The following is a 226292-nucleotide window of genomic DNA, read 5'->3' as shown; positions in this document are numbered from 1 at the left end:
TCAGAGGTCGGCTGCCCCGGCGGCGCGCGCTGCTTGTCGCCAACCACGTGTCGTGGCTGGACATCCTCGCCGTCCTGGCGGTCGCGCCCACCCGCATGGTGGCGAAACGGGAGATCCGCTCCTGGCCGGTGGTCGGGCTGCTCGCGGCGGCGGCGGGCACGGTCTTCGTGGACCGGTCCCGGCCGCGGGCGCTGCCGGCCACCGTGCGCCGGCTCGCCGACACGCTGCGCGCCGGCCGGTCGGTAGCGGTCTTCCCCGAGGGTACGACCTGGTGTGCCGGGGACGGCGCGGCCGACTGCCGCCCCGGGGGCGGGTTCCGGTCCGCGATGTTCCAGGCCGCCATCGACGCGGGCAGCCCGGTCGTGCCGCTGCGGCTCGGGTACCGCTGCGAGGCCACCGGAGCGGTCACGACGGCCGCCGCCTTCCTCGGCGCGGACACCCTGCTGCGCTCGGTTGCCCGGGTGGTCGCGGCACGGCAACTGGTGGTCTCGGTGACTGTCGCGGCCGCGCTTCATCCGGCAGGCGACGCGGACCGGCGGTTGCTGGCCCGGGCCGCCGAGTCGGCCGTACACCTGGTGCCTCCGACGGGTGCCGCGACGCGGGCCCGGCTGCGGCCGGTGCCCACCCTGACCACGGCGGATCCCGTGGTGTCGGCCACCGAGGGCCGGGACCTGGACCTGGCGGCCTGAGCGGACGGGAGGGGGCGACTCGCGACAGTCTTGTGTGTCGCGATGTATCGCGTTACAGTCTTCTCGTCGGCACGCGTGGGCGTGCCGTCGAGGGGAGGACGCCATGGCCGGATGGACTGTCGACAGCCCGCAGCGGCTCACCGTGGACGGCCCGGTCACCCGGCTTGACGTCCGCCTGATCAGTGGACGACTCAACGTGGTCGCCACCGACGGCCCGGCCCGGATCGACGTCACCCAGGTCGGCCGCCGGCCCGTCCTGATCGACCACGCCGACGGCAGGCTCAGCATCCGGCAGGAGCGTGGCCACGGCTGGTCGGAGGTCCTGCGGTGGTTCCAGATGATCCACCGCTACCCCCGGGTGGACGTCTCCGTCGCCGTGCCCGCCGACGTCCTCGCCGACCTGGAACTGGTCTCCGGGTCGCTCGTCGCCTCCGGCCTGCGCCGGCAGACGACTGCCCACGTCGTCGCCGGCCAGATCACCCTGATGGGCCTGCGCGGCAACACCTCCGCGAAGATCACCTCCGGCCCGGTGGAGGCGCTCGGCGTGCGCGGCGACCTCACCCTGGAGACCGTCTCCGGGGAGGTGATCCTCGCCGACAGCGCCGCCGACCGGGTGCGCGCGCAGACCGTCTCCGGCGCCATCACCTGCGACCTGGACAACCCCCGACGCAGCGAGATCCAGCTCACCACCATCTCCGGCAGCATCACCGTCCGGGTCCGTGCGGACAGCGACCTCGCCGTCCGGCTGAACACCGCCTCCGGTCGGATCACCAGCGGCTTCCCGCAGGTGCGCAACTCCCGATTCCCGCTCCCCAGCAGCGAGGGAGTGCTCGGCGCCGGCGACGGTAAGCTCTGGGCCTCCGCGACGTCGGGAAGCATCTCGCTCCTCGCCCGACCGGTGGCCGCCGACGAGGAGGAGTTGCCGTGACCGCCGTGTTCAGCCACGGGCGGCTCCGGCTCTACCTGCTCAAGCTCCTCGACGACGGCCCCAAGCACGGCTACGAGCTGATCCGCCTCCTGGAGGACCGGTTCCTCGGGCTGTACGCGCCCAGCGCCGGCACCATCTACCCCCGCCTGCAACGCCTGGAGGTCGAGGGGCTGGTCAGCCACACCGCCGCCGGGGGGCGCAAGACGTACGCCATCACCGACGCCGGCCTCGCCGAGCTGCGTCAGCGCGCCGGTGAGCTGGCCGCGCTGGAAGCCGACATCGCGGCCTCGGTGGCCGACCTCTCCACCCTGGCCGGCGAGATCCGCAGCGAGGTGCGCGGCTCGACGCGCGACCTCAAGCGGGAGCTGAGCGAGGCCACCCGGCAGACCAGGCGTACGCGGTGGGAGCCACCCACGTCGTCGTACCGGCCCCCGTCGGCGGACGTGCCGCGCGCCGCCCTGCTCGACGAGTTCGACAAGCGGCTGGCCTCGTTCACCGCCGAGGTGAGCCGTCTGGCACGGGCGCGGCAGTTCAGCGACACTCAACTGCGCACGGCGATCCGGCTGCTCGACGGCGCCCTGGACGGGCTGCGCCGACTGCTGCGCTGACACCTGCCCGGCCGCCCGGCGACTCACAGGGTTTTTCCAGGAAGCGTCCAGCGCCGGTGCAGTGAGGTCACCGATGATTGGGCCCATGCCCGCTACCCAGACCGAGGCGCGACTTCTCGTCGTCGAGGACGACCCCAACATCCTCGAACTGCTCTCCGCGAGCCTGCGCTTCGCGGGCTTCGACGTGGCCACCGCGACCAGCGGCAGCGCGGCCCTGAACGCCGCCAAGGACCACCGGCCCGACCTGGTCGTGCTCGACGTCATGCTGCCGGACCTGGACGGCTTCGAGGTCATCCGGATGCTGCGTGAGGGCGGCACGCGTACCCCCGTGGTGTTCCTGACCGCCCGGGACGCCACCGACGACAAGATCCGTGGGCTCACCCTGGGCGGCGACGACTACGTCACGAAGCCCTTCAGCCTGGAGGAGCTGACCGCCCGGATCCGCGCCGTGCTGCGCCGCACCACCACCGGCGAGCAGGCACCGTCCCGGCTCACCTTCGCCGACCTGGAGTTGGACGAGGAGACCCACGAGGTGCACAGGGCCGGGCAGCGGGTGCAGCTCTCGCCCACCGAGTTCAAGCTGCTGCGCTACCTGATGCTCAACGCCAACCGGGTGCTGTCCAAGGCGCAGATCCTCGACCACGTCTGGAACTACGACTTCCGCGGCGACGACAACATCGTCGAGTCCTACATCTCCTACCTGCGGCGCAAGGTGGACACCACCCAGCCGCGGCTGATCCACACTCTCCGCGGCGTGGGGTACGTGCTGCGCAAGCCGGCGGCGTGAACGCCGTCCAGCAGGCCAAGGGGCGGCTGCGGGGCGTACCGCTGCGGGTCAAGCTGGTCACGTCGGTGCTCGCGCTGGTCTCCGCAGCGCTGCTGGTGATCAGCTCGCTGACCGCCTACTTCCTGCACAACTACCTGGTCGACCAGGTGGACGGGCAGATCCGGTCGGCCACCCAGGGCCTCGGTCAGTACCTTCCGGGTCTGCGCAGCGGAGAGGTCAACGTGACGCTGCCCAGCGACTACGTCGTCTCGCTGGCCGACGAGGACCAGGTGTCCCGGCCGTACTACGACAAGAAAAGTCGCGCCCCCGAGCAGTTGCCCAGCTTCCCCACCACCCGGGCCGGCTTCGAGGACCTGGAGGGGCAGCCGAAGACGATCCTGTCCCAGGACGGGCGCACCCGTTGGCGGGTCTACTACGCCGCCCAGCCGGACGGCTCGGTGCTGGCCGTGGGTCAGCCGCTGACCGAGGTCGACCGCGCGGTCAAGCAGCTCGTCTGGATCGACCTGCTGGTCGGCGGCGCGGTGCTGATCATGCTGGCCTCGGTGGGCGCGGCGATCGTACGGACCAGCCTCAAGCCCCTCGTCGAGATCGAACGGACGGCCGCCGCCATCGCCGGTGGTGACCTGACCCGCCGGGTGCCCGACCCGGAGGAGGGGCACGAGCAGCCCACCTCGGAGCTGGGCCGGCTCTCCCGGGCGCTGAACGCGATGCTCACCCAGATCGAGGCGGCGTTCACCGCCCGCGCGGCGTCGGAGACGGCTGCCCGCTCGGCGGAGAGCACCGCCCGCGACGCGGCCGCCGCGGCGCAGGCGTCCGAGGCGCGGGCCCGACGCTCCGAAGAGCGGATGCGGCAGTTCGTCGCGGACGCCTCGCACGAGCTGCGAACTCCGCTGACGACCATCCGTGGCTTCGCCGAGCTGTACCGGCAGGGCGCCGCCCGCGCGCCGGAGCAGACGGCCGGGTTGCTGCGCCGGATCGAGGACGAGGCGGCCCGGATGGGTCTGCTGGTGGAGGATCTGTTGCTGCTCGCCCGGCTGGACCGGGAGCGGCCGCTCTCGCTGGCCCCGGTGGAGCTGCCGGTGCTGGCCTCCGACGCCGTCCAGGCGGCGCGGGCGATCGCCCCGGAGCGGCGGATCGAGCTGGAGATCGAGCCGGGTTCCGGCCCGCTCGTCGTGTATGCCGACGACGCGCGGTTGCGGCAGATCATCGGCAACCTGGTGACAAATGCGCTGACCCACACCCCGCCGAACGCCGACGTCAGCCTGCGCCTGCGCGCCGAGCCGGGCAACCTCGCCGTCGTGGACGTGGTCGACACCGGCCCCGGTCTCTCGCCCGAGCAGTCCGAGCGGGTCTTCGAGCGGTTCTACCGGGCCGACGCGGCCCGGACCCGACGGGCCGACGGCAACACCGGCACCGGTCTCGGCCTGGCCATCGTGGCGGCGCTCGTCGCCGCGCACCACGGCTCGGTCGAGGTGCTCGAAACGCCCGGCGGCGGGGCCACCTTCCGGGTCCGGTTGCCGCAGGTGCCCAAGGTCGACGACCTGGGCGAGTGACTTTCAGCCAACTTCCAGGACGGTTCCAGGTTGATTGCAGTGCCGGGGGAGAAGGTAGTCCCATGACCGAGTTCGAGTCCGACCCGCAGCGCCGGCCGGCCCCCACCGACGCCGAGCCGTCGCACCCCACCGCCGAGCTGCCGCGCGACGAGCGCGCGCAGTCCGACTCTCCGACCACCCCCGTTCCGGTCGTCTCGACCGACGGGGACACCGCGCCCACCGTCGCCACCCCGGCCGTGCCCGCCGCTTCCGACGGACCGACGTCGTCCGCCCCGCACACCGGGCAGCCGACCGGGTACGAGCCGCCGACCGCGGGCCAGCCCTCGGGGTACGAGCCGTCGACCGCGGCCCAGCCCTCGGGGTACGAGCCGTCGACCGCCGCCGGCGCGTCCGCGCCGCACTACCCGGTCTCCGGCCACCCGGCGCCCGGCCAGCCCGGCTACTCCGGCCAGCCCGGCTACTCCGGCCAGCCTGGCTACTCCGGCCAGCCCGGCCAGCCCAGCCACCCCGGTTACCCGCAGCCGGCCGCCGGCCAGTACCCCGGCGCCGGCTGGCACGCGGGCCAGCAGTCCGGCTGGGCCGGTGGGGGCCAGCCGGTCGCGGGCTACCCACAGCACGGCCAGCACCAGCAGCACCAGCCGGGGCAGCCCGTGCCGCCCTGGGGGCCGCAGGCCACGCCGCCCGGCTCCGGACCCCGGCCGGGCCGGATCGCCAAGTTCGCCGGCGCCGGCGTCGCGGTGTTCGCCCTGATGCTCGGCTCCGGCGTCGCCGGTGGTGCGCTCGCGCTCGCCCTCGACGGCGACAACGGCGGCGTCACCCGCACCTACACGGCGGCCCCCGTGCTCAACAGCGCCGACCTGCCGAAGATCGCCGCATCGGTCCAGGACAGCGTCGTGTCGATCGCCACCGACAGCGGCGAGGGCTCCGGCGTGGTGCTCACCGCCGACGGCTACGTGCTCACCAACAACCACGTGGTCGCCTCCGCCAGCGGGGACACCGTGCAGGTGGTCTTCGCCGACGGCAGCAAGGCGCAGGCGAAGATCGTCGGCACCGACCCGAAGACCGACCTGGCCGTGGTGAAGGCCGACGGAGTGAGCAACCTCAAGCCGGCCACCTTCGGCGACAGCGACGCCATGCAGGTCGGCGACCAGGTGCTCGCCCTGGGCAGCCCGCTCGGCCTGCAGGGCTCCGTGACCGCCGGCATCCTGAGCGCCCGGGACCGCACCATCCGGGCCGGCGAGGGCGGCCAGCAGCAGGACCCGAACCAGCAGAGCCAGGCGGTCAGCTCGATCTCCGGCCTGCTGCAGACCGACGCCCCGATCAACCCCGGCAACTCCGGTGGCGCGCTTGTCAACACCCGCGGCGAGGTGATCGGCGTCAACACCGCCATCGCCACCTCCGGGCAGAGCACCGGCAACATCGGCGTGGGCTTCGCCATCCCCAGCAACAAGGCCAAGGACGTCGCGGGCAAGCTCCAGCGCGGCGAGAAGGTCAGCCACCCCTCGCTCGGCGTCGGCGTCAACCAGGCCGAGGGCGGCGGCGCGCTTGTCGCCTCGATCACCACGGGCAGCCCCGCCGAGAAGGCCGGCCTCCAGCGCGGCGACGTGGTCACCCGCTTCGGCGACAAGGCGATCAACGACTCCGACGACCTGGTCGGCGCGGTGCAGGCCGGCAAGGTCGGCGACCGGGTCGAGGTGCACTTCAAGCGCAACGGCGCCGAGAAGACGGCGACGGTGACGCTCGCCGAGACGTCCTGACCGACAACTGAACCTGCCTCCTCCCTCCGGCGGCGGGTGGCGGGGCCGAGGGGGTCGGCTCCGTCACCCGCCGCTCTTTTCCGCCCGGACGGCGGTTCACCCTCCTCGGGTGAACCGCCGTCACCCGTACTCCCGGCAGGTTCGTTGGACGAGGCGAGACGGAGGTGAGGGCCTGTGGACGTCCGCGACGACAAGCGGATCCAGCGGGAGGTCCTGGCCGAGCTGGCCTGGGATCCGCGGCTGCGGCCCAACGAGATCGGGGTGGCCGTCGACCAGGGAGTGGTCACCCTGACCGGGTTCGTGGACGGGGCGGCCCGTGCCTGGGCGGCGACCCGCTGCGCCCAGCGGGTGCGTGGGGTGCGCGTGGTGGCCGACGAGGTCGAGGTGCGGCTGCCGGGGACGCCGGGGCGTACCGACGGGGATGTCGCCCTCGCCGCCGCGCGGGCCCTGGAGTGGGACAGTTTCGTGCCCGCCGAACGGCTTGACATCACAGTGGCCAACGGCTGGTTGATGCTGCGCGGCGAGGTCGAGTTCGGCTGGCAGCGCCGGGCCGCCGAGGGGGAGTTGCGCCGGCTGGACGGCGTACGGGGAATCACGAACCTGGTGGAGGTGCGACCGTCCGCGCCACCCGCAGGCGAGCGGCTGCGGCAGGACGTCCGGCGTGCCCTGGCGCGCACGCTCGGCGCCGAGCGGGTGACGGTGGAGGTGGACGGCGACACGTTGGTCCTCGCCGGGGTGGTCCGCTCGTGGTGGGAACGGGACCAGGTGGAGCGGGTGGCGTGGTCGGCGCCGGGCGTACGAGCCGTGCACGATCAACTCCTGGTCGGCGGGTAGGCGTCCGTCTTGTCCGGTTTACCGGAGGCTGCGCGGGGAAACCGCCGCGGACCATGCCGACCGACGGCGATACCCGATCGGGGATCAACGGGGAGGACTCGTGGCCGTGAACCACCCGCCCGCCGACCGCTCGCCGGAGCGGTCGTTGCGCATCGCGATGGTGGTCCCGCCATGGCTTTCCGTGCCGCCGCCCGGCTACGGCGGCCTGGAGCAGGTGGTGGCCTGCCTGGTGGACGCGTTGACCGCGCACGGCCACGCGGTGACGCTGTTCGGTGCCGGCGAGCAGCACGGCACCGCCGCCGGCGGCTTCGTCTCGACCGTCGCCCAGGTCCAGTACGAGCGGCTCGGCGAGTCACTGCCGGAGCTGGCGCACCTGGCCCGGGTGAATCGCATGATCAGGCCGGCCGACTTCGACGTGATCCACGACCACACCACGATCGGCCCGCTCGTGGCCGGCCGCCGGTCCGTGCCGACGGTGGCGACCGTGCACGGCAACCCGGTGGGTGAGTACGGCGACGTGCTCGGCGACGCCGACGAGGATGTCGCCCTGGTGGCCATCTCGCACGCCCAGCGCCGACTCAACCCGGGCCTGCCCTGGGCCGGCACCGTGCACAACGCGCTGGACCTGCGTGGCTTTCCGCGCAAGATCGCGCCCGGCCCCGGCCCGGTGCTGTGGCTGGCCCGGTTCAGCCCGGACAAGGGCCCGGACATCGCCATCCGCGCCTGCCGGGAGGCGGGGTTGCCGCTGCTGCTGGCCGGCAAGTGCAACGAACCGGCCGAGCGGCGCTACTACGAGCAGGTCGTCGCGCCGCTTGTCGACGACGACGTGACAGTCGTGCTCAACGCCGACCGCGCCGAGACCCTGCGGATGCTCGTCGACGCCCGCTGCCTGATCATGCCGATCCAGTGGGAGGAGCCGTTCGGCATGGTGATGTTGGAGGCGATGGCGACAGGTACGCCTGTAGTCGCGCTCGACAGGGGCGCGGTGCCCGAACTGGTGCGGCCCGGACTCACCGGGCTGGTCTGCCAACGGCCCGACGAGCTGCCCGCCGCGCTGCTGGCCGCCCGGGAGTTGGACCCGCAGGACTGCGTGGCGCACGTCGCCGAGAACTTCTCGGTCGAGCGGATGGCGTACGGCTACGAGGACGTCTACCGGCGTTTCGCCCTCGGGCGGCCCGTCGTCCGGGAGGCGGCTCCCGTCGCGGTCCGCTGACGGTGTCGCCCCGGGTCAGACCCGTGCCGCGCCCAGCTCGGCGATGGCGGCGTCCAGCCGCTGCGCGTACGCCGGGCTGATCGCACCCTCGCCGAGGCGGACCGTGACCTTCTCGCGTAGCCGGGCCACCGGTGGGGCCAGCGCGTCCCGGCCGGAGCCGACGGCGGCCAGCAGGTTGCGCAGCTCGTTGCGCAGGTCGAGGGCGACGTCTTCGCGGATCTCCCCGTCGCGCAGGCCGGCGCCGATCAGCCCGTCGACACGGTTGGCGGCCTCCACGAGGGTGCTCGGCTCGCCGGTGGGCGTGCGGGTGGCAGGTGGCGACGACGGCGTCGGGGTCGGCCGGGACGGCTCGCTGGCCGGCGGGTCGGTGGTCGGGTCGGTCGGCGGGTCGGTGGGCGCGGGCGTGACCGGGCCGGACGACGGCTGGGCCCGGCGATCCGGCTGCTGGTCGGGCAGCAGGGTCGCACCGGCAAGCGCCACCCCGACGGCCAGCACCACAGGTGCCAGGAGCAGCAGCGCCCGACGCCGGGAGCGGCCGGGCGCCGCACCGGGTGGCTCCGTCACGTCGTCGAGCGGCGGCTCGGTCGCGTCGCCCCTGTGTGCCGCGGGCGCCGCCGTCACCGTCGCGACGCCCGCGTGCGCCGCCGGAGCGGAGCTGGGCGGCAGGGCCAGCGTGGGCACCCGGATCGTGGCGGTCGGTGGGTCGGGTGGCAGGCGCTGGTCGCGCAGCGCGGTGGCGAGCTGCCGGGCCGTCGGCCGGTCCGCCGGGTCCCGGGAGAGGCTCCGCAGGCAGATCCGGGCCACCGCGGCGGGCAGCTCCGGCAGGTCGGCCAGGGTCGGCGCCGGGCCGCCGGCCAGCGCGGCGCTGAGCTGCTCCCAGGTGTCCGCCGGGTACGGCACCCGGCCGGTCAACGCCTCGTGCAGCAGGACGCCGAGCGAGTAGACGTCGGTGGCCGGCTGGGCCGGTGCGCCGTCGAGCCGTTCCGGGGCCACGTACGCCGGGGTGCCGAAGGTGCCGCCGTCCTCGTCCTCGTCCGGCGCGCCGATCCGGGTGGCGATGCCGAAGTCGAGGACCTTCACCCCCATCGCGGTCATCATGACGTTTGCCGGGGTGATGTCGCGGTGCACGATGCCCAGCCGGTGCGCGGCCGCCAGCGCGTCCGCGACCTGGGCGCCCACCTCGACCGCCTCCGGCCACGGCAGCGGGCCCTCGGTGAGCCGCAGCTCCAACTCCTCGCCGCTGAGCAGCTCCATCACCACGAACGAGGTGATGGACCCGTCCGGGTCCACCGTCTCGCCGTAGTCGTGCACCGACGTCACGTGCGGGTGGACCAACTGGGCGGCGGCCCGCGCCTCCTCCCGCACCATGTCGCGGAACCGCGCGTCCGCGGCGAGCGACGGCGCGAGCACCTTGAGCGCCACGACGCGGTCGAGCACCTCGTCCCGTGCGCGCCAGATCACCGACATGCCGCCGGCACCGATCTGGTCGATGAGTCGGTACCTGCGGGCCAGCAATCGGCCCGGATGCAGCGCTGCCTTCACTTGTCGCACCTGCCCTCTGGGGTGGGAGCGGTATCAGGTTGCGCGAATGTGTCCGGCCTGTCAACGCCGGTGCGGTGGATCGTCGCCGGACGGCGGCCGGGGTGCGCCCACCGCGGGTCGGCGGCGGCCCGTCGGTCGGCGGCGGGCGCATGCCAGGATGAGGACATGGCGGGGGGACCGGTGGCGTTCGTGCTCGGTGGCGGCGGGGTGCTCGGCGCCGTCGAGGTGGGCATGCTGCGGGCTCTGTTCCGCGCCGGCATCCAACCCGACATGGTGCTCGGCACCTCGATCGGCGCGGTCAACGGCGCGCTGGTCGCCGCCGACCCGTCCGAGGCGGTGACCGACCGACTGGTACGGCTCTGGGCCTCACCCGAGGCCAGCGAGGTGTACGGCGACTCGGTCGCCCGGCAACTGCGCCGCTTCGCCGCCCGTACCCACCTGCACTCGCCCCGGCCGCTGCGCCGCCTGCTGGAGACCGAGTTGGGGGTGGACACCACCTTCGCCGATCTGCGGGTGCCGTTCCGCTGCTGCGCGGCACACATCGAGCGGGCCGCCGAGCACTGGTTCGACACCGGTCCGGTGGTGCCGGCGGTGATGGCGTCGGCCTCGGTGCCGGGCCTGCTCCCGCCCATGGAGATCGACGGCGCGCACTACGTCGACGGCGGCATCGTGAACTCCATTCCGATCGGCGAGGCGGTGGCCGCGGGCGCCGGCCAGATCTTCGTCCTCCAGGTGGGACGGATCGAGCGGGAGCTGACGCCACCCCGGCGGCCGTGGGAGATCGCGCAGGTCGCGTTCGAGATATCCCGCCGGCACCGCTTCTTCCGTGAGATGGCCGCGCTGCCCGAGGGGGTGGAGGTGCACGTCCTGCCGACCGGTGGGCTGAACCCACGCGACGACACGCCGTGGGCGTACCGGGACATGGCGGCGGTGGGACGGCGGATCAGCCGGGCGTACACGGCTTCGCGCCGCTACCTCGCCGCCAACGTGGAGCGCTGATGCCGCTGCCCCCCAGGTGGCTGCGGCGGCTGCTGATCGCCCCCGGCGTGGTGCTGCTCGCGATCGCCGTGGTGACCACGCTGCCGGTCTGGGCGCTGCTCGCGGCGGCCGCCTCGCCGCTGGTCCCGGGCCGGCTCCGCCCCCTGCGCCTGCTCTGGATCGGCTGCGTCTACCTGGTCTGGGACGCAGCCGCGCTGCTCGCGTTGTTCGTCCTGTGGCTGGCGTCCGGCTTCGGCTGGCGCAGCCGGTCCCCGGCCTTCCAGCGCGCGCACTACGTGGTGGCCGGCTGGTTCCTGCGGGTGCTGTTCTGGCAGGCCCGCTGGTCGCTGCGGCTGCACATCGACGTGGTCGGTACGGACCCGGACACCGCGCTGCCCGGCCGGCCGGAGCTGGTGCTGTGCCGGCACGCCGGGCCGGGTGACTCGTTTATCCTGATCCACGGGCTGGTCAACTGGTTCCACCGGGAGCCGCGGATCGTGCTCAAGGACAGCCTCCAGTGGGATCCGGCGATCGACGTGCTGCTCAACCGGCTGCCCAACCGGTTCATCGCGCCCACCCCGGAGCGCGGCGAGGAGACCGTACGCCAGGTCGGGCACCTGGCCACCGGGCTGGACGACAACGACGCCTTCGTGATCTTCCCGGAGGGCGGCAACTTCACCCCCAAGCGGCGACTGCGGGCCATCGCCCGGCTGCGTTCCCTCGGCCTGGAACGGATGGCGCAGCGCGCCGAGCGGATGCGCCACGTGCTCGCCCCGCAGCCCGGCGGGGTGCTCGCCGCGTTGGACGCCGCCCCGGACGCCGGGGTCATCTTCGTCGCCCACACCGGACTGGACCGGATGCTCACAGTCGCCGATGTGTGGCGGGAGCTGCCCATGGACAAGCGGATCGTGATGCGGTTCTGGTCGGTGCCCCCGGAGGAGGTGCCGACCGGCCGGCAGCAGCGCATCGACTGGCTCTTCGATTGGTGGGCGCAGATTGACACGTGGATCGCGGCCAATCGGGACGGCGCCGCGTAGGGTGCGCTCGTGGACCAGATCAGCGTGGTGACGACGGTGGTGGATGCGCGTTCGGTTGCGGACGTGCTGGCGGCCGCGGCCGTCGCCGGGCGGCTCGCCGCTTGTGCCCAGGTCGGCGGTCAGGTGGACAGCACCTACTGGTGGCGTTCCGGGGTGGAGACGAGCACCGAGTGGTCCGTGCAGTTCAAGACCGCACCGGATCGGTTGGCCGCGCTCGTGGACCAGATCCGCGCCAGCCACCCGTACGAGGTTCCGGAGATCCTGGTGTCGCGGGTGGACAGTGGCGACCCCGGGTACGCCGCCTGGGTGCACGACCACACGCGACCCTAGGTACGCGCACTCTGTGCCGTTGCCCGCCGGTTTCTCGATGATGACCGGGTGGACGACACCCGCTATCCCTGCCCCGCCTGCGGTGCCCCGGCCGATCTGAGCGCCGGATGCGCCGGCTGCCGCCGCCCTCCGGATCCGGTCGCGGCCGAGGTGGTCCGACTGGGGCGGGAGGTGGATCGGCTCGGTCCGGAGGTGGAGCGGGCACGTCTGACGTACACCGAGTTGGCCGGCCTCCTGGCGACCACCTCGCGGCGGCGGGCCGAGCTGGCGGCTGTCGTCCGCGCGGGGCTGGCGGCGGGGGCGCCTGTCGTCGGGCCGGCGCCTGTCGTCGCGTCCACCGTGCCCGCTGTCGCCGTGGAGCACGCGCGGCCCGGCGCGGCGGAGACGTCGACCCGGACGGTGCAGGGGCTGCTGTTCGTCCTCGGTGGACTGCTGCTCGGCACCGCGGCAGTGGTCTTCACGGCGGTGGCCTGGGCGTCCGTGGGGATCGGTGGCCGGGCGCTGATCCTGGCGGCGGTCACGGCGCTCGTCCTGGCCGGCCCGCTGCTGGCGGTTCGCCGGGGGTTGCGGGGCACTGCGGAGACGTTCGCCGCCGTGGGGCTGCTGCTGGTGGTGCTGGACGGGTACGCCGCCTGGTCGGTGAACCTGGCCGGCGTGGCCGGTTGGCCGGGCACCCGGTACGCCGCGCTGGTCGGGGGGGTCAGCGCGGCGGTCGCCGTGGCGTACGGCCGGTTGAGCGGGTTGACCGGTCCGTGGTTCGCCGGTCTGCTGGCGGCGCAGCCGGTGCTGCCGTTGCTCGCGGTGCAGGCCGCGGTCGGCGCGGCCGGGTGGACGCTGGTGCTGCTCGGGGTGGCCCTGCTGAACCTGGCGGTGCTTGTCGCCCTGCGCGACGGGGAGGGGGCGGGCCGGTTCACCGGTCGGGTGCTCGCCGGGGCGGGTCACGTGGGCGCGCTTGTCGGTGCCGCGGCGTGTGCCCTGGTGCCGTTCGTGCTGGGGCGGGCGGCGGGGTCGCCGTTGCTGGCCGGGGCGCCGCTGCTGCTGGTAGCGGTGACGGCTCTCGGCGCGGCGCTGCTTGTCGGTGGTTCGGCGGCGCGGGCGGTGGCCGGGGGGCTGCTGGTTCCGGTGCTCGCCGCCGCGCTGCTGCGCCCGGTGGGTGAGCTGCGCCCGTCGCTGCTGTTGCTCGCGGCGGCGACTGTGGCGCTCGTCCTGGCCGGGGCGGTGCGGCTGCTGCCGACGGGTTGGCGGCCCGGTCCGCGCGCCGGATCGCTGCTGGTCGCGGCGGGGACGGCGCAGCTCGCCGCGGTGGTCGCCTGTGTGCTGGCGGTCGCCGCGGTCGTCCGGTCGCTGCCGCCGTGGCACGGGGCCGGGTGGGGACCGGACCTGAGCTGGGGCTGGCAGGTGGCGCCCGCCGTGGCGCTGGCGCTTGGCGCGACGGCGCTGCTGTTGCCGCGCAGCGCGTGGGCGCCGCTCGCCTCGGCAGGTGCGGTGGCGGTGCTGCTCGCGGTGCCGGCCGGCTGGACGGCGTCGTGGGCGACGGTGGTGGCCGTCGACCTGGCGGGTGGGGTCGCGCTGGTGCTCGCCGTGCTGGCTCGCCAGGCGTCCCGCCCGGCCACCCTGCTGGGCTGGGCGCTCGGCAGCGCCGTCCTGGTCGGGCACGCGCTGCTGGTGGCCCTCGCCGATCCGGTAGGCGTCGTGGTGGTGCTGGGCACCAGCACCGTGCTCGGGGTGGCGCTGGCGTCGCGGCGGGGTGGGACGTACCGCGGGGTGTCGGGCGCGGGACTGCTTGTCGCGCACCTCACGCTGCCCGGCATCGCCGCGGTGGCGCTGTTCGCCGCCGGCGCGACGCCCTGGTGGCAGGCCCGGGCCGCCCTGTGCGCCGCCGGGCTGTCGCTTGTCGCGGTCCTCGCGGTGCGTCGCCACCGGGTCGACCTGATCGGGTACGCGGTCACGGGCGCCGTGGTCGCGGTGCTCGCGGCCGGGGTCGCGCCGCTGCTGGCGGCGGGGGACGAGCCCGTGACGCTGTACGCCGCGTTGGCGGCACTGGGCGTCGCGCTCGTCGCCCGGTGGGGCCTGCCGACGAGCGGCGACGAGTCGGGGCTGTCGGTCGCTGGGGGGCCGGTGGTGGGCGCCGCCGGGTCGCCGGTGTCGGGGGAACCGGCGATCGGGGGGCCGCCAGCCGTCGGAGGGTCGTCGACGGTCGGGGGGCCGTCGGAGATCGGGGGCCTGCTGAGGGCGTCGGGTGTCGTGCTGGCGGCGGTCGCGGTGCTGACCGCGCTGCCTGCGGTGGTCGTGGCGTTGATCGCCCCGTACGGCATCTGGGAGGTCTGGTCCGGTGCGCCGACTGTCGTCGCCGATCGAGGGCTGTTCCCCACCGGGCTGGCGCTTGTCGCGTTGGCGGTGGCCGTGGCGCTTGCTGGTCGGCGGGTGCGTCTGCCGCTGCTGGCCGGCCTGCCGTTCGCCGCCGCCGCGCTGCCGGTCCTGCTCGTCGCGACAGGTGTGCCCTGGCCGGCGCAGCCGGCCGCCATCCTGCTCGCCGGGGTGTCCACGCTGCTGTTCGCCGCGCTGGTGACGCCCCGCCCGGCGCTCGCGTCGATCGCCGTGCCGGTGGGGGCGGTGCTGGCCGCGGCCGGCGTGACGGGGCTCCTGGTCACCCGGTCCGGCACGCTCGCGGCCGAGGGCACGCTGCTGGTGGCGGCGGTGGTAGTCGCCACCGGGGCGCGACTGGTCGAGGTGCGCGTCGTCGGGAGCGTCGCGGCGGTGGGGACGGCGTGTGCGCTGGCGGTGACCGCTCCGATCGCCGACGGGCAGCCGTTGCGGGCAGCCGCGTACCCGCTGCTGGGGGTGGCCGCGCTGATCCTCGCCGCCGCCGCTGCGGCCGACCCGGCGCGGTCGGTCGCGGTCGACGCCGCGACAAGCCGGCGGCCAACGGTGCTGGCGCCGGTCGGGCGGGTGCTGGACGCCGCCGCGCAGGCGGTGGCCGTGGTGGCGGCGGTTCTCACCGTCGAGGCGGCGCGGCATCTCGCGACCGTCTGCGTGCTGTGGGGCGCGGCCGTCGCCCTGCGGCTGCTGCGCAGGGGGGAGCCGGCCGGTCGACGGTGGCGGTTCGCCGCCATCGCCGGGACCAGCGAGCTGCTCGGGGCGTGGGTGCTGCTCGCCGCCGGTGGGGTGACCGTGTTGGAGGCGTACACCCTGCCGGCCTCGGCGCTCGCCCTCGGCGCGGGCCTGCTGGCGTTGCGGGCGCGGCCGGGGTTGACCAGTTGGCCGGCGCTCGGCCCGGGGCTCGTCGCGGCGCTGCTGCCGAGCCTGGTGGCGGTGCTGGCCGGGCAGGACCCGCAGCCGTGGCGACGGTTGCTGCTCGGCGCGGCGGCGCTGGGCGTGGTGCTTGCCGGCGCCACCCGCCGCTGGCAGGCCCCGGTGCTGCTCGGTGGTGGGGTGTTGGCGGTCCTGGCGCTGCACGAGGTTGCCCGTGGCTGGGATCTGCTGCCCCGATGGATCTACCTGGGCGCCGGAGGGCTGGCGCTGATCGGGCTGGCCGCCAGCTACGAACGGCGGCGTCGCGACCTGGCCCGACTACGCGCCGCAGTGGCCCGGCTGGGGTGAACCGAGGCCGGGGGGTAGGGCTCGCCCTACCCCCCATTCGGGGGTTGTCAGGGTTACTCAGCGCAACCGATGCGGGGAGACTGACATTGATCTCGAACCATCCTGGTTCGGGCGTAAGCGGAACGGGAGCAGTAATGGCGCTCGGAGCGGTGGCGGAACCGCCGGTACGACGGCGGGGTAGTGATTACGCACAGTTGTCCCGACGGATCAGTCAGGCCGGCCTGCTGGAACGGCGCCCTGCCTCGTACGTTGCCCGCCTCGTGCTCACCCTCGGCGCCTTCGTGGCCGGCTGGGTCGCCGTGTTCCTGGTCGGCGACTCCTGGTGGCAGGTGGCGCTCGCTGCCGTGCTTGCGGTTGCCACCACCCAGGTCGCGTTCCTCGGTCACGACGCCGGGCACCGCCAGATGTTCCGTCGCCGCGGTCCCAGCGAGGTCGTGGGGCTGGTCGCCGGCAACGGGGCCGTCGGGATCAGCTACGGCTGGTGGGTCGACAAGCACAACCGGCACCACGCCAACCCGAACCACGAGGACGAGGACCCGGACGTCGGCGCGGGCGCCCTGGTGTGGACTCCCGAACAGGCCCTGGAGACCCGGGGCGCACACCGCTGGATGGCCAGCCGGCAGGCGTACTTCTTCTTCCCGCTGCTCTTCCTGGAGGGCCTGAGCCTGCACGTGGCGAGCATCCGGGCGATCATCGGCCGGGAGCAGAGCGGCAGGTACGCGACCCCGATGCGGCACCGCGCGGTCGAGGCCGGACTGCTCCTCGCGCACACCGCCGGCTACGTGGCGTTGCTGCTGGCGGTCATGTCGCCGGGCAAGGCGCTGGTCTTCGCCGCCGTGCACCAGGGGCTGTGGGGCCTCTACATGGGCTGCGCGTTCGCGCCGAACCACAAGGGCATGCCGATGCCGACCGCCGAGGACGAGCTGGACTTCCTGCGCAAGCAGGTGCTGACCTCACGTAACGTGCGGGGCAGCCGGCTGGTCGACACCGCGCTGGGCGGCCTCAACTACCAGATCGAGCACCACCTGTTCCCGAACATGCCCCGGGCGAACCTGCGCCGGGCCCAGCCGATCGTCCGCGCCTACTGCGTCGAGCAGGGCATCCCGTACGCGGAGACCGGGCTTATCGAGTCGTACCGCCAGGCGCTCGGCCACCTGCACGAGGTGGGCCGGCCGCTGCGCGGCTGAACGCGAGGACTGATCGGTGGGGCGGCATCTGATGATGCCGCCCCGCCGCGCGTTTCTGGCCGCCTTCGCCACCGGTAGGGTCTGGTCATGGCAGACCTGCTCACCGCGGACGCGGTGCGGAAAGAGCTGGGCGGGTTGGCCGACTGGTCGGGTGACCCGACCGGCATCGGCCGCACCGTCCAGCTCGGCAGTTTCCCGGCCGCCATCGCGGTGGTGGACCGGGTGGCGGCGGTGGCCGAGGAGCTCGACCACCATCCCGACATCGACATCCGATGGCGGACCCTGACCTTCCGCTGTGTCACGCACTCGGCCGGCGGGGTCACCCGCCGGGACGTCGAGCTGGCCCGGCGGATCGACGACATCGTCCGGAGTGCGGCATGAGATTCGAGATCAGCAAGGTTCTGGACGCCATCGAGGGGCGGGTCTGCACCGACCCGTCGCTGGCCCGCGCGGTGCTCGACCTGGCCGAGATCATCCGCTACCAGGACATCGACGGCGGCCGGCCGGCGAGCCTGCTGCGCCTCGGCATGGTCATCGACGCGCTCTCCCGCGAGCTTGAGGAGGACAGCGTCCAGGTGTACGCCGTGGTGCACCGCGCGCTGCTCTCGGACGCCGACCTGACGTCCAACGAGCGGATGGTCGTTCGCCGCTGGGCCGACGACGGGCTCGTCGAGGTGCTCGACAATCCGGGTGACCGGATGCTTGAGGTCGCCGACCTGCTCGGGCTGCCGGTGCTCAGCCGGGTCCGCTTCGACGGGCTGCGCGGGCGGTTCCCGTGGCTCGTCGAGCAGCCCGGCCGGGTGGTCGCCCCGGTGCCGGGCGCGGGCGGGCCGGTGTTCATCGCACACGTCGGCGGCGGGCACGCCCCGGTCGCCGGCAAGCGTTCGCCGACCGGGGCGAAGTTGCTGGCCCGGCAGTGGCGCTGCCCGGAGTCGGGCTGCGCGCTGTTCGGCAGCGGTGGTGGGGGCGGCGCCTTCGCCGACCTGGCCGGCGGCGCGGACCGCAGCCCGGCCGGGCAGCCGCCGCCCTCGCTGCGCAACGGCGTGCCGACCTGCCCGCGACATGGCGTACGCCTCGGTGACGGCGGCCCGCGTCCGCGTACGGAGGTGCTCGCGGTGCGTGTCGGCGGCCTGGTCCGGCGGCGGTTCGTGCTGAGCGAGGAGCAGTCGATCGTGGCTGGTCGGGCGCCCGAGCAGGATGGCGGGATCATGCTCGGTCAGTGGCTCAACGACGAGGCCCGGCGGTGGATCAGCCGGGGTCACGTCCGTTTCGAGCTGCGGGTCGGCGAGGTCATCGTGACCGACGTCAGCACCAACGGCTCCGGCATCCGGCCGGCCGGGTCGATGAACGAGGCGGACCGGATTCCCCTGGCGCCGCAGCAGTCCCGGGTGCTGGGCGAGAACGACATGATCGAGCTGTACCCGGGGGTGCAGATCGGTCGGGCCGAGGAGCTGCCCACCGGCGCCCCGTTCACTCCCACCTCGGTGATGGCCGAGGCCCCGACGATGGCCATGCGCCTACCCCGCCCCTGACGCGCCCGCGGCGCGCCGCCCCGGCCGACCCCGATCAACCGGGGTCGGCGGGGGGCGGGGTTAGGCGGTTAGCACCGCTGCGAGCTGGGCCACCGCCAGGTCGATCTCTTCTTCGGTGATCACCAGGGGCGGGGCGAGCCGGATGGTGGAGCCGTGGGTGTCCTTGGCGAGCACGCCGCGCTCGGCGAGCCGCTCGCACGCCTCCCGCCCGCTCATCAGCGCCGGGTCGATGTCCAGACCGGCCCACAGGCCACGGACGCGCACCTCGACGAGGCCCTTGCCGACCAGCCCCTCCAGACCGGCCCGCAGCCGCTCGCCCAGCTCGGCCGACCGGCGCTGGAACTCGCCGGTGGCCAGCAGCCGGACGACCTCGATGGCTACCGCGCAGGCGAGCGGGTTGCCGCCGAAGGTGGAGCCGTGCTGGCCGGGCTTGAGTACGCCGAGCACGTCGGCGTTCGCGGCCACCGCGGACACCGGCACGATGCCGCCGCCGAGCGCCTTGCCGAGCAGGTACATGTCCGGCACGACGCCCTCGTGGTCACAGGCGAACGTCCGACCGGTACGCCCCAGACCGGACTGGATCTCGTCGGCGATGAACAGCACGTCGCGTTCGGTGCAGACCCGGCGTACGCCCGGCAGGTAGCCCTCCGGCGGCACCACCACGCCCTGCTCGCCCTGGATCGGCTCCAGCAGCACGGCCACCGTGTTCTCGTCGATCGCCGCGGTGAGCGCGTCCAGGTCGCCGTACGGCACGACGGTGAACCCCGGGGTGTACGGCCCGAAGTCGGCGCGGGCGTCCTCGTCGGTGGAGAAGCTCACGATGGTGGTGGTGCGGCCGTGGAAGTTGCCCTCGGCGACCACGATGTTGGCCTGGCCCGGGGTGACGCCCTTGACCTGGTAGCCCCACTTGCGGGCCACCTTGATCCCGGTCTCCACCGCCTCGGCGCCGGTGTTCATCGGCAGCACGAGGTCCTTGCCGCACAGCTCGGCCAGCTCCCGGCAGAAGTCGGCGAACTGGTCGTGGATGAACGCGCGGCTGGTGAGTGTGAGCCGGTCCAGTTGCGCGTGCGCGGCGGCGATGAGCTGCGGGTGCCGGTGGCCGAAGTTCAGCGCCGAGTAGCCGGCCAGGCAGTCCAGGTAACGCTTGCCGTCCACGTCGGTGAGCCACGCGCCCTCGGCGGACGAGATCACCACCGGCAGCGGGTGGTAGTTGTGCGCGGTGTACTTCTCCGCGTCCCGGACGGCGGACGGGGTCCGCAGCATGTCCTCGATCACTTGGTCGCCTTTCCCTGACGGAGTCGCAGCGTGCAGCACTTCGGTCCGCCGCCGGCCTTACGTAGCTCGGACAGGTCGACCCCGATGGTCTCGTAGCCCCGGTCGCGCAGCTTGGCGGCCAGGTCGGTGGCCTGCGCGGGCAGCACGACGTGCCGTCCGTCGCTTACCGCGTTGAGGCCCAGCACCTCGGCGTCGGCCATGGTGGCGTGCACCGCGTCGGGGAAGAGCCGGCGCAGCACGGCCTGGCTGCCGGGGGAGAACGCCTCCGGCAGGTACGCCACGGTCCGCTCGTCGAGCACTGTCAACGCGGTGTCCAGGTGGTAGAAGCGCGGGTCGACGAGCTGCATGGTGATCACCGGGTAGCCGAAGACCTCCTGCAACTGGGCGTGCGCGGCGTGGGCGGTGCGGAAACCGGTGCCGGCAAGCAGGTGGTCACCGGCCAGCAGGACGTCGCCCTCGCCCTCGTTGACGTGCTTCGGGTCGTACATCTCGAAGCCGGCGGCCTCGAACCAGGCCCGGTAGGCAGGCGCCTCGTCGGCGCGCTGCGGGTCGCGGAACTGCACGGCCATCGCCTTGCCGTCGATCACCGTGCCGCCGTTGGCGGCGAAGACCATGTCGGGCAGGCCGGGCACCGGAGTGATCTCCTCGACGGTGTGGCCCAGGTCAAGGTACGTCTGGCGCAGCTGCTCCCACTGGCGGACGGCAAGCGCGGCGTCGACAGGCGCGCTCGGGTCCATCCACGGGTTGATCGCGTAGTCGACGGCGAAGTACGTCGGCCGGCACATCAACAGGCGCTGGCTGGTGGCGTCCATCGTCATTGTCCTGCTCCCAGGGGTCGGGCGCGCCCGGCCTCCGTGGCCCACGGGCTGGCGCCGTTGCTCAACGCTATGCGGGTCCAGCGGCAGGATCCACCACCGAGAGTTGCGCAGACCGAACATTCGTTGCGTCTGAGCGGTCTGGGGCTGCGATTCGTTGCGTGGAGGGCAAGCGGAGTCGTGAAAACGCTTCGGGGCCCGGCGAACCGGGCCCCGGAAACACTTCAGGGGCGGCGAACCGCCGCCCCTGAAAGGGTGTCGCCCGGCCGGTGAACCACCGGGTGGTCGGGCTGCCGGCGAACCGCCGGGTCTTTCGCCGGTGCATCACCGGCGAGCGGAACAGTGCCCGCTAGAAACGGTCCACAAACTGTGAGTCGAGCCACTCCCGGAAGCGCGGCACCCAGTCGCCGTCGGTGGTCGGCCAGTCGAACTGACCGGTCATCGCCAGCACGCCGATCACCACCGCCGCGAGCCCGATGAGCACGCCGAACAGCGCGTCGGTCTTGCCGGCGACGTGCCGGCGGCGGGTGGCCATCAGCCCGAGCACCGAGAGCACCGCGCCGAACGCGCCGAGCCCGATGCCGTACCCGGCGAGGGTGCCGGTCAGCACGAACAGCGCACCGGCGACGGAGACGATCAGGCCGAGGGTGGCGAGCAGGCTGGCCCGTGGCTTCGGGCCGCGCGTCACCGGGGGCTCCGGCTCGGTGTGGCCGGGGGTCGGGTCGACCGGGCGGTCGGTCACGACGCGGTCCGTCGGGTCGGGCCGCCCGGTCGTCCGGTCGAGGTCAGTGTCGCGCTCGGGTCGCCGGGTCGTGCGGTCCCGGTCGACGTCGGTGTCGCGCTCGGCCGTGCGGTCGACAGTCGGTGCGGTCGCCGCGACGCTGGCCGGCGGGGTCGGGGTGTCGGCCGACCGGACGGCGCCGGGTCGGGAATCGCCCTCAAGCGGGCGGGCGGTGGCGGCCCGGGCCACGGCCGCGCGCTCCGCGGCACGCCGCTCGGCCGCGCCGGCCTGGTCGTCGGTCGCCGTGGTGCTGCGGTACGTCGTCTGGTCGGCGTCCCGATCGGTGACCACCGGTCGGCCGGTGACGTCCTCGGACCGGTCGGTGTCGGTGACCGCCGTGCTGCTGTCCCGGTCGGCGACCGGGGTGTCGCGGCCGTCGATCCGGCCGTCGAGGTTCTCGTCCCGCGTCGGCGCCGGCTCGGACCGGCGGGACAGCGAAGGAATCCTGACCACTACACACCTCCTGATGAATGCGTGGTGGCCGACGGAATCGGGTGGCACCCACGCGGTACCACCCGGAAATACCCACCTGGGCGTTTCCTGACACCAATCCCGGGTACGGCCGTCAAGACCGGGCCCGCCGGGCCGGCGCAGGGGCGGTACGCAGCACCCGCAGACCGGCCCGCCGCACGTACACCTCCCGCTTGTCGACTGCCAGGTCCTTGTCGCTCAGGACGTAGCCGGTCAACCAGACCCACCCGTCGTACGTCGGGCGCGTGTCCACACTCACCAGTCGCAGGCGCAGCGCGCGTTCGCCGGAGAACTGCACCGAGCAGCCCTCGCCGATCAGCAGGAGGTCGCCGGGCTTCAGGTCGGTCACGTCGGCCAGTGCCCGCGGTTGATCGGGATGCGGTGGCGGGCCCGGCAGGGCAACTCCGCGCCGCAGCGGCACACCCTGCGCCAGCGCGCCCAGCTCCAGACGGGCCGGTGCCGACGGGCGAGGGTGAGCGCGGTGACCAAGAGATATTCGTTGTACGACACGCGCGCCACGGCATCCTCTCCGACACATTTCCCGGCCCGTATCCCGCATTGGTGGCGGCCTGCCGAACGCCATTTCGGTTGGCGCTATTCGCGATCCGGATACGTGACAGCGTGTTCCACGCCGGCCCCCTTGTGCAACGCTCCCCGCCGCCCTACTCTCGGGCCGTATTGACGCACGCGGAATGGAAAAGAATTGCGTGCGGGGTGAAACATTCGATGTTGCAGGAGGGGCGCGGTGATGTTGCATGACTGATGAAACAAGCGGGTCCACGGTTCCTCGGCGACAGCTCGGCCGGCTGCTCACGCAGCTCCGGGTGGACGCCGCGGTGACGCTTGACGCCGCAGCGGAGGCGCTGGACTGCTCGCGGCAGAAGGTGTGGCGCATCGAGAAGGGTCTGGTCCCCGTGCGGGTGGTGGACGCCCGTGCGATGTGCGCTCTCTACCGTGTGCCGGACGACATGAGAGACATCGTCGCCGGTCTGGCGAAGGAGACTCGCGCCAAAGGATGGTGGCATTCGTACGGCGATGTCGTCCCGTCCTGGTTCTCGCTGTACGTCGGCCTGGAATCGTCGGCGTCGGTCCTGCGGCAATACGACGCTGAGCTGATCCCCGGCCTCCTGCAGACCCGCGAGTACGCCGGCGAGTTGTTCCGCCGCAAGAACCCGACCCTGAGCGGGAGGAGCGGGAGAAGCTTGTCGAGGTCAGGTTGCAGCGACAGGGCATCCTCGTGCGCCGGCTGCCCACCGCGCCGGTGCTGCGGGTCGTCCTGAGCGAAGCGGTGCTGCGGCGCACCATCCCCGACCGCCGGGCGATGGCCGGCCAGCTCCGCCACCTGCTCGACGTGGCCGCGCTGCCGAACGTGAGCCTGCGGGTGCTCCCGTTCGCCGCCGGTCCGCCCCTGGCCAGCGAGACCGGCACCTTCGTCCTGCTGGGCTTCCCGCAGGCGTTCGGCCGGGCGTCGACCGAGCCGACCACCGTCTACCTGGAGAACATCACCGGAGCGCTGTATTTGGACAAGCCAGCCGAGGTGGCCGCCTTCGAACACGTCTGGTCGGACCTGGAGGCGCTGGCGTCGGGTGAGGCAGAATCAGAGAAAATGATCACTTCGATCATCGAGGAGCATCATGACTGACCTTGCCCGTGCCCGCTGGCGCACGAGCACCCGCAGCGGCGGGAGCGGCGGCAACTGCGTCGAGGTGGCCGACAACCTGCCCGACGTCGTGGGCGTGCGCGACAGCAAGGACCCGACCGGCCCGGCGCTCACCTTCGCGCCGGCCACCTGGGCGGCGTTCGTGACCGACCTGAAGGAGCAGCGCCAGGGCTGACGCCGCAGCGCGGCGCACCCAGCCGCCGCGCTGGCTATCCTTGGCACCCGTGCCAGAGGGACACACGATTCATCGCCTGGCGGCCCGGCACGCCGAGCTGTTCGCCGGGGACAAGCTGCACGCCGCCAGCCCGCAGGGCCGCTTCGCCGAGGGGGCCGCCCGCCTCTCCGGCACCGTCCTGGAGAGCACCGAGGCGTACGGCAAGCATCTCCTGCACCACTACGCCGACGAGTTGACCCTGCACGTGCACCTCGGCCTGTACGGAAAGTTCACCGACGGGCCGGGGACGCCGCCCGATCCGGTCGGCCAGCTCCGGCTGCGGCTGGCCAGTGACAGGCACTGGCTCGACCTGCGCGGGCCCACCGCCTGCGAACTGTTCACCCCGCCCGAGGTCAGCGCCCTGCGCGAGCGCCTCGGACCGGACCCGCTGCGCGCCGACGCCGACCCCGAGCGGGCGTACGCCCGGATCTCCCGCAGCCCGACGCCCCTCGCGGCGCTGCTGCTGGACCAGTCGGTGGTGGCCGGCACGGGGCTGATCTTCGTGACCGAGGCGCTCTTCCGTGCCGGGCTGCCGCCGACCATGCCGGGCCGAGGGCTGACCCGAGTCGGCTGGGACGCGCTCTGGGCCGACCTGGTCGAGTTGATGCGCCTCGCTCTGCGGCAGGGGCGGATCGACACGGTCCGCGCCGTGCACCTGCCGGAGGCGATGGGTCGGCCGCCGCGGGTCGACCGCCACGGCGGCGAGGTGTACGTCTACCGCCGCGCCGGAGGGCTCTGCCACGTCTGCGGCACCGAGGTCAGCCGAGGCGAGCTGGCCGGCCGCAACCTCTACTGGTGCCGCACCTGCCAACCCGCCTGAACCGCCGCCCGCCGCCCGCCGCCGCCCGCCGCCGCCGCCCGCCGCCGCCCGCCGCCGCCCGCCGCCGCCTGCTCCCGTGGGCATGATCGTGCTCGATCCAGGATGTAGTGGCCTGTCGGAGCGCGGAGGCCACTACATCCTGGATCGAGCGCGATCATCGGCGCAATGCCGGAGGTTCACTCGCCGTCGAGCAGCCAGCGGACGGTCTCGATCTGGTGCGGGAAGACGACGTCCCCGTCGATGCTCCAGGCCATGGTGTGGCCGATCGTCCAACCCCGTACCCGCTCGGTGTCCAGCCCCAGCTCGGTGCTGAGCCGGTCGAGCCGGTGCCGGACGGCGGCCGGCGAGTGCCCCAGCTCCTGACCGCGCACGAGCGGCACGACCGAGAACTCCCGTTCGCCGCTCAGTGGCTTCGGGTCGATCACCAGCCATGGCTCGCGGTCGGCGGCGAGCACGTTGCCGGCGTGCATGTCCTGGTTGACGAGCACCTGCTCGCCCTGGCTCGATGCCAGGTCGACGAGCAGGCTGCACGCCGCGTCGAGCAGTCGCCGCTCGTACGGCCGGCCGGTCCGTTCCCAGCTTCGGGGGATGCGGTCGAGCCAGCCGGCCGCCTCCGCGGCGAGCGGGGTGAACGGTGCGCCGGCCGGCCGCCAGAGCCGGGGCAGCACGTCGATCGCCGCGTCCAGTGCCCGGTCCGTCGGCAGCTCGTACAGCGGTGTGCCGGGTCGGCAGCGTTCCACGAGCAGGGCGTGCCGTTGCGGGTCGTGCGCGAGCAGCCGGATTGCGCCGTCGCCGTCCCAGTGGGCCAGCGCGTGGGCCTCGTGCTGGCTGTCCTCGGCCGGGAACTGGAGCTTGAGCACCGCCGCCGTGCCGTCGGGCAGGTCGGCGGGGAGCGCGAGGGAGGCGTACGCGTACCGGAAGGGCGGGCCCAGTCGCAGCGACCACCCCTCGGCGCACTCCGCAAGCAACCTCGGGAGCGTGGCCAGCCAGGCCCGGCCGCCCGCTGACCCTCGTATCCAGGCAAGTCCCTCAGGCAGATCCATCCGGTCATCCTGGGGCCTTGCCCGTGTCGAGTCGACAGTGTTCGCGTGCCAGGTCCACTGTGGCTAGCGTGGACTCATGACCCCTGAGGACGAGACGTTTCTCCGCCGCGCCGTCGACATCGCCAGCCGGGCCGGTGCCGCGGGCGAACGGCCGTTCGGCTCGTTGCTTGTCGGCGCGGACGGCGTCGTCCTGATCGAGGACCACAACACGGTGGTCTCGGATTCGGACATCACCGCCCACCCGGAGCTGAAGCTGGCGCGCTGGGCTGCCCGGCAACTCTCCCCGGAGGCGGCCGCCGGCACCACGATGTTCACGAGCTGCCAGCCCTGCCCGATGTGCGCGACCGCGATCGACAGGTCCGGCCTCGGCCGGGTGGTGTACGCCCTGTCCGGCGAGCAGTTCGAGGAGGTCAAGCCGGCCACCCCGCCGCTGCCTCCGGTCCGCTACGAGGGGCCGGCGCTGTTCGAGGATGCACGTCGGCCGATCGACGACTACTACTGAGCGGGGCCCGTGGTGCGGCGTGCCGGGCAGGGACCACCGACGCCGAGGACGCTGAGTGGTCGCTCAGCCAGGCGGGTGTGACGCAGGCGCAATTGACAGTCGGCCGGCCGTCGGAGCAGGGTTGAGACCTGACAACGATGTCAACGGGCGAGGCGGGAGGAATCGTACACATGATCCTCTTGCTCTTACCCGGCGCGACAGGCCGGTTTACGGTGTCCCGTTGGCGGGTTTCCCGACGCGAACCCGGTCCGTCCGCCGATTCTGGCCGTATGCCCCTTTCCTACCCGACGGTGACCAGCTGAGATGACCGACCTGCCCCGACCCGACGCCGCCACGACCCCCGCTCCCGCAGGGTCGCCCGACCTGCCCGACCTGGACGGGTTCCTCGCCGACCAGACCCGCACGCTGCTCGACACGGCCCGCCGCGCGGTCCGCCCCGAGGGCGGGTTCTGGTGGCTCACCGACGACCGCACCCCGGACCGTGGCGAGCCTCTCCACACCTGGATCACCTGCCGGATGACGCACGTGGCAGCGCTCGCCCACTCCGGCGGCGACCCGGATGCCGCCGCCCTCGTCGACCACGGCGTCGCCGCGCTCAGCACGCTGCTGCGCGACGACAGGTTCGGCGGCTGGTTCGGCGGAGTGGACCAGCAGGGCACACCTACCGACGAGCGCAAGGCCGGCTACGACCACGCGTTCGTGCTGCTCGCCGCGTCCAGCGCCACCCGGGCCGGGCGACCCGGCGCCGACCGCCTGCTCGCCGACGTGCTGACAGTCGTGCGGGACCGGTTCTGGGACGACGACGCCGGCGCGGTCCGCGAATCGTGGAACCGGGACTGGACGGTCACCGAGGACTACCGAGGCGCGAACAGCAGCATGCACATGGTCGAGGCGTTCCTCGCCGCTGCCGCCGCCACCGGCGACGCGAGCTGGACCGACCGGGCCCTGCGGATCGCCACCCACCTGGTGCACACCGAGGCCGCCCGGCACGACTGGCGACTGCCCGAGCACTTCACCGCCGACTGGACGCCACTGCTCGACTACAACCGGGACCAGCCCGCCGACCCGTTCCGGCCGTACGGCTCGACGATGGGCCACTGGCTGGAATGGGCCCGGCTGCTGCTGGAGTTGGAGGCGGTCCTGCAGCAGCCACCGGGCTGGCTGGTCGCCGACGCCCGTACCCTGTTCGCCGCCGCCGTGCGGCGCGGCTGGGCTGTCGACGGCGCCGACGGCTTCGTCTACACGATCGACTGGGACGACCGGCCGGTGGTGCGCTCCCGGATGCACTGGGTGCTCGCCGAGGCCATCGGCGCGGCGATCACCCTGCACCGTCGCACCGGCGACGCGGTCTACGCCGACTGGTACCGGGTCTTCTGGGCGTACGCGCGCCGCTACCTCATCGACGGCACCGGCTGGCGGCACGAGCTGGACGCGGAGAACCTGCCCGCCGACACGGTCTGGCACGGCCGGCCGGACGTCTACCACGCGTACCAGGCGGTGCTGCTGTCCCGCTCGGCCGACGGGCTCGGTGGCCCCGGTCCGCTCGCCCCGGGCACGGTGACCGCATGATCGTGGTCGCGGGTGAGGCCCTCATCGACCTGGTGGTCACCGCCGACGGGCAGCGGGCCGTGCCGGGTGGCTCCCCGGCGAACGTGGCGGTCACCCTGGCACGGCTCGACAAGCCGGTACGGCTGCTGGCCCGGCTCGGCCCCGACGGGTACGGCCGGCAGATCGCCGAGCACCTGACGGCCAACCGGGTGGACCTGCGGTGGGCGGTCCACGCCGAGGAGCCCACCTCGGTCGCGGTGGCCACCCTGAACGCGGCCGGGCAGGCCAGCTACGAGTTCCGGCTCGACGGCACGGCGGACTGGCAGTGGACCCCGCAGGAGCTGCCCGAGCTGGCCGGATCGTCGGCGACGGCCCTGCACACCGGGTCGCTCGCGCTCGCGCTCGCGCCCGGCGCGCACGTGCTGGAGGGTCTGCTCTCCCGCGAACGCGACCGCGACGGGTTGACCATCTCGATCGACCTCAACCTACGCCCGAGCATCGTCACGGACCGGGCCGCGGAGCAGGTGCGGGCACGCCGGCAGATCCGCCTCGCGCACCTGGTCAAGGCCAGCGACGAGGACCTGGCCTGGCTCTACCCGGACCGCTCGGTGGGCGACGTGCTTGCCGAGTGGCGCGAGGCCGGGGTGGCCTGCGGAGTGGTCACCCGGGGCGGCGAGGGCGCGTTGCTGCTCGCCCCGAACGGCGCGCTGCACGAACAAAAGGCGGTACGCACCACGGTTGTCGACACCGTCGGCGCCGGCGACTCGTTCACGGGTGGCCTGCTGGCCGCGCTGGCCGACGTCGACGCGCTCGGTGACCGGCCGGCCGACCGGCTCGCGGCGGTGACCGAGCAGCAGTGGAGCACTGTGCTGCGCCAGGCCGCGACTGTCGCGGCGCTGACCTGCGCCCACCGGGGCGCCGACCCACCCCGAAAGCCGGAGGTAGACGCCCTCCTCGCCGTCGCGGGCTAAACCCTTGCCGGGTCGATCAACTCCATGATCGACCCGGGCGAGGGGGTCAGGGGCGTGTCAGGCCGCGGCGGAGGAGGCGGGTCGGGAGCACTGTGGTCGACGGCGGGGAGTCGTCGCCGGCTATGCGGTGGAACAGGCGCTCCGTCGCTACCCGGGCCAGCTCCCGCGTGTCGTACCCGACGACCCGCAACGGCCGGGGCATCAGGTGGGCCAGCTCGAAGTCGTCGAAGCCGACCAACGCCGCGTCGCTGCCCCGCCGGTGCAGCTCGGCGAGAGCGCCGACGGTGAGCCTGTTGTTGCCGCAGAAGAACGCGGTGGGCGGGTCCGGAAGGTCGAGCAGCGCGGCGACAGCCCGACCGGCGTCCTCGGGAGCGATCAGGCGGTCGCGGACCAGTGCGTCGTCCGGCTCGACCCCGGCCGCCGCCAGCGCGGCCCGCGCGCCGACCAGCCGCTCACGCATGGTGGGGACGCTCGGCGCGCCGAGCAGGAGACCCACCCGCAGGTGCCCCTCGTCGAGCAGCGCGCCGACCCCGGCCTGGCCGCCACCGCGGTTGTCCAGCAGCACGGCATCCGCGAGCAGCCCCTGCGGTGGCCGGTCCAGGAAGACCACAGGCATGCCCAGCTCGACCTCGCGGCGCAGGAACGAGTGGTCGTCACCGGCCGGCACCACAAGCAGCCCGTCGACCCGGCGCTGGGTGAAGTCCTGGAGGACGGCGCGTTCGCGCTCCGGGTCCTCCTCGGAGGAGGCGGTGATCAACATGGTGCCGTGCGCGGCGGCGATCTCTGCCGCGACGCTCGCGATGGTGGCGTAGAACGGGTTGGCGATCTCCTCGATCAGCAGCCCGACTGTGGCGTTGAGCTGCCGCGAGCGCAGGTTGCGCGCGATGTCGTTGCGCCGGAAACCCAGCTCGGCGATGGCGGCCAGCACCCGCCCGAGCAGTTCCTGCCCCACCGGCTCGTCGTTGACCACCCGGGAGACCGTCTTCAGGCTGACCCCGGCGTGCCGGGCGACATCGACCATTGTCGGGCGTCGGCGCGCTGCCGACCTGGTCGGAGTCTGGGTCACGGGGTGGTCCTCCACGGCGGACGCGGGTCAGCGGTCGAGAGCGGCCAGCGCGTCGACCGCCTTTCGGGCGGCGATCAGCACCGGATCCCAGACCGGCGCGTACGGCGGAGCGTAGCCGAGGTCCAGCGCGGTCATGTCATCCACCGTCATGCCGTTCCACAGCGCCACGGCCAACGTGTCGATCCGTTTGGCAGCCTCGGACCAGCCGACGATCTGCGCGCCGAGCAGCCGGCCGCTGGGTCGCTCGGCGATCAACTTGACGGTCATCTGCCGCGCGCCCGGGTAGTAGCCGGCCCGGTTGGTCGACTCGGCCACCACCGAGACGAACTCGAAGCCTGCCGCCTCGGCCTCCCGCTCGCGCAGGCCCGTGCGACCCACCTCCAGGTCACAGACCTTGGTCACCGCCGTGCCGATCACGCCCGGGAAGGTCGCGTACCCGCCGCCGATGTTGATTCCGGCCGCCCGGCCCTGCTTGTTGGCGTGCGTGCCCAGCGGCACGTGCACAGGCATTCCGCTGACCCGGTGCAGCGTCTCCACGCAGTCGCCGGCGGCCCAGACCCCGGGCAGTCCCGGCACCCGCAGCCGGCGGTCCACCCGGATGCCACCCGTCGGCCCGATCGGGAAGCCGGCAGCCTTGGCGAGCGCGGTGTTCGGGCGTACGCCCAGACCCAGGACCACGACGTCGGTAGGCATCGGCCCCTCGGCCGTGACCACCGCGGACACCCGGCCGTCCCGCTGCTCCAGGCCGGTCACCGGCAGGCTGGTGCGGATCGTGACGCCGAGGCCGCGCATGGCCTCGGCGACGAGTTCGGCCATGTCGCCGTCCACCGTCGCCATGGGTTGTTCGCCCGCCTCGACAAGGGTCACCGTGAGGCCGCGCTCGATCAGCGCCTCGGCCATCTCGACGCCGATGTACCCGCCACCGATGACCACGGCCCGGCGCGGCTGCGGCTCGGCGTCCAGCCAGGCGCGTAGGGCCGCGCCGTCGTCGAGGGTCTGCATCCCGAACACGCCGCCCGCGTCGGTGTCCGCCCACGGTGGCTGCACCGGCACCGCGCCCGCGGCGTACACCAGGTCGTCGAAGCGCTCGCGGACCTCGCCGCCGCCCTCCAGGTCCCGGGCGACGACCTCGCGGCGTTCCAGGTCGATGGCCGTCACCTCGTGGCGCATCCGCACGTCCATGGCGTACTGCGTGCGGAACGTCTCCGGCGTCCGCGCGATCAACTCCTCGGGGCCGGACACCATCCCGCTGATCCAGTACGGGATGCCGCACGACGAGTACGAGGTGAAGTGACCCCGCTCGAAGACCACGATCTCCAGGTCGTCGCTGCCACGGCGGCGTCGCGCCTGGGACGCCGCCGACATGCCGGCGGCGTCCCCGCCGATGACGATCAGTCGTTGCGCCACGGGATCATCCTGTCACGGGCGCGTTCAGCCGCGGGTCTGTCGCGCCACGTCCTGCACCACGTCGACGAGCCGTCCGGTACGGGCGTACACGGCGCGCTGCCGGGCCGCGCCCGTGCCGTGGCGGCGCAGCCCGCCCAGCAGGTCGGACACCTCCGCCCAGTCGCCGTGCTGCTCCAGCGCCGGCCGCAGCCGCTCCACGAACCCGTCCAGCAGCTCCCAGGCCGGGCGCAGCTCGCCCGTGGTGACGTCGACGCCGTCGCCCTCCAGGCCGTCGTGGGCGGCCCGCCAGTGCGCGCCGACCAGCAGGTGGTGGTCGGTCCGCAGGGCCGGCCGGTCGGCCTCGACGTCGGCGATGGCGGTGGCCACGAGTGCCCGGACCAGCGCGGCGACCAGCACCGCGTCGTCCACCGTCGGGCAGACGTCGCCGATCCGCAGCTCCACGGTCGGGTACTTCGCCGACAGCCGGGCGTACCAGTAGAGCATCCCCTCGTCGAGCATCACCCCGCTGGAGATCAACTGACGGATCAGCCGCTGGTAGTGCTCGTGCGACTCCAACCAGGGCGTCGGCGCCACCGACGGCCAGCGCTCCCACTCCACCGAGCGCCAGCTCGCGTAGCCGGTGTCCTCGCCACGGGAGAACGGCGAGTTGGTGGTGAGGGCGTGCAGCATCGGCAACCACGGCCGGACGTGGTTGAGCACCTGCACGCCGGTCTCCGGATCGGGAATGCCCACGTGCACGTGCATGCCGTTGTTGCCGGGGCCGGGAACGAGCAGCCGGAACCGTTCGATCATCCGGTCGAAGCGGGGCTTGTCGACCACCGGCGGCACCGGGCCGTCCACCGGGCCGGTGCCGATGGCCAGCAGCCGTACGCCGGCCCGCTCGGCCGCGTCGCTCAGCGCCTTACGCAGTACGCCGAGGGAGTGCCGGATCGAGGACAGCTCGAGGCCGGGGGGAGTGCCGATCTCGATCTGGCTGGTCTGGAACTCGCGCTCCACCTGACCGCGCAGTTCCGCCGGCACCTGCTCCAGCACGAGGTCGACGGCGGGCACCGCGGCTCCGGTGTGCGGGTCGACGAGCAGGAACTCCTCCTCGACACCCACGGTGAGCACATCGGTTCCCGCGGTCGTCCCGCTGGATGCCTCCGCCAGCTGGCCCGTCATCGCGACACCACCGTCCGTTTCTGCCTCTCGCGGTCCGTCCGCGTCGGTCGGCCGCATGGTTACCCACAGTGGCAACGCCCGGAAACGTGGAACGGCGCGCGGCCCGCGCGTGTCGGCCACTACTGGCCCGTGTGCGCGTGGCTGAGCCGGTCGGGGCGATCGCGATTCGGCCGGACGGCGCGACAGCGGGTCCTATGCTGAGCCCGTGCCGGTGCCGCTGGGGTTCCTCTGGGTCGCGTGGATGTCCGCGTTCGCCCAGCTCACCATGCTTGCGGACCGCCCGGCCGACCTGCTGGCGGGGGCCGCCCTGACCGCTCTGGTCCTGTTCACCGCGCTGCTCGCCGCGCACGTTGTCGGCCAGGCGGGGGCGCCAGGCGTCGCGCGACGCTGGGCCGGGCTGCGTGCCCGCGCCCGAGGTCGCCGGGTTCCCCGTCAGATCGACCCGGACGCCGCCGGCCGACCTCGCCCCCGCGCGCCCGGACGCCCCTCGGCCGCGTAGCGCCACACCGCCGCGCGGCCGATCCCGCAGTCACCGGTCCTCCGTGCCGGCGGTCGCCGCCGGGGGAGGACCCACCGGAATCGGACCGAGGGGTTTCCCATGCTCGCCTTCGCACCACTGCACAGCGTCGTCGGCGCCGCCGGCACCGCGTTGTCCTGGCTCACCGATCTGCTCGAACCGTTCGCCGATGGCACGGCGACCGTCGCCGCCATCGTGCTGCTCACCATCGCCGTCCGGTTGCTCATCGCGCCGCTGACAGTCGCGCAGGTCCGCGGGGAACGGCGCCGCGCGGCGCTCGCCCCCCAGGTGCGCGATCTCCAGCAGCGGTACGCCGACGACCCGGCGGCCCTCCAGCGCGAGGTGTTCGCGCTCTACCGCTCCGCCGGCGCGAACCCGATCGCCGGCTGCCTTCCGTTGCTGCTCCAGGCGCCGTTCCTGCTGGTGCTGTACCGGCTGTTCGCCACCGACGAGGGCGGCACAGGGCTGCTGGACGAGCGGCTGGCCGGGGTGCCGCTGGGCCACCACGTGAGCGACGGGTTGGCCGGGGCGGCCGGACCGCTCTTCGTCGCCCTGCTGGCCCTGCTGCTGGTGCTTGCCTGGTGGTCGTCGCGCCGGGCCCGCCGGGCGCAGGCGGCGGTCGGCACGGTGGCCGGTACGCCCACCGAGGGCCCGGGTGCCGCCACGCTCGGCCGGCTGCTGCCCCTGCTGCCGTTCACGACAGTGCTTGTGGCGCTGGTGCTGCCGCTCGCGGCGCTGATCTACCTGGTGACGACGACCGCCTGGTCGGCGCTGGAGCAGGCGGTGCTGCGCCGGCCCCAGCAGCCCGTCGCGCTGCCCGGCTGAGCGGAACGCGGTTCAACGACCGGCGGTCACCGACCGCCGGTCGTCGCGCGTGCGACGGCGGCGGATCTTGCGGATCACCCACAGGACCACCATCACGACGAAGACCGCCCCGATGGCGTAGTTGAACCAGTCGCTGTAGCGGGCGACGTCCTGCCAGCGGCTGCCCAGCGCGTAACCGGCACCCACGATGAGGGCGTTCCACACCCCGCTGCCGATCGTGGTGAGGAGGACGAACTCGCCCAGCGGCATCCGGTTGGCGCCGGCCGGGACGGAGACCAGGCTGCGGACCACAGGCACCACCCGGCCGATCAACACCGCCCACCGGCCGTGCCGCTCGAACCAGCGGTCGGCCCTCTCCAGGTCGTCGCGGTCCACCAGCGGGATCCGGTCCAGCCAGCGCTTGAGCCGTTCCTCGCCGAGCGCCGCGCCGAGCCAGTAGAGCACCAGCGCGCCGACCAACGAGCCGGCCGTCGCTGCCAGCACCACGACGAAGACGTTGAACTTGCCCTCGTGGGACAGGAAGCCGGCCAGCGCCAGCACTATCTCGCTGGGGATCGGCGGGACGATGCTCTCCAACGCGACAAGCAGCGCCACGCCTACCGGGCCCATCGCCTCGATCACCGCCGCCACCCACCCGGTCAGGCCCGTGAACTCGGACGGGTCACCAGTCTGGGCGTACGCCATTGGTCGTCCTTCCGAGCCGGCTACCGGGGATCGGAAGGTCATACCCAGCGGTCGGCGTGGCACACCTGCAGGTGAGTCGTGCCACGCCTGCCGGTCAGCCCGTCAGGCGCAGGGGCCGGGTCAGCCCTCCGGGTGCAGCGCGGCGTCGGCCGGGCCCTGCCGCCAGCCGGTGAAGACCACTGTGAGGCCGGCACGTGTCGGCGCACAGCAGAACGGGCCGGCCATGGCCTCGGCCGCCGGATCCATCGGTGCGAGGCGGACCAGTCGCCAGGCCGCGTCCGCGACGCGGGCCCGCACGGTAAGCGCGTCGCCTGCCCGGCTGACCCGCACTGTCACCTCCTGGCCGGCCCACCCCGGGACCGGGGACACCGACCAGTCGGAAAACTCCCGGGTCGCCACCGCGCCGAGCTGGGCCTCGCCGTCGCTCACCTCGACGCCCGCCTTGACCCACGTCGACTCGTCCACCCGGACGAGCACACCGGCCTGGTCGAACTGCGCCGAGAAGTCGAGGAGGAAGCTCACCTCCATGGCGGCGCCGACCGGCAGCGGCGCCAGCAGAGCGGGCCCGTTGTCGTGGACGAAGCCGTAGCTGGTCCGCCGCCAGAAGTCGGTCTCCGCACCGGCCTCGACGACCAGCTCGCCGGCCGGGCCGTCCTCGGCGCGGACCGGTGGGCGCAGCCAGACGCCCCGGGCCCAGTCCAGCGGTTCGCTCGGCGGTACGAGGTCGATCTCCATGACCGGCACGGTAACCAACCTCACCCGGCCCCGCCGCCCGGGTTTGCCGTGGTGATCGACCGGAGATGTTCCTCCGGCATGGGTGACCGTTGGTATTCCGAAGCCGTCGTCTACTGCCTCGACATCGACACGTACGCCGACTCCGACGGCGACGGTGTCGGTGACATCCGTGGGCTGATCGGTCGACTGGACTATCTGGCGCGGCTGGGCGTCACCTGCCTGTGGCTGCACCCGATCCACCCGTCACCCAACCGCGACGACGGCTACGACGTCACCGACTTCTACAACGTGGACCCGCGCTTCGGCACCCTCGGCGACTTCGCCGAGCTGCTGCACCAGGCGGAGAACCGGGGCATCCGCGTGATCATCGACCTGGTGGTCAACCACACCTCCGACGAGCACCCGTGGTTCCAGTCCGCCCGCTCGTCACCTGACTCGCCGTACCGCGACTGGTTCGTCTGGTCCGACACCGAGCCGGACGACAGGCACCAGGGCATGGTCTTCCCCGGTGAGCAGAAGGAGACCTGGAGCTACGACCGGACGGCCAAGGCGTGGTTCTACCACCGGTTCTACAAGTTCCAGCCGGACCTCAACTTCGCCAACCCGCAGGTCCGCGCCGAGGTCAAGAAGATCATGTCGTTCTGGCTCCAGCTCGGGGTCTCCGGTTTCCGGATGGACGCCGTGCCGTTCATCATCGAGCTGACCGAGCCGGGCAACCCGAACTCGCCGAAGGACTTCGAGTTCCTCACCGAGATGCGCCAGCACGTGCAGTGGCGGCGCGGCGACGCCGTCCTGCTCGCCGAGGCGAACGTCGAACCGGACCAACTGCCCACGTTCTTCGGCGACACCAGCGGCTCCGGCAACCGCATCCACATGCTCTTCGACTTCATGCTCAACGGCCGGCTCATGCTCGCCCTGGCCCGGCAGGACCCGGAGTCGCTGATCGAGGCGCTGCGCGACACCCCGAAGCTGCCCGTCGGTGGGCAGTGGGCCACCTTCCTGCGCAACCACGACGAGATCGACCTGTCCCGGTTGACTACCGAACAGCGCAACGAGGTGTACGAGCAGTTCGGCCCGGACGAGACCATGCGCATCTACGACCGGGGCATCCGTCGCCGGCTCGCCCCGATGCTCGGCAACGACCGTCGGCGCATCGAGTTGGCGTACGCCCTGCAGTTCTCGATGCGGGGCACGCCCGTGCTGCGCTACGGCGAGGAGATCGGGATGGGCGAGGACCTGTCGCTGCCCGGTCGGGAGGCGATCCGTACCCCGATGCAGTGGTCGTACAAGCCGAACGCCGGCTTCTCCACGGCGGAGGAGGAGAAGCTGGTCCGCCCGGTGATCGACAAGGGTGAGTTCGGCTACCAGAACGTCAACGTCACCGCCCAGCGCGGCGACCCGAGGTCGCTGCTCGCCTGGTTCGAGCGCATGATCCGGACCCTGCGCGAGGCCCCCGAGATCGGCTCCGGCTCGACCACCCACATCGACGTGGCCATGCCGGCCGGGGTGCTGGCACACCGGGCGGACGGGCCGACCGGGACGATGGTCTTCGTGCACAACCTCGGCACCGACGACGTCGAGGTGGACCTGAGCAGCCTCGAACCGGAGGCCGACCTGCCGATCGACGTGCTCACCGACCGTGGCTACGGCGAGTTGGGCAAGCTCGGCGCGGTGAAGGTCTCCGGGCACGGATACCGGTGGATTCGCCTATGCCGGGGTCCGGGGTTCTGACGTTAAGCTCCTCCGATCGACCCCACGTTACCGGGAGGTAATCATGTCGGAGGAGCCCCGCGTCGCCATCGTCACCGGAGCCGCACGCGGCATCGGCGCGGCCACCGCCCGACGGCTGGCCGCCGACGGGATGGCCGTCGCCGTGGTCGACATCGAGGAGGCCGCCACCAAGGAGACGGTGGACGCCATCGCCGCCGACGGTGGCCGGGCGCTCGGCGTGGGCGCCGACGTCTCCGACCGCGACCAGGTCGAGGCGGCGGTGGCCCGTGTCGCGGCCGAGTTGGGTGCACCCACAGTGCTTGTCAACAACGCCGGCGTGCTCCGCGACAACCTGCTGTTCAAGATGACGAACGCCGACTGGGACACGGTCATGGGGGTGCACCTGCGGGGCGCGTTCCTGTTCAGCCAGGCCGCGCAGCAGCACATGGTGGAGCGCAAGTGGGGGCGGATCGTGAACCTCTCCAGCACCTCCGCGCTGGGCAACCGGGGTCAGGCGAACTACGCGGCGGCCAAGGCGGGCCTGCAGGGCTTCACCAAGACGCTCGCCATCGAACTGGGGCCGTTCGGGGTGACAGTCAACGCGGTCGCGCCGGGCTTCATCGTCACCGACATGACCGCGGCCACCGCCGCCCGCATGAAGGTCGACTTCGAGGATCTCCAGAAGCACGCCGCCGCCGAGATCCCGGTACGCCGCCCGGGTCGTCCGGAGGACGTCGCGCACACCATCTCGTTCCTGACCAGCGAGGGGGCCGGATTCGTCTCCGGTCAGGTCATCTACGTCGCAGGCGGCCCACGGGCCTGACCCGCCACCGCCGCGTCCCCGCTTCAGGCGGGGGCGCGGCGGGTCCGCCAGAGCCAGAACAGGCCGAGCACCGGCAGCACCAGCGGGATGTAGCCGTACCCGCTGCCGAACTGCGACCACACCGTCTCGTCGGGGAACAGGTCCTTGTCGACAACGCTCAGGATGCCCACCGCCACGACCCCGACCAACTCCACCGAGCAGGAGGCCAGCGCCACCCGGCGGCCGGTGTGCCCGGCACCGGCCAGACCCACCGCGGCCACGATGTAGATGAGCGCGGCCAGGGCGGAGAGCAGGTACGCCACCGGGGCCTCGTCGAACTTGGTGGCGATCTGCAGTCCTGCCCGGCTGGTCGCCGCGATGGCGAAGAGCAGGTAGACCGCGATCAGCAGCCGGCCCGGTCCGGCGTTCGTGGCGCGTCGGGTCGGTCGTGTCTCAACCACCGAGGACCTCCCAGGTCTGCTGCAGGCGGACCACCACGACCGGCGCGACCAGGCACACCGCGCAGACGATCGCCGATCCCCAGCGGGTCGGCTCCATCCGGGCCAGCACCCAGGCCAGCGGTGGCAGGCAGACAAGCGTGGCCAGGTAACCGTAGAACGCGCCGGGCTCGCCCGGCCGGTCCCCGCCACCGACAGCGACCAGGGCCAGCACCCCCAAGGCGAGCAGCGCCAACTCCAGTACGGCCAGACCGCTGAACTGCACCCGGTCCGGCGGCCGGTGGCGTACCGCCGCGACCAGCGCCCACACGGCGACGAGCAGTGACAGCACTATCGACGCCGTCGCGAGCAGCCCGTCCACCGGCGAGTCGGCCGCCGCGCTCGTCATCGGCCCCACCCGGTCGTTGCCTCAATCACCGGCACAGCCTACTAACCGTCGTAGTAAGCGGCTGACCTGCCTCGCCGCGCCCGCCGCCGGCCGAGGTGCACACGCCCCCTGTAGAGCCGCCCCCACGAATGGAGCAACCCCCCGGGCCCGCCCTGCCCGCTTTGCCCGCCCTGCCCGCCCTGCCCGCCCAGCCCGCCCTGATCGTGCTCGATCCAGGAAAGAGTGGCTTCGACTGCGCTTGAGGCCACTGTTTCCTGGATCGAGCACGATCAAGCGGCACGGATGGCCTGCCTGCCGACAGCCGCGATCCACGGCCTCGCGATCGACGATCCGGGGCGGCGGCCCGCGGCGGCCCGTGACCGGCGGCCTTGGGACGTGCCGTCCGTTGCTCGCGGGGGTGTCAGGCTGCTTGTGGTTGGCGACCCGCCGCCGGTGACCCTGGTGGGGCGACTAGCGTGGATCGCGTCCGTGGCGTTGTCACGGTGCGGGGAAAAAGCGGAGGTACACGTGCTGCGGTTCGGTTTGTTCGGCACCGGTCACTGGGCGATCGAGACGCACGGTAAGGCGCTGCACGCACATCCGGACGCGGAGCTGGTCGGCGTGTGGGGACGTAACCCGGAGCGCGCGTCGGCGCTTGCCGAGCGGTACGGGGTGCCGGCGTACGCTGACGTCGACGCGCTGATCGAGCAGTGTGAGGCGATCGCCGTCGCGCTGCCGCCGGACGTTCAGGCCGACATCGCGGTCCGTGCCGCCGCCGCCGGCCGTCACCTGCTGCTGGACAAGCCGCTGGCGCTGACCGTCGAGGATGCCGACCGGGTGGTCGCCGCCGCCGAGGCGTCCGGGGTCGCCTCGGTCGTGTTCTTCACCCAGCGGTTCCAGCCGAACGTCACCGCGTTCCTCGCCGCGACCGCCGCCGCCGGTGGCTGGCAGCACGGCCGCACCACCGCGTTCGCGTCGATCTTCCAGGACGGCAGCCCGTACGGCGGCTCGCTGTGGCGCCGCGAGCACGGCGCGCTCTGGGACATCGCCCCGCACGCGCTCTCCATTCTCCTGCCGGTGCTGGGGCGGGTGACCCAGGTGGCGGCGATGGACGGGCCGAGCGGGATGGTGCACCTGCTGCTCACCCACGACGGCGGTGCCACCAGCAGCGCCTCGCTGTCCCTGGATGCCCCGCGCGAGGCGATGGCCCGGGAGTTCGTGTTCTACGGCGAGAACGGCATCGAGACCGTCCCCTACGGGGAGAACGACGCCGCGACGGCGTTCGGTGTCGCGATCGACCAGCTCGTCGAGCAGGTGCGGACCGGCGCCCGCGACCACCGTTGCGACGTCCGCTTCGGCCGTGAGGTCGTCACGATCCTCGCCGCCGCCGAAACCGCCCGCACAGAATCCCGCACAATCCCCCTCCCGTAACCCCAACCCCACCCCCCAACCCCACCCCCCCAACCCCCACCCTCGTGATCAAGAGGTTTGCGTCACGACGCGCCGTGCGGGATGACCCAAACCTCTTGATCACCGCCGCAAGGCCACGCCTGGGAGGGTGGGTGGGTGGGAGGGGGGGGAGGGGTGGGTGGGTGGGGGCGGGAAATGGGTGGGGAGTTGGGGTGGGGGTCGGTAGGGTGGCCGGCATGATCACGCATGCCCTGATCGAGGGGGTCGGTACGCCGGCCGCCTGGGGTGCCCTGCTGGTGTCCCGTCCGCGCGTCCGGCGTCCGGCCCTGACGGGCTGGGACGTGACCTGCCGCTGATCGGTCCACGTCGCGGTGCGCCGGGGCTGACGCCCCGCCGCCGCTGATCCTTCGCCACGGCGCGAGGCTGTCGCCTCGTCATCGCGTACCCGCGCATCGTCCAGGGCCGTCCGAGTCCCGATCCACTCGGACAGGTCCGGCAATTCCTGCTGCCTGTCCAGCCCGTCGCCGAGTGGCGACAGACAGGACGACGACCCGTGGCGCCCCGCCCGTTTCGATCAACCGAACGCGACAGGTCCCGTCGCGTACTCAGCCAGAACTTCCTCGTCGACCGCGCGGCCGTGCAGCGGGTGGTCCGCGCCGCCGACCCCGATCCGGACGGGCTCCTGCTGGAGGTCGGCGCCGGCCGGGGCCAGCTCACCCGACCGCTCGCGGCCCGGTGCGGGCGGCTGACGGCGTACGAGGTGGACCCGGCCGTCCGCCGCGAGTTGGCCACCGTCTGCGCGGAGCTGTCCAACGTGGAGCACCGGCAGGCGGACTTCCTGGCCGCCGAGCCGCCACCGGAGCCGTTCGCGGTGGTCGGCAACATCCCGTGGTCGCTGACCTCCGCCGTGGTGCGGTGGTGCCTGGCCGCGCCCCGGTTGCGGTCCGCGACCCTGCTCACCCAACTGGAGTACGCGCGCCGACGCAGCGGCGACTACGGCAGGTGGACCCGGCTCACCGTGTCGACGTGGCCGGAGTTCGGGTGGCGGCTGGCGGGGCGGGTGCCGCGCACCGCGTTCCGGCCGGTGCCGGCGGTCGACGCCGGGATCCTGCGCATCGAGCGACGGCCGGAGCCGCTGCTGCCGGTGGCGGCTCTGCCGGCGTACCGAAGGCTCGTGGGGTGGGGTTTCGAGGGTGTCGGCGGTTCGCTCGCCGCGACCCTGCGCCGGCACCACCCGCCGGCCCGTGTCGCGGCCGCTCTGCGCGCGACACGCATCGCGTCGGACACCCCCGTGGGGTACGTCTGGCCGGAGCAGTGGCTTGTGCTGTTCCGGCTGCTGCACGCGCGGTGACCGGCCAGTCACGCGAGCGTGGTCAGCGCCTCGCTCAGGTCGGACGGCGACTCGAACTGTTCGGCCGGCAACGCCCGCAACATCTGCAACATGGCAGTGCTGGCCCCGTTCTCCTGCCCCCAGCGGACGAGGTCCTCGCGGGAGACCGGGTAGTCGAGGCCGGCCAGGTACTCCTGCAACTGCACGCCGGTGACGGTCATGCCGGTCGGCTACCCGTTGGCCGCAGCCGTACACGCGCACGGCGTGTCGGTGGGCGACGCGCCGACGGTTTGCCGGCGCGACCGCCGGGTAGCCGCTGCCATGCTGGTTCAGCGGCTCGGCGCGCCGAGCGATTTCGACCCGTTGCTGGAGCGCGTCCGGGACGCCCGGGTGGTGATGATCGGCGAGTCCACCCACGGCAGCTACGACTACTACCGGCTGCGCGAGCAGCTCACCCGTCGGCTGATCGCGGAGTGCGGCTTCTCGTTCGTGGCGGTGGAGGGCGACTGGCCGGACTGCGACCGGGTGCACCGCTCGGTCACCGCCGCGCCGGGCGGGGCCCCCGATCCACAGACGGCGTTGGAACACTTCGAGCGGTGGCCGACCTGGATGTGGGCGAACGCCGAGGTGGCGCGCTTCTGCCGCTGGCTGCGGGCGTGGAATCTGGAGCGGCCGGAGGACGGGCGGGCCGGTTTCCACGGGCTCGACGTCTACAGCCTCTGGGAGTCGATGCAGGCGATCTTCGACTACCTGGGGGAGGAGGACCCGACCTCGCTGGAGGCGGCGCAGGACGCGTACCGGTGCTTCGAGCCGTACGGCAAGCGGGTCGAGGAGTACGGCGCGGCCAGCCGGTTCGTCTCCGCGCGCTGCGAGGAGGAGGTTGTCAGGCTGCTGGCGCGTACCCGGGAACAGGCCATGTCGGACGGTCCGGACCGCTTCTCGGCCTGGCAGAACGCGGAGGTGGTGGCCGGCGCGGAGCGGTACTACCGGGCGATGGTGGCCGGCGGCCCGGACTCGTGGAACATCCGTGACACCCACATGCAGGACACCCTGGACCGGCTGCTGCAACGCTACGGCCCGGACGCCCGCGGGATCGTCTGGGCGCACAACACGCACGTGGGGGATGCGCGGGCCACCGACATGGCCGCGGACGGCATGGTCAACATTGGTCAGTTGGCCCGCGAGCGGCACGGCGACGACGCGGTGGCGTTGATCGGGTTCGGCACCTACCGGGGCACGGTGATCGCCGCCCCCCGGTGGGGCTCGCCCGCCGAGGCGATTGTGGTGCCGCCGGCGCGGGAGGGTTCTGTGGAACGGCGGTTGCACGAGCTGATGCCGGAGCGGGCGGTGCTCGTTTTCGGCGGCGACGACCAGCCGGACTGGGTCACCGAACCCGCTGATCACCGGGCGATCGGGGTGGTCTACGACCCGTCCTTCGAGTCCTGGGGCAACTACGTGCCGACCCGGCTGGGGGAGCGCTACGACGCCCTCATCTGGTGTGACGAGACGACGGCCCTGCATCCGCTGGCGGTCCCCGCAGTCGCCGGTGAGATGGAGACGTACCCGGCCGGCGTGTGAGTGGTGCCGGAAGGTGCGGCGCCCGAGCGGGCGCCGCACCTTCAGTGGTCGGGACGCGTCAGACCCGGGTGGGGGTCTGGTTCGTCAGGTGGGTACGCAGCCCCTCGCCCTCGATGTCGACGTTCGGCAGGGCGCGGTTGAGCCAGCGGGGCAGCCACCAGGCGCGGTCGCCGAGCAGGGACATCACGGCCGGGACGATTGTCATGCGGACCACGAAGGCGTCGATGGCCACGCCGATGGCGAGCGCGAAGCCCATCGACTTGATCACCGGGTCGTCGAGGAAGACGAAGCCCCCGAACACCGACATCATGATCAGGGCGGCGGCGGTGACCACGCGGGCGCCGTGGCCCATGCCGCTGATCGTGGCCTGCCTGGCGGTCTTCCCGTGTACGAAGTCCTCCCGCATCCGGGACACCAGGAACACCTCGTAGTCCATCGCGAGGCCGAACAGGATGCCGATGAGCAGGATCGGCAGGAAGCTGATCAGCGGGCCGGGCGTGTCCAGGCCGACGAGGTCGGCGAGGTGGCCCTGCTGGAACACCGCCACCGTGATGCCGAACGTGGCGGCGACGGTGAGCAGGAAGCCCAGCGCGGCCTTGACCGGCACCAGCAGCGAGCGGAACACGAGCATCAGCAGCAGCACCGAGAGCCCGACCACAAGCAGCAGGTAGATCGGCAGCGCGTCGGAGAGCTTCTCGGACACGTCGATGCCGATCGCGGTGACGCCGGTGAGCAGCACGTCCGCGTCGCGGATGCCGCTCACCGAGCCGCGGATGTCGTGCACGAGCGTCTCGGTGGCCTCGTCGGTCGGGCCGGTCTTCGGCACCACGCCGAGCAGCGCGGTCCGGCCGTCCGGGCTGAGCTGGGGCGGTGCCACCGCGAGGACGTTGTCGGTGCGCTGGAGCAGCGCGGTGACCTGCGGTACGGCGGCCGAGGTGGCCTGCGGCGAGTCACCGGCGACCACCACAGCGAGCCGGCCGGTGAAGCCCGGTCCGAAGCCCTCGACTGTCAGGTCGTTCGCCACCCGGGCGGGGGAGCCGACGGCGGCCGTCGCGGCGCCCGGCAGGGCCAGCCGCATGTCCGGCGTGGGCAGCGCGAGCAGCCCCAGGCCGAGCAGGCCGACCAGGATGACAGGTACGCGGAACCGGGTGACCAGGCGCGCCCAGCGGAAACCGAACCGGTTCTGCTCGGTGGTGGTGGTCGTCGCGGCCGGCCGGTCGGTGACGTCCGTGTCGTCCTCGTCGGTGGCGGTGCGGTCGGTGACGGCGCCGTCGGTGGCGGCGCCGTCGGTGGGGACGGCGCGTAGCCTGCGCGGGAGCACCCGGCGGCCGGCGAAGCCGAGCAGCGCCGGCTGGAGGGTGATGGCGACGAGCACGGCGACGGTGACCGTGCCGGCGGCGGCGAGACCCATCACGGTGAGGAACGGAATGTCCACCACCGCCAGTCCGGCGAGCGCGATGACCACCGTGGCGCCCGCGAAGACCACTGCGGAGCCGGCGGTACCCACGGCCCGGCCGACGGCCTCGTCCGGGGGCAGGCCGTCGAGCAGGTTCTGCCGGTGCCGGGAGGTGATGAACAGCGAGTAGTCGATGCCCACGGCGAGGCCGAGCATCAGCGCCAGGATCGGCGCCGTGCTGGTCAACTGGACGACACCGCTCAGCGCGAACAGCCCGGCCATGCCGGCGCCCACGCCGATGAGCGCGTTGAGCATTGTCATTCCGGCGGCTACCAGCGAGCCGAAGGTGATGATCAGGACGATCGCGGCGACCACGACACCGAGCGCCTCGGTCGAGCCGATCTCCGGCTCGCCGCCCAGCACCTCGCCGCCCGGGGCGACCTGCCAACCCTGCGCCTTCGCCGCCGCGCCTACCTCTTCGTACGCGGTCTTCTGCTCGTCGGTCACCTCGTCCGCGCCGGTGGCGAACTGGACCTGGACCAGCGCGTACCTGCCGTTGGGCGAGACCGCGCCGACCTGGAGCGGGTTGACCGCGCCGACCACGCCGGGCAGCGTCCCGGCCTGCTGGACCAGCTCCTGCACCACGGCCTGGCCCTGTGGGGTGGCGAGTTGGCCGTCCCCGGGCGCCTTGACCGTGATGGTGCCGGTCGCGCCGCTGGCCGCGGGGAACTGCTCGGCGAGCAGGTCGAGCGCGCGCTGGCTCTCGGTGCCGGGCATGGTGAAGTTGCTCGCCGTCGGGCCGCGCAGGGTGGCGGCGGCCAGGCCGGCGCCGACGAGTACGACGAGCCAGAGCGCGACGACGAGCCGTCGCCGGCGCAACGCGCCCCGGCCGAGCCGGTAGAGCAGGGTGGCCATCAGGAGTCCTTGTCCTCGGTCGTGGGTGGGAGGGGTCAGGGTGCGTCGACGGGTTCGACGGCCCGCCGGACGAGGGCGAGCAGGGCGGCGCGCAGTTCGTCGTCGGGGATGTCGGCGAACTCGGCGCACGCCTCGGAGATGCCGGCCAGCAGCACCAGCGCGGCGATCCGGGCGCCCGGTCGGTCGGAGTGGCCGGCCAACGCGTCCCGTAGCCGGTCGGAGATCTGCTGGATGTGCGCGAACGCCGGCTGGCACAGCAGCTCGGGGAATTCACCGCGCAGCACCGCGATCTCCCGGCGGAAGCGGACCGCGAGGTCGACGAAGCCCTGGGCGGCGACCTCCTGGGCGGCCGCGCCGGTCCGGCCGGTGAGCTGGTCGTCGAGGTCGCGCAGCACGCCGATCGCTGGCGCCATCAGCTCGGCGAGCAGGGCTTCCTTGTTGGCGAAGTGGTAGAGCACGGTGGCCTTGGAGCAGCCGACCTCGCGGGCGATGTCCTGCAACGAGGTGCCCCGGTAGCCGGTCACCGCGAACCGTCGCGCCGCCGCGGCGAGGATCTCACCGTGCGTCTCGGACACCGCTCTGGCCATCACCGGTCCACCTCCGTGAACCAGCATGCCTGACCGATCGGTCAGATCCTGACCGATCGGTCAGACGAACGTGGTGGCGTTCCCCACACCCGGGGTCCGGTTCAACCGGCGTGCTCGGCGTCGTACCTGTTCCGGGCCTCGGTGATGGCCCCGCGGTGCCGTTCGGCCCAACTTGTCAACGCCACAAGCGACTCGTACAGCTCCAGCGCCATCGGCGTGGCCGTGTACTCCACCTTCGGCGGCACTGTCGGATAGACCGTGCGGTGCAGCAGACCGTCGCGCTCCAGGTTGCGCAGGGTCAGGGTGAGCATCCGGCGGCTGATGCCCTCGATGTGCCGCTCCAACTCGGTGAAGCGCACCGGACCGTTCGACGCGGCCACCAGGATGCCGATGCTCCACTTGCCGCCGACCCGGTCCAGCACCTCGCGGACTGTGCACGCCCGGGCCTGCCCGGGGGTGAACGGCACGTTCCCGGCGGCACAGGTGAGCTCCGCCGCGACCTGCGCGGACACATCGCTGTTCCTCTGGGACATCAGAGTGCCTCCTTCCGCTCCGGCTCATGGTCACAGACGATGACGTCGGTAACAAACCGTGCACCAAGGAGGCGTGCGATGGACCGCACCGTCCCGGCCCGCTGGCCGGCCCTGCTCGTGCTCTGCGCCGGCAGCCTGATGATCATCCTGGACGGCAGTGTCGTGTCGGTGGCCCTGCCCTCCGTGCAACGCGACCTCGGCTTCGGCGCCGCCGGACTGGCCTGGGTGGTAAACGCCTACCTGGTGGCGTTCGGCGGGCTGCTGCTGCTCGCCGGCCGCCTCGGCGACCTGCTCGGCAGGCGTCGTGTCTTCCTGGCCGGCGTCGCGCTGTTCACACTGGCCTCGATGGCCTGCGCGGCGGCCACCGGGCCGGCCCTGCTCGTCGGCGCACGGTTCGGCCAGGGCGTCGGCGGCGCGCTCGCCATGGCGGTCAGCCTCGGCATGATCGTCCGGCTCTATCCCGAGCCGGCCGAGCGGGCCCGCGCCATCGCCGTCTTCAGCTTCACCGGGGCGGCCGGCGCGTCGGTCGGCGCGGTCGCCGGCGGACTGCTCACCGAACTGGCCGGCTGGCGGTCGATCTTCCTGGTGAACCTGCCGATCGGGGCGGCGATCCTGCTCACCGCCGTCCGCCAACTCCCCGCCGAACGGGGCATCGGCCTGCGGGCCGGCCTCGACGTGCCCGGCGCCCTGCTGGCCACCGCCGGCCTGATGGCCGCCGTGCTGGGCATCGTGGGGACCGGCGAGCACGGCTGGACCAGCCCGCGGACCCTCGGCGCGGCGGCGCTCGCCGCGCTGCTGCTCGGCGGCTTCGCCGTACGCCAACGGGTGGCGGCGACCCCGCTGCTGCCGGCCCGGGTGCTGCGCGTGCCGGGCCTGGTCGCGGCCAACACCGTGCAGTTCCTCATGGTCGCCGCGTTCTTCGGCTTCCAGTTCCTGCTCGCCGTGGAGCTGCAACTCGTGCTCGGGCTGGACGCGGCGGCCACCGGCTGGGCGTTCCTGCCCACCCCGGTGGTCATCGCGGTGGTCTCGCTCGGCCTGGCCGGTCGGCTGATAGGCCGCTGGGGCGCCCGGACCGTGCTGCTGGCCGGGCTGGGCCTGGCGACCGTCGGTTTCCTGCTGCTCGCCCGGCTGAGCGCCGACGGCGGCTACCTCGGCGACGTACTCCCCGCTCTGGTGATCTTCGGGGTGGCCGGCGGCCTGACCCTGCCGTCGGTCACCACGCTTGCCATGATCGGTGCGACCGACAGCGACGCCGGGCTCGCGTCCGGGCTGGCCAACACCACCCAGCAGGTCGGCGGGGCGGTCGGCCTGGCCGCGCTGGCGACCCTGGCCGCGGCCCGCAGCGACGGCCTACGGGCCGCCGGTCGGGCCGAGGTGGTGGCGCTGGCCGGCGGTTACCGGGTCGCGTACGCCGTGGCCGCCGGACTGGTGCTCGCCGCGTTGCTGGTGGCGCTGGGCACGCTGCCCCGGCACCCGGCCGGCTCGCGGCCCGAGGCCGACGGTCGGCCCGACGTCGACGCGCCTGTCATCGGAATCGTTCCGGGTCGAAGCGCCGCGTCCGGTTGACCGACGACGCCGGGGCCGGGAGGGTGATCGGGTGAGTGAGGCTGACGAGACCCGCGACGGCGTGGCCCTGACCAACCTGGACCAGCCGCTGTCCGACCGTGACGACGCGACAAAGCGCGACCTGGTCGACTACCTCGACGCGGTCCGGGAGCCGCTCATCGGGCAGCTGCGGGACCGGCCGCTGTCGGTGATCCGGGTTCGCCCCGGCCAGCCGCCGTTCATGCAGAAGAACCTGCCCCGCTACACCCCGGACTGGGTCCGCCGGGCGCCGGTCTGGGCCGAGGCGTCACACCGCGAGATCTCGTACGCCCTCTGCGACGACAGGCGCACCCTGCTCTGGTTCGCCAACCAGCGGGCCGTCGAGTACCACCCGACGCTTGCCACGACTGCCGACCTGCACCGACCGACCCACCTGGTGCTCGACCTGGACCCGCCCGAGGGCGACGGGTTCCGCGCGGCCGTCGCCGCCGCCCTGCTGGTCCGGCAGGCGCTCGCCGACGCCGGCCTCGCCGGGGCCGTCAAGACCAGCGGCGCCAAGGGCGTGCACGTCTTCGTCCCGGTGGCGGGTGACCCCACCGCCGAGGAGTTGGCTGCCGCCACCCGGGCGCTCGCCGTCCGCGCCGAGCGGCTCGACCCGGCGCTCGCCACCACGGCGTACATCAAGGAGGACCGGGGTGGGAAGGTCTTCGTGGACGCCACCCGGGCCGGCGGCGCGACGGTCGTGGCCGCGTACAGCCCGCGACTGCGGCCCGGCATGCCGGTCTCCTTCCCGGTCGACTGGTCCGACGTGACCGAGGTGACTCCGGCCGACTTCACCATCCGGACGGTGCCGCCACTGGTCGCCGGGGGCGACCCCTGGGTCGCGCTGATGCCGGCGCCGCAGTCGCTCCCCGCCGACCTGGTCGCGGAGGGCCGGACCATCCCGGTGGCCCGGGTGCAGGCCATGCACGAGGGCAAGCGCCGGGCCCGCGCCCGCCGCGAGGCCGGCTGACGGTACGCGTCAGCGCAGTCAGACTGGGCGCGCGGCCCTGGACGGTCCAACTCGTCGGGGGTCTGTGGCACGATTTTCCAGGTGACCAGCCGATCCGCCGAGAGTCAGCGCCTGAGCGATCTCGCGCGGCTGCGCCGTGTCCGCGACCGCATCGACCGGGAGTACGCGCAGCCCCTGGACGTCGAGGCGCTCGCCCGGGGCGTCCACATGTCGGCCGGCCACCTCAGTCGGGAGTTCCGGCTCGCCTACGGCGAATCTCCGTACAGCTATCTCATGACCCGGCGTGTCGAGCGGGCGATGGCGCTGCTGCGTCGCGGCGACCTCAGTGTCACCGATGTCTGTTTCGCGGTCGGCTGCTCGTCGCTCGGCACCTTCAGCACCCGCTTCACCGAGTTGGTCGGTGTGCCGCCCAGCACCTACCGGCGGGAGGCGGCGCTCGCGACGGCCGGGATGCCGTCGTGCACGGCGAAGCAGGTGACCAGACCCATCAGGAATCGAGAAGCGCCTGCCACGCCGCCGCCCATAGCGTGACTGCCACGTGTCGCATCGGCCTGGGCGAGCCTCCCCGAGCCGCACCGGCCGTGACCTGAGGGCTCCCGCCCGCCCGAGAAGATGGAGACATCATGAGCAAGGCCACGGACCCGCCCGCGGCGCACGTCGCCGACCGGCACGACCTGATCCGGGTGCAGGGCGCGCGCGTGAACAACCTCAAGGACGTCACGGTCGAGCTTCCGAAGCGCCGGCTGACGGTGTTCACCGGGGTCTCCGGCTCCGGCAAGAGTTCGCTGGTGTTCGGCACCATCGCGGCCGAGTCGCAGCGGATGATCAACGAGACCTACAGCGCCTTCGTGCAGGGCTTCATGCCGACGCTGGCCCGGCCCGAGGTCGACGTGCTGGACGGGCTGACCACGGCGATCATCGTCGACCAGGAGCGGATGGGCGCCAACGCCCGCTCGACCGTCGGCACCGCCACCGACGCCAACGCGATGCTGCGCATCCTCTTCAGCCGGCTCGGGCAACCCCACATCGGCTCGCCGAACGCGTTCTCCTTCAACGTGCCGTCGGTGCGGGCGACCGGCGCGATCACTGTGGACCGCGGCGCGGGCCGGACGAAAACCGAGAAGGCGACCTTCAACCGTCTCGGTGGCATGTGCCCGCGCTGCGAGGGGATGGGCTCGGTCACCGACTTCGACCTGACCGCGCTCTACGACGACAGCCTGTCGCTCAACGAGGGCGCGATCACGATCCCCGGCTACAGCATGGAGGGCTGGTACGGCCGGATCTTCCGGGGCTGCGGCTACTTCGATCCGGACAAACCGATCCGAAAATACACGAAGAAGGAGTTGCAGGACCTGCTCCACCGGGAGCCGACCAAGATCAAGGTCGACGGCATCAACCTGACGTATGTCGGCCTGATCCCGCAGATCCAGAAGTCGTTCCTCTCCAAGGACGTCGACACGCTGCAACCGCACATCCGCGCCTTCGTGGACCGTGCGGTCACGTTCACTACCTGCCCCGACTGTGCCGGCACCCGGCTCGGCGCGGAGGCCCGCTCGTCGAAGATCGAGGGGAAGAACATCGCCGACGTCTGCGCGATGCAGATCAGCGACCTGGCGGCCTGGGTCCGGGGCATCAGGGAGCCGTCGGTGGCGCCGCTGCTCACCGGGCTGCAACACCTCCTCGACTCGTTCGAGGAGATCGGGTTGGGCTACCTGTCGCTCGACCGGCCCTCGGGCACGCTCTCCGGCGGCGAGGCGCAGCGCACCAAAATGATCCGCCACCTCGGTTCGTCGATCACCGACGTCACGTACGTCTTCGACGAGCCGACGATCGGGCTGCACCCGCACGACATCGCGCGGATGAACGGCCTGCTGCTGCGCCTGCGGGACAAGGGCAACACCGTCCTGGTCGTGGAGCACAAGCCGGAGGCGATCACGATCGCCGACCACGTCGTCGATCTCGGGCCGGGCGCCGGCACCGCCGGAGGCGAGGTGGTGTTCGAGGGCACCGTCGACGGGCTGCGCGCCAGCGACACGCTCACCGGGCGGCACCTGGACGACCGGGCCCGCGTGAAGACGTCCGTCCGGGCGCCGTCGGGTGTGCTTGAGGTACGCGGCGCGAGCACCCACAACCTGCGCGATGTCGACGTCGACATTCCCCTCGGCGTGCTCGTGGTGGTGACCGGCGTGGCTGGCTCGGGAAAGAGTTCGCTGATCCACGGCTCGGTGTCCGACTCCGACGGGGTGGTGTCGGTCGACCAGAGCGCGATCCGCGGCTCGCGACGGAGCAACCCTGCGACGTACACGGGTCTGCTCGACCCGATCCGCAAGGCGTTCGCGAAGGCCAACGGTGTGAAACCGGCGCTGTTCAGCGCCAACTCCGAGGGCGCCTGCCCCGGCTGCAACGGCGCCGGCGTCATCTACACCGACCTGGGGATGATGGCAGGTGTCGCCGCCACCTGTGAGGAGTGCGAGGGGAGGCGGTTCCAGGCGTCGGTCCTGGAGTACCGCTTCGGCGGCCGCGACATCAGCGAGGTGCTCGCGATGTCGGTGCGCGAGGCCGAGGAGTTCTTCGGCACGGGTGCGGCGCGTACGCCTGCCGCGCACGCCATCCTCGACCGGCTCGTCGACGTCGGCCTCGGCTACCTCAGCCTCGGTCAGCCACTGACCACACTGTCCGGCGGCGAGCGGCAGCGGCTCAAGCTTGCCACCCGGATGGCCGAGAAGGGCGGCGTGTACGTCCTCGACGAGCCGACCACCGGCCTGCACCTCGCCGACGTCGAGCAGCTGCTCGGCCTGTTGGACCGGCTCGTCGACTCCGGCAAGTCGGTGATCGTCGTCGAGCACCACCAGGCGGTCATGGCGCACGCCGACTGGATCATCGACCTGGGCCCGGGCGCCGGTCACGACGGCGGCCGGATCGTCTTCGAGGGCACCCCGGCCGATCTCGTCGCCGCCCGCTCCACCCTCACCGGGGAACACCTGGCGGCGTACGTCGGCAGGTGAGCGTCCCGCGCGGGAGACCGTGATCGACTCCATGTCGCCGATGTGGGGGTATCCGGGGTCTCGGACACCACGATATCGCCGCGATGGAGTCGATCATCCCCGCCGAGGTGACCGTCGGCGCAAACAAGACGGGCGCGGGAGCCAATGTGCTCCTGCGCCCGGCAAATCCTGGTGTGCCCCCGGCAGGATTCGAACCTGCGCCCCCGCCTCCGGAGGGCGGTGCTCTATCCCCTGAGCTACGGGGGCTCAGCGACTGGAGAAGACTAGCAAACCTCCTCCTCGTACGCCGAATCGGTATCGGGTGAGCCGATCGTGTCGGTGACCGGCCCACCCGGTGCTCAGGCCGCGATCGCCCGCCCACAACTGGGCAGCGGATGCAGGACGATCCGCCGGGGCAGACGACGCGGCCACTCGTTGCGTGGCCAGGACCCGTCCACGATCAGGTGCACGGTGCGCTGCTCCTCGCCGCTGAGTCGCAGCACGAAGTCGCGAGGGAGCGGCGGGTCGACAGTCGGCGTGGTGATCATGAAGCGCACCCGGCCCCGGGACGACACGGCGGAGATCACGTCGGCCGCCGGCATCGTGCCGCGCAGCCGTACCCGGCCGATCCAGTAGACCTCGGCCAGGTGCTCCTGGGCCGTCCGGGTGATCGCCGGGTACTCGCTGCGTACCCAGCGCTCGACCGCGCTGACGCAGAGCCCGCAGGCGCGCTCGCGCGGTTCCCGCGGACCCAACCCCCAGGCCCGCAGGTACGCCCCGACAGCCCCCGCGTCCAGCGGGAGGTCGAACCGGCGCTGGATGAGCGTGGTGAGGCTCTGCCGCGTCCACAGCTCCTCGTCCAGGCCGAACTCGTCGGGGTGGACGCCCCGGAGTGTGTCGATCAGTTCGAGTTCCTGTTCGCGGCTGAGCGTTCCCGGCTCGCCCTGCCGCTGTCCGCGACGGACGGCTGCCACCGCCCCGTCACCACCGATGGTGTGGCGTCGGCACCAACTGGTGACCGAGCGCCGTGCGTCTCTGAGTGCAACCCCCACGTCTTGGGCAACGAGCCCGAATCACCTCCGGTCACGATATGTGCGGAGAAAACTCTCTAAGCAACGTAATCGCCTGGATCGCTCGAATCGCCCATACGGGATCCAACGGACAATATGGGCGTTGGTCGACTCGATTTCCTGGAAACCGGGCTGTCAACGCGCCTCGGACACCCCGACTTTCAGGAACCCGAGTCGATCATGGCGCAGGCCCGCCGTGGCGGGCCCACGCCGGTACGGCGCGGGCCCGCGTCCCGCCTGTGGATGGCGGCGACGCGGGCCCGGTGTGCCCGTGCGGTGGATCAGCCCTTGGCCTGCGCCTGGAGCTGTCGGAGGTTGTTCAACTCGATCTGCTGGGTGTTCTTCATGGTCTGCGCCACCCGCACGACCTCGGCGTTGTCGGTCTCGCCGAGCGCCGCGTCGATCATGTGGATGCCGCCCAGGTGGTGGTCGTACATCAGCTTCAGGAACTGCCTGTCGACCTCGATGCCCTTGGCGTCGCGCAACGAGGTCATCTGCTGCGGCGTGGCCATGCCCGGCATCAGCCCGTCCTTGACGGTGGCCCCGTCCGACATCCACGACATCGGCGGGTTCGAACCGGTCGGGCTGAGACCCCACTCGCGCAGCCAGGTCTGCATGGCGCCGATCTCGCCCTGCTGGCCGGTGGCGATGTCGACGGCGATCTGCCGCACCTCGGGCAGCGTCGCCGACCGGTACGCGATGAGGCTCATCTCCACCGCCTGGGCGTGGTGGGTCGTCATGTCCCGCGCGAAGCCCGCCTCGACCGAGGAGTCACCGGGCCGGACGAGCCGGGGGGTGAGCAGGCCGCCGGCGTACCCGAGCAGCAGGCCCACCACCACCATGATGGCGAGCGCCGCGAGACCGTAGCGCCGCGCCGGGGCCCGGCCGCCCTCGTCCGGGGTGGCCACGACGTCGTCAGGCTCTGTGTCGGTGGTGGCGGGCGCTGTCATGGCCGTCCTTACTGGGTGGGGGGCTGCTGCTGGAGCTCGTGCGGCGTGGTGCCGGTGGCGGTCACACCCTGGTTGCACAGGGCGGTCGGGCCCTCGACGGAGGCGTTCACCCGCAGGTCCTTGATGAACTCGTCGACCCGGCTGTCGTCGGCGTTGTCGACCTTGAGCTGGTAGCCCCACGCCTGCAGCGAGATCGGCTTGTCCAGACCCTCGTACGGGCTCATCAGCATCTTCTCGACGCCGCGCACCTTGCCGGCGAGCTTGTCGACCTGGTCCTTCGGCAGGTCCGGGCGGTAGGTGACCCAGACCGCGCCGTGCTCCAGGCTGTGCACCGCGTGCTCGTTGGCGATCGGGGCGTCGTAGACGTCGCCCATGCAGTTCTGCCAGGCCGCGTTGTGCACCCCGCCCACGGGCGGCGAGTACTTGTAGGTCAGGGGGCCCGACTTGTGGGACTCGTACTCGAGGCTCGCCTTGTCGGTCTTGCGGATGTTGACGATGCCGTCGATGGCGTTGGCCTTCTTGTCCCACGGCTTGGCGCCCTGGAACGACGCCCAGGCGCCGTAGCCGATGATGCCGGCGGCCAGCACGCCCACGGCCACGAAGAGCGCGATCGGGCCCCAGGCCCGGCCCTGGCTCACCTTGACCGGGGTGACCGGCTTGCGGGGGCCCTTGCCGCCTGCCCGTGGCGTGGCTGCCGGCTTGCCGGTGCCGGCCTTGGCGCCGGACGCCGGCCGGCCCGCGGCCGGCTTCTTGCCGGTGCTGACCACGGTCGGGCGGCGCTCAGGGCCGCCCGGGGTGCTGATGCTCATCGTGCCTCGTCAGGTCGGTCGGTCAGGGGAGTGGCGGGCCGGATGACGCGCAGGGTAGCCGCCGAGTGGCCGAGTCTACCCCCGATAACATGGTTGGGTGACTCCTGCAGAACTCGCCTCGGTCGTCCTCACCGCCGCCCACGCCGTCTTCACCGGCCGTGGCCTGGATCACGCCGCGCTCCCGGAGCGCACGGTGGTGGAGCGACCGCGCAACCCCGAGCACGGCGACTATGCCTCGACGCTCGCTCTGCAGTTGAGCAAGAAGGTGGGCGTCCCGCCGCGCGAGCTGGCCACCGCCCTGGCCGACGAGCTGGGCCGGGCGCCGGGGATCAAGTCGGTGGAGATCGCCGGGCCGGGCTTCCTGAACATCAGGCTCGACGCCGCCGCCGCCGGCCAGCTCGCCCGGCTGATCGTCGAGGCCGGCGCGGAGTACGGCCGCAGCGACAGGCTCGCCGGTGAGAAGATCAACCTGGAGTTCGTCTCGGCCAACCCGACCGGCCCGGTGCACATCGGCGGGGTCCGCTGGGCGGCCGTCGGCGACGCGCTGAGCAGGCTGCTGCGGGCCACCGGCGCCGAGGTGGGCACGGAGTACTACTTCAACGACGCCGGCTCCCAGATCGACAGGTTCGCCCGCTCGCTGCTCGCCGCCGCCAAGGGTGAGCCCGCGCCGGAGGACGGCTACGGCGGCGCGTACATCGCCGAGATCGCCACCGAGGTGCAGGCCCGCCGGCCGGAGGTGCGCTCGCTCGACGACGACGCCGCCCAGGAGGTCTACCGGGTCGAGGGTGTCGCGCTGATGTTCGACGAGATCCGCTCGTCGCTGCGCGACTTCGGGGTCGAGTTCGACACCTACTTCAACGAGAAGGACCTGCACGACCGGGGCGAGCTGGACCTGGCGCTGGCCCGGCTGCGCGAGCAGGGCCACCTCTACGAGGCCGAGGGCGCCACCTGGCTGCGCACCACAGACTTCGGTGACGACAAGGACCGGGTGCTGCGCAAGTCCAACGGCGAGTGGACGTACTTCGCCGCGGACTGCGCCTACTACCTGGACAAGCGCGAGCGCGGCTTCGAGCGCGTCGTGATCATGCTGGGCGCCGACCACCACGGCTACATCGGCCGGATGAAGGCGATGGCCGCCTGCTTCGGCGACGACCCGGAGCGCAACCTGGAGATCCTCATCGGGCAGTTGGTCAACCTGCTGCGCGACGGCGCCCCGATGCGGATGAGCAAGCGGGCCGGCACGGTGATCACCCTGGAGGACCTGGTCGACGCGATCGGCGTGGACGCCTCCCGGTACGCGTTGGCCCGCTACTCCAGCGACTCCCCGATCGACATCGACATCGAGCTGTGGACACGGGCGAGCCGCGACAATCCGGTCTACTACGTGCAGTACGTGGCCGCCCGGACGGCAAGCGCCGCCCGCCAGGCCGCCCAGGTCGGGCTCACCCGCGGCGACGGCGCGGCGTTCCGCCCCGACCTGCTCGACCACGAGAAGGAGAACGAGCTGCTCAAGGCGCTCGCCGAGTTCCCCGCCGTGGTCGCCTCGGCAGCGGAGCTGCGGGAACCGCACCGGGTCGCGCGCTACCTCGAGGAGCGCGTGTCGCAGGCGTACCACAGGTTCTACGACGAGCCGACCTGCCGGATCCTGCCGCGCGGCGACGAGCCCGTCACCGACGCCAACCGCGCCCGGCTCTGGCTCAACGACGCCACCCGCACGGTGATCGCCAACGGGCTGCACCTGCTCGGCGTCTCCGCTCCCGAGAGGATGTGACATGCGGGCTCACGAGGCTGGTGCGCTGCACGCGGACATCAGCAACCAGGGGCCGGCCTGGCTGCGTACCCCGGCCGACGTCAACGCCCTCGTGCCGGCGCTGTGGCCGCGCAGCGTGACGCGCGGGGCCGACGGCGCGGTCGCCGTCGCGGGCCTGAGCGTCCGCGACATCGCGGCCGAGTTCGGCACCCCGGTGTACGTCCTCGACGAGGCCGACCTGCGCTCGCGCTGCCGCGACTTCCGGGCTGCCTTCCCGACCGAGGACGTCTACTACGCGGGCAAGGCGTTCCTCTGCCGCGCGGTGGTGCGGATGATCGCCGAGGAGGGGTTGCACCTCGACGTGTGCACAGGCGGCGAACTGGCCACTGCGTTGTCGGCGGGGATGCCGCCGGAGCGGATCGGCTTCCACGGCAACAACAAGTCGGTGGCCGAGCTGGCCCGGGCGCTGGACGCCGGGGTGGGACGGATCATCGTCGACTCGTTCACCGAGATCGACAGGCTCACCGCGCTGGCCCGCGAGCGCGGGGTCCGACCCCGGGTGCTGGTCCGGGTCACCGTCGGCGTCGAGGCGCACACCCACGAGTTCATCGCCACCGCCCACGAGGACCAGAAGTTCGGCTTCTCGCTGGCCGGCGGCGCCGCCGCGAACGCCGCCTTCAAGATTCTCGGCGAGGACGTGCTTGAGCTGCGCGGCCTGCACTCGCACATCGGCTCGCAGATCTTCGACGCCAGCGGCTTCGAGGTCTCGGCCCGACGGGTGCTCGCCCTTCAGGCGCAGATCCGCGACGCGCGCGGGGTGGAGCTGCCCGAGCTGGACCTGGGCGGCGGCTTCGGCATCGCGTACACCACCCAGGACGACCCGGCCGCTCCGCAGGACCTGGCCAAGCGCCTGCGCAAGATCGTCGACTCGGAGTGCGCGGCGGAGAACCTGGCCGTGCCGCACCTGTCGATCGAGCCGGGGCGGGCCATCGTCGGGCCTGCCGTGTTCACCCTCTACGAGGTCGGCACGGTCAAGGACCTGGACGGCATCCGCACGTACGTGAGCGTCGACGGCGGGATGAGCGACAACATCCGCACCGCGCTCTACGACGCGTCCTACTCGGCGACGCTTGCCTCCCGGGCGTCGGCCGCGCAGCCGTTGCTCGCCCGCGTGGTGGGAAAGCACTGTGAGTCCGGGGACATCGTGGTGAAGGATGAATTCCTGCCCGCCGACGTGCAGCCCGGAGATCTTGTCGCAGTGCCCGGCACCGGCGCCTACTGCCGGAGCATGGCCAGCAACTACAACCACGTGCCCCGACCGCCGGTCGTGGCGGTGCGCGACGGCCAGGCGCGTCTGATCGTCCGGCGGGAGACCGAAGACGATCTGCTGGCATTGGATGTGGGATGACGTCACCTGTGCGCTTGGCGCTGCTCGGCTGCGGCACTGTCGGCCAGGAGGTGGTGCGGCTGCTGCACGAGCAGTCGGCCGACCTGGCCGCCCGCATCGGCGCTCCACTGGAGATCGCCGGCATCGCCGTCCGCAGGCTCGGCCGCGACCGCGGTGACCTGCCGGTCGACGAGGACCTGTTCACCACCGACGCGCTCGGCCTGATCAAGCGCGACGACGTGGACGTGGTGATCGAGGTGGTCGGCGGGATCGAGCCGGCCCGAGGCTGGCTGGTCGAGGCGCTGCGGGCCGGCAAGAGCGTGGTCACCGCCAACAAGGCGCTGCTCGCCGAGGACGGCGTGGCCCTGCACGAGGCGGCGGCCGAGGGTGGCGGCGACCTCTACTACGAGGCGTCCGTGGCCGGTGCCATCCCGCTGCTGCGACCGCTGCGTGAGTCGCTGCACGGTGACCGGATCAACCGGGTCACCGGCATCGTCAACGGCACCACCAACTTCATCCTCTCCGCGATGGACGCCACCGGCGCCGGCTTCGCCGAGGCCCTGGAAGAGGCCACCGAGCTGGGGTACGCGGAGGCCGACCCCACCGCCGACGTGGAGGGCTTCGACGCGGCGGCCAAGGCCGCGATCCTCGCCTCGCTGGCGTTCCACACCCGTGTGGGCGCGGCCGACGTGCACCGCGAGGGCATCACCGAGGTGACAGCTTCCGACATGGCCAGCGCCCAGGCGATGGGCTGCACGATCAAGCTGCTCTGCATCGCCGCCCGGGGCGTCGACCCGGCCGGCCGGGAGACGGTGAGCGTCCGGGTGCACCCGGCGATGATCCCGCGCAGCCATCCGCTGGCAAGCGTCGGCGACGCGTTCAACGCCGTCTTCGTCGAGGCGGACGCCGCCGGGCAGCTCATGTTCTACGGCCGGGGCGCGGGTGGCGCGCCGACCGCCAGCGCCGTGCTCGGCGACGTGGTGGCGGTGTCCCGCAACCGGCTCGCCGGGGTCCGCGCGGCCAGCGAGAGCGCGTACGCGGCCCTGGCGGTGCGGCCGATGGGCGAGGCGCTGACCCGCTACCACGTGAGCCTGGACGTGGCCGACCGTCCGGGTGTGCTGGCCGCGGTGGCCGGCGTGTTCGCCCGGCACGACGTGTCGATCGCTACAGTGCGGCAGGGCTCCGCGGGCGGGGCGCCCGGCCGGGACGGCGACGCCGAGCTGGTCATCGTCACCCACGTCGCGCCGGACGCCGCGCTCGCCGCGACAGTTGTCGAGCTGCGCGGCCTGGACATTGTCCGATCGGTGACGAGTGTGCTGCGGGTCGAGGGCGGCGCGTGAGTCGTTTGACCATCGGGGCGGCTCTCCCGTCCCGATAGGTGGGTAACCCGGGGTCTGCCATCGATGGCTGCGGCAGGGTGGTCCAGGGTGCCTGATGCTCGGGTCGGTATAGGGCTAGCGGCGAGGAGAGCGACATGTGGCGGGGTCTGATCGAGGCGTACCGGGATCGGCTGCCGGTCACCGCGGCCACGCCGGTCGTCACGCTGCACGAGGGGAACACCCCGCTGCTGCCGGCGCCCGTGCTCTCGGCCCGGCTCGGCTGCGACGTCTACCTCAAGGTGGAGGGCGCCAACCCGACCGGCTCCTTCAAGGACCGGGGGATGACCCTCGCGGTCTCCAAGGCGGTCGAGGCCGGCAACAAGGCGATCATCTGCGCCTCCACAGGCAACACCAGCGCCTCCGCCGCGGCGTACGCGGCGCGGGCCGGGCTGACCTGCGCGGTGCTGGTGCCGCAGGGCAAGATCGCGCTGGGCAAGCTGGCCCAGGCGCTTGTGCACGGGGCGAAGCTGCTCCAGGTGAGCGGCAACTTCGACGACTGCCTCGCGCTCGCCGCCAAGCTGGCCCAGGATCACCCGGTCGCGCTTGTCAACTCGGTGAACATCGACCGGCTGCACGGCCAGAAGACCGCCGCCTTCGAGATCGTCGAGGCGCTCGGCGACGCCCCCGACATCCACTGCCTGCCCGTAGGCAACGCCGGCAACATCTCCGCGTACTGGATGGGATATTCCGAGGAGCACGCCGCCGGCGCCACCACGCGGGCGCCGAAGATGTACGGCTTCCAGGCGTCCGGGGCGGCGCCGATCGTGACCGGCCAGGTGGTGCCGGAGCCGTCGACGATCGCCACCGCCATCCGGATCGGCAACCCGGCGAGCTGGACCAAGGCCCTCGATGCCCGGGACGCCTCCGGTGGCCTGATCGCTGCGGTGACCGACCGGGAGATCCTCACCGCGTACCGGCTGCTCGCCCGCGAGGTGGGGGTCTTCGTCGAGTTGGGCAGCGCGGCCAGCGTGGCCGGCCTGCTCCAGCAGGCCGCGGCGGGCGCGGTTCCGGCCGGCTCGACTGTGGTCTGCACGGTGACCGGCCACGGCCTGAAGGACCCGGAGTGGGCGATCTCCACCGCGCCCGCCCCGGTGACCATCGAGAACGACCCGCTGGCCGCCGCCCGCGCTCTCGACCTGGCCTGAGAGCGGTAGCGCCCGGCGGCGGTGGGACGCCGCCGGGGGCGGCGGGGGCTCGGGTGATCGAATCCGGCACACTTTCACCTATCCCCGCCCGCATTCTCTTTCAGGAGTGAGCCAGGCCGATGTCGCTGCTCGCCAGATTCAGCCTCGCCAACCGAGGGCTTGTCGCCCTCATCGCGGTGGTGATTACGGCGTTCGGAGCGTTCGCCGTGCCGTCACTGAAGCAGCAACTGCTGCCGTCGCTCGAGTTCCCGGCCGCGTTCATCGTGGCCGCCTACCCCGGCGCCGGCCCCGAGATCGTCGAGTCGCAGGTGACCGAGCCGATCGAGAACGCCCTCCAGGGCATTCCCGGGCTGGACAAGGTCACCTCCACGTCCCGCGAGGGGTCGGCCACGGTCCAGGTGGAGTACGAGTTCGGCACCGACCTGGACGACGTGGTCAACAAGATGCAGACCGCGCTGAGCCGGATCGACGCCCAGCTGCCGGAGAGCGTCGACCCGCAGGTCATCGCGGGAAGCACCGACGACCTGCCGGCGGTGGTGCTGGCCGCGGCCGGCGGCGCCGACGAGCGGGCGCTCGCCGAGAAGCTGCGCGCGACTGTGGTGCCGGAGCTGGAGGGCATCGAGGGCGTCCGCACGGTCGAGGTGACAGGCACCCGCGACGACGTCGTGGTGGTCACCCCGGATCCGGCGAAGCTGGCCGCGGCGAAGGTCCAGCCGACAGCCATCGGCGCCGCGTTGAAGACCAACGGCGTGTCGGTGCCGGCCGGTGCGGTCACCGACGGCGGTCTGGCCCTCCCGGTGCAGGTCGGCACGCCGATCGCCACCCTGGACGACCTGCGCGGCATCATCGTCGCCCCCGGCGCGGCCCCGGTTCGTCTCGGTGACGTGGCGACTGTCGAGCAGCAGCTCGCCCCGGCGACCGCGATCACCCGGACCAACGGCAAGGACAGCCTCGGCATCGCCGTCACCGCGGCCCCGGACGGCAACGCGGTGGAGATCTCCCACGAGATCCGGGACCGGCTGGCCGACCTGAAGGACGCCTCCGGCGCGGAGCTGACAGTGGTCTTCGACCAGGCGCCGTTCGTGGAGAAGTCGATCGAGTCGTTGACCACCGAGGGTCTGCTGGGTCTGGTGATGGCGGTCATCGTCATCCTGGTCTTCCTGCTGTCGGTGCGCTCGACGGTGGTCACCGCGGTCTCCATCCCGCTCTCCGTGCTGGTGGCGCTGCTCGCCCTGTGGATCGGCGACTACTCGCTCAACCTGCTCACCCTCGGCGCGTTGACAATCGCGGTGGGCCGGGTGGTGGACGACTCCATCGTGGTGTTGGAGAACATCAAACGACACCTGGAGTACGGCGAGGAGAAGCGGCAGGCGATCATCACCGGCGTCCGCGAGGTGGCCGGCGCGGTGACCGCGTCCACCCTCACGACGGTGGCGGTGTTCGCGCCGATCGCGCTGGTCGGCGGCTTCGTCGGGCAACTCTTCGCGCCGTTCGCGATCACGGTGACCGTGGCGCTGCTCGCCTCGCTGCTCGTCTCGCTGACAGTGATCCCGGTGCTGGCGTACTGGTTCCTCAAGCCGCGCGGCGGCACCGTCGACGACGAGGCGGTGCGCCGCGAGGCCGAGGAGAAGGAGCTGCGCAACCCGTTGCAGCGGGCGTACCTGCCGGTGATCGGGTTCGCCACCCGCAAGCGGTCGACCCGCTGGATCACCGTCGGGCTCGGCCTGCTGGTGCTGTTCGGCACCTTCGGGTTGGCGCAGAAGCTGGAGACGAACTTCCTGGACGACTCCGGCCAGGACACGCTCAGCTTCCGGCAGGAGCTGCCCGCCGGCAGCGGCCTGGCCGCCACCGACGCGGCGGCCAAGCAGGTCGAGGCGGTCCTCGGGCGGGTCGACGGGGTCGAGACCTACCAGGTGACCGCCGGTGGTGGCGACTCCCCGTGGGCGGGCGGCGGGGGCAACAACGTCGCGAGCTGGTCGTTGGCGCTCGACGGCGACACCGACGCCAAGCAGGTACGTGAGGAGCTGCGCCGGGAGTTCGACAAGATCGGCGACAGCCTGGGCGAGGTCAGCTTCGGCGGTGGGCAGGAAGCCTCGACCAGCCAGCTGGAGGTGGTCGTCCAGGCCAGTGACCCTCAGGTGCTGACCCAGGCCGCCGAGGCGGCCCGGACGGCGATGGCAGGTGTCCCGGACGTCGAGGACGTCACCACGAGCCTCGCCGAGCGGGTGCCGAGGGTCGACGTCGCAGTCGACCGGGTCGCCGCCGGCCGGGTCGGCCTCACCGAGGCCGCCGTGGGTCAGCTCGTGTCGCAGGCGTTCCGTGGCGCTCCGCTGGGCCAGGTGGCGGTCGACGGCCGCCAGCAGGACGTGGTGCTGCGGCTGAGCACGACCGCGCCGGTGTCCCTGGAGGAGCTGCGGGCACTTCCGGTCGGGCCGGTGAAGTTGGACGACATCGCGGACGTCACCCAGGCCGAGGGGCCGCAGCAGGTCACCCGGATCGACGGCGAGCGCAGCGTCTCGGTGACCGGCGCCGCGACCGGTTCGAACCTGGGCGCGACGACGAAGGAACTGCAGAAGCGGCTGGACGGCATCGACGTGCCGGGGGCGAGCTTCACCATCGGTGGGGTCAGCGCCGATCAGTCGGACGCCTTCGGTGACCTGGGTCTGGCGGTGCTGGCCGCCATCGCGATCGTGTTCCTGATCATGGTGGCCACGTTCCGGAGCCTCACCCAGGCGTTGATCCTGCTGATCTCCATCCCGTTCGCGTCGACAGGCGCGATCGGCCTGCTGCTGGCCACCGGGACGCCACTGGGAGTGCCGGCGCTCATCGGTGTGCTGATGCTCGTCGGCATCGTGGTGACAAACGCGATCGTGCTGCTCGATCTGATCAACCAGTACCGGGCGCAGGGTATGGGGGTCCGGGAGGCGGTTGTCGAGGGTGGCCGGCGTCGGCTGCGCCCGATCCTGATGACCGCGGTCGCGACGATCTTCGCGCTGCTGCCGATGGCCCTCGGGTTGACAGGTGAGGGCGGCTTCATCTCGCAGCCCCTGGCGGTCGTCGTGATCGGCGGCCTGCTCAGCTCGACGCTGTTGACGCTGATCCTGGTGCCGACCCTCTACACGATGGTGGAGCGCACCAAGGAGTCGCTGCGGGAGCGTCGTCGTCGGCGGCGCTCCGGCGACCCGGCGGCGACCGCGCCGGACGGGTCGGAGGGCGTCGAGCCGGACGGCCCGAACCAGGTGGCCGTGCCGACCGGCGCACCGGCGTCGACGCCTGCCGACGGCACGCAACCGGCGGCGGCACGTCAGGCCCCGTCGGGAGCGCTCGTGGACGGCACGGACCAGTTCGAGGTGCTGCGGCTGCCCCGTAGCCGCACCTCGCCGCTGCCCCCGTCCGAGCCCACCGAGCCGACCGAGTAGTCGCACGACATCCCGGAACGCCCCCGGCAGGTTCGCCTGCCGGGGGCGTTCGGCTGTGCCGCCTCGAACACTTTGATCGGTCGACGGGCGCTGCCCCTTGCGTCACATCTTGCATACTCCAAGTAGGCAGGGCGAGGTGGCGGCGGGCGGAGCGGGTGGATGACGGAGAGCGCGCACGGGTGGTCCCGGCGCGATCTGCTGCGCCGGGGGGCTCTGCTGGTGACCGGGGCGGCCGCCGGGGCGGGCGCCACCGACGCCTGGCTCACCCACCGGCGGTTGCCGCTCGCCGGCGGTCCGGCCAGCGCCACTGTCGGCAACGGGCCGCAGGACGTCGGCGCCGGGGCGGTGCCTGTCATCTGGTCGGGGTCGACAACGCAGCGGCTGGTCGCGCTCACCTTCGACGACGGCCCGGCGCCACTGTGGACGCCCATGGTGCTGGACACCCTCGCCGAGCACCGGGTGCCCGCGACGTTCTTCCTGGTCGGCGCCCAGGTCAGGAAGCACGCCGACCTCGTACGCGACAGGCTCGCCGAGCACGAGGTGGGCAACCACAGTTGGGCGCACCGGGACCTGGCCCGGCTGGACGCCGCCGAGGCGTACGACGACCTGCGCCGCAGCCACGACGTGATCGCCGCCGTGACCGGCAGGCCACCTCGGCTGGTCCGTCCGCCGTACGGCCACCTGGGTGGCGCGGTGCTGCACGCGGCGGCCCGGCTGAACTATCGACTGGTGCTCTGGTCGTCGCAGATGGTGGAGCGGGAGTTTCCCGACGATCCGGCCGGCCACGCCCGGCGGATCGTGGACGGTGTCCGGCCCGGGACGATCGTGCTCGGGCACGACGTGGGTGACAGACGACGTCTGGTCGCGCTGCACGGCCTTCCGGACATGATCGCCGGGCTGCGGGCGCGCGGCTACACCTTCGTCACCGTCTCGGCGCTGCTGGGACCCGCTGTCGTCCCCACACCGACCGGGTAGGGTCCCGCTCCGTGGCGTCCACCCTCGCGGTCCTCACCGGTAATCGGAGCTTTCGCAACCTCTTCCTCGCCGAGCTGGTGGTCTTCGGCGCCGACTGGTTCGTCATGGTGCCGCTGCTGGTGCTGCTGCCCCAGTTGACCGGCAGCGGGGTCTGGGGCGCACTGGTGCTGGCGGTGGACACCGGCATCGTGGCGCTGCTGCTGCCGTACACCGGCACGATCGCCGACCGCTTCGACCGCCGGAAGATCATGATCGCCGCGAACGTGGCCGCGCTCGCCGGGGTGCTGCTGCTCCTCGGCGTCCGCAACCGCGGTACGGCCTGGCTGGCGCTGGTGGCGATCGGGGTCGTCGCCGTCGCCAAGGCGTTCTACTCGCCGGCGGCCCAGGCCGCGCTCCCCAACGTGTTGGAGCCGCACGAGCTGGCCGCCGGCAACGCCGTGGCCGGCTCGGCCTGGGGCACCATGACTGTGGTGGGGGCCTCGCTGGGCGGCGTGCTCAGCTCGGCTGCCGGCCCGTACGTCTGCTTCTGGGTGGCGGCGGCGGGCCTGGCGCTGGCCGCGGGCCTCGCCACCCGGATCCGCCGGCCCCTGCAGGCGGCCCGCGACCCGGAGTTGCCGGCGCAGCGGACCTGGTCGGCGGTCCGCGAGGCGCTCGGCTACATCGGACACCGGCCGCGGGTGCTGGCGCTTGTCACGGTCAAGTCGGCGGTCGGCCTGGGCAACGGGGTGCTGACCGTGTTTCCGCTGCTCGCCGGCGTCTACGGGGTCGGTTCGCTGGGGGCCGGCCTGCTCTTCGCGGTCCGCGGCGCCGGCGCCCTGGTCGGGCCGATCCTGATGCGTCGGGTGTTGACCAACAGGTCCTGGCTGCTGCCCGGACTCGCGCTGTCCATGTCGCTCTACGGCCTGTCCTACCTGGGTACGTCGGTGGTCCGCTGGTTCCCGCTGGTGCTGCTGCTGGTCTTCGTGGCGCACTTCGCGGGTGGCAGCAACTGGGTGATGTCGAACTTCGCCCTCCAGGGCGAGGTGCCGGACCGGCTGCGCGGGCGTGTCTTCGCCACCGACATGATGCTCGCGACGCTCGCCATCTCGGTGAGTCAACTGGCGGTGGCCCTGGTGGTGGACGTGGTGGACGAACGTGTGGTGCTGGCCGGCTGCGGACTGGTCACCCTCGTGTACGCGGTCGGCTGGCGGATCGCCACCCGCCGGTTGTCGCTTACCGACCCGGCAACCGACCCGGTTCCCGAGCCGGCCGGCTGAAACCCTTCGGTCCCAGGGTGCGGGCGGCGGGCCGGATCGTCGGTGCCGGGACCTAGCATGAGCGCGTGCCGACGAACTTCACCGCCGGGCCGGTCCGGGTCCGGGTCCCCGCGACAAGCGCCAACCTCGGTCCGGGCTTCGACGCGCTGGGGCTCGCCCTCGGGCTCTACGATGATGTGGCCGCCGAGGTCACGACCGCCGGCGTCCAGGTGACGGTCACCGGGCAGGGCGCCGGTGAGTTGCCGGACGACGACCGGCACCTGGTGGTGCGGGCCATGCGTGCCACCTTCGACGTTCTCGGCGCGCAGCCCGGGGGCCTGAGCGTCGAGTGCGTCAATCGGATTCCGCAGGCGCGCGGCCTGGGGTCGTCGTCGGCAGCCATCGTCGCCGGGGTGCTGCTGGCCCGTGCCCTGGTCGCGGACGGCGAGCACCGGCTGGACGCGCCGGGGGTGCTCCGACTGGGCGCCGAGATCGAGGGCCATCCGGACAATGTCGCGCCGTGCCTGCTCGGCGGTTTCACGGTGGCGTGGTCCGAGCCGAGCGGTGCTCGCGCGGTGTCCCTGCCGGTCGCCTCCGGCGTACGACCCACGGTTTTCGTGCCGGCCGAGCGCGGCCTGACCGCGACCGCGCGGGCGGCGCTGCCGTCCACCGTGCCCCACGCCGACGCCGCGTTGACGGCCGGGCGGGCGGCGTTACTTGTGCACGCGCTCACCACGGACCCGGCGCTGCTGCTGCCGGCCACCGTCGACCGGCTGCACCAGGATTACCGAGCGCCCGGGATGCCGGGCACATCTTCCCTGGTCAGTGCGTTGCGAGCGGCAGGTGTGGCGGCTGTGGTCAGTGGGGCCGGGCCGAGCGTGCTGGCGCTCAGCGAGCCGCCGCCGAGCCTCGACGCGGGAACAGACTGGCAGATCTGGCAGTTACCGATAGACGTCAGCGGCGCGCGGGTCGCCCGGGGTAGACTGGGACACGCCGAGCGGGACCCTGTTGCCGCAGGTCGGAAGAGTTGATTACGCTCTAGACCTAGCACAGCCGCGAAGCACGCGATCTCCTGCGGGGCGGCGCACCCCCGAAGCTCTCGGCGGTCAGCCCGTCACCCCTGCCAAGGCCCACGCCGCACCGCAGTTTCCACAGGTCGCCGCAGACGGCGAGACCTGCTCACCGACGTTTGGTGGGTCGGGAAACCACCGGCTGCTGTGTCACAGACTCCCGCGACGCGTCCTTGCGAGGCGGGTGCACCGAGGCCGCCCGGCCACCTGAGCTCCGACTCCGGGCAGTCCCGGCCTTATCGAGGGAAGGAATCCATTGAGCGACACCACCGACGTGACGTCGGATGTTTCCAACGTCGCTGGCGATGCCACCGCTGCCGCTCCCGCCCGTCGTCGGCGCAGCGGCACCGGTCTGTCGGCGATGCTGCTGCCAGAGCTGCAGAGCCTGGCTGCGTCGCTCGGCATCTCCGGCACGGCTCGCATGCGCAAGGGTGAGCTGATCGCCGCGATCTCCGAGCGGCAGGGCGGCAACGCCGCCGGGACCCCTCGACCGCGAGCCGAGGTCGCGGCTGCGGCCGCTCCGGCCCGTGAGGAGGTGCGGGAGACCGTGGATCGCCCGGCGGCCGAGAGTCGCAGCACCGACCAGACGCCGGCCGAGCCGGCTACCGCGACCGAGGGTCGTGGCCGTACCCGGCGCAGCCGGACCGCCCCGGCCGAGTCTCGCACCTCTGAGGCCCGCACCTCTGAGGCCCGCACCTCTGAGGCCCGCACCTCTGAGGCAGCGACCTCTGAGCCGCGTTCCTCTGAGCCGCGTTCCTCCGAGGCGCGTTCCTCTGAGGTCCGTTCCTCCGAGGCGCGCACCGACGAGGTGGAGGCCGGCGAGCGGCCCGACCGTGGCGAGAACCGCCGCGACCGCGCCGAGCGCAACGACCGCGCCGAGCGCTCCGACCGCGGTGAGCGGGCCGAGCGCAACGATCGGGGCGAGCGTGCCGACCGTGGCGAGCGTGCCGACCGCAACGATCGGACCGAGCGCAACGAGCGCGGCGACCGTGCCGAGCGGGGCGACCGCAACGACCGGAGCGAGCGTGCCGAGCGCAACGATCGGGGCGAGCGTGCCGACCGTGGCGAGCGTGCCGAGCGCAACGACCGGGGCGACCGTAACGACCGGAGCGATCGCAACGACCGTGGCGAGCGCGCCGAGCGTACGGACCGTTCGGAGCGCACCGACCGCAACGACCGCGGTCAGCGTGTCGAGCGGGACAGCGACGACGACGACGGTGAGGGCGGCGGTCGGCGTGGCCGGCGCAGCCGCTTCCGCGACCGTCGGCGCGGGCGTGGCGAGCGGGCGGAGACCGGTGGGGACACCGGTGGCCGTGAGCCGCAGGTCGGCGAGGACGACGTGCTCGTCCCCGTGGCCGGCATCATCGACGTGCTCGACAACTACGCCTTCGTGCGGACGACCGGTTACCTGGCCGGCCCGAACGACGTGTACGTCTCGATGTCCCAGATCAAGAAGTACGGTCTGCGCCGCGGTGACGCGATCACCGGCGCGGTGCGTGCGGCCCGCGAGGGCGGCAACACGGGTGACCAGCGGCGGGACAAGTACAACCCGCTGATGCGGCTGGACACGATCAACGGGATGGAGCCGGACGAGGCGCGGCGGCGGCCGGAGTTCTACAAGCTCACGCCGCTCTACCCGCAGGAGCGTCTGCGGCTGGAGACCGAGCCGCACATCCTGACCACCCGGGTCATCGACCTGGTCATGCCGATCGGCAAGGGCCAGCGGGCGCTCATCCAGTCGCCGCCGAAGGCGGGTAAGACGATGGTGCTCCAGGCGATCGCGAACGCGATCACCCGGAACAACCCGGAGTGCCACCTCATGGTGGTGCTTGTCGACGAGCGGCCCGAAGAGGTCACCGACATGCAGCGGTCGATCAAGGGCGAGGTCATCGCGGCCACGTTCGACCGTCCGCCGCAGGACCACACGACGGTGGCGGAGCTGGCGATCGAGCGGGCCAAGCGCCTGGTCGAGCTGGGGCACGACGTCGTCGTCCTGCTCGACTCGGTGACCCGGCTCGGCCGGTCGTACAACCTGGCGGCGCCGGCCAGCGGCCGGATCATGTCGGGTGGTATCGACTCCACCGCGCTCTACCCGCCGAAGCGTTTCCTCGGCGCGGCCCGCAACATCGAGAACGGTGGGTCGCTGACCATCATCGCCACGGCGCTCGTGGAGACCGGGTCCATGGCGGACACGGTCATCTTCGAGGAGTTCAAGGGCACCGGCAACGCGGAGCTGAAGCTGGACCGGAAGATCGCCGACAAGCGCACCTTCCCGGCCATCGACATCAACCCGTCCGGCACCCGGAAGGAAGAGGTCCTGCTCGCACCCGAGGAGCTGGCCATCATCCACAAGCTCCGGAAGGTGCTGCACTCGCTGGACTCGCAGGCGGCGATGGATCTCCTGCTGGACCGGCTCAAGCAGTCCCGCACCAACATCGAGTTCCTGATGCAGATCGCGAAGTCCACGCCGGGGGAGTAACCACTCCCGGGTGACCGACGACGAAGGGGCACGGCCGCCGCGGCCGTGCCCCTTCGTCGTGTCCCGCCAGGAACCCCTCGGCAACCCCTCGCGTCAGAAGTCGCCGTCGGCCACCTGGAAGACTGTGAGGCCGAGAGCCCGCCACATCCGGACCACGTGGACACGGTCGTCGAAGACCCCGACCACCCGGTAACGGTCCCGGATCTCCCGGTCGTAGATCTCCCGCTTGACGATCGAGTCCTTCCGGGTGTCGCCGACGGCGCGTAGGTGCAGGCCGAGATAGGGGACTCGGACGTGCCGGGCCAGCCACGCCTCGGTCGCCGGTCGGGCCGAGGCGTCCCGCCCGGAGCAGAAGACCACCCCGTACCCGGCGGCGTGCATGGCTCGGACCGCCGCGATCACCGCCGGGTTCGGCTGGTCCTGGCTCACCCGGGTCATGTCGTACGGGCTGCGGGACACGGCCAGCGCGACGGTGCCGTCGATGTCCACCAGAACGATCTCCGGCGGTTCTGTCGACGGCGGGTGCACGGCGGCGGGTCCTCCGCTGCGGGCCTGCGGCACCGGCAGGGGCAGGGTCCGCCCCTTCAGGTACCGCTCGTGCAGCTGACGGATCGCGTCCGCGCCGACCTGCTCGGCCGCCGGGCGGGCGGCGTCGCGGCGCAGGCACTCGTCAAGCGGTACGTCGGTGAAGTCGTGCACCTCGAAATCCGCGCCGTGTCGCGCTGCCAGCTCGGCCCAGTCGCGCAGGGCGCGGGCGCGCAGGTTGGTGTCGTCCACGCAGACGTCCGCCCGAGCCCGCAGCAGCGCCTCCACCTGGGCCCGCTGCACGACTGTCACCTGAGCCTCGGCCCACTTGGTGAACAGCCGTTCGCCGTGCAGCATCCGGCGCAGGTCGTCCCGGTTGACCCGCGCCACGGACGGCTGGAGCGTACGGGCGAAGGTGGTCTTGCCCGAGGCGGGCAGCCCCCGGGTCGCGATGAGTCGGGTCATCGGCGCACCTCCGGCTCGACAGGCGTACCCCCGGTGGGGTACGCGGCGGTGGTCCCCGGAGTGCGCGAATGCCCCGGGAGGGGGCGGGAATGCGGACGGGTAGGCACGTGTTGACGATGCCGGACGAGGTGTGCGGCCCGCTTGCCGGGTCGGCTCAGGCCCATGGCACACTGGTCAATCGGCCACCGGTTCCGGTTCACGCCCGAGCCCGTCGCGTACGGCGCGACGAGTGATGACGGCGACCCGGCGACCACCAACGAGAGGACCGAGGCGAGATGAAGGCAAACATCCACCCGGAGTACGTGACCACCGAGGTCAGCTGCTCCTGCGGTAACACGTTCACGACCCGCAGCACCGCCAAGGGCGGGGCGATCCACGTCGAGACCTGCAGCGCCTGCCACCCGTTCTACACCGGTAAGCAGCGCGTTCTCGACACCGCCGGCCGGGTCGCGAAGTTCCAGCAGAAGTACGCCAAGGTTCAGGCCAAGAAGGCCAAGTAACTCCCCGTTCGGCGCCCGTGTCCGGTTTTCCACCGGACACGGGCGCCGTCCGCGTTCTGCCTGTTTCCGCCCGGCGTCCGGCCAACGAGCCGGCCGGTGTCGCATCCTCGAAGGAGCATCCGCAGCATGAGCAGCGAGCGTCTGGCCGGCCTCCTCGACGAGTACGCGGAGCTGGAGAAGCGGCTGGCCGACCCGGCCATCCACGCCGACCAGGCCACCGCGCGCCGGGTGGGTCGCCGGTACGCCGCGCTGGTGCCGCTGCACAAGGCCGCCGGTGAGCTGGAGCAGGCGCGCGCCGACCTGGCCGCGGCCCGCGAGCTGGCCGCCGAGGACCCCTCGTTCGCGGCCGAGACCGAGGCGATCGCGGCGTCCCTGCCGGCGCTGGAGGAGCGTCTCGCCGAGCTGCTCATCCCGCGTGACCCGCACGACGCCAAGGACGTCATCGTCGAGATCAAGGCCGGTGAGGGCGGTGAGGAGTCGGCGCTGTTCGCCGGCGACCTGCTGCGGATGTACACCCGCTACGCCGAGCGGCACGGCTGGATCACCGAGGTGATCGACGCGCAGGACTCGGACCTCGGCGGAGTCAAGGACGTCTCGCTGTCGATCAAGACGAAGGGCGTGCCCGAGGGTGGCAACGGCGTCTGGTCGCGCCTCAAGTGGGAGGGCGGCGTGCACCGGGTGCAGCGCGTCCCGGTCACCGAGTCGCAGGGCCGGATCCACACGAGCGCCGCCGGGGTGCTGGTGCTGCCGGAGGCCGAGGACGTCGACGTCACCATCGACGCCAACGAGCTGCGGATCGACGTGTTCCGCTCGTCCGGGCCGGGCGGCCAGTCGGTGAACACCACGGACTCCGCGGTGCGGATCACCCACCTGCCGACAGGCATCGTCGTCTCCTGCCAGAACGAGAAGTCCCAGTTGCAGAACCGGGAGCAGGCGATGCGGATCCTGCGGGCCCGGCTCCTGGCCGCCGCGCAGGAGCAGGCCGACGCCGCCGCCTCGGACGCCCGCAAGGCGCAGGTGCGCACCGTGGACCGCTCGGAGCGGATCCGCACGTACAACTTCCCGCAGAACCGGATCACCGACCACCGGATCGGCTACACCGCGTACAACCTGGATCTGGCGCTCGCCGGCGACCTGGACGGGGTGCTGGACGCCCTGGCCGAGGCCGACCGCGCCGCCCGGCTGGCCGGCGACACCGAGCTGACCCGCCGCTGACCCTGCCGCCGCCGGCCCGGTGGGCCGGCGCGGGTCGCGGACGCCGCCGCCTGCCTCGCCCCGCCCGACGCGGCGGCCGCACCGGCCGCCGGTGGTCAGCTCGCGCGGGGGCGTGACTTCGCGCGCAGCATCTCCCGGTCGGCCTGCTCGAAGGCGACGCTGAGCGCGTCGCGCAGCCCGCCGCCGCCGGAGACCTCCGCGAAGCCGATGCTCACTCCGACCGGGGTGCCGGGCACCAGGGACTCCCAGTCCTCGCTGCGCACCGCCGCCTCGATCCGGCGGGCCACCTCGGCGGCCTCGGTCATGCCGGTCTCCGGGAGCACCACCACGAACTCGTCCCCGCCGTAGCGGGCCACGAAGTCACCCCGGCGCATCACCCGGTTGATCACCCCGGCGATGCGTTGCAGCACCAGGTCGCCCGAGTGGTGCCCGTGGCGGGTGTTGACAGCCTTGAAGCCGTCCAGGTCGCAGACGCCGATGACCACCCGCTCGCCCCGGGTGACGACGGCGGTGATGTACCGCTCCAGCCGACGCCTGTTGGGCAGTCCGGTGAGCGGGTCGGTAAGCGCCTCGCCCTCGTACCGTGCCGCCTCCCGACGCATCTCCTCGTGGTCGATCCGGGCGGCGATGCCGTCGATGTAGACGTCGCGCAGTCGGTCGTTGCGTTGGGCGGCGAGCCGGAACGCCAGCCGGTCGGCACGGTGCGCCGCCGAGTGGTCGCCGGCGCGGGCCAGCGCGATGCTGCGCAGCCGGGCCGGCTCGGCCGCGCCGAGCGTCTCGGTGGACACCCGGATGGTGTCCAGCCGGGCGACCGCCTCGATGGGCCGACCGTCCGCGACGGCCAGGCAGACCATGCCGAGCTGTCGCATGTCCCGTGCCCGGGCGCTGTCCCCGCCGTGGCTGAGCAGGTGGGACGGCTCGGCCTCGCCTGTCGACTCCAACGGGTCGCCGAGCGCTGCCTGCCGTGCCGCCGAGTAGCCGTACGCGGCGAGGCTGCTCGGGCGCAGTCGACCCGCCCGCCCGCTGCGGACGAACCGGGCCAGGTCGGCAGCGACGTCCCGCAGCACCCGCAGGCAGCCGTCGCTGTCCCCGTTGTGGTCCAGCGCCACGGCGTTGCGCAGCCGGATGCCCGGTGCGGCGAAGGTCTCCTCCGGGATGCCGGCGGTCAACCCGAGCTGCCGCGCGCGTTCGATCGCGCCCAGGGCGTAGCCGTGGAAGCTCAGGTAGCTGTAGGCCATCGCGAGGTCGTGCCAGCCCCACGCGGTGTCCCGGTCCGGGTCCTCCACGGCGCTCAGCGCCCGGGCGGCCTTGACGAGGTGGGTGACGCAGCGGTCAAGCGCGCCCTGATGGTGCGCGGCGAGCGCAGCCAGCGCGTTGAGGTGCCCGTGCAGGTAGGGCTCGGCGAGATCGCGAACGGCCGCCGACGCCTCCTCGATGGCCCGGGTGAACTCCGCCGTCCGACCGAGATTGATCAGCGCGGAGAGGCGCTGCACCAGGGCGTCCGCGCGGGCCGTCGGGTCGGTGGTGGTGCGGATCACCCGCTCCAACAACGCGTACGACTCCGCGGAGCGACTTGCTTCTTGCAAAGCCCGCGCCTGCGTGAGGGTGTCAACCTGGTCCTCGACCCGGTCGAGCCAGCCCACCCACAACCTCCTGCCGTGTGCGTCTTGACGCACAGGTTCGTGGCGTCGTCCGTGACGCCTCATGATTGTCGCGTGACCACTCTGCCGCAACACCCCCCCGAAGGGACAGGCCGTACCCGTCCGTCCGCCGCGGTCGCCCGCGCGGCGCGGGCGCTCGCCGCCGCCGGGGTGGGCCCGGCGCGCGTGGAGGCCGAGCTGCTGGCGGCGTACGTGCTGGGGGTGCCCCGGGGTCGCCTGGCGCTCGCCGACGACCTGGACGACGCCCAGCTGGCCCGGCTCGACGAGCTGGTCGGCCGTCGCGCCGGCCGGGAGCCGTTGCAGCACCTGACCGGTCGGGCGGGCTTCCGGCATCTGGAGCTGGCTGTCGGTCCGGGCGTCTTCGTGCCCCGCCCGGAGACGGAGTTGCTTGCGGGCTGGGGTGTCGAGCAGGGGCGCGGCAGACCTGAGCCGCTGGTCGTGGATCTGTGCAGCGGCACCGGCGCGATCGCCCTGGCGGTGGCGCAGGAGCTGCCCGGCGCGCGGGTGATCGCGGTCGAGCGGTCCACGGCGGCGCTGGCGTGGCTGCGCCGCAACGCGGCCGAGCGGGCCGCCGCGGGCGACCGGCCGATCGAGGTGGTCGAGGCCGACGTGACGGCGCCGGACCTGCTTGCCGACCTGGTGGGCCGGGTGGACGTGCTGCTCTGCAACCCGCCGTACGTGCCGGTGGAGGTGGTGGTGCCGCCGGAGGTGGCCGCGCACGATCCGGCGGAGGCGGTCTTCGGCGGCGTGGACGGTCTGGCGGTGATCCGTCCGGTGATCAGCCGGGCTGCGGCGCTGCTACGCCCCGGCGGCGTCATCGGGGTCGAGCACGACGACACGCACGACGTGGCGGTGCCGGCGTTGTTCGCCTCCGACGGCCGGTTCGAGGCCGTCGCGGAGCATCCGGACCTCACCGGACGCCCTCGCTACGCCACCGCGTCCCGACGGGCGGACGGCCAGCACACGATGCCCGGGCCGGCGTGGCAGACTGACTCCTCGTGATGCTCTACGACTGCCGATCGCCCGCCGATCGGGACCGCGGCATCGCTGCGGCCATCGAGGCGGTCAAGAACGGCGAGCTGGTCGTCCTCCCGACGGACACGGTCTACGGGATCGGCGCGGACGCGTTCACGCCCTACGCGGTCAAGGCGCTGCTGGACGCGAAGGGCCGGACCCGGCAGATGCCGCCGCCGGTGCTGATCGGTTCGCGACACACCCTGGACGGGTTGGTCTTCTCGCTGCCCACGGCAGCACGGGACCTGGTGGAGGCGTTCTGGCCGGGTGCGCTGACGATCGTGGTCGAGCACTCGCCGAGCCTGCAGTGGGACCTGGGCGACAAGACGGGCACTGTGGCGGTGCGGATGCCGCTGCACCCGGTGGCTCTGGAGGTGCTGCGGGAGACCGGCCCGATGGCGGTCTCCTCGGCCAACAAGACGGGCCAGCCGGCGGCGGTGACCGCCGAGGAGGCGCGTGACCAGCTCAGCTACTCGGTGCGCGCGTACCTGGAGGCCGGGCCCTGCCCGGATCCGGTGCCGAGCACGATCGTGGACCTGACCGGCGAGGTGCCGCAGCTGCTGCGAGCCGGCGCGATTCCGCTGGAGAAGCTGCGCGACGTCGTTCCGGATCTCGTCGACGTCCAGGGGGCGTGAGTGCCCCCGTTCACAGTCCTGCACGTCTGCATGGGCAACATCTGTCGTTCGCCGATGGCCGAGCGGCTGCTCGCCGTCGCGGTGCGGGAGCGGTTGGCGCGGCGTACGCAGGACCCGGCCGGCGCCGAGGAGCTGGTGCACAGCCACAGCGCCGGCACGGGCGGCTGGCACGCGGGTGAGGAGATGAACCCGCCTGCGGCGCGGCAGGTCGTCGACCGGGGCGGCGCCGTCGAGGGGTTCGCGGCCCGCAAGCTCCGCTCGGACCACATCGACGCCGCCGACCTGGTCCTGACGGCCACGGCCGACCAGCAGGAGTACGTGGTGGCGCTCCGCCCGGACGCGGCGGCCCGCACCTTCGTGCTCGGTGAGTTCGGCCGGCTGCTGGCGACGGTGGACGCCGCCGCGCTGCCGGCGGCCGAGGCGACCCCGGAGGCGGTGTACGCCCGGGGCGTGGCCCTGGTGGCGGCGGCGCACGACAGCCGGTTGGGCGCCTCGGCGCTGCCCACCGACGATCTCGACGATCCCTGGGGTCGCGGCGACCAGTGCTTCACCCGGGTCGCCGACGAGATCGAGGAGACGGTCCACCCGCTGGCCGCCGCGCTGCTGCCCTGAGCGTCGTGCGAGTTTCCTCCGGGTTTGGGGAAAACCAGGGGCCAAAGGGGTGTTCCGGGTCATTCTGAACGGGTCCTAGCGTGACCGGCTCCTGCGGGGAGAGCTGATGATCCGGGCCCGACTCGACAAACTGCTGACCGTGGTGATCGCCGGTGTGCTGGCCGGGCTGGTGCTGGCCGGGGCCGCCCTACCCGCGGCACTGGTCCTCGGAATCGGCTTCAGCGCCCTGTCCACGCCCTACTCGGAGCTGCCCAGCACGCTTCGTACGCCGCCCACCGCCCAGCGCTCCAACCTCTACGCCAACGACGGCGCCACCCTGATCACGTCCTTCTACCAGGAGGACCGGGTGGACGTTCCGCTGCGCGAGGTCGCCCCGGTGATGCGGCAGGCCATCGTGGCCGCCGAGGACGTCCGGTTCTACCAGCACAGCGGCGTGGACCTGCGCGGCGTGGTGCGCGCCTTCACTGTGAACAAGCGGGACGGCAAGACCCGGCAGGGCGCCTCCACCCTGACCATGCAGTACGTCCGCAACGTGCTCAGCAGCGACCCCCGGCTGACCGAGCGGCAGCGCCAGGCGGCCACCGAGGTCACCACCGCCCGCAAGCTCCAGGAGATGCGGTACGCGCTGGCGCTGGAGCGGGAGCTGAGCAAGGAGGACATCCTCACCCGCTATCTCAACATCGCCTACTTCGGCGCCGGGGCGTACGGGATCGGCGCCGCCAGCAAGCGCTACTTCTCCCGCTCGCCTGCCGAATTGACAGTGGCACAGGCCGCGCTGCTGGCGGGACTGGTCCGCTCGCCGGACAGCGACGACCCGATCAACGGGGACGCCGACAGCGCCCTGCGTCGACGGACGTACGTGCTCGAACGGCTGGTCGAGACCGGTCAGGTGCCGGCCGACGTGGCGGCGGCCGCGCAGGCCGAGCCGTTGCAGTTGCGGCCCAGCGAGACGCCCAACGACTGCACGGGGGTGCCCGACGGGCACAACGACTGGGGCTTCTTCTGCGACTGGTTCACCCGCTGGTGGAGCAGCCAGTCGGCGTTCGGGTCGAGCGCCGACGAGCGGCAGCGCACGTTGCGCCGGGGCGGCTTCTCCATCGTCTCGTCCCTGGACCCGGCGGTGCAGCGGGTCACCACCGAGCAGGTCCTGAAGGTCTACCGCCCGACCGAGGCGCGGGCGTTGCCGACCGCCGTGGTGCAGCCCGGCACCGGCCGGGTGCTGGCGATGTCGGTGAACCGCACCTACAGCGTCGCGGACAACCCGGTCGGGCAGAAGAACCATCCGAACACTGTCAACCAGCTCGTCGCCGGCGGTGGGGCCATCGACGGCTACCAGGGCGGCTCGACGTTCAAGCTCTTCGCCATGCTTGCCGCGCTGGAATCCGGACTGCCGCTGTCGACCGAGTTCACGGCACCTACCCAACTGCTCACCCGGTTCCCGGTGACGGGGACGGGAAGCTGCGACGGCCTCTGGTGCCCGTCGAACGCGAGCCCCTCGTCGATGGACGGCCCCCGCACCATGTGGACCGCGTTCGGCCGGTCGGTGAACACCTACTTCGCCTGGCTCACCGAGCGGGTCGGCGCCGACCGGGTGGTGGAGATGGCCGAGCGGCTCGGCATCGTGCTGCGCGCCGACTCCGACGAGCGGTTGGCCCGCTACGGCGCGAAGAACTGGGGCCCGTTCACCCTGGGCGTGGCCGCGACGACACCGCTGGACCTGGCGACGGCGTACGCCACTGTGGCGGCCGAGGGGACCTGGTGCGCGCCGCTGCCTGTGGTCTCGATAAGCGACTCGGCCGGCCGTCCGGTGGACGCCGCCAAGCCGGACTGCCGGCAGGCGCTCGACACCGACGTGGCGCGGGCGGCGGCGGACGCGGCCCGCTGCCCGATGGGCGACCAGTCGATGTACGGGCGGTGCGACGGCGCCACCGCGCCCGACCTGCGGTCCCGCCTGGGCCGCCCGGTGGCAGGCAAGACCGGCAGCTCCGAGCGGTACGAGACGGAGACGGTGGTGGCCTTCACCCCGCAGTTGGCGGTCGCCTCGATGGCTGCCAACCCCGACGACCCGCGCGACGCGGTCGGCCAGGCGGTGCAGGCCCGGATGGTGACCGCGGTGGGGGAGGTGCTCCGCGTCGCCCTGCGCGACCAGCCGGTCCGCGACTTCGTCCCGCCGAGCGAACGCGCCGCCTTCCAGACGACCGGAGCCCGCACCGGAAACTGACAGGTCCGCGGCGGGTGGTCAGGGGGTCTGTTCGGCGTTGCGGGCGATGTTGCGGGCCATACCGCCGAAGACCACCGCGTGGAACGGGGCCACCGACCCCCAGTAGGCGTGGCCGGTCAGCCCGCGGGGCAGGAAGACCGCGCGCTGCTGGTAGCGGCTGCGCCCGCCGTCCACGGGTAGCGCCCGCATCTCCAACCAGGCGCGGCCGGGCAGTCGCATCTCCGCGCGCAGCCGCAGCAGCTCGCCGGGGACGATTTCCTCCACCCGCCAGAAGTCAAGCGCCTCGCCGACCTGGAGGCGGTGCGGGTCACGCCGGCCCCGCCGCAGCCCCACCCCGCCGACCAGCCGGTCCAGCCAGCCGCGCACCGACCAGGCCAGGGGGAACGAGTACCAGCCGTGTTCGCCGCCGACACCCTCGATGACCCGCCACAGCGCGGCCGGTGACGCGTCCACCGTCCGCTCCCGGACGTCCGTGTACGCGGTGCCGCCGGACCAGTCCGGGTCGGTGGGCAGCGGTTCGGCAGGCGCGTCCGGGCCGCTCGCCGTGGACCAGCGGGTCTCCACCTGGGCGTCACGCACCTTGGCCAGCGCCAGCGCCACCGCGTCGTCGAAGCCGGTGAGGCCGCCCGGTGGGTCGGGCACGTACCTGGCGATGTCGTGTTCGTGCGCCACGGCCTCGTGGATCAGGCTCTCCACGAGCGGGCGGGCGATGGCGTTCGGCACCGGGGTGATCAGTCCGACCCAGTGCGAGGACAGCGACGGGGTGAGCGGTCGGACCGGCACGATGATCCGCTGGCGCAGGCCGGCCACCCGCGCGTACCGCTGCATCATCTCGCGGAAGGTCAGCACGTCCGGCCCGCCGATGTCGAAGCCCCGGTTGACCTCGGCCGGGAGCGTGGTGCAGCCGGCCAGGTAGCGCAGCACGTCGCGGACCGCGATCGGCTGGATCCGGTTACGGACCCACCGAGGGGTGATCATGGCGGGCAGCCGCTCGGTCAGGTAGCGCAGCATCTCGAACGACGCCGAGCCGGATCCGATGATCACCGCGGCGCGGAGCACCGCCGTGGGCACCCCGCTGTCCAGCAGGATCCGGCCCACCTCGGCGCGGGACCGCAGGTGCGGGGATGGCACCTCGGCGTCGGACGCCGGCTCCGGGCCGCCCAGGTAGACGATCCGGCGTACGCCTGCCGCGCGCGCCGCCGCCGCGAAGTTGGTCGCCGCCGCCCGGTCGGCCGCCTCGAAGTCGGACCGGCCCAGCGAGTGCACCAGGAAGTACGCGACGTCCACGTCGGCGAACGCGGCGGGCAGCGTCTCCGGGCGGCTCAGGTCCCCCTCGACGATCTCGGCCGCGGAGGCCCAGGGCACGTCGCGCAGCCGCACCGCCTTGCGGGCGAGGCAGCGCACGGTGTGGCCGTCGGCGAGCAGCAGTGGCGTCAACCGCCCGCCGATGTATCCGGTAGCTCCGGTCACGAGGCATCTCACAGCTTCCAGTCTGCGGCCCCCTAGACTCGTTCGCTGTGGAGACCGAGACGAGCACCTTCTGGGGGCCGGATTTCGCGCAGCTCAGGGCCACTGATCCGGAGATCGCCGGGGTGGTCCTCGGCGAGCTGGACCGGTTGCGCGGCGGCCTGCAGCTCATCGCCAGCGAGAACCTGACCTCACCGGCGGTGCTGGCCGCGCTCGGCTCGACGCTCACCAACAAGTACGCCGAGGGCTACCCCGGCCAGCGTTACTACGGCGGCTGCGCCGAGGTGGACCGGGCCGAGGAGATCGGCATCGCCCGCGCCAAGGAGCTGTTCGGGGTCGAGCACGCCAACCTCCAGCCGCACTCGGGGGCGAGCGCCAACCTGGCCGCGTACGCCGCGTTGGTGCAGCCGGCTGACACGGTGCTGGCGATGGACCTGCCGCACGGCGGGCACCTGACCCACGGCAGCCGGGTCAACTTCTCCGGCAAGTGGTTCCACCCGGTGGGCTACCAGGTCCGGCCGGACACCGAGTTGATCGACTACGACGAGGTACGCGACCTGGCCCGGGCGCACCGGCCCAAGCTGATCATCTGCGGGGCCACCGCGTACCCCCGCCTGATCGACTTCGCGCGGTTCCGGGAGATCGCCGACGAGGTCGGCGCGTACCTCATGGTGGACGCCGCGCACTTCATCGGCCTGGTCGCCGGGCGGGCGATCCCGTCCCCGGTGCCGTACGCCGACGTCGTCTGCGCCACCACCCACAAGGTGCTGCGCGGGCCGCGCGGCGGCATGATCCTCTGCCGCGAGTCGCTGGCCCAGCGCATCGACAAGGCGGTCTTCCCGTTCACGCAGGGCGGCCCGCTGATGCACGCGGTCGCGGCGAAGGCTGTCGCGCTGCGCGAGGCGGCCCAGCCCGAGTTCCAGACGTACGCCGGCCAGGTGGTCCGCAACGCGCAGGCGCTCGCCGCCGGGCTGGCCGACGAGGGGATGCGCCAGGTGTCCGGCGGCACCGACACCCACCTCGCCCTGATCGACCTGCGGGAGCTGGGGGTGACCGGCGCGGAGGCCGAGGCCCGCTGCGACGCCGCCTCGATCACCCTCAACAAGAACGCCATCCCGTACGACCCGCAGCCGCCGCTCGTGGCCTCGGGGATCCGGGTGGGCACGCCGAGCGTCACCACCCAGGGCATGCGCGAGGGCGAGCTGCGGCAGGTGGCCACCCTGATCGCCCGCGCGGTGCGCACCGATCCCGGTGCGCCGGGCGGCGTCGACGAGCTGACCCGGATCGGCGCCGAGGTGGCCGAGCTGGCCGCGGCCTTCCCGGCGTACCCCCGTGGCTGAGCCCGTGGTGGTCGCGCCCGACACCGATCGGCGGTGGCGGCTGCGGCACCTGCCGGTGTTGCTGGCCGCGTCGGTGGGGCTGGCCGTGGTCGCAGCGATCGTGGGTGCGGCGACCGGGGGCACGACCGCCGCGCTCGGCGCGGCGGCCGGCGTGGGCGTCACGGTGTTCAGCTACACCCTGACGACTGTGGTGCTGGCCCGGGCCGACGAGATCAACCCGCAGCTGCTGCTGCCGCTGGGTCTGGGCCTGTACGCGCTGAAGTTCACCCTGTTGGGTGTCGTCCTGGTGGCGGTGGCCTCGACCGGTTGGCCCGGGTTGATTCCTCTCTGCCTCGGCATCGTCGCCGGGGTGGCAGTGTGGACAGCGGTGCACCTCTGGTGGCTGACCAGGGTGCACGCTCGTCGACCGCGGGGCTGACCTGCCGATCGGCCGGTCGTCCCAACCATCGGACGCGCGGGAACCTGTCGGCCTCCGGTCATTCTCCGACGGGCGGAAGGGGAGTAGCGTGCCCACAGACGACGCGAGCCCCGAGATGCCCACACAACGATGGTTGTGCGGGGGGTGAGGCACAGCCTCGTCTTCCCGGCTGATATCGTTCGCCCCGTCATGGCTGATGACCAAACCCCCCGTCCCGCCGGTGAACCGGACGACTATCCGTCCGGCGCCGGTCAGGGTTGGACCGCGCTCAGCTACCTCGTCGGAGGCATGCTCGTGTGGGGTTTCATCGGCTGGCTGGTCGACCAGTGGCTCGACACCGGTGGCGTCGCCACCGGCATCGGCTTCGTGCTCGGCATGGCTGGGGGAGTCATCCTGGTCATCCGCCGACTCGGCACGCCTACTTAGGAAGGGACGCGGTGTTCGGACAGGCGAACGTCCTGGCAGCTGGCCAGGCGGAATTCCCACCCAGTGTGGAGGACTTCTACCTGCCCAGCATCCTGCCCTGGGGTGCACACGACTCGTACTGGGTCACCAAGTTCACCTTGATGATCTGGATCGCGGTCGGCGTGCTGATCATCTTCTTCCTGGCGACCTACCGGAACCCGAAGTTGGTGCCGACCAAGAAGCAGTGGTTCGCCGAGTCGATCTACGGCTTCGTGCGCAACAACATCTCGGTCGACATGATCGGGCACCAGGGCGTGCGATTCGCTCCGTACTTCACGACGCTGTTCTGCTTCGTGCTGGTGACGAACGCGTTCGCGATCATCCCGCTGTTCCAGATCTCGCCGAACTCGCACATCGCCTTCCCGGCGATCCTCGCGGTGATCAGCTACGTGCTGTTCAACTACATCGGCATCCGGCACCACGGCTTCGCCAAATACTTCAAGCACGCCCTGATCCCGCCGGCCCCGTGGTACATCCTGCCGCTGCTGATCCCGATCGAGGCGTTCTCGACCTTCATCATCCGGCCGTTCTCGCTGGCCGTCCGTCTCTTCGCGAACATGTTCGCCGGCCACATGCTCCTGCTGGTCTTCACGCTCGGCGGCTTCGCGATGCTCAACGCCAACGCCTGGCTGGCACCGGTCTCGGTGGTGTCCTGGGTGATGACCGTGGCGCTGACCCTTCTCGAGGCGCTTGTCATCGTCCTGCAGGCCTACGTCTTCACCGTGCTGAGCGCCAGCTACATCCAGGGCGCGCTCGCCGAAGAGCACTGATCCACGCACCAACCGTTGTCGTCCCGCGTGAGAGTCACGCGTGATAACCAGGAGGAACCACTAATGGACGTTCTCGCCGCGGTAAATGGCAGCACCGCCGCCATCGGCTACGGTCTCGCGGCCATCGGCCCGGGCATCGGCGTCGGCCTGGTCTTCGCCGCCTACATCCAGTCGACCGCCCGGCAGCCGGAGTCGTCCCGGATGACCCTGCCGTACGTCTGGATCGGCTTCGCCGTCATCGAGGCGCTCGCGCTGTTCGGCATCGCCTTCGGCTTCATCTGGGCCAAGTAGTACCCGCCCCTCGACCGGGAGGTCACCATGTTCAACCTTGCCGCTGAGGGTGGTGAGTCAGGCCACAACCCGATCATTCCGATCGGGCAGGAGATCGTGGTCGGCACGATCGCCTTCGCCGTGCTCTGCTTCGTGCTGATGAAGTTCGTCTTCCCGCGGATGGAGCAGACGTTCCAGGCTCGGGTCGACGCGATCGAGGGCGGCATCAAGCGCGCCGAGGCCGCCCAGGCCGAGGCGAACCAGCTGCTCGAGCAGTATCGTGCCCAGCTCGCTGAGGCCCGCACCGACGCCGCCAAGATCCGTGACGACGCGCGGGCCGATGCCGAGGGGATCCGGCAGGACATCCTCGCCAAGGCGCGGGAAGAGTCCGACCGGGTCATCCAGGCCGGCAAGGACCAGCTCGCCGCCGAGCGGGCCACCATCGTGCGTGAGCTGCGCGCCGAGGTCGGCACGATCGCGGTGGACCTGGCCAGCAAGATCGTCGGCGAGTCGCTTGCCGACGAGGCGCGGCGCAAGGGCACCGTCGACCGGTTCCTGAGCGGTCTCGAGAGCACGGGGGCCCGCTGATGCAGGCCGCCAGCCGGGAGTCGTACAAGGTCGCGGCCGAGCGCCTCGACGCGTACGTCCGCGGCGCGGAGCCGTCGGCGGTGACGTCCACCGCCGACGCCATCCTCTCCGTGGCGAGCCTGCTGCGGCGCGAGCCGCGGCTGCGCCGGGCCCTGTCCGAGCCGGCTCGTTCCGGCGCGGACCGGGGCGCCCTGCTCGGCGACATGCTGGGTGGGCGGATCGGCGCCGACGCTCTCGACCTGCTCGTCACGCTGGTGTCCGGCCGTTGGTCGGCACCGTCGGAGCTGCTCGACGGCGCCGAGCGCCTCGGCGTGGAGGCGCTGCTCGCCAGCGCCGACTCCGCCGGCGAGCTGGGTGAGGTCGAGGACGAGCTGTTCCGCTTCGGTCAGGTCGTGTCGGGTCAGTCGGCGCTGAGCAACACGCTTGCCGACCCGGTCGCCCCGGTCGAGCAGCGGGCCACCCTGGCCCGCGAGCTGCTCGCCGACAAGGCCCGCCCGGTCACCGTCCGCCTCGTCGAGGTGGCGTTGGGCGGGTTCGGGGGACGCTCCTTCAGTGGGGCGCTCACCCGGCTGGTGGAGCTCGCCGCCGAGCGACGCGACCGGCAGGTGGCGTACGTGACCGTCGCCGCCCCGTTGAGTGACTCCGACGAGCGCCGACTGGGAGCGAGCCTCAGCGCGATATACGGTCGAGAGGTCTCCGTCAAGCAGACGGTCGACCCCCTCGTCCTGGGTGGCGTGAGCGTTCGGGTCGGTTCCGACCTGTACGACGGCACCATCCTGCGCCGCCTCAACGAGACCCGCAACGCGCTCGCGAAGCGCTGAGCGGCTTCGCTGCCTCGTAATGCGGTGGCTCCGCCGCCGCACAGTTGGGGCGGCTCCGCCGCCGCAGCGCCCGGAATGACAGACGCCATTCGGACCGGTCGGTACTAGGTATCCCGGGCCCCTGAATTTTAAGGAAGCAGAGGATGGCCGAGCTGACCATCTCGACGGAGGAGATCCGCGGCGCCCTGGAGCGCTACGTCTCCTCCTACTCGTCCGACGTCTCCCGCGAGGAGGTCGGCACCGTCGCCGACACCGGTGACGGCATCGCCCACGTCGAGGGCCTGCCCTCGACCATGACCAACGAGCTCCTGGAGTTCGAGGACGGCACGCTCGGCGTGGCGTTGAACCTCGACGTCCGGGAGATCGGTGTCGTCGTTCTCGGTGACTCCGCCAAGCTGGAGGAGGGGCAGCGCGTCAAGCGCACCGAGCGGGTTCTCTCCGTTCCGGTCGGCGACGCCTTCCTCGGCCGCGTTGTCGACGCGCTCGGCCAGCCCATCGACGGGCTCGGTGACATCGCCAACGAGGGCTTCCGCGAGCTGGAGCTGCAGGCTCCGAACGTGATGTCCCGCCAGTCGGTGTTCGAGCCGCTGCAGACCGGCATCAAGGCCATCGACGCGATGACCCCGATCGGTCGGGGTCAGCGTCAGCTGATCATCGGCGACCGTAAGACAGGTAAGACCACTGTCGCCCTGGACGCCATCCTCAACCAGCGGGACAACTGGCGCACCGGCGACCCGAAGAAGCAGGTTCGCTGCATCTACGTCGCCATCGGCCAGAAGGCCTCCACCATCGCCTCGATCAAGGGGCAGCTGGAGGAGGCGGGCGCGTTGGAGTACACGACGATCGTGGCCTCGCCGGCGTCCGACCCGGCCGGCTTCAAGTACCTGGCCCCGTACACCGGCTCGTCCATCGGGCAGCACTGGATGTACGGCGGCAAGCACGTCCTGATCGTCTTCGACGACCTGAGCAAGCAGGCCGAGGCGTACCGGGCCGTGTCGCTGCTGCTGCGTCGCCCGCCGGGCCGTGAGGCGTACCCGGGTGACGTCTTCTACCTGCACTCCCGCCTGCTGGAGCGCTGCGCGAAGCTCTCCGACGAGCTGGGTGGCGGCTCGATGACCGGTCTGCCGATCATCGAGACGAAGGCCAACGACATCTCGGCCTTCATCCCGACCAACGTCATCTCGATCACCGACGGCCAGATCTTCCTGGAGACGGACCTGTTCAACCAGGGCGTCCGCCCGGCCATCAACGTCGGCACCTCGGTCTCGCGGGTCGGTGGCGCCGCGCAGGTGAAGCCGATGCGCAAGGTCGCCGGTTCGCTGCGGCTCAACCTGGCCCAGTACCGCGAGCTGGAGGCGTTCGCCGCCTTCGCCTCCGACCTGGACCGGGCCTCCCGGGCCCAGCTCGACCGCGGCGTCCGCCTGGTCGAGCTGCTCAAGCAGCCGAACTACTCGCCGTTCCCGGTCGAGCAGGAGGTCGTCTCGGTCTGGGCCGGCGTCGAGGGCAAGCTTGACGACATCCCGGTGGGTGACGTGCGGCGCTTCGAGGCGGAGTTCCTCCAGTACCTGCGGCACAAGCACGAGGGTGTGCTTGCCGGTATCGCCGACAACCAGTGGGGCGACGACATCGTCGGCTCCCTGGAGGCGGCGATCAGCGAGTTCAAGCAGGTCTTCCTCGGCAAGGCCGACGAGCGCAAGGTCAACGACGCGCCGGCGCAGCCGCTTGAGGGCGACGAGAACCGCGAGACGGTGACCCGCTTCCGCGACGGCACTACCGACCGCCCGGCCGAGAGCTGATCCGATGGCGGCCCAGGTACGCGTTCTTCGTCAACGGATCCGCTCGGCGAAGTCGATGAAGAAGATCACCAAGGCGATGGAGCTCGTGGCGACGAGCCGGATCGCCAAGGCCCAGGCCCGGGTGCAGGCGTCCCTGCCGTACGCCCAGGCCATCACCGGTGTGCTCACGGCGCTGGCGTCCAACGCGCGGATCGACCACCCGCTGCTCACCCCGCGCGAGCGGGTGCGGCGGGCGGGCGTCCTGTTGGTCACCAGCGACCGTGGCCTGGCCGGCGGTTACAGCTCCAACGCGATCAGGATGGCCGAGTCGCTGATCGCCCGCCTGAAGGCGGACGGCAAGGAGCCGGTGCTCTACGTCATCGGGCGTAAGGGTGTCGGGTTCTACCGGTTCCGCGACCGGCCGATCGAGGCGAACTGGACCGGCTTCAGCGAGCAGCCGTCGTTCGAGGACGCCCGCACCGTGGGTGAGACGCTGATCAAGGCGTTCACCGCCGGTGCGGACGACGCCGACGGCGGGGCCGGGGCGGACGGGGTGCTCGGCGTCGACGAGTTGCACATCGTCTACACCGAGTTCCACTCGCTGATGACGCAGAGCCCGGTCACCAAGGTGATCGGTCCGATGCAGGTGGAGGACCGGCCGCGCTCCGAGGGGCTGCTGCCGGCGTACGAGTTCGAGCCGGAGGCGGAGGCGCTGCTCGACGCGCTCCTGCCGAGGTACATCAACACGCGGATCTACGCGGCGTTGATCGAGTCGGCGGCGAGTGAGTCGGCGTCGCGTCGGCGGGCGATGAAGAGCGCCACCGACAACGCCGAAGACATGATCGAGAAGTACACGCGCGAGATGAACTCGGCTCGCCAGGCCGGGATCACCCAGGAGATCAGCGAGATCGTCGGCGGCGCCAACGCGCTGGCCGCGTCGGGAAGTGAAGTGTGATGACTGCACCAGTAGAGACCAAGACGGCCACGGGTCGCGTGGTCCGGGTCATCGGCCCGGTCGTCGACGCCGAGTTCCCGCGCGACGCCATGCCGCCCCTGTTCAACGCCCTCAACGTCAAGGTGAACCTGTCCGGCGGTGAGAAGACGCTGACCCTGGAGGTCGCCCAGCACCTGGGTGACAACCTGGTCCGCGCGATCTCGATGCAGCCGACCGACGGCCTGGTCCGCGGCGCGGAGGTGACCGACCGCGGCGAGCCGATCACCGTTCCGGTGGGCGACGCCGTCAAGGGCCACGTGTTCAACGCGATCGGCGAGGTGCTCAACCTCAAAGAGGGCGAGACCCTGACCCCGGACGACCACTGGGGTATCCACCGCAAGGCCCCGGCCTTCGCGGACCTGGAGCCGAAGACCGAGATGCTGGAGACCGGCATCAAGGTGATCGACCTGCTCGCCCCGTACGTCAAGGGCGGCAAGATCGGCCTGTTCGGCGGCGCGGGTGTAGGCAAGACGGTGCTCATCCAGGAGATGATCACCCGGGTGGCCCGCAACTTCGGTGGTACCTCGGTGTTCGCCGGCGTGGGTGAGCGCACCCGTGAGGGCAACGACCTCATCGCCGAGATGACCGAGTCCGGCGTCATCGACAAGACCGCGCTTGTCTACGGCCAGATGGACGAGCCGCCGGGCACCCGGCTGCGGGTGGCGCTCTCCGCGCTGACCATGGCGGAGTACTTCCGGGACGTGAAGAAGCAGGAGGTGCTGCTCTTCATCGACAACATCTTCCGCTTCACCCAGGCCGGTTCCGAGGTTTCCACGCTGCTCGGCCGCATGCCGAGTGCCGTGGGTTACCAGCCGACCCTGGCGGACGAGATGGGCGAGCTCCAGGAGCGGATCACCTCCGTCCGGGGCCAGGCCATCACCTCCATGCAGGCGATCTACGTGCCGGCGGACGACTACACCGACCCCGCTCCGGCCACCACGTTCGCCCACCTCGACGCGACCACCAACCTGGAGCGGTCGATCTCCGACAAGGGCATCTACCCGGCGGTGGACCCGCTGGCGTCCTCGTCCCGGATCCTCGCCCCGGAGTTCGTCGGCCAGGAGCACTTCCAGGTCGCCACCGAGGTCAAGCGGATCCTGCAGCGCTACCGCGACCTGCAGGACATCATCGCCATCCTCGGTATCGAGGAGCTCTCCGAGGAAGACAAGATCACCGTGCAGCGCGCGCGGCGGATCGAGCGCTTCCTCTCGCAGAACACCTACGCGGCGGAGCAGTTCACCGGCGTGCCGGGCTCGACGGTCCCGATCAAGGAGACCATCGAGGCGTTCCGCAAGATCAGCGAGGGTGAGTACGATCACTTCCCCGAGCAGGCGTTCTTCATGTGCGGCGGGCTCGAGGACCTGGAGCGCAAGGCTGAGGAGCTGATGAAGGGCTGACAGCCCGGAATCCGTACCGCAAAAGACTGCCCCGGCAATGTCGGGGCAGTCTTTTGTTCATCTTCGCGTCTTACCATCGTCGCGGTCCGTTACTCATGGTCGGCGGTGCGCCGGCACGCGAGATACGGTCGGGTCCGCGCGTTCACCGTGAACGAGCGCTGACTTCTGCAACCTTTCGACGACGTGCGCCCGTCTCATCTTCGTGGGCGTGACGAACGGAGATGAGCGTGGGTAAGGCCGGCAAGCGTGGCCGCAAGTCGTCCATCTGGCGAGGCGTGCCGCGCTGGGCCAAGGTGTGCACCGTGTTCGGCCTGGTGCTGACAGTGCTCAGTGGCGGGGTGCTCGTCGGCACCGAGGTGCTGATGGCCCGTTACGAGGGCGCCGTCGGCAAGGCCGACCTCTTCGGTGACCAGGCGGCGGGCGCCAAGGAGAAGAAGAGCGAGATCAAGGGCCCGCTCAACCTCCTGCTGGTGGGCATCGACCCGCGTACGCCGACGGCGGCGCCGCTTGCCGACTCGATCATGGTGCTGCACGTGCCGGCCTCGATGGACCGGGCCTACCTGTTCTCGGTGCCACGGGACCTCTACGTGCAGATCCCGGCGTTCAAGAAGGCCAACTTCTCCGGCGAGAAGACCAAGATCAACGCTGCGATGTCGTTCGGCAGCCAGGTGCCCGGCAAGAACCCCGACGCGGCGCGAGGGTTCGAGCTGCTGGCCACCACGGTGCAGAACGTGACGGGCATCAAGCGGTTCGACGGTGGCGCGATCATCAACTTCACAGGCTTCCAGAAGATCGTCGACGCGATGGGCGGCGTCGACATGTACGTCGAGCGGGAGGTGCGGTCCGAGCACAAGCAGCCGGACGGCACCGCGCGGCCGGGCAAGACGTACGGAGAGGGTTACGTCGGGCCGCAGGCGGTCTACACGAAGGGCACCCACCACCTCAAGGGGTGGCAGGCCCTGGACTACGTCCGGCAGCGGTACCCGAAGAACGGCGTTCCGGACTCGGACTACGGTCGGCAGCGTCACCAGCAGCAGTTCGTCAAGGCGATGGTCGGGCAGGCGTTCAGCGCCGACGTGGTCGCCAACCCGATCAAGCTGGACAAGGTGCTGCGCGCCGCCGGCCAGTCGCTGATCTTCAACGGTCGGGGCAACAGCGTCGTCGACTTCGGGCTCGCCCTGAAGAACATCCGCCCCAACACCATCCAGATGATCAAGCTCCCCGGTGGTGGGGTCTTCGACGGCAAGACCTACAAGGGTGAGCAGTTCCAGGCGGGTGTCCCGGACTTCTTCACCGCCCTGCACAATGAACAACTGGACCCGTTCCTGCTGGAGCACCCCGAATTCCAGAACAAGACCAAGTAGCCGTGGCGTAGCTCTCCCCACCCGCCTTGGGGTCGGCGCGGCGTCCCGACTAGACTTTCGGCAATCCGTCGCCGCAGCAAGGAGACAGCGTGGCACAGCAGCTTCACGTCGAGCTCGTCGCCGTCGAGGAGAAGGTCTGGTCCGGTGAGGCCGAGATGGTCGTCGCCCGGACCACCGAGGGTGAGCTCGGTGTCCTGCCGGGGCACGCGCCGCTGCTCGGCCAGCTCGCCGAGCCCGGCGAGGTCCGCATCAAGCTGGCCGGCGGCGAGCAGGTCTCGTACGAGGTGGCCGGCGGCTTCCTCTCGGTGAGCGCCGAGGGCGTCACCGTGCTGGCCGAGAGCGCAACCCCGGTTTCCGCGCAGAGCCGCTGAGTCACACCGGGGATGGAGATCGTCGAAGGGATCGGGATCGGCGTCGCCGTCATCCTCGTCGCGCTTCTCGTGCTCTTCGTCCGGCGGGCCGTCGTCACCCGCAGCGGTGGCATCATCCGGCTCAGCGTCCGGGTCACCACCGTGCTCGACGGGCGTGGCTGGTCACCCGGCTTCGGCCGGTTCGCCGCTGACGAGCTGCGCTGGTATCGAATGTTCAGCTTCGCGCTCCGCCCCAAGCGGGTTCTCTCCCGCAAGGACCTCGCGGTCGAGCGCCGGCGGTTGCCCGAAGGCCAGGAACGGCTCTCCATGCCCGCCGACTGGGTGATCCTCCGCTGTACGAGTCACCACGCACCGGTGGAGATCGCCATGGCGCGATCGACCGTGACCGGTTTCCTCTCCTGGCTCGAGGCCGCCCCTCCGGGGGCGGTCTCGCCGCGTATGGCCTCCCAGGACTGGCCGGCTGCCTGAGCGGTGCCGGCGGGTCGTGGCTTGATCGACTCGGTCTTCTTGAACTCGGGGTGTCCTGCTGGCGGGGATGCCCCGTTTTCCATGAACCCGAGTCGATCAAGCTCTAGCTACGCGTGGTGGTCGCGAGATCGGGAACCCCACACCCGCACGGCGTCACGGTCAGCGCCTGCCGCCCGGCACCCATAGCACATCGCCCGCCGGATTTGCCGTTCTTGACAGGATAAAGAGCAGATCGGAGAGCCGGTTGAGATACTTTGCCGGGAGCGGGCTGGTCCGGTCCGGATCGTGGCCGACCAGCGCCCACGCCGCCCGTTCCGCACGCCGGGCGGTGGTCCGCGCCACGTGCAGCAGCGCCGCGCCCGCGGTGCCGCCGGGGAGGATGAAGGAGTCGAGCTTGCTCAGGCGTGCGTTGTACTCGTCGCACCAGCCCTCCAGGCGCTCGACGTACTCCTCGGTCACCCGCAGCGGCGGGTACTTCGGCTCCGGCTCGACAGGGGTCGACAGGTCGGCGCCGACGTCGAACAGGTCGTTCTGGATCGACCCGAGCACGCCCCGTAGTTCCTCGTCGAGCTGGCCCAGGGCGAGCGCGACGCCGATCGCCGCGTTGCACTCGTCGACATCCGCGTACGCGGCGATCCGTGGATCGGTCTTCGGGACCTGCTCGTTGTTGCTCAGCCTGGTCATGCCGGCGTCGCCGGCCTTGGTGTAGATGCGCGTGAGGTGGACGGCCATGACGCACAGCCTACGGATACCGGACCTGACGATCCCCGCACGGCCGGACGCCACGGCCGGCTGGCCCGCAGCTGTGGGCCCCGGCGACGCCGGTGACCCGGCGGTCAACGACGTCGACGTCATCCGGGTCTGCGGCGCAGCCCGGCTGGCGGGCACCGTGCACGTCGTCGGTGCCAAGAATTCGGCGCTGAAGTTGATGGCCGCCGCGCTGCTCGCCCCGGGTCGCAGCGTGATCACCAATGTTCCGCGGATCACCGACATCGCGATCATGGGGGAGGTGCTGCGACGGCTGGGCTGCGACGTCCGGTTCGACGCGGACGACCCCGTCGACCCGATGGTGGCCCGGGGCGGAGTCGCCCGGTCCCGCTCGGTGACCATCGACGTACCCGAGCAGCCGGGAGCTGAGGCCGACTACGACCTCGTGCGGCGGCTGCGCGCGTCGATCTGCGTGCTGGGCCCCCTGCTGGCCCGCCGGGGGTACGTCCGGGTGGCTCACCCCGGCGGCGACGCGATCGGGTCTCGCGGGCTGGACATGCACGTCTCCGGGCTGACCCGGATGGGCGCGGAGATCTCCGGCGAGCACGGTTTCGTCATCGCCGAGGCCCCACACGGGCTGCGCGGCGCGGACATCGTGTTGGATTTCCCCAGCGTGGGCGCCACCGAGAACCTGGTGATGGCCGCGGTCCTGGCCCAGGGCTCCACGATGATCGACAATGCGGCCCGGGAGCCGGAGATCGTCGACATCTGCACGATGCTCAACCAGATGGGCGCGCGGATCTCCGGCGCCGGCACGTCCACCCTGCGGATCACCGGCGTCGCCGGTCTGCGGCCGGTGCGTCACGCCACCGTGGGCGACCGGATCGTCGCCGGCACCTGGGCGTTCGGCGCCGCGATGACGCGCGGCGACGTGACGGTGACGGGGCTGGACCCGGCCTACCTGGAGGTCGCCCTGGACAAGGTCGTCGCGGCCGGCGGCCTGGTCGAGACCCGGGGAGACGGCTTCCGGGTACGCATGGACGACCGGCCCCGGGCGGTGGACGTGGTGACGCTGCCGTACCCCGGGTTCGCCACCGACCTGCTGCCCATGGCGATCGGGCTCGCGGCGGTCAGCGACGGCGCCTCCCTGATCACGGAGAACATCTTCGACGGCCGGTTCATGTTCGCCAACGAGATGATGCGGCTCGGCGCGGACATCAAGACCGACGGGCACCACGCGGTGGTCCGGGGGCGGGGGCGACTGTCCGGCGCTCCGGTGCGGGCCACCGACATCCGCGCCGGAGCCGGGTTGATCATCGCCGCGCTCTGCGCGGACGGGCCCACCGAGGTCTCGCACGTGCACCACGTCGACCGGGGGTACCCGGACTTCGTGGCCGACCTGCGCGCGCTCGGCGTGGCGGTCGAGCGGGGCACTGCCCCCGAGGAACCGTCGCTGGAGATCTGACGCCCGGCTGCGGCTCTCGCGTCCTCAGGTGGCCTGGAGCGAGGCACGCACGTGTCGACGTGCGTCGTGGATGCGTGACTTCAGGGTGCCGACCGGAATGGCGAGGTGGTCGGCGATCTGGTCGTAGGTCAACTGGCACAGGTCACGCAGCACCAGCGGGGCGACCAGTTCGGGTCGGTGCGCCTCCAGCCGCTCCAGCGCGTCCAGCAGGTCGAGTCGGGAACCCGCGATCACGCTCGTGGTGCGGGGGTCGGCGGCGTCGAGTGGCAGCACCGGAGTGGATTGCTCGTCGGCACGACGCTTGAGGCTTCGATACGTCTGCCGGGCGCAGTTGGCCGTGACGATGTGCAGCCAGGTGGAGAACTTCGAGCGGCCGGCGAAGCTGTCGATCTTGCGGGCGACCTGTAGGAGGGCGTCCTGACACGCCTCCTCGGCGTCCTGCCGACAGGGGAGGAGGCGCAGGCACTGCCGCAGAACCTGCGGGCCGATCCTGATCAGCAACGCGTCCAGCGCGGCGGCGTCGCCCCTGGCGGCACGACCGGCGAGCGCCTCGATATCAAGATCATCTGACATGCTCAGGCCCCGTTCCTCAGCGTCTTGTCGGCCATACTACGGGCGTGTCAGTTCCCGACAAGATCGGCCGTTACCGCGTTGTACGGCGTATCGGTTCTGGAGCGTTCGCCACTGTGTGGCTCGGCGCCGACGACGCTCTGGACGCTTCTGTCGCGATCAAGGTGCTGGCGGACAACTGGTCGTACCACGCTGATCTGCGGGAGCGGTTCGAGCAGGAGGCGCGCATCATGCGGCGGACGGATTCCAGTCTGCTGGTGCGTGTGCTCGACGTCGGTGAGCTGCCGGACGGGCGGCCGTACCTGGTGATGCCGTACGCGGCCGGCGGCACCCTCGCGGATCGACTCGTCGCGGGGCCGATGCCGGTACGGGAGGCGCTGCTCGTCGCGGCCGACATCGCCAGCGCCGTCACGGTGCTGCACGAGGCCGGCGTGCTGCACCGGGATCTCAAGCCGTCCAACGTGTTGTTCCAGCCGGCCGCCGACCGGGATCGGGTGCTCGTCGCCGACCTTGGCCTGGCCAAGGCGCTCGCCAACGCGTCAGGTTTCACGATCGCGGCCGGCACACCCGGCTACATGCCACCCGAGCAGGCGACCGCAGGTGGTGGTCTGGACATCCGCGCGGACGTGTACGCGATAGGCGCGACTACCTACCACATGCTGACCGGCCGCCCGCCCGAGCCGACATGGTCAAGTGGCAGCCGTACGGGCAGGTCCGGCCGCTCCCTGCCCCGCCCGTCCCAGCTTCGGCCCGGAGTTCCCTCCGAAGTGGACGACGTGGTGCGGCGGGCGCTGCATCCGGACCCGCGGCAACGCTGGGCCTCTGCCGCGGTGTTGCTCGAGGAACTGCACCGGGTCATCGCGTCGATGGAGCGGAACGCGGGCCGTGGCCGGTTCGTACGGCAGCTGGGGCGGGTCGTCGGCGTCGGGGTCGCACTGACCGCTGTGCTGGCGACGACGGGTTCCGGTTCCACGCTGCCGGAACGGTCGGGGTGGGTTCGCGTACACGATGCCTCTGGTGCTCTTTCGGTAGCGGTGCCGGCGAGCTGGGCGGGCCAGGTGAAGGACGCCGGCTGGGATCCTTCGGTGCTGCGACTCTCCGCTGGCCCGGCGCCGGGTCTCGTGGTCGCCCCGGATCTCGCCGTCTGGCCGGATCCGGCGAGTGGGATGCCCGGCGTCTTCGTCGGCGCGAGCAGGACCCTGCTCGCCGGCGGCCCGGCGCCCGCGTTGCCCAGCCACACCTCGTGCGTCCAGCAGCCCGACCGGACCGTGGACGTGGGCGGTAACCGGGCGCTGGTACGACGGTGGACATCGTGTGCCGCCTCGGTCTCGTTCAGCGAGGTGGTGTTCGCCGTTCCGCAGCGCGGCTTCGGCGTCTACGTGCAGATCAAGCAGGTCGGCGACGCGGACCTGACCGACGAGATCCTGACCGGCCTGCGGATCTCCAGCTCACTGGCACCGCAGGCCGGCCGTCTCGGGTCTGCCTACTCGTAGCAGTCCTGGTTCCTGAACTGCAGGGCCAGCCCGGTGACCTTGCCGTTCCTCGTCGCGATGCGGTAGGAGGCCTTGTCGTTACCGGGGACCGTCACGTAACCGCGAGCGTTTGTCGCCTCCGCGCCCTCGGCGGCCCGGTAAGCCGGGTAGATCCGAAGCATCTCGGCGCTCGACATGCCGATGCGCAGACCCTCGGGCGTCTTGATGCCGGGCCACACGCTGATGGCGGCGACTCCCAGGGTCGGCGAGAGGGTGACGTTCCCCTCTTCGGCCGGGGCGGCACGCAGGAATGACACACCGCAGCGGCCCGTGGTGTCGAACGGGCGCACCATTCCTGTCGCGGTGGCCTGCTGACGGGTCATCCCGAGCTTCAACGAGCCGATGCCCCTCGGGCCCAGGACGAGCGGAGCGGTGGTGGTGGCGCTGCTCGACGGCCGCGCGGACGGCGAAGACGACGCGGACGGCGAGGAGGACGCGGACGGCGTGGACGCCGTGGGTGTCCCGGTGGTGGCCGCGCTGATCACGGGGTCTGCTGAGCCGGCCGGCGCGGCGTCGCCGCTCTTGTGCACGGGTGACGAGCACGCGGCGACGAGCAGAAGGCAGGTGAGGGTTCCGACCAAGGGCGTTGCACGCATCATGAACTCCTGGCAAATTCCGCTGGGCTGTTGTCGTAGGGTTCGATGCACCCACACCGGCGTTTGTTCGCCGAGCGGAGTCGTGAATCCGTCACCGGTCCCTACCCCGCTCAGGCTCACCGGAAGCGCCCGACATCGTCAGGCGTGGAGCGCTTAGTCATCGTTCAGGCTCGCCGACTAGGGTGCAGGCAGGCACTCAATCGCAGCGAGGGAGAAGCAGATGGCGGGTCGACTCGCGGTCGTCGGGGCCGGGCTCATGGGCTCCGGCATCGCCCAGGTGGCGGCGCAGGCGGGCTGGCAGGTGACACTGCGCGACCTGGACGACGCGGCCACCACCCGAGGGCTCGGCGGCATCCGGAAGTCGCTGGAGAAGTTCGCCGAGAAGGGCAAGATCGAGGCGTCCGACGTCGAGGCGACCCTCGCGCGGATCACCCCGACCACCGACCTGGAGGCGGCCGCGGACGCGGACATCGTGGTCGAGGCGGTCTTCGAGCGGCTGGAGATCAAGCACGAGGTGTTCCGCGCCCTGGACAAGATCTGCAAGTCCGACGCGGTCCTCGCCACCAACACGTCGGCGATTCCGGTCACCCAGATCGCCGCGGTGACCGAGCGGCCCGAGGCCGTCGTCGGCACCCACTTCTTCTCGCCGGTGCCGATGATGCAGCTCTGCGAGCTGGTGCGCGGCTACAAGACCAGTGACGCCACGCTGGCCACCGTGCGGGCCTTCGCCGAGGAGATCGGCAAGACGGTCGTGGTGGTCAACAGGGACATCGCCGGCTTCGTCACCACCCGGCTGATCTCCGCCCTGGTGGTGGAGGCGGTCAAGCTTGTCGAGTCGGGCGTGGTGTCGGCGGAGGACCTGGACACCGCCTGCCGCCTGGGCTTCGGGCACGCCATGGGCCCGCTGGCCACCACCGACCTGACAGGCGTGGATGTGCTTCTGCACGCCTCGCAGAACATCTACACCGACACTGCTGACGAGAAGTTCTTCCCGCCGGAGCTGCTCCAGCGCATGGTCACCGCCGGCGACCTGGGCCGCAAGACCGGCAAGGGCTTCTACACGTACTGAGTCGCGACGGCCGGGGCGGCTGCCCGCCCCGGCCGACCGCTCAGCCGTCGCGCTTGGTGGTCCAGCGGAACGTGGTCAGGCAGAGCACCACGCCGATCACGCACCACAGGGCGAGCACCAGCGCGACACGGCCCAGCTCGAACGACCCGCCCGGCTCCTGGGCGCCGAAGCTCTCCGGCAGGAAGACCGCGCGCAGCCCCTGACACATCCACTTGAGCGGGAACAGCGCCGCCACCTGCTGCATCCAGGTGGGCAGGTCGGTGAAGACGAAGAACACCCCGGAGATGAACTGCAGCACCAGGGCGACCGGGGTGACCACCGCCGAGCCGCTGCGGGCGGTGCGGGCCAGCGACGAGATGGCGATGCCGCACAGGGTGCACGCGGTCACCCCGAGCACGGACACCCAACCGAAGGTGAACCACTTGCCGGCGGTGCCGGGCAGGTCGAGGTCGAAAAGTGCCACCGCGACGGCCAGCAGCAGCGCGGTCTCGGCGATGCCGATCGCCACCACCATGATCACCTTGCCGGCGAACCAGACCCACTTCGGCATGGGCGTGCCCCGGTAGCGCTTGAGCACGCCCCGGTCCCGCTCGATCGGGATCCAGATGCCCAGGTTCTGGAAGCTCACAGTCATCAGGCCGGTCGCGATCATGCCGGTGATGAAGTACTGCGTGAACTTGACCCCGCCGCCGATCGTCCCGTGGAAGATCGACGCGAAGATCAGGATCATGATGATGGGGAAGCCCATCGTGAAGACCACGGACTCCCGGCTGCGCAGGAACTGGGTGATCTCCAGCCGGCCCTGGCGCAGGGCCAGGGCGCCGGCGCCCGGCCGCCGGCCGTGGCTCGCGGCGACAGGCGTCGCCGGCTTCGTCGTGGTCGTCATCGCGCGTGTCCGATCATGGTGAGGTAGACGTCCTCCAGGGTCGGCCGGGTCACCGTGAGGCCGGGGACCTCGCCGCCGTGACGCGCGGCCAGGTCGGCCACGAAGGCCGTCGGCGTCGCGCTCTGCTCGCTCTGCAAGTTGCCTTCCGGGGTACGCCAGGAGACCGTCGCGAGGGCCTCCTGCCGATTGCCCAGCAGGTTCGGGGCAGCGACCTCGACCAGCCGGCCACCGGCGATCACGCCGACCCGGTCGGCGAGGGCCTCGGCCTCGTCCAGGTAGTGGGTGGTGAGCACGATTGTGGTGCCGGCCGCGGCGAGGTCGCGGATCAGCTCCCAGAACTCGCGGCGGGCCTCCGGGTCGAAGCCTGTGGTCGGCTCGTCGAGGAAGAGCAGCTCGGGGCGGCCGATGATGCCCAGCGCCACGTCGAGACGGCGCTTCTGCCCACCGGAGAGGGTGTGCGTGCGCGCCTTCGCCTTGCCGGTCAGCCCGACCCGCTCGATCACCTTGTCCGGGTCGTCGGCGTCGGGGTAGAAGCCGGAGAAGTGCCGGACCACCTCGGCCACGGTCAGCTCGTCGAACTCGCCCGTGCCCTGGAGCACGATGCCGACGCGCGAGCGCCAGTCCGGGGCGGGGTGTGCCGGGTCCGCGCCCAGCACGGAGACCTCACCCGCGTCGCGACGCCGGTAGCCCTCCAGGATTTCCACGGTGGTGGTCTTGCCGGCGCCGTTCGGGCCGAGCAACGCGAACACCTCGCCCCGGCGGACGTCGAGGTCCACGCCCGCCACCGCCACGTTGTCGCCGTACGCCTTGCGCAGCCCTCGGACGGAGATGGCCAGCTCGTCTTCCATGAGGTCAAGTGTGCGTCCTGGTCGGGCCTGCCCGCTGCCCGGGGTGTGGCGGTCAGCGCCACTGCGCGTATTTGACACCCAGGCGTCCGCGACATGGACGTGTGTGGTTTTCCACAACCCACTTTACTGAACGGTAACTTAGACTCCGGCCATGGATGAGACGCCGAGCCGGTTACCCGAGCGGGACCGCCCGTGGGTGATGCGCACGTACGCCGGTCACTCGTCGGCCGTCGCGACCAACGCCCTCTTCCGCCGCAACCTCGCCAAGGGCCAGACCGGCCTCTCGGTCGCCTTCGACCTGCCCACCCAGACGGGGTACGACCCGGACCACGAACTCGCCTCAGGTGAGGTCGGCCGGGTCGGCGTGCCGGTGACCCACCTGGGCGACATGCGGGCGCTCTTCGACGGCATCCCGCTCGCCGAGATGAACACCTCGATGACGATCAACGCCCCGGCGATGTGGCTGCTGGCCCTGTACGGCACGGTCGGCATCGAGCAGGACGCCGAACTGGCCCGCTGCGCCGGCACCACCCAGAACGACATCATCAAGGAGTACCTGTCCCGGGGGACGTACATCTTCCCGCCGGCCGCCTCCCTGCGGCTCACCGCCGACGTGGTGGCGTACACGCTGCGCGAGATGCCCCGGTGGAACCCGGTCAACATCTGCTCGTACCACCTTCAGGAAGCCGGCGCCACGCCCGTGCAGGAGGTCGGTTTCGCCCTGGCCACCGCCGTCGCCGTGCTCGACGCGGTCCGTGACTCCGGTCAGGTGCCGGCCGAGCGGATGGGCGACGTGGTCCAGCGGATCTCGTTCTTCGTCAACTCCGGTGTGCGCTTCGTCGAGGAGATCGCCAAGATGCGCGCGTTCGGCGTGCTCTGGGACGAGATCACCCGGGACCGGTACGGGGTGACCGACGCCCGGCAGCGGCGGTTCCGCTACGGCGTACAGGTCAACTCGCTCGGCCTCACCGAGGCGCAGCCGGAGAACAACATCCAGCGCATCGTGTTGGAGATGCTCGGCGTCACGATGTCCCGCGACGCCCGGGCCCGCGCCGTGCAACTGCCCGCCTGGAACGAGGCGCTCGGCCTGCCCCGCCCCTGGGACCAGCAGTGGTCGCTGCGGATGCAGCAGGTCCTGGCGTACGAGTCGGACCTGCTCGAATACCCCGACCTCTTCGCCGGCTCGCACGTGATGACCGCGCTCGTCGACGAGATCGTCACCGGAGCGCGCGTCGAGCTGGACAAGGTGCTGGAGCTGGGCGGGGTGGTCGCCGCCGTGGAGACCGGCTACCTCAAGAGCGCGCTTGTCGCCTCGCTCGCCGAGCGCCGCCGCCGGATCGAGTCCGGGGCCGACGTGGTGGTCGGCGTCAACAGGTACGCCGAGACCGAACCCTCCCCGCTGACCGTCGCCGGAGCGGAGGCCGTCGAACAGGTCGACCCCGCCGTCGAGGCGGCCGCCGTCGCCTCCGTACGCCAGTGGCGTGCCGGTCGGGACGACGCGGCGGTCGACGCGGCACTGGCCCGGCTCCGCGCGGACGCCGCGACCACCGCCAACCTGATGCCCGCGACCCTTGAGTGCGTGCGGGCCGGGGTGACCACCGGCGAGTGGGCGGGCGCGCTGCGTCAGGTCTTCGGCGAGTACCGCGCGCCCACCGGCCTGGCCGGCGCCACCGGCGGCGGCGGCGACCCCGGCCTCGCGGCCGTGCGCGAGCGCGTCACCGCCACGGCGCGCGAGCTGGGCAGCGGCCGGCTGCGGCTGCTGGTCGGCAAACCCGGCCTGGACGGGCACTCCAACGGCGCGGAACAGATCGCGGTACGCGCCCGCGATGCCGGCTTCGAGGTCATCTACCAGGGCATCAGGCTGACCGCCGGGCAGATCGTGGCAGCCGCCGTCGAGGAGGACGTCGACCTGGTCGGGCTCTCCGTGCTGTCCGGCTCGCACCTGGCCGCCGTACCCGCTGTGCTCGACGGGCTGCGCGCCGCCGGGCGGGCCGACCTGCCGGTGGTGGTGGGCGGCATCATCCCCACCGGAGACGCCGACACCCTGCGGGCAGCCGGGGTGGCCCGGGTCTTCACCCCGAAGGACTTCGCCCTCACCGGCATCATCGACGACCTGGTGACTGTCATCCGGCACGCCAACGACCTGCCCTGACCGTGCCGCTTGTCGAAGCCGGCGGCGGTCGGTCAGCGACCGGCGTACGTGATGCAGTCGGCCATGTCGTTGTCCGGGCCGACCTTGATCGACGACGCGTGGCATTCCAACTGCTCGTTGTGCCGACAGTCGGAACGCTGGCAGGCGCCCACCTGCGCGGTGAGGCCGTCCACGCCGCCGCGGACGGGCGACTCGACGAAGGTGTGGCAGTGCGCGTGGTCCATGCTGCCGATCGTGATCGCGAAGGCGTGGCAGTCACCGCCCTGGTTGTACGCACACGCCGCGACCACACACTCCTGGACCCGGGGCATCTCCATCGCTGTGGTCATGCCGACCTCCTCTAGGCTCTTGCCCCGATCCTAGGCATTTGCCGGTCGCCGAAGACCCGATATGTCCGCTCGCCGATCAGCCCTGGGGCAGCGCTTGGCGGTCCGCTCGCACCGTCCCGGCGGGGTCGTCAGGTTTGGCCGTGATCAACACCGGTTCGTTGATATCGGGGTGTCACGGTGCCGTGGATGCCCCGATATCAGCGAAGTCGTGTCGATCATCGTCCGTACGTTGGCTTCGGTGGGCGCGGAAGGCCGGTCTGGGCGTAGTGTCCGGTCCTGGGGTGTCTGGGGTGTGACCGGGTGCATCCGTGGGCCGGAATCGTGGCCGGCCGGGGGTCGTTACACACCCTGACGATCGCAGGAGCACGGCCCGCCGGCGCGATGGGCGGCCCCGGGAATGGCCCCGGCCCGACGGTCGTTACATCCGGTCCCGGCGCCACGAGCCCCCGCTCGCAGGCCGCCGACCCTGAGACTTTCCCCCTTTGAATCTGCAGCGCCGGACGAGGTGCTCACACCCCCGCCGTGCCGACCCCCGTCGGTCGCGTGGGTGTTCCTACCCCCGAAGGAGCTACCCCTGATGAACACGATCTTCCGTAAGAGCATGCTGTCGGTTGCTGGTCTCGCGTTCGCCGGTGGTGTCTTCGCCGGCCCGATCGCCGCCCACGCCGCCACGCCCGCGATGGACGCCAAGCCGGTCGCGGTCGTGCAGACCAGCGCGCCGAAGCCGCAGGGCGACCAGTCGCACATCACCCTCAACGGTGAGCAGACGGCCAACGCCAAGGCGATCATCGCCGCCACGAAGAAGGCCGGCCTGCCCGAACGCGCCGCGGTCATCTCCATCGCGACGAGCCTGCAGGAGTCGAAGCTCGACAACCTCGGCCACCTCGGCGACGCCAACGACCACGACTCGCTGGGCCTGTTCCAGCAGCGCCCCTCCAGTGGTTGGGGCACCCCCGAGCAGATCACCAACCCGGAGTACTCGACGACCGCGTTCCTCAAGGGCCTGCGTCAGGTCGACGGCTGGCAGGACATGCCCCTGACCGACGCCGCGCAGACCGTCCAGGTCTCCGCCTACCCCGACGCCTACGCCCAGTGGGAGCAGCAGGCCACCGACCTCGTCACCCAGCACTGGAACAGCTGACCCACCGCACGACCCGACCGACTGGCCGGCATCCCGAACCTCGGGTGCCGGCCAGCGGCATGTCCAGCCCTGACCCGCTGACCTGGCCGCTCGGCTCAGACGCGGAAGCCGGCGGCGCGGGCCGCCTCGCGTTCCCGACGGCGTTCTGATCGCCGACGGAGGAACCAGTAGATGAAGACGACCAGGCCCACCAGGAAGGCGAGCACCAGAACCGGCAGGATGATCGCCACCAGGGAGACGATCACGCTTGTCGCGTCCTCGGCGGTGCTGGCGACCGGGGCGCCGAACCCGGCGGTGGTCGCGTTGATCACTGGCCGTGCGGCGGACTTGAGCAGGTGTACGCCGAAGGCGAGCAGGACGCCGGTGGCCACGGGCACCCACTGGTGGGAGGTGAAGAAACTCCCCGGGTCGCTGACGGTCACGGTCTCCGAGGACGACCCGGCGCCGAAGGCGAGGCCGCCGGCGGTGGGCCGGACGACGGTCTGCACGACGTCGTTGATGTGGTCGACCACTGGCACCTTGTCCGCCACCATCTCGACGGCGAGCAGGACGGCCAGGATGACGATGACCCAGCCGTTGCCGAGCCACGTCCAGCCGCTGGGCAGGTCGATGAGGTCGCTGTAGCGGGCGAGCAGACCGAGGATGAGCAGGGGTATGTAGGCGTTCAGGCCCGCTGAGGCGGCGAGACCGGTGCCGGTGAGGACTTCGAACACCGTCTCAGCATCGCACCGACGCGCCAGTGCCGCTCGGTGGTGGTGGCCGGGTGCTCGGCTACCCTCGTCGGGTGCGGTTGGTCATTGCGAAGTGCTCGGTGGACTACGTCGGACGGCTCTCGGCTCACCTGCCGCCGGCCACTCGGCTGTTGATGGTGAAGGCGGACGGGTCGGTGTCCATCCATGCCGACGATCGTGCGTACAAGCCGCTCAACTGGATGAGCCCGCCGTGTCGGCTGGAGGAGGCCCCCGGCGTGTGGCGGGTGGTCAACAAGGCCGGCGAGGAGCTGCGGATCACCCTGGAGGAGGTCTTCCAGGACACCTCGTACGAGCTGGGTGTGGACCCTGGCCTGCGCAAGGACGGGGTCGAGGCGCACCTGCAGGAGTTGCTGGCCGCCAACCCGGGTGTGCTGGGCGAGGGGTACACGTTGGTGCGCCGCGAGTACATGACGGCGATCGGGCCGGTGGATCTGCTGTGCCGGGACGCCAACTCCGGCGCCGTCGCCGTCGAGATCAAGCGGCGTGGGGAGATCGACGGGGTGGAGCAGTTGACCCGCTATCTCGAACTGATGAACCGTGATCCGCTGCTCAGCCCGGTCACCGGGGTCTTCGCGGCTCAGGAGATCAAGCCGCAGGCCCGGGTGCTCGCCGCCGACCGGGGCATCCGCTGCGTGGTCGTCAACTACGACCGGCTGCGCGGCATCGAGAAGGACGAGCTGACCCTCTTCTGACCGAACCCCGGACGGACCCCGGACCCCGGACGGACCCCGGACCCCCGGACGGCTCGCGGCCGGTCACGCCCCGGTTCGCACGGCGATGAGGGACTTGGGCAGGCCGGCCACCCGCTCGATGAGCATCCGCGAGTCGGGGAAGTAGTGGCGCATCTGTGAACGGTCCAGCAGCTCGGTCCAGAGCACCTGGTGGATGGCGGCTTCATGGCTGCGGGTCGGTTTGTGCCCGAGGGGCCAGCGGCGGGCGAGCGCGGTGCGCAGCCGGATCGGCAGGAACTGCATTCCGGGTGCGATCCAGTGCGGCTCGATGGGGAAGTAGCGGTAGGGCGTCTGCACCCAGTGGCGATCGGCAAGTGACCTCGTGGCGGCGGCGAACCGCAGCCGACGTTCGTGCCCGCCGACGTGCTCCAGCACGGAGTTGGAGAAGACCAGGTCGTAGGTGCCGTTGGTGACGTGGGCTGGCAGGTCGCAGGCGTCGGCCTGTTCGACGTGGGCCCATTCCGGCACCGCGGCGGGCGGCTGTTCCAGGTTGACCACTGTCACCCGGGCCGGTCGGACGGTGGCGCGGTGCCAGGTGCCGAGCCGGCCGCCGAGGTCGACGACGTGCATGTCGCCGATGTCGGGGAAGGTGCGCGCCAGCCAGTCCGAACGACGACGCCTCTGCCGGGCGCTCCACGACTGGTCACTGTCGACGAGGCGGTGGCGCAATCGATTGTGGCCCATTTAACGCAATGTACCGCCGCGAGCACGCTGTATAAACATGTGGATGCGCCGATCAGCGTCCAGATCGGCTATCCGACACTCATCTGCCGTACATCATCTTGATGGCCTTGACGAGGCGGGCCATGTCGGTCGGGGTGCGTTCGAAGGTCATCGACGGCAGCAGCGATCGTGCCCGGCGGCGGGTGATGGCCTTGGCGCGGCCGAACTCGCGCAGGCCGTCCTCGCCGTGGATCCGCCCGAAGCCTGAGTCACCGACACCACCGAACGGCAGGGTGGACATCCCGGCGAAGGTCAGAGTCGAGTTGATCGAGGCCATTCCCGAGCGCAGGCGCCGCGCGATGGCCAGCGCCCGCTGCCGGCCGAAGACCGAACCCCCCAGGCCGTACGACAGGGCGTTGGCGCGGGCGACGGCCTCGTCGGCGTCGCGGACCCGGGTGATGGTCAGCGTCGGGCCGAAGGTCTCTTCGCGGACGGCGGCCGACTCCTCCGGGACGTCCACCAGCACGGTCGGATGCACGTACGGGGGTTGCACCGCGTCGGGGCCGCCGAGCACGGCGCGACCGCCGGCGCTGACCGCGGCCTCGATGTGTCGCCGGATCACGTCGATCTGGCCGGGCATGGTGATCGGGCCGATGTCGGTACCCTCCGCGCCGACGGTCAGCCGGCCGGCGCGTGCGACGACCTTGTCGACGAAGGCGTCGAAGACCGGGTCGACGGCGTAGACCCGTTCGATGCCGATGCACGTCTGGCCGGCGTTGGTCATGGCGCCCCAGACGCACGCCTCGGCGGCCGCGTCCAGGTTGGCGTCGCTGTCGACGATCATGGCGTCCTTGCCGCCGCCCTCGATCAGCACCGGGGTCAGCGTCTCGGCGCAGGCGGCCATCACCTTGCGGGCGGTCGCGGTGGAGCCGGTGAAGGCCACCTTGTCGACGCCGGAGCGGCACAGCGCGGCGCCCACGTCCCCGAGGCCGTGCACGGCGGTGAACACCTGCTGCTCGGGCACCACCTCGGCGAAGGTGTCCACAAGCCACTGGCCGACGACCGGCGTGTACTCGCTGGGCTTGAGCACGACGGCGTTGCCGGCGGCCAGGGCGTACGCGGCGGAGCCGATCGGGGTGAAGACCGGATAGTTCCACGGGCCGATCACGCCGACGACGCCGAACGGCTGGTATTCCAGGTGACCGGAGAACTCGGCGAGGATGAGCCGCGACCGGACCCGGCGCGGGCCGAGCACCCGGCCAGCGTTGCGGGCCGCCCAGTCGACGTGCTCGATCGCGGTGACGACCTCGACGATGGCGTCGGGAACCGGCTTGCCGCCCTCGACGTGCATCAGCTCGGCGAGCTGCTCGATCCGCTGGGCGAGTAGCGCGCGCCAGCGCAGCAGCCGTTGCCGGCGGCCGGTGAAGCCCAGGCCGGCCCACCACTCGCTGGCGGCGCGCGCCTGGTCGACGGCCTGGCGCACGGCGGCCTCGGTGGCGACGGGAAGGCGGCCGGCTTCGATGCCGGTGGCCGGACTGGTGGAAACCAGCTCGTCCGCCTCGATGCGAGGGGTGCCGGGGGCGTGCACAGCCGTCATGGCGGAAGTCTAGACCCGAAGATTACTCACCGGTAGGCCGCGATTTCGGCCCGCCGGGACGGGAGTCGCGGTGACCCGCCCACTCGTTGATCAGTGCAGGTCAGACACCGGGTGCCGGGGGTCGGCCGCCCGAACCGTCGAACGGTGGGTGGCCGGGAGGTGGCGAGGAGGTGACCGGCCGGTCGGTATTGACGATTACCGTCTGATGGCAGGCTGACGCGCGGAGTAACGGTGTGGGGTGGAGGGCTGACTGTCCATGGAGGAACATCCGGAACTGCTGCCGTTGTTGACGGTCGCCGGTGGGCCGATGCGCGGAGCGAGCTTTCGCTTACGGGTCGACCCGCAGGTGATCGGTCGAGCGCCGAGCGGGCACGTGGTCATCAACGATCCGCACCTGAGTCGCCGGCACGCCGAGGTGTGGCTGGCCCCGGAGGGTGCATCGCTGCGTGACCTGGGCTCGACAAACGGCACCTGGCTCAACGACCGCCGGATCACCGAGGTGGAGCGCCTCTCCGACGGTGACGTGATCCGGCTCGGCCGCACCGAGCTGCGCCTGTTCGATCCGGGGGTCGCGCACACGGATCCGGTCGGGCTCAGCTTCGGCCCGTCCCGGCGGGACGTCCGACCGACACTGCCACTGCCGCTGGCCACGCCGCCGACCGCCCGCCGCTGACCGCCGGGCCCGCCGGGCCCGCCGGGACCGACGGAGCCGACGGAGTCGCCGGAGCTGCCGGAGCCGGCGGGACCGACAGAGCCGTCGGAGCCGGCGGGACCGCCGGGAACGGTGGCGTCGGCCACACCGGGCGGCGTCGCCGGGTGGCTGGCAGGCACCTGGACCGGCGGAGAGCGGCGTGGCAGCATGCCGCGGATGGAGAGCGAGCGGCGGGTCGTGACGGCGAACGGCACCACCCAGGCGGTACGGGTGGCCGGCCCGCCGGACGGCACTCCGGTGCTGCTGATCCACGGCAACTGCTCCTCCTCGCTGTTCTGGGAACCGCTGCTTCGGCGGCTGCCGCCGACGCTGCGCGTCGTGGCCCCCGACCTGCGGGGGTACGGCGACTCCGCCACCGCTCCGGTGAACGCCACGCGGGGCCTGCGGGACTTCGCCGACGACGTCGCCGCCCTACTTGACGACCCGACGCTCTTCCCCACCGCAGGCAGCGCCACCGCCGCCAGGGGCAGCGCCACCGCCGGCAGTGCCGCCACCGCCGGCACCGCCGGCACCGCAAGCGGCGGTGGCAGCGATACCGGCAGCGGCCTGCCCGTGGTGGTCGGGCACTCCCTCGGCGGGGGAGTGGCGATGCAGTTGCTCGTCGACCATCCGCACCGAGTGGGCGCGCTGCTGTTGGCCGCGCCGGTGTCGCCGTACGGCTTCGGTGGCACGCGTGACCTGACAGGTACGCCGACCACGCCCGACTTCGCCGGTACCGGCGCGGGCACGGCCAACGCGGACTTCGTCGCGCGGCTCGCCGCCGGTGACCGTGGCGTCGACGCGCCGGCCAGCCCGCGCGCCGTGCTGCGGGCCACCTACGTGGCCGATCCCGCCGCGCTGGGCGTCGACGAGGAGTTGCTGTTGGACAGTCTGCTGTCCACGGCGACCGGCGAGGACAACTATCCCGGCACGGCGGTGCCGTCGGCGAACTGGCCGGGTACCGCGCCGGGGGAGCGGGGCGTGCTCAACGCGCTCGCCCCGACCTGGTTCCGGATCGCCGACGACCTGGTGGCCGTCGCCCACAAGCCGCCGGTCACCTGGGTACGCGGGGACGCCGACGTGATCGTCTCGGACACGTCGCTGTTCGACCTGGCGTACCTGGGTTCGCTTGGTGTCGTGCCCGGCTGGCCGGGGGAGGAGTCCTGCCCGCCGCAGCCGATGGTCGGCCAGACCCGTGCGGTGCTGGAGCGGTACGTGGCGGCGGGCGGCGGCGCGTACCGCGAGGTGGTGTTGCCCGGCTGCGGGCACAGCCCGCACCTGGAACGCCCGGCGGAGTTCGTCGCGGAGCTGCTGGCGCTGACCGGCGTGCCGGCCGTCTAGCGACCCCACGTCGTGGGCGGTGAAATATGCCACGGCGTCTCGACAACCAAGCGTCACGTGGCAGACTCGCGCGCATAACCTTAGCGGCCGTTCAGTGGCCGTGCGGAGTGTCTGGGGAGGCCGGTCGTGGCGCGCGAGTTCAGCACCGTGGGCGTGGTGGGGCTGGGCACCATGGGTGCCGGCATCGTCGAGGTCTTCGCCCGCAACGGCATCGACGTGCTCGCGGTCGAGATCTCCGAGTCGGCGCTGGAGCGCGGCCGGGCCACCCTCACCGGCTCCACCGATCGCGCGGTGGCCAAGGGCAAGCTCGCCGAGGCGGACCGGGACGCCCTGCACGAGCGGGTGCGCTTCGCGGTGGGGCTGGACGCCCTGCACTCCGTGGACCTGGTGATCGAGGCGGTGCCCGAGCACCTGGACCTCAAGCAGCGGATCTTCGCGGAGCTGGACCGGGTCTGCCGGCCGGACACCATCCTCGCCACCAACACCTCGTCGTTGAGCGTCACCGAGATATCGGTCGCCACCACCCGGCCCAACCAGGTGATCGGCATCCACTTCTTCAACCCCGCGCCGGTGATGAAGCTGGTCGAGGTGGTCCGTACGGTCGTCACCGCGCCCGAGGTGGTCGCCGACGTCGAGGCGCTGTGCGCCCGGCTCGGCAAGGTCGACGTCACCATCAACGACCGGGCCGGCTTCATCGCCAACGCGCTGCTCTTCGGCTACCTCAACCACGCGGTCGCCATGGTCGAGTCGCACTACGCGACCCGGGAGGACATCGACGCGGCGATGAAGCTCGGCTGCGGCCTGCCGATGGGCCCGCTGGCGCTGATGGACCTGATCGGCCTGGACACGGCGTACGAGATCCTGGACACGATGTACCGGCGCGGCGGGCGGGACCGCCGGCACGCCCCCGTGCCCCTGCTCAAGCAGATGGTGACGGCGGGGCTGCTCGGTCGGAAGTCCGGTAGGGGTTTCTACACCTACCAGCGGCCGGGCTCCCCTGTCGTCGTACCGGATGAGGCGACGCCGCCGGCCGCGGAGGCCGCGCTCGCCGACGGCGACCGCGCCATCACCAAGGTCGGCGTGGTGGGTTCCGGGACGATGGCCACCGGGATCATCGAGGTGTTCGCGAAGGCCGGGTACGAGGTCGTCTCGGTGACCCGGGGCGCGGAGAAGTCCACGGCCGTCTGCGAGGCGGTGAAGACCTCGCTGAACAAGGGCGTGGTGCGCGGCAAGCTCGCCGAGGCCGACCGGGACGCCGCGCTCGGCCGGATCAGCTGGTCGGCCACGCTCGACCACCTCGCCGACGTCGACCTGGTGGTCGAGGCGGTCGTCGAGGAGTTGAGCGTGAAGAAGGCGCTCTTCGCCAGCCTCGACGAGATCTGCAAGCCGGGCGTGGTGCTGGCCACCACCACCTCGTCCCTGCCGGTGATCGACGTGGCGATGGCCACCCACCGGCCGGCCGACGTGGTGGGTCTGCACTTCTTCAACCCGGCGCCGATCATGCCGCTTGTCGAGGTCGTCCGGACCATCCGCACCTCACCGGAGGCCACCGCCACCGCCCGCGCGGTCTGCGCCGCGCTGGGCAAGACAGGTGTGGTCTGCGGCGACCGGTCCGGGTTCATCGTCAACGCGCTGCTCTTCCCGTACCTGAACGACGCGGTGAGGATGCTTGAGGCCAGCTACTCCACTGCCGACGACATCGACCACGCCATGAAGCTGGGCTGCGGCTACCCGATGGGCCCCTTCGAGCTGCTCGACGTGGTGGGGCTGGACGTCGCGCTGGCCATCCAGCGGGAGCTGTACCTGGAGCTGCGCGAGCCGGGCTTCGCGCCCGCGCCGCTGCTGGAGCACCTGGTGACCGCCGGCTACCTGGGCCGCAAGACCCGCCGCGGTTTCCGCGACCACTCGCACCGCTGACCGGGTCAACGCCGGACGGTCCCTACCGCGTCTACAGGATGTGACCTTCGAGGAGTACGTCGGCAGTCGAGGCCCGGCCCTGTACCGGCTGGCCCGACTGCTCACCGGTGACGAGCACCGGGCCGAGGACCTCACCCAGGAGGTGTTGTCCCAGGCGTACGTGCACTGGCGTCGGATCTCCCGCGCCGACCGCCCCGACGTGTACGTGCGACGGATGCTCGTCAACGCCAACAACTCCTGGTGGCGACGCCGCTCGAACCGGGAAGTGGTCATCGACGCCGTCGTCGACGGGCCGCACCGGGGCGACGTCGGCGGCGAGGCGGCCGACCGGGACGAGATGTGGCGGCTGATCATCGGCCTGCCCGACCGTCAGCGGGCGGTGCTGGTGCTGCGCTACTACGAGGACCTCGACGACGCGACGATCGCGCAGATCCTGAACTGCTCGCCGGTCACCGTCCGCACCCACGCCATGCGGGCCCTCGCCAACCTCCGGGAGCGCTGCGGCGTTCCGACGACGAACGGGAGCCGACAGTGACCGACCTCGACCAGCGGATCAACCAGACGCTGCGCGAGCGCGCCGAGGGCAGCGTGGACACCGACCGGCTGCTGGCCGCCGCCGTGGTGCGGGGACGCGGTCGGGTACGCCGTCGGCGTACCGTCGCCGGTCTCGCGCTCGGTGTGGTGGCGGTCCTCGGCCTGGGCGTGGTGACGGACCCGGCGGGCCTGGTCGACTCCGGCCCGGACGTGACGCCCGGCCCCGGTCTGCCGGCGGATGCCGTGGTGGCCGTGGTGCCGCCGCGCGCCGACGGCGTGCCGGGCGCGGCCGCCCAACCCGATCTGCTCGGCGCCGATCCGCAGTTGCTGCACTTCGGGTTCTCCTCGGACGGGTTCCGCTACCTGTCCTGGTCGGTGCAGAGCGGCGTGGAGATGGCGCGGCTCGACGTCGACGGGCACACGGTCACCCTGGAGCTCTCCGCGTCCCCCGAGGCGCTGCCCATGCGCGCCCCCGGGCTGCCGGCGCTGGTGCCGGAGCTGATCACGGAGGGCGTCTTCGACGGGTCGGTGTCGCACGCCCCGGGGCCCTACGGCGTCACGGTCTGGCTGCGGCACTGGCAACCGGCCCCCGGGGTGTACGCCCGGGCCACCGCCATCGCCGACGGCGAGCGGGAGTTGCTCGAGGTGGCCGGCGCGTTGCGGCTCGACCAGGCGCGCCGCTGCGGTGGGCCGCTGCGACTCACGACGCTGCCGGCGGGAGCCGAGGTGACCAGGTGCGAGGTGACTGTGGCGCCGTTCCCGGCCGCGTTCGGCGTGGTGCTGATGGTCACCCGAGGTGCCGAGGCGCACGTCACCGTCGAGGTGCAGTATGCGGTCGGCATCGCCGGGAACCGCACCGAGGGAAACCGGACGATCGGCGGGAGACCCGCCTACCGCGACCCTCTGGGCGTGCTCGAACTCCTCGGCTTCCCCAAGGCTCACCTGACCGCCAACCTCGGTTTTCCGAGCCGGGGGTTCACCGAGGAGGACGCGGTCACGATCCTGGGCGGGGCGCAGGTGGCCGAGCACCTGGACCGGCCCACGACCTGGTGACCGCCCCGGGCCGTCCCGCGCGGCGGACCGTACGCTTGGTGACTGTGAGCCCCCGTCGCAACCGCCCTCGTCGGGACGAGAACGCCAACCTGGACGCCGACCGGGCCCGGCAGGGCGTCGCCTCGGTGCAGCAGTGGACCGACGGCGCCTGGCAGGTACGCGGCATCGGAGCGGGGGCCTCGGTCAAGACGTACCGCTGCCCCGGTTGTGACCAGGAGATCCGACCCGGGGTGGCGCACCTCGTGGCCTGGCCCGCCGACGGCCTGGGTGACCTGACCGACCGCCGGCACTGGCACAGCGGCTGCTGGCGTGCCCGGGAGCGGCGCGGCCCGGCGGTGCAGCGCGGCCGGGGCACGCCGCGCTACTGAGCGACCTGGATCACCCTGTTCGTGCCTGGGCGGGCGGTCGCGGCGAGTTCGCGACAGACTTGTGCGGTGAGCACAGCGATCCGCGCGTCGTCGATCCTGCCCGGCCGCCGGGAGGACATCGAGCTGCACACCGCCGACGGTCTACGGCTGGTCGGCGAGCTGGCCCTGCCGGCCGACCGGCCGCCGGTGGCCACCCTCGTCTGCCTGCACCCGCTGCCCACCCACGGCGGAATGATGGACAGCCACGTGTTCCGCAAGGCGGCGTGGCGGCTGCCCGCGCTTGCCGACCTGGCCGTGCTCCGGTTCAACACCCGGGGCACCAGCAGTGTGCGGGGCACCAGCGAGGGTGCGTTCGACGGCGCGGTGGGCGAGCGCTACGACGTGGCCGCCGCCATCGAGTACGCGGAGTTCGCCGAACTGCCCAACATCTGGCTCGTCGGCTGGTCGTTCGGCACCGACCTAGCCCTGAAGTACGGCTGCGACCCGACGATCGCCGGGGCCATCCTGCTCTCCCCGCCGCTGCGCTTCTCCGCCCCGGAGGACCTGGCCACCTGGGCCGCCTCGGGTCGACCGCTGACGGCGCTGGTGCCGGAGTTCGACGACTACCTGCGCCCGGACGAGGCGCGGGAGCGGTTCGCCGCGGTGCCGCAGGCCGAGGTGGTCGGGGTGCCCGGCGCGAAGCACCTCTGGGTCGGCGACGCGGAGACGGTGCTCGACGAGATCGTCAAGCGGGTCAACCCGGCGGTCGAGGTGCCGCTGCCGACGACCTGGGACGGGCCGATGGAGGCCGGCGACGTCAGCGCGTACGCCGACCGGACGGTGGCCGCCTTCGCGGACACGCCCGTCCCCGGGCCGGCCGACTGACGCTCAGCTCCTCTCCTGCCGGGGGAGCACCACCTCACGCAGGATCAGTTGCAGCGCGGCCACCGTGGGGATGGCGATCAGCGCGCCCACCACGCCGAGCAGCGCCACCCCGAGCAGTGCGGCCAGCAGTGCGGCGACCTCGTTGACCTCCACCGAACGCCGCATCACCTTCGGGTAGATGAGGTAGTTCTCGACCTGCTGGTAGATCAGGAAGAAGACCGCGCAGGCGATGCCTGTGGGCAGGCCGGCGGCGAAGCCGACCAGGCTCACGATCACCGCGCCGAGGGTCGCGCCGATCTGCGGGATCAGGTCGGTCACCGCGACGACCACGGCAAGCGCGAACGGGTACGGCAGTCCCACGATCAGCGCGAACACGAACGTGGTCGCGCCGGCCAGCACGGCGATGCTCAGCGCGCCGACCATGTAGGCGCCCACCTTTGCCAGGATCTCGTCGCCGATCAGCTGCACACGCTCCCGCCGCGACCGGGGCACCAACGAGTAGCCAAGCGACCGCAGCTTGTTGAAGTAGGCAAGGAAGTAGATCGTCAGCACCAGCACCGTCAACGTCCGGAACACCGTGCCGAAGATCAGTTGAGCGCCGCCGAGTACCCCGCCGAGCGCCCGGCCGATGGTGTTCGCGTTGGCCGCGCCCTGCACCCGCTCCACCACGTCGTACCGCTCCACCAGGTCGTTGACCGTCGGATTGCGGCGCAACTCGTCGAGCAGACTCGGGATCTGGTCGATGAACTGCCCCGACTGCGTGACGATCGGCGGGACCAGCGCCACGATGCCGCCGCAGAGCAGCAGCACCACGGTCAACGCCACCACAGTCACCCCCAGGCCGTGGGGCACACCCCAGGTGCGCAACCGCACCACCGCCGGGTTGAGGCCCACCGCGAGGAAGAGCGCGATCACCACCAGCACCAGGATGCCGCCGGCATTGCGAATCCCCAGATAGAGGGTGTACGCCAGCAGCACGCCAAGCGCGCCCGTGAAGCCGATCAGGAAGCTGCTGCGGCGCAGGGGACGCCCAGGCGTGCCGAACTTCCCCGACGGCACGGCAGGTGGCTCCTCGGGGTCGATTCCCGGGGCGGGGACCGGCACCGCCGGTGGAGTCTCCGCCGACGTCGACGTCTGCCCTGGTGGGGGACTCGGGGTCGCGTCCGGGTCGTCGGCCGACGGGTCGTGCTGTGGCACCAGGGGCCTCCCGGCTCAGGCGGTACGACGACTGGCGACGGCCACGAACGCCCGCCACGCGACAGGCGCGAACACCAACACCGGGCCGGACGGATCCTTGCTGTCCCGCACCCCCACCACCCCGGGCAGATTGTCCGCCACCTCGACGCACTCACCATTGCCGCTACGGGTGGACGTACGCCACTGAGCGCCGGTCAGGTCCATGACGTGACCACTTCCTTCATCAGCTCGATCGACTGCTGGCGGGGCAACGCACTGTTTCTGATCATCTCCCAGCGCGTCAGCAGCGTAGCCACCTCGTGGTCGCTGTCGACCACAAGGCCGTCAATCTGGTGTTCCATGTGCCCTACCCAGCCCCCGTCCGCGCCTCGGGCGAGATTGAACGGGCCCGACAGGCCGACATGCAACCCGCCTCCGGCCGGCACGATGTGCAGACTGACGTGCGGCCGTGCCAGGCTGGCGACCAGATGGCTGATCTGCTCGACCATCAGCCCTCGGACCTCCTCGCCGGCACGCCGCAGCACCAACTCGTCGACGACCGCGACGAACTGCGGCGGCTCTGGCTGAGCCAACAGCGACTGTCGGTCCAGGCGGGCGTGGACTCGTCGTTCCACCTCGTCGTCGCTCAACAGGTCGTCGCAGCGGATCACCGCGCGGGCGTAGTTCTCGGTCTGGAGCAGGCCGGGGATCAGCGTGGGTTGGAAGCAGCGCAGTTGGCGGGCGCTGCGCTCGGCGTCCAGCCAGGGCCGGAACCAGCTCGGTTGGCCGTCCCGCTCGGCGAGCTTGAGCAAGTGGACGAGTAGGCCGCCGGTGGTCAGCACCTCGTCGGCGCGGGCCAGGAAGAGCCGGTCCAGCGGGCGTTGGCCCAGCTCCAGCGCGGACACCATCGAGCCGGAGTAGTGCACCAGCCGACCGAAGTCCTCCTGGCTCATCCCGGCGCCGATCCGCAGTCGACGCAGTTGCGCCCGGATCATGTCGGCCGTCGGCGCGGCGTCGCCTTCCACAGTGCCTCCGCAGGTCGAGGGTCGTCTCCACCGGCCGACCCGGCGGGGCCTGCCGTTCCCGCAGTCACCCCACCGGACGCGGCGATGCCTTCCGACCGTAGTCGTGTTCTCAGCAGACTGTCACGTACCGGATCGTCCCGGACCGGTTCGGTTTCCACCGTCCGGGCCTGCCGTCGCACGGCGGCCGGCCCGGGCCCCAGTCGAGGAGGCAACCCCATGTCCACGTCTCGCCCCGCCGGCCGGTCGTTGCCCGTCACCATGGCCACGGCGTCGCGGCCGTCCACCGGCTGCACACCGTCGGATCCGACCTCGGGCGGCGGGGCGCGTACCCCGGTGTCGGGGCCGTCCGCCGGTCGCAGGCCGCCGGATCCCCGATCAGGCGGCCAAGCACGTACGCCGGTGTCGGGGCCGTCCGCCGGTCGCAGGCCGCCGGGTCCGACCTCGGGTGGCGGGGCGCCCACCCCGGTGTCGGGGTTGCCGCAGCCGCGGCTCGGGCCGTACCCCATGTTCCCGCGACCCTGCGGCACGCGGACGCCGCACACCCCGCTGCGACCGATGTGGTGCTGCCGGGCCGACGGCCTACCCTGGCCCTGCGCGGACGCCCGGCTGCTGCTCAAGGCGGAGTTCGACGAGGATCCGGCCGCGTTGACCATCTACCTCGCAGGGCTGTACCACGAGGCGGCGCACGACCTGTACCAGCTCAATCCCTACGACGGGCCGGCGCCCAGGGAGCTGTTCGAACGCTTCGTGGCCTGGGGCCCGTTCCGCCGCCCGATCCTCGACCCAAGCCCCGAAGACCGGGCTTGACCCACTCGGGTTGCAGGAAATCGGGATGTCCGGGGTAGCCGGACACCCCGATTTCGCTGATCTCGTGTCGATCTTGAGGTCGCGGTGCCGTGCCGGCGGTCAGTCCTTCTCGATCGTGACCTTGCTGGGCTTGGCGCTGCGCTCGTCGGTGGTCGGCTTGCTGGGGCGCTTGCCGTTCTCACCGGTGCTGGTGATCTTCGTTGGCTTGGCGCCCCGGCCACCCTCGCCCGGAACGGCCGCCACAGTGGGCTCGCCGTCCACCCCGGCGCTGGCCGCGCCACCGTCGACAGTGGTCATCGGCTCGGCCACCGGCCGGGTCGTGGACTGCCCGGACTCGCCGCCCGCGGCGGCGTTCGCCGGCTGCCGGGCGTCGTCGGTCTCGCCCGTGCGGCCGTTCGCGCTGCCGGCATCGGCAAGCACGCTGGCGTCGTCGGGCTTCAGAGCGGCCACGGCACCGGCGCCGACAGGCGTACCAGCGTCGTCGGGCTCGCCCTTGCGACCGCCCACCGTGCCAGCGTCGGCGGGCGCGGCAGCCCCGTCGTCACCGATGCCCGACCCGGTCACGGCCTCGCCGCCTGCCGACGCGGACACGGTCGCAGTCCCGGCCGGCGCGTCGGGGCGGTCGCCAGTGGCCGGTGTCGTCGGGCCGTCGATCGGGCCGGTGGTGCCGCGGAGCCGCACCTCGGTCATCTGCCGTTCGAGTTCGTCGGACTCCTGCCGCGCCTTCCAGGTCTCCTGCCGCAGGTCGGCGAGCTCTTGTTGCGCCTGCGCGATCTCCAGCATCACCTGGGCGAGCTGCTGCCGGCCGGCCGCCGACTCCTGCTGTGTCGCCGCCAGGTGCTGCTGCGTGGTGGCGAGGTGCTGCTGGGTGGTGGCCGCGTACTCCTCGAACTGGCGGCGCGAGGCCGCGACGTGCTCGTCGGCCTTGCGGCGCTTGTCGCCCGCCTCGGTCTCGGCCCGGCCCAGCAGCTCGGCGGCCTCCGTCTCGGCGCGCTCGCGCAGGGCCGACGCGTCCCGTTCGGCCGCCAGGCGGATCGCCTCGGCACCCTGCTCGATCTCGTTCTTACGACCTGTGTACTCGGTCTCCAGCGCGTCCTTGCGGGTCGAGTACTCGGTCTCCAGCTCGTCGCGCCGGGCGGTGAAGCCCGACTCCAGCTCGGTGCTGCGCGCGGTCCAGCCCGACTCCAGCTCCTGCTGGCGGGACTCGTGCTGCTTGTCCAGCTCGTCGCGGCGCTTGGCGAACTCCTGCTCGGCGGTGGACCGTCGCTGGGCCAGCTCGCGATCGGCCGCCTCGCGCCGCGAGTTGACCTCCTGCTCCACGCCGGCCCGCCAGGCGCCCAGCTCCTGCTGGGTCTGCGCCCGGGACTGCTGCACGTACGCCTCGGTCTCGCCGCGCATCCGCTGCACGTACGCCTCGGTCTCGGCCCGGCTGCGCTTGGCCGACTCGGACGCCTGCGTGGTCAGCCGCTCGGCCTCCTGCTGTGCCTTGGCGCGGGTGGCCCGGCCGGCCATCGACGCGTCGTCGATGATCTGCTTGGCCTCCTGCTGTGCCTTGGCGTGAGTCGCCCGGCCCGCCTCGGTCGCCGTGTCGGTGAGCCGCTTGGCCTCCTGCTGGGCCTTGGCGTGCACCTCCTTGGCCGCCTCGCGCAGCTCGCCGGCCTCCTGCCGAGCTGTGGTCAGCGCCTCGCGGGCGGCCTCGCGCAGCTTGGTGGCCTCCTGCTGTGCCCGGGTGTGGATCTCCTTGGCGGTGTCCCGCAGGTGGGTGGCCTCCTGCTGGGCCTTGGCCAGCTCGTCCTGCGCGGCCTTGCGCAGCTTCGCCGACTCGTCCTTGGCCGACCGCAGGGTGGCGTCCGCCTCGGCGCGGCGGGAGGCGCTGTGCCGCTCCTCCTCCTGGCGCCGGGCGGCGAGAGCGATCTCGAAGTCCTTCAACGCCCGCGCGGCCTGCTCGCGGGCCTCTTCGATGATGTGCTCGGCGGTGGCGCGACGGGCCTCGATCTCCTCGTTGGCCGCGGAGAGGATCTGCTCGGCCTGCTCCTCGGCGAGGGTGAGGATCGACTCGACGCGGGGGCCCAGGTGCCGGAAGGAGGCGCGGTCCACCACGTTCATCTGCTTGCGGACCTGGGTCAGATCCCGTTGCAGAACCTCGACCTGGCCGGCGAGCTTGTGGATCTGTGTATAGGCCTGTTCCCGTTCGGCGGCGAGGGTCGCGATCTCGTGCTCGGCACGCGCGACGTACCTGTCAACCTGTTTCTTCTCGTACCCCCGCAGAGCGGACTCGAAGCTGGGCTCCGTGGTCACGTCCCCGCCGAGAGCGAACAGTTCCTCGCCGTGCGACATGCCCCCATCCTCACACGCATCGCCCCCTGCTGGGGCGATACGGACGCCCCTTGTGGGACCTACTTCACTCCGTGGCGAGAGCACCACACCAAGGGTTGGGAAACGCACACGGCGCGAGGTCACACCGGTCACCCGGTGTCACCTCGCGCCGTTCGATGCCCCGACCTGACGCCTCGCGTCAGCCGGCGGTCTCCGCGGTCACACGCTCCTGACCACCGTCGGTCTTCTTCGCCTCCGGCTTGGCCGCCGGGGCAGCCGCCGCCGGCACGCCGGGCACGATGCCGGCGAGCCCGGAGAGCATCTGACCGAGCTGCGAGGTGACCGCGTCCTTCTGCCGGGTGAGGTCCTCGACCTCGCGACGGGCGGCCTGCGTGGTGTGCTCGGCCTCGCTGCGCGCCTCGGTGAGCAGGCGCTGCGACTCGGCCTTGGCCTCGTTGAGCGTCTTCTCGGAGTGCGCCTTGGCCTTGTCGATCGTCTCGGCGGCGTTGCGCTCCGACTCGACCCGGCGGGCCTCGGCGCGCTGCTCGATCTCCTTCGCGCGCTCCTGGGCGGCACGAGCGCGCTGCTCGGCCTCGCTGACCATCTTCTGGGTCTGCGCGACCTGGGCGGCGTGCCGCTCGGACTCCTCGCGCTCGGCCTTCTCGCGCCGCTCGGCCAGTTGCAGCTCCAGGGCCTGGAGGTCCTTGTCGCGCTTGTCCCGCGCGTCGGTGAGCAGCTTGGTGGCCTCGGCGCGCTTCTCCTCGGCCTCGCGGGCGGCCTTGGCCCGCTGCTGGGTGATCTCCCGCTCGGCGGTGGCCCGGAGGGTCGCCACCTCCCGCTCGACAGTCGACTTCAGCTCGGCCACCTCGTGGGCCGTCACCGTCCGCAGCTGCTTGGTCTCGCGGTCCGCGTCGGCGCGCAGCGTGTCGGCCTCGCGGCGGGCCTGCACACGGACCTCGGCGGCCTCGCGCTCGGCGGCGGTGCGCAGGTTGCCGGCCTCGCGCTCGGCGCTGGCCTTCATCGCGGCGGCCTCGGCGCGGGCCTTGTCCGTGATCTCCCGGGCCTCGAGGCGGGCGGCGGAGAGGATGCCCTCCGACTCGCGCTTGGCCTCGTTGCGGTGGTCGTTGGCCTGCTCCTCGGCGAGCCGGAGGATCTGCTCGACGCGGGTGCCGAGCCCGGAGAGGGTGGGCCGGCTGTTCTCCTCGAGCTGCTTGTTCGTGTCGGTGAGCTTCTGCTCCAGCGCACTCATGCGCTGCTCGGCCTGGCGGAGGCGACGCTGGGCGTCGTTCATCCGCTGCTCGGCCTCGGCACGGGCCTGCTCGGACTGGGTCAGCGCGGCGGTCATCCGGCCGATGAAGTCATCGACCTGGTGAGTGTTGTATCCGCGCAGGCCAACGGTGAAATCTGGCTGCGAGTTCGCGTTATCGAAGAACGCGAGAGGGGAGGACTGCTGCTGGGGCATTGGGACATACTGGCAGACGCCCCAGGGTGCTTCGCAAGAGCGGTACGGAGCTTTCGTGTCCTCATTACATGGTCAACTGACCTGGCCGCCGAGGCCGGACCAATCGGCGATCTTGGCAGGTCCCGGGCGGGACGGGCGCCACGGAGCGTGACGCGAAAAAGGGCCACGGGCGCGTCCCGTGGCCCTTTGTTCGATCCGGATGGGTTCCGGCTAATGGGTGTGGAAGAACAATGGCCGATCACCGTATTGGCCATCGGGTGCTCATCCGTCCGGCCGGTGGCCCGCTCAGTGCCCCCGGAACCTGTTGATGGCGTCCTCGTGCCGGGCCCGCAACTCCCCGTCACGGACGCCCAACCCGTCGCAGGGCGCGAGGCAGCGCACCCCGACCTTGCCCTGGTGCGCGTTGCGGTGCACCTCGTACGCGGCCTGACCGGTCTGCTCCAGCGGGTAGGTGCGCGACACGGTCGGGTGCACCTTTCCGAGCGCGACCAGACGGTTGGCCTGCCATGCCTCGTGGTAGTTGGCGAAGTGGCTGCCCACGATCCGCTTCAGGTGCATCCACAGGTAGCGGTTGTCGTACTGGTGCTGGAACCCGCTCGTGGACGCGCAGGTGACGATGGTGCCGCCACGGCGGGCCACGTAGACGCTCGCGCCGAACGTCTCCCGGCCCGGGTGCTCGAAGACGATGTCCGGGTCCTCGCCGCCGGTCAGCTCGCGGATCCGCTCGCCGAAGCGCCGCCACTCGTCCTGGTCCTGGGTCTGCTCGTCCTTCCAGAACCGGAAGCCCTCGGCCGCCCGGTCGATGACCAGGTCCGCGCCCATCCGGCGGCACAGCTCGGCCTTCTCCGGGGACGAGACCACGCAGACCGGGATCGCGCCCCCGTTGAGGGCCATCTGGGTGGCGTACCCGCCGAGGCCGCCGGAGGCGCCCCAGATCAGCACCACGTCACCCTGCTTCATGTTGGCGCCGTGGTGCGAGACGAGTTGCCGGTACGCGGTGGAGTTGACAAGCCCGGGGCTCGCCGCCTCCTCCCAGCTCAGGTGCCGCGGCTTGGGCATCAGCTGGTTGGCCTTGACCACTGCCAGCTCGGCCAGCCCGCCGAAGTTGGTCTCGAAGCCCCAGATCCGCTGCTGCGGGTCGAGCATTGTGTCGTCGTGCCCGGCGGCGTCCTCCAGCTCGACGGAGAGGCAGTGCGCGACGACCTCGTCGCCGGCCGTCCATCGGGTCACCCCCGGGCCGGTGCGCAGCACCACGCCTGCGGCGTCCGAGCCGACCACGTGGTACGGCAGGTCGTGTCGGCGGGTCAGCTCGGAGACCCGGCCGTAGCGTTCGAGGAACCGGAAGGTGGACACCGGCTCGAAGATGCTCGTCCACACCGTGTTGTAGTTGATCGCGCTGGCCATCACCGCGATCAGCGCCTCGCCCGGCGCCAGCTCCGGCGTCGGCACCTCCTGCACGTGCAGCGCCTTGCGGGGGTCCTTGTCCCGGGTGGCCATGCCGTCGAACATCCGGGACTCCTCGGCGCGGACGACCACGCCCCGGTAACTCTCCGGCACGGGCAGTCCGGCGACGCCCGCCAGCTCGCGGTCCGGGTCGTTCGATTCCTCCGCCGCCATGATCGCTTCGAGGATGTCCTGCACGGTGACCTCCGGTTCGTCCCCGCACCCGCACGGGCCCGGGTGCTGCCATCGTCGGCGCCGGCGGACACGACCACCATGTCGGCATTCGACACATCCGGCCCGGTCGCGCCCCTGTGGGCCGGGACGTTACTGAACGGTAGCTAGGGCGGGAAGTCCTCTGTGAAAAACTGCATCGGCCGATGCGTGAAGGTGCCCGACCACCCCGCCAACCACGCACAGAAGTGCGCGCACGCCCGTCCAGGGCACCGCCCGCCGACCCCCGGTGATCAAGAGGTTTGGGTCATCTGTGGGGCGCAGGATGACGCAAACCTCTTGATCACCGCGGTGACCGCGGTGGGGGTGGGGGGCAGTCAGGGGGGAGTCAGGGGGTGGGGGCGGGTTGGACCAGTTCGATCAGGACGCCGCCGGCGTCCTTGGGGTGCACGAAGTTGATGCGGCTGTCGGCGGTGCCGCGGCGCGGGGCGTCGTAGAGCAGCCGCATCCCCCGCTCGCGCAGCGCCGCGCACGCCACGTCGATGTCCGCAACGGTGTACGCCACCTGCTGCACGCCCGGCCCGTTGCGGTCGAGGAACTTCGCGATCGTCGACTCCGGGTTGAGCGGGGCCAGCAGTTGCACGCAGCCCCCCTCGACGGTCGGGCCGACGGTCAGCATCGCCTCCCGTACGCCCTGCTCGGCGTTGGTCTCGACGTGCACGCAGCGCATCCCGAAGGTCCGCTGGTAGAAGTCGATCGCGGCATCCAGGTCGGAGACGGCGATGCCGACGTGGTCAATCTTGCGAAGCCCGATGTCTGTGACGTAGTCCGCACCGGGCTCGACGGGGGAGTTCTCAGCCATGACGCTAGTCTGGCCGAACAATCGTTAAGGCGTACAGCTCGGCACCCCCTCGGAGGCAGGCATGGCTTCGGTGATCGTCAGCGGCGCGCGGACCCCGATGGGGCGCCTGCTGGGCAACCTCAAGGACCTCCCGGCCACCAAGCTCGGCGGGATCGCCATCAAGGCAGCCCTGGAGCGGGCCGGTGTCAGCCCGGACCAGGTCCAGTACGTGATCATGGGGCAGGTGCTCCAGGCGGGCGCCGGGCAGATCCCGGCCCGGCAGGCGGCTGTCGAGGCAGGCGTGCCCATGTCGGTGCCGGCGCTGACCATCAACAAGGTCTGCCTCTCCGGCCTGGACGCCATCGCCCTGGCCGACCAGCTCATCAGGGCCGGCGAGTTCGACATCGTGGTGGCCGGCGGCATGGAGTCGATGACAAACGCCCCGCACCTGCTGATGGGCCAGCGCACCGGCTACAAGTACGGCGACGTGGTGGTCAAGGACCACATGGCGCACGACGGGCTCAGCGACGCCTGGGACTGCTGCTCGATGGGTGAGTCGACCGAGCGGCTCGGCACGAAGCACGGGATCTCCCGCGAGGAGCAGGACGCCTTCGCCGCGGCCAGCCACCAGCGGGCCGCCGCCGCGCAGAAGAACGGCCACTTCGCCGAGGAGATCACCCCGGTGCTGATCCCGCAGCGCAAGGGTGACCCGCTGGTGATCAGTGACGACGAGGGCATCCGCCCGGACACCACCGCCGAGTCGCTGGCCAGGCTGCGCCCCGCCTTCACCAAGGACGGAACGATCACCGCCGGCAGCTCCTCGCCGATCTCCGACGGCGCCGCCGCGGTGGTCGTCATGAGCATGGCCAAGGCCAAGGAGCTGGGGCTGACCTGGCTGGCCGAGATCGGCGCGCACGGCAACGTGGCGGGTCCGGACAACTCCCTGCACTCGCAGCCGTCCAACGCGATCAACCACGCCCTGAAGAAGGGCGGCCTGAGCGTGGAGGACCTGGACCTCATCGAGATCAACGAGGCGTTCGCGCAGGTAGGCATCCAGTCCAGCCGCGACCTCGGCGTCAGCTCCGACAGGGTCAACGTCAACGGCGGCGCGATCGCGTTGGGGCACCCGATCGGCATGTCCGGCGCGCGTCTCGTCCTCACCCTCGCCCTCGAGCTGAAGCGGCGCGGCGGCGGCACCGGCGCGGCCGCTCTGTGCGGCGGCGGTGGTCAGGGCGACGCGCTGATCATCCACGTGCCGGGTAAGGCTGAGACCGACAAGTGAGCGCGAGGAGTGAGCCGGTTTTGCGAGCCCCGCAGTCGCGAACAGAGACGGCCGCGGTGAGCGCGAGGAGTGAGCCGGTTTTGCGAGCCCCGCAGTCGCGAACAGAGATGGCGCAGTGAGCGAAGCGGCAGAGGGCGTCCCGGCGGGCACCACGTCGGTGCGCCGCAGCCGGGACGTGCCGATGCTTGTCGAGCGGGCCCGCACCGGGGACCCCCGTGCGGTGGCCCGCCTCATCACCCTGGTGGAGAACGGCGACACCCTGCTGCCGGCGATCGCCGCCGCGTTGGCGCCGTACGCCGGGCAGGCCCAGGTCGTCGGGCTCACCGGCTCACCGGGGGTGGGCAAGTCGACCACCACGAACGAGCTGGTCCGCGCGCTGCGGGCGCGTGGGCACCGGGTCGGCGTGCTGGCTGTCGACCCGTCCAGCCCGTTCACCGGCGGGGCGATCCTCGGCGACCGGGTGCGCATGCAGGACCACGCCACCGATCCGGGCGTCTACATCCGGTCGATGTCCAGTCGGGGGCACCTCGGCGGGTTGGCGGCGGCGACGCCGCAGGCGGTCCGCGTGCTTGAGGGCGCCGGCTGTGACGTGGTGCTGGTCGAGACCGTCGGCGTCGGGCAGGCCGAGGTGGAGGTCGCCTCGCTCGCCGACACCACGCTCGTGCTGCTCGCACCCGGCATGGGTGATGCGATCCAGGCGGTCAAGGCAGGCATCCTGGAGATCGCCGACGTGTTCGTGGTCAACAAGGCCGACCGGGACGGCGTCGACGCCACCGTCCGCGACATCCAAGGCATGATCGCTCTCGGTGAGCGAGGCCCGGGGCAGTGGCGGCCGCAGGTGGTCCGCGCGGTGGCGGCCCGGGGCGAGGGCATCGACGACATCGCCGCCGCCATCGACAAGCACCGGGGCTGGCTGGTCGAGCACGGCGAGCTGCGCCGCCGCCAGGAGGCGCGGGCCGCCGCCGAGATCGAGGCCATCGCGCTCGGCACTCTCCGCGCCCGGATCGGCTCACTTCGCGACGGTACGGAGCTGAGCACGCTCGCCGCCAAGGTGGCCGAGGGTGGCCTCGACCCGTACGCGGCGGCCGACACCCTGCTCGCCCAGCTCGCCCGCTGACCGTCCACCGGGGACGCCCCGGCGCTGCCCGACCCTTGTAGGCTCGCACCGCCCCACGGCGGTGGGGCCGGTGCGAGGAGCAGGGGAGCGGGCATGGATCACGAGGCGACGCAGGAGATGACGGCGGCGTCGGTGCCGGCCGGGGGCACGACGCAGGTCTCCGACGAGGTGATCGAGAAGATCGCCGTCGCGGCGGCCCGCGCGGTGCCCGGGGTCGCCGAGTTGGGCGGAGACGTCGCCCGGTTCTTCAACTCCGTCCTCGACCGGGTCGGGTTGGACCAGGTGGGCGACGCCCGGAGGGGCTGCTCGGCGCACGTGACAGGGGACGCCGCGGTGGTCAACCTGGTGCTGGTGATCGAGGCCGGTCAGCCGGTGCCGGAGATCACCGGGCAGGTGCGGGCCCGGGTCACCGAGGCGGTCGAGGCGTACGGGCTGCGGGTCGACGAGGTGAACATCCGGGTCGACGACGTGGCGATCGGCGGCCCCGCTGCCACCGTCTGACCTGGTTACCCGTCGGTACGCTCTTACTTAGCGATCGTTCAGGCGAGGGCTCTACACTCGACGTGCAGTCGAGGAACCGAGGAGGAGCCCTGCGCATGGACGCCGACGAGATCGACGCCGGACGGGCACGCTGGCAGGCCCGGTACGACTCCGCGCGCAAGCGGGACGCCGACTTCACCACGCTCTCCGGAATGCCCGTGGAGCCGGTGTACGGGCCACCGGAGGGCAGCGCGTACCCGGGCTTCGAACGGATCGGCTGGCCGGGCGAGTACCCGTACACCAGGGGTCTTCATCCGACCGGCTATCGCGGGCGAACCTGGACGATCCGGCAGTTCGCCGGCTTCGGCAACGCCCAGCAGACGAACGAGCGCTACAAGATGATCCTCGGCGCCGGCGGCGGCGGTCTCTCCGTCGCGTTCGACATGCCGACCCTGATGGGCCGCGACTCCGACGACCCGCAGGCGCTCGGCGAGGTCGGCCACTGCGGCGTCGCCATCGACACCGCCACCGACATGCAGGCGCTCTTCGACGGCATCGACCTGGCCGACGTCACCACCTCGATGACCATCTCCGGTCCGGCCGTGCCGGTGTTCTGCATGTATCTGGTCGCCGCCGAGCGGCAGGGCGCCGACCTGTCGAAGCTGGACGGCACCCTGCAGACCGACATCTTCAAGGAGTACATCGCGCAGAAGGAGTGGCTCTTCGACCCGGAGCCGCACCTGCGCCTGATCGGCGACCTGATGGAGTACTGCGCGGCCGAGATCCCGCGCTACAAGCCGCTGTCGGTCTCCGGCTACCACATCCGCGAGGCCGGCTCGACAGCCGCGCAGGAGCTGGCGTACACCCTGGCCGACGGCTTCGGCTACGTGGAGCTGGGCCTCTCGCGCGGGCTCGACGTCAACGTCTTCGCGCCGGGGCTGAGCTTCTTCTTCGACTCGCACCTCGACTTCTTCGAGGAGATCGCCAAGTTCCGCGCCGCTCGCCGGATCTGGGCCCGCTGGCTGCGCGACGTCTACGGCGTGACAAGCGAAAAGGCCCTCTGGCTGCGGTTCCACACGCAGACCGCAGGGGTGTCGCTGACCGCGCAGCAGCCGGTCAACAACGTCGTACGCACCGCAGTCGAGGCTCTCGCGGCGGTGCTGGGCGGCACCAACTCGCTGCACACGAACGCGCTGGACGAGACCCTGGCGCTGCCCACCGACGAGTCCGCCGAGATCGCCCTGCGCACCCAGCAGGTGCTGATGGAGGAGACCGGCGTGGTGAACGTGGCCGACCCGCTCGGTGGCTCCTGGTACGTCGAGGCGCTCACCGACAAGATCGAAGCCGAGGCGGAGGAGATCTTCGCCCGGATCCGGCAACTCGGCGGGGACGGGCCGCACCAGATCGGCCCGATGACCTCGGGCATCCTGCGCGGCATCGAGGACGGCTGGTTCACCGGGCACATCGCCGAGTCGGCGTTCGTCTACCAGCAGGCCCTCGAAAAGGGTGACAAGAAGATCGTCGGCGTCAACTGCCACACCGGCACCGTCGCCAAGGAACTGGAGATCCTGCGCATCTCGCACGAGGTGGAGCTGGAGCAGCGGCGGGTGCTCGCCGAGCGCAAGGGCGCCCGGGACGAGTTGGCGGTCCAGGCTGCGGTGGCCCGGATGGTCGACGCCAGCCGTACCGACGAGAACATGATCCCCGCCATGCTCGACGCGGTCCGCGCCGAGGCGACTCTGGGCGAGATCTGCGACGCCCTCCGGGCCGAGTGGGGCACCTACCGCGAACCCGCCCGCTTCTGACCCCGTCGATCGTGCACTTCCTGTCCGGGTGAACCGGGTCAATGCCGCGTTCCGGTGACAGAAAGTGCACGATCGCGGGGGTGGGGGTGGGGCGTGAGAGTTGCAACGTCGGAGTTGTGGGTGAGCCGGGAATCCGGGCTCGCGTGCGAGACTAGGTAACCATGAGCGACCCACGGATCACCTCGTCGATCTTCACCCGCGGCGCGGTCGACCTCAGCACGCTGCGCGGCCCCGCACCAGCCAGTTCCCGCTCCGGCACACCCCCGCAGGGCGGCCCGTCCGCAGGCGTGCCCGGCGCGCAGACCGCCGGCGGCAACGCCGCAATCGTCGACGTCACCGAGGCGACCATCCAGGCCGATGTGCTCGAACGGTCGATGGCCATGCCCGTCATCGTCTTCTTCGGCGCGGCCGGCTTCCCGGAGAGCGACGAGTTCGCCCCGGTGCTGGAGCGGCTGGCCGCCGAGAGCGGTGGCACCTGGGTCCTCGCCCGGGTCGACGTGCAGGAAAACCCCCGGATCGCCCAGATGTTCCGGGTCCAGGGCATCCCCATGGTCTACGCGGTCGTCGGCGGACAGCCGATCGACGCCTTCTCCGGTGTGGTGCCCGAGGCGCAGCTCCGCCAGTGGATCCAGGCCGTGCTCAAGGCCGGCGGCGTGGCCGTCGCCGAACCGGAGGACCCCCGCCTCGACGAGGCGGACGACGCGCTCATGAGCGGCGACCTGGACGCCGCCGAGCAGGCGTACCGCAAGATCCTTGCCGACGCCCCGGCGGACGCCGCGGCCACCGCGGGCCTGGCCCAGGTCGGCGTGGCCCGCCGGGTGGCGGGCGCCGACCCGGCCACCGCGCTGGCCGCCGCCGAGAGTGCCCCCGACGACGTCGCGGCCCAACTGCTGGCCGCCGACATCGAGGTGCTCAGCGGCCTGGCCGAGCAGGCGTACGCCCGGCTCGTCGGCCTGGTCCGGCGCACCGCCGGTGAGGACCGCGAGGAGGTTCGCCAGCACCTGGTGTCGCTGTTCTCCATCGCCGGCCCGGACGACCCGGCGGTCGCCTCGGCCCGGCGGGCCCTGGCCAGCGCCCTCTTCTGAGTTCAATGACTTCGTAGCACGCCAGCGCGGGCCGGCGTTTCGCCGGCCCGCCCGACCACCGAGGACGGGAGCTCATGATGCGCCGGATCGCCGTCCTCGACGCGCCGACAAATCTTGGCCTGCGACCCCCCACGTCCACCTCCGTGCCGGGCTGCGCGAAGGCGCCCGGCGCGTTGCGTGACCACGACCTGCTGGCCCGGCTGCGGGCCCGCGACGCCGGCTGCGTCACCCCACCGCGGTACGACCCCGGCGACTGGCGGCCCGGCGACGGCGTGTGCCACGCCCGGGAGATCGCCGACTACTCCCTCGCCCTCGCCGAGCGGATCGGCTCGATCATCGACCGGGGCGAGTTCCCGGTGGTGCTGGGCGGCGACTGCTCAGTGCTGCTCGGCTCCGCGCTGGCCATGCACCGCCTCGGTGAGGCGGTCGGCGGGCGGATCGGGCTGGTCTTCGTCGACGGGCACTCCGACTTCCGGCACCCCGGCAACGCCTCCTACGTCGGCGCGGCCGCCGGGGAGGACCTCGCCCTCGTCACCGGGCGCGGGCAGGCCGACCTGGCCGCGCTGGAGGGTCGCCGGCCCTACTTCCGCGACATCGACGTGGTGGTGCTCGGCATCCGCGCCCAGGACGAGTACCGGCTCGACCTCCAGGCCGCCGGGATCACCACCCGACCGGTGCCGGCGCTGCGCGCCGAGGGCGCCGCCCGGACGGCCCAGTGGGCGCACGAGCAGCTCGCCGACTGCGCGGGCTACTGGGTGCACATCGACGTCGACGTGCTCGACCCGGCGGTGATGCCGGCCGTGGACGCCCCCGACCCGGGTGGAATCGCCTTCGCCGAGCTGGAGATCCTGCTCGCCGGCCTGGTCGACACCCCACACTGCCTGGGCGTCGAGCTGACCGTCTTCGACCCCGACTACGACCCGGACGGCTCGTACGCCGCCGAGATCGTCAACACCGTGGTCGCCGGTCTGGCCCCGGTCACCGCCCCGGAGGCGGTGCCGCCCCGACTGCTGTCGCCCCGACCCACGCCCTCCCCGCGACGCGGCAACGGCCGGCCGTCGACCGCCTCGGAGCATCTCGACCGGTCCGAGTTGCTCGACCGGTCCGAGTTGCTCGACCGGTCGGAGTTGCTCGACCGGTCGGAGTTGCTCGACCGGTCCGAGTTGCTCGACCGGTCGGAGCTGCTCGACCGGTCCGACCGCCTCGACCGGTCGGATCGTGCCGGTGCCGGCGTGCGCGACTCGTCGGCTGCCACCTTGCGTGACTCGTTCGTCGGTGCCGGTTCTCCTGGTGATGCCGCGTCCTCCGCCGTGGAGACTGCTGCCGCCGATCCCGCCGACGCCGATCCCGCCGACGCCGACTTCGCCGGTGCCGACCGATCCGGCGCCGTGTCCTCCGGTGCCCGGTCCGCTGACGTCGGGTCCGCTGACGTCGGGTCCGCTGACGTCGGGTCCGCTGGGGTGCGTGGGTTGGGCTCGGTGTCCCACGGCATCGCGGCCCAGCCGGAGCCGCCCGATGTTCGCGGCCCGGTCCACTCGGAGCGGGCCGGCATCGCATCGGGTATCGCGGCCCTCATCTCGGCCCCGGTTGAGCGGGAGCCGGTCGGCCCGCCGGCGTCGGCGGGCCCGGGCCTGCTCCGCCGAGCCGCCCCGCCGGCCCAGGACGTCCCAGACCACGACAACGCCGACACCGCCTGACCCGAACGTATTGATCGACTCCGTTTCGCCGATGTGGCGGTGTCCAAGCGCGGGGACACCGCCACATCGGCGAGCTGGAGTCGATCACCACCTGCGCGGTCGTCGTCGAGGCCGCGCCGCTCTCAGCCGGTCACGGGGTGGGTAGGGCGCGGAGGAAGCGCTCGGCGATCGGAACGGCCGAGGCCGTGCTGGCCCCGCCCTTCTCCACGAACACGGCGAACGCGACGTCACCCTGCCAGCCCACGAACCAGGCGTGCGTGTGGGCCGGATTGTCGTCGTACTCGGCGGTGCCGGTCTTGCCGTACACCTCGCCGCCCGGAACGTCCTTGAGCGCGCTGCCGGTGCCGGCGGTGACCACCTCGCGCATCATCGTGCGCAGCGCCTCGATCGACTGCGGCTTGAGCGGTCCGTCGGTCGCGGCCGGCTTGGCCGGCGCCGGGTCGACAAGCAGCTTCGGCTGGATGAAGGCACCGCGGGCTACGGCCGCGGTGGCGCCGGCCATGGCCAGCGGGCTGACAAGCGTGGTGCCCTGGCCGAACGACGCGGCGGCCTGCTCGGCGGGGCTGCCACCGGTCGACACCTTGCCGGTGAAGGCGTCCGTGCCGAGATCCCACTGCCCCTCCAGGCCCAGCGAGCGGCCGGCGGCGGCCAGCCCGTCACCGCCGAGCTTCGGGGCCAGCGAGGCGAAGGCCGTGTTGCAGGACTTGGCGAAGTCGGTGCGGAACGGCACCGAGCCCAGCTCGAAGTTGTCCGAGTTCTTGAAGGAGCGGCCATCGACTGTGAAGGTCTTCTTGCACTCCACCGGCCCGTCCAGGGTGACCGCGCCGCGGTCCAGCAGACCCAGCGCGCTGACCATCTTGAACGTGGACCCCGGCGGCACCTGGGCGTCGAAGGCCAGGTTCTCGCCGGCCGGCCCGGGACCGTTGGCGGCGGCGAGGACCGCGCCGTCCTTGACGCGTACCGCGACAAGCGCGGCTCGGCGCGACTCGGCGCGCAGCGCACCGTCGGCAGCGTTCTGGGTTGCCACGTCCAGGGTGGTCTTCAGGGCCTGGCCGGGCTTCGGCTCCTGGTGGAACAGCTCGGCGCCGGTGGGCGCCAGCTTGCCGCCCTCGTCGGGCCGCTCGACCACTACCGTCAGGCCGGGGGCGCCGCGCAACCGCTCGTCGTAGCGGCCCTGCAACCCGCCGTGCCCGACCAGGTCGCCGGTGACGTACCGGTCCGGGTGGGCGGCGAGGTCGTCGGCCTGCGCCGGGTCGACCGAGCCGAGCAGCGCGCGGGCGAACTCCCGGGTCGGCGCCAGGTCGAGCTTGTCGGAGGCGAACTTGGTGCCGGGCAGGTCGTAGATCCGGGGCTTGATCTGGCGGTACGCGTCGTCGCGCAGGGTCACCACCTCGACGAGCGCGGCCGGGTCGGCCTCGGCCACCCGCTTGGGCAGGTCGGACAGGTCGACGGCGGGAACCAGGGCCGGTCGGATCGCCTTGAAGGCCCCGTCGAGATCCTTGACCAGCTTCTTGATGTCGGTGACCTGGTTGGGCTGCACGCCCACCCGCACCACCGGGCGGGGCGACACGATCGGCTGGCCGGCCGCGTCAAGCACGCCGGCGCGGGTGCCGGTGTCGCGACGCAGCCCCAGCCGGTCGCCCTTGGTGAGCTGCTCGTGGATCACCCGGGGCTCCCACATCACCTGCCACTGGTCGTCGTCGCCCTGGACGAGCCGCAGCTCCCGGTCGTACGTCCAGTGGGCCTGGCCGGGCAGGGGCCAGTCGATGCGGACGGTCGTGGTCGCGATGTTCTTGGTGACCTTCGGCTCGCCCTGCCGGGTCAGGGTGGGCGGGGTGGCCGCCAACTCGCCGGACAGCTCCTTGATCTCCTTGGTCACCTCGGCCGCCGGCACCTTGGCGCCTGTCGTGTCGACGATCGCGACCGCCTGCAGGTCGCCGCTGCGCCAGCCGGCGAGGAAGGCGTCGACGCTGCGCTCCGGCCCGTCGTCAGCGGAGCACGCCGCCAGGACGCCGGCGGTGAGCAGGGTCGCAGTGAGCGCGGCGACCCGCCGGGAGCGGTTCGGCCGGTGGGGCCGGGGGTAGGACAAGGTCATGAAGCGGTCCTTCCGGTCTCGGGCTGCTCTGCACGGTAGTACGCGAAGGGTGTCCCCAGCGTCCCGTGCGGGGCTCGACGTGCGGAAAGACGGGCCGGGCCGGTGTGATGAACATCGCGGGGCGGGGTATCCCGCAACCGGCCAACCTCGGACCCGCAACGGGTGAAAGGACAAAGTCCCGATCCGGACGTCCGGCCAGTGGTCCGCCGACGAAGGCGGGAAACGACAGGCTTACGCTGGGCGGCAGAGTGACCCACAACGCGGTGGGTCGAGGGGAGTGGCACCGATGGACCGGCGTCCGGCGATCAAACCGGAACCCGACCTCCGGCAGGATGACTCCGGCCGGGACGAGGACAGCTTCGATTCGGCGACCGACGGGGACGGCTACGGCCGGCTCGACACGGGCGTCACAGGGCTGACCGGGTCGAGCATCGACACCATCTACGATCTGGGACTTCCGACCGAGGCGTTGGCCGACGACGTGGAGGACGCCGAGCTCGACGAACCGGTCCCCAACGCGGAGCGCCTGGTGGCCCAGGCTGTCGCTCTCGCCGGGGACGACCACGATGCGGCGACCCTTGTCGGTCGCTTCTGGCGGTTCGCCCCGGACGAGGAGCTGGTCGGCTTCACGGCTGAGGAGATGCTCGACGCGGCCCGGGCGCACCGGGACCTGGCCCAGCAACGGGTGCCCGGCGAGTTGAAGCTGCGCATCCACGAGCCGCACGCCGATCAGCACCACACAGTCGTGGAGATCGTCACCGACGACATGCCGTTCCTGGTCGACTCGGTGACCGCGCTGCTCAACTCGTACCACCTGGACGTGCACCTGCTCGTGCACCCGCTGGTGGTGGTCCGGCGCGAGCCGCTTGGCCGCCTCAGCGAGGTCTCGGCGGACGTGGAGCCGGACGACGCGATCGCCGGCGACATCATCGAGAGCTGGATGCGGATCGAGATCGACCCGGTCCGGGACGCCGCCGAGCGCGACCGGCTGCGCCGCGAGCTGCAACGGGTGCTCACCGACGTACGGGAGGCCGTGGAGGACTGGCCGAAGATGCGTCAGCGCGCGCTCGCGCTCGCCGACGAGCTGGCCTCGGCGCGCACCTCGGAGAACCGTCCGCCGGTGCCGGAGAAGGACATCACCGACTCGGTGGAGCTGCTGCGCTGGCTGGCGCACGACCACTTCACGTTCCTCGGCTACCGTGAGTACCGCCTGGTCGACGCCCCGGACGGGAACCCCTCCGACCCGGTCGACGGCAAGGCGCTGGAGGCCGTTCTCGGCACCGGCCTGGGCATCCTGCGCTCGGACTCGCCGGAGGCCCGGTCGCTGTCGTCGATGACGCACGAGGCGCACGAGAAGGTGCTGGAGAAGCGCCTGCTCATCATCACCAAGGCCAACTCGCGGGCCACCGTGCACCGGTCGGCGTACCTGGACTACATCGGCTTCAAGATCTTCAACGAGGCCGGCGAGGTCATCGGGGAGCGCCGCTTCCTGGGTCTGTTCTCCACCGCTGCGTACCGGACAAGCGTCCGGGAGCTGCCGGTGGTGCGCCGCAAGGTCGCGGAGGTGCTCGACCGCTCCGGCCTGAGCCGGCGCAGCCACTCCGGCAAGGATCTGCTCCAGATCCTGGAGACCTACCCGCGCGACGAGCTGTTCCAGATCAAGACCGACGACCTGTACCACGCGGTGATCGGCGTGCTGCGGATGGCGGGCCGCCGGCAGCTGCGGGTGTTCCTGCGCCGCGACGCGTACGGGCGGTTCATCTCCTGCCTGATCTACCTTCCGCGGGACCGGTTCACCACCCAGAACCGGCTCCGTATGCAGGACATCCTGCTGCGTGAGCTGAACGGCGTCGGGGTGGATTACACGACCCGGGTCACCGAGTCGATGCTCGCCCGGATCCACTTCATCGTCCGCACCGACCCGACCCGGCCGCCCGGCGACATCGACGCGGACCTGCTGGCCGAGGAGTTGGCCGACGCGACCCGCCTCTGGGACGACGACTACCGGCTGGTGCTGGAGCGCAAGCTCGGTGACGAGCAGGCCAAGCACCTGTTCGCCAGGTACGCCGACGCGTTCCCGGAGGGCTACAAGGACGGGCACACGCCGTACGAGGCGATGAAGGACCTGGCCAAGCTGGAGCTGCTGGAGGAGCCCGGCCAGCTCGAGATGCACCTGTTCCGCAAGCAGCTCGCGCCCCGGCCGGGCACCCGCGTGCCCGGTGCCGACCTGGCCGACACGATGAACGTGCGGTTCAAGGTCTACCGGTACGGCGAGCCGATGATGCTCTCCGCCGTGCTGCCGGTGCTGCACTCGCTCGGCGTCCGTGTGGTCGACGAGCACCCGTACGAGGTGGACCGGATCGACGGTCGGGTCTACCTGTACGACTTCGGCCTCATGTTGCCCGAGGGGCACCACGAGCTGTCCGAGGTACGCCCGCACGTGGAGAACGCGTTCGCGGCGGCGTGGCGCGGCGAGGCCGAGGTGGACCGGTTCAACGAGCTGGTGCTGCGCGCCGGGCTGACCTGGCGGCAGGTGGTGGTGCTGCGGGCGTACGCGAAGTACCTGCGGCAGGCCGGGACGGTCTTCTCGCAGGACTACATGGAGCAGACCTTCATCGCGTACCCGAAGCTCGCCAGCCTGCTGGTGGAGCTGTTCGAGACCAGGTTCGCGCCTGGCGAGCTGACCGCCGAGGAGCGGCAGCAGCGCAGCGGCGAGCTGGTGGAGACGATCCGGGGCGCGCTTGACGACGTGGCGAGCCTCGACCAGGACCGGATCATGCGCTCGTACCTGACGTTGATCGAGGCGACGCTTCGGACCAGCTTCTACCAGAAGCCGGTCGGGGGTCGGCCGAAGGCGTACGTGGCGTTCAAGCTCGACCCGCAGGCCATCCCGGACCTGCCGGCGCCGCGCCCGAAGTTCGAGATCTTCGTCTACTCGCCCCGGTTCGAGGGCGTGCACCTGCGGTTCGGGCCGGTGGCCCGGGGCGGGTTGCGCTGGTCGGACCGTCGGGAGGACTTCCGCACCGAGGTGCTGGGCCTGGTCAAGGCGCAGATGGTGAAGAACACAGTGATCGTGCCGGTGGGCGCCAAGGGCGGCTTCGTGCTGAAGCAGAAGCCTGGCGACCGGGACGAGGCGGTCGCCTGCTACCAGGAGTTCGTCGGCGCGATGCTTGACGTCACCGACAACATCGTCAGCGGGCAGATCGTGCCGCCCGAGGACGTGGTCCGGCACGACGGCGACGACCCGTACCTGGTGGTGGCGGCGGACAAGGGCACTGCGACGTTCTCCGACATCGCCAACGAGATCTCCGTGGCGCACACCTTCTGGCTGGGCGACGCGTTCGCCTCCGGCGGTTCGGCCGGCTACGACCACAAGAAGATGGGCATCACCGCCCGAGGAGCGTGGGAGTCGGTCAAGCGGCACTTCCGCGAGTTGGGCGTGGACACCCAGGCCCAGGACTTCACGGTCGTCGGCGTCGGCGACATGTCCGGTGACGTGTTCGGCAACGGAATGCTGCTCTCCGAGCACATCCGGCTGGTGGCCGCGTTCGACCACAGGCACATCTTCCTCGACCCCGACCCGGACGCGGCCACCTCGTACGCGGAGCGTCGTCGCCTGTTCGACCTGCCCCGCTCGTCGTGGGAGGACTACAACCCCGAGCTGATCTCGGCCGGGGGCGGCATCTTCCCGCGTACCGCGAAGTCGATCCCGATCACGCCGCAGGTCCGGGCGGCGATCGGCCTCGACGACGACGTCACCCAGCTCTCGCCGCAGGAGCTGATGAAGGCGATCGTCACCGCTCCGGTGGATCTGTTCTGGAACGGCGGCATCGGCACGTACGTCAAGGCGTCCACCCAGACCAACGCCGAGGTGGGCGACAAGTCCAACGACGCGATCCGGGTGGACGGGCGCAGCCTGCGCTGCCGGGTGGCGGGCGAGGGCGGCAACCTGGGCTGGACCCAGCTCGGCCGCATCGAGTACGCGTTGACAGGTGGACGGATCTTCTCCGACTTCATCGACAACGCGGCCGGGGTGGACACCTCCGACCACGAGGTGAACATCAAGATCCTCCTGAACACTGCTGTCGCTGACGGTGAGCTGACCACGGCCGAGCGGGACGAGCTGCTGGCCGGGATGACCGACGAGGTCGCCGAGCTGGTGCTGCGGGACAACTACGACCAGGCTCGGGCCATCAACAACGCTCAGGCCCAGGCCTCCTCGCTGCTCCCCGTGCACCGACGGATGATCAACGAGCTGGAGCGGTCCGGCGCGTTGGACCGGTCGCTTGAGGCGCTGCCGCCGGACGAGGAGCTGGCGGTGCGCAGCGAGTCCGGGCTGACCGCGCCGGAGTTCGCGGTGCTGCTCGCGTACGTGAAGATCGTCCTGGAACGGGAGATCCTCACCGAGGGGTTGGCCGACGAGGAGTGGACGACCGAGGTCCTGGTCAAGTACTTCCCGACGCCGATGCGCGAGCGGTTCGCCGACCGGATGGGCCGGCACCGGCTCCGCCGGGACATCGTGACCACCGTGCTTGTCAACGAGGCGATCAACCGGGGCGGCATCTCGTTCGTCTTCCGGGTCGTCGAGGAGACCGCGGCCAGCGCCGCCGACGTGATCCGGGCGTACGTGGTGGTCCGCGAGGTGTTCGGGCTGCGTGAGCTGTGGGACGCGGTGGAGGCGCTGGACAACAAGGTCTCCCCGGAGCTGCAGACGAGCGTCTACCTCGACACCCGACGGCTGCTCGACCGCGCGGTGCGCTGGCTGGTCACCAACCGGCGCTCGCCGATCGACGTGCCGACCGAGATCGCGCGGCTGCGCGACGGCGTGGCCCGGCTGCTGCCGGGGCTGGAGGAGCTTTTCTACGGCAGCGAGCGGCAGGGCATCGCGGCGCACATCGACTCGATGACCGACCGTGGGCTGCCCCGCGAGCTGGCGGAGCGGGCGACCCGGCTGATGTACAGCTTCGGCCTGCTTGACGTCGTGGAGACGGCGACCCGCAGCGGACGGGACGTCAGCGAGGTGGCCTCGGTCTACTTCGTGCTCTCCGACCTGTTCCGGGTGGACTCGCTGCTGTCGAAGATCTCCCTGCTGCCGCGCGAGGACCGCTGGCAGACCCTCGCCCGGATGGCGCTGCGCTACGACCTGTACGCCGCGCTTGCCGCGCTCACCGCGGAGGTGCTCGACTCCACCCCGGATGATCAGCCGCCGCACGAGCGGGTGCAGCAGTGGGAGCAGTCGAACGCCACGTCGATCCACCGGGCCCGCCGGGCGATGGGGGAGTTCGACGAGTCGCGGGCGGATCTCGCCGCCCTGTCGGTGCTGCTGCGCCAGATCCGCACCCTGGTGCGGACCTCCGCCGCCGCCTGATCAGCTACGCCGGGCGCGGGCCGGCCGATCGGGTGACCCCCGACCGGCCGGCCCGCGTTCGTGTACGCCCGGGTCACGCCGCCAGGGTGGCGAAGACGACGATGTTGTCCCGATAGCTCCTGGCGGCCTCGTCGAACTGGCCACCGCAGGTGACCACCCGCAGGCCGGGCCGGTCGTTCGGCCCGTAGACCAGGTCGGTGGGGAAGGACGTCTTCGGGTACGACTTCACCGAGTCGACCCGGAACGTCGCCGGCTGGCCGTCCGCCCGCTGCACAGTGATCGTGTCACCGGGCACGAGCGAGCCGAGGTCGAAGAAGACGGCCGGGCCGAGCTTCGCCGAGTCCACGTGCCCAACGATTACCGCGTTACCTGTCTCACCAGGGCTCGCGCCCGGCTCGTACCAGCCAGCCTGGTCGGCCTGCTCCAACGGGGGGACCTGGACGGTGCCGTCCGGGTTGGTGCCGAGCGACATGATCGTCGCGTTGACGCCGATGCGGGGGATCTCGATGGTGGTCGGGGCAGCCCGGTTCAGCCCGTCGGGAACGTCGTCAGGCGCGGCGTGCTCCCCGCCGTCCGGCGCGGTGGCGTCGCTGCCGGTGGCCGTCGGCCCGGAGACCTCGGGGCCGGCCTGGGCGAGCGGTTGCGGAGGGCGGGCAGCGGGCCGGTCCTGCAACGAGGCGCCGATCATGCCGGCGCCGATCATGGCCAGGGTGACGACGACGGCCGTGCCGGCGGCACGCCACGGTCTCCCGTGACGGCCGCCGGCCCGTGTCGCCGTCACGTCAGACGAGCGAACCATCGGTCCGCCGACGACGCATCAGAACGATCCCGCCCAGCGCGGCAGCGCCGAGCAGGCCCGCACCACCGGTGGCCAGGCCACGGTCGGTGCCGGTGCTGACGCCGCCGTCACCACCGTCGACCCCACCGTGGGGCAGGACTACCAGTTCGCCCTCGCCGCACGAGCCCTTGAGCTCGTAGCGACCCGGCTTGGCGTCCTTGTCGACCTTGGCGTCGCCGTAGTACACGAACTCGCGCTCGTCGTCCGAGCCGTGCTCGTCCTTGGACTCCCAGCCCTTGCTGTCTTCGTCCTTGGACTCCCAGCCCTTGCTGTCTTCGTCCTTGGACTCCCAGCCCTTGCTGTCTTCGTCCTTGGACTCCCAGCCCTTGCTGTCTTCGTCCTTGGACTCCCAGCCCTTGCTGTCTTCGTCCTTGGACTCCCAGCCCTTGCTGTCTTCGTCCTTGGACTCCCAGCCCTTGCTGTCTTCGTCCTTGGACTCCCAGCCCTTGCTGTCTTCGTCCTTGGACTCCCAGCCCTTGCTGTCTTCGTCCTTGGACTCCCAGCCCTTGCTGTCTTCGTCCTTGGACTCCCAGCCCTTGCTGTCTTCGTCCTTGGACTCCCAGCCCTTGCTGTCTTCGTCCTTGGACTCCCAGCCCTTGCTGTCTTCGTCCTTGGACTCCCAGCCCTTGCTGTCTTCGTCCTTGGACTCCCAGCCCTTGCTGTCTTCGTCCTTGGACTCCCAGCCCTTGCTGTCTTCGTCCTTGGACTCCCAGCCCTTGCTGTCTTCGTCCTTGGACTCCCAGCCCTTGCTGTCCTCGTCCTTGGACTCCGAGTCCTTCTGCTCGTGGCTGTCGTCCGCGTCCTGGCCGTGCTCCTCGCCCTTCCAGTCCTTGCTGTCCTCGTCGCCGTAGGCGTCGGCGGCAGCGCCGCCGCCCTGCCCGCCGGGCTGGGCGTCGTCGGACTTGTCGTCGCCGTTCTCGTCCTTGCCCTCGTGGCCCTTACCCTGCTCGTCGGCCTTGTCGTCCTTGCCGTGCTCGTCCTTGGCCTTGTCGTCCTTGGCCTTGTCGTCCTTGGCCTTGTCGTCCTTGCCGTGCTCGTCCTTGGCCTTGTCGTCCTTGCCCTCGTCGTCCTTGCCGTGCTCGTCCTTGCCCTTGTCGTCGTGGTCGTAGGAGTCCTCCTCCTCGCTCCACTCGCCGCGGTCCTCGCCCCGGTCGTCCCGCGCCGGCTCGAGCTTGACCTTGCCGGTGACCTTGGACCACACGTACGCGTGCTCCTGCCGATCCGGGCAGATCTCGAGGAGCTTGACCTCGTCGCCGGCCTTCACGACGTGCGGCTTGGCGTAGACCTTGCCGTCCTCGCCGTGGTGCCCGTCAGCGAACGCGATCCCCGGCGCGAACACCAGGAGCGACGCGCCGCCGAGTGCGGCGCCCGCAACGACCTTCCCGAGCATCTTCTTAGCCATGACCTGCGTCACTCCATCCCTGTTGTCCTGAGCCCGGCGACAACCGAGCTACGACCGACGTTAGACCGTTTCATGACTAATGAAGTGAAAGATTCGCGTTTTAACCTTTGCTGGTGGTAAGCGGCAAAGGGGTGCTACGCGGCTTTCTCGGCTCGCAGTGCCGTCTCGAACCCCGCACGACCTTGCGCGTGCCCCGCGCTGTTGCCGACCCGCAGTGCTCGGCCAGCGGTTGTCATCCGGTAACGGGCGGCAGGTGCCGCTCGCGCTGCTCGGGGGTATCGTCCGAGTTGAGGGCGGGCCGCGCATCGAGCCATTGCCATGGAAGCGCTCCCATGCAAGAATCGGCGCACGCGGTTCGGGGAGCCACACCGCGCAGGCAGGGCGTCGAGGGCATCCGGTTCGCCGGACGACAACCGGCCGCCGATCGGTCGGCCGCACGCCGGCCAATCACCACCAACACCACCACCGCCCGTCCGGGTCGGGCACCCCCCAATAAATCCCGTGGCGCCGGAGGCCGTCCGTGCAGGACGCCCGCCGGGCCGTCTCGCCGGGCCGTACGCGAGCCCGGTCTCGCCCAAGGAGATCAGTGGCATGAATGTGTGGAGAAGGCTGTCCGGCCCACGCCGGACCCTGGCGCTCGCCGGGGCGGGCGTCCTGGTCGCCGGCGGGCTGGTGACGATCCCGGTCACCGCGGCGCAGGCCGCGACGCAGTGCGACATCGCGTACACGACCAACGACTGGCAGGGTGGCTTCACCGCCAACATCACCATCAAGAACCTCGGCGACCCGGTCAACGGCTGGACGCTTGGCTGGACCTTCCCCAACTCCAGCCAGCGGGTGCAGCAGGGCTGGTCGGCCGAGTTCAGCCAGTCCGGCAGCCAGGTCACCGCCCGCAGCCTGTCCTACAACGGCAGCCTCGCCGCTGGCGCGTCGACAACCATCGGCTTCAACGGCGCCTGGAGCGGCAGCAACCCGAAGCCGACCTCGTTCACCCTGAACGGCGTGGTCTGCAACGGCGGCGGTAACCCCACCACCCCGCCGCCCACCAGCGCGCCGCCGACCACGCCTCCGCCGACCACGCCTCCGCCGACGACGCCTCCGCCGACCACGCCTCCGCCCACCACGCCTCCGCCCACCACGCCTCCTCCGGGCACCAAGGTGGACAACCCGTACGCCGGTGTGCGCGGATACGTGAACCCGGAGTGGAAGGCCAAGGCGGACGCCGAGACGGGCGGCAGCCGGGTCTCCAACAACCCCACCGCCGTCTGGCTGGACCGGATCGCCGCCATCAACGGCACTCCGGACAGCAGCTCGAACGGCGCGTTCGGGGTGCGGGAGCACCTGGACGAGGCGCTGCGCCAGGGTGCCGGCTACATCCAGTTCGTGATCTACAACCTGCCCGGCCGCGACTGCTCCGCGCTCTCCTCGAACGGTGAGCTGGGCCCGGACGAGCTGCCCCGGTACAAGGCCGAGTACATCGACCCGATCGCGGCGATCCAGTCCGACTCGAAGTACCGGAACATCCGGATCATCAACGTCATCGAGATCGACTCGCTGCCGAACATCGTGACCAACACCTCGGGTCAGCCCGGCGGCACGGCCATGTGCGACACGGTCAAGGCCAACGGCGCGTACGTCAACGGTGTCGGCTACGCCCTGGCCAAGCTGGGCGCGATCGGCAACGTCTACAACTACATCGACGCCGGGCACCACGGCTGGCTCGGCTGGGACTCGAACTTCGGCCCGACCGCCGACATCCTGAAGACCGCCGCTGTCGCGTCCGGCAGCACTGTCAACAACGTGCACGGCTTCATCACCAACACCGCCAACTACTCGGCGCTCACGGAGCCGTACTTCAAGGTCACCGACAACGTGAACGGCCAGACGGTGCGGCAGTCCAAGTGGATCGACTGGAACTTCTACGTCGATGAGCTGTCCTTCGCCCAGGCGTTCCGTACCAAGCTGATCTCGGTCGGCTTCAACTCCAACATCGGCATGCTGATCGACACGTCCCGCAACGGTTGGGGCGGCTCCGCCCGGCCCACCGGCCCGGGCGCGACCACAAGCGTGGACACGTACGTCAACGGTGGTCGGATCGACCGCCGGTACCACGCCGGCAACTGGTGCAACCAGGCCGGTGCCGGTCTCGGCGAGCGGCCGCGGGCGAACCCGGCGACGGGCATCGACGCGTACGTCTGGGTGAAGCCCCCGGGCGAGTCGGACGGCTCCAGCAAGGAGATCCCGAACAACGAGGGCAAGGGCTTCGACCGGATGTGCGACCCGACGTACGGCGGCAACGCCCGCAACGGCAACAGCCCGTCGGGTGCGCTGCCGGACGCGCCGATCTCCGGTGCGTGGTTCTCCGCCCAGTTCCAGGAGCTCATGCGCAACGCCTACCCGGCTCTCTGAGCGGGTAGCTCACGCGCCAACCCGCCGCCGGCAGTAGGTGAGGCACTGCCGGCGGCAGGTTCCCCCGGGGTCCCCGGTCCGACCGTTTCGGTCGGGCCGGGGACCCCACCCCTTTTCCGCCAGCTTGGCGCTTGTCGCCATCGGGCTGTGGCTGCTGCCGGTGCTGATCGCGCCGCCGCCGGCCAGCCGGGTCAGGGCACGGTGCGATCGATCGCCGCGCGGCCCTGCTCGGCCAGGTCGCGGCGAGCCTTGTCCAGGTTCTCCGGGGTGAGGTCCTGTCCGCGGGCCATCACCAGGTCCTCCGGCTCCCAGGGCTGTTCCGCTCCCGTGCGGATGTTGTCGCCGCCCGCGCCGGTGCCCGTCCCGGTCGCGCCGGTGCCGGCGCCGTAGGGGTCCCCGATCAGGTCGTCGGTGTCCGGAGCGAGGTCCTCCGGCCGGCCGCGGGGCTCGGTGAAGGTCGGCGTGTCACGGTCGGGCCCGCCCCCGCTCCGCAACTGCGGCACGGTGCTGTCGTCGTCCACCGCAGCGGCCGTTTGCGGGCTCTCCTCCAGCGGCGGTCGGCGGTCGCGATCGGTCATGGTGCTGCCTCCTGTGTCCGACACGTTGCCTGATCCCCGTGGCGTACCCCCTGCGTCCGCGCCCATGCGCGACGCCGGCGCCGCCCACGGGGACGGTGCCGGCGGTCGGGCCTGGCGTCAGCTGCCGGGCTGCTGCTCGTTCGGTTTCGGCGCCTCGGCCGGGCGCACCCACTGCCAGAGCAGCATGAGCAGCCCGAAGGCGAGCATCGCCAGACCCGCCCACAGGTTGATCCGGACGCCCTCGGCCTTGTCGATCTCGGCCCGGCTGTCGAAGATGCCGATCAACGTCACGATGATCCCGTACACCACGAAGAGGCCACCGATCACCCGACGGATGTCGAACAGTCGGGCGGCGGCGGAGCGGCGCTCCTCCGCCTGCGTCTCGTCGATCAGCGGGTCCTGCGCCGGCTGGCCGTCGTTGCTCATCTGCCGACTCCTTTCTAGAAGACCGGGATGTAGAAGAGGGCGGCGAGCGCGACCGCGATCACGCCGAGCAGTACTGGGGACCGGTACCAGACGGCGTCGCCGGCGAGCACGTCACCCTTCAGGTCGACGCCGCCCAGCCCGTAGACCAGCCCGCGCAGTTCCTCGTCGCGCTTGGGCGCGGTGAGCGGGGTGAGGATCGCGGCGACCACGGCCACGGTGACGAACGCGATGCCGGCGCCCCAGAAGCTCTCCTCCAGGTCGGAGTTGAAGCCGATCACGCCGCCCTTGTAGAGCAGGTAGGTGGCCAGCGAGGCAAGCGTGCCCAGCAGCAGCGACCAGAAGCCGGCAAGGGCGCTCATCCGCTTCCAGAACATGCCGATGATGAACGTGGCGAACAGCGGCGCGTTGAAGAGCGAGAAGAGCGCCTGGATGTAGTTCATGATGTTGCTGAAGCCGGACGCGATGAACGCCGTCCCGATGCCGATCACCACGGCCGCGACAGTCGCCCACCGGCCGATCCGCAGGTAGTACTCGTCGGACCGGCCACGGCGGACGTACGACTGCCAGATGTCGTAGGTGAAGACGGTGTTGAAGCCACTCACGTTGGCCGCCATGCCGGCCATGAACGAGGCGAGCAGGCCGGTGACCGCCACCCCGAGCACGCCGTTGGGCAGCAGGTCGCGCATCAGCAGCGGGATCGCGTTGTTGTACTGAAGGTCGCCCTTGTCCGCGCCGAGCCCCTTCACCGTCACCAGGGCCACCAGGCCCGGAATGATCGTGACCAGGGGGATGAACAGCTTCGGGTACGCGGCGATGATCGGCGTACGCCGGGCGGCGCTCATGTTCTTCGCGGACAGCGCCCGCTGCACCTCGGCGAAGTTCGTCGTCCAGTAGCCGAACGAGAGCACGAAGCCGAGACCGAACACGATGCCGATCCACTGCGCGCCGAGCGGGTTGTCGGTGCTGGCGGTGTCCTGCCAGGCGTGCAGACCCGCCTCGCCGAGCTTCGAGTCGCGGACCGCGTCCATCAGCCCGCTCACCCCGCCGACCTTGACCAGGCCGATCACCGTGACCGGGATGAGGCCGGCCAGGATGACGAAGAACTGGAGCACCTCGTTGTAGATCGCCCCGGTCAGGCCACCGATGGTGATGTACGCCAGCACGATCGCCGCGCCGACCACGATCGCGGTCCAGAGCGGCCAGCCGAGCAGCGCCTGCATGACCAGGGCCAGCGCGTAGAGGTTCACGCCGGCGATCAGCACCTGGGCGACGGCGAAGCTGAGCGCGTTCAGCAGGTGGGTCGGCCTGTTGAAGCGCAGCCGCAGGTACTCGGGCACGCTGCGGACCTTGGACCCGTAGTAGAAGGGCATCATCACGATGCCCAGGAAGACCATCGCCGGCACCGCGCCGATCCAGTAGTAGTGGACAGTCATGACGCCGTACTGGGCGCCGTTCGCCGCCATGCCGATGATCTCCAGGGCCCCCAGGTTCGCGGAGACGAACGCGAGGCCTGTCACCCAGGCCGGCAGGGAGCGGCCGGAGAGGAAGAAGTCGACGCTGGTCCGGATCGCCCGCCGGGCGGCGAAGCCCACCCCGAGGACCGTGACGAAGTACAGCGCAAGAATCAGGTAGTCCAGCCCGTTCATATTGAGCCGCAGACCGCCGCCGTCCATCCCGTCACCCCTCGTCCCGACGTTGGCACCGGTTTGATGCGCGCGCCGTATTACCCACTACGCGAGGTTTCACACCTGCGCGTCCGCTGCGGTGGGTTCGCGCCCTCGCGGGTGACTCGGCCAGGCTGTACCGCTGGCAGGTGTCGAGGCGCTCGGCAGCCTCCCCCAGGACGCCAAGGGGCGCCCCGGCCTGCCGGGGCGCCCCTCGATCGTGTCGCTCAGCGACCCAGTACGCGGTCCAGGAAGTCGCGGTAGTTGCGGACAGCCATCCGCAACTGCTCGGTGTCCGCCGAGCCGGCGTCCTGCCAACCGCCGAGCGTGTTTTTCTGCGCGGCCAGCGCGGAGGCGAGGGCCTGGATGGCCTCCTCCACGAGGGCCTGTGCCTCGCCGGCCGCGGCGTGCGGGTCATCGACGAAACGCAGCTGCACGTCCCGCCAGCGGTCCCGGAAGCCCTGTGCGGTGTCCCCGTCGAGCAGCGTGGCCGGTTCGGCGGCGACTGTCGAACCGGCGGGACGCGACGTCCCGGCGGACTCCAGGGAGGTGCCGGCCGCCTCGGTGGTGACCGTTTCGTCGTCGGCGTCCGGGTCGACCATGTCCGGGGACGCGCTGCCGTAGCCGGCCGCGCCGGCGGCGGCCGCGTCGGGATCGCCGGCCCAGTCGGTCAGGTCGCCGCGTCGCTCGGGCGCACCGTCCGTGCTGTCGGCGGCGACGACTGTGCGCGTGTCGGCGTCCGCGTGCCTGTCGTCGACGTCCGGGTCGGCGACCTCGTCGGTCGCCGGTGTGGCGTCCCGGTCGGTCTCCGGGACACCGTCGCGGCGGTGCAGTTCGGCGGTGGGGTCGGCGCGCAGACCCTCCCGCTCGCCGTCCTCGGCGCCGTCGCCCGGTTGGGCGGTCCGCTCGGCCCGCGGGTCCGGCTGGTCCTGCGGGTACGGGCTTGCCAGCGCGGACGCCGCCACCGCGTCGGCAACTGTGGTGGCGCCGAAGGCAGTCGGCAGCGGCCCCGGCTCGTGGAAGCCACCCTCGTCGTCGGGCCGGTTCCGGCGCTCGGTGTCCTCGGCCCGTGGGTCGTCGGCCCACTCGGTGTCGGCCCGTTCGTCGGCGGCCCGTTCGTCGGCGAGCCTGTCGTCGTCGGCGAGCCGGTCGTCGTCGGCGAGCCGGTCGTCGTCGGTCCGGTCGTGCAGGGCGCCCGGGTCGGTGCCGTTGGCCCGCTCGTGGTCGGTGGTCGGGTCGTCGGTGGTCGGGTCGTCGTCGGTGGTCAGGTCGCGGTCGGTGGTCGGGTCGTCGAAGGTGCCCCGGTCGTCCAGGGCGTCCTCGGGTACGTCCGGGTGGGCGGCCCGGTCGCCGGTCGGCGGCACCGGCACCGGCGCGGACCGGACGGCCTCCGGGTGGTCGTTGCTCACCTGCTGCTCTTCGTGGCGCATCGGTGGCCTCCTCAGCGGCTCGTGGCGTCGTGCGGAGTGTCCGGGTGGGAACCCTTTTCGGGAGTGCGCTGACCGACCGGCTCCTCACCGAGCAGGTCGGCGAAGAGGGACCGGTAGTGGACGACCGCCTGGCGCAGCTCCTCGGTGCTCGCCTCCCCCCGGGAGTTGCGGAGGTGGATCTCGTGCGCGTCCCGGTAGTTGGTAAGCGTGCGGGCGTGCTCGACGGAGAGGTGGGCGATCTGGTCGGAGAAGTCCCCGGTCGGGTAGCCCTGCTCCTCGATGAGCCGGGTGACCAGTTCGTCCGCGTCGCCCACGGTCTCGCCCGGCGAGTCGATGAAGCGGATCTGGAGCTCTTCCCAGGCGGTGGCGTAACGGGCCCGGGACTCCGGGCTGAGCGGGGTGAGCGTGAGCTCGGCGTGCCGGCGTTCCCGGTCGCGCAGCTCGCGCTCCGCGGCGGACCGGCTGTCCTGCTCCTGCACCACCCGGTCGTACTCCGGCCCGAACCGGCTGCGCAGTGCGCGGCGACGGCCGATCGTCCGGACGGCCACGGCGAGCGCCGCGACGATCACCAGCACGACGAGCACGATGACGATTATCTGCGTGGGCGACATGGGCTCCTCCTTCGTTCCCTGGTATTCCCTCCGCGCACTGATCGCCAATCCCGATCCGAGGCACTTTCCTCGCCGACCCCGGTCGGGTGTCGCCACATTCTGGCGAAAACTTGACTCATTCCAGATAAGGCGGTTGGGTGGGTGGTGCCCGCCGTACGCCCGCGAGCGACCCGCCCCGGCCAACCCGGGACCGGTCGGGTACGCCGCACCACGCCTCCGGAGGAGACCGATGAGCGACCCGCAGGCCGACAGGCCGACCCTCACCACCCGCCAGGGTCACCCCGTGCACAACAACCAGCAGCAGCGGACGGTCGGCTCGCGCGGGCCCGCCACGCTGGAGAACTACCACTTCCTGGAGAAGATCAGTCACTTCGACCGGGAACGCATCCCGGAGCGGGTGGTGCACGCGCGCGGCTTCGTCGCGCACGGTGAGTTCGAGGCGTACGGGACTATCGGCGACGAGCCGGCCGCCACGTACACCCGAGCCAAGCTGTTCCAGACGAGGGGGTTGAAGACCCCTGTCACCATCCGCTTCTCCACAGTCATCGGCGGCCGGGACTCCTCCGAGGCCGCCCGCGACCCGCGCGGCTTCGCTGTCAAGTTCCGCACCCGGGACGGCAACTGGGATCTGGTGGGCAACAACCTCCAGGTCTTCTTCATCCGCGACGCGATCAAGTTCCCCGACGTGATCCACTCGCTGAAGCCCGACCCGGTGACCTTCCGCCAGGAGCCGAACCGCATCTTCGACCTCATGTCCGACACGCCCGAGTCGATGCACATGCTGACCTGGCTCTTCTCCCCGTACGGCATCCCGCGCAACTACCGCACGATGCGCGGGTCGGGCGTGAACACCTACCGCCTGGTGAACGCCCAGGGCGAGGGCGTGCTCGTCAAGTTCCACTGGTTGACCCAGCAGGGCGAGCAGAACCTGACCCAGGCCGAGGCGGACGCGATCCAGGCCACCGAGCTGGGCCACGCCTCCCGGGACCTGTACGAGGCGATCGAGCGCGGCGAGTACCCGCAGTGGGAGCTGAACGTGCAGATCATGAGCGACGACGAGCATCCCGAGCTGGACTTCGACCCGCTCGACGACACCAAGATCTGGCCGGAGGAGCAGTTCCCCTACCTGCCGGTCGGCATGATGACGCTCAACCGCAACATCAGCGACCACCACAACGAGAACGAGCAGATCGCCTTCGGCACCGGTGTGCTCGTCGACGGGATCGACTTCTCCGACGACAAGATGCTCGTCGGGCGGACGTTCTCCTACTCGGACACCCAGCGCTACCGGGTCGGTCCGAACTACCTCCAACTTCCGGTGAACAGGCCGCGCGAGGACGTCCAGGTCAGCACCAACCAGGGCGGCGGTGCGATGTCGTACGGGGTGGACAACCGCGGCGGCAACCCGCACATCAACTTCGAGCCGTCCTCCGTCGCCGGGCTCCAGGAGGCCGACGAGTCCTACCGTGAGTACCGGCCCTTCGTCTCCGGGCACGTCATGAAGGCCCCGATCGAGCGGCAGAACAACTACGCGCAGGCCGGCCACCGCTTCCGCGAGATGACCGACGCCGAGCGCGACGACCTGGTGCACAACCTGACCACGCTGCTGGCCCAGTGTGACAAGCACATCCAGGAGAAGATGGTCTGGCACTTCAGCCAGTGCGACGCGAGCTACGGCCGGCGCGTCGCCGAGGGGCTCGGCATCGCCGACACCATCTGATCCGAACCGGTGTCACGAGCGCCCCGTCGGTGGACCGGTGGGGCGCTCGTCGTACCGGCGTAGGCGCATTTCGCAGCGTCGATGTCGACGCGACGGGCGGTAGTGCAACCGGGCGCGATTACGTATCCTGCCCAAGGCGCCCGCGCCGGTGCCCGGCCCGACGGCCGGGTGCGCGACCGGCGAGCGCGTTGCCCGGCGGTGCCGGCGCCCCTCCTGCCACCCCTGTACGGGCGAGGTCTGATGAGAACCCGCGACTGGCCGATCCGCTCGAAGCTGACCGCGTTGGTCGTCGCTCCGGTGACCGCGCTCCTCGCGCTGTGGATCTTCGCGACGACGCTGACGTTCGGCCCCGCCCTGAACCTGCTCTCCGCGCGCACCCTGCTGTACGACCTGGGCCGCCCCGGCGAGGCGGTCGTCACCGAGCTGCAGCGGGAGCGTCGACTGTCGGTGGTGCAGCTCGCCGGCACCACCGAGCTGCCCGCCCTGGCCGACCAGCGCCGGCGTACGGATCGGGCGGTCGCCGAGCTGCGTCGTCGGGTCGACGGGGAGGCGTTGCGCGACGCCGCCGACGACCTGTTGGAGGACCGGGTCGACAGGCTTGTCGCCGCCCTGGCGGCATTGCCTACCGGTCGGGACTTCATCGACGACGGCATGATGGACCGCGCCGGCGCCCTCGGCCTCTACAGCGGCATGGTCTCGGCTGCCTTCCAGGCGTTCTCCGCGATGGCGAACCTGAGCGATCCGGCCATCAACCGACAGGCGCTGGCCCTCACCTCGCTGGGCCGTTCCCGGGAGCTGCTCGGCCAGACCGACGCCATGCTGGCCGGTGTGCTGACCGCCGGGAAGTTCGCCGAGGGGGAGCACGCCCTGCTCGTACAGGCCATCGGCAACCAGCGGTGGCTCACCGAGAGCGCGGTGTCCGACCTGCCCGAGGCCGGGCGTGCCGCGTACCAGCGACTGACCGAGAGCCCGGCGTTCACCAGCCTGCGCGCCATGCAGGACGCGTTGATCGGGGCCAACGGGTCCGGTCGGCCACCTGTGGACGCGGCGTCGTGGCAGGCCAGCCACGACGCCGTACAGCAGCAGTTGCGCGACTTCGAGCTGGCCGAGGCCGACGGGCTCACCGACCGTTCGGTGCCGGTGGCCGTCTGGATCCTGGTCCGGCTGGCCGCCGCCGGGGTGCTCGGGCTCGCCGCCGTGGTGGTCTCGGTGCTTGTGGCGTTGCGGGTCGGCCGCACCCTGGTCCGGCGACTCAGCGGGGTCCGTACCGCCGCCCTGGAGTTGGCCGAGCACCGGCTGCCGGACGTGGTGACCCGACTGCGCCGCGGCGAGCAGGTCGACGTCGCCCGGGAGGCGCCACCCCTTGAGTACGGCAACGACGAGATCGGCGAGGTCGGGCGGGCCTTCACCGAGGTGCAGCGCACCGCCGTCCAGGCCGCCGTGGACGAGGTCACCCTGCGCCGAGGGCTCAACGAGGTGTTCCTCAACATCGCCCGGCGCAGCCAGGGCCTGGTGCACCGGCAGCTGCACCTGCTGGACCGGATGGAGCGTCGCGCCGAGGATCCGGACGAGCTCGCCGAACTGTTCCAGGTGGACCACCTGGCGACCCGACTCCGCCGGCACGCCGAGGACCTGGTCATTCTCGCCGGTTCCGCGCCCGGCCGAGGGTGGCGCAACCCGGTCGCGATGGTCGACCTGGTCCGCGGCGCGATCAGCGAGGTCGAGGCGTACGACCGGGTGGACATCACCACCGTGCAGCCTGTCGGCGTGCTGGGCCGAGCGGTCGGCGACATCATCCACCTGCTCGCCGAGCTGGTCGAGAACGCCACAGCCTTCTCCCCGCCGGCCACCCGGGTGACCATCACCGGGGAGCAGGTCGCCAACGGGTACGTCCTGGAGGTCACCGACCAGGGCCTGGGGATGTCCGCCGCAGCGCTGGAGAGCGCCAACACCCGGCTGGCCAGCTCGCCCGAGTTCGACCCGGCGCAGAGTGCCCGACTCGGCCTGTTCGTGGTGGCCCGGCTGGCGGCCCGGCACGCCGTCCGCGTGCGGCTGCGGCCCTCCGAGGCGGGCGGCGTCACCGCAGTTGTGCTGGTCCCCACCGACCTGGTCACCACCGAGCCTCCGGCGGGCCCCGACCCCACCACGCTTGCCGCCCCCTCGGGCGACAGGCGTCTGGCCCGACCCGTGCGCCGAGGCGCGGTGCCCCGGCCCCGCGCCGGCCGCACCAGCGCGGCCGTGGCCGCGACCGCCACCGACGACCTGCCCACCCTCGCCCTGCCCACGGGCCCGACGCCGGACCGACCGTCGGCCGACGCGCCGGGCGTCGACGGCGGGTCGCCGTCCGACGGAGAGACTGACGACCTGGAGGGTCTGCCCCGGCGGGTGCGACGGCGTGCCCCCACCGCCCTGCCCCGGTCCACAGTCGCCGACGCGCCGACGCCACGATCGCCGGAGGAGGTCCGCAAGGTCATGGCGGCCCTCCAGGCCGGCACGGCACGCGGCCGGGCCACAGTCGTCGCTCCGGGCTCGGCCACTCGGGGCGGTGCGCCCGGCACGACCACCCCGGCGAGCCGGCCGGACGCGACCCCGGCCGCGGCAGGCCCGGATCCGGCGCCTCCGACGGCCTCCGAACCTCCGACCGCGACTGAGAGGGACGCCTAGTGCGGCAAACGACGAAGCAGAGCGACAGCCTCGACTGGTTGCTCGACGAGCTGGTGCAACGCGTACCGGCCGCCCGGGAGGCGGTGGTGCTCTCCGCCGACGGGCTGCTGCTCGGCGCCTCCGCCGAGTTGGAGCGCTCCGACGCCGAGCACCTCTGCGCGCTGGCCGCCGGCTTCTCCAGCCTGGCCCGGGGCGCGAGCCGGCACGTGGACGGCGGCCCGGTCCGGCAGACCGTGGTGGAGATGGAGTCCGCGTACCTCTTCGTCACCGCCGCCGGGCAGGGCGCCTGCCTGGCCGTGGTGAGCGACGCCGACGCGGACATCGGCCTGGTCGCGTACGAGATGGCGATGCTTGTCATCCGCGTGGGGGAGAACCTCACCGCCGCCGCCCGACAGTCGACGGATGCCGGTGATGCGGGCTGAGCCGCCCGGCCCCCAGCACGAGTGGCTGGACGGCGACGCGGGCCCGGTGGTCCGCCCGTACACGCTCACCGGCGGCCGGGTGCGCTCGGCCGTCGACGGGTTCGACCTGGTCGCGTTCGTGCTGGCCGGCTCGGACCTCGACCTGGCGGCCCACCCGCAGCTGCCGCCCGAGCATCGGCGGCTGGTCACGTTGGCCGGTCGCCCGGTGTCGGTGGCCGAGCTGGCGGCCGAGCTGGACCTCGCGGTCGGGGTGATCCGGGTGCTGCTCGGTGACCTCCTCGCTCAGGGGCTGGTCGCGGTGCACGAGCCGCCGGCCGGCGGCGATCTTCCCGACGACGACATCCTCAAGGCGGTGGTCAGTGGACTCCGTGCGCTATGACCAGGCGGGCACCTCGTTCACCGTCCCGCTGGCACTGAAGATCCTCATCGCCGGGGGCTTCGGTGCAGGCAAGACGACGCTTGTGAGCGCGTTGAGCGAGGTTCGACCGCTGCAGACCGAGGAGGTGCTCACCGACGCCGGCATCGGCACCGACGACACCTCCGGGGTGGAGGGCAAGTCGACCACAACTGTGGCGATGGACTTCGGCCGGATCACTATCAACGACGACCTTCAGGTGTACCTCTTCGGCACCCCTGGCCAGGACCGGTTCTGGTTCCTCTGGGACGAGTTGGCCTTCGGCGCGCTCGGCGCGGTGGTGCTCGCCGACACGCGGCGGCTGGCCGACTGCTTCCCCTCCATCGACTACTTCGAGCAGCGCGGCATCCCGTTCGTGGTGGGCGTGAACTGCTTCGAGGACACCCGTCGGTTCGAGCTGGACACCGTACGCCGGGCTCTCGACCTGGATCCGGACGTGCCGATGGTGCTCTGCGACGCCCGGGACCGGCAGTCCGGCAAGCTGGTGTTGATCTCCCTGGTCGAGCACGTGGCCCGGCAGCGCGGTGAGCCGGTGCCGGCCGCCTGACCCGGCCCCGCCGTACCGGCGGCGGCCCGTCGACGGGGGAGCGGCGGGCCGATCTGGTCCGCGGAAAGCCGGTTAGCGGGTCGCCTTCGTGGGCAGCTCTGGTTGGATCTACTCCAGGATGCCGGCAGAGGGGTGCAGCGTGACTGGTCAGGGCGAGATCGTCCACATCGGGGGTTACACCGCGCAGAGCGGCGGGCGGGGCAGCGGCATCGTCGCCGCCCACCGGGATCCGGCGACCGGGGCCCTGACCCCGCTCGGCACGGCGGCGGTCACGCCGTCGCCCTCGTTCCTGGTGCGGCACCCCACCCGTCCGGTGCTCTACGCGGTCAACGAGCTGCCCGACGGGGAGATCAGCGCCTGGCAGGTCGGGCCGGACGGCGCGCTGGACGCGCTCGGCAGCCGGTCGACAGGCGGCGCCGAGCCCTGTCACCTGGCAGTGCTGCCCGACGGGGACCACCTGGTGGCGGCCAACTACGGCGGCGGCAGCGTGGCGGTCTTCCCGCTCGACGTCCAGGGCGTGCCCGGCGAGCGCACCGACCTGGTGGTGCACGAGGGGCACGGCCCCGACCCGGAACGCCAGGACCGGGCGCACGCGCACATGGTCTCCCCGGGCCGGGGCCGAGGGCCGCTGCTGGCGGTGGATCTCGGCACCGACTCGGTCTACCGGTACGACCTGGACGGCGCGAGCGGGCGGCTCGTGCCGCGCGGTCCACGGATGCGCACGGCGCCCGGCACCGGGCCCCGGCACCTGGCCCGCCATCCCGACGGTCGGCGCTGCTATCTGGTCGGCGAGCTGGACGCCTCGGTCACCGCGTACGAGTCGACCGACGACGGGGCGCTGCACCAGCGTGGCCGGGTCGAGGCGAGTGAGCGGGCGGGCCACGTTCAGCCGTCGGAGGTCGCGGTCACCCCGGACGGCCGTTTCCTCTACGTCGCCAACCGCGGGGTCGGCACCATCGCCGTCTTCAACCTGGCCGATGAGCTGCCCGAGTTGGTGGCCGAAGTGGACACCGGCGGAGAGTGGCCGCGACACTTCGCGCTGATCGGGGAGCACCTGTACGTCGCCGACGAGCGGGCGGACATGGTGCGTGTCTTCCGGCGGGACGCGAGCACGGGCGTCCCGGCCCCGGTCGGCGAGCCCGTGCCGGTGGCAAGCCCGACCTGCGTGCTGCCCTGAGTCGTCGTTAGGGCGGCGGGGCCGGACGTGAGAGCGGAACCGGTTTGGCAACGCCGTGGGGCCGCACCGTCACGCTCTGTCGCCAAATGGTGATCAACTGTTTCTCCTGCGTAACTTTAGTCCGAACGGATGTGGCAGAGACGGCACCTAATACGCAAGATGGTCAGCGTGTCAGCAGGCCGCCATCGCATGCGTTCGAAACTCCATCTAGCAGCCGCCGCCGCGACGGCGACGGTTCTCGTCGTCACCACCGGCGTCTGGTTCGGCTACAAGGAGCTGATCCAGCCCAGCTGTTCCGGGGAGATTCGACTCGCTGTGGCGGTCGCCTCCGAGCTGGCGCCCGCGGTGGACGCCGCCGCGTCCCAGTGGGTCAAGGACGGCGCCGCGGTCGGCCCCACCTGCATCCGGGTTGACGTCTCGGCGTCCGACCCGGTCGACGTGGCCGCCGTGGTGGCCGCGAAGCACGGCGCCGTGCTGGCCGGCGTCGGGCAGGCCAGCGGCACGGCAGTCACGCCGGACGTCTGGGTGCCGGACTCCTCGACCTGGCTGCTGCGGCTGAAGAAGGACGCGACGGCGTTCGCGCCGACAAACGGCGCCTCCATCGCCCGCAGCCCCGTCGTCGTGGCGATGCCCGAGCCGGTGGCCACGCGACTGGGCTGGCCCAACGCCAAGTTCACCTGGACCGATCTGCTCAAGCAGGTGAACAGCAGCAAGCCGCTGCGTACCGGCATCGTCGAGCCGACCCGGGACGCGGCCGGCCTGTCCGGCCTGCTCTCGCTGACCACGGCGGCCAGCGGCGCGGGCGGGGACGCCCAGCGCAACACCGTCGGCGCGCTGCGGGCGCTGGCCACGGGTCGCTCCTCGCTCCGCAACGACCTGATGGCCCGCTTCCCGACCGCCACCGACCCGACGTCCATCGCGAGCGCGCTCGGTGCGGCGGCGCTCTCCGAAGAAGACGTGATCGCCTACAACAGCAAGAAGCCTCCGGTGCCGCTCGCCGCGCTCTACATGGAGCCGGCCCCGATGCCGCTGGACTACCCGTACGCGGTGCTGCCCGGCATCGAGCCGACCAAGGCGGCCGCGGCGAAGGTGCTGTTCGAGCTGCTCACCGCCCCCAAGTTCCGCGACCGCCTGGCGGCACAGTCGCTGCGCGGCCCGGACGGCAACTGGGGCGCCGGCTTCAACGCGCCGCAGGGCGCCCCGAGCCCGGCCGGCGGCGCGTCGACAGCTCCGGCGGCCGGCGGCACCGCGGCGGGCGGTCTGGACCCGGCCGCCATACAGCGTGTCGTCTCGAGCTGGTCGATCGCCACCCAGTCCGGTCGGATGCTCGCCGTCATCGACGTCTCCGGCTCGATGAAGGACGAGGTGCCCAGCGCCAACAACCGCAGCCGGGAGGAGGTCACCGTGGACGCGGCCCGCCGCGGCCTCGGACTCTTCGACGACTCCTGGTCCATCGGCCTGTGGACCTTCTCCACCAAGCTGGTCGGCAACCGGGACTACCGGGAGCTGGTCCCGATCGGGCCGCTCTCCGGCCAGCGGGCGCAGTTGGAGGGGGCACTCGCCACCGTCAAGCCGTCAAGCGGTGACACCGGCCTGTACGACACCATGCTTGCCGCGTACCAGGCGGTGCAGGAGGACTGGCAGCCCGGCCGGGTCAACTCGATCGTGCTGTTCACCGACGGCAAGAACGAGGACGACAACGGCCTCAACCAGCAGCAACTGCTCGCCAAGCTCAAGCAGATCGCCGACCCCGAGCGGCCCGTCCAGGTCATCATGATCGGTATCGGCGAGGGCGTCAGCAAGACCGAGTTGGAGTCGATCACCAAGGTGACCGGCGGCGACGTCTTCGTCACGAAGGACCCGAGCGAGATCGGCAGCATCTTCCTCACCGCCATCGCGCGCCGCCCCCCGGCGCCGCGCTGACCGGCCGCAGAGCAGGAGGAACCCGCCGTACCGCGTCAGCGGTACGGCGGGTTCCTTTATGGCCGCGGGGTTGAAGAAAAGTGACGGCAATACGTCGGAAGCAATCGGCAGTCATAGTTATCAGGGCAGGATGTCGACGTGTCCCGGCATCGTCCGTCCGCCTCCGGTCCGACTCGTCGGCCGGGGCCGTCCTGAGCAGAGTGGGAGGGCCGGTGACCGCGGCGACACTGTTGACCCCTGCCAACACCTCGGCGACGCCGGAAGGCCCGCCGAGCGGGCTGGTGGCCCGCGCCGACGAACGGTCCTACGTCCGGGTCCTGGTCGTGCTTGACACCACAATCCTCATCATCGCGCTGTTCATCGGGTACGTCGGCCGATTCGGGGACGAGGAGCCGGTCGGCTCGAAGATCCCGTACGTGCTTGTGGCCCCGGGGTTGGTCCTCGCCTGGCTGATCTCCCTCAAGGCGCTCGGCTGCTACGACGACCGGGTCGTCGGCTACGGGGCTGACGAGTACCGGCGGGTCAGCTCGGCGAGCCTGCGGCTGGCCGGCGCGATCGCCATCGCCGGCTACATCGCCGACGTCGGCGTCTCCCGCGGTTTCCTCGGCCTCTCGTTCGCGGTGGGCACGGTCGGGCTGGAGGCGACCCGCTTCGTCGTGCGCAAACGCCTGCACCGGGCCCGCTCGAAGGGCGCCGGCTGGTCCCGCAAGGTGCTCGTGGTCGGCGACACCGCACACGTCCTGGAGTTGGTGCACACGCTGCGCCGGGAGCCGTACGCCGGCTATCAGGTGGTCGGCGCGTGCATCCCCGACGCGCTGCTCGCGCCCGTGGCGCAGCGGCTCGGTGACGTGCCGGTGGTGGGATCGTTCAGGGGCATCCCGGAGGCCGCCACCGCGATCGGCGCGGACACGGTCGCGGTGACCGCCTCCGGTGAGCTGACGGCGACCCGACTGCGTCGGCTCGGTTGGCAACTGGAGGGGACCGGCGTCGACCTCGTCGTGGCGCCCGCGCTTACCGATGTGGCAGGCCCGCGGATCCACACCCGTCCGGTCGCCGGGCTGCCCCTGATCCACGTCGAGGCGCCCGAGTTCCGGGGTGCGCGCAAGCTGGTCAAGGGGTTCGTCGACAGGTCGGCGTCGTCGCTGGCGTTGGCGCTGCTGCTGCCGCTGATCGCGGTCATCGCGTTGGCCATCAAACTGGACAGCCGGGGGCCGGTGCTGTTCCGGCAGGTCCGGGTGGGCCGGGGCGGGCAGGAGTTCGGCGTCTTCAAGTTCCGGACGATGGTGGTCAACGCCGACGCGCTGCTCGCCGAGCTGGCGGCCCGCAACGAGACCGACGGCCTCATGTTCAAGATGCGCGACGACCCTCGGGTGACCCGGGTCGGCCGGATGCTGCGCAAGTGGTCGCTTGACGAGCTGCCGCAGCTTGTCAACGTGCTGCTGGGCCAGATGAGCCTGGTCGGGCCGCGTCCGCCGCTGCCCTCGGAGGTGGCCCGCTACGACGGTGACGTGGCCCGGCGGCTGTTGGTGAAGCCCGGCATGACCGGGCTGTGGCAGGTCAGCGGCCGGTCCGACCTGAGCTGGGAGGACGGCATCCGACTCGATCTCTACTACGTGGAGAACTGGTCGCTCGCCGCCGACCTCACCATCCTGTGGAAGACCGCAGGCGCGGTGCTGAACAGCCGCGGCGCGTACTGACCGCCGGCGCTCACGCCTGCGGGCCGGTCCAGTCCAGGCAGACCACCACTGCATCGTCGACGAGGTCGCCCGCCACGAAGGCGCGCAGGTCACCGATCAGCGACCGGACGGCGTCCAGCGGCTCCATCGGGCCGGTGCGGCGCAGGAACCGGTCCAGTGCCGTCTCGCCGTAGCGCACGTTCCGCCCGGTGGCCTCCACCACGCCGTCGCTGACCACGAAGAGCCGGTCGCCGCGTTCAAGCGTGAACGTCTGCTCGTGGTAGTCGGTCGCCTCGAACATGCCGAGCGGGAACTGCGCCTCAAGCGGCTGCTCGGCAACCTCCCCGTCGCGCAGCAGGACGAGCCGCGGCGAGCCGGCGTCCACCACAGTCATCGTCCCGGACCGCAGGTCCAGCTCCATCAACAGCACGGAGAGGTGTCGCTTGCCCCGGTACTCGTCGTAGATGGCCTGGTCGGCGAGGGCTGCCTGATCACCCAGACCGAGGCCGGCCCGGCGAGCGTTGCGCAGCGCGTGGGTGGCCAGCGACGTGAGCAGGGACGCCGCGACGCCCTCACCGGTCCCGTTGACGGTGGAGAGCCAGAGCTTCTGCCCGTCGTCGGACCAGTCGAAGCTGTCCCCCCGCACGGCGTACGCCGGTTCCAGCTGCCCGGCCAGGCTGAACGACTGTCGGATCCGGCTGCGGCCGGGGAGCAGGTCCCACTGCATCTCGGCGGCCAACGTGAGCCGCTGACTGCGCCGCGCGACGCTGTAGACGTCGGTGCCGGGGGAGACGGCGGCCAGCTCGTGCGCGAGCGCGGTGGCGATGTCGGCCAGCTCGACGAGCACGGCGGGGTCGTCGGACACCGGCGCCAGGCGCAGGACGCCCCGGCGTTCGCCGCGCATGCTGACCGGCAGCCAGGCGGTGCCGTCGACCAACAGGGGCGACTGGTGGTCGAAGGCCCGCCAGGCGGGGTGTCCGGCGCCCCGGAGGGAGTCACCCTCGGTGAGTGGCAACAGCTCCGAGAGGCGGTAGTCGACCTGGTACAGCTCCGCTTCGGTGATCCCGTACACCTCGTCGAGGACCTCTCCGACACCGCCCACGACACGGTCGGCGGGTGTCTCGTTCAGGGTACGTCGTGCCCGATTGACCGGTTCGCTCATCAGGCCTCCTTGATCAAAGCTCGACTACCAGTGGCTTCGGAGTAGTCTCGGGCCACCATGGCCGAAAAACATGGTCCGCCGGACCCTGCGACGAGTATGGCTGCCGCGTTGGACGCGGCGGCGGATGCCCTGCTGGGCGTCTGGGATTCCGCCCGTGAGGCGACCGCCAGCCGGGTCTCCGGAGCCCAACTACGGGCTGTGATGGTGGTCGAGCAATACGACGGGATCAACCTACGCCGACTCGCCACCCGCCTGGACATGTTGCTCAGTTCCGCAAGCCGGCTCTGCGACCGGTTGGTCGCGGCCGGCATGCTGGAGCGCGAGCCGGGCCGCTTCGACAGGCGGGAGATCTCTCTCCATCTCACCCCGGAGGCCCGTCGACTCCTCGCAGAGCTGCGCGCCGACCGTCAGGAGCGGATTGCCGCCGTGCTGGCGGCGATGAGCCCGGAGGGTCGCGCCGCGCTTGTCGACGGGATGCGGGAGTTCGACGAGGCCGCCCGACGGCAGCAGACGCTGAGCGGCTCGGCAACGGAGGACGGGGAACGGCCGCGTGGGCGGGGCGACTGGACGGACGACGCGGACCCGCAGGATCCGGACCGGCCAGGCGGGCCGGTGAGGGACTCGTCGGAGCACCCGGAGCGGTCGACCCGACCGGTGTGGCAGAGCCGGCCGACAGGCCCCGAGCGGGCGGCTGGCACGCCACGCGAACGGCCCACAGGCGAGCCGCCGGTGGCTCGAACCGCCTGACTCGGGCCGGCGCCGGCGCGCACAGCGCCTGACTCGGGCCGGCGCCGACGCGCGGAGCGCCTGACTCAGGCCGGCGCCGAGGCGCACACCGCCAGCATGGCGATGTCGTCGTGAGCCTGCCGGCCCAGCCACTCGTCGACAACCCGGAGCAGCCTGTCGACCAGGGCTGCCGGCGGCAGCCCGGCCGCCGCGGCGAGCGCGGCGCGCAGCCGGTGCTCGCCGAACTTCTCGACGTGGACCGGGCCGCCGGTCGCCTCGGTCACCCCGTCGGTGTACGCGAGGAGCAGGTCGCCCGGGTCGAGGTGCACCCGAGTCTCGGCGAACCGGGCGTCGGCGAGTGCGCCGACCGGCATCCCGCCGACCGGGACCGGGACGACCGAACCGGCGGTTGTCACCAGCAGCGGCGCGGGGTGGCCGCCGCCGGCGATCCGGATGTCCACCCCGGCCGGCCCGCGCTCCAGTGACCCGAGCAGCAGGGTGGTGAGCTGGCTGCGCCGTGCCGCGTCGGGCGCGTCGAACAGGGTGCGGTTGAGCAGGTGGATCAGCTCCAGCGGTCGCTGCTCGACCAGGCGCAGGGTCTGCAACGACTGGCGGACCCGCCCGGTCAGCACGGCCGCCCCGACGCCCTTGCCGGACACGTCGCCCACCGCGAACAGCGCGCCCCGCGAGTGCGGGAAGACCTCGTAGAAGTCGCCGCCGATGCGCAGCGTGTCCCCAGCGGCCCGGTAGCCGCCGGCCAGGCTCACGCCGGACACCGTCGGCAGTTCCGGCGGGAGCAGGCTGGTCTGCAACACCCGGGCCAGGTGGGCCTGCTCGCCGTACAGCTCGGCGGCGGCCAGCGCCGCGCCGGCCCGCGCGGCGAACTCGCGGGCCAGTTCGACGTCGCGCGGGTCGAAGTCGGCCCGACCGGCACGGCGGACCAACACCAGCGCGCCTGCCGACCCCCCGGGACCGGGCATCGGGCTGACCAGCACCGCGCCCGGCCGGCCGAACCCGGGTGGGAGCACGGCGGTCAGGTCCGCGGCCTCGGCGTCCCGCCCGGCGCTCGGCTCGGTGGGTACGCCGTCGAACGCCTCACCGAGGCCGGGGACGCCGTCGGTCAGCTCCGGGCCGGCCAGCCCGGTGACGGGGGAAGGATCGCCGTCGGCGTACCGCGTCCAGCGTGGGTGCGGCTCGGCCGGCGCGGGTGGACGGAGCAGCGCCACGGCGGCATCGGCCAGGTACGGCACGGCGAGGGCGGCGGTGGTGCACAGTGTCTGGTCCCGGTGCAGGGACAGCCCGAGCCGGCTGCCGGCCTGGGCGAGGAACGCGGTGCGGGAGCGCTCGGCCAGCAGGGCGTCGGTGCGGGCGTGCTCCTCCGTGACGTCCCGGACGTACCAGCCGTACCTGCTGCCGGCGAGCTGCCGTCGACCGCCTCGCAGGTGCCGGCCGTGGTGCTCGGCGTCGAAGCTGTCGGTGCCGTCCCGCACGGCCTGGGCAAGTGCCGCCACCGGGCAACGGGCCAGCTCGACGCCCGCGACGATCTCCGGGAGCAGGTCTGCCGCCCGGGCGTTGACGAGGGTCACCCGGCCGGTCTCGTCGGTGGTCAGCACCGCCTCGGCGAGCCCGTCGAGCAGCTCGCGGGCCAGCGGCGAGTCGGCCGGCAGCGTACCGCCGGCGCTCTGGCGGGTCGGACGGCGTGACGCCTGCCCGTCGTCGCCGAGGGGACCGGCGATGCCGCCCCGTCGGGTCGTGGTCACCGCCCGACGCCGGCCCGCGTCTGACGACCTGTACGCATGCTCGTGCACTCCTCGCCTGCGGGCCGTTGCCTGACGGCAAGCGTACCGAGCCGCACCGAGGCACGCCCAGAGCGCGTCAGCCGGAGCGGCCCAGCCAGCCGGCGGGCCGGGCGACGATCCGCCGGACCACCGATTCGGCAGCCCCCACGGCGGCCGCCTCCGGACCGAGGGTCGAGGGCCGGACGGTGACCGGTGACCACGCGGCGGTGAGCACCCGGGCCGCGATCTCGGCGAGCACCGGCGGGCACAGCCAGGGCGCCAGCGGGGCGTACCCACCGCCGAGCACCACGGTGTCCAGGTCCAGCAGGTTGACCACGCTGGCGACCGCCACCCCGAGGGCCGTGCCGGCGTCGTGCAGCGCCCGTAGCGCGTCCGGGTCGCCGGCCTCGGCCAACTCGGCCAGCCGCGCCGTCGCGATGTCCGCGGGAAGCTCCGCCCGCAGCAGCCCGGCGGCGGCCACGATCGCCTCCTGGCCGGCGTACTGCTCCAGGCAGCCACGGCCGCCGCACCGGCAGGGCCGCCCCTGGGGGTGGACCGGGAGGTGCCCGATCTCGCCGCTCCAGCCGCGCACCCCGCGGAACAGCGCGCCGTCCAGGACGATCCCCGCGCCGATGCCTACCTCGCCGGAGATGTGCAGGAAACTGGCCAGGCCGGGGGGCCGGGAGTGCAGCTCGCCGAGCGCGGCGAAGTTGGCCTCGTTGTCCACCACCAGGGCCGGTACGCCCGGCACCTGGTCGGTCAGGGACGGGTGGCCGCTGAGCAGTTCGGGGACCGGTACGTCCCGCCAGCCGAGGTTCGGCGCGAGCCGGACCAGTCCGGCGTCGTCCACCAGGCCGGGTACGGCGAGCGCGGCCCCGGCGAGGGTGAGGCCCTGCTGGGCCGCGTCGGCGCGGGCCTGCCCGGCCAGGTCGACGAGGCGGGCCAGCGCGTCGGCGGGGGCGACCGGACGCAGGTCGGCCCGGTGCACGGTGCGGTGCCGGACCTGCCCGGCGAGGTCGACGACGCACACCGTCAGGTAGTCGACGTTGACCTCCAGGCCGAGCCCGGCCGGGCCCCGGTCGGCCAGGACCAGCCCTCGGGCCGGGCGGCCGGCGCCCGCCCGGGGCGCCGGGTCGGCCTCGCTTACCAGTTGGCCCGCGAGCAGGTCCTCGACCACCGCGGAGACGGTGGCTCGGGTCAGGCCGGTGGCGGTGGCCAGGTCGGCGCGCGACGGGGGGCGGTCGGCGGCGGCGATCCGGCCGAGAACCAGGGCGAGGTTGAGCTCGCGGAGGCTGCCCTGACGGGCTGCGCCGGCCGGGGCGGGGGTGGGGCTCACCCCTTGACAGTGCCATAGGGCGGGCAAATAATTCAATCGCTGAACTAATAGCGGGCAACACCATCCCACCACCCCGGAGGTCCCCATGGCACCCCGTCCCACCCCCGCCGACAAGTTCTCCTTCGGGCTCTGGACCGTGGGCTGGCAGGCCCGCGACCCGTTCGGCGACGCGACCCGTCCCGAGCTCGACGCCGTCGAGGCGGTGCACAGGCTCGCCGAGCTGGGCGCGTACGGCATCACCTTCCACGACGACGACCTGATCCCGTTCGGGGCCGACCCCGCCACCCGCGACCAGCACATCGCCCGGTTCCGCAAGGCGCTCGACGAGACCGGCCTGGTGGTGCCGATGGTCACCACCAACCTCTTCACCCACCCGATCTTCAAGGACGGCGGCTTCACCAGCAACGACCGCGACGTCCGTCGCTTCGCGCTGCGCAAGGTGCTGCGTCAGGTCGACCTGGCCGCCGAGCTGGGCGCCAGCACCTTCGTGATGTGGGGCGGCCGTGAGGGCTCCGAGTACGACCTCGCCAAGGACGTCCGCGCCGCCCTCGACCGCTACCGCGAGGCTGTCGACCTGCTCACCCAGTACTCCATCGACAAGGGCTACAACCTGCGGTTCGCCCTGGAGCCCAAGCCCAACGAGCCGCGCGGCGACATCCTGCTGCCCACCATCGGGCACGCGCTCGGCTTCATCTCCCAGCTCGCCCACCCGGAGCTTGTCGGTCTCAACCCGGAGGTCGGCCACGAGCAGATGGCCGGGCTCAACTACGCCCACGGCATCGCCCAGGCGCTCTGGCAGGGCAAGCTGTTCCACCTGGACCTCAACGGCCAGCGCGGCATCAAGTACGACCAGGACCTGGTCTTCGGCCACGGTGACCTGATGAACGCGTTCGCCCTGGTGGACCTCCTGGAGAACGGCGGCCCGAACGGCGGCCCGGCCTACGACGGCCCCCGGCACTTCGACTACAAGCCCTCCCGGACCGAGGACATGGACGGTGTCTGGGCCTCCGCGGCGGCCAACATGAGCACCTACCTGCTGCTCAAGGAGCGGGCGGCGGCGTTCCGCGCCGACCCCGAGGTGGTCGAGGCGCTCGCCACCAGCAAGGTCGGCGACCTCAACACGCCGACGCTCGGCGACGGTGAGGGCTACGAGGAGTTCCTGGCCGACAGGTCCGCGTTCGAGGACGTCGACGTGGACGCGGTGGCCGAGCGGGGCTTCGCCTTCGTCCGGCTCAACCAGCTCGCCGTCGAGCACCTGCTCGGCGCTCGCTGAGGCCCCGCCATGCCGTTGGTCGCAGGCGTTGACTCGTCCACCCAGTCCTGCAAGGTGGTCATCCGGGACGCGGAGACCGGCGCCCTGCTCCGGCAGGGCCGGGCACCGCACCCGGACGGCACGGAGGTCGACCCGGAAGCCTGGTGGCAGGCGCTACGCAGCGCCGCCGACGAGGCCGGCGGGCTGGCCGACGTCGCGGCGGTCTCCGTCGCCGGCCAGCAGCACGGCATGGTCTGCCTCGACGAGGCGGGCCGGGTGGTCCGCCCGGCCCTGTTGTGGAACGACACCCGCTCCGCCGACGCTGCCGCCGACCTCATCGAGGAGGCCGGCGGCGGCGCGGCGGGGAGTCGGTTCTGGGCCGAGGGCACCGGCAGCGTGCCGGTGGCGAGCTTCACCATCACCAAGCTGCGCTGGCTGGCCCGGCACGAGCCGGAGCAGGCCGCCCGGGTGGCGGCCGTCTGCCTGCCGCACGACTGGCTGACCTGGCGGCTGGCAGGTGCGCCGGGGTTGGCGGGGCTGCGGACCGACCGTGGTGACGCCAGCGGCACCGGCTACTGGTCGCCGGCAACCGGTTCCTACCGTCTCGACCTGCTGGAACGGGCCTTCGGCCGGCAGCTCGTGGTGCCCGAGGTGCTGGGTCCGGCCGAATCGGCCGGCACGCTTGCCGACGAGCTGGGTGGGGGTGGCGCGCTGCTCGGCGCGGGCACCGGTGACAACGCCGCCGCCGCGTTCGGCGTCGGCGCCGGCCCCGGTGACGTGGTCGTCTCGATCGGCACCTCCGGCACGGTGTTCAGCGTGGCCGACGTGCCGGCGGCCGACGAGAGCGGCGCGGTGGCCGGCTTCGCCGACGCGTCGGGCCGCTTCCTGCCGCTGGTCTGCACGCTCAACGCGGCCCGGGTGCTGGACGCCGCCGCCACGATGCTGGGTGTCGGCCTGGACGAGCTGGCCGAGCTGGCGCTCTCCGCGCCGGCCGGCGCGGACGGGCTGGTCATGGTGCCCTACCTGGAGGGTGAGCGGACGCCCAACCGTCCGTTGGCCACCGGCGCGGTGCACGGGCTGACCCTGCGCACGTCGACAGCCGCGCACCTGGCCCGGGCCGCCGTGGAGGGCATGCTCTGCGCGCTCGCCGACGGCCTGGACGCGCTGACCGCGCAGGGCGCCACAGTCCGCCGGGTCATCCTGGTCGGCGGCGGGGCCCGGTCGGCAGCGGTCCGCCGGATCGCACCGCAGGTCTTCGGCTGCCCGGTGGTCGTCCCGCCCGCCGGGGAGTACGTCGCCGACGGCGCCGCCCGCCAGGCCGCCTGGGTCGCCCTCGGCGGTGCGACGCCGCCGCAGTGGGAGGTCAAGGGCACCGAGGAGTACGCGGCGGAGCCCGTCCCCGCCGTCCGTGACCAGTACGCCGCGGCCCGCGGGTTGGTCCTCGACCGCCGCTGACACCCCCGGAGTCGACGCGGGTGGGAGCCGGCCGGCACCCACCCGCGTGACGACCCCGTCGTCGGAGTCTGGTTGGCTGCCGGTCATGACGGTGACCAGGGGCTGGCACGGCCGGGGCGGTGGCCGGACGCACCGGCTGTACAGCGTCGTGGTGTTCGTGCTGCTCGCCTCGCTGGACAACGTGGCGATCGGGCTGGTCCCACCGCTGTACGGGCCGATCTCCGACGCGTTCGACGTGTCGGGCGGGCTGCTCGGCCTCGTCACCGCGGTCAGCTTCCTGGTCAGCGCGGTGGCCGCGGTCGGCTGGGCGTACGTCGGCGACCGCACCAACCGCAAACCGCTGCTGATGGTGGGCACCCTGCTCTGGGCTGCGGGCACCGGAGGCAGCGCGCTCGCCGACGGCTACCTCATGTTCCTGACCGCCCAGCTCGTCGCGGCGGTCGGTCTCGGCGCGGTCGGCTCGGTGGGCTTCTCGGTCGTCACCGACCTGATCTCACCGACCCGGCGCGGGCTCGTGATGAGCTTCTGGGGGCTCTCCCAGGGCGTCGGCACGTTGGCCGGGACGCTTGTGGGTGGGCTGCTCGGGGCGACCGACTGGCGGCGACCGTTCTGGGTGCTGACCGGCGTGGGCCTGGTCGCCACCCTCGCGTACCTGTTCACCTATGACATCCGGCGCGGCCAGAGCGAACCGGAGCTGGCCGGCGCGTTGGACGCCGGCGCCGAGTACGACTACCGGATCAGCCGCGCCGATCTGCCGCGCATCCTGGCCCGGCGGACCAACCGGTGGTTGATCCTGCAGGGCCTGACCGCGCAGGCGGCCTTCGGCTCACTGGTCTGGCTGCCGAGGCTCTTCGCCGAGCGGGCCGAGGCGCAGGGCTACTCCGAGTCGACGGCGGTGGTGGTGGGCAGCGTCTTCGCCACGCTGTTCCAGCTCGGCGGCGTGCTCTCCATCGTCGGCGGGCTGGTCGGCGACGCGGTGCAACGGCGTACCCCTCGGGGCCGGGCGTTGGTCGCGGCCGTCGGAATCCTCGCGGCCGTACCGTTCTACCTCGTGCTGTTCTTCGTGCCGGTGACCATCGACGTGCCCGACGGCGCCGGCGGCGGCGCGGTGATCGGCGCGGTGCTGTCAAGTGTGTTCACCGAGCCGTCGGTCGGGCTGAGCCTGCTCACCGCCGTGGTGGCGCTCGCGTTGACGTCGGCCAACTCGCCGAACTGGTTCGCGCTGATCGCCGACGTGAACCCGCCGGAGCACCGGGGGACCGTCTACAGCCTCGGCAACCTGGTCAACGGGGTCGGTCGGTCGGCCGGCAACGGGCTGGTCGGGGTCGCCTTCCAGGGTCTGCGCGCGGCCTTCCCGCCACCGCTGAACTTCGCGGTCGGGCTGGCGGCGTTCCAGCTCTTCTTCATCCCCACCGGCATCATGTACTGGCTCGCCTCGCGGACCTCACCGGCCGACATCGACACCGTGCACGACCTGCTGCACACCCGCGCCGACCGCCTCTGACGCCGCTCGCCGCGTAACAGCGGCGCGGGCGCTGCGCGTGATTCGTCTGCGGCATCAGCTCCAAAGGAAGTCGGCACCACCCGGCCGACCGCCCCGCGAGCACTGTCGCGGGGCGGCCGGCGGAACGGGTCGGGTCGGGTCAGCCGCGTAGCCAGACGGTCACGTCGGTCGGGACCGCGCCCTGGTCGTCCAGCGGGGCGCTGGACGCGAGCACCTCGGCGTCGGGCGGAACCGGTGCTGGGGCGTCGCCGAAGTTGGTAAGCACCGTCAGCTCGCCGTTGCGGAAGGTGAGCGTCTCGTCGCCCGAGGACAACCACTCAAGCGTGCCCCGACCCAGGCCGTGAGCGCGGCGCAGCCGCAGCGCCGTGCGGTACAGCTCGTACGTCGAGCCGGGCACGTCGCGCTGCCGGTCCAGCGCGTACTCCGCCCAGGACGGGGGTTGCGGCAGCCAGCTGGCGTCGGTGGGCCCGAAGCCGTACGACGGGGCGTCGGCCTCCCACGGGATCGGCACCCGGCAGCCGTCGCGACCCCGCTGGGTGTGCCCGCTGCGCGCCCAGGTCGGGTCCTGCCGGGCCTCGTCGGGCATCGTGGTGTGCTCGGGCAGGCCCAGCTCCTCGCCCTGGTAGAGGTACGCCGAGCCGGGCAGGGCGAGCATCAGCAGGGTGGCCGCCCGGGCCCGGCGCAGGCCGAGCGCGGCGTCCGGCTGCGGGTCGCCGATGCCGATGCCGTTGGGTCGGCCGCCGCCGACCGCCAGGCCGAGCCGGGAGGCGTGTCGCACCACGTCGTGGTTGGACAGCACCCAGGTCGTCGGCGCGCCCACCGAGTCGGTCGCCTCCAGGGAGCGGGTGATCACCGCGTACTGGGCCGGCGCGGTCCACGCGGCGAGCAGGTACTCGAAGTTGAACGCCTGGTGCATCTCGTCCGGGCGGACGTAGCGGGCCAGCCGCTCGGCCGGCTCCACCCACGCCTCGGCGACAAGCACCCGCTCGCCGGGGTAGCTGTCCAGGACCCGCCGCCACTGCCGGTAGATCTCGTGCACGCCGTCCTGGTCCCACATGGGCGGGCGCGGCTTGTCGATCTCGTTACCGGAGAGGATCTCCTGGGGCTCCTGCCAGTCGGCCAGGTCGGCCTGCTTGACGAGGCCGTGGGCGACGTCGACGCGGAAGCCGTCCACCCCGCGGTCCAACCAGAACCGCAGGACGCCGAGGAACTCCTCGTGCACCTCCGGGTTGTCCCAGTTGAGGTCGGGCTGGCCGGTGTCGAACAGGTGCAGGTACCACTGGCCGGGTCGGCCGTCCGGGTCGACAGTCCGCGTCCAGGCCGGGCCGCCGAAGACGCTCTGCCAGTCGTTCGGCGGCTGGTCGCCGGCCGGGCCGAGGCCGTCGCGGAAGATGTACCGGGACCGCTCCGGGCTGCCCGGCGCGGCGGCCAGCGCGGCCTGGAACCAGCGGTGCGCCGACGAGGTGTGGTTCGGCACCAGGTCGACGATCACCCGCAGGCCACGGGAGCGGGCCTCGGCGATCAGCTTGTCCGCGTCGGCGAGGGTGCCGAACAGCGGGTCGACGTCGCGGTAGTCGGCCACGTCGTAGCCCGCGTCGGCCTGCGGCGACGGATAGAACGGGGAGAGCCACACCGCGTCCACGCCCAGCTCGGCCAGATGGTCGAGGCGAGCGGTGATGCCCGGCAGGTCACCGATGCCGTCGCCGTCGGAGTCGGCGAACGAGCGTGGGTAGATCTGGTAGATGGCGGCCTCGGTCCACCAGCCGGTGATCGGGTGACCGGAGGAGGTCTGCTGGGTCGGATCGGTGTTCAGGGTCGTCTCCCGTGTCGCGCGGTGTTTTGAGGGTTCAGTGTGCCCGTGGCGGTGCGGTGGACTCTCGGACCACCAGCCGAGTGGGCAGGATCACCGGTGTGTCGCCGTCGGCGGTTCGTTGACCGATGATCGGGCTCAGGTTGCGGGCGCCGAGCGGGTCGAGCAGCATCCGGGCGGCCAGTCGGCCCTGTTCCGCAGCGGGCTGGGCGATGGTGCTGAGACCGAGCACGCCGGCGAGGTCGTGGTCGTCGATGCCGACCACGCTGACATCCTGCGGTACGCGCAGCCCGGCGTCGCGCAGGGCTGTCATCGCGCCCATCGCCATCTCGTCGCAGGCGGCGACGATCGCGGTCGGCGGAACACCGCGGGCCAGCAGCTCGGCGGCAGCCCGGTTGCCGCCGTCGATGGTGAACGACGACTCGACGTCCAGGCTCGGATCGGGTCGCAGACCGGCGGCCCGCAGCTCCGCCTGGTAGCCCCGGCGCCTGTCGAGGTGGGTGGTGAAGGCCAGCTCGTCGTCGGGGTCCCCGGAGATGTGCGCGATCCGCCGGTGGCCGAGGTCGAGCAGGTGGCGGGTGGCCATCCGCGCGGCGGCCACGTCGTCGATGCGTACGCACGGCCAGTTGGGCACCCTGCTGCCCGAGCTGATGGTCACGCCGGGCAGGTCCAGGGAGGCCAGCGCGGTCAGGTCCGCCGGGCGCAGCGGCGTGGCGACAAGCATCATGGCGTCGACCCGCTTGTGCAGGTTGGCGGTGCGCAGAACCCGCTGGCGGATCTGCTCCCGACCGCCCAGGTTGTAGAGCAGCAGGTCGTAGCCGGAGTGGTGCAGATACTCCTCGACCGCCTCGACCACGGTGCTGAAGAACCAGCGGGTGATCCGCGGTACGACCACCGCGACCGTGCCTGTGCGGCCACCGGCGAGCCGGGACGCGCTCGGCGAGACCGCGTAGTCGAGCTGCTCGGCGGCCGCGAGGACTCTGCGTCGGGTGGCGGCCGAGACCGTCGGCAGCCCGCGCAGGGCCCGCGAGACGGTTGCCGTGGAGACCCCGGCCAACCGGGCCACATCATCAATCTTCGTCACGGTTCCCCCGCTCGGTACCCGTCGCCCGCCGCCGCCTTCAGGGGCCAGGCGGCGGCGGGCAAGCGGGTCAGCCCTTGACGCTGCCGGCGAGCAGACCTCGCACGAAGAAGCGCTGCAGGGACAGGAATACGACGAGCGGTACAACGATCGAGACGAACGCGCCCGCGGTCAGCCGCTGCCATTCACTGCCCCGGGTGCCGGCCATCTCGGCCAGCCGAACCGTGAGCGGGGCCGTCTCGTTGCCGCCGCCGGCGAAGATCAGCGCGACAAGCAGGTCGTTCCAGACCCAGAGGAACTGGAAGATGCCGAACGCGGCCAGCGCCGGGGTGATCAGCGGCAGCACGATGGTGCGGAAGATCTTCGGGTGGGTGGCCCCGTCGACCCGTGCCGCCTCCATCAGGTCGCCCGGGAGCTGCGAGATGAAGTTGTGCAGCAGGAAGACGGCGAACGGAAGGGCGAAGCAGGTGTGCGCGAACCACACCTGGGCGAACTTCTGCTCGTCGACCAGGTCCCACGCCGGCATCAGGGTGACGCCGCCGAGGGTGACGCCTGTGGAGAAGAACCTCAGCAGCGGCACCAGGGCCATCTGCAGCGGGACGATCTGCAACGCGAAGATCGCGATGTAGAGCCAGTCCCGCCCGCGGAAGTTGATCCACGCCAGCGCGTACGCGGCAAGGGCCGCGAAGGCGAGCGGGAAGAGCACCGACGGGATGGTGATCGCCAGCGAGTTGATGAAGTAGCTGGCGAGCTGCCCCGACGACGACGACCGCCCGAACAGGACCTGCTGGTAGTTCTCAAGCGTGAACTGCGGGTTGGTGAAGGCGGTCCACCAGCCGGTGGTCTTGATCTCGTCCTCCGGCCGGAGGGAGGAGATGAGCAGGCCGAACGTCGGGATGGTCCACACCACCGCGATGACGATCGAGACGAGCGTGGCCGTACGGCTGTTGAGCCGCCGACGAACCCGCCCGGCGGTGGTGGGCGCGGTGCCGTCGACCTTCTGGGCGCCGGCGGCGACGGTGGGCGTTGCGGTCGTCATCTCAGCCCTCCCGCTGCTGACGGAGGTTGCGGATCTGGTAGATCACGACCGGGATGACCAGGATGAAGAGGAAGACCGCGAGCGCGGAGCCCTGCCCGTTCTGGCCGTACCGGAACGCCTGGTTGTACATCTCGCTGGCGATCACGCTTGTGTCGTAGTTGCCGTTGGTCGCGGTCCGGACGATGTCGAAGACCTTGAGCGTGGCGATCGTGAGCGTCACCGCCACCACGATCAGCGCCGGGCGGATGCTCGGCATGGTGATCTGCCAGAACATCTGCCAGGGGCTGACCCCGTCGAGCCGGGCGGCCTCCACGATGTCGCCGGGGATCGCCTTGATCGCGGCGGAGAGCACCACCATGGCGAAGCCGGCCTGGATCCAGACCATGATGACGATCAGCAGCAGCGTGTTCAGGGGTGATTCCAGCAGCCACTGCTTCGGTTCGCCGCCGAGGCTCACCACGATCTGGTTGAGCAGACCGATCTGGTCTCCGTCGCCGCGGTAGGCGTAGACGAACTTCCAGATGATGCTGGCGCCCACGAAGGAGATCGCCATCGGCAGGAAGATCAGCGACTTGGCCACGGCCTCGAACCGGGCCTTGTCCACCAGGACTGCGTAGATCAGGCCGAACGCGGTCGCCACCACCGGGACCAGAACCACCCAGACCAGGGTGTTGATCAGGACCCGGAGCATCGAGTCGTCGGAGAACATCCAGCCGTAGTTGCGCAACCCCACCCAGTTGGTGCTGCTCCCGTTCATCAGGGACAGCAGCATGGTGCGGATGGCGGGCACGACCAGGCCGATGGTGAGCAGCAGCAGCGTGGGCAGCAGGAAGAAGATCGCGAGGATCCCCTCCCGCGGCTTGGACCGGCGGGGGAGAGGAGCTCCACTCGCCGAGGCGGCGACGAGCTGCGCCTCCCGTCGCCGGGCGAACCAGGCCGGTACGACGTCGAGCAGCAGGAGCAGACCGCCCACCACCACCACGAAGGCGACCAGCCCGTACATCAGCATGAGGAGCTTCGGCTGCTCATCGGCGAAGTCGAACTCCATCAATCCTCCCTTCCGGGTCCGGATCGGCCGGTGGCCCGGCCCGCGGACGCGGACCGGGCCACCGCCGGGATCACTTAGGCCAGCTGCTCTCGATGCCCTGGAGCACCGGGGCGGTGGCCTTGCCGTTCAGCCACTCGATCATGCCCTTCCAGAACGTCCCCGCGCCGACGGCGGCCGGCATCAGGTCGGATCCGTCGAAGCGGAAGACGCCGGTTTTGTCCTGAAGGATCTGGACGGAGAGCTTGTCGATCGGGCTGGCCACGTTGGCGATGTCCAGCTTGTTGTTCGCCGTGACCCAGTTGCCGAGCTTCGCGCGGCTGTTGACGTACTCGGCGGAGGCCAGGTAGGTCTGCACCGCCTGCACCTCGGGACGGTCGGCGTAGGCGACGACGAACTCGCCCGCGCCCAGCACCGGCTTGCCCTTGGCGGCGTCGATGGCCGGGAAGTAGAAGGCGAACGCGTCGCCGTCCTCAGCCACCTTGGTGCCCTCGGGGAACTGGTTGGCGTAGAACGACGCCTGGCGGTGCATCGCGCACTTGCCGGTGGTCACCGGCAGGCCCGCCTCCTGGAAGGCGGTGGTGGTGATGCTCTTGACGCCGCCGAAGCCGCCGTTCATGTACTTCTCGTTCTTGAGGATCGTGCCGGCGCGGTCCACCGCGTCGACGACCCGCGGGTCGTTGAACGCGATCTGGTGGGTGGTCCACTGGTCGTAGACCTCGGCGCCCGCCGTCCGCAGGAGGACGTCCTCGATCCAGTCGGTGGCCGGCCAGCCGGTGGCGTCACCGGACTCGACGCCCGCACACCACGGCTTCATGCCACTGGCGGCGATCTTGTCGCTCAGGGCGATGAGCTGCTCCCAGGTGGTCGGGACCTCCCAGCCCTTCTCCTTGAACGTCTTCGGCGAGTACCAGACGAAGGACTTCACGTTGGCGCCGAGCGGCACGCCGTACAGCGTTCCGTTGACGGTGCCGTACTTCAGCCAGTCGGCAGGCATGTTCTGCTCGGCCAGCGCCTTGGTGTCGGCGCCGAGCTGCTTCAGCTTGCCGGCGTCCGCGAACCGCTTCACGAGGCCCGGCTGGGGCACGAAGGCGATGTCGGGCGCGTTGCCGCCGTCGACCCGGACGGGGAGCTGCGCCTCGAACTCGCCGCTGCCCTCGTACGCGATCTCGATGCCGGTGCACTCGGTGAACTGCGACCACGACCGCTCGAGCAGGTCGGCCTCGGCGTCACGGATGGACGCGTAGATGGAGACCTTCTTGCCGTCGTTGCCCTGGTACTTCTCGTATGGGGCGCACTCCGCGGAGCCCGCCTTGTCGCTCTTCTTGTCGTCACCGGTACCGCAAGCGGTGGCGCTGAGCGCCAGCCCGAGCACACCGGCGATCACGAAGGCCTGGCGTGGTCTGGTAAAGACCGCCATGCCGTCCTCCTTCCTAGCCGGCGCGGTCGTGCTGTGACCCGTCGCCGGTCCGATTGGGCGTGCACACATGTAAGCGCTTGCATCCGGTCTGGTCCACCCCCTGTCAGACACGAGCGAGTAACAATCCCGAAACCTCGTGTCCGCTGGGTGGACGCGCTCCCAGTCGGGGATCCCGACCCTTTCGAAGATTGGCGATATCTGTCAGGCTGAGGGCACCTCATCGAAGGTTTTGAACATAGGAGGAAGTGGATGCGTAAGCGGTGGATCAGCGTGCTGGTGACGGGCCTGCTCGCCGGAGGAGTCCTCGCACCGGCGAGCCCGGCGCTGGCCGCGCCGACCTTCAAGGTGCCGTTCCCGTGCGGCCAGTCCTGGTCGGGGCAGACCCGGTCGGACCACAGCCCGGCGTACGCGGTCGACTTCAACCGCACCGACGACCTCGGTGACCCGGTGGTGGCCAGCGCCCCCGGCACTGTCGACCGGGTCACCGACCTCGGCGGCACCAGTTACGGCAAGTACGTCCGGATCAACCACGGAGGCGGCTACTCGACCTACTACGCCCACCTCAACGGCTTCAACGTCTCGGTGGGGCAGACCGTCGGCTACGGGAAGGTGCTCGGCTGGGTGGGCAGCACCGGCGGGTCCACGGGCCCTCACCTGCACTACGAGCAGCGCCTGGACGGGAGCGACATCCAGGTCAGGTTCAACGGCACCCTCGGCCTCTACTGGGGTAGCAAGACCTACACCAGCGACAACGGGTGCAGCTCGGGCACCGGCAACGCCACGGTCGACACCAGTGGCACGCCGCTGACCGTCCGCTCCGGCCCGGGCACCGGGTACGCCTCGGTGGGCACCGTCGCCGACGGCACCCGGGTGACCATCGCCTGCCAGACCAGCGGCACCACGGTCACCGGCACGTACGGCACCAGCTCGATCTGGGACCGCATCGGCAGCGGCCGCTACATCGCCGACGCGTACGTCTACACCGGTTACGACGGCTACATCCCGAACGTGCCCCGCTGCTGACGGACCAGGGGTCCTCCGGCGGGGCTGCCTCCCGCCGGAGGGCCGGCGCCGGTCAGGCGTTCAGCTGCCAGATCGACAGGTTGAGCGCGGCGGCGAACGTCGGCCGGAGGGGGCCCCGCCTCGCGAGATATCTCCATGGTCGAGATATTGCCGCTCGGTCGTCGAGCCAAGCCCACAAAAAAGCGCCGGGGCCACCGCGACCGGTGCTTCTGTCGGGAGGACGAAGCTCCGGCCACGGCGACCCCGACGGGTCCCGGTGTTGTGAAGGAGTGTTTGTCTAAGAGGTACGAACGTCAATTGAAGATGCTGACACCACCCGGGCCGACCAACAGCCCGACGACGATGAGGACGATGCCCCACAGGATCTGCCGGCGGAACAGCGCGAGGATGCCGGCGACCACGAGTACGACTGCGAGAATCCAGAGAATCAGCTCCATGACCTCTGTCTACCCGACCCTCCGATCGGGGAAACCTGGTCGGTATCAAGTTGATCCCCGACATGGAAGACGCTGTACGCCTGCTTGATCACCGGGTGCGCGACGTTGCGGACGCGTACCCCTCCCGGGGTGGTGCCGCGCTCGGTGCCGGCGTGCGCGTGCCCGTGCACTGCCAGCGCCGTGGGCGCCGAGTCGATCGCCTGCCCGAGCTGGTACGACCCCAGGAACGGGTAGATCTCCAGCGGCTCGCCGACCAACGTGTCCGGAACCGGCGAGTAGTGGGTCAGCGCGACGAGCATGTCGCAGTCCAGCGAGCGCAGGGCCGCACCGAGGCGCTCCGCGCTCTCGTTCGTGGTCCGGACGAACGACTTCATCTCCGGCTCGCCGAAGTCGCTCGCGCACCGGCCGGCGAAACCCCCGCCGAAGCCCTTGACGCCCGCGATACCGAGCCGGCCGCCCGCGCAGTCCAGCACCACGCCGTCGCCCTCCAGCACGGTGATGCCCGCGTCCTCGAGCACCTTCACGACCTGCGGCACCTGGTCACACTGGTGGTCGTGGTTGCCCAGCACGGTCACCACAGGCACTGCCAACCCGCCGAACTCCTGTGCCACGCAGCGCGCCTCGGCCTCGGTGCCGTGCCGGGTCAGGTCGCCGGCCAGCAGCAGCACGTCCGCGCACTCGGGCAGCTCCTCCAACGCCGGGCGGAACCGGCCGACCACGTCCTCGTCCAGATGTACGTCGCCCACGGCGGCGATCCGGATCACCATGAAACCTCCCTCAGGGCAGTTGCTCGATCTCCGTGGGCGCCTGGGCGCGGATCACACCGATGTCGCTGTTGATCGGCACGTCCGGGAAGCGCTCCGACACGCGGCGCAGGATCTCCTCCCGCCGGTGCGGGCTCTCCACCTCGCCGTGCAGCACAAGCGTGTCTTCCCGCCGGACGACTGTGATCCCCTGTTCGGCGACTGCCGGATCCTCGGTGAGTAGCCGTTGGATCTCCGCTTCGACGTACTCGTCGGGTGGCGCCGCGCCACCGGCCTGATCGTTCGTCACGGTGTCTCCTCTCCTGCCCGGGCGCCGGGTTCCGGCACCACCTCCAGCCGGTCCAGCAGCATCAGGAACGCCTCGGCGTACGGCGAGTGCTGCGTCTCCTTGCGTACCCGTTCCCAGTCGATCTGCTCCCGCAGCGATCGGGCCAGTGGCAGGCCGCGGGCGAAGTCGCAGTAGTGCTGGGAGAAGCTCAGCAGTTTGTGCACCATGAGCTGGGTGGCGGACAGGACCGGCATGTGGATGGCGTCCACCGGCCGCACGACGGTGTCGGCGAACGTCTCCTCGGTCACCGGCGTCTCGATCGGCCGGTGGATCAGATCCACCATCCGCCCGTCGTCGAAGACCTTGACCAGCCAGTCCTCCGGTGGCCGCTCGGCGCGGAAGCCCGCGGCCACGAGCGCCTCCAGGGACTGCTCGACGTCGGCCTCGCGGATCAGGAAGTCGACGTCGTGGTCGCTCGAGTGGCCGCCGTGGGCGTAGACGGCGAAGCTGCCGCCGAGGGCGAACGGGATCTCGGACTGCTTGAGCACGGCGGCGACCTTCTTCAGGGTGTGCACCAGACTCTCGTCCCCGCGCTCAGCCATCTGGATCTCCCGTCGGTCGTGTTGGTGGACAGGCGGTTGGATTCCAACTCCCGTACCCGGCATTCCGGTCGCCCACACCTGCTGTCGTCGCGGTCGGGTGCCAACGGGGACAAACGGCTGCAAACGTCGCGGGCCGCAAGCATGGGTCGGATAACCTGTCGAGGGTGGCCAGATCATCGGGGATGCGACGCGGCAGGGCCCGGTTGCGCACCGTCGCCCTGATCGGCATCGACGGCTCGGGCAAGACCACCCAGGCGCACCGGCTGGCCGACGCGCTCACCGCCGCCGGCCGTCCCGCCGCGTACCGCCGCAACGCCAGCGGGCGGCGCTGGCTCGGCCGGCTCGCGCACCGCCTCGGCCTCCCGGACGCACAGCGGCTCGTCGGGCGGGACGGCGTTCTGGCGGTGGAGTCCGTGCTGCGCTGGCTCGCCATCGCCGTGGCCCTGCTCAGCTGCCTGCTCACCGGCCGGACGGCGGTGATGGACCGCTACTCGGCCTGCCAGTACGCCAGCATCCGCGCGCACGGCGGGCACCGCTGGGAGCGGCTGGCCCGGGCCGGCTACCGGCTCTTCCCGACGCCGCAGGTGACCTTCCTGCTCGCCGTCGACCCGGTGGTGGCGTACCAGCGCATCGAGGAGCGCGGCACCGACCACGAGTCGATGGGCTGGCTGACAGCCGCGGACACCGCCTACCGGACCCTGCCCGAGTACCCGAGCTTCGTCCTCGTCGACGCGGGCCGTTCGGCCGAGGAGGTGACCGAGCAGATCCAGGCGCACCTGGCGACCTGGCTGCCGGACGACGTCCGCCCCGACCCCACCCGGGGGTCCTCCGAGCGGCCGGCGCCCACCGACGTGCCGCAGCCGGCGCCCCCGCCCGCCCCGGCGCCCCCGCCCGCCGCGCCGGCGCAGGAGCGGGCCGGGCGCGGCGACGGCGCGTCGCTGCTCGTTCAGGCGCGTCCGTAGACCGGAACGCTGGCCCCGGTGGTCGGCGCGGAGTCCGTCGAGGCGAGGAAGCGGATCACCGGCGCGATCTCGGCCGGCGTGACCCAGCGGGAGTGGTCGGCGTCGGGCTGTGCCGCCCGGTTCGCCGGGGTGTCGATGACGCTGGGCAGCACCGTGTTGCAGCGCACGTTGCGGGAGCGGTACTCGACCGCGACCGCGTTGGCGAAGGCCAGCACCGCCGCCTTGGCCGTGACGTAGCCGGCCGCCCCGGCGAACGGGGTGACCGCCGCGCGGGCCGAGACGCACACCACCGCGCCGCCGTCGGCCGCCAGCAGGTGCGGCAGCGCGGCCTGGGTGACCAGGTAGGTGGGTCGCAGGTTGACGGTGAGCATCCGCTCGAAATCCTCGACAGGTGTCTCGTGCACCAGGCCGCCGCTCGCGTACCCACCGACGAGGTTGACCACCGCCCGCAGCGGCGCCGCCGGGTCGCCGACGGCGGCCTCGACGACGCGTGCCGCGCCGGCCGGGTCGGTGAGGTCCGCGACGACCCGGACCAGCGCGTCCGCCGCCGGCTCCGACCCGGGCCCTGTCGCCCGCTGCGGTACGACCACCCGCCAGCCCGCGTCGACGAACGAGGCGACGACGGCCCCGCCGAGCCCACCCGTGCCTCCGGTCACCACCACGCTGCGCTCCGCCATGCGCCACACGCTAGCGTCCGCCGCGACGACCCATCGGCCGACAGGCGCTCTGCCGACAGCAGAGTCGTTGGCGCATTCGGCCGTAGGGAGCGCAGGATCGGCGGATGCGGATCCTGATTCTCGGCGGCACCCGGTTCCTCGGCCGGGCGGTGGCCCGGCTCGCCGTCGCGCAGGGCCACGACGTGACCTGCGCGGCGCGGGGCGTGTCCGGTGTCGTGCCCACCGGTGCGCGGTTCGTGCCCGTCGACCGCGACGAGCCCGACGCGCTGACGCCGCTCGCCGACGACGGCTTCGACGCGGTGGTGGACGTGACCCGCCAGGTCAGCCATGCCCGACACGCGCTCGCCACGCTGGCCGACCACGTCGGTCACTGGTCATTCGTGTCCACGATCTCGGTGTACGCGGACAACACCACCCCGGGGCAGACCGCGGCGGACGCGCCGCTGCTGCCGCCCGCTCCGCCGGACGTGGACGCTCCGGTCGGCCCGGACCACAGGTGGTACGGCGAGTGCAAGGTCAGCATCGAGCGGCTGGTCCGCGAGCGGATGGGCGCGCAGCGGTCGTTCATCTGCCGGGCGGGGCTGATCGTCGGCGCGGAGGACCCGAGCGACCGCTTCCCGTACTGGGTGCGGCGGCTGGCGAACGGCGGGGAGGTTCTCGCGCCCGGACGGCCGACCGACCGGGTGCAGTTCGTGGACGTCGCCGACCTGGCCGGCTGGTTGCTGCACGCCGCCGGCGCCCGCCTCGCCGGCACGTACGACGGCACCGGCCCGGCGCTGTCCCGCGCCGAGCTGCTGACCGACGTGGCGGCCGGTCTGGGTGTGGCCGACCCGCACCTCACCTGGGTCGATCAGGACTTCCTGGTGGCCCACGGCGTACGCGAGTGGTCGGGGGAGCGGGCGCTGCCACTGTGGGTGCGACTGCCGGAGTGGGGTGGCCTGATGGACCGGGACGCCCGGCCGGCGCTGGACGCGGGTCTGACGGTCCGTCAGTTGTCCGACACCGTTCGGGCGACCGCGTCCTGGATGACCGCGCGGCCCGACGCCGTACGGCAGGGTGGACTCGACCCGGCGGACGAGGCGGCGATCCTCAGGGAGTGGCAGGCTGAGCGAAACGCGTGATCCGGGTCGTCGACACTTTTCCCACCACATACGGTCATGGTTGACGCTCACGCTTCGTGAAAGTAAGTTTCACCCGTGGCGAAGAGTCCGAAGATTTCTGCGAGTCACGAGCCCGGTGGGCTGATCGTCCACATCAGCGGGCTGTTGCCATCGCTGTCGCCCGCCGAGCAGCGGGTCGCCCGGCTGGTCGTGTCCGACCCGGCCGCCGCGGCCCGTCGGACCATCACCGACCTCGCCACCGCAGCGGAGACGTCGGAGGCGACAGTCATCCGGTTCTGCCGATCGGTCGGCATGGACGGCTATCCACAGTTGCGCATCCGGCTGGCCGCCGAGGCCGCCCGCCGCATCGAGCCGCCGGACGCCCGGGTCGTCGGCGGTGACATCCCGCCCGGCGCGGACCTCGCCCAGATCATCGCCACCATCGCGTTCAACGACGCCCGAGCCGTCGAGGAGACCGCCGAGCAGCTCGACCCGGCCGTCTGCGAGCAGGTGGTCGAGGCCATCGCGGGCGCGGGCCGGATCGACATCTACGGCGCCGGCGCCAGCGGGTTCGTCGCCTCCGACTTCCAACAGAAGCTGCACCGCATCGGCCGGATCGCCTTCTACTTCCCGGACGTGCACACCGCCTTGACCTCGGCGGCCCTGCTCGGCCGCGGCGACGTCGCGATCGGCATCTCGCACACCGGCACCACCTCCGATGTCATCGAGGTGCTGGAGCAGGCCCGGACGCGGGGCGCGGCGACCGTGGCGCTCACCAACTTCCCGCGCTCGCCGATCACCGAGGTCGCCGACTTCGTGCTGACGACAGCGGCCCGCGAGACCACCTACCGCTCCGGAGCGACGGCCAGCAGGCTCGCCCAGCTCACAGTCGTCGACTGCCTGTTCGTCGGGGTGGCCGCCCGCAACCGGTCCCGGGCCCGCAAGGCCCTAGAGGCGACCGCCGAGGCGGTCCAGTCGCACCGGGTAGGTGCCAGCCGGAGGCGGGCGTGACGCCCGGTTCGGTGGAGCCGGACGCGAACATGTCAGCACCACCCGCCCGCCCGACGGTCCGGGTGGGCGCACCCACCGAACGTCGCAATCCCCTCAGCGTCGACCTCGATCTGATGTCGACGCGGGACGTGCTCACCGTGATCAACGAGGCCGACCGGCGAGTGCCGGCGGCGGTCGCCGCGGTGCTCGACGAGATCGCCACCACCGTTGACCTGGCGGTGGCGGCCCTGCGCGGCGGGCACCGGGTGCACTACTTCGGGGCCGGCACCTCCGGTCGGCTGGGCGTGCTCGACGCGGCCGAGCTGGCCCCCACCTTCAACTCCCCGCGGCACTGGTTCTGCGCCCACCTGGCCGGCGGCGCGGACGCCATGTGGCGGGCCGTGGAGGACGCCGAGGACGACGACCGGGGCGGGGCGGACGAGGCCGCCGGGTGTGTGCGCCCCGGTGACCTGGTGGTCGGTCTGGCGGCAAGCGGACGCACCCCGTACGTCCTCGGGGCGCTCGCCGCGTCCCGCGCCGCGGGGGCCTCGACGGTGCTGCTGTGCGCCAATCCGGAGGCGGAGGCCGCCCGGTCGGTGGACGTGTTCATCGGGGTGGACACCGGACCTGAGGTGGTCACCGGCTCGACCCGGATGAAGGCGGGCACCGCGCAGAAACTGGTGCTGAACACGTTCTCGACCGCCGTCATGGTGCGCCTGGGCCGCGTCTACTCGAACCTCATGATCGATATGGTGGCCACCAACGCGAAGCTCCGGGGACGAATGATCTCGATCCTGGTCGAGGCGACAGGCTGCTCGGAGGAGGTCTCCCGGCGGGCCCTCGGCGAGGCCGACGGCGACCTGAAGACGGCGCTGGTCTCGTTGGTCTCCGGAGCCGAGGTGGCCGCCGCCCGAGCCGCCCTGGCGCGCTCCGCCGACCAGGTTCGCGGGGCTCTCGCCCTGCTCGCCTCCTAGCCCCGCACCGCCCGGGAAGCGAACGGGGCTCCGGATTGTTCACCGGGGCGGGGGGTAATCACACCGCGTGGATGAACCGACCGGTCCATCGCTGCGTATCTGGCAGTGACCAGGATCGCAGCGCGGAGGTGACCCGGGTCGCTGTGCCGGTGCCGCGGCGGTGTTGCCATGGTGCGGGCGATAGGCGATTCGTCGACCCACCAACCCGTTCGAGGTGCCCAGCGGCGAGCCACCCGACGGGTGCTGACAGCAAACATGGACCGTGCTCTCAGCAACTACTCAGGCATTCGTGACACTTTCGACTCACGACATGGAATCCCCGACACGTCTCATCTGTTGTGTAGGTGTCAGCGACGGTGGGCACAGCAGAAGTTACCAGGGGCTGACCGGACGTGGGGAATGGCAAGGAACCGGGCAACCGGCGCGAGCGAGGGGACCGTGGGCAACGTGGACAAGAACATCGGCATGCGCACCGACGAGGTTGCCGAGGAGCGCGACCTGGTCGGCGTCTACCTGCACGAGATCTCCCGGACGCCACTGCTGGACGCCGCCAAGGAGGTCGATCTCTCCAAGGCGATCGAAGCCGGCCTCTACGCCGAGCACCTGCTCGGCGAGGACGCCGTTCCCGACGGTGTCGACCGGGCCGACCTGGAGCGGCTTGTCGTCGAGGGTGAGCGCGCGAAGGACCTCTTCATCCGCGCCAACCTGCGACTTGTGGTGTCGATCGCGCGTCGTTACGTGCGCTCGGGCATGCCCATGCTGGACCTGATCCAGGAGGGCAACACCGGCCTCGTCCGGGCGGTCGAGAAGTTCGACTACGAGCGTGGTTACAAGTTCTCCACCTACGCCACCTGGTGGATCCGCCAGGCCATCAGCCGGGCGATCGCCCAGCAGGAGCGCACCGTCCGACTGCCGGTGCACCTGGTGGAGGACGTCAACCGGATGCGCAACGTGACCCGGCAGCTCACCCGTGAGCTGGGCAGCGACCCGGAGCCGGAGCAGATCGCCGCGTCGCTCGGCGTCACCGTCGAGCGGGTCAACGAGCTGCGCCGCTGGTCGCAGGACACCGTCTCGCTGGACACCCCGGTGGGCGACGACGGCGACACGAACCTCGGCGACCTGGTCGCCGACAGCGACGCGCCGTCGCCTGAGGACATCGTCCTCAGCGGCCTGGAGCGGCAGCGGATCGAGGGGCTGCTCAACCACCTCGACGACCGGTCGGCCGGCATCATGCGGGCCCGCTACGGGCTGGAGGACGGCCGCGAGCACTCGCTGACCGAGGTCGCGTCCCGCTTCTCGCTGTCCCGTGAGCGGATCCGGCAGCTGGAGATCCAGGCCCTCGGCCGGCTCCGGGAGCTGGCCCGGGCGGAGGGGCTGCAGGCAGCCTGACCTGGTAGTAATGACGGCGAACGGCCGGCGTCCGATAGGGGGACGCCGGCCGTTCGCCGTGTCGGGTCGGTCAGCGGACCCGGCCGTAGCCGTGGATGGACATCATGTTCATGCCGCGCTTGAGCACGTTACGACCGGCGCTCGGCGCGTCGATGACCTGGCCGTCGCCCACGTAGAGAGCGACGTGCCCGAGCCCGCTGTAGAAGATCAGGTCTCCCGGGCGCAGGTCACCCCGACCGATGTGGGCCACCGCGCCCCACTGCATCCGGGCGCTGTGCGGCAGCGATCTGCCGGCCGCCCGCCAGGCCGCGAGGGTCAGCCCGGAACAGTCGTAGCCGTTCGGACCCTCACCGGCCCAGACGTACGGCTTGCCGATCGCCCCGAACGCGTAGCGCACCGCCGCGCCGGCGTCCCCGGCCACGGCGGGCACGTTCTTGGCCTCGGCCTGCGCCGCCTTGGGCGCGGGTTTCTCGGTGGCGGCGCCGTACGCCTGTCGACGCAGCTCGTACAGCTTGGCCAGGTCACCCTCGATGCGCTTCTTGCCGGCCGCAAGCTCGCGGGCCTGCGCGGCCTGCCGGGCCAGCGTGGCGTCCAGGCGGGTCTTCTCGTCGAGCAGCCGCCGCTGGTTCGCTGTGAAACCGGAGATGCGCTCCTGGCGCTGGCGGGTCAGTTGGTCGAGGGTGCCGAGTCGGTCGAGCAGAGCGACGGAGCCGCCGGGACGCAGCAGCGCGTCCACGGTACGCAGGCTACCGCTCTTGTAGGCCGTGTTGGCGAGTGCCGCTACGTCGGCCCGGCTCTGCTCGGCCTGCTGTTCGAGAGGGCCGATACGGGCCTGTAATCGGGCCACCGCGGTCTTGTTGACCTTGATGTCCTCGGCGAGCTTGTTGTACGACTCCACGATCCGTTCCAACTCGGCCGAGGACGTCTCGATCCGGTTGGTCAGGTCGGCGGGGGACGGCTCGGCGTGAGCCACCGCCGTCGGGGCGATCAGCGCGGCCGACATGCCGGCCAGCACTGCGGTGCGCAGCAGGGTTCTCAGGGATGACAAGAGCGAAGGGCTCCTCTCCCACGGCCGCCGACGGGGCTGCTGACGCCCTCGGCGACACCGGCCGGGGCCACCCGGGTGGATGGCACTGGGCCGGACCGGCTCGCCCAACCTAACCCGGGACGGTTGTGCCGCGCAGTTGAAGCAGGGGCGAATGTTGGCGAAGTGGCGGGAAGTGCCCCTGCTCCCGGTGACACCAGCGGGGCTGCTGACACGTGGCGGAGCGCCGTTTCGCATCCGTTGACCGATATCTGACTTTCGTCGTTCCGGGCGCATGCCGCCGGATGGTCACCGCCAATATCCGATAAAAGCTGAAATGGATGCTGTTTCGAGGCCATGTCGCCCGGGTGGGTCACCGGCTCGGAACCGTAAATGCCCAGGTGGAGTGGCGGTGCCCCAGAACAATGGAGCCGCAGCCGGGAATCCCGTCCCCGGGCAGCGATGCCCGCCACGGTCCCGAACCCGGCAGACCGCCCCACGGGAGGAACCGTGAATCGTGAAGGCGCAAAGACGCGACCGCAACGAACGGTGCCCGGAGCCAGGTCCACGCTGCTGTACGCGCGGCCCGGCATCATCGTCACCGTCGACCGGTTCACCGTCGGCCGCACCAGCTATCGCATCGTCGACCTGACCCACCTGCGCACCACCCGGGGCGCGCACGACCGGATCGCCGTCCGGGCCGTCGTGGTCACCGCAGCCATGATCGGCGCGGTGGGCCTGCTCCTCGGCTTCAGCGGCGGCCTGCAACGGTTGACCGCCGAGGCGTACCTCATCCTCGGGGCGGTGCTCCTGCTGCCGGTGGCACTCGCCCTGGTCGGCGACCGCTGGCGCCCACCGCCGTACGAGCTGTGGGGATGGCACCGGGGCGCGGAGGTGCTGCTGTTCAGCGCCGACGACGAGCGGCAGTTCGGTCAGGTCACCCGGGCACTGCTGCGCGCCCGGGAGGTCAACCGGTACGGCGGCTTGGTCGACCCCCTCGCCTCGGCCGACCCGTGGCGGCCCCGCCGCTGAACCAGACCCGTCGCGGGGCCGGTCAGCCGGCGACCGGCTCCGGCGTACGGGTCGCGGGCCGGTCCAGCCAGGCGGTGACGCGACGCTCGGCGTAGAACGAGACGAACGGCACGGTGCCGGCAAGCATCACCAGGAGCATCCGCTTCAGTGGCCAGTCGGCGCGGCGGCTCAGGTCGAACGCGGCCACCAGGTAGATCATGTAGAGGAAGCCGTGCGCCGGGCCGACCGTCTCCACCACCACCGGGTTGTCGAACGCGTACTTCAGTGGCATGCCGACAACGACAAGCAGGATCAGCACCACGCCCACGATCCAGGCGATCACGCGGTACCGGGTAAGGGCTGCGCCCACCTTGTCCGTCCTTCCGAGTCCGGCTCAGCCGGGATAGTCACCGGGCCGGGCGCCCGGATTGGCGTTCAACCATGACAGGTAGTCGTTGTAGGCGGCCAGGTCGGCGTCGTCGCCGAGCGCCGCGTCGACAGGCACCCGGGCCACCCGCACCGGTCGGCGTACCGCCGGTCGGGAGCCGATGGTCGCGGCCGGCGGCGGCTCGACGGCGGCTGTGTCGGCGGGGTCCGCCGGCGGCTCGGCGGCCGCCTCCGCGTTGCGGCGGGCCAGCCGCACCTCGCGCCACCAGACGTAGATCACGAAGCCGGCGAAGATCGGCCACTCGACGGCGTACCCCCAGCTGAGGCTGTTGCCGGCCGCGGCCCGGCTGATCTGCCACCAGCCCAGCCCGAGGAAGCCCACGACCAGCACGACCATGGCCACGTGACGTGCGATCCACGCCGGGGTCCAGAGCCACCTCATGGCGTCGAGGGTACCGGGGACGACGGCGCTCTCCGACGCGGTGTCGTAGGTGCCACGCGGGCGGGAGGGTTTGGCGTCACCAGGTGTGGGCATCCGTCTAGACGCCAGCCCAAACGAGACCAGGGGGGCGATGATGACCGGATCGGTACGCGAGGACGACTTTCCGTCCAGCGGCAGCACGGAAACGAGCCCGGAGCAGCGGGTGCCCGAGTGGGGCGGCGACCACCTCGCCGACTCCGGCGGCGCCGATCTCGACGGCGACGCGCTCGGCGTCGACCCGACGGAGCTGACCGACGACGATCTGATCCGCGAGATGCACAGCCTGCACCGCACCCGGCTGGACACCCTCCGGCACGCGGCGGACTCCGCGCTCGCCAACCACCTGCGGCGCACGGCCGAACTGGAGACCGAGTACCTCGCCCGGCACCCGGGCCGGGAGGTCGACCCGAGCCGCCTGCGGGACGCCTGATGCCGGCACGAGCCGTCCGCGGCATGTCCGCGCCACCCGAGGTGGTGTTCAACACGGCCACCGACCCGGCTCGGGCCTCGGCCTGGTTGCCTGCGCCGCTGCGCGGCGACGGGAGCCCTCCCGCCGAGATCAGCGGCGAGGAGTTGCGCGCCCGCTGGGGCGACGCCGACTGGGCCGCCGAGATCCGGGTGGATCCGGCCGACTCCGGCGGCGCCCGGATCCAGCTCGACCTGACCGACGGCTCGGGCTCCGACCCGGACCAGTTGGCCGACGAGGCGCTCGCCAACCTCGCCCGCGAGGTCGCCGACAACCTCCAGGCCGGCTGAGACCGTCACCGACTGCCGCATTCGCACCACCACGACAGGGGAGGAGACCGGGTGAGCGACACTGGCCTGCGACAGAAGGCGGCGCGGCTGCGCCGGGCGTACGCGCCGCACGAGCACCGGCCGCTCGGCGGCTACCTGGCGGCGATGGGCACCTACGCCGGGGTGACCGGGGTGCTCGCCGGCCTGGTCAAGGTGACCGGCCGCCCGGTGCCCGAGCGTCCCGCCCCCGCCGACGTCGTGTTGCTCTCCATCGCCACGCACAAGCTGAGCCGGCTGCTGTCCAAGGACGCGGTCACCAGCCCGCTGCGGGCGCCGTTCACCCGCTACGACAGGCCGATCGGCAGCGGCGAGGTGATGGAGCAGGTCCGCGACTCGGGCAGCTCCACCCGGCACGCCATCGGCGAGTTGCTGAGCTGCCCCTTCTGTCTGGCGGTGTGGGTGGCCACGGGGCTGACCGGGGGCCTCGTGCTCGCACCCCGCCTCACGCGCCTGGTGGCCACCGCGTTGACGGCTGTGGCCGCGTCCGACTTCCTCCAGATGGCGTACGCCACGGCGCAGCAGGCCGCCGAGGGCGGACACGACGACGACTGAACCGACACGACGAACACAGCGCAGCGGGGGCCGGCGAATCCGCCGGCCCCCGCTGTCGTACGCGTCAACGCTGCATACCGGACCAGCCGTGCGGCGACTCCGGCTCCCGTTCGTCCTCGTCCTCGCCGGTGATGATGTCCCGGTCCACCGCCGTGCGGTCGTGCTCGTTGGCGAAGTCCGGCTCGGGCGTGGTGTCCCTGCCCTTCGGCGGCTGACCCAGCGCCGGGACCTTCTCGTCACTGTCCTCGTGGTGCGTCATGGTGGATGTCCCTTCGGGGTCGCTGGCTTCGCTGCTTCCGCTGGTCCGGCTCAGGCGACGGTGCCGCCCAGCAGGTCGCTGGCCTCGTCCACCGCGTACTCGCCCTCGGGCAGCGCGTCGATGCGCGCGAGCACGTCCGCGGGAAGGTCGGCGGCCACGGCCCGGCGATAGATCTCCCCCTGGGTGACTCGCTCCTGACCTCGGAAGATGTCGTTGAGCAGGTCGTCGAGGGCGCGGGTGTCCGGCTCGTCGGCCACTGATGCGTCGTCGGTCACGTCGATCAGCTACCCGGGTCGGAATCGGTCAAACGTCGCGCCGGCGGCCCGGGTGCCGGCAGCAGCGCGCGGGCGTGCCATCGCACCTGCTCACCACGGCAGGTCCCCTGCCTCGTCCTGGAAGGTCCCCGTCGGTCCGGTCGGATCCAGGGTCGCCAGGCGCACGACGAGCCGGGCGCTCTCCTGCACCGGCCGCCCGATTCCGAAGTCGGCGGTCATGTCGGTCGCGGTGGTGCCCGGCTCAAGGGCGTTGAACTTGATGCCCGGATGGGACTTGGCGTACTGCACCGTCAACATGGTGGCCGCGGCCTTGGACGCCGAGTACAGCGCGAGCGGCAATCCGAATTCGGGACGCTCGGGATTGTTCACCGCCCAGAACGATCCGGCGCTGCTCGAAATGGTGACGACGTTTGGGTTCGGTGAACGACGAAGCAACGGTAGCGCCGCCTCCGTGACGCGCACGATTCCCACCGCGTTGGTGTCGAAGGATCGGAGGGCGGCCGGGCCGTCGAGCCCGGTCTCCAGAATCCCCGCGTTGTGCACCAGGACGTCGAGGCGACCCTCGGCCGAGTCAATTGTCGCCAGTGCCCTGCGCACCGACTCGTCGTCGGTCACGTCGAGCTGCACGAAGCGCGCCCCGAGCGTTGCGGCGGCCTTCTCCCCTCGCTCCACGTCGCGTGCGCCGAGATAGACATCGTGCCCCAGCTCCAGAAGCTGTTTCGCGGTCTCGAAGCCGATGCCCTTGTTGGCTCCGGTGATCAGCGTGACGGTCATGGCTGTCCTCTCGAATCGAATGGCCCGAAAAGGCCGCCACGAACGCTAGCCACGGCAATTCGGATCACCCAGAGCCCTCTCCAGCCTGGGGGTCGAGAGGACCCCTCTGACCGGTCGCGATCCCGACGCGCCTACCGGACCGCGTGTTGCGCCGTGCCGCTGACGTGCAGGCCCGCGGAGGCCAGGAGGGACAGCTTCTCGGCATTACTGGACCCGGCGTCGGGGTGATACACGACGAGCATCAGTCCCTCCGCCCCGCCGATGCTCAGCCGTTCCCGATTGAGGATCAGGTCTCCGACCTGGGGATGACGGATCCGAATCGGCGTGCCACTCTGGCCGCGTACCTCGTGGCGTCCCCAGAGCTGGCGAAATCGCGCGCTCGCCAACGAGAGTTCCCCGGTGAGTTCGATGAACCGAGGATCGTCGATGTCGGTGCCCACGGCCTGGCGCAGGCTCGCGACAAAACATTCCGTGAGGTTCTCCCAATCCGGGTGCAGTGCTTGCTCGGCCGGATTCAGGAACAGATCTCTGAGCTGATTCCCGCCTTCGGCCAGGCCCGGGGAGAGGGCTCGGGCGAGGCTGTTCGAGGCCAGGATGTCGAAGTACCGGCCCTCGATGAAGGCGGGCTGAGCGAGGGAGTCCAGGAGCTTGAGCGCGCCGGACGGAACCGTCTCCTTGCGCGGTCGGCGTCTGCGCTTTCGGGGAGCGCCCGCGACAAGCGTCAGCAGGTACGCCAGGTGCTCGTCGTCGAGCTGCAGGACGCGTGCGATCGATTCGAGGACCTGCACGGACGGATTGCGATCGCGGCCCCGTTCCAGGCGCAGGTAGTAGTCCGCGCTGACGCCGGCGAGCATCGCGACCTCCTCGCGCCGCAACCCCGGCACCCGCCGTACGCCCACATCCGGGATACCTGCCTGCTGCGGTGTCACCAGCGCCCGTCGAGCGCTCAGAAACGCGCCAAGCTCGTTCGACATCTCGCTCACAAATCCATCGTATGACCGGGTCAGGCGGTCAGAGGGGGTCCTGTCGCACCCCCGGCTGCAGAGGGCCCTGGGACGTCGGGACAGCCCGTCATAGCGTCCTTGGCGGCCGGCCCGCGCCACGCATTTCCGCCCGAGCGCCGCCCGACGAGACGGGCCATGCCGCTCCACCTGACCCGCGCCACCACTCCGAACATCTCACCAGGGCTGACGCGGCGCCCGGCGAGCAACAGGCACGACCACGACAATCAGAGGACGGAATCGTGACCAGCACGATCTCATCGAGGGAAACATCGGGGACGGACCGAACGGCATCCTGGGCCGGGGTCGTCTCCCTGAGCCTCGGAATCTTCGCCATCGTCATGGCGGAATTCCTGCCCGCCAGCCTGCTTCCGCGAATTGCCGGCGACCTGGGTGTGTCGGTCGGAGCGGCGGGACAGGCCGTCAGCGTGACCGCGTTCGCCGGCGCCCTCTCGGCCCTTCTCATCTCGGTGGTTCTGCCCCGTGCCGACCGGCGGCGCGTGAAGATCGGCCTCACGCTGCTCGCCATCATCTCCAATCTGATCGTCGCGCTGGCACCGAACCTCCTCGTACTCCTGGCCGCGCGCCTTCTGCTCGGTGTCGCGCTCGGTGGGTTCTGGGCGTTGGCGACAGCCATGGCCGCGCACCTGGTGCCCACCCATCACCTCGGTCGCGCGCTGACGCTGATCAACGCCGGCGTGGCGGTCGCCACGGTCGCGGCCGTGCCCCTCGGCGCCTGGTTGGGTGACGTCTGGGGGTGGCGGGCGGTGTTCCTGCTCGGTGCCGGCGTTGCGGCGCTCGCCCTGATCGTGCAGGCGGCGACGTTGCCGTCCATCACGCCCACCGGCGCGAGTGGGTTGCGGGCACTCGGATCGGTCCTGCGCTCCGGCGTCGTACGGGCCGGGTTGCTCGCGATCCTGCTGATCTTCAGCGGCCACTTCAGCGGATTCACCTACATTCGGCCCGCGGCGGAGAGCATGTCCGGAATCGACGCCGGCGGCATCGCCGTGCTGCTGCTCGTCTTCGGCGTCGCCAATTTCCTCGGCACGGCACTCGCCGGTCCCCTGGCCGACCGCTCGCCGCGTACCGGCGTGTTCCTGTTTCCCGCAGTGCTCGGCGCGGGAATGCTCGCCATGTACGTCACCGGCGGCTCGGTGGCCGGCCTGTTCGTCGCCACCGTGCTCTGGGGCTTCGGGTTCGGCGGTCTGCCGACAACGGTGTTGAGCTGGGGTGCCCGCACCCAACCGGCACGACTTGAGCAGGTCGGCGGGGTGATCGCGACCGTCTGCAACATCGCGATTGCCGCCGGCGCGATTGCCGGAGGAATCCTCGTCGACGAGGTCGCGGCCAGCCTGCCACTGCTCGTCGGAGGCCTCGGCGCGATCGTCGGCGCGGCGCTGCTCGCGAGTCTGCGTCAGCGCGGCTGAGCCCGCCGGGCCGTACGGACAGCGCCGCCCCCGAGCCTTGTGGGCCGGGGGCGGCGCTGGTGTCGGTGTGTAGGTCGCCTCTCGGCGAGTGGCGCGACGCGGCTCCAGCCGAACGGTATTCCGCGAGGGCTATTTAGGTGAGGCCCGGGGACACTGAACACACCGACACCTCAGTTAACCAGGCGCCGGCCTGTCGTGTTCCGTGCGCCGCAGTGCCGGCGGTCACACCCTCACGCCGGGGTGGGGAGGGTGGCCCGGCGGGCCCGTACGGCGGTGGCCAGGTGGTCGAGCACCTCGGCGGTGTCGTCCCAGCCGAGGCAGGCGTCGGTGACCGAACGGCCGTACACCAGCTCGCGGGTCGGGTCGAGGTCCTGCCGGCCGGGCAGCAGGAACGACTCCAGCATCACGCCTGTGATGCCGCGCTGGCCGGCGGCCATCTGGGCTGCCACGTCCGCGGCGACCAGCGGCTGGTTGCGGTGGTCCTTGCCGCTGTTGGCGTGGCTGGCGTCGATCACCAGGCGCTCCGGCAACCCGGCCGCCCGGAGCAGGTCGAGCGCGCCCGCCACCGACTCCGCGTCGTAGTTGGGCCGACCGCCACCGCCGCGCAGCACCAGGTGCCCGTCGGTGTTGCCGCGGGTGTGCATGATCGCCGGGGTGCCGGAGAAGTCGATGCCCGGGAAGACGTGCGGCACCCCGGCGGCGCGGATCGCGTCCACGGCGGTACCGATGCTGCCGTCGGGGCGGTTCTTCATGCCGATGGGCATGGACAGGCCGGAGGCGAGCTGCCGGTGCACCTGGCTCTCCACTGTGCGGGCGCCGATCGCGCCCCAGCCCACCGTGTCCGCGATGTACTGCGGGGTGATCGGGTCGAGGAACTCGCAGCCCACCGGCAGGCCGAGGCGCAGGACGTCGAGCAGCAGCGCCCGGGCCCGGCGCAGGCCGGTGTTGACGTCGCCGCTGCCGTCCAGCCCGGGGTCGTTGATCAGGCCCTTCCAGCCGACCGTCGAGCGGGGTTTCTCGAAGTAGACCCGCATGACGATCAGCAGGTCGTCGGCGAGCCGGTCGGCGGCGGCGCGCAGACGCTCGGCGTACTCGAGGGCGGCGGCCGGGTCGTGCACCGAGCACGGGCCGACGACCACCAGCAGGCGGTCGTCCTCGCGGTCCAGCACGCGACCCACCGCGCGACGGCCGGTCAGCACGGCCGCGGCGAGCGGGGCGTCCAGGGGCAACTCGTGGTGCAGCAGGGCGGGCGTGGTCAGCGGCACGACACGGTCGATCCGCTGATCGCTGACCCGATCGGTCTCCGGGGTCGTCACGGTGGGCATCCTTCCGCCGACCGTGCCCGGGGCCGGTGCCCGGGACGAGCCGGCTGCTCGTACGCAAAAGGGCAGGAACGACAGCTCCTGCCCAGCCGGCTCGGTCCGTGGTGACGTCAGATCATGGTGAAGTCACCGGCCTGCGAGCCGGCTGCCTAAACCATGGATACGTCCGCGTCACGGGAGCCAGCGTACCCGACCGGGCGGGGATGTCCGGCCCATCGTCCCAAGATGCGGGGTGAACATCGCGTGCCGAAGCCGGGCCGGGGGTAACAGCTGTGCCATGACTGACGAGCAGAGCGATCAGGAGCGGGCGGAGTCCCGCGCGCACCACCTCCTTCCCGAGGAGGTGGCGGCGGGCAGCGACGACCCGCAGGCACAGGCGGAGGCCATCCTCGCCGATTCGGACATCCGCGAGGAGGACCAGAACGCCGCCCCGGACACCGTGCTGGAGCGGCGTACCTCGGATCAGACGGTGGCCGCCGTCGAACCCCCGGACTGAGCCGTCGCGCCGCGGGCCCGGCGTGACCCCCGGTAGGTCTGCTCGCGCAGCCAGGCGAGCGGGCCGGCCGCCCGCAGGTCGGGTGGCAGGTTGCGCACCGGGTCGAACGCGAGCGCGGCGTCCTCCCGGGCGTCGAGCTGAGCGCCGATGGTGACCTGCCCGACCGGGCGCCACCTCCCCACGGCGGACGCGACCGCGAGCACCAGGCGCGGCGCGTCCGCCCGGGCCGCCGCCGCGACGGCGGCCAGACCGCGGCCGAGGTCGACCGCGTCCGGGTCCGCCAGAGCGGCCAGCCAGAGCCGCCGCCGGGCCGTGCGATAACCCATGATCGTGGTGTACGTCCCGGTGAAACCGCGGCGGGGCAGGGGCAGGTTCCGCAGCACCGGCGCGGCGCCGCTTGAGCTGACCAGCAGGTCGAATGTGCGGCCGGTGTCGAGGTGCACGCGCACCGCCAGACCCAGCACGTCAGGCCAGCCATCCGGCGTGGGCGTCCCCCTGGAGAGCCGCACGACGGCCGCGTACCGGCCAGGGTCGTCGAGCAGGGCAACGCCGGTGGGAGGTCCGGGCGTACCCCACATCGTCACCTCGGCGGCGAACGAGCGACCGGCCGGATGCAGCAGCCGGCCACGGCGCAGCCGGCCGAGCGCGGCGCTGGCGCGTTCGACGCCGCTGGCGGCCGGGCCGGCCCGGCGGCGTGCGGGTGGGCCGGGGGTCGGTGGGGTCATTCCTGCGCGGTACCCCGACGGACGGACTCGATGCCCCGCCGACCGATCGGCTCGTCGACCGGCGGCACGTCACCTTTCCGCCCGCGAGATCGGATAGCGTCGTGCCATGCCCGACAGTGGTTACCCCTGGCCCATCGAGACGTCCCGACTGGACAACGGCCTGCGTGTGGTGGTGAGCGAGGACCGCACCGCGCCCGCGGTGGCAGTCAATCTCTGGTACGACGTCGGATCCCGGCACGAGCCGGCCGGGCAGACCGGTTTCGCCCACCTCTTCGAACACCTGATGTTCGAGGGCTCGGTGAACGTGGCGAAGACCGAGCACATGAAGCTGATCCAGGGCTCCGGTGGCTCGCTCAACGCCACCACCAACCCGGACCGGACGAACTACTTCGAAACGGTCCCGGCCGAGCACCTGGAGTTGGCGCTCTGGCTGGAGGCGGACCGGATGGGCGGGCTGGTCCCGGCGCTGACCCAGGAGACGCTTGACAACCAGCGCGACGTGGTGAAGAACGAGCGCCGGCAGCGCTACGAGAACGTCCCGTACGGCGACGCGTGGCTGCGGCTGCTCCCGCTGCTCTATCCACCGGGGCACCCGTACCACCACTCGACAATCGGCTCGATGGCCGACCTGAACGCCGCCGACCTCGCCACCTTCCAGGCGTTCCACGAGACGTACTACGCGCCGAACAACGCGGTGCTCACGGTCGTCGGCGACGCCCGGGCCACCGAGGTGTTCGCGCTCGCCGACAAGTACTTCGGCGCGTTGCCCGCCCGCGAGGACATTCCGGCCGCCCCGGACGGCAGCACCGTCGCGGCGACCGGACGGGCCGCCGTGGAGACGGTGACCGCCGACGTGCCGGCGCCCCGCGTCTACGTCGCACACCGCGGCCACGCGTTCGGCACCCCGGGCTACGACGTGCTCACCGTGCTCGCCACAGTGCTCGGCAGCGGCCGGGGCAGCCGGCTCTACCAGCGGCTCGCCGACGGCGAGCGGATCGCCCAACCCGACCTGGTCGGGGCGTACGGGGTGGACCTGGCGCACGCCCCGGCGCCGCTGATCGCCACCGCCACCGCCCGCCCCGGCGTGAGCGCCGAGCGGTTGGCCGAGGGGCTGGCCACTGTCGTCGACGAACTGGCCACCGTGCCGGTCACCGCAGCCGAGCTGGACCGGGCGAAGGCATTGCTGAGCACCGCCTGGTGGCGGCAGATGTCGACGGTGGACGGCCGCGCGGACACCCTCGGTCGGTACACCACCCAGTTCGGCGACCCGGCCCGCGCCGCCGACCGGCTGCCCGCCTGGCTCGCGGTGACCGCCGAGCAGATCGCCGAGACCGCCGCCGAGGTGCTCGGCGCCGCCGACCGGGTGACCCTGACCTACCTGCCCGAGGAGACCGCATGACGCTGATCGCCGACCGTCCCGGCCCGGGTGCCGCTCGCCCGTACCGGTTCCCGCCGGTGGTCCGCCGCGCGGCCGGCGGTGGCCAGGTGGTCGCGGCGCACCTGCCCGGTCAGAACCTCGCCGTGGCGTTGCTGCTGCTCGACGCCGGCGCCGGCCGGGAGCTGACGGGCAAGGAGGGGCTGGGCGGGGTGCTCGCCAAGGCCCTGGAGGAGGGCACCGCGCAACGGGACGCCACGGCGTACGCGCTGGCCATCGAGGCGCTCGGCACCGAGCTGGTGACCGGGCTGGACTGGGACTCGTTCCAGATCAGCGTGCAGGTTCCGGTGGACCGGCTGACCGCAGCGGTGCAGCTCCTCGCCGAGGCCGTCCGGACGCCCCGGCTGGACCCGGCCGACGTCCGGCGCGTCCGCGACGACGAGGCCACCGCGCTGCGGATGGACTGGGCCAACCCCGGCCCGCGCGCCGACGCCGCGCTGCGCGCCGACCTGTTCGGCGCCGACAACCGCTGGGGGCGACCGATGTACGGCGACCCGGACTCGGTGGCCGCCCTGGACGTGGAGGACATCACCGTCTTCCACTCCGAGTGGTTCCTGCGGCCCGGCACCCTGATCGTCGCCGGTGACCTGGACCGGATCGACCTGGACGCGTTGGCGGGGGCGGCGTTCGCCGGCACCGGAGGCGGTCCTGCCGAGCGCGGCGGCCCGATCGAGGTGCCGCTGCGCGCCGACCGCCGGATCATCCTGGTGGACCGGCCCGGCTCGGTGCAGTCCACGCTGCGGCTGGGCCACCCGTCGCCGCACCGGGCGCACCCCGACCACGTGCCGATGACCCTCGCCGGCACGGTGCTCGGCGGGGCGTTCACCTCCCGGCTCAACCACCTCATCCGCGAGGTGCGCGGCTACACGTACGGCATCCGGGGCGAGTTCGCCTCGTCCCGCCGGTTCGGCCGGTTCGCGGTCAGCTCGGGCGTGCAGACCGCCGTCACCGCGCCGGCCCTGGTCGAGGCGGTCGGCGAGATCACCCGTACGCAGGCGGGCGGCGTGACCGAGGACGAGCTGGCGGTGGCCCGTTCCTGGCGGGCCGGGCAGCTCTCGGTCGAGCTGCAGAGCCCTCGGGCGATCGCGTCCGCGCTGACCACGCTCGTGGTGCACGACCTGCCGGACGACTACCACGCCCGTCTGCGCGAGGAACTGCTCAACGCCGACGTGGGCGAGGTCTCCGAGGCGGCAGCCACCCACCTCCACCCGGAAGCGCTGACCCTGGTGATCGAAGGCGACGCCGCAACAATCCGCACCGACCTCGAAGCAGCAAACCTAGGCGAACTAAACAACCACCCCTAACCCACCCACCCCCCACCCCCCACCCGCCTCACCTCGGTGATCAAGAGGTTTGCGTCAAACGGAGCATGATTTCTGACGCAAATCTCTTGATCAACCGCCTCCGGGGGACGTGGGTGGGCCTGGTGTGATGCGGGACCCGGGGGTGGGAAAGGGGTGCCGGTCGTGGGGGTGGGGTGGGTAGCCTCGCGGGCATGAGGATCGGCATTGTGGGGGCCACCGGCCAGGTCGGTGGCGTGATGCGGCAGGTGCTGGCGGAACGGGAGTTCCCGGCGGAGCAGGTGCGGTTGTTCGCCTCGGCGCGGTCCGCCGGGCGGACGCTGCCGTGGCGCGACGGCGAGGTGACTGTCGAGGACGCGGCCACCGCGGACTACTCCGGGCTGGACATCGTGCTCTTCTCGGCGGGCAAGGGCTCCGCTCTGGAGTTGGCGCCCCGGGTGGCCGAGGCCGGCGCCGTGGTGATCGACAACTCGTCGGCGTTCCGGATGGATCCGCTGGTGCCGCTTGTGGTCGCCGAGGTCAACCCGCACGCCGCCGCCGACCGCCCGAAGGGCATCATCGCCAACCCCAACTGCACCACGATGGCCGCGATGCCGGTCCTGCGCCCGCTGCACGCCGAGGCCGGTCTGGTCGGCCTGGTCGTCTCGACGTACCAGGCGGTCTCCGGCGCCGGGCTGGCCGGTGTCGCCGAGCTGGACGAGCAGGTCCGCAAGGTCGCCGAGCACGCCGCCGGGTTGGCCTTCGACGGGTCGGCCGTGGAGTTCCCCGCGCCGCGCTCGTTCGCCGAGCCGATCGCCTTCAACGTGCTGCCGCTGGCCGGCTCGATCGTCGACGACGGCTCGTTCGAGACCGACGAGGAGCAGAAGCTCCGCAACGAGAGCCGCAAGATCCTGGAGATCCCCGACCTCAAGGTCTCCGGCACCTGCGTCCGGGTTCCGGTCTTCACCGGCCACTCGCTCCAGATCAACGCCCGCTTCGCCCGCCCGATCACCCCGCAGCGGGCCCACGAGCTGCTCGCCGACGCGCCAGGCGTCGCGCTTACCGCCGTGCCGACGCCGCTGCAGGCCGCCGGTCAGGACCCGACCTACGTGGGTCGTATCCGCGCCGACGAGACAGTCGAGTACGGGCTGGCGCTGTTCTGCTCCAACGACAACCTGCGCAAGGGCGCGGCGCTCAACGCCGTACAGCTCGCCGAGCTGGTGGCCGCCGAGCGGCGCTGACCGCTGCGGTCCTGCGGGCTCCCGGCCGGTCTCGGTGGGGGCCCGCAGTGCGTGGCGGCCGCGCATCGGGGGCGGGAACACGTCTGTCATGTTTGGATTGACGAAGCCGACCGCGCCACCTGGAGGAAGCCGTGCCGGAGGACCCGACCCAGCAGGCGTTGACCGACCTGATCGCCGGCCGCTCGATGGGCGTGCTGGCCACCCTCAAACGCGACGGGCGACCGCAGCTGTCCACAGTGGTCTACGCGTTCGACCGCGCGGCCGGCCTGCTCCGGGTGTCCGTCACCGACGGCCGGGCCAAGACCGCAAACCTGCGTCGGGACCCGCGCGCGAGCTTCCACGTCGGCAGCGAGGACGGCTGGGCGTACGCCGTGGTCGAGGGGCGGGCCGAGCTGACCGCTCCGGCGGCCGACGTCGACGACGCCACGGTCGAGGAGCTGGTGGAGCTCTACCGGTCGTTGCGCGGCGAGCACCCGGACTGGGCCGACTACCGCAACGCAATGGTCGCCGACCGGCGGCTGGTGCTGCGCCTGCACGTCGAGCGGATCTACGGGATGCCGCCCCGCGGCTGAGCGGGGTCAGCGTGGTTCGACCACGGTCACGCCGGGCCAGCGGTGCGCGGGCCGGTGGCGAGCCAGTCGCTGCCGGGACAGCGTGACGTCCACCCGGGCCGGGTTGTGCCGCCACACCCCGCCCAGCAGATCACCCAGGCCGTACGGGGCGCAGACCTCCAGCCCACCTGTCGGGCGCAGCCGCACGGCCACGGCTGTGGCGTACTCCGGCCAGGTGGCCACCGCCTCGACGACGCTGCGGTACGCGGGGATCGGGTCGCCGCCGAACTTCGACGCGTACCAGGTGTGCACCGCCGCCTGGTTGCGTGCCTCCCACGGCGGCGCTGCCCAGGCTGCGGCGAGTCGGGCGGTGGCCCGGTGGTCGTCGTCGCGGGACAGCCTCGTCGGGTCGAAGAAGACCACGTCCACGTCGCGGACCGTCGCCGGGTCGAACCCGTCGCCGTACCGCTCGCCCCAGACGAGGTCGCGGAGGACGCCCGCGCCGATCCAGGCGTCCGGCAGTCCCGAATCGCGGACCACGGTCAGCGCCCGGGTCAGCCAGGCGTTGGCGGCGACCAGCTCCCGCAGCTCCCGTTCGCCCGTCAGCACCCACTCACGGTAGGTGGTGCCGCCGCCCCCCGTCGCGGGTGCTCCGAGCATCGGCGGGTATACGCGACTGCCGTCCCGGCGCAGCCGAGGCGGGGCGCCGGGGAGGGCGGCACCTCGGGGGAGGGGGTGGGATGAGCGCCGATCAGGGCAACGACGACGCCAGGCGGATTCGCGACGGCACCGGCGGCCCGGCGCTGCGGTCGGAGACGTCCCGCCTGCTGGCGTTCAGCGACGGGGTCTTCGCCATCATCATCACGCTCCTGGTGCTCGACCTCCAGCCGCCCCGGGTCGCCCGGGGCCAGCTGCTGCACGCGCTCGTCGAGCAGTGGCCGGCCTACCTGGCCTACGTGACGTCGTACCTGCTCGTGGCAATCACCTGGCTGAACCACCGGGCTGCTTTCCACCGGGTGGTGGGCAGCGGGAAGGGTCTGCAGTGGTGCAACCTCGGGGTGCTGTTCACGACGGCGCTGCTGCCGTTCGCGACCTCGCTCGTCTCGCAGGCCGTGCGGGAGAGCGACCTGGCGAACGAGCGCACAGGCGTCGCCGTCTACGGTCTGGTCGGCATGCTGCTCTCGACGAGTTGGTTGGTCTTGTACCACTATCTGACCCACCGGCACGACCTGGTCGACCCGGCGGTGTCGCGGGGGTTCTTCCCCGCGGAACGGAGGCGGGCCGCGGTCGGGATCGTGGGGTACGCGCTGGCGGTTCTCATCGGATTCGTGACGGACCCGCTGTTCGCGCTGACGATCTTCCTGGTCCTGCCGGTCTTCTACAGCCTGACCAGCAGTGGCCTCTACGAACTGCGCCACCTGCGCCGCCCACGCGGATAGTCGACTCGCCCCGGACAGCGGCCCGGCCGTCGGCGTTACCCCCTCCCCGGCGGCGGGTAGACGGGCCGTGCCGACACCGAGAGGGGAGCACCATGACAACGGTCGGAGAGTTCATGACGACCCGGTTGGTGACGATGGACGGCAACGACACGCTTATCGCCGCCGCGCAGGAGATGCGCGACAGCGCGATCGGCGACGTGGTGGTGACCGATGGCGACAGTGTCGTCGGTATCGTCACGGACCGGGACATCACGGTCCGTGGTGTCGCGGAGAACATGGACCCGGGCTCGACCCGGTTGAACGAGATAACCAGCCGCGATGTGATCACCGTGAGCCAGTACGACGACGCGGTGTCCGCCGCGGACCTGATGCGCACGTACGCCGTACGCCGACTGCCCGTGATCGACGACGGGCGCCTGGTCGGGCTGGTCTCGATGGGCGACCTCGCGGTCGAGCGCGAACCGCAGTCGGTGCTGGCCGACATCAGCGCCGACGACCCGAACAACTGATCGTCCGCCGCGGACGCGCCGGCCCTCCCCCCGGGGAGGGCCGGCGCGGTGCCGTCGCCACCCAGCTCGGTGATCAAGAGCTTTGCGTTACCACGACCGGCGTGTCGTGACGCGAAGCTCTTGATCACCGAAGCGGGTGGGGGTCACCCGAATTGGGCGAGGTTGACCGTGTGGGTGGGCGGGGACCCGTGCTCGGACGTGCAACGCCGGCAGTGCGCGCGAGGCGAGCGCGCCGGGTGGGATCCCGGGCCCGGCCAACTGGGAGGAGTGACCCGATGGTGGACGCGACCACGAGGTTCTTTGAGGACCTGGACCGGCGGGGGTACGAGCCCCTGTTGGCGAAGACCTCCGGGACCGTGCGGTTCGACCTGCACGAGGGTGCGCAGACCCGACACTGGCTGGTGGCGATCGACCACGGGCGACTCAACGTGACCCAGGAGGATCGGGAGGCCGACACGGTGATCGGCGCCAGCCCGATGCTGTTCGACGACATCGCCAGCGGCCATGAGCACGGCCTGGCGGCCCTGTTGCGCGGGGACATGACGGTGACTGGCGACGCCCGGCTGGTGGTGCAGGTGGAGCGGATCTTCCCCGGGTCGCCCGATGCCGTCGGGCCGCGTCGCCGCTTCGCGGGGGAGGTGCACTGATGGGCCAGAGCAACACGATCCGGATCCTGGACGGCAACACATTCGTCGTCTGCGAGGACACCGGTGACATCGAGGCGACGCCGAGCGAGCCGACCGGGCTCTTCTCCATCGACACCCGTTTCCTGTCCACCTGGGTGCTGAGCGTCAACGGTGAACGCCTCAACTCGCTCTCGTACGACGACCTGCAGTACTTCGAGTCCAGGTTCTTCCTCGTGCCGGGCATGGCCACGCACTACGTGGACGCGAAGTTGTCGATCATCCGGGAGCGGGCGGTAGGTGGCAGCTTCCGGGAGCAGCTCACCATCCTCAACCACGACGAGAAGGCTGTCGACCTCGAAGTACGGATGGACGCGGCGTCCGACTTCGCGGACCTGTTCCAGGTCAAGGACGAGATTCTGAACAAGAAGGGCGAGATCTACACCGAGGTCGAGGCCGACAAGCTGCGCCTGGGCTACCGCCGGGGCAACTTCCGCCGCGAGACGATCATTTCCTCGTCGGTGTCGGCCCGGTACGACAGCCGCGGGTTCGCGTACACGGTTCGCCTGGAGCCGAACCAGCAGTGGGAGGCGACGATCGACGTGCAGACGCGCGCGGTCGGGCCCGGTGACCGGGACCTGCGGATGGGGTTGCGGATGCACGGCGGCGAGCGGCTCGCCCTGCAACATGATCTGGAGAAGTGGATCGCGGACGCTCCCAAGGTCAACAGCGAGCACGGTCGGGTGGCAAGCACGTACCGGCGCAGCCTGATCGACCTGGCGGCGCTGCGCTTCTCGCCGCTCTCGCTCGGTGGCGCGACCCTGCCCGCCGCCGGTCTGCCCTGGTTCATGACCATGTTCGGCCGGGACAGCATCCTGACCTGCCTGCAGACGCTGCCGTTCACACCGCAGCTGTCGAAGACGACACTGCGCATCCTGGCGTCGCTGCAGGGCAGTCGGTTCGACGACTTCCGGGACGAGGATCCGGGGCGGATCCTGCACGAGATGCGCTACGGCGAGACCGCCGCCTTCGAGGAGCAACCGCACTCGCCGTACTACGGGTCGGTGGACGCCACCCCGCTGTTCGTCGTGCTGCTCGACGAGTACGAGCGGTGGACCGGGGACGTGGCGCTGGTCAAGGAGTTGGAACAGGAGTCCCGGGCCGCGCTGAGGTGGATCGACAGCTATGCCGACCTGGTCGGCAACGGCTACATCTGGTACGAGCGGCGCAACACCGAGACCGGCCTGGAGAACCAGTGTTGGAAGGACTCCTGGGACTCGATCTCCTACTCCGACGGCACCCTTCCGCCCTTTCCGCGGGCGACCTGCGAGGTGCAGGGGTACGCGTACGACGCGAAGGTCCGCGCGGCGCGGATGGCCCGCGAGTTCTGGGGTGACCCGGAGTTCGCCGACCAGTTGGAGCGGGAGGCGGCGGAGCTGAAGGAGCGGTTCAACCGCGACTGGTGGGTGGCCGACGGCGGGTACTACGCGCTGGCCCTGGATCCGGACGGTCGCCAGTGCGACGTCCTCAGCTCCAACATCGGCCACCTGCTGTGGAGCGGGATCGTCCTCCCCGAGCGCGCGGAGCAGGTCGCACAGCACCTGGTGGGGTCGCGGCTCTTCTCCGGCTGGGGGGTGCGGACCCTCGCCGAGGGGGAGACGCGGTACAACCCGATCGGCTACCACAACGGCACGATCTGGCCGTTCGACAACTCCTTCATCGCCTGGGGCCTGCGCCGGTACGGCTTCGCCGAGGAGGCCGCCACCATCGCCAACGGCATCCTGGACGCGGCCACCTACTTCGACGGGCGGCTGCCGGAGGCGTTCGGCGGCTATCCGCGGGAGCTGACGAAGTTCCCGGTGGAGTATCCGACGGCGTGCAGCCCGCAGGCGTGGTCGACAGGTACGCCGCTGCTGTTGCTGCGCACCATGCTCGGCCTCGAACCGCACGACGGCCATCTCGCGGTCGAACCGCGGTTGCCGGTCGGAATGGGCCGGATCGAGGTGCTCGACATCCCGGGTCGCTGGGGGCGGGTGGACGCCTTCGCCCGGGGCCGGCTCGATCTGCACAGCCTCGCCGACTGAGCCACGTCCGGCGTACCGGCGGCGGCGCGCCACACGCGTCGCCGCCGGATGGCCGCCGGGTCGCCACCCAGCCGATCCCCAGCCCGGCAGGGTAGATTCTGCGGATGCCGGAGCTCGTGTACCCGCCCGTTATCGCCACCGCCAAGACGCTGTTCCGGGTCCTCGACCTGAAGATCACCATCGAGGGCGCCCACCACGTACCCCGCACGGGCGGGGCGGTGCTGGCCAGCAACCACGTCAGCTACCTCGACTTCATCTTCGCCGGTCTGGGGGCGAACGCGTCGGGCCGGCTGGTGCGGTTCATGGCGAAGGATTCGGTCTTCACGCACAAGATCTCCGGCCCGCTGATGCGCGGCATGCGGCACATTCCGGTGGACCGGCAGGCAGGCGCTGCCTCGTTCCGCGCCGCCGTGGGCGCGCTCAAGCAGGGCGAGGTCGTCGGTGTCTTCCCCGAGGCAACGATCAGCCGGTCGTTCACCGTGAAGGAGCTCAAGAGCGGCACGGTCCGGATGGCCCGTTCGGCGAAGGTGCCGGTGCTGCCGGTCGCGCTGTGGGGCACCCAGCGGCTCTGGACGAAGGGCCGCCCGCGCACCCTCACCCGCCGGCACACACCCATCACCATCCTGATCGGCGAGCCGATCCAGCCGGCGGACTTCCCGGACCCGAACGTGCTGGCGGCCGAGCTGACCACCCAGTTGAGCGCGCTCGTCGAGCGGGCCCAGCGCGACTACCCGGACGCGCCGGCCGGCCCGGAGGACACCTGGTGGCTCCCGGCGCACCTCGGTGGCACCGCGCCGACGCCGGAGGAGGCCGCCGCGCTGGACGCCGCCGGGGAGGAACGCACCGCGAGCCTCTGACGGCGACGACCCGGGCGCTGGGCTTCACCAACGCCCGGGTCGCTCCGCGTCACCAACGCCCGGATGCCGCCCCGCCGGCGAAGCCGTCCCAGGAGGTCGGTTCCGGCCCCGAGCGGTAGTAGTCGTCCCGGGAGCGGAACTCCACAGGCAGCGAGCCGGGCAGGGTGATCCGGGTTTCCCCGGCCAGCAGCGCGGGGCCTGCCCGCAGCAGCAGAACGTCACGCTCCTGGGCGGAGAGGTCCACGAGTTGCGGGCGGGTGAGCCGGAACATGGCCACCGCCCGGCGCACCTGCCGGGCCAGCGCGATCACCTCACCCGGTGACCCGCCGAGGGCCAGCGCCGGCTGCTGGATGGTGCGCAACGCGTCGCAGACGATCATCAGTTGTGCCGGATCGGTGCGGGGCAGCTCCAGCCGGGACGGCCACTGCCAGCGGATCTGACCGGTCATCAGACCGGTCAGCCGCCCCGCGAGCCGTGCCCGGGAGGTGTCGTCGGCGACCAGGGACAGCTGCGAGCCGGTGCCCACCCAGCAGATCCGCTGGTCGGTGACGGTCACCGAGACCGGCCCGGGGAGCTGCCAACCGCGTCGTGTCTCGGTCGGCCCGAGCAGGTAGCCCGCGACGAGCAAGCGGTGCCTGCCGAGCACCTTCTCGCCGGGGAGCGGGCGCATGTCGTAACGCCGGTCGAGGGTCGGGCCCACGTCGTCGTCCGGCGCGTCGAACCGGTGTGGGCCGATGAAGAAGGGGGACGCGTCGCCGTGCATCGTCACGACCTCCCGGTCAGCTGGCTGTGGGTTGAGCCTCGCCGATCCGCCGGCCACTGTCATGACGCCCGTTAGGGGGTCGGCCGGTCGTGCGTCGCCTGTGACCGGTAGATGCCGATCTCCTCCGGGCGGACGAGCCCGTCCTCGATCGCACGGGCGAGCAGCGCCGCCTTTGTGGCTGCCGGCCGCCCCGCCCGGGTGTACTTGATCCGCGCACGGTCCACATACTGCTTCACCGTGTGCTCACTGATCTGCATGCGGCGGGCCACCGACGCCTTGGACATCGACTGGAACCAGAGCAGCAGCGCCTCACGCTCCTTGTCGGACAGCATCGGCCGGTCCGGCCTCGGATCGCCGACCATCGCGCCGGCCAGCGCCGGCGGCACGTACGGGCGGTCGCTCGCCGCGGCCAACACGGTCGCCACGCAGTGCTCCCGGCCCTCGTGCTTGGCCAGGAACGCCACCGCCCCCGCGTCCAGCGCGGCGAGCATCGTCTCCGGGTCGGTGTGCTCCGAGTAGACCACCACCCGCCGCCCGGTGGCACTCAGCTCGGCCAGCTTGTCCAGCGCCATCCGGCCGTGCAGCCGCAGGTCGAGCAGCACGACGTCGGCGTCCGGGGCCGCCCGCAACACCTCGTCCGGGTCGTCGCCGGTGGCCAGCACTGTCAGTCGCGGCTCGCTGGCCAGCCAGGCGCGCACCCCCTCGACGACCACCGGGTGGTCGTCGACGATCGCCACCCCGACCAGCCGGTCACCCGTCACCCCAACCACCGGGTCTGCGCCCATCTGATGTCCCCGTCCCGCTCGTAGAGGTGCTGCACCGGCCCGTCCTCGTGCTCCCCGGGCGGGGGACCTGTCGCGTCCGGCCCCTCCCGGTCGGGGGTGACCAGACTGACCACCACCTCACCGGGGCCGGACACGACGGTCAGGCGGGCCCACCCCCGGGCGTCGGCGAGCAGGCCGGTGAGGGGGTCGGCCAGCCGGCGGCGGATCTCCACCGGCAGCGGCGGTGGGTTGCCGATGGCGATCAGGTCGATCGGCAGCCCGTTGCGTTCGGCCAGGTCGGCGGCGGCCCGCAGCTCGTGCAACAACGGGTCGGGCACGTCGTCGGACTCGGCGATCAGGCGGCGCAGCCGGGCCGCGGCCAGCACACAGCGGCGCTGCGCCTCCGGGTCGTCCGGGTCGACCTCCCCGGCGGCCAGCTCGCCGAGCACCCGGCCCGCCGCCGCGCCGACCAGGGCGAGCCGGTCACGGCGTTCCTGCCGGCCCCGCTCAGCGGCGGCCCGCTCGGCGGCGAGCGTGTGCACGGCGGCAGCCGCGGCGGCCCGGTCCCGAGCCAGGCCGACGATCACCGCGCTGCCGACGAAGACCGCCACCGGCAGCGAGAAGGTGCCGTAGACGTACATCGTGTAGCGGGCCAGGTCCGCCGCGCCGGGGCCGTGCGCGAGGACTGCGGCGAGCGCGATCAACGCGTGCGTGGTCAACAGCGCGACCAGGCCGCCCACCCGCCGGCCCCACAGCGCCAGCACGAAGAACCAGCCGAGCGTGCCCCACACCCAGTTCGCGGCGGCGAACAGTTGCCGTTCGCCGACCGCGGCGAAGACGGCCGCGTCGACGACCAGCAGCAACCCGGCGAACGGCCAGGGCGGCAGCGGCGACCCCCGCAGCAGCCGAACACCGGCCACCGCGCCCGTCACGGCGACCAGGATCCAACCGCCGAGCACCACAGTCGGCGCGGCGAACTGCGTCCGAGCCGCCAGCACCGCCGGCAGCCCGATCGCGACATGCCAGGCCAGCGCGATGGCGACGGCGACGATCCGGGCACCCCGGTCGGAGGCGTGCGCCACAGCGGCCGGCGCGGCGAGCACCGCGGACTCGGGCGGCGTGGGCCCGTCGGCCGGGCCGGGCTGCGGCCCCGGTACGAGCGCCTCGCGGGTGCGGGTGCGCTCCGCCGGGGCGCCGAGGTCAGCCGACACCGGGCCACTCCAGTCGGATCCGGGTGCCCGCACCGGGCGCGGAGTGCACCTCGGCCCGTCCGCCGACCGCCGCCATCCGACCGTGGATCGACTCGCGCAGCCCGTACCGGTGCCGGGGGACAGTGTCCGGGTCGAAGCCGGGGCCGTCGTCGACCACCTCGACCACGACCGCGACCGCGTCGCGCGTCAACCGCAGTGTGGCCTGCGCACCCGGCGCGTGCCGGACCACGTTGGACAGTGCCGCGTAGGCGCTCTCGGTGAACGCGTCGGCCACCCCGGCGGGCACCGCGCAGGAGGCCAGTTCCAGGCCCACCGGCAGGTCCGGGAGCCGGTCGGGCACCGTCCGCAACCGGCCGTCGAGTGGCACCGGGCCGTCGCCGGGCGCCGGACCGAGGTCCGTCAACGCGACGAGAGTACGCAGGTCGGCGGCGCACCGGTCGCGGAAGGAGGCCGACGGGCCAGCCACCGCGCCGAGCCCCACCATGGTCAGCGTGCCGAGCACTGTGTCGTGCAGGTCCCGATTCTGCTGGCGCTCCGCCTCCCGGGCGGCCCGGGCGACAAACGCCTCCCGGGTCAACCGCTGATGCTCGGCGAACGCCCGGTCGGCCCGCCCGATCCGGCGGCGCATCACTCCCGTCATCATCGCCGTGCAGGCCGTCTGCACCAGCAGGGTGGCGGCGTGCGCCCGGGACTCGGCGGGGTTGCCGGCGGCCTGCGCGCCCACCACGTACGTGGCGGTGACCAGCAGCCCGGCCGGGACCGACCAGCGAGCCGGTGCGGTGGCCTGCGCGTTGATGACGGTGGTGCTGGCGAGCACCGCGATCCAACTGCCCTCGCCGGGCAGCACCTCGGGCGCGACCAGGTGAGGGATGAGCAGGCAGGCCAGCGCGGTGACGCCGACGTCACCGGCGACAAGTGCCGGGGTGATTCCGTGGCGTACCGCGCGGCCTGCGTACCAGAGCGACCATCCGGTCAGCGCGGCCACGCCGGGCAGCAGCAGGGCCTCGTCTACCGGCGGGGTACGCACCGACAGCGCCACCGCGGCGCCGACCAGCCCGCACGTCAGCCGCAGCAGCGCCGGCAGTGTGGTGAAGATGAGGCTGAACGCCCCGCCGGCCGGATTGTCCAGAGCGGGCGGTGGCACGGTCGGGGCGGCGGTCGCCGGCATCGGGAGATGTCCTTCCGACAACGACCCGGTCCGGGTCCGCGCGGCAGAGATCGACATCGGAGAATAGCATGGCGTACGGTGAGCGTTCACCCACCGTACGCATGGTGTCGCCTTGTCGTCACTCTGCGCTGCGCGGCTGGATCAGATCCCACCGATTGCCATACAGGTCGACGAAGACCGCCACCGAGCCGTACGCCTCGTGCCGTGGCTCCTCCAGGAACCGCACCCCGGCGGCGGCCATCCGGGCGTGGTCCCGGGCGAAATCCTCGGTGTGCAGGAACAGGCCGACCCGACCGCCGGTCTGGTCACCCACCCGCGCCCGCTGCTCGGCGCTGCTCGCCCGGGCCAGCAGGAGCGCCGTCTCCCGAGCCCCCGGGGGTCGCACCACCACCCAGCGTGAGCCGTCCGGGCGGGCCGTGTCCTCGACCAGTTCGAAGCCGAGGCCGCCCACGTAGAAGTCGATCGCCTCGTCGTACTCGCGTACCAGCACCGCGACCTGTCCCAGATGTGCCATCGGGCCATCATGCCGACGGGCGACCCGGTCCGACCGGCGGCCTCGCCCCGGGTCGGCGACGTCACTCTCGGCCGGCTCGGCCGGCTTGGCGGGCTTGGCGGGCTCGGCGGGCTTGGCCGGCTTGGCGGGCTCGGCTACTGGAAGGCGACCGGGCGGGACCGGACGAGCCAACTCAGATGACGATCGTTGCGGCCCGGGTCGCTCCAGTAGCCGAGCACGGCGTACCGGCGTCCCTTCTCGGGCACGGTGAACCGCTCGTGTGTCGCGGCGCCCGTCTGCGAGGTGGCGGTCACCTCGTGGCTGCCCGGCGGGAGCTTGACGGGGAACAGGATCCAGTTGTGCTGGCCCTGCACGTCGAAGGGCTGATCGACGAGCCGGGTGCCGTCGATGCTGACGGTGACGGTGACCCGGTCGTCCTCGAACGACTGATTGCTCACCCAGAGGTGCAGGTCGGCCACGTCCTCGTCGACGAGGCGGATGGCAGCCGGTGTCGCGCCGGTCGGCGGGCGCGATTCCACGGGCCCTGCCGTTCCGCTGCCACGTGCCGGAGGAGGCGGCGGGTTCGTCGACCTGGCGAATCCTCCGCAGCCCACCGCGGCCAGCAGCGTCGCCACGGCGAGAGCGGCCGTACGGGCGAGGGTCTTCGCATCCATCCCCATGCGACGTCGCAGGACCGGCACGCGTTCCCGGCGCCGTCGGATTCGTCCGTCGGGGTGAGCGTCGGGCCGGTCGTCGCCACAGCCGGAACCGGGGAGCGGCACCGACCGTCTCATCTCCTGGTGAGAGGTGGTGAGCCGGATGCGCTCGGGCGGAACGACACTGGCGGCGGCGCTGCTCGGCATGGGGCTGTGCGGCCTGGCACTGAGCGGCTGCGCGGGCCCGGCCAACACGAGCGATGACCCCGGCCCGGCCGAGATCGTCGAGAAGTGGACCTCCTGTGTCGAAAGCGCACCGCAGGCCGGCGTCGTGCTGCCCGTACCGCCGGGATCGGCCGGGCCGACGGCGGCATCGCCGGGCGCGACGACGCCGGCCGGGGTCGAGCCGGAGATCGGGCGGATCGATCCCGCGTTCGTCCCGGTCGCCGCCGTGCTCTGCGGCCGCGAGGTACGGCCGGGTGCCGGTGGCGGCCGGGAGCAGGTGACCACCGAGCGTCGCGCCGACGACATCGGCGCCCTGGTGGCTGCGCTGCGCCTGTCCGACCAGAGCCGGGGCCGAGGGGAGATCGCCTGCACCCTCGACCTGGTCGTCCCGCCCTGGCTGGCACTGCTCGACGACCGGGGCCGCTGGCTGCGGCCGTACGTGCCGACGGACGCCTGCGGCAAGCCGCGCCCGGAGGTGCGCGCCGCGCTTGACGGACTGCGCCTGACCACTGTCGACAGTCGTACCGTCGGGCTTGTCGAATCGTCGGCGGCCGAGACCGCCGGCTGCGCGCAGCGGTGGTCCGACATGGTGTGGGTCGACACCCACCTCGGCCGTCCCGGACGTGTCGTGCCCGGCGCGGGTCCGAAGGTCGGGCCGCTGCGCCTCTGCGTCTACGAGGTGCCCCCGTCCGAGCGGGGCGGCGGCAAACCGGCCGGAGACTTCGTGTACGGCGGGGCACTGCCACCCGAGCGGCAGGCGAAGGCGCTCCGGGCGCTGGCCACCACCCGGCCGGCGGCCGACTGCGCCACCCCGGCGTCCCGCTTCGCGGTGCTCCGGACCCTGGGCGGCGGTGGACCCGAGTGGTACGTCGAACTCGACGCCTGCCGGCGGTTCGTGGTCGTGGCGGCAGCCGGCGGGACGCAACTCGGTCAGGGCGACGTCGCGTTGGCGGCGCTGTTGGGCCGGATCTGACCCGGCTCAGCGGATCGGCAGCGCCTTCGTGCCACCGTTGGCGATCGACCGCTTGACGGCGGCGCCGCCGGACCAGAAGTAGCAGCGCACACCACGGTCACCGCGCGCCCACAGCTCCTGCGAGGGGAAGCGGTACGCGGTGCCGATGCGGTAACGCAGGTTGGCGTCGACGGGCACCTTGGCGTAGCGGGCGACCAGCGTACGGCAGGCGGGGTGCACCGAGTCCTCGTCGCGGACAGCGTCGGCGTAGGAGCGGTTCGGGGCGGTCCAGACGCCGACGAACTCGAACTGGTGCCCGGTCGTGCAGGCGGCTGGCCGCAGCCGGCCCCACTCGTCCTCGTTCATGCAGCCGTACGTCAGCGGAGAGCGGCTGCCCACGGCGTTGCGCAGCGTGCCGGCCCGGTGGATGGCCCGGTCGCTGTCGCCGTTGGCGCCGTCCACCTCGTCCAGCTCGAAGATGTCGCACCGGTACCAGCGGCTGCCGCCCGCCCACCCGTTCGGCGAGGTCGGTGCGACCTGGACGGAGAGCCGGGCGGTGCGCCAGTCGCCGCCGACGAACTCCTTGGCCCGGGTGTCGCAGTCGGTGAAGACGGAGCGCATGGCCGCCGACTCCACGCTGGGAGGGGCGCTGCGCGCGGCCAGGGCGCCGGTGAAGGTGCCGACGTGGAACGTCTCGACCAGGTGGGTCTTCGCGCAGTCCACGGGAGAGTAGCTGCTCAGGTACGAGGTGGCTTCGGGGATCACGTGGCACTCGCCGGCCTTCGGGGCGAACTGCTGCGCCGCCGCCATCGCGTGCCAGTCGTCGAACAGGTCACCGTCCGTGCCGGCCGGCGTGCCGCAGCCCGCCAGTGCCGCCGTGAGGATCGCAGCCGTCAGCGCTGCCCTGCCGTGCCGTCGCATGTGATTCTCCCCGTGGCCCCCGTGGCCCCCGTGGCCCCCGTGGCCCCCGTGCGGACGCGGGCAGCATATGGCACCGACGCGAGCGCCCGGCACCCGCTTCCGGTGGGGCTCGACCCACCGTTCGCCGTCGCCGGCCGGCCAGGTAGCTGCCGCGGAGACGTCTGGCGGATCCCGACTCTCGACACTGATGCCGCGCGAACGTTCGCGAACACGTCGAACGGCGTCAACTGTTGGCCCAGGCCGGATGACGCGGCCTGCGGGACGAGCAGTGCGGCGGCACCCAGGACGCCGAGGTAGATCGCCGTGATCCTGAGCAGCCAGCGGAGCATCATGCGGCCGCGCCCGTGAACGAGTACGTCACAGCGGTCAGCCGCTCGGACTCGGCCCACAGTCGACGCTGGGTGTCGACGTCGTGCGACGCGGGGCTTGATCGGGTCGGCACCGGGTGACCCGATGCGTTCAACAACCGACCGTCGGGGGCGTAGTAGTCGGCGCCCTTGACCGTGGGGTCGGTGGCAGCGCGCAGGGTGGCGAGCGCGCCGGCCGCGGCGGTGGGTTGGCCGATCAGCTTTCCGACGACCGCGACACCGACGGCCATCCCGCCGGTGACGTGGCGTTGGAGGCCCGTGGAGACGATGCCGGGTTCGACAGCGACCGCGATGGGCTGGGCCTTCGCCGCGACGAGGCGGCGCTGGAGTTCGTACGTGAAAAGGATGTTGGCGAGTTTCGACTGACCGTAGGCGGTTGGCGGCCGGTAGCGGCGGCGCCGGAACTGGAGGTCGTCGAAGTCGATACGCCCCTGGCGGTGCGCCGAGCTGCTGACGGTGACGATGCGGGAGCCGGGTGTGGCGAGCAGCCGGTCGAGAAGGAGCCCGGTCAGGGCGAAGTGGCCCAGGTGGTTGATCCCGATCTGGAGTTCGAACCCGTCCTCGGTGTGGCCGAGCGGCGGCATCATCAGTCCCGCGTTGTTGATGAGCAGGTCCAGCCGAGCGTGGCGCGATCGCAGTTCGTCCGCAGCGCGGCGGATCGAGGCGAGCGAGCCCAGGTCGAGGTCGAGCGTGGTGACGTCCCCGCCGGGCAGGGCTGCCGCCGCGGCGGTGGCCCTGTCACGGTCGCGGCAGGCCAGGACGACCGAGGCGCCCCGGGCTGCGAGCACCCTGGCAGTCTCGTACCCGATGCCGCTGTTGGCGCCTGTGATGACGACGGTGCGGCCATGCTGGTCGCCGACGTCGTCGGCGGTCCATCTGGGCATGGTGGCCCTCCCGATCCCTATAATCGGGACCGTCGTCCCGGATGGAGTGAATATACGGGACGGCCATCCCGTTTGAACAGGTAGGAGATGAACTCGATGACGGGCAAGCCTGCGCGGGCACCGCGCGCCGACGCCCGGCGCAATCGAGCGTTGGTGCTGCGAGCGGCTGCGGATGCATTCGCCACCGAAGGGCTTTCCGTGCCGGTCCACGAGATCGCGCGACGTGCCGGGGTGGGCACCGGCACGGTCAGCCGCCACTTCCCGACGAAGGAATCCCTGTTCGCGGCCGTCCTGCTGGATCGCATGGCGGTGCTCACCGCGCGGGCGGACGCCCTGGCGGCGACGGAGGAGCCGGGGACGGCGTTCTTCACCTTCTTCGCCGAACTCATCCACGAGGGCACCGACCACCGTGGTTTGGCCGAGTCACTTGCCGGTGCCGGATTCGACATCGAGTCGGCTGCCGTCGAGGCCGGCAGCGACGTGTCAGGTCGACTGCACGCCCTGCTGAAGGCCGCCCAACAGGCGGGCGCGGTGCGGGATGAAATCACCTTCGCCGACGTGAAAGCCCTGATGAGCGGCTGCCTCGCGCGGGAGGCCGACCCGACCGACACCGGTGCCCGCGACCGCGTCATCGCCGTGGTCTGCGACGGTCTGCGCGCCACCTGACCAGCCCGTCAGCGACCTGCCCTGGCCGTGCCGAGCAGGTTGGCCAGGCCGGCGGTGCCCCTCGGTCACCTCCGTGGGGGCGGATGCGGTCGTCAGCGGTATACCTCAGAGTCATATTCATACCTCTGAGGTATACCGCTCAACAGCACATCGACACGGCGGGCAGCCCCAGCGGCGCGAGCGGCAGCTAGGTCCCGGCCGGCGGGACGTGAACGAAGGGGCGTCCAGCGACCCGCCGGCCTACCTCATCGCCTGGGCCTCAGCGGGGGCGGACCGCGACGGCCGTGTACGGCGTGGTCGGAGTCGGTGGCGTGGTGAAGCGGCCGTTGGGCAGGTAGAGCCGCCCCAACGCCTTGGCAACCGTGGTGGGCACGTCGAATTCCGGGTCGGTGATCGTGCCGGTGACCGTTCCGGCGGTGCCGGTGCGGTTCAGCGTGGCCACCGCGATCTGGTTGAGGCTGTTCTGCACGACGTAGAGGGTGCGGCCGAGCAGGAGGAGGCCGTCGCCGTTGGTGAAGGTGTAGCCGGGCACGGCCACGACTGTGGTCGCGCCGGTCGCCGGGTCGACCCGGAACAGCGTGCCCGTGTTGGACTGGACGACGATCAGCGCCCTGCCGTCCGGTGTGGCGACGATGCCGTTGATGTTCACGCCGGTGCCGACCTGCTCGTACGCGCCGGTCAGCGCGATGGTCGTGAAGCCGTCGGCGGGCGGCAGCGCGCCACCACGACCGAGCGGCAGTCGGTAGAGCACCGGCCGGTTGGAGTCGGTGAAGTACGCGGCGTCGCGGGTCAGGACGACGTCGTTGACGAACGTCGGGGCGGTGGCGAACTGGTAGCGCGCCAGCACCTCGCCCGTGCGGGTGTCGAGCACGCGAGCGTCACCGGCCGTGCCGCCGGCGACGAACAACCGGCCGCGCGGGTCGATCTTGAGGCCGAGCGACGGGGTGCCGGTGGGTGCGCTGATCGTCGTGCCCCGGCCGGTCACCAGGTCGGCGCGGTAGATCTCGCCAGTCGCGCGGGAGCCGAAGTACGCGTAGCGGCCGGCGGTGGCGATGCCCTCGGGCTGGAATCCGTCCGGCAGATCGACGACTGCCGGCGGTCGGCCCCCGGCGTGTGCCCAGGCGGGCGCGACGGCGACGGAGGTCAGGAGGGCGGCGGTCAGGGCGACGCCGAGCGCGGACCTGAGGGGTCGGTTCACTGTGCTCCTTCCGGGCGGGGCAGAGGGGGACACGCCCGCCACGATCACTGGGGCCAGGACGTTCCCCACTGTACGACCGTCGATGGGTTGAGGTTGTGCGCGCTGCCATGCCGCGCACGGTTATCGAACTGTCCTCCCGACACGCGCCACATAGGGTCGTCGTCGTGGATCGTGATGCAGAGCTTGTTGCGGCCGTCCAAGCGGCCGATCCGGCGGCCGTGGTGAAAGCGCTCGCAGACGGCGCCGCCCCCGACTCCGCCGCCAGCCCTTACACGGGGACCGTGCTGTCCGAGGCGGCGAGTGCGGGGCACCTGGAAATCGCTTGGTTGCTGGTGGACGCGGGGGCGTCGCTGCGGGCGAGGAGGCCGCAGTACGAGTCGCCGCTGCGGTCGGCGGTGCGCAACGGTCATCTCGACGTCGTCCGGCTCCTCGTCGATCGTGGCGCCCTTGAGGTCGAGGGCGCCGACCGTGGCAGCCTTCTCGCCGCCGCGATCGCCGCCACCCGGCACCGGCCCCAGCCCGCGGCGTTGGAGATCCTGCGCTACCTGCTGGACCTCGGTGCCGGTGCCGGGCACGGCGAGGAGGCCCCGATCGTGCAGGCGGTGCTGGATTCGGTCGCGCCCGCCGCGATCCGCATCCTGCTCAGCCACGGCGCCGATCCGAACTCGCGGCGCTCCGACGGCACTCCGACGCTCATCCTCGCCGCTCGGCGCGGTGACCACGCCGCCGTCGACGTGCTGCTGACCGCGGGCGCCGATCCGAACGTGGTCGACGGCAACGGGCACACCGCGCTCATGCACGCCATCGAACGGGACGAGCGGGCCGTGAGCCATGCGCTGCTGCTGGCCGGTGCCGACCCCGTGGGAGCGCTGGAGATCGCGCGGGGTTGGCAGCGGCAGGGCGTTCAGTTCGAACTCGGCGAGGTGAGCGTCGGCCTGGACGACGTACCGATCGCCCGTACGGCCGTGCGACTGCATCCCACCGGCTATGAGCTGCGCGGCGATCCGGCGGAGTTCCGCCGCTGGGGGCAGGTTGTCGCGTGCGCGGTGGAGGAGTTGGGCGAGAACGAGTGGGACGCGCGGACCGGCAGCCCGTACGCGCTCGCCCAGACCGTCGCCCGAAGGCTCGTCGACGAGCCGGCCAAGGCGCCCAGGGCGTCGTGGCACCGCATCGAGCTGACCGACGCGGAGCTGTACACGGTTCGGCGGGCATTCGTGGAACTCGCCTACGCGGTCCGTGTCACGCTGCCGGACGGTCTCGGGCAGGAGTATGTCCACGATGCGCTTGACGAACTCAATGCCCAGCTGCGCTGACCTGCGACGACGGTGGTGCGCCCGGTAGGGTTCGAACCTACGACCTTGGGATTAGAAGTCCCCTGCTCTATCCGCTGAGCTACGGGCGCGCGGCGTGGATGTCGCGCCAGAAGGGTACCGCCGACCCCGGGCACGCCGGGGTAAAGGGTGCCCCCGTCCGCGTCGTCGAGCAGGGTCTCACGAAGGCAGGGCGACCGGCATCCGGGTTCCCGCAGGTCGACCACGCGGCGGCCCGTACCCTCGGCTGGTGTTGCTGGACCCCGACGCCGAGAGCGGCGTCGCCTACGAGCTGTGCCAGGTCGTCGGCCGCGCCATCCTGCCGTACCGTACGGCCGACGCCCACGGCACCGCCTTCTTCTTCCAGGACGGCGACGACCCGGTGGGGGAGGCGCTGCTGACGGCGGCCGACCTGGTCGGCGCTCCGGGCGGTGAGCTGGGCCTGCGGGCGAGCGTCACCGAGCCGGCCGGCGTCGCGCCGAAGGTCGTCGCGGAGAGCGAGATCGTGCCTGGATGGGCCCGCTTTCCGGGCGACGGGGTCGCCGTGCTGCCGACCGCCGGCCTGCACCGCTACGCCGGCGACGGCGGCTGGCGGTGGCGGGTGCAGCCGGTCCCGGCCACGATCGCCGCCGGGCCCGAGGCCGTCGCGGGCCTCGGCCCCGACGCCAGTTCCGCTTTCGTGCTGGCCCATGGGGTACGCGAGGACGACTCGCGCCCCCTGGAGGTGGGGATCGAGCGCGTGGTCCGCGACGGGGACGACGTGCGGATCACCAGCGAGCTGCCAGCGGGGTACGTCGGGGCGCCAGTCTTCGTCGTGCAGCCCGACGCTGCCGGGGAGGTGGCGCTGTACTGCCTGGGCCTGGTGCTGCCCGGCATCGACGGTCACCCGATCGCGACCTTCGACCGGATCCGGGCCGTCCTCCCGGCCACACCCGGCGACGCCTGAGCCGCGGACCGCCGCTCGGCTCCCGCCAGCCCGCTCGGACGCGTCGGTGACCTGCGGCGACGACCCTGCGGCGGGCCGGCCAGCCGGTCCGCCTCGGCTCGGGGCGGGCTCGGCGGGTGTCAGTCGCCGACGGGCGTCGCCTCGGCGCGACCGGCCGTCGGCTGCCGGCTGCCTGGCACCCGGGGGCCGTCGCCGGTCGGGACGTCGCCGGTCGGGACGTCGCCGGTCGGGACGGGGTCGATCGGCTTCGCCTCGGTCGTTGCGGGGTCGGCCGGGGCGGTGGGGCCGGCGGCCAGGAACGCCTCGGCCCACCTGCCGACCTCGTCGAAGACCTTCTTGCGGACGGCGGGGCCGGAGAGCGTGAGGTCGTGCAACCCGCCGTCGAAGCGGGCCACTGTGACGTGCCGGCCGAGGCGGGGCGCGTAGCGGACCATGTGCTCGACGTCCAACACCGCGTCGGCCACTGTCGCGTTGTCGTGCCACCTGGTGCCCCGGAAGGAGCGGGTCGAGCAGGCCAACAGCACCGGCACCGGGATGTCCAGGCCGGCGCGCAGCCGGCGTTGACCGGCCCGGATCGCGTTCAGCCAGCCGGCCCGCACCGGGAACCCGGCCAGCGGCTTCCACGCCAGGTCATAGGTCCACTCGCCGCGGTGGTCGGCGTGCAGGCTCTCGCCGTACACAGTGCCCAGGCCGAACGGCAGGATGCGGTGCGGCGCCCTGCGGCCCAGTCGGGAGACGGCGGCCGCGAGGGGTCGACGGACCGCCCAGGGGGCGTTGAGGTCGAAGAAGGGGCTGTTGAGGACCAGGCCGTCGACGGTGCCGGCGTCGCGGCGGGCGTCCGCCCAGAGCGAGAGGATCAGGCCGCCGGTGGAGTGGCCCATCGCCAGCAGGGTGTCGTGGCCGTCGTCGGAGCGGATGATCTCGGCGGCGGCGTCCAGCTCGGGGAAGTAGTCGCTGATGTCGCGGCAGAAGTTCGGCGTCTGGTGCGCGAGCAGGCTACGGCCGTACTTGCGCAGGTCGAGCGCGTAGAAGTCCCAGCCACGCTCGGCGAAGAAGTCGGCGAGGTGGGTCTGGAAGAAGTAGTCGACGAAGCCGTGCACGTAGAGCACCGCCCGCCCGGTGGGGCGCTCGGCCCGCCGCCGGACCAGTGTCGCGACGACGGGGCCTTCGTCGTCGGTGCCCAGGTCGATCGTCTGCCGCTCGTACGGCGGTCCCAACACGTCCGGTTCCACGAACGCGACGCTACGCCGCCGACCTACCCGGCGGTAGCCCCGGTCGGCGCCCGCCCGCTGCCCCGCGATCCTGCACTTTCCGGCGGGAGCCGACAGTGCGGGACCGCGGGGGCGGGGCGTGGGTTACGCCGTTTCCGCGTCGGCGCGCGCCGGGTCCTCGGACTCGTCGACCTCGCCCTGCGGCTGGGGGACCTCCCGCAGGTGCTTGTTGTGCCGGGGCTCCTGCCGGGTCTTGGCGTCGTTGAGCCGCCTGCGCAGGTCGTCGCGGACGTCGTTGAGGGCGGCGTGCAGGTCCTCCTCGCCGGAGGTGGTGACGATCTTCTGTCGGCCGGCGATCCAGCACTCCAGGGTGACCTTCTGACCCCGCGCCTCCCGGTCCTTCACCGAGACCTCCAGCTCGGTGGCGTCGGCGTGAAAACCGGCCAGCCGGGCGTCGAGGGTGGCGAACTGCTCGGCGATCCAGTTGCGGTCGCCCTGGGAGAACCCCGCGCCCACCCGCAGGCACTCGGCCACGGTCGCCGGGTTCGCCACGGCGCTCATCGCCGCACCTCGGAAACGGTTGCGGAGCCGAAAGTAGTGATCATCATGGCGCTGACCTCTCGTCGACGTGGAGCTTGTCGGTGGTGCGTTGATCAAATCCATACCCAGTTCGGACGGCTCCGGAACCGTCGGCGCTCGGACAGCTGGGTCGGCCGTACCACAGCGGGGGTGTGATCAGGGCGTTGTCCACAGATGGCCTCGTCATCCACAGGTTGGAGATGGGCGCTCGCGATGGGCGCACCCGGTGTCGATGCTCGGTGTCGAGTCGACTCGCGCTGGCAGACCCCGGACCCCCTGGAGGGACGATGTTCGACACGTACGTCACGATTGTCGGCAATATTCTGACGGCGCCCGAGTGGCGGCGTACGACCCAGAGCAACACCCTGGTGGCCAACTTCAAGGTCGCCTCCACCGCCCGCCGGCTCGACCGCGACACCGGTCGGTGGGTCGACGGCAACTCGCTGCGCGTCCGCGTCAACTGCTGGCGCAAGCTGGCCGAGGGCGTGGCCGCCTCGGTGATGGTCGGCGACCCGGTGGTGGTCTGCGGCCGGCTCTACACCCGCGACTGGACCGACGACGCCGGTAACCACCGCACGCTCTACGAGCTGGAGGCGGTCGCCGTCGGCCACGACCTGTCCCGGGGGCGTGCCCGCTTCCTGCGCAACCGGCCGACCACGACCACGAGCATCGTCGAGGACGGGGCCACCGAGAGCCGCGTACACGGCGAACCCACCGAACCGGTGCCCGACGACCAGGCGCCGGTACTGCTCGACGACCGCCCGCTCGACGACGATTTCGAGCTGCCGGAGTACGGCTCGCTGCGTACCAACCCGCTGGACCACGGCCCGCTCGACCACGCCTCCCTCGGCGGTGACTCCCTCGACGACGGCTTCTCTGTCGGCGGCGGAGAAGGGCGCGTGGCCGTCGACGACGAGCTGACCCTCGCGGTGAGCGCGGACGACTCCGACCCGGAGGGCGACCCCGACGACGAGTTGGGGCCGGTGTCCGACGAGGGCCGGCCGGAGGTTCCGCAGTCCGGTCGGGGCCGGCGCGGCCGGGGGCGGGTCCCGCAGCCGGCGTGACAGTTCGGCGCGGTCGGCCGGGACGGGCGGCAGTTTGGCCCGGTCGGCCGGGATGGGCGGCAGTTCGGTCCGGTCGGCCGGGATGGGCGGCAGTTCGGTCCGGTCGGCCGGGACGGGCGGCAGTTCGGGCTGCCGACGGGCAGGGCGGCGGCCTGGCTGCCTGAGGTCGGTACCGGCCGGTGGCAGTCGGGCGGCGGCTTGGCTGCCTGAGGACGCCGTGCACGACGGTGTGCACGGGCGGTACGACGGGGGCGGGGTGGCGACGCGATCGGCGTCGTCACCCCGCGTGACGGGAGCAGGCGGAGGTGACGTCGATGGAACACGGCGGTCGCGGCCGGCGTACCGGGTGCTCGTCTAGGCTGGCCGGCCGGGGGGTGGTACGCGTGCGACGGACAGCACCTGTGGCGAACGCGGTGGGCCTGCTGGCCGGTTACGCGCTGGACAGGCTGCTCGGCGACCCTCGCCGGTGGCATCCGGTCGCCGGTTTCGGCCAGGTGGCGGGCGCTCTGGAGCGTCGCCTGCATCGGCCGGACCGGACCGCCGGCGCGGTGTTCACGGCGCTGGCCGTCGGTGGGCCCGTCGTGCTCGGGGCGGTGGCGGCAGCGGCCACCCGACACCGGCCGGTGAGCCGCGCGGTGCTCGTCGCCGCCGGCACCTGGACCGTGCTGGGCGGTCGTACGCTCCGACACGAGGCCGCCGTCATGGGTCGAACGCTTCGTGACGGTGACCTGCCCGCCGCCCGACGACGCCTCGGCAACCTCTGCGGCCGGGACCCCTCGACGCTTGACGAGTCGGAGTTGGCCCGAGCGACAGTCGAGTCGGTCGCGGAGAACACCTCCGACGCGGTGGTCGCGCCGCTGCTCTGGGGCGCTGTCGCCGGCCTGCCCGGTCTGCTGGGTTATCGCGCCGCGAACACCCTCGACGCCATGGTCGGCCACCGATCGGAGCGCTACGCACGGTTCGGCACCCCAGCCGCCCGGCTGGACGACCTGCTCAACCTGGTGCCGTCCCGGCTGACCGGGCTCCTCACCATCGCCGTCGCGCCGGTCGCGAACGGCGACCGGGAGCGGGCCTGGCGGGTGTGGCGACGGGACCGCAACGATCACCCGAGCCCCAACGCCGGCCAGTGCGAAGCGGCGATGGCCGGCGCGCTCGGTGTCCGCCTCGGTGGCCGCAACATGTACTTCGGGCGCTCCGAGGTCCGCCCGTTCCTTGGCGACGGCCCCCGTCCCGAGGCACGACACCTCAAGCGGGCGGCCCGCATCTCCGGCGCTGTCGGCCTGGCCGCACTCGGGTTGGCGGCCGCGTACCCGGTGACGGTCGGCCGCCTGGCCGGCGCCGTCGCCCGCCGCAGCCTGCGGGCCGTCGCCCTCGGGCCCGGGGGCGGCCTGCTGTCCGGCAGGGACGGGTCCGTCGGTGGCCTGCTGTCCGGCGGTGCCCAGTCTGTGGGGGGCCTGCTGTCCGGCGGTGCCCAGTCTGTGGGGGGCCTGCTGTCCGGCGGTGCCCAGTCTGTGGGTGGCCTGCTGTCCGGCGGTGCCCAGTCTGTGGGTGGCCTGCTGTCCGGCGGGGCCAACGACGGGGGTGGCTTGCGGATGGCTGGGCGGCGAGGCGGCCTGCTGACCTGCGGAGCCGGGTCGGGGCGTGGCCTGGTCCGGGGCGCGGCGGGGCGGGTGAACGGGCGATGAGCGGCGGGCTGCTGGTCGCCGGCACCACCTCCGACGCCGGCAAGAGCGTGCTCACCGCCGGCATCTGCCGGTGGCTGCACCGGCAGGGCGTGAAGGTGGCGCCGTTCAAGGCGCAGAACATGTCGAACAACTCGGCCGTCGTGGTCGGGCCGGACGGCCGCGGCGGTGAGATCGGCCGCGCCCAGGCCATGCAGGCCGCCGCCAGCGGGCTCGCCCCGGACCTGCGCTTCAATCCGGTGCTGCTCAAGCCCGGCAGTGATCTGGCCAGCCAGGTGGTCCTCCTCGGTACGGCTGTCGACACGATCACCGCCGGCACCTTCCGACAGTTGCGGCCCCAGCTCGCCGAGACCGCGTACACGGCGCTTGCCGAGCTGCGGGCCGCGTACGACGTGGTGATCTGCGAGGGCGCCGGGAGCCCGGCGGAGATCAACCTGCGGGCCGGGGACTACGTGAACATGGGGCTGGCGCGGCACGCCGACCTGCCCGCGATCGTGGTCGGCGACATCGACCGGGGTGGCGTCTTCGCCTCGATGTTCGGCACGGTGGCCCTGCTCGACCCGGCCGACCAGGCGCTCATCGCCGGCTTCGTGATCAACAAGTTCCGCGGCGACCTCGGTCTGCTCCAGCCCGGGCTGGACATGCTGCGCCACGTGACCGGCCGTCCCACGTACGGGGTGCTGCCCTGGTCGCTCGACCTCTGGCTCGACGCGGAGGACTCGCTGGCCTACGGCCGGGTGCTCGGCCGCCCCGCCGCTCCGCACGGCACCGACTGGTTGGACGTGGCCGTCGTCCGGCTACCCCGCATCAGCAACGCCACCGACGTGGAGGCTCTCGCCACCGAGCCGGGCGTGCGCGTACGCCTCACCGTCGAACCGGCCGAACTGGCCGCCGCCGACCTGATCGTCCTGCCCGGCTCGAAGTCGACAGTCGCGGACCTCGCCTGGCTACGCGAGACCGGCCTCGCCGACGCGGTGACCAGACACGTGGCAGCCGGCAAGCCGCTGCTCGGCCTCTGCGGCGGCTTCCAGATGCTCAGCCGGGCCATCCACGACCCGGTCGAGAGCCGGCAGGGCAGCGTGCCCGGGCTCGGCCTGCTGCCCATCGAGATCACCTTCGATCCCCGCAAGACCGTCCGGCAGTCGGTCGGCACCGGCCCCGGCGACGTGGCGGTCCGCGGCTACGAGATCCACCACGGGTACGTCTCGCAGACCGACCCGGCCCTGACCCCGTTGCTGACGGGGGCAGACGGCAGCGGTGAGGGCGCGGTGCTCGGCGCGGTGCACGGTACGCACTGGCACGGGGCGTTCGAGTCCGACGGGTTCCGCCGCTGGTTCCTCACCGAGGCGGCCCGGCTGGCCGGGCGCAGCGGGTTCCGGGTCGCGCCGGCCACCAGCTTCGCCGCCGCCCGGGAAGGCTCGCTCGACCTGCTCGGCGACCTCGTCGAGGAGCACCTGGACACCGACGCCCTCTGGCGCCTCATCGAGAGCGGCCCACCCCCAGGTCTCCCCTTCATCCCACCCGGCGCCCCGCCGACCTGAGCCTGACCCGGGGGGCCGCGAGATCGCACACGATCCGTGGGATGCCACTGGACCGCGCGAGCGCGCGTGATCCGCCTGTGGCTGCGCGCTGAGCGTAGGGCGTGCGCTGAGCGTGTGGCCGTGCGCTGTGCGTGTGGCCGTGCGCTGTGCGGCGCCGCAAGATCGTGCTCGATCAATGAAGTTGTGGTGTCGACGAAACCGGGATGCCACTACATCCACGTTTCAGCGTGATCTCCGGCGGCGCGGGCAGACGTGCCGCGCAGACCTGCGGTTGCGGGGCGACCTCCAGCTGCGGGGCGTGGCCGACGCGGAGCAGGGCGGCTCAGGGCCGGGGTTCAGAGCCGGATGTCGGCGGGGCGGTCCGTGGTGGGCAGGCCGGCGGCCAGCCACGCGTCGACGCCGCCGATCATGTCGGTGGCCCGGCGCAGGCCGAGGGTCTGAAGGCTGGCGGCGGCCAGGCTGGAGCTGTAGCCCTGGCGGCACACCACCACGATCTCCCGGTCGTAGGCGGTGGCCTCCGGGATGCGCCAGGCGCTGGCCGGATCGAGCCGCCATTCCAGCACCGTGCGGTCGATGACGACCGCCCCGGGCAGGTCACCCTGTTCGCGGCGTTGCGTGTCGGTACGGGTGTCGACAAGCAGAGCGCCACCGCGGACCGCCTCGACGGTCTGCTGTGGAGTCAATCGGTGCAGCCCGGCGCGGGCCTGTTCGAGCAGGGCGTCAATGCCGGGGCTCATCACGTCTCGGAGCACCACCCGATCATGCCGACTCGGGTATCGGCCCGCGCGTCGAACGGGCCGCCCGTCACCCGTCGCCGCACCAAATCCCCCGGACGTGAGAATGACCGACCCGGGGCGTCAGCCGGACGTGTCACCCAGTTGAAACCGGCGTGATCAACTCGGGTTCCCTGATGTCGGGGTGTCCTGGCCGCAGGGACACGCCGGTATCAAGGAACCCGAGTCGATCTGGGCGGTGACCTCCCGCCACCGGGGCGTGTGCGGGGCATACTTCGGTCGTGCGCGGACTCGTCACCAGGGGCTTGCCCAGAAGGGCCGGCAGTGGCGTGGGCCTGACGGCGCGTGCCGGGGGCAGGGACGAGGGCGTGGAGCAGGGCGGGGACGAGGGGATGGACGTCGGCCGGCCGACCGGGCGATCCGCCGCGCGGGTGCCGGCGGTGGTGGTCGTCGAGGCGTACACCGAGTTGGCACGTCGGGTGCTCGCGGGCCCGGCGCGGTTGGGGCGGACCCGGCTCGTCGCGGTCGACGGGCCGAGCGGCGCGGGCAAGAGCCGGTTCGCCGCGCACCTCGCGGACGCCCTGGCGGCGTTGCCCGGCGGGCGTCCGCCGGTGGTGCACACGGACGACCTGCTCGACGGCTGGGACGACCAGCTCACCTTCTGGCCTCGTCTCGATGCCGACGTGTTGGCCCCGCTGCGCCGACGACAGCCGGGGGCCTATCGGCGCTACAGCTGGGTGCGGCGGTGCTTCCTGCCCCGCCCGGTGCCGGTGCCGATGACGCCGGTGCTGATCGTGGAGGGGGTCAGCGCGGCCCGTGCCGTGGTCCGGCCGGAGCTGACCCTCGCCGTCTTCGTCACCGCGCCCGCGCCGCTGCGGCTGACCCGTGCGGTCCAGCGGGACGGGCCGGAGATCCTGCCCGAGCTGCGTCGCTGGCATGCCGGGGAGCTGGCGCACTTCGCCGCCGACGACACCGCCGCGCGAGCCGACCTGGTGGTCGACGGCGCGCCGACGCTGCCGCTCGACGCGTCCCGGTACTACGTGCGGGTCCGCTGACCGGGGCATGGACGCCGGCCGACCGCTGCGGCACGATGCGAGGAGTCACGGCGAACGGGGAACCCATCATGACGGCAGCGGACGCGCCAGCGCGGCGCCGCACCACCCTCACCGGCATCAGCTCGCGGGCCTGGGAGCATCCGGCCGACCGGGGCGCCCTGGTCGCGCTGCGTGAGCTGCGTGGCTTCGACGACGTGGTGCGGGCGTTCTTCGGCATGTGGAACGAGCGGGGTTTCCGGCTCTCCGTGCTGGCGTCCGGCATCCGCGTCGATCACCGGCAGTATCCGGCGGTGTGGCAGCGCTACACCGAGGCCGCGGCGGTGCTCGACGTGGCGAAGCTGCCCGAGCTGTACGTGACGCAGTCGCCCTGGCTGGGCGCCGAGGCCGTCGGCCTGGACCGGCCGTTCATCGTGCTGAACTCCGCGTGCGTGCAGCAGCTCGACGAGGACGAGCTGCGCTGCCTGCTCGGCCACGAGTTGGGGCACGTGGGCAGCGGGCACGCGGTCTACAAGACGATGCTCATGATCCTCACCCGGTGGGCGGCCAACCTGAGCTGGCTGCCGGTGGGGGCGTTCGCCCTGCGGGCGATCATCGCGGCGATGCTTGAGTGGTGGCGCAAGGCGGAGCTGTCCGCCGACCGGGCCGGCCTGCTCGCCGGGCAGGACCCGGCCGCCGCGCTGCGGCTGCTCATGAAGCTCGCGGGCGGCGGCGACCTGTCGCAGATCGACACGACAGCCTTCCTGGAGCAGGCAGCCGAGTACGCCGGTGGTGGCGACCTGCGCGACAGCCTGCACAAGATCCGGATGACGGCGTGGAGCACCCACCCGACGCCTGTGGCGCGGGCGGCGCAGCTGCGGCAGTGGATCGACTCCGGGGCGTACGGGCGGGTGCTGGCCGGGGACTATCCGCGCCGCGACGACGACGCCACGACAAGCGTCTCCGAGGAGATCAAGGCCGCCGCCGAGTCGTACCGGGAGGAGTTCAGCAGCTCCACCGACCCGCTTGTCGGGTTGCTGCGCCGCCTCGGCGACGGCGCGAGCGACGTCGGCGAGTGGGTGGGCGGCACGGCCGGCCGGGCCCGCTCCTGGATGGACGCCGCCACCGAGGCCGCCGGCCGCGCGCACCGCGCCGGTCGGGCCGCCCCGGGCGCGCGGACGGGTTCCGGCCCGGCGGGCGACGGTGACGGTACGGGCTCGGCCGGCACGCCTGGGTAAGGCCGGCATACGATTCCGGTCATGACCTCACCGATCATGTCCGAGTCCGCGGTGCGGGCCGCCGTCGAGCGGGAGATGCCCGGCGTACGCGCCGACCTGGAACGTCTCGTCCGCATTCCCGGCATCGCCTTCGAGGGCTTCGACCACTCACACGTGGAGCGTTCCGCCGAGGCGGTCGCCGACCTGCTGCGCGGCTGCGGCCTGGACGTCGACATCGTGCGCTCCGGCGGGCAGCCCGCGGTGATCGGCCGTCGGGCCGCCCCGCCCGGTGCGCCCACCGTGCTGCTCTACGCCCACCACGACGTGCAGCCGGTCGGCGACCGGTCGCTGTGGGAGTCCGACCCGTTCGAGCCGGTGGAGCGCGACGGCCGCCTGTACGCCCGGGGCGCGGCCGACGACAAGGCCGGCATCATGGCGCACGTCGCGGCGCTGCGCGCGTACGGGGACGCGCTGCCGGTCGGTGTGGTGCTGTTCATCGAGGGCGAGGAGGAGTACGGCTCCGATTCGCTTGAGCAACTGCTGATCGACCACCGCGACGAGATCACCTCCGACGTCATCGTGATCGCCGACTCCGGCAACTGGGACATCGGCGTACCGGCGCTGACCACCTCGCTGCGTGGCGTCGTCAACTGTTTCGTCGAGGTGCGCACGCTTGACCACGCGGTGCACAGCGGCATGTTCGGCGGTGCCGTGCCGGACGCGCTGACCGCCCTGGTCCGCCTGCTGGCGACCCTGCACGACGACGCCGGCTCCGTGGCGGTGGACGGGCTGGTCGCTCGGGAGGGCGCCACGGTCGACTACCCGGAGGACCGGATCCGCGCCGAGGCCGGGCTGGCCGAGGGCGTCGAGTTCATCGGCACCGGGCGGATCACCGACCGGCTCTGGACCAAGCCGGCGGTGTCGGTGCTCGGCATCGACGCGCCGTCCACCGGCGAGGCCCCGAACGCCCTGGTGCCGGCCGCGAAGGCGAAGCTCAGCATCCGCCTCGCCCCGGGCGACGACCCCAAGCGGGCGTACGCGGCGGTGCGCGCGCACCTGGAGAAGCACGCTCCGTGGGGCGCCCAGGTGACAGTCAGCCTGGAGCACGACGGCAACCCGTGCGTGATCGACGCGTCCGGGCCGATGTTCGACGCCGCCCGTTCGGCGTTCCGTACGGCGTGGGACGGCACCGACCCGGTGGACGTCGGTATCGGCGGTTCGATCCCGTTCATCGCCACCTTCCAGGAGATGTTCCCGCAGGCGGCGATCCTGGTGACAGGCGTGGAGGATCCGCACGCGCGGGCGCACGGCCCGAACGAGAGCCTGCACCTCGGCGAGTTCGCCCGGGTGTGCCTCGCCGAGGCGTTGCTGCTGCGCAATGTCGCCGCCGCCTGAGAACTGCAAGTTTGCGCCTGATCTGCAAGTTTGTGGCGTGTCGTTGATGGGATTGCTATAGGCTTTCGAACATGAGTACGAACGAGGTGATGGCCCGGTTGGGGGCCGCCGTCAGCGCACTGGGGGACGTCGACGTCTCCGCGTGGTCCGAGGACACGCTCAACGATCAGCTCGGTGAGCTGTCCGCCGCCCTGGTCGCCCTCGACTCGGTGCTCTCCCGGGTCGCGGGCGAGGTCCGCGCCCGCGGGTTGCGCATCGAGGAGCCCGTCTCCGCCTGATTCCCGCCGCCCCCTCGTGGGCTGCGGCACCGCGCCGACACCGCCCGGGCACGGCAATGCCCGGGCGGTGTCGGAGGTGGCTGGCAGGATGGGCCTCGTGCGGTTCATCGACCTGGCGGCCACCTCCGCCGCCGTGGGCGCCACCAGTGGCCGGCGGGCCAAGGTGGAGCTGCTCGCCGACGCGCTGCGCCGGCTCGACCCGGCCGAGGTGGAGCCCGGCGCCGGCTACCTCGCCGGTGAGCTGCGCCAGCGGCAGACCGGTGTGGGCTACGCGAGCCTGCGTGACCTGCCGCCACCGGCCGCCGAGCCGACGCTGACCGTGGCCGCCGTCGATGCGGCCATCGAGCAGATCGCCGCCGTGCAGGGCGCCGGGTCGCAGGCCCGCCGTCGGGCGCTGCTCGGCGCCCTCTATGCGGCGGCGACTGTCGACGAGCAGCGCCTGCTCACCGGCCTGTTCAGCGGCGAGCTGCGGCAGGGCGCCCAGGCCGGGCTGCTCGCCGACGCCGTGGCCCGGGCCGCCGAGGTGCCGGTGGCGACGGTTCGTCGGGCGCTGCTGCTCGCCGGTGACCTGCGTGCCGTGGCGGTGGCCGCGCTGGCCGGAGGGGCCGCCGAGTTGGCCGGCTTCGGCTTGCAGGTCGGCCGACCGCTGGCGCCGATGCTCGCGCAGAGCGCCCCCTCGGTCGACGAGGCGCTCGCCGCGACCGGCACGCCGGCGGTGGTCGACGTGAAGCTCGACGGCATCCGCATCCAGGTGCACCGCTCCGGCGCCGACATCGCCGTGTTCACCCGCAGCCTCGACGAGATCACCAACCGGGTGCCCGAGGTGGTCGCGGCGGTCCGCGCCCTGCCGGGTCGGGAGCTGGTCCTCGACGGCGAGGCGATCGGCCTGGACGAGACGGGCCGCCCACTGCCGTTCCAGCAGACCTCCAGTCGGGCCGCCCGGCGCACCACACCGAGCACCACAGGCCGGACACCTGTCGCCCCGGCGGTGCTCGCGGCCGCCGCCAGCACCGGCGCGACAGTGCTCACCCCGTACTTCTTCGACCTGCTGCACCTCGACGGCCAGGATCTGATCGACATGCCCGGGCGGGAG

At 71.9% G+C, this 226292-nt stretch carries 205 protein-coding genes, 2 tRNA genes and 6 pseudogenes (2 of these 213 cut by a window edge); 127 read left to right on the top strand and 86 right to left on the bottom strand.

From position 1 onward, the window contains the following. From OOJ91_RS16095 to OOJ91_RS16060, 8 genes are all read left to right on the top strand, one after another. Positions 1-689 carry the 3' portion of a lysophospholipid acyltransferase family protein gene (locus OOJ91_RS16095; RefSeq protein WP_266245821.1) on the top strand. It extends 250 nt beyond the left edge of the window, so only the last 689 of its 939 coding nucleotides appear in the window; the start codon falls outside the window, past its left edge; its stop codon occupies positions 687-689. A gap of 103 nt (positions 690-792) precedes the next feature. Then, on the top strand, positions 793-1617 hold the full coding sequence (locus OOJ91_RS16090; RefSeq protein ID WP_266245819.1) for a DUF4097 family beta strand repeat-containing protein: 825 nt from the start codon (positions 793-795) through the stop codon (positions 1615-1617). Then, positions 1614-2225 (top strand): PadR family transcriptional regulator, encoded by a 612-nt coding sequence (locus OOJ91_RS16085; protein WP_266245817.1) that lies wholly within the window; start codon positions 1614-1616, stop codon positions 2223-2225. Before OOJ91_RS16090 ends, OOJ91_RS16085 begins: the two co-directional genes overlap by 4 nt. Before the next feature lie 85 nt (positions 2226-2310). Then, positions 2311-3012, top strand: a complete 702-nt coding sequence (locus tag OOJ91_RS16080; RefSeq protein ID WP_030336721.1) for a response regulator transcription factor — start codon at positions 2311-2313, stop codon at positions 3010-3012. Beyond that, entirely contained in the window at positions 3009-4565 is a 1557-nt protein-coding gene (locus OOJ91_RS16075; RefSeq protein ID WP_266245816.1) for a sensor histidine kinase, read from the top strand. The genes OOJ91_RS16080 and OOJ91_RS16075 overlap by 4 nt, the downstream gene beginning before the upstream one ends. Before the next feature lie 62 nt (positions 4566-4627). Next, the gene (locus OOJ91_RS16070) at positions 4628-6322 is read left to right on the top strand and encodes a trypsin-like peptidase domain-containing protein (RefSeq protein WP_266245815.1); all 1695 of its coding nucleotides are present in this window, start codon (positions 4628-4630) and stop codon (positions 6320-6322) included. 174 nt (positions 6323-6496) lie between these two features. Beyond that, on the top strand, positions 6497-7156 hold the full coding sequence (locus OOJ91_RS16065; RefSeq protein ID WP_266245813.1) for a BON domain-containing protein: 660 nt from the start codon (positions 6497-6499) through the stop codon (positions 7154-7156). 157 nt (positions 7157-7313) lie between these two features. Next, a complete protein-coding gene (locus OOJ91_RS16060) occupies positions 7314-8369 on the top strand; it encodes a glycosyltransferase family 4 protein (RefSeq protein WP_266249729.1) in 1056 nt (351 codons plus the stop codon). A 15-nt stretch (positions 8370-8384) separates the two neighbouring features. Here OOJ91_RS16060 and OOJ91_RS16055 read toward each other — a convergent pair whose 3' ends face one another. Further along, positions 8385-9911, bottom strand: coding sequence for a serine/threonine-protein kinase (locus OOJ91_RS16055; RefSeq protein ID WP_266245812.1), 1527 nt, complete (start codon positions 9909-9911; stop codon positions 8385-8387). A 165-nt stretch (positions 9912-10076) separates the two neighbouring features. Here OOJ91_RS16055 and OOJ91_RS16050 point away from each other — a divergent pair, with 165 nt between their 5' ends. The 7 genes from OOJ91_RS16050 (at position 10077) to OOJ91_RS16020 (ending at position 18575) form a co-directional block, all read left to right on the top strand. Beyond that, positions 10077-10910 carry a patatin-like phospholipase family protein gene (locus OOJ91_RS16050; RefSeq protein WP_266245811.1) on the top strand — a complete coding sequence of 278 codons (834 nt, stop codon included), beginning with the start codon at positions 10077-10079 and terminating at the stop codon, positions 10908-10910. Then, on the top strand, positions 10910-11926 hold the full coding sequence (locus OOJ91_RS16045) for a 1-acyl-sn-glycerol-3-phosphate acyltransferase (protein WP_266245809.1): 1017 nt from the start codon (positions 10910-10912) through the stop codon (positions 11924-11926). The genes OOJ91_RS16050 and OOJ91_RS16045 overlap by 1 nt, the downstream gene beginning before the upstream one ends. Positions 11927-11935: 9 nt before the next feature. Beyond that, on the top strand, positions 11936-12256 hold the full coding sequence (cutA, locus tag OOJ91_RS16040; protein ID WP_007464647.1) for a divalent-cation tolerance protein CutA: 321 nt from the start codon (positions 11936-11938) through the stop codon (positions 12254-12256). 48 nt (positions 12257-12304) lie between these two features. Next, positions 12305-15856, top strand: a complete 3552-nt coding sequence (locus OOJ91_RS16035; protein ID WP_266245804.1) for an SCO7613 C-terminal domain-containing membrane protein — start codon at positions 12305-12307, stop codon at positions 15854-15856. A gap of 134 nt (positions 15857-15990) precedes the next feature. Then, the gene (locus OOJ91_RS16030) at positions 15991-17043 is read left to right on the top strand and encodes a fatty acid desaturase family protein (RefSeq protein WP_266245802.1); all 1053 of its coding nucleotides are present in this window, start codon (positions 15991-15993) and stop codon (positions 17041-17043) included. Positions 17044-17130: 87 nt separating this feature from the next. After that, positions 17131-17424: a 4a-hydroxytetrahydrobiopterin dehydratase gene (locus tag OOJ91_RS16025; RefSeq protein WP_266245800.1), complete on the top strand. Its 294-nt coding sequence runs from the start codon at positions 17131-17133 to the stop codon at positions 17422-17424. Next, the gene (locus tag OOJ91_RS16020) at positions 17421-18575 is read left to right on the top strand and encodes an FHA domain-containing protein (protein WP_266245798.1); all 1155 of its coding nucleotides are present in this window, start codon (positions 17421-17423) and stop codon (positions 18573-18575) included. Before OOJ91_RS16025 ends, OOJ91_RS16020 begins: the two co-directional genes overlap by 4 nt. A 60-nt stretch (positions 18576-18635) precedes the next feature. Here the strand turns inward: OOJ91_RS16020 and rocD are convergent, their stop codons facing one another. The 5 genes from rocD to OOJ91_RS15995 form a co-directional block, all read right to left on the bottom strand. After that, positions 18636-19850, bottom strand: coding sequence for an ornithine--oxo-acid transaminase (gene rocD / locus OOJ91_RS16015; protein ID WP_266245796.1), 1215 nt, complete (start codon positions 19848-19850; stop codon positions 18636-18638). Further along, positions 19847-20662 carry a dimethylargininase gene (gene ddaH / locus OOJ91_RS16010; RefSeq protein ID WP_266249728.1) on the bottom strand — a complete coding sequence of 272 codons (816 nt, stop codon included), beginning with the start codon at positions 20660-20662 and terminating at the stop codon, positions 19847-19849. The genes rocD and ddaH overlap by 4 nt, the downstream gene beginning before the upstream one ends. Before the next feature lie 352 nt (positions 20663-21014). Next, positions 21015-21899, bottom strand: coding sequence for a sulfite exporter TauE/SafE family protein (locus tag OOJ91_RS16005; protein ID WP_266245795.1), 885 nt, complete (start codon positions 21897-21899; stop codon positions 21015-21017). A gap of 112 nt (positions 21900-22011) precedes the next feature. Continuing rightward, on the bottom strand, positions 22012-22266 hold the full coding sequence (locus tag OOJ91_RS16000; RefSeq protein WP_266245794.1) for a hypothetical protein: 255 nt from the start codon (positions 22264-22266) through the stop codon (positions 22012-22014). Then, positions 22263-22427 (bottom strand): hypothetical protein, encoded by a 165-nt coding sequence (locus OOJ91_RS15995; RefSeq protein WP_266245793.1) that lies wholly within the window; start codon positions 22425-22427, stop codon positions 22263-22265. Before OOJ91_RS15995 ends, OOJ91_RS16000 begins: the two co-directional genes overlap by 4 nt. Positions 22428-22672: 245 nt before the next feature. Here OOJ91_RS15995 and OOJ91_RS34470 point away from each other — a divergent pair. The 3 genes and pseudogenes from OOJ91_RS34470 (at position 22673) to OOJ91_RS15980 (ending at position 24611) form a co-directional block, all read left to right on the top strand. Continuing rightward, positions 22673-23559 (top strand): annotated as a pseudogene (locus tag OOJ91_RS34470) (helix-turn-helix domain-containing protein). Further along, positions 23552-23752: a DUF397 domain-containing protein gene (locus OOJ91_RS15985; RefSeq protein WP_266245792.1), complete on the top strand. Its 201-nt coding sequence runs from the start codon at positions 23552-23554 to the stop codon at positions 23750-23752. Before OOJ91_RS34470 ends, OOJ91_RS15985 begins: the two are co-directional and overlap by 8 nt. Before the next feature lie 49 nt (positions 23753-23801). Next, positions 23802-24611, top strand: coding sequence for an Fpg/Nei family DNA glycosylase (locus OOJ91_RS15980; RefSeq protein WP_266245791.1), 810 nt, complete (start codon positions 23802-23804; stop codon positions 24609-24611). 176 nt (positions 24612-24787) lie between these two features. On the opposite strand, the gene OOJ91_RS15975 is transcribed toward OOJ91_RS15980, so the two are convergent. After that, positions 24788-25654, bottom strand: coding sequence for an aminoglycoside phosphotransferase family protein (locus tag OOJ91_RS15975; protein ID WP_266245790.1), 867 nt, complete (start codon positions 25652-25654; stop codon positions 24788-24790). A 76-nt stretch (positions 25655-25730) separates the two neighbouring features. Here OOJ91_RS15975 and OOJ91_RS15970 point away from each other — a divergent pair, with 76 nt between their 5' ends. The 3 genes from OOJ91_RS15970 to OOJ91_RS15960 all read left to right on the top strand — a co-directional run bounded on the left by OOJ91_RS15970 (position 25731) and on the right by OOJ91_RS15960 (position 28675). Next, positions 25731-26156: a nucleoside deaminase gene (locus OOJ91_RS15970; RefSeq protein WP_266245789.1), complete on the top strand. Its 426-nt coding sequence runs from the start codon at positions 25731-25733 to the stop codon at positions 26154-26156. A gap of 303 nt (positions 26157-26459) precedes the next feature. Beyond that, the gene (locus OOJ91_RS15965; protein WP_323178483.1) at positions 26460-27725 is read left to right on the top strand and encodes an AGE family epimerase/isomerase; all 1266 of its coding nucleotides are present in this window, start codon (positions 26460-26462) and stop codon (positions 27723-27725) included. After that, complete coding sequence (locus OOJ91_RS15960; protein ID WP_266245788.1) at positions 27722-28675, top strand: carbohydrate kinase family protein; 954 nt, start codon at positions 27722-27724, stop codon at positions 28673-28675. Before OOJ91_RS15965 ends, OOJ91_RS15960 begins: the two co-directional genes overlap by 4 nt. A gap of 46 nt (positions 28676-28721) precedes the next feature. Here the strand turns inward: OOJ91_RS15960 and OOJ91_RS15955 are convergent, their stop codons facing one another. From OOJ91_RS15955 to OOJ91_RS15945, 3 genes are all read right to left on the bottom strand, one after another. Beyond that, the gene (locus OOJ91_RS15955; RefSeq protein WP_266249726.1) at positions 28722-29696 is read right to left on the bottom strand and encodes a LacI family DNA-binding transcriptional regulator; all 975 of its coding nucleotides are present in this window, start codon (positions 29694-29696) and stop codon (positions 28722-28724) included. Positions 29697-29768: 72 nt separating this feature from the next. Then, positions 29769-31148, bottom strand: coding sequence for an FAD-dependent oxidoreductase (locus tag OOJ91_RS15950; RefSeq protein WP_266245787.1), 1380 nt, complete (start codon positions 31146-31148; stop codon positions 29769-29771). A 24-nt stretch (positions 31149-31172) separates the two neighbouring features. Then, complete coding sequence (locus tag OOJ91_RS15945; RefSeq protein WP_266245786.1) at positions 31173-32309, bottom strand: carboxylate-amine ligase; 1137 nt, start codon at positions 32307-32309, stop codon at positions 31173-31175. Between the two features lie 205 nt (positions 32310-32514). Between OOJ91_RS15945 and OOJ91_RS15940 the strand changes: the two genes are divergently transcribed. Further along, positions 32515-32808: a DUF6412 domain-containing protein gene (locus OOJ91_RS15940; RefSeq protein ID WP_266245785.1), complete on the top strand. Its 294-nt coding sequence runs from the start codon at positions 32515-32517 to the stop codon at positions 32806-32808. A gap of 99 nt (positions 32809-32907) precedes the next feature. After that, a complete protein-coding gene (locus tag OOJ91_RS15935; protein ID WP_266245784.1) occupies positions 32908-33651 on the top strand; it encodes a YidC/Oxa1 family membrane protein insertase in 744 nt (247 codons plus the stop codon). A 12-nt stretch (positions 33652-33663) separates the two neighbouring features. Here the strand turns inward: OOJ91_RS15935 and OOJ91_RS15930 are convergent, their stop codons facing one another. Then, on the bottom strand, positions 33664-34335 hold the full coding sequence (locus OOJ91_RS15930; protein WP_266245783.1) for a DedA family protein: 672 nt from the start codon (positions 34333-34335) through the stop codon (positions 33664-33666). 120 nt (positions 34336-34455) lie between these two features. Continuing rightward, the gene (locus OOJ91_RS15925) at positions 34456-35070 is read right to left on the bottom strand and encodes a DUF1349 domain-containing protein (RefSeq protein ID WP_266245782.1); all 615 of its coding nucleotides are present in this window, start codon (positions 35068-35070) and stop codon (positions 34456-34458) included. Between the two features lie 78 nt (positions 35071-35148). On the opposite strand from OOJ91_RS15925, the gene OOJ91_RS15920 reads away from it, so the two are divergent. After that, a complete protein-coding gene (locus OOJ91_RS15920) occupies positions 35149-36801 on the top strand; it encodes an alpha-amylase family protein (protein ID WP_266245781.1) in 1653 nt (550 codons plus the stop codon). Between the two features lie 43 nt (positions 36802-36844). Then, the gene (fabG, locus tag OOJ91_RS15915) at positions 36845-37603 is read left to right on the top strand and encodes a 3-oxoacyl-ACP reductase FabG (RefSeq protein WP_266245780.1); all 759 of its coding nucleotides are present in this window, start codon (positions 36845-36847) and stop codon (positions 37601-37603) included. A gap of 23 nt (positions 37604-37626) precedes the next feature. Here fabG and OOJ91_RS15910 read toward each other — a convergent pair whose 3' ends face one another. Together OOJ91_RS15910 and OOJ91_RS15905 are read right to left on the bottom strand one after the other, a co-directional pair. Further along, the gene (locus tag OOJ91_RS15910) at positions 37627-38043 is read right to left on the bottom strand and encodes a hypothetical protein (RefSeq protein WP_266245779.1); all 417 of its coding nucleotides are present in this window, start codon (positions 38041-38043) and stop codon (positions 37627-37629) included. Continuing rightward, complete coding sequence (locus OOJ91_RS15905; RefSeq protein ID WP_266245778.1) at positions 38036-38428, bottom strand: hypothetical protein; 393 nt, start codon at positions 38426-38428, stop codon at positions 38036-38038. The genes OOJ91_RS15910 and OOJ91_RS15905 overlap by 8 nt, the downstream gene beginning before the upstream one ends. Positions 38429-38935: 507 nt before the next feature. On the opposite strand from OOJ91_RS15905, the gene OOJ91_RS15900 reads away from it, so the two are divergent. Continuing rightward, positions 38936-39838 carry a Gfo/Idh/MocA family protein gene (locus tag OOJ91_RS15900; RefSeq protein WP_266245777.1) on the top strand — a complete coding sequence of 301 codons (903 nt, stop codon included), beginning with the start codon at positions 38936-38938 and terminating at the stop codon, positions 39836-39838. 532 nt (positions 39839-40370) lie between these two features. Beyond that, positions 40371-41168: an ErmE/ErmH/ErmO/ErmR family 23S rRNA (adenine(2058)-N(6))-methyltransferase gene (erm, locus tag OOJ91_RS15895; RefSeq protein WP_266245776.1), complete on the top strand. Its 798-nt coding sequence runs from the start codon at positions 40371-40373 to the stop codon at positions 41166-41168. 8 nt (positions 41169-41176) lie between these two features. On the opposite strand, the gene OOJ91_RS15890 is transcribed toward erm, so the two are convergent. After that, positions 41177-41368 (bottom strand): DUF2795 domain-containing protein, encoded by a 192-nt coding sequence (locus tag OOJ91_RS15890; protein WP_266245775.1) that lies wholly within the window; start codon positions 41366-41368, stop codon positions 41177-41179. Between the two features lie 100 nt (positions 41369-41468). Here OOJ91_RS15890 and OOJ91_RS15885 point away from each other — a divergent pair, with 100 nt between their 5' ends. After that, complete coding sequence (locus OOJ91_RS15885; RefSeq protein ID WP_266249724.1) at positions 41469-42725, top strand: erythromycin esterase family protein; 1257 nt, start codon at positions 41469-41471, stop codon at positions 42723-42725. A gap of 58 nt (positions 42726-42783) precedes the next feature. Here the strand turns inward: OOJ91_RS15885 and OOJ91_RS34605 are convergent. The 4 genes and pseudogenes from OOJ91_RS34605 to OOJ91_RS15870 form a co-directional block, all read right to left on the bottom strand. Beyond that, positions 42784-43905 (bottom strand): annotated as a pseudogene (locus OOJ91_RS34605) (MMPL family transporter); the annotation flags it as partial. A gap of 125 nt (positions 43906-44030) precedes the next feature. Further along, positions 44031-45036: pseudogene (locus OOJ91_RS34600) on the bottom strand (MMPL family transporter); the annotation flags it as partial. Between the two features lie 35 nt (positions 45037-45071). Beyond that, positions 45072-45623, bottom strand: a complete 552-nt coding sequence (locus tag OOJ91_RS15875; RefSeq protein WP_266245773.1) for a TetR/AcrR family transcriptional regulator — start codon at positions 45621-45623, stop codon at positions 45072-45074. Positions 45624-45724: 101 nt separating this feature from the next. Beyond that, entirely contained in the window at positions 45725-46159 is a 435-nt protein-coding gene (locus OOJ91_RS15870) for a winged helix-turn-helix transcriptional regulator (RefSeq protein WP_266249721.1), read from the bottom strand. 75 nt (positions 46160-46234) lie between these two features. On the opposite strand from OOJ91_RS15870, the gene OOJ91_RS15865 reads away from it, so the two are divergent. The 4 genes from OOJ91_RS15865 to OOJ91_RS15850 all read left to right on the top strand — a co-directional run bounded on the left by OOJ91_RS15865 (position 46235) and on the right by OOJ91_RS15850 (position 51718). Further along, the gene (locus OOJ91_RS15865) at positions 46235-47722 is read left to right on the top strand and encodes an MFS transporter (protein WP_266245772.1); all 1488 of its coding nucleotides are present in this window, start codon (positions 46235-46237) and stop codon (positions 47720-47722) included. Positions 47723-47753: 31 nt separating this feature from the next. Further along, positions 47754-48713, top strand: a complete 960-nt coding sequence (locus OOJ91_RS15860; protein WP_266245771.1) for a DNA polymerase domain-containing protein — start codon at positions 47754-47756, stop codon at positions 48711-48713. 81 nt (positions 48714-48794) lie between these two features. Then, entirely contained in the window at positions 48795-49244 is a 450-nt protein-coding gene (locus OOJ91_RS15855; RefSeq protein WP_266245770.1) for a helix-turn-helix transcriptional regulator, read from the top strand. A gap of 92 nt (positions 49245-49336) precedes the next feature. Then, the gene (locus OOJ91_RS15850) at positions 49337-51718 is read left to right on the top strand and encodes an excinuclease ABC subunit UvrA (protein ID WP_266245769.1); all 2382 of its coding nucleotides are present in this window, start codon (positions 49337-49339) and stop codon (positions 51716-51718) included. A 174-nt stretch (positions 51719-51892) separates the two neighbouring features. On the opposite strand, the gene OOJ91_RS15845 is transcribed toward OOJ91_RS15850, so the two are convergent. The 4 genes from OOJ91_RS15845 to OOJ91_RS15830 form a co-directional block, all read right to left on the bottom strand. After that, a tRNA-Arg gene (locus OOJ91_RS15845) sits at positions 51893-51964 on the bottom strand. Positions 51965-52056: 92 nt separating this feature from the next. Next, complete coding sequence (locus OOJ91_RS15840) at positions 52057-52749, bottom strand: winged helix-turn-helix domain-containing protein (RefSeq protein WP_266245768.1); 693 nt, start codon at positions 52747-52749, stop codon at positions 52057-52059. A 299-nt stretch (positions 52750-53048) separates the two neighbouring features. Then, positions 53049-53717 carry a DUF305 domain-containing protein gene (locus OOJ91_RS15835; RefSeq protein WP_266245766.1) on the bottom strand — a complete coding sequence of 223 codons (669 nt, stop codon included), beginning with the start codon at positions 53715-53717 and terminating at the stop codon, positions 53049-53051. An 8-nt stretch (positions 53718-53725) separates the two neighbouring features. Continuing rightward, entirely contained in the window at positions 53726-54526 is an 801-nt protein-coding gene (locus OOJ91_RS15830; RefSeq protein WP_266245765.1) for a DUF3105 domain-containing protein, read from the bottom strand. 97 nt (positions 54527-54623) lie between these two features. Here OOJ91_RS15830 and argS point away from each other — a divergent pair, with 97 nt between their 5' ends. The 9 genes from argS to rho all read left to right on the top strand — a co-directional run bounded on the left by argS (position 54624) and on the right by rho (position 69365). Beyond that, entirely contained in the window at positions 54624-56297 is a 1674-nt protein-coding gene (argS, locus tag OOJ91_RS15825) for an arginine--tRNA ligase (protein WP_266245764.1), read from the top strand. Position 56298: 1 nt separating this feature from the next. Further along, positions 56299-57684, top strand: a complete 1386-nt coding sequence (lysA, locus tag OOJ91_RS15820; protein WP_266245763.1) for a diaminopimelate decarboxylase — start codon at positions 56299-56301, stop codon at positions 57682-57684. Positions 57685-57692: 8 nt separating this feature from the next. Next, positions 57693-59003 carry a homoserine dehydrogenase gene (locus tag OOJ91_RS15815; RefSeq protein WP_266249719.1) on the top strand — a complete coding sequence of 437 codons (1311 nt, stop codon included), beginning with the start codon at positions 57693-57695 and terminating at the stop codon, positions 59001-59003. 134 nt (positions 59004-59137) lie between these two features. Next, positions 59138-60187, top strand: coding sequence for a threonine synthase (gene thrC / locus OOJ91_RS15810; protein ID WP_266245762.1), 1050 nt, complete (start codon positions 59138-59140; stop codon positions 60185-60187). A gap of 119 nt (positions 60188-60306) precedes the next feature. Continuing rightward, positions 60307-63606 (top strand): efflux RND transporter permease subunit, encoded by a 3300-nt coding sequence (locus OOJ91_RS15805; protein WP_266245760.1) that lies wholly within the window; start codon positions 60307-60309, stop codon positions 63604-63606. A 159-nt stretch (positions 63607-63765) separates the two neighbouring features. Beyond that, positions 63766-64581: a polysaccharide deacetylase family protein gene (locus tag OOJ91_RS15800; RefSeq protein WP_266245758.1), complete on the top strand. Its 816-nt coding sequence runs from the start codon at positions 63766-63768 to the stop codon at positions 64579-64581. 11 nt (positions 64582-64592) lie between these two features. Continuing rightward, on the top strand, positions 64593-65837 hold the full coding sequence (locus OOJ91_RS15795) for an MFS transporter (RefSeq protein ID WP_266245755.1): 1245 nt from the start codon (positions 64593-64595) through the stop codon (positions 65835-65837). A 65-nt stretch (positions 65838-65902) separates the two neighbouring features. Beyond that, on the top strand, positions 65903-66847 hold the full coding sequence (gene thrB, locus OOJ91_RS15790; protein ID WP_266245753.1) for a homoserine kinase: 945 nt from the start codon (positions 65903-65905) through the stop codon (positions 66845-66847). A 295-nt stretch (positions 66848-67142) separates the two neighbouring features. Then, positions 67143-69365, top strand: coding sequence for a transcription termination factor Rho (gene rho, locus OOJ91_RS15785; protein WP_266245750.1), 2223 nt, complete (start codon positions 67143-67145; stop codon positions 69363-69365). 93 nt (positions 69366-69458) lie between these two features. On the opposite strand, the gene OOJ91_RS15780 is transcribed toward rho, so the two are convergent. After that, positions 69459-70355 (bottom strand): phosphatase domain-containing protein, encoded by an 897-nt coding sequence (locus OOJ91_RS15780; RefSeq protein ID WP_266245748.1) that lies wholly within the window; start codon positions 70353-70355, stop codon positions 69459-69461. A gap of 275 nt (positions 70356-70630) precedes the next feature. On the opposite strand from OOJ91_RS15780, the gene rpmE reads away from it, so the two are divergent. Further along, positions 70631-70855, top strand: coding sequence for a 50S ribosomal protein L31 (rpmE, locus tag OOJ91_RS15775; RefSeq protein WP_007464546.1), 225 nt, complete (start codon positions 70631-70633; stop codon positions 70853-70855). A 126-nt stretch (positions 70856-70981) separates the two neighbouring features. Further along, a complete protein-coding gene (gene prfA, locus OOJ91_RS15770) occupies positions 70982-72070 on the top strand; it encodes a peptide chain release factor 1 (RefSeq protein WP_266245747.1) in 1089 nt (362 codons plus the stop codon). Positions 72071-72165: 95 nt separating this feature from the next. Here the strand turns inward: prfA and OOJ91_RS15765 are convergent, their stop codons facing one another. Then, the gene (locus OOJ91_RS15765) at positions 72166-73713 is read right to left on the bottom strand and encodes a GGDEF domain-containing protein (protein WP_266245746.1); all 1548 of its coding nucleotides are present in this window, start codon (positions 73711-73713) and stop codon (positions 72166-72168) included. A 72-nt stretch (positions 73714-73785) separates the two neighbouring features. On the opposite strand from OOJ91_RS15765, the gene prmC reads away from it, so the two are divergent. From prmC to OOJ91_RS15745, 4 genes are all read left to right on the top strand, one after another. Further along, a complete protein-coding gene (gene prmC, locus OOJ91_RS15760) occupies positions 73786-74733 on the top strand; it encodes a peptide chain release factor N(5)-glutamine methyltransferase (protein ID WP_266245743.1) in 948 nt (315 codons plus the stop codon). Further along, positions 74733-75380, top strand: coding sequence for an L-threonylcarbamoyladenylate synthase (locus tag OOJ91_RS15755; protein ID WP_266249718.1), 648 nt, complete (start codon positions 74733-74735; stop codon positions 75378-75380). Before prmC ends, OOJ91_RS15755 begins: the two co-directional genes overlap by 1 nt. Continuing rightward, positions 75381-75992: an arsenate reductase/protein-tyrosine-phosphatase family protein gene (locus OOJ91_RS15750; protein ID WP_266245742.1), complete on the top strand. Its 612-nt coding sequence runs from the start codon at positions 75381-75383 to the stop codon at positions 75990-75992. Between the two features lie 106 nt (positions 75993-76098). Next, positions 76099-78213 (top strand): transglycosylase domain-containing protein, encoded by a 2115-nt coding sequence (locus OOJ91_RS15745; protein WP_266245740.1) that lies wholly within the window; start codon positions 76099-76101, stop codon positions 78211-78213. An 18-nt stretch (positions 78214-78231) separates the two neighbouring features. On the opposite strand, the gene OOJ91_RS15740 is transcribed toward OOJ91_RS15745, so the two are convergent. Further along, positions 78232-79695 carry an SDR family oxidoreductase gene (locus OOJ91_RS15740; RefSeq protein ID WP_266245738.1) on the bottom strand — a complete coding sequence of 488 codons (1464 nt, stop codon included), beginning with the start codon at positions 79693-79695 and terminating at the stop codon, positions 78232-78234. A 35-nt stretch (positions 79696-79730) separates the two neighbouring features. Between OOJ91_RS15740 and glyA the strand changes: the two genes are divergently transcribed. The 13 genes from glyA (at position 79731) to OOJ91_RS15675 (ending at position 90721) form a co-directional block, all read left to right on the top strand. Then, complete coding sequence (gene glyA / locus OOJ91_RS15735; RefSeq protein ID WP_266245736.1) at positions 79731-81020, top strand: serine hydroxymethyltransferase; 1290 nt, start codon at positions 79731-79733, stop codon at positions 81018-81020. Continuing rightward, complete coding sequence (locus tag OOJ91_RS15730; RefSeq protein ID WP_266245734.1) at positions 81013-81438, top strand: hypothetical protein; 426 nt, start codon at positions 81013-81015, stop codon at positions 81436-81438. Before glyA ends, OOJ91_RS15730 begins: the two co-directional genes overlap by 8 nt. Before the next feature lie 189 nt (positions 81439-81627). Next, positions 81628-81864 carry an AtpZ/AtpI family protein gene (locus tag OOJ91_RS15725; RefSeq protein ID WP_266245732.1) on the top strand — a complete coding sequence of 79 codons (237 nt, stop codon included), beginning with the start codon at positions 81628-81630 and terminating at the stop codon, positions 81862-81864. A gap of 11 nt (positions 81865-81875) precedes the next feature. Beyond that, positions 81876-82673 (top strand): F0F1 ATP synthase subunit A, encoded by a 798-nt coding sequence (gene atpB, locus OOJ91_RS15720; RefSeq protein WP_266245730.1) that lies wholly within the window; start codon positions 81876-81878, stop codon positions 82671-82673. A 63-nt stretch (positions 82674-82736) separates the two neighbouring features. Then, complete coding sequence (locus OOJ91_RS15715) at positions 82737-82964, top strand: ATP synthase F0 subunit C (protein WP_007464523.1); 228 nt, start codon at positions 82737-82739, stop codon at positions 82962-82964. 27 nt (positions 82965-82991) lie between these two features. Continuing rightward, positions 82992-83531, top strand: coding sequence for a F0F1 ATP synthase subunit B (locus tag OOJ91_RS15710; protein WP_266245728.1), 540 nt, complete (start codon positions 82992-82994; stop codon positions 83529-83531). Further along, the gene (locus tag OOJ91_RS15705) at positions 83531-84352 is read left to right on the top strand and encodes a F0F1 ATP synthase subunit delta (protein ID WP_266245727.1); all 822 of its coding nucleotides are present in this window, start codon (positions 83531-83533) and stop codon (positions 84350-84352) included. Before OOJ91_RS15710 ends, OOJ91_RS15705 begins: the two co-directional genes overlap by 1 nt. Before the next feature lie 143 nt (positions 84353-84495). Next, positions 84496-86148: a F0F1 ATP synthase subunit alpha gene (atpA, locus tag OOJ91_RS15700; protein ID WP_266245726.1), complete on the top strand. Its 1653-nt coding sequence runs from the start codon at positions 84496-84498 to the stop codon at positions 86146-86148. Positions 86149-86152: 4 nt separating this feature from the next. Then, the gene (locus OOJ91_RS15695) at positions 86153-87082 is read left to right on the top strand and encodes a F0F1 ATP synthase subunit gamma (protein WP_266245724.1); all 930 of its coding nucleotides are present in this window, start codon (positions 86153-86155) and stop codon (positions 87080-87082) included. Beyond that, positions 87082-88518 (top strand): F0F1 ATP synthase subunit beta, encoded by a 1437-nt coding sequence (atpD, locus tag OOJ91_RS15690; RefSeq protein WP_266245722.1) that lies wholly within the window; start codon positions 87082-87084, stop codon positions 88516-88518. Before OOJ91_RS15695 ends, atpD begins: the two co-directional genes overlap by 1 nt. A 221-nt stretch (positions 88519-88739) precedes the next feature. After that, positions 88740-89882 (top strand): LCP family protein, encoded by a 1143-nt coding sequence (locus OOJ91_RS15685; RefSeq protein WP_266245721.1) that lies wholly within the window; start codon positions 88740-88742, stop codon positions 89880-89882. An 89-nt stretch (positions 89883-89971) separates the two neighbouring features. Then, positions 89972-90253: a F0F1 ATP synthase subunit epsilon gene (locus OOJ91_RS15680; RefSeq protein ID WP_007464510.1), complete on the top strand. Its 282-nt coding sequence runs from the start codon at positions 89972-89974 to the stop codon at positions 90251-90253. Positions 90254-90265: 12 nt separating this feature from the next. Further along, positions 90266-90721, top strand: a complete 456-nt coding sequence (locus tag OOJ91_RS15675) for a DUF2550 domain-containing protein (protein ID WP_266245719.1) — start codon at positions 90266-90268, stop codon at positions 90719-90721. 159 nt (positions 90722-90880) lie between these two features. Here the strand turns inward: OOJ91_RS15675 and OOJ91_RS15670 are convergent, their stop codons facing one another. After that, a complete protein-coding gene (locus OOJ91_RS15670; protein WP_266245718.1) occupies positions 90881-91453 on the bottom strand; it encodes a cob(I)yrinic acid a,c-diamide adenosyltransferase in 573 nt (190 codons plus the stop codon). Between OOJ91_RS15670 and murA the strand changes: the two genes are divergently transcribed. Next, positions 91452-92894 (top strand): UDP-N-acetylglucosamine 1-carboxyvinyltransferase, encoded by a 1443-nt coding sequence (gene murA / locus OOJ91_RS15665; RefSeq protein ID WP_266245716.1) that lies wholly within the window; start codon positions 91452-91454, stop codon positions 92892-92894. The genes OOJ91_RS15670 and murA overlap by 2 nt on opposite strands. A gap of 24 nt (positions 92895-92918) precedes the next feature. Here murA and OOJ91_RS15660 read toward each other — a convergent pair whose 3' ends face one another. Next, positions 92919-93467: an RNA polymerase sigma factor gene (locus OOJ91_RS15660; RefSeq protein ID WP_266245713.1), complete on the bottom strand. Its 549-nt coding sequence runs from the start codon at positions 93465-93467 to the stop codon at positions 92919-92921. A gap of 44 nt (positions 93468-93511) precedes the next feature. Here OOJ91_RS15660 and OOJ91_RS15655 point away from each other — a divergent pair, with 44 nt between their 5' ends. After that, positions 93512-94957: a serine/threonine-protein kinase gene (locus tag OOJ91_RS15655; protein ID WP_266245711.1), complete on the top strand. Its 1446-nt coding sequence runs from the start codon at positions 93512-93514 to the stop codon at positions 94955-94957. On the opposite strand, the gene OOJ91_RS15650 is transcribed toward OOJ91_RS15655, so the two are convergent. Next, on the bottom strand, positions 94948-95592 hold the full coding sequence (locus tag OOJ91_RS15650) for a hypothetical protein (protein WP_266245709.1): 645 nt from the start codon (positions 95590-95592) through the stop codon (positions 94948-94950). The genes OOJ91_RS15655 and OOJ91_RS15650 overlap by 10 nt on opposite strands. A 220-nt stretch (positions 95593-95812) precedes the next feature. Here OOJ91_RS15650 and OOJ91_RS15645 point away from each other — a divergent pair, with 220 nt between their 5' ends. Beyond that, positions 95813-96661 carry a 3-hydroxyacyl-CoA dehydrogenase family protein gene (locus OOJ91_RS15645; protein ID WP_266245708.1) on the top strand — a complete coding sequence of 283 codons (849 nt, stop codon included), beginning with the start codon at positions 95813-95815 and terminating at the stop codon, positions 96659-96661. Between the two features lie 40 nt (positions 96662-96701). Here OOJ91_RS15645 and OOJ91_RS15640 read toward each other — a convergent pair whose 3' ends face one another. Next, a complete protein-coding gene (locus OOJ91_RS15640; protein WP_266245706.1) occupies positions 96702-97547 on the bottom strand; it encodes an ABC transporter permease in 846 nt (281 codons plus the stop codon). After that, positions 97544-98395, bottom strand: a complete 852-nt coding sequence (locus OOJ91_RS15635) for an ABC transporter ATP-binding protein (RefSeq protein ID WP_266245704.1) — start codon at positions 98393-98395, stop codon at positions 97544-97546. The genes OOJ91_RS15640 and OOJ91_RS15635 overlap by 4 nt, the downstream gene beginning before the upstream one ends. A 151-nt stretch (positions 98396-98546) precedes the next feature. Between OOJ91_RS15635 and OOJ91_RS15630 the strand changes: the two genes are divergently transcribed. Beyond that, a complete protein-coding gene (locus OOJ91_RS15630; protein WP_266245702.1) occupies positions 98547-100547 on the top strand; it encodes a protein meaA in 2001 nt (666 codons plus the stop codon). 32 nt (positions 100548-100579) lie between these two features. Here OOJ91_RS15630 and OOJ91_RS15625 read toward each other — a convergent pair whose 3' ends face one another. After that, positions 100580-100876 (bottom strand): DUF1540 domain-containing protein, encoded by a 297-nt coding sequence (locus OOJ91_RS15625; RefSeq protein WP_266245701.1) that lies wholly within the window; start codon positions 100874-100876, stop codon positions 100580-100582. Between the two features lie 577 nt (positions 100877-101453). Here OOJ91_RS15625 and OOJ91_RS15620 point away from each other — a divergent pair. After that, positions 101454-102017 carry a hypothetical protein gene (locus OOJ91_RS15620; protein WP_266245700.1) on the top strand — a complete coding sequence of 188 codons (564 nt, stop codon included), beginning with the start codon at positions 101454-101456 and terminating at the stop codon, positions 102015-102017. Between the two features lie 95 nt (positions 102018-102112). Here the strand turns inward: OOJ91_RS15620 and OOJ91_RS15615 are convergent, their stop codons facing one another. Beyond that, positions 102113-102730, bottom strand: coding sequence for a DUF4126 domain-containing protein (locus OOJ91_RS15615; protein ID WP_266245699.1), 618 nt, complete (start codon positions 102728-102730; stop codon positions 102113-102115). Positions 102731-102801: 71 nt separating this feature from the next. Between OOJ91_RS15615 and nucS the strand changes: the two genes are divergently transcribed. Further along, positions 102802-103461, top strand: coding sequence for an endonuclease NucS (gene nucS / locus OOJ91_RS15610; protein WP_039908963.1), 660 nt, complete (start codon positions 102802-102804; stop codon positions 103459-103461). Between the two features lie 63 nt (positions 103462-103524). Here the strand turns inward: nucS and OOJ91_RS15605 are convergent, their stop codons facing one another. Both OOJ91_RS15605 and OOJ91_RS15600 read right to left on the bottom strand, forming a co-directional pair. Beyond that, on the bottom strand, positions 103525-104184 hold the full coding sequence (locus OOJ91_RS15605; protein ID WP_266245698.1) for an SAM-dependent methyltransferase: 660 nt from the start codon (positions 104182-104184) through the stop codon (positions 103525-103527). Between the two features lie 79 nt (positions 104185-104263). Then, complete coding sequence (locus tag OOJ91_RS15600; RefSeq protein ID WP_266245696.1) at positions 104264-105760, bottom strand: aldehyde dehydrogenase family protein; 1497 nt, start codon at positions 105758-105760, stop codon at positions 104264-104266. Between the two features lie 256 nt (positions 105761-106016). Here OOJ91_RS15600 and OOJ91_RS15595 point away from each other — a divergent pair, with 256 nt between their 5' ends. The 7 genes from OOJ91_RS15595 (at position 106017) to OOJ91_RS15565 (ending at position 112528) form a co-directional block, all read left to right on the top strand. Continuing rightward, on the top strand, positions 106017-106433 hold the full coding sequence (locus OOJ91_RS15595) for an FHA domain-containing protein (RefSeq protein WP_266245694.1): 417 nt from the start codon (positions 106017-106019) through the stop codon (positions 106431-106433). A 195-nt stretch (positions 106434-106628) separates the two neighbouring features. Continuing rightward, positions 106629-107792, top strand: a complete 1164-nt coding sequence (locus OOJ91_RS15590; RefSeq protein WP_439117071.1) for an alpha/beta fold hydrolase — start codon at positions 106629-106631, stop codon at positions 107790-107792. A 126-nt stretch (positions 107793-107918) separates the two neighbouring features. Further along, on the top strand, positions 107919-109709 hold the full coding sequence (locus tag OOJ91_RS15585; protein WP_266245691.1) for a 3-hydroxyacyl-CoA dehydrogenase family protein: 1791 nt from the start codon (positions 107919-107921) through the stop codon (positions 109707-109709). A 40-nt stretch (positions 109710-109749) separates the two neighbouring features. Beyond that, positions 109750-110244: a SigE family RNA polymerase sigma factor gene (locus tag OOJ91_RS15580; RefSeq protein ID WP_266245690.1), complete on the top strand. Its 495-nt coding sequence runs from the start codon at positions 109750-109752 to the stop codon at positions 110242-110244. Further along, positions 110241-111296: a hypothetical protein gene (locus OOJ91_RS15575; RefSeq protein WP_266245689.1), complete on the top strand. Its 1056-nt coding sequence runs from the start codon at positions 110241-110243 to the stop codon at positions 111294-111296. Before OOJ91_RS15580 ends, OOJ91_RS15575 begins: the two co-directional genes overlap by 4 nt. Before the next feature lie 38 nt (positions 111297-111334). Next, positions 111335-111664, top strand: a complete 330-nt coding sequence (locus OOJ91_RS15570) for a hypothetical protein (protein WP_039908962.1) — start codon at positions 111335-111337, stop codon at positions 111662-111664. 66 nt (positions 111665-111730) lie between these two features. After that, positions 111731-112528 carry an alpha/beta hydrolase gene (locus OOJ91_RS15565; protein WP_266245688.1) on the top strand — a complete coding sequence of 266 codons (798 nt, stop codon included), beginning with the start codon at positions 111731-111733 and terminating at the stop codon, positions 112526-112528. Positions 112529-112531: 3 nt separating this feature from the next. On the opposite strand, the gene OOJ91_RS15560 is transcribed toward OOJ91_RS15565, so the two are convergent. From OOJ91_RS15560 to OOJ91_RS15550, 3 genes are all read right to left on the bottom strand, one after another. Beyond that, the gene (locus OOJ91_RS15560) at positions 112532-113632 is read right to left on the bottom strand and encodes an AI-2E family transporter (protein WP_439117114.1); all 1101 of its coding nucleotides are present in this window, start codon (positions 113630-113632) and stop codon (positions 112532-112534) included. 108 nt (positions 113633-113740) lie between these two features. Next, a complete protein-coding gene (locus OOJ91_RS15555) occupies positions 113741-113929 on the bottom strand; it encodes a DUF397 domain-containing protein (protein WP_266245687.1) in 189 nt (62 codons plus the stop codon). Continuing rightward, positions 113920-114699, bottom strand: coding sequence for a helix-turn-helix domain-containing protein (locus tag OOJ91_RS15550; protein ID WP_439117113.1), 780 nt, complete (start codon positions 114697-114699; stop codon positions 113920-113922). Before OOJ91_RS15550 ends, OOJ91_RS15555 begins: the two co-directional genes overlap by 10 nt. A gap of 534 nt (positions 114700-115233) precedes the next feature. Between OOJ91_RS15550 and OOJ91_RS15545 the strand changes: the two genes are divergently transcribed. After that, entirely contained in the window at positions 115234-115536 is a 303-nt protein-coding gene (locus OOJ91_RS15545; protein ID WP_266245685.1) for a hypothetical protein, read from the top strand. A 99-nt stretch (positions 115537-115635) separates the two neighbouring features. On the opposite strand, the gene OOJ91_RS15540 is transcribed toward OOJ91_RS15545, so the two are convergent. The 4 genes from OOJ91_RS15540 to mce all read right to left on the bottom strand — a co-directional run bounded on the left by OOJ91_RS15540 (position 115636) and on the right by mce (position 121790). Further along, the gene (locus tag OOJ91_RS15540) at positions 115636-117873 is read right to left on the bottom strand and encodes a hypothetical protein (RefSeq protein WP_266245684.1); all 2238 of its coding nucleotides are present in this window, start codon (positions 117871-117873) and stop codon (positions 115636-115638) included. 178 nt (positions 117874-118051) lie between these two features. Further along, positions 118052-119314, bottom strand: a complete 1263-nt coding sequence (locus OOJ91_RS15535; protein ID WP_266245682.1) for a cell division protein DivIVA — start codon at positions 119312-119314, stop codon at positions 118052-118054. A gap of 285 nt (positions 119315-119599) precedes the next feature. Continuing rightward, positions 119600-120955 (bottom strand): crotonyl-CoA carboxylase/reductase, encoded by a 1356-nt coding sequence (gene ccrA, locus OOJ91_RS15530; RefSeq protein ID WP_266245680.1) that lies wholly within the window; start codon positions 120953-120955, stop codon positions 119600-119602. Positions 120956-121316: 361 nt separating this feature from the next. Next, complete coding sequence (gene mce / locus OOJ91_RS15525) at positions 121317-121790, bottom strand: methylmalonyl-CoA epimerase (protein ID WP_266245678.1); 474 nt, start codon at positions 121788-121790, stop codon at positions 121317-121319. A 61-nt stretch (positions 121791-121851) separates the two neighbouring features. On the opposite strand from mce, the gene OOJ91_RS15520 reads away from it, so the two are divergent. The 6 genes and pseudogenes from OOJ91_RS15520 to OOJ91_RS15495 all read left to right on the top strand — a co-directional run. Beyond that, on the top strand, positions 121852-123051 hold the full coding sequence (locus OOJ91_RS15520; protein WP_266245675.1) for an acetyl-CoA C-acetyltransferase: 1200 nt from the start codon (positions 121852-121854) through the stop codon (positions 123049-123051). 181 nt (positions 123052-123232) lie between these two features. Then, the gene (gene meaB, locus OOJ91_RS15515; protein ID WP_266249715.1) at positions 123233-124168 is read left to right on the top strand and encodes a methylmalonyl Co-A mutase-associated GTPase MeaB; all 936 of its coding nucleotides are present in this window, start codon (positions 123233-123235) and stop codon (positions 124166-124168) included. A gap of 93 nt (positions 124169-124261) precedes the next feature. Next, a complete protein-coding gene (locus OOJ91_RS15510) occupies positions 124262-124669 on the top strand; it encodes an Asp23/Gls24 family envelope stress response protein (protein WP_266245674.1) in 408 nt (135 codons plus the stop codon). A gap of 95 nt (positions 124670-124764) precedes the next feature. Next, the gene (locus tag OOJ91_RS15505) at positions 124765-126453 is read left to right on the top strand and encodes an acyl-CoA mutase large subunit family protein (protein WP_266245672.1); all 1689 of its coding nucleotides are present in this window, start codon (positions 124765-124767) and stop codon (positions 126451-126453) included. A 161-nt stretch (positions 126454-126614) separates the two neighbouring features. Continuing rightward, entirely contained in the window at positions 126615-127538 is a 924-nt protein-coding gene (locus tag OOJ91_RS15500; RefSeq protein ID WP_266245670.1) for a tetratricopeptide repeat protein, read from the top strand. A gap of 74 nt (positions 127539-127612) precedes the next feature. Then, positions 127613-128611: pseudogene (locus tag OOJ91_RS15495) on the top strand (arginase family protein); the annotation flags it as partial. A gap of 754 nt (positions 128612-129365) precedes the next feature. On the opposite strand, the gene OOJ91_RS15490 reads toward OOJ91_RS15495, so the two are convergent. Then, positions 129366-131330, bottom strand: a complete 1965-nt coding sequence (locus tag OOJ91_RS15490; protein ID WP_266245669.1) for a penicillin-binding transpeptidase domain-containing protein — start codon at positions 131328-131330, stop codon at positions 129366-129368. A 286-nt stretch (positions 131331-131616) separates the two neighbouring features. Here OOJ91_RS15490 and OOJ91_RS15485 point away from each other — a divergent pair, with 286 nt between their 5' ends. After that, entirely contained in the window at positions 131617-136698 is a 5082-nt protein-coding gene (locus OOJ91_RS15485; protein ID WP_266245666.1) for an NAD-glutamate dehydrogenase, read from the top strand. 73 nt (positions 136699-136771) lie between these two features. On the opposite strand, the gene OOJ91_RS15480 is transcribed toward OOJ91_RS15485, so the two are convergent. Together OOJ91_RS15480 and OOJ91_RS15475 are read right to left on the bottom strand one after the other, a co-directional pair. Beyond that, positions 136772-137479 (bottom strand): class F sortase, encoded by a 708-nt coding sequence (locus OOJ91_RS15480; protein ID WP_266245665.1) that lies wholly within the window; start codon positions 137477-137479, stop codon positions 136772-136774. 1 nt (position 137480) lies between these two features. After that, positions 137481-138938: a hypothetical protein gene (locus OOJ91_RS15475; RefSeq protein WP_266245663.1), complete on the bottom strand. Its 1458-nt coding sequence runs from the start codon at positions 138936-138938 to the stop codon at positions 137481-137483. 591 nt (positions 138939-139529) lie between these two features. Here OOJ91_RS15475 and OOJ91_RS15470 point away from each other — a divergent pair. After that, entirely contained in the window at positions 139530-141347 is a 1818-nt protein-coding gene (locus tag OOJ91_RS15470) for a glycoside hydrolase family 6 protein (RefSeq protein ID WP_266245662.1), read from the top strand. Positions 141348-141538: 191 nt separating this feature from the next. On the opposite strand, the gene OOJ91_RS15465 is transcribed toward OOJ91_RS15470, so the two are convergent. The 5 genes from OOJ91_RS15465 to OOJ91_RS15445 form a co-directional block, all read right to left on the bottom strand. Continuing rightward, positions 141539-141925, bottom strand: coding sequence for a hypothetical protein (locus OOJ91_RS15465; protein WP_266245661.1), 387 nt, complete (start codon positions 141923-141925; stop codon positions 141539-141541). A gap of 117 nt (positions 141926-142042) precedes the next feature. Beyond that, positions 142043-142351: a hypothetical protein gene (locus OOJ91_RS15460; protein ID WP_266245659.1), complete on the bottom strand. Its 309-nt coding sequence runs from the start codon at positions 142349-142351 to the stop codon at positions 142043-142045. Between the two features lie 14 nt (positions 142352-142365). Next, positions 142366-144024 (bottom strand): sodium:solute symporter family protein, encoded by a 1659-nt coding sequence (locus tag OOJ91_RS15455; protein ID WP_266245657.1) that lies wholly within the window; start codon positions 144022-144024, stop codon positions 142366-142368. 218 nt (positions 144025-144242) lie between these two features. After that, on the bottom strand, positions 144243-145445 hold the full coding sequence (locus tag OOJ91_RS34595) for a hypothetical protein (RefSeq protein ID WP_266245655.1): 1203 nt from the start codon (positions 145443-145445) through the stop codon (positions 144243-144245). Between the two features lie 11 nt (positions 145446-145456). After that, positions 145457-146056, bottom strand: a complete 600-nt coding sequence (locus OOJ91_RS15445) for a hypothetical protein (protein WP_266245653.1) — start codon at positions 146054-146056, stop codon at positions 145457-145459. A gap of 229 nt (positions 146057-146285) precedes the next feature. Here OOJ91_RS15445 and OOJ91_RS15440 point away from each other — a divergent pair, with 229 nt between their 5' ends. The 8 genes from OOJ91_RS15440 (at position 146286) to OOJ91_RS15405 (ending at position 156621) form a co-directional block, all read left to right on the top strand. After that, entirely contained in the window at positions 146286-147776 is a 1491-nt protein-coding gene (locus tag OOJ91_RS15440) for a catalase (RefSeq protein ID WP_266245651.1), read from the top strand. Positions 147777-148016: 240 nt separating this feature from the next. After that, positions 148017-150440, top strand: coding sequence for a sensor histidine kinase (locus OOJ91_RS15435; protein ID WP_266245649.1), 2424 nt, complete (start codon positions 148017-148019; stop codon positions 150438-150440). Beyond that, positions 150440-150862 (top strand): roadblock/LC7 domain-containing protein, encoded by a 423-nt coding sequence (locus tag OOJ91_RS15430; RefSeq protein ID WP_266245648.1) that lies wholly within the window; start codon positions 150440-150442, stop codon positions 150860-150862. Before OOJ91_RS15435 ends, OOJ91_RS15430 begins: the two co-directional genes overlap by 1 nt. Beyond that, positions 150852-151241, top strand: a complete 390-nt coding sequence (locus OOJ91_RS15425; RefSeq protein ID WP_266245646.1) for a DUF742 domain-containing protein — start codon at positions 150852-150854, stop codon at positions 151239-151241. The genes OOJ91_RS15430 and OOJ91_RS15425 overlap by 11 nt, the downstream gene beginning before the upstream one ends. Next, on the top strand, positions 151222-151824 hold the full coding sequence (locus OOJ91_RS15420) for a GTP-binding protein (RefSeq protein WP_266245645.1): 603 nt from the start codon (positions 151222-151224) through the stop codon (positions 151822-151824). Before OOJ91_RS15425 ends, OOJ91_RS15420 begins: the two co-directional genes overlap by 20 nt. A gap of 139 nt (positions 151825-151963) precedes the next feature. Continuing rightward, positions 151964-153001, top strand: a complete 1038-nt coding sequence (locus tag OOJ91_RS15415) for a lactonase family protein (RefSeq protein ID WP_266245644.1) — start codon at positions 151964-151966, stop codon at positions 152999-153001. 168 nt (positions 153002-153169) lie between these two features. Then, the gene (locus OOJ91_RS15410; RefSeq protein ID WP_266245642.1) at positions 153170-154924 is read left to right on the top strand and encodes a substrate-binding domain-containing protein; all 1755 of its coding nucleotides are present in this window, start codon (positions 153170-153172) and stop codon (positions 154922-154924) included. A gap of 212 nt (positions 154925-155136) precedes the next feature. Beyond that, positions 155137-156621, top strand: coding sequence for a sugar transferase (locus OOJ91_RS15405; RefSeq protein WP_266245640.1), 1485 nt, complete (start codon positions 155137-155139; stop codon positions 156619-156621). A 10-nt stretch (positions 156622-156631) separates the two neighbouring features. On the opposite strand, the gene OOJ91_RS15400 is transcribed toward OOJ91_RS15405, so the two are convergent. Then, complete coding sequence (locus OOJ91_RS15400) at positions 156632-157762, bottom strand: PP2C family protein-serine/threonine phosphatase (RefSeq protein ID WP_266245638.1); 1131 nt, start codon at positions 157760-157762, stop codon at positions 156632-156634. 96 nt (positions 157763-157858) lie between these two features. Here OOJ91_RS15400 and OOJ91_RS15395 point away from each other — a divergent pair, with 96 nt between their 5' ends. Continuing rightward, positions 157859-158509, top strand: a complete 651-nt coding sequence (locus OOJ91_RS15395) for a MarR family winged helix-turn-helix transcriptional regulator (RefSeq protein ID WP_266245637.1) — start codon at positions 157859-157861, stop codon at positions 158507-158509. Positions 158510-158574: 65 nt separating this feature from the next. On the opposite strand, the gene OOJ91_RS15390 is transcribed toward OOJ91_RS15395, so the two are convergent. Both OOJ91_RS15390 and OOJ91_RS15385 read right to left on the bottom strand, forming a co-directional pair. Beyond that, the gene (locus tag OOJ91_RS15390) at positions 158575-160248 is read right to left on the bottom strand and encodes a SpoIIE family protein phosphatase (protein WP_266245636.1); all 1674 of its coding nucleotides are present in this window, start codon (positions 160246-160248) and stop codon (positions 158575-158577) included. Positions 160249-160363: 115 nt separating this feature from the next. Then, complete coding sequence (locus tag OOJ91_RS15385) at positions 160364-161602, bottom strand: ROK family transcriptional regulator (protein WP_266245635.1); 1239 nt, start codon at positions 161600-161602, stop codon at positions 160364-160366. Positions 161603-161687: 85 nt separating this feature from the next. On the opposite strand from OOJ91_RS15385, the gene xylA reads away from it, so the two are divergent. The 3 genes from xylA (at position 161688) to OOJ91_RS15370 (ending at position 165813) form a co-directional block, all read left to right on the top strand. Continuing rightward, the gene (gene xylA / locus OOJ91_RS15380; protein WP_266245634.1) at positions 161688-162875 is read left to right on the top strand and encodes a xylose isomerase; all 1188 of its coding nucleotides are present in this window, start codon (positions 161688-161690) and stop codon (positions 162873-162875) included. 9 nt (positions 162876-162884) lie between these two features. After that, positions 162885-164309: a xylulokinase gene (gene xylB, locus OOJ91_RS15375; RefSeq protein WP_266245633.1), complete on the top strand. Its 1425-nt coding sequence runs from the start codon at positions 162885-162887 to the stop codon at positions 164307-164309. A gap of 85 nt (positions 164310-164394) precedes the next feature. Continuing rightward, complete coding sequence (locus tag OOJ91_RS15370) at positions 164395-165813, top strand: MFS transporter (protein ID WP_266245632.1); 1419 nt, start codon at positions 164395-164397, stop codon at positions 165811-165813. A gap of 139 nt (positions 165814-165952) precedes the next feature. Here the strand turns inward: OOJ91_RS15370 and OOJ91_RS15365 are convergent, their stop codons facing one another. The 5 genes from OOJ91_RS15365 to OOJ91_RS15345 all read right to left on the bottom strand — a co-directional run bounded on the left by OOJ91_RS15365 (position 165953) and on the right by OOJ91_RS15345 (position 172208). Next, positions 165953-167626, bottom strand: a complete 1674-nt coding sequence (locus OOJ91_RS15365) for a glycoside hydrolase family 13 protein (RefSeq protein WP_266249713.1) — start codon at positions 167624-167626, stop codon at positions 165953-165955. Positions 167627-167660: 34 nt separating this feature from the next. Beyond that, positions 167661-168707 (bottom strand): LacI family DNA-binding transcriptional regulator, encoded by a 1047-nt coding sequence (locus tag OOJ91_RS15360; RefSeq protein WP_007464376.1) that lies wholly within the window; start codon positions 168705-168707, stop codon positions 167661-167663. Positions 168708-168774: 67 nt separating this feature from the next. After that, entirely contained in the window at positions 168775-169743 is a 969-nt protein-coding gene (locus tag OOJ91_RS15355) for a carbohydrate ABC transporter permease (RefSeq protein WP_266245631.1), read from the bottom strand. A 1-nt stretch (position 169744) separates the two neighbouring features. Continuing rightward, positions 169745-170791 (bottom strand): carbohydrate ABC transporter permease, encoded by a 1047-nt coding sequence (locus OOJ91_RS15350; protein WP_266245630.1) that lies wholly within the window; start codon positions 170789-170791, stop codon positions 169745-169747. Positions 170792-170861: 70 nt separating this feature from the next. Next, positions 170862-172208, bottom strand: a complete 1347-nt coding sequence (locus OOJ91_RS15345; protein ID WP_266245629.1) for an ABC transporter substrate-binding protein — start codon at positions 172206-172208, stop codon at positions 170862-170864. 249 nt (positions 172209-172457) lie between these two features. Between OOJ91_RS15345 and OOJ91_RS15340 the strand changes: the two genes are divergently transcribed. Beyond that, complete coding sequence (locus OOJ91_RS15340; RefSeq protein WP_266245628.1) at positions 172458-173231, top strand: peptidoglycan DD-metalloendopeptidase family protein; 774 nt, start codon at positions 172458-172460, stop codon at positions 173229-173231. 293 nt (positions 173232-173524) lie between these two features. Here OOJ91_RS15340 and OOJ91_RS15335 read toward each other — a convergent pair whose 3' ends face one another. The 4 genes from OOJ91_RS15335 to OOJ91_RS15320 are packed head-to-tail and all read right to left on the bottom strand — an operon-like array spanning position 173525 to position 175365. Further along, the gene (locus tag OOJ91_RS15335; RefSeq protein WP_007464364.1) at positions 173525-173668 is read right to left on the bottom strand and encodes a GPGG-motif small membrane protein; all 144 of its coding nucleotides are present in this window, start codon (positions 173666-173668) and stop codon (positions 173525-173527) included. Continuing rightward, entirely contained in the window at positions 173659-174435 is a 777-nt protein-coding gene (locus OOJ91_RS15330; RefSeq protein WP_266245622.1) for a metallophosphoesterase family protein, read from the bottom strand. Before OOJ91_RS15330 ends, OOJ91_RS15335 begins: the two co-directional genes overlap by 10 nt. Before the next feature lie 10 nt (positions 174436-174445). Then, on the bottom strand, positions 174446-174721 hold the full coding sequence (locus OOJ91_RS15325) for a hypothetical protein (RefSeq protein ID WP_266245620.1): 276 nt from the start codon (positions 174719-174721) through the stop codon (positions 174446-174448). Next, a complete protein-coding gene (locus OOJ91_RS15320; protein WP_266245618.1) occupies positions 174718-175365 on the bottom strand; it encodes a nucleotidyltransferase family protein in 648 nt (215 codons plus the stop codon). The genes OOJ91_RS15325 and OOJ91_RS15320 overlap by 4 nt, the downstream gene beginning before the upstream one ends. Before the next feature lie 119 nt (positions 175366-175484). Here OOJ91_RS15320 and OOJ91_RS15315 point away from each other — a divergent pair, with 119 nt between their 5' ends. Then, complete coding sequence (locus OOJ91_RS15315; protein WP_266249710.1) at positions 175485-176264, top strand: dTMP kinase; 780 nt, start codon at positions 175485-175487, stop codon at positions 176262-176264. Here the strand turns inward: OOJ91_RS15315 and OOJ91_RS15310 are convergent. Beyond that, on the bottom strand, positions 176249-176941 hold the full coding sequence (locus OOJ91_RS15310; protein WP_266245617.1) for an SDR family NAD(P)-dependent oxidoreductase: 693 nt from the start codon (positions 176939-176941) through the stop codon (positions 176249-176251). The two genes, OOJ91_RS15315 and OOJ91_RS15310, sit on opposite strands and share 16 nt — an antisense overlap. A 104-nt stretch (positions 176942-177045) precedes the next feature. Between OOJ91_RS15310 and OOJ91_RS15305 the strand changes: the two genes are divergently transcribed. The 4 genes from OOJ91_RS15305 to OOJ91_RS15290 all read left to right on the top strand — a co-directional run bounded on the left by OOJ91_RS15305 (position 177046) and on the right by OOJ91_RS15290 (position 181394). After that, positions 177046-178062, top strand: coding sequence for an NAD-dependent epimerase/dehydratase family protein (locus tag OOJ91_RS15305; protein ID WP_266245615.1), 1017 nt, complete (start codon positions 177046-177048; stop codon positions 178060-178062). Positions 178063-178137: 75 nt separating this feature from the next. After that, entirely contained in the window at positions 178138-179052 is a 915-nt protein-coding gene (locus OOJ91_RS15300; protein ID WP_266245613.1) for a MurR/RpiR family transcriptional regulator, read from the top strand. Positions 179053-179081: 29 nt separating this feature from the next. Further along, positions 179082-180005 (top strand): N-acetylmuramic acid 6-phosphate etherase, encoded by a 924-nt coding sequence (gene murQ, locus OOJ91_RS15295; protein ID WP_266245611.1) that lies wholly within the window; start codon positions 179082-179084, stop codon positions 180003-180005. A gap of 399 nt (positions 180006-180404) precedes the next feature. Then, a complete protein-coding gene (locus OOJ91_RS15290; protein WP_083915936.1) occupies positions 180405-181394 on the top strand; it encodes a sigma-70 family RNA polymerase sigma factor in 990 nt (329 codons plus the stop codon). A gap of 70 nt (positions 181395-181464) precedes the next feature. Here OOJ91_RS15290 and OOJ91_RS15285 read toward each other — a convergent pair whose 3' ends face one another. Continuing rightward, the gene (locus OOJ91_RS15285) at positions 181465-182442 is read right to left on the bottom strand and encodes an NlpC/P60 family protein (RefSeq protein WP_439117070.1); all 978 of its coding nucleotides are present in this window, start codon (positions 182440-182442) and stop codon (positions 181465-181467) included. A 525-nt stretch (positions 182443-182967) separates the two neighbouring features. On the opposite strand from OOJ91_RS15285, the gene OOJ91_RS15280 reads away from it, so the two are divergent. Continuing rightward, complete coding sequence (locus tag OOJ91_RS15280; protein WP_266245608.1) at positions 182968-183450, top strand: DUF6232 family protein; 483 nt, start codon at positions 182968-182970, stop codon at positions 183448-183450. A 22-nt stretch (positions 183451-183472) separates the two neighbouring features. Here the strand turns inward: OOJ91_RS15280 and OOJ91_RS15275 are convergent, their stop codons facing one another. Together OOJ91_RS15275 and OOJ91_RS15270 are read right to left on the bottom strand one after the other, a co-directional pair. Then, a complete protein-coding gene (locus tag OOJ91_RS15275) occupies positions 183473-183799 on the bottom strand; it encodes a DUF3817 domain-containing protein (RefSeq protein ID WP_266245607.1) in 327 nt (108 codons plus the stop codon). A 24-nt stretch (positions 183800-183823) separates the two neighbouring features. Then, a complete protein-coding gene (locus tag OOJ91_RS15270; protein WP_266245606.1) occupies positions 183824-184258 on the bottom strand; it encodes a hypothetical protein in 435 nt (144 codons plus the stop codon). Positions 184259-184388: 130 nt separating this feature from the next. On the opposite strand from OOJ91_RS15270, the gene OOJ91_RS15265 reads away from it, so the two are divergent. Genes OOJ91_RS15265 through OOJ91_RS15255 form a run of 3 tightly spaced genes read left to right on the top strand, consistent with a single transcriptional unit; the run spans position 184389 to position 185644 of the window. After that, on the top strand, positions 184389-184727 hold the full coding sequence (locus tag OOJ91_RS15265; protein ID WP_266245605.1) for a DUF6158 family protein: 339 nt from the start codon (positions 184389-184391) through the stop codon (positions 184725-184727). Beyond that, positions 184727-185053: a hypothetical protein gene (locus tag OOJ91_RS15260; protein WP_266245603.1), complete on the top strand. Its 327-nt coding sequence runs from the start codon at positions 184727-184729 to the stop codon at positions 185051-185053. Before OOJ91_RS15265 ends, OOJ91_RS15260 begins: the two co-directional genes overlap by 1 nt. Before the next feature lie 51 nt (positions 185054-185104). After that, entirely contained in the window at positions 185105-185644 is a 540-nt protein-coding gene (locus OOJ91_RS15255; protein WP_266245602.1) for a DUF1360 domain-containing protein, read from the top strand. A gap of 64 nt (positions 185645-185708) precedes the next feature. Here OOJ91_RS15255 and OOJ91_RS15250 read toward each other — a convergent pair whose 3' ends face one another. The 4 genes from OOJ91_RS15250 to OOJ91_RS15235 all read right to left on the bottom strand — a co-directional run bounded on the left by OOJ91_RS15250 (position 185709) and on the right by OOJ91_RS15235 (position 187926). Continuing rightward, positions 185709-185903 (bottom strand): hypothetical protein, encoded by a 195-nt coding sequence (locus tag OOJ91_RS15250; RefSeq protein WP_266245601.1) that lies wholly within the window; start codon positions 185901-185903, stop codon positions 185709-185711. A 50-nt stretch (positions 185904-185953) separates the two neighbouring features. Continuing rightward, entirely contained in the window at positions 185954-186187 is a 234-nt protein-coding gene (locus OOJ91_RS15245; protein WP_439117112.1) for a hypothetical protein, read from the bottom strand. A gap of 81 nt (positions 186188-186268) precedes the next feature. Then, entirely contained in the window at positions 186269-186952 is a 684-nt protein-coding gene (locus tag OOJ91_RS15240) for an SDR family NAD(P)-dependent oxidoreductase (RefSeq protein ID WP_266245599.1), read from the bottom strand. A gap of 131 nt (positions 186953-187083) precedes the next feature. Then, positions 187084-187926, bottom strand: a complete 843-nt coding sequence (locus OOJ91_RS15235; RefSeq protein WP_266249706.1) for a helix-turn-helix domain-containing protein — start codon at positions 187924-187926, stop codon at positions 187084-187086. A gap of 20 nt (positions 187927-187946) precedes the next feature. Between OOJ91_RS15235 and OOJ91_RS15230 the strand changes: the two genes are divergently transcribed. Beyond that, on the top strand, positions 187947-189380 hold the full coding sequence (locus tag OOJ91_RS15230; RefSeq protein ID WP_266249705.1) for an MFS transporter: 1434 nt from the start codon (positions 187947-187949) through the stop codon (positions 189378-189380). Between the two features lie 230 nt (positions 189381-189610). On the opposite strand, the gene OOJ91_RS15225 is transcribed toward OOJ91_RS15230, so the two are convergent. After that, on the bottom strand, positions 189611-190705 hold the full coding sequence (locus OOJ91_RS15225) for a 3-deoxy-7-phosphoheptulonate synthase (protein ID WP_266245597.1): 1095 nt from the start codon (positions 190703-190705) through the stop codon (positions 189611-189613). A gap of 274 nt (positions 190706-190979) precedes the next feature. On the opposite strand from OOJ91_RS15225, the gene OOJ91_RS15220 reads away from it, so the two are divergent. Next, positions 190980-191198 (top strand): hypothetical protein, encoded by a 219-nt coding sequence (locus OOJ91_RS15220; RefSeq protein ID WP_266245595.1) that lies wholly within the window; start codon positions 190980-190982, stop codon positions 191196-191198. On the opposite strand, the gene OOJ91_RS15215 is transcribed toward OOJ91_RS15220, so the two are convergent. Further along, positions 191165-191923, bottom strand: a complete 759-nt coding sequence (locus tag OOJ91_RS15215; RefSeq protein WP_266245593.1) for a phosphodiesterase — start codon at positions 191921-191923, stop codon at positions 191165-191167. The genes OOJ91_RS15220 and OOJ91_RS15215 overlap by 34 nt on opposite strands. A gap of 106 nt (positions 191924-192029) precedes the next feature. On the opposite strand from OOJ91_RS15215, the gene OOJ91_RS15210 reads away from it, so the two are divergent. The 4 genes from OOJ91_RS15210 (at position 192030) to OOJ91_RS15195 (ending at position 196451) form a co-directional block, all read left to right on the top strand. After that, positions 192030-193322, top strand: coding sequence for a M16 family metallopeptidase (locus tag OOJ91_RS15210; RefSeq protein WP_266245591.1), 1293 nt, complete (start codon positions 192030-192032; stop codon positions 193320-193322). Further along, positions 193319-194662 carry a M16 family metallopeptidase gene (locus OOJ91_RS15205; RefSeq protein WP_266245589.1) on the top strand — a complete coding sequence of 448 codons (1344 nt, stop codon included), beginning with the start codon at positions 193319-193321 and terminating at the stop codon, positions 194660-194662. Before OOJ91_RS15210 ends, OOJ91_RS15205 begins: the two co-directional genes overlap by 4 nt. 191 nt (positions 194663-194853) lie before the next feature. After that, positions 194854-195879 (top strand): aspartate-semialdehyde dehydrogenase, encoded by a 1026-nt coding sequence (locus tag OOJ91_RS15200; RefSeq protein ID WP_266245588.1) that lies wholly within the window; start codon positions 194854-194856, stop codon positions 195877-195879. A 131-nt stretch (positions 195880-196010) separates the two neighbouring features. Next, positions 196011-196451, top strand: coding sequence for a PPOX class F420-dependent oxidoreductase (locus OOJ91_RS15195; protein ID WP_266245587.1), 441 nt, complete (start codon positions 196011-196013; stop codon positions 196449-196451). Positions 196452-196457: 6 nt separating this feature from the next. On the opposite strand, the gene OOJ91_RS15190 is transcribed toward OOJ91_RS15195, so the two are convergent. Beyond that, complete coding sequence (locus tag OOJ91_RS15190; protein WP_266245586.1) at positions 196458-197039, bottom strand: nucleotidyltransferase family protein; 582 nt, start codon at positions 197037-197039, stop codon at positions 196458-196460. A 131-nt stretch (positions 197040-197170) separates the two neighbouring features. Between OOJ91_RS15190 and OOJ91_RS15185 the strand changes: the two genes are divergently transcribed. The 5 genes from OOJ91_RS15185 to OOJ91_RS15165 all read left to right on the top strand — a co-directional run bounded on the left by OOJ91_RS15185 (position 197171) and on the right by OOJ91_RS15165 (position 201942). Next, positions 197171-197869 (top strand): TMEM175 family protein, encoded by a 699-nt coding sequence (locus tag OOJ91_RS15185; protein WP_266245584.1) that lies wholly within the window; start codon positions 197171-197173, stop codon positions 197867-197869. A 92-nt stretch (positions 197870-197961) separates the two neighbouring features. Further along, the gene (locus tag OOJ91_RS15180; protein ID WP_234582109.1) at positions 197962-198378 is read left to right on the top strand and encodes a CBS domain-containing protein; all 417 of its coding nucleotides are present in this window, start codon (positions 197962-197964) and stop codon (positions 198376-198378) included. A gap of 275 nt (positions 198379-198653) precedes the next feature. Beyond that, positions 198654-199025, top strand: a complete 372-nt coding sequence (locus OOJ91_RS15175) for an SCP2 sterol-binding domain-containing protein (protein ID WP_266245582.1) — start codon at positions 198654-198656, stop codon at positions 199023-199025. After that, positions 199025-201085 (top strand): amylo-alpha-1,6-glucosidase, encoded by a 2061-nt coding sequence (locus tag OOJ91_RS15170; protein ID WP_266245581.1) that lies wholly within the window; start codon positions 199025-199027, stop codon positions 201083-201085. Before OOJ91_RS15175 ends, OOJ91_RS15170 begins: the two co-directional genes overlap by 1 nt. Before the next feature lie 104 nt (positions 201086-201189). Next, positions 201190-201942, top strand: coding sequence for a lysophospholipid acyltransferase family protein (locus OOJ91_RS15165; RefSeq protein ID WP_266245579.1), 753 nt, complete (start codon positions 201190-201192; stop codon positions 201940-201942). 49 nt (positions 201943-201991) lie between these two features. Here the strand turns inward: OOJ91_RS15165 and OOJ91_RS15160 are convergent, their stop codons facing one another. From OOJ91_RS15160 to OOJ91_RS15135, 6 genes are all read right to left on the bottom strand, one after another. Continuing rightward, positions 201992-202705, bottom strand: coding sequence for a hypothetical protein (locus OOJ91_RS15160; RefSeq protein WP_266245577.1), 714 nt, complete (start codon positions 202703-202705; stop codon positions 201992-201994). 71 nt (positions 202706-202776) lie between these two features. Beyond that, entirely contained in the window at positions 202777-203490 is a 714-nt protein-coding gene (locus tag OOJ91_RS15155) for a response regulator (protein ID WP_266245576.1), read from the bottom strand. Further along, entirely contained in the window at positions 203463-204680 is a 1218-nt protein-coding gene (locus tag OOJ91_RS15150) for a hypothetical protein (RefSeq protein WP_439117069.1), read from the bottom strand. Before OOJ91_RS15150 ends, OOJ91_RS15155 begins: the two co-directional genes overlap by 28 nt. Then, positions 204670-205848 (bottom strand): sensor histidine kinase, encoded by a 1179-nt coding sequence (locus OOJ91_RS15145; RefSeq protein ID WP_266245574.1) that lies wholly within the window; start codon positions 205846-205848, stop codon positions 204670-204672. Before OOJ91_RS15145 ends, OOJ91_RS15150 begins: the two co-directional genes overlap by 11 nt. Positions 205849-205966: 118 nt before the next feature. Further along, the gene (locus OOJ91_RS15140) at positions 205967-206362 is read right to left on the bottom strand and encodes a VOC family protein (protein WP_266245572.1); all 396 of its coding nucleotides are present in this window, start codon (positions 206360-206362) and stop codon (positions 205967-205969) included. Between the two features lie 134 nt (positions 206363-206496). After that, positions 206497-207015 carry a hypothetical protein gene (locus OOJ91_RS15135; protein ID WP_266245570.1) on the bottom strand — a complete coding sequence of 173 codons (519 nt, stop codon included), beginning with the start codon at positions 207013-207015 and terminating at the stop codon, positions 206497-206499. Positions 207016-207160: 145 nt separating this feature from the next. On the opposite strand from OOJ91_RS15135, the gene OOJ91_RS15130 reads away from it, so the two are divergent. Further along, a complete protein-coding gene (locus tag OOJ91_RS15130) occupies positions 207161-208195 on the top strand; it encodes a hypothetical protein (protein ID WP_266245568.1) in 1035 nt (344 codons plus the stop codon). A 6-nt stretch (positions 208196-208201) separates the two neighbouring features. Here OOJ91_RS15130 and OOJ91_RS15125 read toward each other — a convergent pair whose 3' ends face one another. Beyond that, positions 208202-209095, bottom strand: coding sequence for a septum formation family protein (locus OOJ91_RS15125; protein WP_266245566.1), 894 nt, complete (start codon positions 209093-209095; stop codon positions 208202-208204). Positions 209096-209423: 328 nt separating this feature from the next. Beyond that, on the bottom strand, positions 209424-210347 hold the full coding sequence (locus OOJ91_RS15120; protein WP_266245564.1) for an oxidoreductase: 924 nt from the start codon (positions 210345-210347) through the stop codon (positions 209424-209426). Between the two features lie 96 nt (positions 210348-210443). Here OOJ91_RS15120 and OOJ91_RS15115 point away from each other — a divergent pair, with 96 nt between their 5' ends. Further along, complete coding sequence (locus OOJ91_RS15115; RefSeq protein ID WP_266245563.1) at positions 210444-211013, top strand: TetR/AcrR family transcriptional regulator; 570 nt, start codon at positions 210444-210446, stop codon at positions 211011-211013. A 259-nt stretch (positions 211014-211272) separates the two neighbouring features. Here the strand turns inward: OOJ91_RS15115 and OOJ91_RS15110 are convergent, their stop codons facing one another. Further along, entirely contained in the window at positions 211273-212211 is a 939-nt protein-coding gene (locus OOJ91_RS15110; RefSeq protein ID WP_266245562.1) for an SMP-30/gluconolactonase/LRE family protein, read from the bottom strand. Positions 212212-212375: 164 nt separating this feature from the next. Here OOJ91_RS15110 and OOJ91_RS15105 point away from each other — a divergent pair, with 164 nt between their 5' ends. Beyond that, on the top strand, positions 212376-213524 hold the full coding sequence (locus OOJ91_RS15105) for an ankyrin repeat domain-containing protein (protein ID WP_266245561.1): 1149 nt from the start codon (positions 212376-212378) through the stop codon (positions 213522-213524). Between the two features lie 13 nt (positions 213525-213537). On the opposite strand, the gene OOJ91_RS15100 is transcribed toward OOJ91_RS15105, so the two are convergent. Continuing rightward, positions 213538-213613 (bottom strand) — tRNA-Arg (locus tag OOJ91_RS15100). Between the two features lie 158 nt (positions 213614-213771). On the opposite strand from OOJ91_RS15100, the gene OOJ91_RS15095 reads away from it, so the two are divergent. Then, entirely contained in the window at positions 213772-214467 is a 696-nt protein-coding gene (locus OOJ91_RS15095) for a hypothetical protein (protein ID WP_266245559.1), read from the top strand. A 254-nt stretch (positions 214468-214721) separates the two neighbouring features. Here OOJ91_RS15095 and OOJ91_RS15090 read toward each other — a convergent pair. Both OOJ91_RS15090 and OOJ91_RS15085 read right to left on the bottom strand, forming a co-directional pair. Then, a pseudogene (locus tag OOJ91_RS15090) lies at positions 214722-215699 on the bottom strand (alpha/beta hydrolase); the annotation flags it as partial. A 123-nt stretch (positions 215700-215822) separates the two neighbouring features. After that, a complete protein-coding gene (locus OOJ91_RS15085; protein ID WP_266245557.1) occupies positions 215823-216239 on the bottom strand; it encodes an HPF/RaiA family ribosome-associated protein in 417 nt (138 codons plus the stop codon). A gap of 305 nt (positions 216240-216544) precedes the next feature. On the opposite strand from OOJ91_RS15085, the gene OOJ91_RS15080 reads away from it, so the two are divergent. The 3 genes and pseudogenes from OOJ91_RS15080 (at position 216545) to OOJ91_RS15070 (ending at position 220544) form a co-directional block, all read left to right on the top strand. Beyond that, on the top strand, positions 216545-217321 hold the full coding sequence (locus OOJ91_RS15080; RefSeq protein WP_266245555.1) for a single-stranded DNA-binding protein: 777 nt from the start codon (positions 216545-216547) through the stop codon (positions 217319-217321). 314 nt (positions 217322-217635) lie between these two features. After that, positions 217636-218688 (top strand): annotated as a pseudogene (locus OOJ91_RS15075) (cobalamin biosynthesis protein); the annotation flags it as partial. Between the two features lie 314 nt (positions 218689-219002). Further along, positions 219003-220544, top strand: a complete 1542-nt coding sequence (locus OOJ91_RS15070; protein WP_266245553.1) for a cobyric acid synthase — start codon at positions 219003-219005, stop codon at positions 220542-220544. 335 nt (positions 220545-220879) lie between these two features. Here the strand turns inward: OOJ91_RS15070 and OOJ91_RS15065 are convergent, their stop codons facing one another. Beyond that, positions 220880-221281 carry a rhodanese-like domain-containing protein gene (locus tag OOJ91_RS15065; RefSeq protein WP_266249700.1) on the bottom strand — a complete coding sequence of 134 codons (402 nt, stop codon included), beginning with the start codon at positions 221279-221281 and terminating at the stop codon, positions 220880-220882. 365 nt (positions 221282-221646) lie between these two features. Between OOJ91_RS15065 and OOJ91_RS15060 the strand changes: the two genes are divergently transcribed. The 5 genes from OOJ91_RS15060 to OOJ91_RS15040 form a co-directional block, all read left to right on the top strand. Beyond that, entirely contained in the window at positions 221647-222333 is a 687-nt protein-coding gene (locus OOJ91_RS15060; protein ID WP_439117068.1) for a uridine kinase family protein, read from the top strand. 68 nt (positions 222334-222401) lie between these two features. Continuing rightward, complete coding sequence (locus OOJ91_RS15055) at positions 222402-223547, top strand: M48 family metallopeptidase (RefSeq protein WP_266245552.1); 1146 nt, start codon at positions 222402-222404, stop codon at positions 223545-223547. 36 nt (positions 223548-223583) lie between these two features. Then, positions 223584-224921 carry a dipeptidase gene (locus OOJ91_RS15050; protein WP_266249694.1) on the top strand — a complete coding sequence of 446 codons (1338 nt, stop codon included), beginning with the start codon at positions 223584-223586 and terminating at the stop codon, positions 224919-224921. A 71-nt stretch (positions 224922-224992) separates the two neighbouring features. After that, complete coding sequence (locus tag OOJ91_RS15045; protein ID WP_007464240.1) at positions 224993-225199, top strand: hypothetical protein; 207 nt, start codon at positions 224993-224995, stop codon at positions 225197-225199. Positions 225200-225287: 88 nt separating this feature from the next. Continuing rightward, a protein-coding gene (locus tag OOJ91_RS15040; protein WP_266245550.1) for an ATP-dependent DNA ligase crosses the window boundary here: on the top strand, positions 225288-226292 show its 5' portion. 588 nt of this gene lie beyond the right edge of the window; the window shows 1005 of its 1593 coding nt (coding positions 1-1005); its start codon is at positions 225288-225290; its stop codon lies off the right edge, out of view.

Origin of the sequence: Micromonospora lupini (assembly GCF_026342015.1) — a bacterium.
GTDB lineage: Bacteria > Actinomycetota > Actinomycetes > Mycobacteriales > Micromonosporaceae > Micromonospora > Micromonospora lupini_B.
The sequence above is the reverse complement of the archived record's forward strand: the minus strand, read 5'-3'. Positions and strand labels throughout refer to the sequence as shown.

Coding starts and splice junctions, on each gene's coding strand:
- OOJ91_RS16090 (WP_266245819.1), top strand. CDS start 793: ATGGCCGGATGGACTGTCGACAGCCCGCAGCGGCTCACCGTGGACGGC.
- OOJ91_RS16080 (WP_030336721.1), top strand. CDS start 2,311: ATGCCCGCTACCCAGACCGAGGCGCGACTTCTCGTCGTCGAGGACGAC.
- OOJ91_RS16070 (WP_266245815.1), top strand. CDS start 4,628: ATGACCGAGTTCGAGTCCGACCCGCAGCGCCGGCCGGCCCCCACCGAC.
- OOJ91_RS16060 (WP_266249729.1), top strand. CDS start 7,314: ATGGTGGTCCCGCCATGGCTTTCCGTGCCGCCGCCCGGCTACGGCGGC.
- OOJ91_RS16050 (WP_266245811.1), top strand. CDS start 10,077: ATGGCGGGGGGACCGGTGGCGTTCGTGCTCGGTGGCGGCGGGGTGCTC.
- OOJ91_RS16045 (WP_266245809.1), top strand. CDS start 10,910: ATGCCGCTGCCCCCCAGGTGGCTGCGGCGGCTGCTGATCGCCCCCGGC.
- OOJ91_RS16030 (WP_266245802.1), top strand. CDS start 15,991: ATGGCGCTCGGAGCGGTGGCGGAACCGCCGGTACGACGGCGGGGTAGT.
- OOJ91_RS16025 (WP_266245800.1), top strand. CDS start 17,131: ATGGCAGACCTGCTCACCGCGGACGCGGTGCGGAAAGAGCTGGGCGGG.
- OOJ91_RS16020 (WP_266245798.1), top strand. CDS start 17,421: ATGAGATTCGAGATCAGCAAGGTTCTGGACGCCATCGAGGGGCGGGTC.
- ddaH (WP_266249728.1), bottom strand. CDS start 20,662: ATGGACGCCACCAGCCAGCGCCTGTTGATGTGCCGGCCGACGTACTTC.
- OOJ91_RS15985 (WP_266245792.1), top strand. CDS start 23,552: ATGACTGACCTTGCCCGTGCCCGCTGGCGCACGAGCACCCGCAGCGGC.
- OOJ91_RS15975 (WP_266245790.1), bottom strand. CDS start 25,654: ATGGATCTGCCTGAGGGACTTGCCTGGATACGAGGGTCAGCGGGCGGC.
- OOJ91_RS15970 (WP_266245789.1), top strand. CDS start 25,731: ATGACCCCTGAGGACGAGACGTTTCTCCGCCGCGCCGTCGACATCGCC.
- OOJ91_RS15965 (WP_323178483.1), top strand. CDS start 26,460: ATGACCGACCTGCCCCGACCCGACGCCGCCACGACCCCCGCTCCCGCA.
- OOJ91_RS15960 (WP_266245788.1), top strand. CDS start 27,722: ATGATCGTGGTCGCGGGTGAGGCCCTCATCGACCTGGTGGTCACCGCC.
- OOJ91_RS15955 (WP_266249726.1), bottom strand. CDS start 29,696: ATGGTCGATGTCGCCCGGCACGCCGGGGTCAGCCTGAAGACGGTCTCC.
- OOJ91_RS15945 (WP_266245786.1), bottom strand. CDS start 32,309: ATGACGGGCCAGCTGGCGGAGGCATCCAGCGGGACGACCGCGGGAACC.
- OOJ91_RS15935 (WP_266245784.1), top strand. CDS start 32,908: ATGCTCGCCTTCGCACCACTGCACAGCGTCGTCGGCGCCGCCGGCACC.
- OOJ91_RS15930 (WP_266245783.1), bottom strand. CDS start 34,335: ATGGCGTACGCCCAGACTGGTGACCCGTCCGAGTTCACGGGCCTGACC.
- OOJ91_RS15925 (WP_266245782.1), bottom strand. CDS start 35,070: ATGGAGATCGACCTCGTACCGCCGAGCGAACCGCTGGACTGGGCCCGG.
- OOJ91_RS15920 (WP_266245781.1), top strand. CDS start 35,149: ATGGGTGACCGTTGGTATTCCGAAGCCGTCGTCTACTGCCTCGACATC.
- fabG (WP_266245780.1), top strand. CDS start 36,845: ATGTCGGAGGAGCCCCGCGTCGCCATCGTCACCGGAGCCGCACGCGGC.
- OOJ91_RS15905 (WP_266245778.1), bottom strand. CDS start 38,428: ATGACGAGCGCGGCGGCCGACTCGCCGGTGGACGGGCTGCTCGCGACG.
- OOJ91_RS15890 (WP_266245775.1), bottom strand. CDS start 41,368: ATGACCGTCACCGGCGTGCAGTTGCAGGAGTACCTGGCCGGCCTCGAC.
- OOJ91_RS15885 (WP_266249724.1), top strand. CDS start 41,469: ATGCTGGTTCAGCGGCTCGGCGCGCCGAGCGATTTCGACCCGTTGCTG.
- OOJ91_RS15875 (WP_266245773.1), bottom strand. CDS start 45,623: ATGGCCAGAGCGGTGTCCGAGACGCACGGTGAGATCCTCGCCGCGGCG.
- OOJ91_RS15865 (WP_266245772.1), top strand. CDS start 46,235: ATGGACCGCACCGTCCCGGCCCGCTGGCCGGCCCTGCTCGTGCTCTGC.
- OOJ91_RS15850 (WP_266245769.1), top strand. CDS start 49,337: ATGAGCAAGGCCACGGACCCGCCCGCGGCGCACGTCGCCGACCGGCAC.
- OOJ91_RS15835 (WP_266245766.1), bottom strand. CDS start 53,717: ATGACAGCGCCCGCCACCACCGACACAGAGCCTGACGACGTCGTGGCC.
- OOJ91_RS15830 (WP_266245765.1), bottom strand. CDS start 54,526: ATGAGCATCAGCACCCCGGGCGGCCCTGAGCGCCGCCCGACCGTGGTC.
- lysA (WP_266245763.1), top strand. CDS start 56,299: ATGCGGGCTCACGAGGCTGGTGCGCTGCACGCGGACATCAGCAACCAG.
- thrC (WP_266245762.1), top strand. CDS start 59,138: ATGTGGCGGGGTCTGATCGAGGCGTACCGGGATCGGCTGCCGGTCACC.
- OOJ91_RS15805 (WP_266245760.1), top strand. CDS start 60,307: ATGTCGCTGCTCGCCAGATTCAGCCTCGCCAACCGAGGGCTTGTCGCC.
- OOJ91_RS15800 (WP_266245758.1), top strand. CDS start 63,766: ATGACGGAGAGCGCGCACGGGTGGTCCCGGCGCGATCTGCTGCGCCGG.
- OOJ91_RS15780 (WP_266245748.1), bottom strand. CDS start 70,355: ATGACCCGACTCATCGCGACCCGGGGGCTGCCCGCCTCGGGCAAGACC.
- rpmE (WP_007464546.1), top strand. CDS start 70,631: ATGAAGGCAAACATCCACCCGGAGTACGTGACCACCGAGGTCAGCTGC.
- prfA (WP_266245747.1), top strand. CDS start 70,982: ATGAGCAGCGAGCGTCTGGCCGGCCTCCTCGACGAGTACGCGGAGCTG.
- OOJ91_RS15755 (WP_266249718.1), top strand. CDS start 74,733: ATGCTCTACGACTGCCGATCGCCCGCCGATCGGGACCGCGGCATCGCT.
- OOJ91_RS15745 (WP_266245740.1), top strand. CDS start 76,099: ATGATCCGGGCCCGACTCGACAAACTGCTGACCGTGGTGATCGCCGGT.
- OOJ91_RS15725 (WP_266245732.1), top strand. CDS start 81,628: ATGGCTGATGACCAAACCCCCCGTCCCGCCGGTGAACCGGACGACTAT.
- OOJ91_RS15715 (WP_007464523.1), top strand. CDS start 82,737: ATGGACGTTCTCGCCGCGGTAAATGGCAGCACCGCCGCCATCGGCTAC.
- OOJ91_RS15710 (WP_266245728.1), top strand. CDS start 82,992: ATGTTCAACCTTGCCGCTGAGGGTGGTGAGTCAGGCCACAACCCGATC.
- OOJ91_RS15705 (WP_266245727.1), top strand. CDS start 83,531: ATGCAGGCCGCCAGCCGGGAGTCGTACAAGGTCGCGGCCGAGCGCCTC.
- atpA (WP_266245726.1), top strand. CDS start 84,496: ATGGCCGAGCTGACCATCTCGACGGAGGAGATCCGCGGCGCCCTGGAG.
- OOJ91_RS15695 (WP_266245724.1), top strand. CDS start 86,153: ATGGCGGCCCAGGTACGCGTTCTTCGTCAACGGATCCGCTCGGCGAAG.
- atpD (WP_266245722.1), top strand. CDS start 87,082: ATGACTGCACCAGTAGAGACCAAGACGGCCACGGGTCGCGTGGTCCGG.
- OOJ91_RS15685 (WP_266245721.1), top strand. CDS start 88,740: ATGAGCGTGGGTAAGGCCGGCAAGCGTGGCCGCAAGTCGTCCATCTGG.
- OOJ91_RS15675 (WP_266245719.1), top strand. CDS start 90,266: ATGGAGATCGTCGAAGGGATCGGGATCGGCGTCGCCGTCATCCTCGTC.
- murA (WP_266245716.1), top strand. CDS start 91,452: ATGACGCACAGCCTACGGATACCGGACCTGACGATCCCCGCACGGCCG.
- OOJ91_RS15670 (WP_266245718.1), bottom strand. CDS start 91,453: ATGGCCGTCCACCTCACGCGCATCTACACCAAGGCCGGCGACGCCGGC.
- OOJ91_RS15660 (WP_266245713.1), bottom strand. CDS start 93,467: ATGTCAGATGATCTTGATATCGAGGCGCTCGCCGGTCGTGCCGCCAGG.
- OOJ91_RS15650 (WP_266245709.1), bottom strand. CDS start 95,592: ATGCGTGCAACGCCCTTGGTCGGAACCCTCACCTGCCTTCTGCTCGTC.
- OOJ91_RS15645 (WP_266245708.1), top strand. CDS start 95,813: ATGGCGGGTCGACTCGCGGTCGTCGGGGCCGGGCTCATGGGCTCCGGC.
- OOJ91_RS15640 (WP_266245706.1), bottom strand. CDS start 97,547: ATGACGACCACGACGAAGCCGGCGACGCCTGTCGCCGCGAGCCACGGC.
- OOJ91_RS15635 (WP_266245704.1), bottom strand. CDS start 98,395: ATGGAAGACGAGCTGGCCATCTCCGTCCGAGGGCTGCGCAAGGCGTAC.
- OOJ91_RS15630 (WP_266245702.1), top strand. CDS start 98,547: ATGGATGAGACGCCGAGCCGGTTACCCGAGCGGGACCGCCCGTGGGTG.
- OOJ91_RS15625 (WP_266245701.1), bottom strand. CDS start 100,876: ATGACCACAGCGATGGAGATGCCCCGGGTCCAGGAGTGTGTGGTCGCG.
- OOJ91_RS15620 (WP_266245700.1), top strand. CDS start 101,454: ATGAACACGATCTTCCGTAAGAGCATGCTGTCGGTTGCTGGTCTCGCG.
- OOJ91_RS15605 (WP_266245698.1), bottom strand. CDS start 104,184: ATGGGCCACAATCGATTGCGCCACCGCCTCGTCGACAGTGACCAGTCG.
- OOJ91_RS15600 (WP_266245696.1), bottom strand. CDS start 105,760: ATGACGGCTGTGCACGCCCCCGGCACCCCTCGCATCGAGGCGGACGAG.
- OOJ91_RS15595 (WP_266245694.1), top strand. CDS start 106,017: ATGGAGGAACATCCGGAACTGCTGCCGTTGTTGACGGTCGCCGGTGGG.
- OOJ91_RS15590 (WP_439117071.1), top strand. CDS start 106,629: ATGGAGAGCGAGCGGCGGGTCGTGACGGCGAACGGCACCACCCAGGCG.
- OOJ91_RS15555 (WP_266245687.1), bottom strand. CDS start 113,929: ATGGACCTGACCGGCGCTCAGTGGCGTACGTCCACCCGTAGCGGCAAT.
- OOJ91_RS15550 (WP_439117113.1), bottom strand. CDS start 114,699: ATGATCCGGGCGCAACTGCGTCGACTGCGGATCGGCGCCGGGATGAGC.
- OOJ91_RS15545 (WP_266245685.1), top strand. CDS start 115,234: ATGTTCCCGCGACCCTGCGGCACGCGGACGCCGCACACCCCGCTGCGA.
- OOJ91_RS15540 (WP_266245684.1), bottom strand. CDS start 117,873: ATGTCGCACGGCGAGGAACTGTTCGCTCTCGGCGGGGACGTGACCACG.
- OOJ91_RS15535 (WP_266245682.1), bottom strand. CDS start 119,314: ATGCCCCAGCAGCAGTCCTCCCCTCTCGCGTTCTTCGATAACGCGAAC.
- mce (WP_266245678.1), bottom strand. CDS start 121,790: ATGGCTGAGAACTCCCCCGTCGAGCCCGGTGCGGACTACGTCACAGAC.
- OOJ91_RS15520 (WP_266245675.1), top strand. CDS start 121,852: ATGGCTTCGGTGATCGTCAGCGGCGCGCGGACCCCGATGGGGCGCCTG.
- meaB (WP_266249715.1), top strand. CDS start 123,233: ATGCTTGTCGAGCGGGCCCGCACCGGGGACCCCCGTGCGGTGGCCCGC.
- OOJ91_RS15510 (WP_266245674.1), top strand. CDS start 124,262: ATGGATCACGAGGCGACGCAGGAGATGACGGCGGCGTCGGTGCCGGCC.
- OOJ91_RS15505 (WP_266245672.1), top strand. CDS start 124,765: ATGGACGCCGACGAGATCGACGCCGGACGGGCACGCTGGCAGGCCCGG.
- OOJ91_RS15500 (WP_266245670.1), top strand. CDS start 126,615: ATGAGCGACCCACGGATCACCTCGTCGATCTTCACCCGCGGCGCGGTC.
- OOJ91_RS15490 (WP_266245669.1), bottom strand. CDS start 131,330: ATGACCTTGTCCTACCCCCGGCCCCACCGGCCGAACCGCTCCCGGCGG.
- OOJ91_RS15485 (WP_266245666.1), top strand. CDS start 131,617: ATGGACCGGCGTCCGGCGATCAAACCGGAACCCGACCTCCGGCAGGAT.
- OOJ91_RS15475 (WP_266245663.1), bottom strand. CDS start 138,938: ATGGCTAAGAAGATGCTCGGGAAGGTCGTTGCGGGCGCCGCACTCGGC.
- OOJ91_RS15470 (WP_266245662.1), top strand. CDS start 139,530: ATGAATGTGTGGAGAAGGCTGTCCGGCCCACGCCGGACCCTGGCGCTC.
- OOJ91_RS15465 (WP_266245661.1), bottom strand. CDS start 141,925: ATGACCGATCGCGACCGCCGACCGCCGCTGGAGGAGAGCCCGCAAACG.
- OOJ91_RS15460 (WP_266245659.1), bottom strand. CDS start 142,351: ATGAGCAACGACGGCCAGCCGGCGCAGGACCCGCTGATCGACGAGACG.
- OOJ91_RS15455 (WP_266245657.1), bottom strand. CDS start 144,024: ATGGACGGCGGCGGTCTGCGGCTCAATATGAACGGGCTGGACTACCTG.
- OOJ91_RS34595 (WP_266245655.1), bottom strand. CDS start 145,445: ATGCGCCACGAAGAGCAGCAGGTGAGCAACGACCACCCGGAGGCCGTC.
- OOJ91_RS15445 (WP_266245653.1), bottom strand. CDS start 146,056: ATGTCGCCCACGCAGATAATCGTCATCGTGCTCGTCGTGCTGGTGATC.
- OOJ91_RS15440 (WP_266245651.1), top strand. CDS start 146,286: ATGAGCGACCCGCAGGCCGACAGGCCGACCCTCACCACCCGCCAGGGT.
- OOJ91_RS15435 (WP_266245649.1), top strand. CDS start 148,017: ATGAGAACCCGCGACTGGCCGATCCGCTCGAAGCTGACCGCGTTGGTC.
- OOJ91_RS15425 (WP_266245646.1), top strand. CDS start 150,852: ATGCGGGCTGAGCCGCCCGGCCCCCAGCACGAGTGGCTGGACGGCGAC.
- OOJ91_RS15400 (WP_266245638.1), bottom strand. CDS start 157,762: ATGAGCGAACCGGTCAATCGGGCACGACGTACCCTGAACGAGACACCC.
- OOJ91_RS15395 (WP_266245637.1), top strand. CDS start 157,859: ATGGCTGCCGCGTTGGACGCGGCGGCGGATGCCCTGCTGGGCGTCTGG.
- xylA (WP_266245634.1), top strand. CDS start 161,688: ATGGCACCCCGTCCCACCCCCGCCGACAAGTTCTCCTTCGGGCTCTGG.
- xylB (WP_266245633.1), top strand. CDS start 162,885: ATGCCGTTGGTCGCAGGCGTTGACTCGTCCACCCAGTCCTGCAAGGTG.
- OOJ91_RS15370 (WP_266245632.1), top strand. CDS start 164,395: ATGACGGTGACCAGGGGCTGGCACGGCCGGGGCGGTGGCCGGACGCAC.
- OOJ91_RS15355 (WP_266245631.1), bottom strand. CDS start 169,743: ATGACGACCGCAACGCCCACCGTCGCCGCCGGCGCCCAGAAGGTCGAC.
- OOJ91_RS15350 (WP_266245630.1), bottom strand. CDS start 170,791: ATGGAGTTCGACTTCGCCGATGAGCAGCCGAAGCTCCTCATGCTGATG.
- OOJ91_RS15345 (WP_266245629.1), bottom strand. CDS start 172,208: ATGGCGGTCTTTACCAGACCACGCCAGGCCTTCGTGATCGCCGGTGTG.
- OOJ91_RS15340 (WP_266245628.1), top strand. CDS start 172,458: ATGCGTAAGCGGTGGATCAGCGTGCTGGTGACGGGCCTGCTCGCCGGA.
- OOJ91_RS15335 (WP_007464364.1), bottom strand. CDS start 173,668: ATGGAGCTGATTCTCTGGATTCTCGCAGTCGTACTCGTGGTCGCCGGC.
- OOJ91_RS15330 (WP_266245622.1), bottom strand. CDS start 174,435: ATGGTGATCCGGATCGCCGCCGTGGGCGACGTACATCTGGACGAGGAC.
- OOJ91_RS15320 (WP_266245618.1), bottom strand. CDS start 175,365: ATGCCGGGTACGGGAGTTGGAATCCAACCGCCTGTCCACCAACACGAC.
- OOJ91_RS15315 (WP_266249710.1), top strand. CDS start 175,485: ATGCGACGCGGCAGGGCCCGGTTGCGCACCGTCGCCCTGATCGGCATC.
- OOJ91_RS15310 (WP_266245617.1), bottom strand. CDS start 176,941: ATGGCGGAGCGCAGCGTGGTGGTGACCGGAGGCACGGGTGGGCTCGGC.
- OOJ91_RS15305 (WP_266245615.1), top strand. CDS start 177,046: ATGCGGATCCTGATTCTCGGCGGCACCCGGTTCCTCGGCCGGGCGGTG.
- murQ (WP_266245611.1), top strand. CDS start 179,082: ATGTCAGCACCACCCGCCCGCCCGACGGTCCGGGTGGGCGCACCCACC.
- OOJ91_RS15290 (WP_083915936.1), top strand. CDS start 180,405: ATGGCAAGGAACCGGGCAACCGGCGCGAGCGAGGGGACCGTGGGCAAC.
- OOJ91_RS15270 (WP_266245606.1), bottom strand. CDS start 184,258: ATGAGGTGGCTCTGGACCCCGGCGTGGATCGCACGTCACGTGGCCATG.
- OOJ91_RS15265 (WP_266245605.1), top strand. CDS start 184,389: ATGATGACCGGATCGGTACGCGAGGACGACTTTCCGTCCAGCGGCAGC.
- OOJ91_RS15260 (WP_266245603.1), top strand. CDS start 184,727: ATGCCGGCACGAGCCGTCCGCGGCATGTCCGCGCCACCCGAGGTGGTG.
- OOJ91_RS15250 (WP_266245601.1), bottom strand. CDS start 185,903: ATGACGCACCACGAGGACAGTGACGAGAAGGTCCCGGCGCTGGGTCAG.
- OOJ91_RS15240 (WP_266245599.1), bottom strand. CDS start 186,952: ATGACCGTCACGCTGATCACCGGAGCCAACAAGGGCATCGGCTTCGAG.
- OOJ91_RS15235 (WP_266249706.1), bottom strand. CDS start 187,926: ATGTCGAACGAGCTTGGCGCGTTTCTGAGCGCTCGACGGGCGCTGGTG.
- OOJ91_RS15230 (WP_266249705.1), top strand. CDS start 187,947: ATGACCGGGTCAGGCGGTCAGAGGGGGTCCTGTCGCACCCCCGGCTGC.
- OOJ91_RS15225 (WP_266245597.1), bottom strand. CDS start 190,705: ATGCCCACCGTGACGACCCCGGAGACCGATCGGGTCAGCGATCAGCGG.
- OOJ91_RS15220 (WP_266245595.1), top strand. CDS start 190,980: ATGACTGACGAGCAGAGCGATCAGGAGCGGGCGGAGTCCCGCGCGCAC.
- OOJ91_RS15215 (WP_266245593.1), bottom strand. CDS start 191,923: ATGACCCCACCGACCCCCGGCCCACCCGCACGCCGCCGGGCCGGCCCG.
- OOJ91_RS15210 (WP_266245591.1), top strand. CDS start 192,030: ATGCCCGACAGTGGTTACCCCTGGCCCATCGAGACGTCCCGACTGGAC.
- OOJ91_RS15205 (WP_266245589.1), top strand. CDS start 193,319: ATGACGCTGATCGCCGACCGTCCCGGCCCGGGTGCCGCTCGCCCGTAC.
- OOJ91_RS15200 (WP_266245588.1), top strand. CDS start 194,854: ATGAGGATCGGCATTGTGGGGGCCACCGGCCAGGTCGGTGGCGTGATG.
- OOJ91_RS15185 (WP_266245584.1), top strand. CDS start 197,171: ATGAGCGCCGATCAGGGCAACGACGACGCCAGGCGGATTCGCGACGGC.
- OOJ91_RS15180 (WP_234582109.1), top strand. CDS start 197,962: ATGACAACGGTCGGAGAGTTCATGACGACCCGGTTGGTGACGATGGAC.
- OOJ91_RS15175 (WP_266245582.1), top strand. CDS start 198,654: ATGGTGGACGCGACCACGAGGTTCTTTGAGGACCTGGACCGGCGGGGG.
- OOJ91_RS15170 (WP_266245581.1), top strand. CDS start 199,025: ATGGGCCAGAGCAACACGATCCGGATCCTGGACGGCAACACATTCGTC.
- OOJ91_RS15165 (WP_266245579.1), top strand. CDS start 201,190: ATGCCGGAGCTCGTGTACCCGCCCGTTATCGCCACCGCCAAGACGCTG.
- OOJ91_RS15160 (WP_266245577.1), bottom strand. CDS start 202,705: ATGCACGGCGACGCGTCCCCCTTCTTCATCGGCCCACACCGGTTCGAC.
- OOJ91_RS15155 (WP_266245576.1), bottom strand. CDS start 203,490: ATGGGCGCAGACCCGGTGGTTGGGGTGACGGGTGACCGGCTGGTCGGG.
- OOJ91_RS15145 (WP_266245574.1), bottom strand. CDS start 205,848: ATGCCGGCGACCGCCGCCCCGACCGTGCCACCGCCCGCTCTGGACAAT.
- OOJ91_RS15140 (WP_266245572.1), bottom strand. CDS start 206,362: ATGGCACATCTGGGACAGGTCGCGGTGCTGGTACGCGAGTACGACGAG.
- OOJ91_RS15135 (WP_266245570.1), bottom strand. CDS start 207,015: ATGGATGCGAAGACCCTCGCCCGTACGGCCGCTCTCGCCGTGGCGACG.
- OOJ91_RS15130 (WP_266245568.1), top strand. CDS start 207,161: ATGCGCTCGGGCGGAACGACACTGGCGGCGGCGCTGCTCGGCATGGGG.
- OOJ91_RS15125 (WP_266245566.1), bottom strand. CDS start 209,095: ATGCGACGGCACGGCAGGGCAGCGCTGACGGCTGCGATCCTCACGGCG.
- OOJ91_RS15120 (WP_266245564.1), bottom strand. CDS start 210,347: ATGCCCAGATGGACCGCCGACGACGTCGGCGACCAGCATGGCCGCACC.
- OOJ91_RS15115 (WP_266245563.1), top strand. CDS start 210,444: ATGACGGGCAAGCCTGCGCGGGCACCGCGCGCCGACGCCCGGCGCAAT.
- OOJ91_RS15085 (WP_266245557.1), bottom strand. CDS start 216,239: ATGAGCGCCGTGGCGAACCCGGCGACCGTGGCCGAGTGCCTGCGGGTG.
- OOJ91_RS15080 (WP_266245555.1), top strand. CDS start 216,545: ATGTTCGACACGTACGTCACGATTGTCGGCAATATTCTGACGGCGCCC.
- OOJ91_RS15070 (WP_266245553.1), top strand. CDS start 219,003: ATGAGCGGCGGGCTGCTGGTCGCCGGCACCACCTCCGACGCCGGCAAG.
- OOJ91_RS15065 (WP_266249700.1), bottom strand. CDS start 221,281: ATGAGCCCCGGCATTGACGCCCTGCTCGAACAGGCCCGCGCCGGGCTG.
- OOJ91_RS15055 (WP_266245552.1), top strand. CDS start 222,402: ATGACGGCAGCGGACGCGCCAGCGCGGCGCCGCACCACCCTCACCGGC.
- OOJ91_RS15050 (WP_266249694.1), top strand. CDS start 223,584: ATGTCCGAGTCCGCGGTGCGGGCCGCCGTCGAGCGGGAGATGCCCGGC.
- OOJ91_RS15045 (WP_007464240.1), top strand. CDS start 224,993: ATGAGTACGAACGAGGTGATGGCCCGGTTGGGGGCCGCCGTCAGCGCA.